The 230,686-nt window shown below is 59.1% G+C and carries 198 protein-coding genes, 1 tRNA gene, 7 pseudogenes and 2 riboswitches (2 of these 208 cut by a window edge); of the genes and pseudogenes, 130 read left to right on the forward strand and 76 right to left on the reverse strand.

The window, feature by feature from the left end:
- Positions 1–30, forward strand: the 3' end of a protein-coding gene (locus AABM55_RS14625) for a UvrD-helicase domain-containing protein (protein ID WP_347929971.1). 2,445 nt of this gene lie to the left of the window's left edge; 30 of the gene's 2,475 nt are visible here — the last part of the coding sequence; its start codon lies off the left edge, out of view; its stop codon occupies positions 28–30.
- A gap of 79 nt (positions 31–109) precedes the next feature.
- Here AABM55_RS14625 and AABM55_RS14630 read toward each other — a convergent pair whose 3' ends face one another.
- Positions 110–382, reverse strand: coding sequence for a DUF1652 domain-containing protein (locus AABM55_RS14630; RefSeq protein ID WP_054597310.1), 273 nt, complete (start codon positions 380–382; stop codon positions 110–112).
- 246 nt (positions 383–628) lie between these two features.
- Between AABM55_RS14630 and AABM55_RS14635 the strand changes: the two are divergent.
- The 10 genes and pseudogenes from AABM55_RS14635 to AABM55_RS14680 all read left to right on the forward strand — a co-directional run.
- Positions 629–737, forward strand: a pseudogene (locus AABM55_RS14635) (spermidine/putrescine ABC transporter substrate-binding protein PotF); the annotation flags it as partial.
- Between the two features lie 470 nt (positions 738–1,207).
- Positions 1,208–2,632 (forward strand): serralysin family metalloprotease, encoded by a 1,425-nt coding sequence (locus AABM55_RS14640; protein ID WP_347929972.1) that lies wholly within the window; start codon positions 1,208–1,210, stop codon positions 2,630–2,632.
- A 103-nt stretch (positions 2,633–2,735) separates the two neighbouring features.
- Positions 2,736–3,122 (forward strand): AprI/Inh family metalloprotease inhibitor, encoded by a 387-nt coding sequence (locus AABM55_RS14645; RefSeq protein WP_103314561.1) that lies wholly within the window; start codon positions 2,736–2,738, stop codon positions 3,120–3,122.
- Between the two features lie 217 nt (positions 3,123–3,339).
- Positions 3,340–5,118: a type I secretion system permease/ATPase gene (locus AABM55_RS14650; protein ID WP_347929973.1), complete on the forward strand. Its 1,779-nt coding sequence runs from the start codon at positions 3,340–3,342 to the stop codon at positions 5,116–5,118.
- Between the two features lie 14 nt (positions 5,119–5,132).
- Positions 5,133–6,449 (forward strand): HlyD family type I secretion periplasmic adaptor subunit, encoded by a 1,317-nt coding sequence (locus AABM55_RS14655; protein ID WP_347929974.1) that lies wholly within the window; start codon positions 5,133–5,135, stop codon positions 6,447–6,449.
- Positions 6,450–6,451: 2 nt separating this feature from the next.
- Positions 6,452–7,816: a TolC family outer membrane protein gene (locus AABM55_RS14660; protein WP_347929975.1), complete on the forward strand. Its 1,365-nt coding sequence runs from the start codon at positions 6,452–6,454 to the stop codon at positions 7,814–7,816.
- Between the two features lie 69 nt (positions 7,817–7,885).
- Positions 7,886–10,852 (forward strand): autotransporter domain-containing protein, encoded by a 2,967-nt coding sequence (locus AABM55_RS14665; protein WP_347929976.1) that lies wholly within the window; start codon positions 7,886–7,888, stop codon positions 10,850–10,852.
- Positions 10,853–11,192: 340 nt separating this feature from the next.
- Positions 11,193–14,201 (forward strand): autotransporter domain-containing protein, encoded by a 3,009-nt coding sequence (locus AABM55_RS14670; protein WP_347930035.1) that lies wholly within the window; start codon positions 11,193–11,195, stop codon positions 14,199–14,201.
- Between the two features lie 43 nt (positions 14,202–14,244).
- Positions 14,245–15,939 (forward strand): polyurethanase, encoded by a 1,695-nt coding sequence (locus AABM55_RS14675; RefSeq protein ID WP_347929977.1) that lies wholly within the window; start codon positions 14,245–14,247, stop codon positions 15,937–15,939.
- Between the two features lie 93 nt (positions 15,940–16,032).
- Complete coding sequence (locus AABM55_RS14680) at positions 16,033–17,886, forward strand: polyurethanase (RefSeq protein ID WP_347929978.1); 1,854 nt, start codon at positions 16,033–16,035, stop codon at positions 17,884–17,886.
- Positions 17,887–18,124: 238 nt separating this feature from the next.
- Here the strand turns inward: AABM55_RS14680 and AABM55_RS14685 are convergent, their stop codons facing one another.
- Positions 18,125–18,568 (reverse strand): hypothetical protein, encoded by a 444-nt coding sequence (locus tag AABM55_RS14685; RefSeq protein ID WP_347929979.1) that lies wholly within the window; start codon positions 18,566–18,568, stop codon positions 18,125–18,127.
- A 284-nt stretch (positions 18,569–18,852) separates the two neighbouring features.
- Here AABM55_RS14685 and AABM55_RS14690 point away from each other — a divergent pair, with 284 nt between their 5' ends.
- Complete coding sequence (locus AABM55_RS14690; RefSeq protein WP_347929980.1) at positions 18,853–19,239, forward strand: hypothetical protein; 387 nt, start codon at positions 18,853–18,855, stop codon at positions 19,237–19,239.
- Between the two features lie 9 nt (positions 19,240–19,248).
- Here AABM55_RS14690 and AABM55_RS14695 read toward each other — a convergent pair whose 3' ends face one another.
- Positions 19,249–19,473: a YgdI/YgdR family lipoprotein gene (locus AABM55_RS14695; RefSeq protein WP_054597322.1), complete on the reverse strand. Its 225-nt coding sequence runs from the start codon at positions 19,471–19,473 to the stop codon at positions 19,249–19,251.
- 280 nt (positions 19,474–19,753) lie between these two features.
- Here AABM55_RS14695 and AABM55_RS14700 point away from each other — a divergent pair, with 280 nt between their 5' ends.
- Positions 19,754–21,406: a VRR-NUC domain-containing protein gene (locus tag AABM55_RS14700; protein WP_347929981.1), complete on the forward strand. Its 1,653-nt coding sequence runs from the start codon at positions 19,754–19,756 to the stop codon at positions 21,404–21,406.
- Positions 21,403–23,667, forward strand: coding sequence for an ATP-dependent DNA helicase (locus AABM55_RS14705; protein WP_347929982.1), 2,265 nt, complete (start codon positions 21,403–21,405; stop codon positions 23,665–23,667). The genes AABM55_RS14700 and AABM55_RS14705 overlap by 4 nt, the downstream gene beginning before the upstream one ends.
- Positions 23,668–23,682: 15 nt before the next feature.
- On the opposite strand, the gene AABM55_RS14710 is transcribed toward AABM55_RS14705, so the two are convergent.
- The 5 genes from AABM55_RS14710 to AABM55_RS14730 all read right to left on the reverse strand — a co-directional run bounded on the left by AABM55_RS14710 (position 23,683) and on the right by AABM55_RS14730 (position 28,957).
- Positions 23,683–24,480: a DJ-1/PfpI family protein gene (locus AABM55_RS14710; RefSeq protein WP_347926635.1), complete on the reverse strand. Its 798-nt coding sequence runs from the start codon at positions 24,478–24,480 to the stop codon at positions 23,683–23,685.
- A gap of 108 nt (positions 24,481–24,588) precedes the next feature.
- On the reverse strand, positions 24,589–25,086 hold the full coding sequence (locus AABM55_RS14715; RefSeq protein WP_347926637.1) for a GNAT family N-acetyltransferase: 498 nt from the start codon (positions 25,084–25,086) through the stop codon (positions 24,589–24,591).
- A 36-nt stretch (positions 25,087–25,122) separates the two neighbouring features.
- Positions 25,123–26,433 carry an FAD-binding oxidoreductase gene (locus AABM55_RS14720; protein ID WP_347926639.1) on the reverse strand — a complete coding sequence of 437 codons (1,311 nt, stop codon included), beginning with the start codon at positions 26,431–26,433 and terminating at the stop codon, positions 25,123–25,125.
- A complete protein-coding gene (locus tag AABM55_RS14725; RefSeq protein WP_347926641.1) occupies positions 26,430–27,518 on the reverse strand; it encodes a polyamine ABC transporter substrate-binding protein in 1,089 nt (362 codons plus the stop codon). Before AABM55_RS14725 ends, AABM55_RS14720 begins: the two co-directional genes overlap by 4 nt.
- An 80-nt stretch (positions 27,519–27,598) precedes the next feature.
- Positions 27,599–28,957 carry a glutamine synthetase family protein gene (locus AABM55_RS14730; RefSeq protein ID WP_347926643.1) on the reverse strand — a complete coding sequence of 453 codons (1,359 nt, stop codon included), beginning with the start codon at positions 28,955–28,957 and terminating at the stop codon, positions 27,599–27,601.
- A gap of 173 nt (positions 28,958–29,130) precedes the next feature.
- Here AABM55_RS14730 and AABM55_RS14735 point away from each other — a divergent pair, with 173 nt between their 5' ends.
- On the forward strand, positions 29,131–30,063 hold the full coding sequence (locus AABM55_RS14735; protein ID WP_347926645.1) for a helix-turn-helix domain-containing protein: 933 nt from the start codon (positions 29,131–29,133) through the stop codon (positions 30,061–30,063).
- Here AABM55_RS14735 and AABM55_RS14740 read toward each other — a convergent pair.
- Both AABM55_RS14740 and AABM55_RS14745 read right to left on the reverse strand, forming a co-directional pair.
- Positions 30,060–30,656, reverse strand: coding sequence for a cupin domain-containing protein (locus tag AABM55_RS14740; protein WP_054597331.1), 597 nt, complete (start codon positions 30,654–30,656; stop codon positions 30,060–30,062). The genes AABM55_RS14735 and AABM55_RS14740 overlap by 4 nt on opposite strands.
- Before the next feature lie 88 nt (positions 30,657–30,744).
- On the reverse strand, positions 30,745–32,706 hold the full coding sequence (locus AABM55_RS14745) for an FAD-dependent oxidoreductase (protein ID WP_347926647.1): 1,962 nt from the start codon (positions 32,704–32,706) through the stop codon (positions 30,745–30,747).
- A gap of 217 nt (positions 32,707–32,923) precedes the next feature.
- Between AABM55_RS14745 and AABM55_RS14750 the strand changes: the two genes are divergently transcribed.
- The 17 genes from AABM55_RS14750 to AABM55_RS14830 all read left to right on the forward strand — a co-directional run bounded on the left by AABM55_RS14750 (position 32,924) and on the right by AABM55_RS14830 (position 52,808).
- A complete protein-coding gene (locus AABM55_RS14750) occupies positions 32,924–33,973 on the forward strand; it encodes an ABC transporter substrate-binding protein (RefSeq protein ID WP_347926649.1) in 1,050 nt (349 codons plus the stop codon).
- 141 nt (positions 33,974–34,114) lie between these two features.
- Entirely contained in the window at positions 34,115–34,762 is a 648-nt protein-coding gene (locus tag AABM55_RS14755; RefSeq protein ID WP_103314581.1) for a TetR family transcriptional regulator C-terminal domain-containing protein, read from the forward strand.
- 92 nt (positions 34,763–34,854) lie between these two features.
- Positions 34,855–35,571: a response regulator gene (locus AABM55_RS14760; protein ID WP_347926651.1), complete on the forward strand. Its 717-nt coding sequence runs from the start codon at positions 34,855–34,857 to the stop codon at positions 35,569–35,571.
- A gap of 5 nt (positions 35,572–35,576) precedes the next feature.
- Entirely contained in the window at positions 35,577–36,350 is a 774-nt protein-coding gene (locus tag AABM55_RS14765) for a transporter substrate-binding domain-containing protein (protein ID WP_347926653.1), read from the forward strand.
- Positions 36,347–38,608, forward strand: coding sequence for an ATP-binding protein (locus AABM55_RS14770; protein WP_347926655.1), 2,262 nt, complete (start codon positions 36,347–36,349; stop codon positions 38,606–38,608). The genes AABM55_RS14765 and AABM55_RS14770 overlap by 4 nt, the downstream gene beginning before the upstream one ends.
- 209 nt (positions 38,609–38,817) lie before the next feature.
- On the forward strand, positions 38,818–40,230 hold the full coding sequence (locus tag AABM55_RS14775; protein ID WP_347926657.1) for an amino acid permease: 1,413 nt from the start codon (positions 38,818–38,820) through the stop codon (positions 40,228–40,230).
- Between the two features lie 367 nt (positions 40,231–40,597).
- Positions 40,598–41,389, forward strand: a complete 792-nt coding sequence (locus tag AABM55_RS14780; RefSeq protein ID WP_347926659.1) for an enoyl-CoA hydratase-related protein — start codon at positions 40,598–40,600, stop codon at positions 41,387–41,389.
- Between the two features lie 45 nt (positions 41,390–41,434).
- Positions 41,435–42,595 (forward strand): acyl-CoA dehydrogenase family protein, encoded by a 1,161-nt coding sequence (locus AABM55_RS14785; protein ID WP_054597340.1) that lies wholly within the window; start codon positions 41,435–41,437, stop codon positions 42,593–42,595.
- Positions 42,596–42,613: 18 nt separating this feature from the next.
- Entirely contained in the window at positions 42,614–44,713 is a 2,100-nt protein-coding gene (locus AABM55_RS14790) for an acetate--CoA ligase family protein (RefSeq protein ID WP_347926661.1), read from the forward strand.
- Between the two features lie 10 nt (positions 44,714–44,723).
- The gene (locus AABM55_RS14795) at positions 44,724–46,331 is read left to right on the forward strand and encodes a 5-guanidino-2-oxopentanoate decarboxylase (protein WP_347926663.1); all 1,608 of its coding nucleotides are present in this window, start codon (positions 44,724–44,726) and stop codon (positions 46,329–46,331) included.
- A gap of 60 nt (positions 46,332–46,391) precedes the next feature.
- Positions 46,392–47,582, forward strand: a complete 1,191-nt coding sequence (locus AABM55_RS14800) for a pyridoxal phosphate-dependent aminotransferase (RefSeq protein WP_054597343.1) — start codon at positions 46,392–46,394, stop codon at positions 47,580–47,582.
- Positions 47,575–48,990, forward strand: a complete 1,416-nt coding sequence (locus tag AABM55_RS14805) for an aldehyde dehydrogenase family protein (protein WP_347926665.1) — start codon at positions 47,575–47,577, stop codon at positions 48,988–48,990. The genes AABM55_RS14800 and AABM55_RS14805 overlap by 8 nt, the downstream gene beginning before the upstream one ends.
- 78 nt (positions 48,991–49,068) lie before the next feature.
- On the forward strand, positions 49,069–49,791 hold the full coding sequence (locus AABM55_RS14810; RefSeq protein WP_054597345.1) for an NAD(P)H-dependent oxidoreductase: 723 nt from the start codon (positions 49,069–49,071) through the stop codon (positions 49,789–49,791).
- A 338-nt stretch (positions 49,792–50,129) separates the two neighbouring features.
- Positions 50,130–50,690: a YSC84-related protein gene (locus tag AABM55_RS14815; protein ID WP_347926667.1), complete on the forward strand. Its 561-nt coding sequence runs from the start codon at positions 50,130–50,132 to the stop codon at positions 50,688–50,690.
- Between the two features lie 531 nt (positions 50,691–51,221).
- Positions 51,222–51,380 carry a DUF3309 family protein gene (locus tag AABM55_RS14820; RefSeq protein WP_081013818.1) on the forward strand — a complete coding sequence of 53 codons (159 nt, stop codon included), beginning with the start codon at positions 51,222–51,224 and terminating at the stop codon, positions 51,378–51,380.
- A 125-nt stretch (positions 51,381–51,505) separates the two neighbouring features.
- Positions 51,506–51,955 carry a carboxypeptidase regulatory-like domain-containing protein gene (locus AABM55_RS14825; RefSeq protein WP_347930036.1) on the forward strand — a complete coding sequence of 150 codons (450 nt, stop codon included), beginning with the start codon at positions 51,506–51,508 and terminating at the stop codon, positions 51,953–51,955.
- Position 51,956: 1 nt separating this feature from the next.
- Positions 51,957–52,808 (forward strand): HAMP domain-containing sensor histidine kinase, encoded by an 852-nt coding sequence (locus AABM55_RS14830; RefSeq protein WP_347926669.1) that lies wholly within the window; start codon positions 51,957–51,959, stop codon positions 52,806–52,808.
- A 5-nt stretch (positions 52,809–52,813) separates the two neighbouring features.
- Here AABM55_RS14830 and AABM55_RS14835 read toward each other — a convergent pair whose 3' ends face one another.
- Positions 52,814–53,509, reverse strand: a complete 696-nt coding sequence (locus AABM55_RS14835; protein ID WP_347926671.1) for a Crp/Fnr family transcriptional regulator — start codon at positions 53,507–53,509, stop codon at positions 52,814–52,816.
- Positions 53,510–53,632: 123 nt separating this feature from the next.
- Entirely contained in the window at positions 53,633–54,361 is a 729-nt protein-coding gene (locus AABM55_RS14840) for a Crp/Fnr family transcriptional regulator (RefSeq protein ID WP_347926673.1), read from the reverse strand.
- 236 nt (positions 54,362–54,597) lie between these two features.
- On the opposite strand from AABM55_RS14840, the gene cls reads away from it, so the two are divergent.
- Positions 54,598–55,992 (forward strand): cardiolipin synthase, encoded by a 1,395-nt coding sequence (cls, locus tag AABM55_RS14845; protein ID WP_347926675.1) that lies wholly within the window; start codon positions 54,598–54,600, stop codon positions 55,990–55,992.
- Between the two features lie 20 nt (positions 55,993–56,012).
- The gene (locus AABM55_RS14850) at positions 56,013–56,933 is read left to right on the forward strand and encodes a hypothetical protein (RefSeq protein ID WP_347926676.1); all 921 of its coding nucleotides are present in this window, start codon (positions 56,013–56,015) and stop codon (positions 56,931–56,933) included.
- Positions 56,934–57,135: 202 nt separating this feature from the next.
- On the opposite strand, the gene AABM55_RS14855 is transcribed toward AABM55_RS14850, so the two are convergent.
- The 3 genes from AABM55_RS14855 to AABM55_RS14865 are packed head-to-tail and all read right to left on the reverse strand — an operon-like array spanning position 57,136 to position 61,087.
- On the reverse strand, positions 57,136–58,296 hold the full coding sequence (locus AABM55_RS14855; protein WP_347926678.1) for an iron-containing alcohol dehydrogenase: 1,161 nt from the start codon (positions 58,294–58,296) through the stop codon (positions 57,136–57,138).
- 3 nt (positions 58,297–58,299) lie between these two features.
- Positions 58,300–59,691 carry an aldehyde dehydrogenase family protein gene (locus tag AABM55_RS14860; protein WP_347926680.1) on the reverse strand — a complete coding sequence of 464 codons (1,392 nt, stop codon included), beginning with the start codon at positions 59,689–59,691 and terminating at the stop codon, positions 58,300–58,302.
- A 22-nt stretch (positions 59,692–59,713) separates the two neighbouring features.
- A complete protein-coding gene (locus AABM55_RS14865; RefSeq protein WP_347926682.1) occupies positions 59,714–61,087 on the reverse strand; it encodes a glutamine synthetase family protein in 1,374 nt (457 codons plus the stop codon).
- A gap of 211 nt (positions 61,088–61,298) precedes the next feature.
- Here AABM55_RS14865 and AABM55_RS14870 point away from each other — a divergent pair, with 211 nt between their 5' ends.
- The 16 genes from AABM55_RS14870 to AABM55_RS14945 all read left to right on the forward strand — a co-directional run bounded on the left by AABM55_RS14870 (position 61,299) and on the right by AABM55_RS14945 (position 79,487).
- Complete coding sequence (locus tag AABM55_RS14870; protein ID WP_054597354.1) at positions 61,299–61,616, forward strand: non-heme iron oxygenase ferredoxin subunit; 318 nt, start codon at positions 61,299–61,301, stop codon at positions 61,614–61,616.
- 89 nt (positions 61,617–61,705) lie between these two features.
- Positions 61,706–63,154 carry a Fe-S cluster assembly protein SufB gene (gene sufB / locus AABM55_RS14875; RefSeq protein WP_347926684.1) on the forward strand — a complete coding sequence of 483 codons (1,449 nt, stop codon included), beginning with the start codon at positions 61,706–61,708 and terminating at the stop codon, positions 63,152–63,154.
- Between the two features lie 16 nt (positions 63,155–63,170).
- Positions 63,171–63,935 (forward strand): Fe-S cluster assembly ATPase SufC, encoded by a 765-nt coding sequence (gene sufC, locus AABM55_RS14880; RefSeq protein WP_347926686.1) that lies wholly within the window; start codon positions 63,171–63,173, stop codon positions 63,933–63,935.
- Positions 63,932–65,242, forward strand: coding sequence for a Fe-S cluster assembly protein SufD (gene sufD, locus AABM55_RS14885; RefSeq protein ID WP_347926687.1), 1,311 nt, complete (start codon positions 63,932–63,934; stop codon positions 65,240–65,242). The genes sufC and sufD overlap by 4 nt, the downstream gene beginning before the upstream one ends.
- Positions 65,239–66,513 (forward strand): cysteine desulfurase, encoded by a 1,275-nt coding sequence (locus tag AABM55_RS14890; RefSeq protein WP_347926689.1) that lies wholly within the window; start codon positions 65,239–65,241, stop codon positions 66,511–66,513. Before sufD ends, AABM55_RS14890 begins: the two co-directional genes overlap by 4 nt.
- Positions 66,510–66,968: a Fe-S cluster assembly sulfur transfer protein SufU gene (gene sufU, locus AABM55_RS14895; protein WP_347926691.1), complete on the forward strand. Its 459-nt coding sequence runs from the start codon at positions 66,510–66,512 to the stop codon at positions 66,966–66,968. Before AABM55_RS14890 ends, sufU begins: the two co-directional genes overlap by 4 nt.
- A 6-nt stretch (positions 66,969–66,974) precedes the next feature.
- Positions 66,975–67,808 carry a putative Fe-S cluster assembly protein SufT gene (sufT, locus tag AABM55_RS14900; protein ID WP_347926693.1) on the forward strand — a complete coding sequence of 278 codons (834 nt, stop codon included), beginning with the start codon at positions 66,975–66,977 and terminating at the stop codon, positions 67,806–67,808.
- A gap of 24 nt (positions 67,809–67,832) precedes the next feature.
- A complete protein-coding gene (locus AABM55_RS14905; protein ID WP_347926694.1) occupies positions 67,833–69,821 on the forward strand; it encodes a thioredoxin domain-containing protein in 1,989 nt (662 codons plus the stop codon).
- A 42-nt stretch (positions 69,822–69,863) separates the two neighbouring features.
- Positions 69,864–70,211 (forward strand): carboxymuconolactone decarboxylase family protein, encoded by a 348-nt coding sequence (locus tag AABM55_RS14910; RefSeq protein ID WP_054597361.1) that lies wholly within the window; start codon positions 69,864–69,866, stop codon positions 70,209–70,211.
- A 144-nt stretch (positions 70,212–70,355) separates the two neighbouring features.
- On the forward strand, positions 70,356–73,421 hold the full coding sequence (gene fdnG, locus AABM55_RS14915; RefSeq protein WP_347926696.1) for a formate dehydrogenase-N subunit alpha: 3,066 nt from the start codon (positions 70,356–70,358) through the stop codon (positions 73,419–73,421).
- Entirely contained in the window at positions 73,421–74,371 is a 951-nt protein-coding gene (fdxH, locus tag AABM55_RS14920; protein WP_054597364.1) for a formate dehydrogenase subunit beta, read from the forward strand. Before fdnG ends, fdxH begins: the two co-directional genes overlap by 1 nt.
- On the forward strand, positions 74,368–75,021 hold the full coding sequence (locus AABM55_RS14925; protein WP_054597365.1) for a formate dehydrogenase subunit gamma: 654 nt from the start codon (positions 74,368–74,370) through the stop codon (positions 75,019–75,021). Before fdxH ends, AABM55_RS14925 begins: the two co-directional genes overlap by 4 nt.
- Before the next feature lie 4 nt (positions 75,022–75,025).
- On the forward strand, positions 75,026–75,952 hold the full coding sequence (gene fdhE, locus AABM55_RS14930; RefSeq protein WP_347926699.1) for a formate dehydrogenase accessory protein FdhE: 927 nt from the start codon (positions 75,026–75,028) through the stop codon (positions 75,950–75,952).
- Positions 75,953–76,038: 86 nt separating this feature from the next.
- Positions 76,039–77,469, forward strand: coding sequence for an L-seryl-tRNA(Sec) selenium transferase (selA, locus tag AABM55_RS14935; RefSeq protein ID WP_347926701.1), 1,431 nt, complete (start codon positions 76,039–76,041; stop codon positions 77,467–77,469).
- Positions 77,466–79,385, forward strand: coding sequence for a selenocysteine-specific translation elongation factor (gene selB, locus AABM55_RS14940; protein WP_347926703.1), 1,920 nt, complete (start codon positions 77,466–77,468; stop codon positions 79,383–79,385). The genes selA and selB overlap by 4 nt, the downstream gene beginning before the upstream one ends.
- A gap of 6 nt (positions 79,386–79,391) precedes the next feature.
- Positions 79,392–79,487, forward strand: a tRNA-Sec gene (locus AABM55_RS14945).
- A 59-nt stretch (positions 79,488–79,546) separates the two neighbouring features.
- On the opposite strand, the gene AABM55_RS14950 is transcribed toward AABM55_RS14945, so the two are convergent.
- Positions 79,547–80,497 (reverse strand): magnesium transporter, encoded by a 951-nt coding sequence (locus AABM55_RS14950; protein WP_203226132.1) that lies wholly within the window; start codon positions 80,495–80,497, stop codon positions 79,547–79,549.
- Positions 80,498–80,642: 145 nt separating this feature from the next.
- A riboswitch (M-box (ykoK) riboswitch) is annotated at positions 80,643–80,817 on the reverse strand.
- A gap of 375 nt (positions 80,818–81,192) precedes the next feature.
- A riboswitch (yybP-ykoY riboswitch) is annotated at positions 81,193–81,351 on the forward strand.
- Positions 81,352–81,369: 18 nt separating this feature from the next.
- On the opposite strand from AABM55_RS14950, the gene AABM55_RS14955 reads away from it, so the two are divergent.
- On the forward strand, positions 81,370–82,377 hold the full coding sequence (locus AABM55_RS14955) for a sodium:calcium antiporter (RefSeq protein ID WP_347926705.1): 1,008 nt from the start codon (positions 81,370–81,372) through the stop codon (positions 82,375–82,377).
- A gap of 3 nt (positions 82,378–82,380) precedes the next feature.
- On the opposite strand, the gene AABM55_RS14960 is transcribed toward AABM55_RS14955, so the two are convergent.
- Complete coding sequence (locus AABM55_RS14960) at positions 82,381–83,304, reverse strand: LysR family transcriptional regulator (RefSeq protein ID WP_347926707.1); 924 nt, start codon at positions 83,302–83,304, stop codon at positions 82,381–82,383.
- Between the two features lie 103 nt (positions 83,305–83,407).
- Here AABM55_RS14960 and AABM55_RS14965 point away from each other — a divergent pair, with 103 nt between their 5' ends.
- On the forward strand, positions 83,408–83,965 hold the full coding sequence (locus AABM55_RS14965; protein WP_347926708.1) for an ester cyclase: 558 nt from the start codon (positions 83,408–83,410) through the stop codon (positions 83,963–83,965).
- A gap of 60 nt (positions 83,966–84,025) precedes the next feature.
- On the opposite strand, the gene AABM55_RS14970 is transcribed toward AABM55_RS14965, so the two are convergent.
- The gene (locus AABM55_RS14970) at positions 84,026–84,655 is read right to left on the reverse strand and encodes a LysE family translocator (protein ID WP_347926710.1); all 630 of its coding nucleotides are present in this window, start codon (positions 84,653–84,655) and stop codon (positions 84,026–84,028) included.
- Positions 84,656–84,815: 160 nt separating this feature from the next.
- On the opposite strand from AABM55_RS14970, the gene AABM55_RS14975 reads away from it, so the two are divergent.
- Positions 84,816–85,160: a cupin domain-containing protein gene (locus tag AABM55_RS14975; RefSeq protein ID WP_347926712.1), complete on the forward strand. Its 345-nt coding sequence runs from the start codon at positions 84,816–84,818 to the stop codon at positions 85,158–85,160.
- 47 nt (positions 85,161–85,207) lie between these two features.
- On the opposite strand, the gene AABM55_RS14980 is transcribed toward AABM55_RS14975, so the two are convergent.
- Positions 85,208–86,188 carry a site-specific integrase gene (locus tag AABM55_RS14980; RefSeq protein WP_347926714.1) on the reverse strand — a complete coding sequence of 327 codons (981 nt, stop codon included), beginning with the start codon at positions 86,186–86,188 and terminating at the stop codon, positions 85,208–85,210.
- 182 nt (positions 86,189–86,370) lie between these two features.
- Between AABM55_RS14980 and AABM55_RS14985 the strand changes: the two genes are divergently transcribed.
- Entirely contained in the window at positions 86,371–87,339 is a 969-nt protein-coding gene (locus tag AABM55_RS14985; RefSeq protein WP_347926716.1) for a DNA-binding protein, read from the forward strand.
- Positions 87,340–87,437: 98 nt separating this feature from the next.
- Here AABM55_RS14985 and AABM55_RS14990 read toward each other — a convergent pair.
- Positions 87,438–87,802: pseudogene (locus AABM55_RS14990) on the reverse strand (NAD(P)(+) transhydrogenase (Re/Si-specific) subunit beta); the annotation flags it as partial.
- Between AABM55_RS14990 and AABM55_RS14995 the strand changes: the two are divergent.
- The 7 genes and pseudogenes from AABM55_RS14995 to AABM55_RS15025 all read left to right on the forward strand — a co-directional run bounded on the left by AABM55_RS14995 (position 87,744) and on the right by AABM55_RS15025 (position 95,868).
- Positions 87,744–88,022, forward strand: a complete 279-nt coding sequence (locus AABM55_RS14995) for a hypothetical protein (RefSeq protein ID WP_347930101.1) — start codon at positions 87,744–87,746, stop codon at positions 88,020–88,022. The pseudogene AABM55_RS14990 and the gene AABM55_RS14995 overlap by 59 nt on opposite strands.
- Positions 88,023–88,232: 210 nt before the next feature.
- Positions 88,233–89,336: a GlxA family transcriptional regulator gene (locus tag AABM55_RS15000; protein ID WP_347926718.1), complete on the forward strand. Its 1,104-nt coding sequence runs from the start codon at positions 88,233–88,235 to the stop codon at positions 89,334–89,336.
- A 417-nt stretch (positions 89,337–89,753) separates the two neighbouring features.
- Positions 89,754–90,092: pseudogene (locus AABM55_RS15005) on the forward strand (AraC family transcriptional regulator); the annotation flags it as partial.
- A 725-nt stretch (positions 90,093–90,817) separates the two neighbouring features.
- Positions 90,818–91,753 (forward strand): LysR substrate-binding domain-containing protein, encoded by a 936-nt coding sequence (locus tag AABM55_RS15010; protein ID WP_054597378.1) that lies wholly within the window; start codon positions 90,818–90,820, stop codon positions 91,751–91,753.
- A gap of 173 nt (positions 91,754–91,926) precedes the next feature.
- Positions 91,927–93,378 carry an FAD-dependent tricarballylate dehydrogenase TcuA gene (gene tcuA / locus AABM55_RS15015; protein WP_347926720.1) on the forward strand — a complete coding sequence of 484 codons (1,452 nt, stop codon included), beginning with the start codon at positions 91,927–91,929 and terminating at the stop codon, positions 93,376–93,378.
- The gene (gene tcuB / locus AABM55_RS15020) at positions 93,365–94,522 is read left to right on the forward strand and encodes a tricarballylate utilization 4Fe-4S protein TcuB (RefSeq protein ID WP_347926722.1); all 1,158 of its coding nucleotides are present in this window, start codon (positions 93,365–93,367) and stop codon (positions 94,520–94,522) included. Before tcuA ends, tcuB begins: the two co-directional genes overlap by 14 nt.
- A 47-nt stretch (positions 94,523–94,569) precedes the next feature.
- Entirely contained in the window at positions 94,570–95,868 is a 1,299-nt protein-coding gene (locus AABM55_RS15025) for an MFS transporter (protein WP_347930037.1), read from the forward strand.
- Between the two features lie 298 nt (positions 95,869–96,166).
- Here AABM55_RS15025 and AABM55_RS15030 read toward each other — a convergent pair whose 3' ends face one another.
- The 3 genes from AABM55_RS15030 to AABM55_RS15040 form a co-directional block, all read right to left on the reverse strand.
- Entirely contained in the window at positions 96,167–97,663 is a 1,497-nt protein-coding gene (locus tag AABM55_RS15030; protein WP_347926724.1) for a CoA-acylating methylmalonate-semialdehyde dehydrogenase, read from the reverse strand.
- Positions 97,664–97,734: 71 nt separating this feature from the next.
- Entirely contained in the window at positions 97,735–98,892 is a 1,158-nt protein-coding gene (locus AABM55_RS15035) for an iron-containing alcohol dehydrogenase (protein ID WP_347926726.1), read from the reverse strand.
- Between the two features lie 132 nt (positions 98,893–99,024).
- Positions 99,025–101,523: a CoA transferase gene (locus tag AABM55_RS15040; RefSeq protein WP_347926728.1), complete on the reverse strand. Its 2,499-nt coding sequence runs from the start codon at positions 101,521–101,523 to the stop codon at positions 99,025–99,027.
- Between the two features lie 281 nt (positions 101,524–101,804).
- Here AABM55_RS15040 and gcvA point away from each other — a divergent pair, with 281 nt between their 5' ends.
- From gcvA to AABM55_RS15065, 5 genes are all read left to right on the forward strand, one after another.
- Complete coding sequence (gene gcvA / locus AABM55_RS15045; RefSeq protein ID WP_347926729.1) at positions 101,805–102,704, forward strand: transcriptional regulator GcvA; 900 nt, start codon at positions 101,805–101,807, stop codon at positions 102,702–102,704.
- Positions 102,705–102,935: 231 nt separating this feature from the next.
- Positions 102,936–103,991 carry an ABC transporter substrate-binding protein gene (locus AABM55_RS15050; protein WP_347926731.1) on the forward strand — a complete coding sequence of 352 codons (1,056 nt, stop codon included), beginning with the start codon at positions 102,936–102,938 and terminating at the stop codon, positions 103,989–103,991.
- 114 nt (positions 103,992–104,105) lie between these two features.
- Complete coding sequence (locus tag AABM55_RS15055) at positions 104,106–105,188, forward strand: ABC transporter ATP-binding protein (protein WP_347926733.1); 1,083 nt, start codon at positions 104,106–104,108, stop codon at positions 105,186–105,188.
- Between the two features lie 39 nt (positions 105,189–105,227).
- Positions 105,228–106,502 carry an ABC transporter permease gene (locus AABM55_RS15060; protein WP_347926735.1) on the forward strand — a complete coding sequence of 425 codons (1,275 nt, stop codon included), beginning with the start codon at positions 105,228–105,230 and terminating at the stop codon, positions 106,500–106,502.
- Positions 106,503–106,507: 5 nt separating this feature from the next.
- On the forward strand, positions 106,508–107,356 hold the full coding sequence (locus AABM55_RS15065; protein WP_179053930.1) for an ABC transporter permease: 849 nt from the start codon (positions 106,508–106,510) through the stop codon (positions 107,354–107,356).
- Positions 107,357–107,510: 154 nt separating this feature from the next.
- On the opposite strand, the gene AABM55_RS15070 is transcribed toward AABM55_RS15065, so the two are convergent.
- The 4 genes and pseudogenes from AABM55_RS15070 to AABM55_RS15085 form a co-directional block, all read right to left on the reverse strand.
- Positions 107,511–107,837, reverse strand: coding sequence for a histone-like nucleoid-structuring protein, MvaT/MvaU family (locus tag AABM55_RS15070; protein ID WP_347930038.1), 327 nt, complete (start codon positions 107,835–107,837; stop codon positions 107,511–107,513).
- 16 nt (positions 107,838–107,853) lie between these two features.
- Positions 107,854–108,014, reverse strand: a pseudogene (locus AABM55_RS15075) (IS3 family transposase); the annotation flags it as partial.
- Between the two features lie 292 nt (positions 108,015–108,306).
- The gene (locus tag AABM55_RS15080) at positions 108,307–108,672 is read right to left on the reverse strand and encodes a hypothetical protein (RefSeq protein ID WP_146016089.1); all 366 of its coding nucleotides are present in this window, start codon (positions 108,670–108,672) and stop codon (positions 108,307–108,309) included.
- Positions 108,673–108,772: 100 nt separating this feature from the next.
- On the reverse strand, positions 108,773–109,405 hold the full coding sequence (locus tag AABM55_RS15085; RefSeq protein ID WP_347926737.1) for a dTMP kinase: 633 nt from the start codon (positions 109,403–109,405) through the stop codon (positions 108,773–108,775).
- A 309-nt stretch (positions 109,406–109,714) separates the two neighbouring features.
- Here AABM55_RS15085 and AABM55_RS15090 point away from each other — a divergent pair.
- A pseudogene (locus tag AABM55_RS15090) lies at positions 109,715–110,092 on the forward strand (dihydrodipicolinate synthase family protein); the annotation flags it as partial.
- A gap of 126 nt (positions 110,093–110,218) precedes the next feature.
- Here AABM55_RS15090 and AABM55_RS15095 read toward each other — a convergent pair.
- The 4 genes and pseudogenes from AABM55_RS15095 to AABM55_RS15110 all read right to left on the reverse strand — a co-directional run bounded on the left by AABM55_RS15095 (position 110,219) and on the right by AABM55_RS15110 (position 114,777).
- Entirely contained in the window at positions 110,219–111,433 is a 1,215-nt protein-coding gene (locus AABM55_RS15095) for a sugar MFS transporter (protein WP_347926739.1), read from the reverse strand.
- A 569-nt stretch (positions 111,434–112,002) separates the two neighbouring features.
- Positions 112,003–112,911 carry a carbohydrate kinase gene (locus tag AABM55_RS15100; RefSeq protein WP_347926741.1) on the reverse strand — a complete coding sequence of 303 codons (909 nt, stop codon included), beginning with the start codon at positions 112,909–112,911 and terminating at the stop codon, positions 112,003–112,005.
- A 20-nt stretch (positions 112,912–112,931) separates the two neighbouring features.
- Positions 112,932–113,189 (reverse strand): annotated as a pseudogene (locus AABM55_RS15105) (helix-turn-helix domain-containing protein); the annotation flags it as partial.
- A gap of 22 nt (positions 113,190–113,211) precedes the next feature.
- On the reverse strand, positions 113,212–114,777 hold the full coding sequence (locus AABM55_RS15110) for a carbohydrate porin (RefSeq protein WP_054597384.1): 1,566 nt from the start codon (positions 114,775–114,777) through the stop codon (positions 113,212–113,214).
- 168 nt (positions 114,778–114,945) lie between these two features.
- Here AABM55_RS15110 and AABM55_RS15115 point away from each other — a divergent pair, with 168 nt between their 5' ends.
- The 6 genes from AABM55_RS15115 (at position 114,946) to AABM55_RS15140 (ending at position 121,783) form a co-directional block, all read left to right on the forward strand.
- Positions 114,946–116,220, forward strand: a complete 1,275-nt coding sequence (locus AABM55_RS15115) for an ABC transporter substrate-binding protein (protein WP_054597385.1) — start codon at positions 114,946–114,948, stop codon at positions 116,218–116,220.
- 21 nt (positions 116,221–116,241) lie between these two features.
- Positions 116,242–117,204: a sugar ABC transporter permease gene (locus AABM55_RS15120; protein ID WP_347926744.1), complete on the forward strand. Its 963-nt coding sequence runs from the start codon at positions 116,242–116,244 to the stop codon at positions 117,202–117,204.
- A complete protein-coding gene (locus AABM55_RS15125; RefSeq protein WP_054597387.1) occupies positions 117,201–118,043 on the forward strand; it encodes a carbohydrate ABC transporter permease in 843 nt (280 codons plus the stop codon). Before AABM55_RS15120 ends, AABM55_RS15125 begins: the two co-directional genes overlap by 4 nt.
- Before the next feature lie 27 nt (positions 118,044–118,070).
- Entirely contained in the window at positions 118,071–119,216 is a 1,146-nt protein-coding gene (locus AABM55_RS15130; RefSeq protein WP_054597388.1) for an ABC transporter ATP-binding protein, read from the forward strand.
- The gene (locus AABM55_RS15135) at positions 119,213–120,715 is read left to right on the forward strand and encodes a glycoside hydrolase family 32 protein (protein WP_347926747.1); all 1,503 of its coding nucleotides are present in this window, start codon (positions 119,213–119,215) and stop codon (positions 120,713–120,715) included. Before AABM55_RS15130 ends, AABM55_RS15135 begins: the two co-directional genes overlap by 4 nt.
- A gap of 75 nt (positions 120,716–120,790) precedes the next feature.
- The gene (locus AABM55_RS15140; RefSeq protein WP_347926749.1) at positions 120,791–121,783 is read left to right on the forward strand and encodes a LacI family DNA-binding transcriptional regulator; all 993 of its coding nucleotides are present in this window, start codon (positions 120,791–120,793) and stop codon (positions 121,781–121,783) included.
- 27 nt (positions 121,784–121,810) lie between these two features.
- Here AABM55_RS15140 and AABM55_RS15145 read toward each other — a convergent pair.
- The 6 genes and pseudogenes from AABM55_RS15145 to AABM55_RS15170 all read right to left on the reverse strand — a co-directional run.
- A pseudogene (locus AABM55_RS15145) lies at positions 121,811–121,981 on the reverse strand (amino acid permease); the annotation flags it as partial.
- A gap of 25 nt (positions 121,982–122,006) precedes the next feature.
- Entirely contained in the window at positions 122,007–123,071 is a 1,065-nt protein-coding gene (locus AABM55_RS15150) for a 2,3-butanediol dehydrogenase (protein WP_347930039.1), read from the reverse strand.
- Between the two features lie 90 nt (positions 123,072–123,161).
- Positions 123,162–124,274 carry an acetoin dehydrogenase dihydrolipoyllysine-residue acetyltransferase subunit gene (locus AABM55_RS15155; RefSeq protein ID WP_347926751.1) on the reverse strand — a complete coding sequence of 371 codons (1,113 nt, stop codon included), beginning with the start codon at positions 124,272–124,274 and terminating at the stop codon, positions 123,162–123,164.
- Entirely contained in the window at positions 124,271–125,290 is a 1,020-nt protein-coding gene (locus AABM55_RS15160) for an alpha-ketoacid dehydrogenase subunit beta (RefSeq protein WP_347926753.1), read from the reverse strand. Before AABM55_RS15160 ends, AABM55_RS15155 begins: the two co-directional genes overlap by 4 nt.
- A gap of 33 nt (positions 125,291–125,323) precedes the next feature.
- Positions 125,324–126,301, reverse strand: a complete 978-nt coding sequence (locus tag AABM55_RS15165) for a thiamine pyrophosphate-dependent dehydrogenase E1 component subunit alpha (protein WP_347926755.1) — start codon at positions 126,299–126,301, stop codon at positions 125,324–125,326.
- On the reverse strand, positions 126,279–127,379 hold the full coding sequence (locus AABM55_RS15170; RefSeq protein ID WP_347926757.1) for an NAD(+)/NADH kinase: 1,101 nt from the start codon (positions 127,377–127,379) through the stop codon (positions 126,279–126,281). Before AABM55_RS15170 ends, AABM55_RS15165 begins: the two co-directional genes overlap by 23 nt.
- 342 nt (positions 127,380–127,721) lie before the next feature.
- Between AABM55_RS15170 and AABM55_RS15175 the strand changes: the two genes are divergently transcribed.
- Positions 127,722–129,614: a sigma-54-dependent Fis family transcriptional regulator gene (locus tag AABM55_RS15175; protein ID WP_347926759.1), complete on the forward strand. Its 1,893-nt coding sequence runs from the start codon at positions 127,722–127,724 to the stop codon at positions 129,612–129,614.
- Positions 129,615–129,790: 176 nt separating this feature from the next.
- Here AABM55_RS15175 and AABM55_RS15180 read toward each other — a convergent pair whose 3' ends face one another.
- Complete coding sequence (locus AABM55_RS15180) at positions 129,791–130,291, reverse strand: Lrp/AsnC family transcriptional regulator (protein ID WP_103318934.1); 501 nt, start codon at positions 130,289–130,291, stop codon at positions 129,791–129,793.
- 119 nt (positions 130,292–130,410) lie between these two features.
- Between AABM55_RS15180 and AABM55_RS15185 the strand changes: the two genes are divergently transcribed.
- The 8 genes from AABM55_RS15185 (at position 130,411) to dsdC (ending at position 139,721) form a co-directional block, all read left to right on the forward strand.
- Entirely contained in the window at positions 130,411–131,445 is a 1,035-nt protein-coding gene (locus tag AABM55_RS15185; protein WP_347926761.1) for a histone deacetylase family protein, read from the forward strand.
- 50 nt (positions 131,446–131,495) lie between these two features.
- Positions 131,496–132,548, forward strand: a complete 1,053-nt coding sequence (locus AABM55_RS15190) for an ornithine cyclodeaminase (RefSeq protein WP_347926763.1) — start codon at positions 131,496–131,498, stop codon at positions 132,546–132,548.
- 158 nt (positions 132,549–132,706) lie between these two features.
- Positions 132,707–134,122 carry an amino acid permease gene (locus AABM55_RS15195; protein ID WP_347926765.1) on the forward strand — a complete coding sequence of 472 codons (1,416 nt, stop codon included), beginning with the start codon at positions 132,707–132,709 and terminating at the stop codon, positions 134,120–134,122.
- A gap of 301 nt (positions 134,123–134,423) precedes the next feature.
- Positions 134,424–135,026, forward strand: coding sequence for an NAD(P)H:quinone oxidoreductase (gene wrbA, locus AABM55_RS15200; protein WP_347926766.1), 603 nt, complete (start codon positions 134,424–134,426; stop codon positions 135,024–135,026).
- A gap of 18 nt (positions 135,027–135,044) precedes the next feature.
- Complete coding sequence (gene gfa, locus AABM55_RS15205; protein WP_054597402.1) at positions 135,045–135,623, forward strand: S-(hydroxymethyl)glutathione synthase; 579 nt, start codon at positions 135,045–135,047, stop codon at positions 135,621–135,623.
- A 391-nt stretch (positions 135,624–136,014) separates the two neighbouring features.
- The gene (locus tag AABM55_RS15210) at positions 136,015–137,358 is read left to right on the forward strand and encodes a gluconate:H+ symporter (RefSeq protein WP_054597403.1); all 1,344 of its coding nucleotides are present in this window, start codon (positions 136,015–136,017) and stop codon (positions 137,356–137,358) included.
- A 44-nt stretch (positions 137,359–137,402) separates the two neighbouring features.
- Positions 137,403–138,755, forward strand: a complete 1,353-nt coding sequence (locus AABM55_RS15215; RefSeq protein ID WP_347926769.1) for a D-serine ammonia-lyase — start codon at positions 137,403–137,405, stop codon at positions 138,753–138,755.
- A 30-nt stretch (positions 138,756–138,785) separates the two neighbouring features.
- Complete coding sequence (gene dsdC, locus AABM55_RS15220) at positions 138,786–139,721, forward strand: DNA-binding transcriptional regulator DsdC (protein ID WP_054598334.1); 936 nt, start codon at positions 138,786–138,788, stop codon at positions 139,719–139,721.
- Between the two features lie 79 nt (positions 139,722–139,800).
- Here the strand turns inward: dsdC and AABM55_RS15225 are convergent, their stop codons facing one another.
- The 3 genes from AABM55_RS15225 to AABM55_RS15235 are packed head-to-tail and all read right to left on the reverse strand — an operon-like array spanning position 139,801 to position 141,096.
- Positions 139,801–140,070: a hypothetical protein gene (locus AABM55_RS15225; RefSeq protein WP_054597405.1), complete on the reverse strand. Its 270-nt coding sequence runs from the start codon at positions 140,068–140,070 to the stop codon at positions 139,801–139,803.
- A 57-nt stretch (positions 140,071–140,127) separates the two neighbouring features.
- Positions 140,128–140,397: a hypothetical protein gene (locus tag AABM55_RS15230; RefSeq protein WP_054597406.1), complete on the reverse strand. Its 270-nt coding sequence runs from the start codon at positions 140,395–140,397 to the stop codon at positions 140,128–140,130.
- A gap of 30 nt (positions 140,398–140,427) precedes the next feature.
- A complete protein-coding gene (locus AABM55_RS15235) occupies positions 140,428–141,096 on the reverse strand; it encodes an ATPase (protein ID WP_347926772.1) in 669 nt (222 codons plus the stop codon).
- A 366-nt stretch (positions 141,097–141,462) separates the two neighbouring features.
- On the opposite strand from AABM55_RS15235, the gene AABM55_RS15240 reads away from it, so the two are divergent.
- Both AABM55_RS15240 and AABM55_RS15245 read left to right on the forward strand, forming a co-directional pair.
- Positions 141,463–142,704: a molybdopterin-dependent oxidoreductase gene (locus AABM55_RS15240; RefSeq protein ID WP_347926774.1), complete on the forward strand. Its 1,242-nt coding sequence runs from the start codon at positions 141,463–141,465 to the stop codon at positions 142,702–142,704.
- 11 nt (positions 142,705–142,715) lie between these two features.
- On the forward strand, positions 142,716–143,354 hold the full coding sequence (locus AABM55_RS15245; RefSeq protein WP_103320492.1) for a c-type cytochrome: 639 nt from the start codon (positions 142,716–142,718) through the stop codon (positions 143,352–143,354).
- 68 nt (positions 143,355–143,422) lie between these two features.
- On the opposite strand, the gene AABM55_RS15250 is transcribed toward AABM55_RS15245, so the two are convergent.
- Together AABM55_RS15250 and AABM55_RS15255 are read right to left on the reverse strand one after the other, a co-directional pair.
- Entirely contained in the window at positions 143,423–144,055 is a 633-nt protein-coding gene (locus AABM55_RS15250) for a response regulator transcription factor (protein WP_054597410.1), read from the reverse strand.
- A 33-nt stretch (positions 144,056–144,088) separates the two neighbouring features.
- The gene (locus AABM55_RS15255) at positions 144,089–145,450 is read right to left on the reverse strand and encodes a cache domain-containing protein (protein WP_054597411.1); all 1,362 of its coding nucleotides are present in this window, start codon (positions 145,448–145,450) and stop codon (positions 144,089–144,091) included.
- Between the two features lie 279 nt (positions 145,451–145,729).
- On the opposite strand from AABM55_RS15255, the gene AABM55_RS15260 reads away from it, so the two are divergent.
- The 3 genes from AABM55_RS15260 to AABM55_RS15270 all read left to right on the forward strand — a co-directional run bounded on the left by AABM55_RS15260 (position 145,730) and on the right by AABM55_RS15270 (position 148,940).
- A complete protein-coding gene (locus AABM55_RS15260; RefSeq protein ID WP_347926777.1) occupies positions 145,730–147,787 on the forward strand; it encodes a carbon starvation CstA family protein in 2,058 nt (685 codons plus the stop codon).
- A 15-nt stretch (positions 147,788–147,802) separates the two neighbouring features.
- Positions 147,803–148,000, forward strand: coding sequence for a YbdD/YjiX family protein (locus AABM55_RS15265; RefSeq protein ID WP_347926778.1), 198 nt, complete (start codon positions 147,803–147,805; stop codon positions 147,998–148,000).
- Between the two features lie 280 nt (positions 148,001–148,280).
- On the forward strand, positions 148,281–148,940 hold the full coding sequence (locus tag AABM55_RS15270) for an MliC family protein (protein ID WP_347926780.1): 660 nt from the start codon (positions 148,281–148,283) through the stop codon (positions 148,938–148,940).
- An 85-nt stretch (positions 148,941–149,025) separates the two neighbouring features.
- On the opposite strand, the gene AABM55_RS15275 is transcribed toward AABM55_RS15270, so the two are convergent.
- The 4 genes from AABM55_RS15275 to AABM55_RS15290 form a co-directional block, all read right to left on the reverse strand.
- Positions 149,026–150,636 (reverse strand): gamma-glutamyltransferase family protein, encoded by a 1,611-nt coding sequence (locus AABM55_RS15275; protein WP_347926781.1) that lies wholly within the window; start codon positions 150,634–150,636, stop codon positions 149,026–149,028.
- A 151-nt stretch (positions 150,637–150,787) separates the two neighbouring features.
- Positions 150,788–151,585, reverse strand: coding sequence for a transglutaminase family protein (locus tag AABM55_RS15280; protein ID WP_347926783.1), 798 nt, complete (start codon positions 151,583–151,585; stop codon positions 150,788–150,790).
- Entirely contained in the window at positions 151,582–152,532 is a 951-nt protein-coding gene (locus tag AABM55_RS15285; RefSeq protein WP_054597419.1) for an alpha-E domain-containing protein, read from the reverse strand. The genes AABM55_RS15280 and AABM55_RS15285 overlap by 4 nt, the downstream gene beginning before the upstream one ends.
- A gap of 3 nt (positions 152,533–152,535) precedes the next feature.
- Positions 152,536–153,945: a circularly permuted type 2 ATP-grasp protein gene (locus tag AABM55_RS15290; protein WP_347926784.1), complete on the reverse strand. Its 1,410-nt coding sequence runs from the start codon at positions 153,943–153,945 to the stop codon at positions 152,536–152,538.
- A 789-nt stretch (positions 153,946–154,734) separates the two neighbouring features.
- Between AABM55_RS15290 and AABM55_RS15295 the strand changes: the two genes are divergently transcribed.
- Positions 154,735–155,649 carry a LysR substrate-binding domain-containing protein gene (locus tag AABM55_RS15295; RefSeq protein WP_347926786.1) on the forward strand — a complete coding sequence of 305 codons (915 nt, stop codon included), beginning with the start codon at positions 154,735–154,737 and terminating at the stop codon, positions 155,647–155,649.
- Between the two features lie 137 nt (positions 155,650–155,786).
- Here AABM55_RS15295 and madM read toward each other — a convergent pair whose 3' ends face one another.
- The 9 genes from madM to mdcA all read right to left on the reverse strand — a co-directional run bounded on the left by madM (position 155,787) and on the right by mdcA (position 163,053).
- A complete protein-coding gene (gene madM / locus AABM55_RS15300) occupies positions 155,787–156,551 on the reverse strand; it encodes a malonate transporter subunit MadM (RefSeq protein ID WP_019690474.1) in 765 nt (254 codons plus the stop codon).
- Position 156,552: 1 nt separating this feature from the next.
- Positions 156,553–156,969 (reverse strand): malonate transporter subunit MadL, encoded by a 417-nt coding sequence (gene madL / locus AABM55_RS15305; RefSeq protein ID WP_347926789.1) that lies wholly within the window; start codon positions 156,967–156,969, stop codon positions 156,553–156,555.
- A 64-nt stretch (positions 156,970–157,033) separates the two neighbouring features.
- Positions 157,034–157,954: a malonate decarboxylase subunit epsilon gene (gene mdcH, locus AABM55_RS15310; protein ID WP_347926790.1), complete on the reverse strand. Its 921-nt coding sequence runs from the start codon at positions 157,952–157,954 to the stop codon at positions 157,034–157,036.
- A complete protein-coding gene (locus AABM55_RS15315) occupies positions 157,951–158,571 on the reverse strand; it encodes a malonate decarboxylase holo-ACP synthase (protein ID WP_347926792.1) in 621 nt (206 codons plus the stop codon). Before AABM55_RS15315 ends, mdcH begins: the two co-directional genes overlap by 4 nt.
- The gene (gene mdcE / locus AABM55_RS15320) at positions 158,565–159,368 is read right to left on the reverse strand and encodes a biotin-independent malonate decarboxylase subunit gamma (protein WP_054597425.1); all 804 of its coding nucleotides are present in this window, start codon (positions 159,366–159,368) and stop codon (positions 158,565–158,567) included. Before mdcE ends, AABM55_RS15315 begins: the two co-directional genes overlap by 7 nt.
- Complete coding sequence (locus tag AABM55_RS15325) at positions 159,365–160,216, reverse strand: biotin-independent malonate decarboxylase subunit beta (RefSeq protein WP_347926794.1); 852 nt, start codon at positions 160,214–160,216, stop codon at positions 159,365–159,367. The genes mdcE and AABM55_RS15325 overlap by 4 nt, the downstream gene beginning before the upstream one ends.
- Positions 160,209–160,508: a malonate decarboxylase subunit delta gene (locus tag AABM55_RS15330; protein WP_103318509.1), complete on the reverse strand. Its 300-nt coding sequence runs from the start codon at positions 160,506–160,508 to the stop codon at positions 160,209–160,211. Before AABM55_RS15330 ends, AABM55_RS15325 begins: the two co-directional genes overlap by 8 nt.
- The gene (locus AABM55_RS15335; RefSeq protein WP_347926796.1) at positions 160,508–161,383 is read right to left on the reverse strand and encodes a triphosphoribosyl-dephospho-CoA synthase; all 876 of its coding nucleotides are present in this window, start codon (positions 161,381–161,383) and stop codon (positions 160,508–160,510) included. The genes AABM55_RS15330 and AABM55_RS15335 overlap by 1 nt, the downstream gene beginning before the upstream one ends.
- On the reverse strand, positions 161,383–163,053 hold the full coding sequence (mdcA, locus tag AABM55_RS15340) for a malonate decarboxylase subunit alpha (RefSeq protein WP_054597429.1): 1,671 nt from the start codon (positions 163,051–163,053) through the stop codon (positions 161,383–161,385). Before mdcA ends, AABM55_RS15335 begins: the two co-directional genes overlap by 1 nt.
- A 234-nt stretch (positions 163,054–163,287) precedes the next feature.
- On the opposite strand from mdcA, the gene AABM55_RS15345 reads away from it, so the two are divergent.
- Positions 163,288–164,241 (forward strand): Dyp-type peroxidase, encoded by a 954-nt coding sequence (locus AABM55_RS15345; protein WP_347930040.1) that lies wholly within the window; start codon positions 163,288–163,290, stop codon positions 164,239–164,241.
- 65 nt (positions 164,242–164,306) lie between these two features.
- Here the strand turns inward: AABM55_RS15345 and AABM55_RS15350 are convergent, their stop codons facing one another.
- The 4 genes from AABM55_RS15350 to AABM55_RS15365 form a co-directional block, all read right to left on the reverse strand.
- A complete protein-coding gene (locus AABM55_RS15350) occupies positions 164,307–164,492 on the reverse strand; it encodes a DUF2474 domain-containing protein (protein WP_347926798.1) in 186 nt (61 codons plus the stop codon).
- Positions 164,479–165,495: a cytochrome d ubiquinol oxidase subunit II gene (cydB, locus tag AABM55_RS15355; protein WP_054597432.1), complete on the reverse strand. Its 1,017-nt coding sequence runs from the start codon at positions 165,493–165,495 to the stop codon at positions 164,479–164,481. The genes AABM55_RS15350 and cydB overlap by 14 nt, the downstream gene beginning before the upstream one ends.
- 15 nt (positions 165,496–165,510) lie before the next feature.
- Positions 165,511–166,932: a cytochrome ubiquinol oxidase subunit I gene (locus AABM55_RS15360; RefSeq protein ID WP_054597433.1), complete on the reverse strand. Its 1,422-nt coding sequence runs from the start codon at positions 166,930–166,932 to the stop codon at positions 165,511–165,513.
- A 131-nt stretch (positions 166,933–167,063) separates the two neighbouring features.
- Positions 167,064–169,388, reverse strand: a complete 2,325-nt coding sequence (locus AABM55_RS15365; RefSeq protein ID WP_347926799.1) for an FdhF/YdeP family oxidoreductase — start codon at positions 169,386–169,388, stop codon at positions 167,064–167,066.
- Between the two features lie 437 nt (positions 169,389–169,825).
- Here AABM55_RS15365 and moaA point away from each other — a divergent pair, with 437 nt between their 5' ends.
- The 5 genes from moaA to moaE are packed head-to-tail and all read left to right on the forward strand — an operon-like array spanning position 169,826 to position 173,037.
- Positions 169,826–170,824 (forward strand): GTP 3',8-cyclase MoaA, encoded by a 999-nt coding sequence (gene moaA / locus AABM55_RS15370; RefSeq protein ID WP_054598335.1) that lies wholly within the window; start codon positions 169,826–169,828, stop codon positions 170,822–170,824.
- A gap of 44 nt (positions 170,825–170,868) precedes the next feature.
- A complete protein-coding gene (locus AABM55_RS15375; RefSeq protein ID WP_054597435.1) occupies positions 170,869–171,768 on the forward strand; it encodes a bestrophin family protein in 900 nt (299 codons plus the stop codon).
- Positions 171,769–171,814: 46 nt separating this feature from the next.
- Positions 171,815–172,321, forward strand: coding sequence for a cyclic pyranopterin monophosphate synthase MoaC (gene moaC / locus AABM55_RS15380; protein WP_347926801.1), 507 nt, complete (start codon positions 171,815–171,817; stop codon positions 172,319–172,321).
- Positions 172,318–172,569: a MoaD/ThiS family protein gene (locus AABM55_RS15385; protein WP_054597437.1), complete on the forward strand. Its 252-nt coding sequence runs from the start codon at positions 172,318–172,320 to the stop codon at positions 172,567–172,569. The genes moaC and AABM55_RS15385 overlap by 4 nt, the downstream gene beginning before the upstream one ends.
- Before the next feature lie 3 nt (positions 172,570–172,572).
- Positions 172,573–173,037: a molybdopterin synthase catalytic subunit MoaE gene (gene moaE, locus AABM55_RS15390; RefSeq protein ID WP_347926803.1), complete on the forward strand. Its 465-nt coding sequence runs from the start codon at positions 172,573–172,575 to the stop codon at positions 173,035–173,037.
- Between the two features lie 43 nt (positions 173,038–173,080).
- Here the strand turns inward: moaE and glp are convergent, their stop codons facing one another.
- Both glp and moaB read right to left on the reverse strand, forming a co-directional pair.
- Complete coding sequence (gene glp / locus AABM55_RS15395; protein ID WP_347926805.1) at positions 173,081–174,286, reverse strand: gephyrin-like molybdotransferase Glp; 1,206 nt, start codon at positions 174,284–174,286, stop codon at positions 173,081–173,083.
- Positions 174,283–174,822: a molybdenum cofactor biosynthesis protein B gene (gene moaB, locus AABM55_RS15400; protein ID WP_054597440.1), complete on the reverse strand. Its 540-nt coding sequence runs from the start codon at positions 174,820–174,822 to the stop codon at positions 174,283–174,285. The genes glp and moaB overlap by 4 nt, the downstream gene beginning before the upstream one ends.
- A 304-nt stretch (positions 174,823–175,126) precedes the next feature.
- Between moaB and AABM55_RS15405 the strand changes: the two genes are divergently transcribed.
- Positions 175,127–176,017 carry a LysR family transcriptional regulator gene (locus tag AABM55_RS15405; RefSeq protein WP_054597441.1) on the forward strand — a complete coding sequence of 297 codons (891 nt, stop codon included), beginning with the start codon at positions 175,127–175,129 and terminating at the stop codon, positions 176,015–176,017.
- 57 nt (positions 176,018–176,074) lie between these two features.
- On the opposite strand, the gene AABM55_RS15410 is transcribed toward AABM55_RS15405, so the two are convergent.
- Entirely contained in the window at positions 176,075–176,962 is an 888-nt protein-coding gene (locus tag AABM55_RS15410) for a LysR substrate-binding domain-containing protein (RefSeq protein ID WP_347926806.1), read from the reverse strand.
- Between the two features lie 249 nt (positions 176,963–177,211).
- On the opposite strand from AABM55_RS15410, the gene AABM55_RS15415 reads away from it, so the two are divergent.
- From AABM55_RS15415 to AABM55_RS15450, 8 genes are all read left to right on the forward strand, one after another.
- Positions 177,212–178,330, forward strand: a complete 1,119-nt coding sequence (locus AABM55_RS15415) for an ABC transporter ATP-binding protein (protein ID WP_347926808.1) — start codon at positions 177,212–177,214, stop codon at positions 178,328–178,330.
- Between the two features lie 15 nt (positions 178,331–178,345).
- Entirely contained in the window at positions 178,346–179,266 is a 921-nt protein-coding gene (locus AABM55_RS15420; RefSeq protein ID WP_054597444.1) for an ABC transporter permease, read from the forward strand.
- Positions 179,263–180,072 carry an ABC transporter permease gene (locus AABM55_RS15425; protein WP_162491293.1) on the forward strand — a complete coding sequence of 270 codons (810 nt, stop codon included), beginning with the start codon at positions 179,263–179,265 and terminating at the stop codon, positions 180,070–180,072. Before AABM55_RS15420 ends, AABM55_RS15425 begins: the two co-directional genes overlap by 4 nt.
- A 27-nt stretch (positions 180,073–180,099) precedes the next feature.
- Complete coding sequence (locus AABM55_RS15430) at positions 180,100–181,146, forward strand: extracellular solute-binding protein (protein WP_054597446.1); 1,047 nt, start codon at positions 180,100–180,102, stop codon at positions 181,144–181,146.
- Positions 181,147–181,207: 61 nt separating this feature from the next.
- The gene (locus AABM55_RS15435) at positions 181,208–182,659 is read left to right on the forward strand and encodes an amidase (RefSeq protein ID WP_347926810.1); all 1,452 of its coding nucleotides are present in this window, start codon (positions 181,208–181,210) and stop codon (positions 182,657–182,659) included.
- A gap of 114 nt (positions 182,660–182,773) precedes the next feature.
- Positions 182,774–183,436 carry a carbonic anhydrase gene (locus AABM55_RS15440; RefSeq protein WP_347926812.1) on the forward strand — a complete coding sequence of 221 codons (663 nt, stop codon included), beginning with the start codon at positions 182,774–182,776 and terminating at the stop codon, positions 183,434–183,436.
- A 34-nt stretch (positions 183,437–183,470) separates the two neighbouring features.
- Complete coding sequence (gene cynS / locus AABM55_RS15445; RefSeq protein ID WP_054597449.1) at positions 183,471–183,941, forward strand: cyanase; 471 nt, start codon at positions 183,471–183,473, stop codon at positions 183,939–183,941.
- A 109-nt stretch (positions 183,942–184,050) separates the two neighbouring features.
- Complete coding sequence (locus tag AABM55_RS15450) at positions 184,051–184,242, forward strand: hypothetical protein (RefSeq protein ID WP_054597450.1); 192 nt, start codon at positions 184,051–184,053, stop codon at positions 184,240–184,242.
- 70 nt (positions 184,243–184,312) lie between these two features.
- Here the strand turns inward: AABM55_RS15450 and AABM55_RS15455 are convergent, their stop codons facing one another.
- From AABM55_RS15455 to AABM55_RS15480, 6 genes are all read right to left on the reverse strand, one after another.
- Entirely contained in the window at positions 184,313–184,666 is a 354-nt protein-coding gene (locus AABM55_RS15455) for a DUF1428 domain-containing protein (protein ID WP_054597451.1), read from the reverse strand.
- Between the two features lie 110 nt (positions 184,667–184,776).
- Complete coding sequence (locus tag AABM55_RS15460; protein ID WP_347926815.1) at positions 184,777–186,069, reverse strand: HAMP domain-containing sensor histidine kinase; 1,293 nt, start codon at positions 186,067–186,069, stop codon at positions 184,777–184,779.
- Positions 186,070–186,095: 26 nt separating this feature from the next.
- Positions 186,096–189,173: an efflux RND transporter permease subunit gene (locus AABM55_RS15465; protein WP_347926817.1), complete on the reverse strand. Its 3,078-nt coding sequence runs from the start codon at positions 189,171–189,173 to the stop codon at positions 186,096–186,098.
- Complete coding sequence (locus tag AABM55_RS15470; protein WP_347926818.1) at positions 189,170–190,363, reverse strand: efflux RND transporter periplasmic adaptor subunit; 1,194 nt, start codon at positions 190,361–190,363, stop codon at positions 189,170–189,172. Before AABM55_RS15470 ends, AABM55_RS15465 begins: the two co-directional genes overlap by 4 nt.
- Positions 190,360–191,760, reverse strand: a complete 1,401-nt coding sequence (locus AABM55_RS15475) for an efflux transporter outer membrane subunit (RefSeq protein ID WP_347926820.1) — start codon at positions 191,758–191,760, stop codon at positions 190,360–190,362. The genes AABM55_RS15470 and AABM55_RS15475 overlap by 4 nt, the downstream gene beginning before the upstream one ends.
- Positions 191,761–191,864: 104 nt before the next feature.
- Positions 191,865–192,554, reverse strand: coding sequence for a response regulator transcription factor (locus tag AABM55_RS15480; protein WP_347926822.1), 690 nt, complete (start codon positions 192,552–192,554; stop codon positions 191,865–191,867).
- A gap of 120 nt (positions 192,555–192,674) precedes the next feature.
- Between AABM55_RS15480 and AABM55_RS15485 the strand changes: the two genes are divergently transcribed.
- The 18 genes from AABM55_RS15485 (at position 192,675) to AABM55_RS15570 (ending at position 215,066) form a co-directional block, all read left to right on the forward strand.
- Positions 192,675–193,367 (forward strand): response regulator transcription factor, encoded by a 693-nt coding sequence (locus AABM55_RS15485; RefSeq protein WP_054597456.1) that lies wholly within the window; start codon positions 192,675–192,677, stop codon positions 193,365–193,367.
- Positions 193,345–194,718: a HAMP domain-containing sensor histidine kinase gene (locus tag AABM55_RS15490; protein WP_347926823.1), complete on the forward strand. Its 1,374-nt coding sequence runs from the start codon at positions 193,345–193,347 to the stop codon at positions 194,716–194,718. The genes AABM55_RS15485 and AABM55_RS15490 overlap by 23 nt, the downstream gene beginning before the upstream one ends.
- Before the next feature lie 353 nt (positions 194,719–195,071).
- The gene (locus AABM55_RS15495; protein ID WP_173859982.1) at positions 195,072–195,695 is read left to right on the forward strand and encodes a histidine phosphatase family protein; all 624 of its coding nucleotides are present in this window, start codon (positions 195,072–195,074) and stop codon (positions 195,693–195,695) included.
- A gap of 529 nt (positions 195,696–196,224) precedes the next feature.
- A complete protein-coding gene (gene arnT / locus AABM55_RS15500) occupies positions 196,225–197,874 on the forward strand; it encodes a lipid IV(A) 4-amino-4-deoxy-L-arabinosyltransferase (RefSeq protein ID WP_347926825.1) in 1,650 nt (549 codons plus the stop codon).
- Positions 197,875–198,030: 156 nt separating this feature from the next.
- Positions 198,031–199,566, forward strand: a complete 1,536-nt coding sequence (locus tag AABM55_RS15505) for a glycosyltransferase family 39 protein (RefSeq protein WP_347926827.1) — start codon at positions 198,031–198,033, stop codon at positions 199,564–199,566.
- 318 nt (positions 199,567–199,884) lie between these two features.
- Positions 199,885–200,901, forward strand: coding sequence for an iron ABC transporter substrate-binding protein (locus AABM55_RS15510; RefSeq protein WP_054597461.1), 1,017 nt, complete (start codon positions 199,885–199,887; stop codon positions 200,899–200,901).
- Positions 200,902–200,905: 4 nt separating this feature from the next.
- Positions 200,906–202,519: an iron ABC transporter permease gene (locus AABM55_RS15515; protein ID WP_054597462.1), complete on the forward strand. Its 1,614-nt coding sequence runs from the start codon at positions 200,906–200,908 to the stop codon at positions 202,517–202,519.
- Entirely contained in the window at positions 202,516–203,622 is a 1,107-nt protein-coding gene (locus tag AABM55_RS15520) for an ABC transporter ATP-binding protein (RefSeq protein ID WP_054597463.1), read from the forward strand. Before AABM55_RS15515 ends, AABM55_RS15520 begins: the two co-directional genes overlap by 4 nt.
- 460 nt (positions 203,623–204,082) lie before the next feature.
- Positions 204,083–205,222: a UDP-4-amino-4-deoxy-L-arabinose aminotransferase gene (gene arnB / locus AABM55_RS15525; RefSeq protein ID WP_019690500.1), complete on the forward strand. Its 1,140-nt coding sequence runs from the start codon at positions 204,083–204,085 to the stop codon at positions 205,220–205,222.
- Between the two features lie 5 nt (positions 205,223–205,227).
- Positions 205,228–206,247 carry an undecaprenyl-phosphate 4-deoxy-4-formamido-L-arabinose transferase gene (gene arnC, locus AABM55_RS15530; protein WP_054597464.1) on the forward strand — a complete coding sequence of 340 codons (1,020 nt, stop codon included), beginning with the start codon at positions 205,228–205,230 and terminating at the stop codon, positions 206,245–206,247.
- Positions 206,244–208,235, forward strand: a complete 1,992-nt coding sequence (arnA, locus tag AABM55_RS15535; RefSeq protein WP_054597465.1) for a bifunctional UDP-4-amino-4-deoxy-L-arabinose formyltransferase/UDP-glucuronic acid oxidase ArnA — start codon at positions 206,244–206,246, stop codon at positions 208,233–208,235. The genes arnC and arnA overlap by 4 nt, the downstream gene beginning before the upstream one ends.
- A complete protein-coding gene (gene arnD / locus AABM55_RS15540) occupies positions 208,235–209,119 on the forward strand; it encodes a 4-deoxy-4-formamido-L-arabinose-phosphoundecaprenol deformylase (protein WP_347926831.1) in 885 nt (294 codons plus the stop codon). Before arnA ends, arnD begins: the two co-directional genes overlap by 1 nt.
- A complete protein-coding gene (arnT, locus tag AABM55_RS15545; protein ID WP_054597467.1) occupies positions 209,116–210,765 on the forward strand; it encodes a lipid IV(A) 4-amino-4-deoxy-L-arabinosyltransferase in 1,650 nt (549 codons plus the stop codon). Before arnD ends, arnT (AABM55_RS15545) begins: the two co-directional genes overlap by 4 nt.
- Positions 210,762–211,106 (forward strand): 4-amino-4-deoxy-L-arabinose-phosphoundecaprenol flippase subunit ArnE, encoded by a 345-nt coding sequence (gene arnE / locus AABM55_RS15550; RefSeq protein ID WP_019690505.1) that lies wholly within the window; start codon positions 210,762–210,764, stop codon positions 211,104–211,106. The genes arnT (AABM55_RS15545) and arnE overlap by 4 nt, the downstream gene beginning before the upstream one ends.
- Positions 211,103–211,516: a 4-amino-4-deoxy-L-arabinose-phosphoundecaprenol flippase subunit ArnF gene (gene arnF / locus AABM55_RS15555; RefSeq protein WP_019690506.1), complete on the forward strand. Its 414-nt coding sequence runs from the start codon at positions 211,103–211,105 to the stop codon at positions 211,514–211,516. Before arnE ends, arnF begins: the two co-directional genes overlap by 4 nt.
- Positions 211,513–212,886, forward strand: coding sequence for a UDP-glucose/GDP-mannose dehydrogenase family protein (locus AABM55_RS15560; protein ID WP_054597468.1), 1,374 nt, complete (start codon positions 211,513–211,515; stop codon positions 212,884–212,886). The genes arnF and AABM55_RS15560 overlap by 4 nt, the downstream gene beginning before the upstream one ends.
- Positions 212,887–212,900: 14 nt before the next feature.
- Positions 212,901–214,508, forward strand: coding sequence for a glycosyltransferase family 39 protein (locus AABM55_RS15565; RefSeq protein WP_347926832.1), 1,608 nt, complete (start codon positions 212,901–212,903; stop codon positions 214,506–214,508).
- 42 nt (positions 214,509–214,550) lie between these two features.
- The gene (locus AABM55_RS15570; RefSeq protein WP_347926834.1) at positions 214,551–215,066 is read left to right on the forward strand and encodes a GNAT family N-acetyltransferase; all 516 of its coding nucleotides are present in this window, start codon (positions 214,551–214,553) and stop codon (positions 215,064–215,066) included.
- A 42-nt stretch (positions 215,067–215,108) separates the two neighbouring features.
- Here the strand turns inward: AABM55_RS15570 and AABM55_RS15575 are convergent, their stop codons facing one another.
- Positions 215,109–215,648 carry an adenylate kinase gene (locus AABM55_RS15575; protein WP_256585270.1) on the reverse strand — a complete coding sequence of 180 codons (540 nt, stop codon included), beginning with the start codon at positions 215,646–215,648 and terminating at the stop codon, positions 215,109–215,111.
- A gap of 248 nt (positions 215,649–215,896) precedes the next feature.
- A complete protein-coding gene (locus AABM55_RS15580) occupies positions 215,897–216,862 on the reverse strand; it encodes a LysR family transcriptional regulator (protein ID WP_347926836.1) in 966 nt (321 codons plus the stop codon).
- 294 nt (positions 216,863–217,156) lie between these two features.
- On the opposite strand from AABM55_RS15580, the gene argH reads away from it, so the two are divergent.
- The 9 genes from argH to AABM55_RS15625 all read left to right on the forward strand — a co-directional run bounded on the left by argH (position 217,157) and on the right by AABM55_RS15625 (position 226,532).
- The gene (argH, locus tag AABM55_RS15585; protein ID WP_347926837.1) at positions 217,157–218,584 is read left to right on the forward strand and encodes an argininosuccinate lyase; all 1,428 of its coding nucleotides are present in this window, start codon (positions 217,157–217,159) and stop codon (positions 218,582–218,584) included.
- A gap of 83 nt (positions 218,585–218,667) precedes the next feature.
- Entirely contained in the window at positions 218,668–219,543 is an 876-nt protein-coding gene (locus AABM55_RS15590) for an amino acid ABC transporter permease (protein ID WP_347926839.1), read from the forward strand.
- 10 nt (positions 219,544–219,553) lie between these two features.
- Positions 219,554–220,318, forward strand: coding sequence for an amino acid ABC transporter ATP-binding protein (locus tag AABM55_RS15595; protein WP_054597474.1), 765 nt, complete (start codon positions 219,554–219,556; stop codon positions 220,316–220,318).
- 24 nt (positions 220,319–220,342) lie between these two features.
- Positions 220,343–221,167, forward strand: a complete 825-nt coding sequence (locus AABM55_RS15600; RefSeq protein WP_347926841.1) for an ABC transporter substrate-binding protein — start codon at positions 220,343–220,345, stop codon at positions 221,165–221,167.
- Positions 221,168–221,400: 233 nt separating this feature from the next.
- Entirely contained in the window at positions 221,401–222,249 is an 849-nt protein-coding gene (locus AABM55_RS15605; protein ID WP_347926842.1) for a polysaccharide deacetylase, read from the forward strand.
- Positions 222,242–223,129 carry a polysaccharide deacetylase gene (locus AABM55_RS15610; protein WP_347926843.1) on the forward strand — a complete coding sequence of 296 codons (888 nt, stop codon included), beginning with the start codon at positions 222,242–222,244 and terminating at the stop codon, positions 223,127–223,129. The genes AABM55_RS15605 and AABM55_RS15610 overlap by 8 nt, the downstream gene beginning before the upstream one ends.
- Positions 223,126–224,475 (forward strand): MmgE/PrpD family protein, encoded by a 1,350-nt coding sequence (locus AABM55_RS15615; RefSeq protein WP_347926845.1) that lies wholly within the window; start codon positions 223,126–223,128, stop codon positions 224,473–224,475. Before AABM55_RS15610 ends, AABM55_RS15615 begins: the two co-directional genes overlap by 4 nt.
- A 16-nt stretch (positions 224,476–224,491) precedes the next feature.
- Entirely contained in the window at positions 224,492–225,691 is a 1,200-nt protein-coding gene (locus AABM55_RS15620) for an MFS transporter (RefSeq protein WP_347930041.1), read from the forward strand.
- Between the two features lie 133 nt (positions 225,692–225,824).
- Positions 225,825–226,532, forward strand: a complete 708-nt coding sequence (locus AABM55_RS15625) for an HPP family protein (protein WP_347926847.1) — start codon at positions 225,825–225,827, stop codon at positions 226,530–226,532.
- 11 nt (positions 226,533–226,543) lie between these two features.
- Here AABM55_RS15625 and astA read toward each other — a convergent pair whose 3' ends face one another.
- From astA to AABM55_RS15650, 5 genes are all read right to left on the reverse strand, one after another.
- Positions 226,544–227,578: an arginine N-succinyltransferase gene (gene astA, locus AABM55_RS15630; RefSeq protein WP_103316466.1), complete on the reverse strand. Its 1,035-nt coding sequence runs from the start codon at positions 227,576–227,578 to the stop codon at positions 226,544–226,546.
- Positions 227,578–228,513 (reverse strand): citrulline utilization hydrolase CtlX, encoded by a 936-nt coding sequence (gene ctlX, locus AABM55_RS15635; RefSeq protein WP_347926849.1) that lies wholly within the window; start codon positions 228,511–228,513, stop codon positions 227,578–227,580. The genes astA and ctlX overlap by 1 nt, the downstream gene beginning before the upstream one ends.
- 225 nt (positions 228,514–228,738) lie before the next feature.
- Positions 228,739–229,215 (reverse strand): Lrp/AsnC family transcriptional regulator, encoded by a 477-nt coding sequence (locus AABM55_RS15640; protein WP_054597482.1) that lies wholly within the window; start codon positions 229,213–229,215, stop codon positions 228,739–228,741.
- A 12-nt stretch (positions 229,216–229,227) separates the two neighbouring features.
- Entirely contained in the window at positions 229,228–229,989 is a 762-nt protein-coding gene (locus AABM55_RS15645; RefSeq protein ID WP_054597483.1) for an ABC transporter ATP-binding protein, read from the reverse strand.
- Positions 229,990–230,065: 76 nt separating this feature from the next.
- Positions 230,066–230,686, reverse strand: partial view of an ABC transporter permease gene (locus AABM55_RS15650; protein WP_103316471.1) — the 3' portion only. 90 nt of this gene lie beyond the right edge of the window; only the last 621 of its 711 coding nucleotides appear in the window; its start codon lies beyond the right edge, outside the window; it ends in the stop codon at positions 230,066–230,068.

Here is a 230,686-nt window from a genome sequence, read left to right on the forward strand (position 1 = left end):
GATCAGCGCGTTGCCAAGCAGTCAGCCTGAACAGGATGGTGCAGGCATCAGGAATGCCTTCGAACGAAAAAAGCCCACGCTGCGTGGGCTTTGATCTCAAGGGTGCGGCTCAAGAAGCACTTTTCAGGGCAGGAGGAGCAAAGGCTTCAAGCTCATCCTCCACCGCTTCGATTATTCGCTCGACATCGGCGGCGTTCATCACTGTAGCGCAGGGAATTCCGGCAATGGCGATCATGGTCTCGCCACTGGCACGATCAAACAACCGGGCAATCATGCTGTCCGGGGCATCCATGCTCGCCTCGAATCCCATGGGATGAAAATACCAGCGCATCAGCTGGCAGGCGTTTGGAAACGTAACCTTGCTCAACGACACTCTATTCATGTGCTGCCCGCCTTGTTCATCGAGCGCGTCCGTTAGCCCGTGTTTAGGAGGGATGGGCCCTCATTGGCCCAACCGTTTGAATTTTAAAAATAGCACTCGTTGGTGAAAGGACCGTGAAATCTTTAAGGCCGTTTGGCGATTGAAGCGCTGTCATTGATCTGGATCATGTTTTGTAGGGCATCGGGCGGAGCGCCGCCGATGCGCGTTGCGTCAACCGGCATCGGTTTCAGCTATGACGTCTACGGCACCAAGGTGTATCCGAGCCGGGAAATGATCGACAAGCTGTTTGTCCATCCCGCTGAACATCGACCGGGTTCGTACACGGTTGGGGAACAAGATCCGGACGGGGAGTTGAGGGGGTAAATTCCGTGCGGGGGCGAGAGCCAAAGATCAAAATATCGCAGCCTTCGGTAGCGCCTGCATCGGTGTTTACCTGTAGGCGCTGCCAAAGGCTGCGATATTTAGGTTAATGCACTTTAAGCCGAACGTTTACAGTGCGCTTTGAATGCAACTAGATGGCGCAAAGCCACATAAAACTGCGACGCAGCAATCAAATACAACTGTACTGTTATTTAATATTTAAATAGATCATTGTCCGACAATCCATCAAGGGGATTGAACTACAAAGATTATTTCGACCCGCCGGTCATTGTTTTCGGGAGTTTTGTGGAGCAGTTCAATTTGACGTCAAAAAAGTAGTAGACGTTTGATTTCGAAATGTGTCAGCTTCCTTACGCCTTCATTGGGCGAGTGATAGGACGATCTCGCCAGAGATTGTCGCTGTCTGACAAAAACTGTTCCATTGCTAAACAAGGAAGTGTGTTTATGTCGAAAGTAAAAGTGAACGCTATTGACTCACTGGCCGCCACAAGTAGCGCCTGGTCGCAGATCGATAGTTTCAGCCATCAGTATGACCGTGGCGGCAATCTTACGGTCAATGGCAAACCCTCCTACTCGGTAGATCAAGCCGCAACTCAGCTGTTGCGAGATGGCTATGCTTGGCACGATCTCAACGGCAGCGGCAAGATCGAACTCACCTACACGTTTCTGACGGCCCCGACGTCGAACTTCAGCGGCCTGGGTGTTACTGGTTTCAGTCAGTTCAGTGCCTTGCAGAAATCTCAGGCCGTGCTCGCCATGCAATCCTGGGGCGACGTTGCCAATGTCACCTTCACTGAAGCCGCCAAGGGCGGTGACGGTCACATGACTTTCGGCAACTACAGTGGCGGCCAGGAAGGTGCGGCCGCGTTTGCCTTCCTGCCTGGCAGCGAGCCTGGCTATGACGGCCAGTCGTGGTACCTGACCGGCAGTGGCTACAACGTCAACAAGACCCCGGGCGTGAACAACTACGGTCGTCAGACCCTGACTCACGAAATCGGGCATACCCTCGGTCTGTCCCACCCTGGCGACTACAACGCCGGCGAAGGCACTCCGTCTTACAACGACGCCGTCTATGGTCAGGACACGCGCGGCTACAGCCTGATGAGTTACTGGAGTGAAAGCAACACTAACCAGAACTTCAGCAAAGGCGGCGTCGAGGCTTATTCGTCCGGTCCGTTGATGGACGATATTGCTGCGGTGCAGAAGCTCTACGGCGCCAACATGAGCACCCGTACCGGTGACACCACCTACGGCTTCAACTCCAACGCCGGCCGCGATTTCTATAGCGCGACCTCGTCGTCGGACAAAGTCGTGTTCTCGGTGTGGGACGCGGGCGGCAAGGATACCCTGGACTTCTCCGGCTTCACCCAAAACCAGAAGATCAACCTCAATGAGGCCTCGTTCTCAGATGTTGGTGGCCTGGTAGGTAACGTTTCCATTGCCAAGGGCGTGACCATCGAGAACGCCATCGGTGGCTCGGGCAACGACTTGCTGATCGGTAACAGCGTGGCCAACGAGCTCAAGGGCGGTGCCGGCAGCGACATCATCTACGGTGCCGGTGGCGCGGACAAACTCTGGGGTGGCAGCGGTTCCGACACCTTCGTGTTTGCAGCAAGCTCCGACTCCAAGCCGGGTGCGGCCGATCAGATTCTGGATTTCACCAGCGGTCTGGACAAAATCGACCTGAGTGCCATTACCAACGGCGCAGGCCTGCACTTCGTGAATTCGTTCACCGGTGCAGCGGGCGACGCGGTATTGAGCTCGATCTCCGGTGGCAGCAGCCTTGCCATCGACTTCTCCGGGCACGGCGTGGCTGACTTCCTGGTCACCACCGTTGGCCAGGCAGCTACCACGGACATCGTGGCCTGAGTCGATGACTATGGGGGCAGCGCATCTGCGCTGCCCTTTGTCCTTGCCAGCGCCGCTGCGGTAGGCGAGCCTGCATAGGCTACAACCTGGAACGAAGCACCTTATGACCCATAACGCCTTTACCTACAGGGCAATGGCGTGGCTGATTGCCACGCTGATGATGTTTTCTGGAGATGTAGTCATGGCAAGCAGCCTGAGATTAGCGGACCCGTCAGAACTGGCCGGGCAATGGCAGGTTTACCTGACGGCACAGCCGCAGAACACCTGTTCACTGGAACTTGTGCAAAATCAAACATTGGCGGGCGATATTCAATGCCTCGCCGGTTGGCTGAGTGAAACACCCGTCGGTTGGTTCCCGGAACCCGACGGTATATCGCTGACCGGTAAAGAAGGTTCAAGAATTATTCATCTTGGCCGACAGCAGGAAGGGCGCTACGAAAGTACCAAACACTCTGATCCGCAGATTGTCCTGCAACGCGCTCCAGACTAAGAACACCAGGGTAAGTCGAGTCTTTTCCAGTCATGGAAATAACGACTCCCTCACAGTTTCTTGCTGACCGGTAAATAACCTGAACTATATATCGTCATGACATAGAGTTCGTTCGCTTGTCAGTTGCATTATTAAAAGCATACCCCCGCCAGAGTGGTGGGCAGTTAATTGGAACCGTGTCGAACTACCGCGCGGGCTATCAGCTCAGGGAAGATCAATGAGAATGGCGAAGACCACTCCCACTGCACCGCTATTGAAGGCGCTGGGCGACTATAAAAGTATTCTGATCAGCGTCGGTTGTTTCACCGCATTGATTAACGTACTGATGTTAGTGCCGTCGATTTACATGCTCCAGGTCTATGACCGGGTACTCTCCTCGCAGAATGAAACCACCCTGGCCATGCTGTCGCTGATGGTGGTGGGCTTTTTCGCGTTTATCGGTTTGCTGGAGACCGTGCGCAGCTTCATCGTGATTCGCATCGGCAGCCAACTGGAGCGACGTTTCAATCTGCGAGTCTATCAGGCCGCATTCGAGCGCAACCTTTTCAAGGGCGAGGGCAACGCCGGCCAATCGTTGGGCGATCTGACCCACATTCGCCAGTTCGTCACGGGACCTGCGCTGTTTGCGTTCTTCGATGCCCCGTGGTTTCCGGTCTACCTGTTCGTGATTTATCTGTTCAACGTCTGGCTGGGGGTGTTCGCTACCGTCGGCGCGGTGCTGTTGATCGGTCTGGCGTTCCTCAATGAGGCGATCACCAAAAAGCCCTTGGGTGAAGCCGGCGGTTACTCGCAACGGTCCACGCAACTGGCCACCAGTCATTTGCACAACGCCGAGACCATCCAGGCGATGGGCATGCTTGGGGCGTTGCGCAAACGCTGGTTCCAGGTGCATTCACGTTTTCTCGGCTTGCAGAACCAGGCCAGCGATACCGGTGCGGTCATCAGTTCCTTGAGCAAGACCCTGCGTCTGTGCCTGCAATCGTTGGTGCTGGGGTTGGGCGCCTTGCTGGTGATCAAGGGCGACATGACCGCCGGGATGATGATCGCCGGTTCCATCCTGATGGGCCGGGTGCTGAGTCCGATCGATCAGTTGATTGCTGTCTGGAAGCAATGGAGCGGGGCGAAGCTGGCCTACCGGCGGCTGGACGCTTTGCTGCAAGAGTTCCCTCCAAATGAAGACGCCATGGAGTTGCCCGCGCCCAAGGGCCAGGTGACCTTCGAACAGGTCAGCGCCGGCCCACCGGGCAAGCGCGCGGCGACCTTGCACATGGTGAATTTCAACCTTGGGGCCGGCGAGGTGCTGGGTGTGCTCGGTGCGTCCGGCTCCGGCAAGTCGACCCTGGCGCGGGTGCTGGTAGGTGTCTGGCCAACCCTGGCCGGCACTGTGCGGCTGGACGGTGCGGACATCCATCGCTGGAACCGCGATGACCTCGGCCCCTACATCGGCTACCTGCCACAGGACATCGAACTGTTCAGCGGCAGTGTCGCCGAGAACATTGCGCGCTTTCGCGAAGCCGACCCGCAGAAGGTGGTCGAGGCTGCGCAGCAGGCCGGTGTGCACGAGATGATCCTGCGCCTGCCACAGGGTTACGACACCGTGCTGGGCGAGGATGGCAGCGGTTTGTCCGGCGGCCAGAAACAGCGCGTGGCCCTGGCCCGAGCGCTGTATGGCAAGCCAAGCCTGGTGGTGCTCGATGAGCCGAATTCGAACCTCGACACCGTTGGTGAGGCAGCGTTGGCCAGTGCCATCGCGCAGATGAAAGCCCAAGGCACCAGCGTGATTCTGGTGACCCACCGTTCCTCAGCGCTGGCCCAGGCCGACAAGTTGCTGGTGCTCAACGAAGGCCGCCTGCAAGCCTTCGGACCGAGCCAGGAAGTGCTCAAGGCGCTGTCTGGCGCACAACAGGAACAGCCACGGGAAAAAACCGTCGCAGCACCGGCCGGGCTCAGCATGAGCCGCCAGTATCAGGCCTCGACCAAGAGCAGCGGTGTATGAGCAAGGACAGCGGCATGACAATCGAACAAGGTTACGCACCGGAGCGCCCTGAACGCGGCGCCGGTTATTTTGCCCGCTTGGGCTGGATACTCGCCGTGGTCGGCGCCGGCAGCTTTTTTCTCTGGGCCAGCCTGGCGCCCCTCGACCAGGGCATTCCGGTGCAGGGCACGGTGGTGGTGTCCGGCAAGCGCAAGGCTGTGCAATCGATGAGTGGCGGGGTGCTCAGCCGGATTCTGGTGCGTGAAGGTGAGGCGGTGAAGCAAGGGCAACCGTTGTTTCGCCTCGACCAGACGCAGGTCGAAGCCGATGTGCAATCCCTGCAAGCCCAGTACCGCATGGCCTGGGCCAGCCTGGCCCGGTGGCAAAGCGAGCGTGACAACCTCAAGCAGGTGAGTTTCCCCGTCGAGCTTAGCAACGACCCCGACCCGCGTCTGGCGTTGGTGCTGGAAGGTCAGCGACAACTGTTCAGCAGCCGCCGCGAAGCGTTTGATCGTGAGCAGGCCGGGCTGCGCGCCAACATCGAAGGCGCCACAGCGCAATTGGCCGGGATGCGCCGGGCGCGCACCGACCTGACCGCGCAGGCTGAATCCCTGCGCCAGCAACTGACCAACCTGCAACCCTTGGCGGACAACGGTTACATCCCGCGCAACCGGCTGATGGAGTTCCAGCGTCAGCTCTCGCAGGTCCAACAACAGTTGGCGCAGAACAGCGGCGAAAGCGGGCGAGTGGAGCAGGGCATTCTTGAAACGCGCTTGAAGCTGCAACAGCACAGCGAGGAGTACCAGAAAGAGGTGCGCAGCCAGTTGGCAGACGCGCAACTCAAGAGCCTGACCCTCGAGCAGCAACTGACCTCGGCCGGTTTTAATCTGCAACAGAGTGAAATCGTCGCGCCGGCCGACGGCATCGCCGTCAACCTCGGCGTGCACACCGAAGGCGCAGTGATTCGTCCGGGCGAAACCTTGCTGGAAATCGTGCCTCAAGGCACGCGTCTGGAGGTCGAGGGTCATTTGCCGGTGAACCTGATCGACAAGGTCGGTAGCCACTTGCCGGTGGACATCCTGTTTACCGCCTTCAACCAGAGCAAGACCCCGCGGGTGCCGGGCGAAGTCAGCCTGATTTCCGCCGACCAGATGGTCGACGAGAAAACCGGCGTGCCGTACTACGTGCTGCGCAGCAGCGTCAGCGATGTCGCCATGGAGAAACTCAACGGTCTGGTGATCAAGCCGGGCATGCCGGCCGAGATGTTCGTGCGCACCGGCGAACGCTCACTCCTCAACTATCTGTTCAAACCTCTGCTCGACCGGGCAGGCTTCGCATTGACCGAGGAATAAGGATGTTCCGTCGTATGAGCAAGCATTCCATTCTCGGGACCGCTATTGCATTGCTGGTCTGCACCAACGTTTACGCCATGGGGCCCTTTGAAGTTTACGAACAGGCGTTGCGCAATGATCCGATCTTCCTCGGCGCCATCAAGGAGCGCGACGCAGGTCTGGAAAACCGCACGATCGGTCGCGCCGGCCTGCTGCCAAAACTGTCGTACAACTACAACAAGGGCCGCAACAACTCCAAGGCCACGTCCCTGGACGAGCGCCGCCGCAACCAGACCGAAGACCGCAACTACAACAGCTATGGCTCGACGTTCACCTTGCAACAGCCGTTGTTCGACTACGAGGCATACGCGGCCTATCGCAAGGGCGTGGCGCAATCGCTGTTTGCCGATGAGAACTTTCGCGGCAAAAGCCAGGAACTGCTGGTTCGGGTGCTGACCTATTATACCCAGGCGCTGTTTGCCCAGGATCAGATCGATATCGCGCAAGCGAAGAAAAAAGCCTTCGAGCAACAGTTCCAGCAGAACGAACAGATGTTCCGTCAGGGCGAGGGCACCCGCACCGATATTCTCGAAGCGGAATCGCGTTACGAACTGGCCACCGCCGAAGAGATCGAGGCCCGCGACGAGCAAGACGCTTCCTTGCGTGAGCTGGGCGCGCTGATCGGTACGCGGGATATCGATATCAAGGACCTCGAGCCGTTGAGCGAGTCCTTTGAGTCGTTCTCCTTGCAACCGGCCAATTTCGACAGCTGGCATGAGCTCGCACTGAACAACAACCCGAACCTCGCTTCCCAGCGTCAGGCGGTGGAAGTGGCGCGGTTCGAAGTGGAGCGCAATCGCGCCGGGCACCTGCCCAGGGTCAGCGCCTACGCGACGGCACGCAAGAACGAGTCGGAAAGCGGCAACACCTACAACCAGCGTTACGACACCAACACCATCGGTATCGAGATCAGCGTGCCGTTGTATGCCGGCGGCGGGGTGTCGGCATCGACGCGTCAGGCCAGTCGCTCGATGGAGCAGGCCGAATACGACCTGGACTCGAAAACCCGCGAAACCCTGATCGAGCTGCGGCGCCAGTTCAGCGCCTGCCTGTCAGGGGTCAGCAAGTTGCGCGCCTATCAAAAGGCCCTGACCTCGGCCGAAGCGCTGGTGGTCTCGACCAGGCAAAGCATCCTCGGTGGCGAGCGGGTCAACCTTGATGCACTGAACGCCGAACAGCAGCTCTACACCACACGCCGAGACCTGGCCCAGGCCCGTTATGACTATTTAATGGCCTGGACCAAGTTGCATTACTACGCCGGCAACTTGCGCGAGGAGGACCTGGCCAAGGTCGATGAAGCCTTCGGCGCGCGTAAGACCACCCGATAAACGCCACACCGCTGCACCGCCCCGGGATAGGGGACTACAAGTCTAATAACGCCAGGAAAGCGAGTATTTATGAACACGGACGTACGTCGTAATCGTGCCCAGCCGATCACCACCGGCTCATTGTTGTTGCTCGTCGCCGCGCTGCCTGCTGCAGTTCAGGCGGCTTATCTCGATCCGGGGCAAGTGGGGGATCCCGCCAGTTGGCGCACCGCTGAGTACCAGCGCGACTGGGGCCTGGATCGCCTGAAGGCGAATGAAGCCTATGCCGCAGGATTCACCGGCAAAGGGGTGAAGATCGGCGCACTGGACTCGGGTTTTGATCCGAACCATCCCGAAGCCGCACGCTTTCATGCGGTCACGGCCACCGGCAACGACCTCAACGGCACACCGTTCAGTGTCAGCGGCATTCACAACGCCAACAACGACTCCCACGGCACCCATGTCACCGGCACCATGGGCGCTGCGCGTGACGGTGTCGGCATGCACGGCGTGGCGTTCAACGCGGATGTGTACGTCGCCAATACCAATCAGAACGACAGCTTCCTGTTTGGCCCCGGCCCCGATCCGAAGTATTTCAAGGCGGCCTATGACGCCTTGGCCGATGCTGGCGTGCGGGTAATCAACAACAGCTGGGGCAGCCAGCCCAAGGATGTCGACTACAAGACGATCGACAGCCTGCACGCCGCCTATGCCCAGCACTGGAACCGCAACACCTGGATCGATGCGGCCGCCGATGTCTCGCGGCGTGGCGTGATCAACGTGTTCAGCGCCGGCAACAGCGGGTACGCCAACGCCAGCGTGCGTGCGAGCCTGCCGTATTTCGAGCCGGACCTGGAAGGCCACTGGCTGGCGGTCTCGGGGCTGGATAAAAACAACCAGCAAAAATACAACCAGTGCGGGATCGCCAAGTACTGGTGTATCAGCACGCCGGGCGCGCAGATCTACAGCACCATCGTCGGTGGCGGTTATGCCAGTTACAACGGCACGTCGATGGCGGCACCCCATGCAACCGGGGCCTTGGCGCTAGTGATGGAACGCTATCCGTACATGAACAACCAGCAAGCCTTGCAGGTGTTGCTGACCACTGCGACCCAGCTTGACGGTTCGATCACCGACGCGCCGACCGCTCGGGTCGGTTGGGGCGTGCCCGACCTTGCGCGGGCGATGAGAGGGCCGGGGCAATTGCTCGGTCCATTCGACGCCAGTCTTGCCGCCGGTCAACGTGATGTGTGGAGCAACGACATCTCGGACAAGGCGCTGATCCAGCGTCAGAGCGAAGATGCCGCCGAACACAGCGCCTGGCAACAGACCTTGAAAGACAAAGGCTGGGAAAACGGTGTCGCGGCCAATGCCAGTCAGCAGGACCAGACCGATTATGCGGTGGGCACGGCGCGCGATGCCGCTGCCGCGACACGACTGTATGAAGGCAGCCTTATCAAATCCGGTGCGGGTCAGTTGATACTGGCCGGGAACAACAGCTATCGCGGTTCGACCACGGTGGATGGCGGGCTGTTGACGGTCAATGGGTCGCTGAGTTCGGCGGTGACGGTCAATGACAGCGGCACCCTGGGTGGCTCCGGGCGAGTCGGTGGATTGATCGCCAACCGCGGCGCAACCGTCGCGCCGGGCAATTCGATCGGCACCTTGCAGGTCAGCGGTGATGTGACGCTGGCCCCCGGTTCGACCTATGCGGTGGAGCTGTCGCCGACCCGCAGCGACCGCATTGTTGCCAGCGGCACGGCGACCGTCACCGGTGCCACTGTCAGCCTTGCGCTGGAAAACAGCCCGACATTGTTAAGTGCCAGCCAGGTCGAAAGCCTGCTGGGTCACCAGTACAACATCCTGCAAGCGGCGGGCGGCATTCAGGGACAATTCGCTGCGGTGGTGCCGAACTATCTGTTCATCGGCGGCATTCTCGACTATTCGGCGACGGGCGTGCAGCTGGCGATTCAACGCAACGGCACGTCGTTCGCCAGTGTTGGGCAAACCCCGAACCAACGTTCTGTGGCCGCCGCCGCCGAGCAATTGGGCACCGGCAATCCGGTTTACGAAAGCCTCTTGTTGTTGCCATCGGCAGCGTCTGCCCAACAGGCGTTCCAGCAGTTGTCCGGAGAAATCTATCCGGCGCTCGACACCTTGCTGATCAACGACAGCCGTTACCTGCGTGATGCGGTGACAGAGCGTTTGCAGGCCGATCCGGCAACGGGCGGTAGCGGTTGGGTCAAGGCGCTGGGCGCCTGGGGCAAGACCGATACGCGCAACGACACGGCTGGCTCGACCACCTCGATTGGCGGCTTGCTGGCCGGGGTCGACGGCTTGCTCGACGAAGACACTCGTCTGGGATTCGTCACGGGTTACAGCGACAGCTCGCTGAACCTGGACAGCGGCACCCATTCGCGGGCGCAGGTCGACAGTTATCACCTGGGCGCTTACGCCGGACGTGAACTGGGCGCGCTGCGCCTAAGTCTTGGCGGGTCTTACAGCTGGCACCGGGCAGACATCAAGCGCGACCTGCACTACGGCGAAGTCAGCGCCAAGCAGAAAGCCAAGGTCGACGCCAACACCACGCAAGTGTTCACCGAAGCGGCCTACCGGATGGACCGGTTGCCAGTAGCGCTGGAGCCGTTCGCCAACCTCGCCTATGTGCACCTGGACACTGGCGGTTTCACTGAAAAAGGTGATGCCGCAGCGTTGAAAAGTGGTCGCGACACGCGTGATGCGGTGCTCGGCACGTTGGGTGTGCGAGCGCTGAAAACCATCAACCTTTCCAGTCAGCAACAGCTCGACCTGGCCGGCACCCTCGGCTGGCAGCACAACTTGAGTGCTACCCGATCGGAAGACCATCTGGCGTTTGCCAGCGGCGGCCCGACGTTCGCCGTCGAAAGCGCACCACTGGCGCGCAACGCGGCGCTGATCGGGGTTCAGGCAGGGCTGGCATTGGCCAAGGACGTCCGTTTGAACCTCGATTACAACGGCCGTCTGGCCAGCGGCGAAAACAGCCACGGAGTAGGCCTGAGCCTGAATTGGCAGTTCTAAAGAACACCACAGCTTTTGTAGCAGCTGGCGCAGCCGGAGTTCGAGTCGGTCCGCGTTCGGGCGAAGCGCTCGCCATACGGACGGCTCGGTGAGCCTGATGCACCGCGGGGCATGGTTTTACGACTGCTGCGCCCGAGCGCGGACCGAGCCGAACGCGGCCTACGGCCGCTGCTACGGGGAGCATGGAACACAACAAGATGCGTGCGGATAAACACGCGGGGATTCAAGCAAGTCAACTAAGGAAGGTAGCTGGATGAAAGGCAAGTCTCGCAACAACGGACCTGTGCAAATCGGCATCAGCCGCAAGGCCAAAGCTCTCAATGGAGCCTTTATCGCTTATATGGCGGCGATCGGGGTCGCTCAGGCCGCGCCCTATGTGGAAAGCGCCAAGCTCGGCGATCCGAACAGCTGGCGCAGTCCCGAATTCAACGCCGAGTGGGGGCTGGGCGCGATCAACGCCCAGGATGCCTACGCAGCCGGGTACACCGGTAAAGGCGTCAAGTTGGGCATCTTCGATCAACCGGTCTACGCCAAACACCCGGAGTTTTCCGGCGTGGATAAAGTAGTGACGCTGATCACCAGCGGTATCCGCGAATACACCGACCCCTACATTCCGGTCAAAGCCGGAGATGCCTTTCGGTATGACGGCACACCGACGATAGGTTCCGACGGCAAGCTGGGGTACCACGGTACTCACGTCGGCGGGATTGCCGCCGGCAGCCGCGATGGCAGTCCGATGCACGGTGTGGCGTTCAACGCGCAAATCATCAGCGCTGACAACGGCGACCCGGGACCTGAAGACGGGATCATTCTCGGCAACGACGGCGCGGTCTACAAAGCCGGCTGGGACGGCCTACGAGAAAGCGGCGCGCGGATCATCAACAACAGCTGGGGCATCGGCATCACCGATCGCTTCAAAAAGGGCGGCAAGGACCCGGCGTTCCCGCATTTCACCGTGCAGGACGGCCAGGCACAGTTCGATCAGATCCAGCCGCTGCTCAACACCAAACAGGGCGGTGCGTACCGGGGCGCCATCGACGCGGCGCGCAGCGGTATCGTGACCATCTTCGCCGCGGGTAACGACTACAACCTCAACAACCCGGACTCGATTGCCGGCCTGGGCTACTTCGTGCCGGACATTGCCGCAAACTGGGTCACGGTCGCGGCGCTGCAAATGAACCCGGACACCACTAGCGCCAATCCCTACATCATCAGCACCTTCTCGTCGCGTTGCGGTTATACCGCAGGCTTTTGTGTGTCGGCACCGGGTACCAAGATCTACAGCGCGGTGCTCGGCGGCACCAACGCCGATGACCTGACCGTGGGCTATGCCAACAAGAACGGCACCTCGATGGCCGCGCCACACGTTGCCGGCGCCACTGCCGTGTTGATGGAACGTTTCCCGTACATGACCGGCGCGCAGGTCGCCACGGTGCTGAAAACCACCGCCACCGACATGGGCGCACCGGGCATCGATTCGTTATACGGCTGGGGCATGATCAACCTGCGCAAGGGCATCGACGGCCCCGGCATGTTTGTGGCCGATGCCGACATTCCGCAGGAATTCCGAGTGGACGGGTCCTATGGCTCCGGCCAGTTTGTCGCCGACCTGCCAGGCATTGGTGCGGTCATCGATGCCGGCAAGCCAACGCAGCGGATCTGTAACGACATCAGTTGCGGGTTTGACGTCTGGCGCAACGATATTTCCGGCCACGGCGGCTTGACCAAGCAGGGCATCGGCACGCTGGTGATGACCGGCAGCAACACGTATGCCGGGCCAACATTGGTGAATCAGGGGCGGTTGGCGGTCAACGGTTCGTTGCTGTCGGCGGTCACGGTCAACGACAGCGGCATCCTCGGTGGCTCCGGGCAGGTCGGCGCATTGACCGCGAAAAGCGGCGGCACCGTTGCGCCGGGCAACTCGATCGGCACTTTGCACGTGGCCGGCGATGTGACCTTCGAGCCCGGCTCGACCTATGCCGTCGAGCTGTCCCCGACCAGCAGCGACAGCATTGTTGCCGGTGGCACAGCCACGATCCAGGGCGCGACCGTGAGCCTGTCGCGGGAAAACAGCCCGACGCTGTTAAGCCCCGGCGACGTGCGCAGCCTGATCGGTCATCAGTACAACATCCTGCAAGCGGCCGGCGGTATCCAGGGCCAGTTCGGCGCGGTGTTGCCGAACTACGCGTTTATCGGTGGCAGCCTCGATTACTCGGCGACCGGCGTGCAATTGGCGATCGAGCGCAATGGCAACGCCTTCGCCAGCGTCGGGCAAACCCCGAATCAACGCTCCGTGGCTGTCGCTGCCGAACATCTGGGCGCGGGCAACGCCGTGTATGAAAGCCTGCTGTTGTCGCCGAACGCGGCGAGCGCGCAGCAAGCCTTCCAGCAATTGTCCGGAGAAATTCATCCGGCGATCGGCACCTTGCTGGTCAACGACTCGCGCTATCTGCGTGATGCCGTTGGTGAGCGCCTGCGCGATGGTGGTCTGTATGACGCCGCAACGCCGAACAGCGCCGAGAACAACGCCTGGGTCAAAGTCCTGGGCGCCTGGGGCAAGACTGACAGCGGCCACGACAACGCCAACTACACCAGCTCCATCGGCGGTCTGCTGGCCGGGGCCGACGGTTTGATTGCCGACCACACGCGCCTGGGTTTCGTCACCGGTTACAGCAACAGTTCGCTGAACATGGGCGATGGCACCCATTCTTCCGCCACGGTCGACAGCTACCACTTGGGCCTGTACGCCGGGCATGAAATGGATGCGCTGCGTCTGAGCGTCGGCGGTGCGTACAGCTGGCACCGTATCGATGCCAAACGCGACCTACAGTTCGGCGATGTCAGTGCCAAGCAGAAATCCAAGCGCGATGCCCACACCACACAAGTGTTCACTGAGGCGGCTTATCGCCTGGACCTGCAGCCGTTGGCACTGGAGCCGTTCGCCAATCTGGCCTATGTGCACCTGGACAGTGACAGTTTCACCGAGAAGGGCGGTGCGGCGGCGCTCAAGGGCGGCGACGACAATCGTGACGCGGTGCTTTCCACACTGGGTCTGCGAGCGAGCAAACGCCTGGCACTCACCGAACATCAGCAACTCGACCTGTCCGGGACCCTCGGCTGGCAGCACAACCTGAGCAACATCCACGCCGAGGAAAACCTCGCGTTTGCCTCCGGCAGTACGCCGTTCGCCGTGCAGAGCGTTGCCATGGACCGCAATGCGGCGGTGGTCGGTGTTCGCGCAGGGCTGGCGTTGGCACGCGATGTCTCGCTGAACCTGGATTACAACGGACTGCTGGGCTCGCGGGACAAGACCCACGGCGTCGGGCTGACCCTCGACTGGCAGTTCTGATTTGAAAAACCGCAACACGTACCAGCAATGAAGAGGCAAGAAAATGGGTGTTTTTGATTACAGGAAGTTCGGCAGCGAGGCCAGCAAGGCCTTGTACAGCGATGCGATTGCATTGACGCTGTACGCCTACACGCCGACTGGCAAGCCATTGGCTACCGGCTGGACGCCGGTCACCGCCGGGCAATTGGGCTATCAAGGCAAGGTCGGCGCCCAGGGCACCTTCTTTGGCGAGCAGGAAGGTTTTACCAGCGCCGAAGCCGAAGTGCTGGCCAAGTACGACGCGGCAGGCAAGCTGATCTCCCTCGGCATCGCGTTCCGCGGGACCGGAGGCCTGGGTTACAGCGACACCTACGGCGACATGAAGAACAATCTGCTGGCCGCTGTCGGCCCGACGGATTATGCGAAGAACTACGCCAAAAGCGCCTTCGATAACTTGCTCAAGGACGTTGCCGCGTTCGCCAGCGCCAAGGGCCTGAATGCCAAGGACGTGCTGATCACCGGCCACAGCCTCGGAGGCCTGGGCGCCAACAGCGTGGCCGAATTGAGTGCCGACCACTGGGGCGGTTACTTCAAGGATGCCAACTACATGACCTTCGCCTCGCCGACGCAAAGCCCGGCGGGCACCCATGTGTTGAACATCGGTTACGAAAACGACCCGGTGTTTCGTGTGCTCGACGGCACCACCTTCACCAGTTCATCGCTGTACAAGCACGACAAGGTTCAGGACTCGGCGACCAACAACATCGTCAATGTCAACGACCACTACGTCTCCACCCAGATGACCCCGTTCAGCATTGCCAACCCGCAACACTGGGCGGCCCATAGCTCCCTCGGCTATGCCGACGGCCTGAACCGGGTGATCGGCTCGAGCTTCTACGACCTCACCAGCAAGGACTCGACGATCCTCGTCTCGACCTTGTCGGAGTCGTTGCGCGCCAGCACCTGGATCGAAGACCTGGGCCGCAGTGGTGAAACACACACCGGCAGTACCTTCATCATCGGCACCGATAGCAACGATTTGCTGCGCGGCGGCGTCGGCAATGACTTCCTTGAAGGCCGCGACGGTAATGACACCTTCAGGGACGCGGGTGGCAACAACATCCTGCTGGGCGGCAAAGGGCAGAACGTTTTCGACCTGCAACAGCCGCTGAAGAACTTCACCTTTGCCAACGATGGCGACGGCACGCTGTATGTGCGCGACAGCTACGGCGGCATCAGCATCACCCGCGACATCGGCGCACTGGTCAGCAAGGAATCGGGGGCGATGTGGGGCCTGCTGAACAAGGACGTTACCTACAACGTTACCGCCAAAGGTTTGTTGGCCGGCACCGAGCTGACTCACTACAACCACTCGCTCAATGGCGATGCCTATGGCAATTCGCTGGTGGCGACCGCCGACGGTGACTGGCTGTTCGGGTTGTCGGGCAACGACGTGCTGCGCAGCGACAAGAGTCAGGTGACGTTCGTCGGCGGCGAGGGCAATGACGTCATGTATGCCTCCGGCGGCCACAACACTTTCCTGTTCAGCGGTGCGTTCGGTTTCGACGCCATCAATGGTTACCAGGGCAGCGACAAGCTGGTGTTCATGGGCGTTCAAGGCGCAGGGCAGGGCTATGACTACAGCCAGCACGTTTCGCAATCGGGTAACGACACGCTGCTCAAGGTCGGCGACTACGCGGTGACGCTGGTGGGTGTCGGCCTGAATAACCTGTCGGGTGCGGAGATCATATTTGCTTAAACCACAGAAGCACTAAATGGAACGCCCTGCGCTGCGGGGCGCTCCAGCTGCGTGAGCTATCTCTAACAATTTCAACAAAAGAGAGGCAATACCATGGGTGTCTATGACTACAAAAACCACAACTCAGCCGAATCCAAAGCGCTGTTTTCCGATGCGCTGGCGATCACGCTGTACTCCTATCACAACCTCGACAATGGCTTTGCCACGGGCTATCAGCACAATGGTTTCGGCCTTGGGCTGCCGGCGACGCTGGTCACTGCGCTGATCGGCGGCACCGACTCGCAAGGGGTGATTCCCGGCGTTCCCTGGAACCCCGATTCGGAAAAAGCTGCGCTGGACGCGGTACAAAAGGCCGGTTGGACCCCGATCACCGCCAGCCAGTTAGGCTATGGCGGCAAGGTCGATGTGCGGGGAACCTTCTTCGGCGAGAAAGCCGGTTACACCAGCGCTCAGGTCGAGATCCTCGGCAAGTACGACGTTCAAGGCCATCTCACCGAAATCGGTATCGCGTTTCGCGGCACCAGCGGCCCACGTGAAATACAGATCAGCGACTCCATCGGCGATGTGATCAACGACCTGATGGCGGCGCTCGGGCCCAAGGACTACGCCAAGAACTACGTCGGCGAAGCCTTTGGTTCATTGCTCAAGAATGTCGCCGCATTTGCCACCGCCAATGGCCTGAGCGGCAAGGACGTACTGGTCAGCGGCCACAGCCTCGGCGGGTTGGCGGTCAATAGCCTGGCGGACCTGAGCGGCGATCACTGGAACGGCTTCTACAAGGATTCCAACTACATCGCCTACGCGTCACCGACCCAAAGCAGTACCGACAAGGTGCTCAACATCGGTTACGAAAACGACCCGGTATTCCGTGCGCTGGACGGTTCAACGTTCAACCTGGCATCGGTCGGCGTACACGATGCGCATCAGGATTCGGCAACCAACAACATCGTCAGCTTCAACGACCATTACGCCTCGGCGGCATGGAACATGTTGCCGTTTTCGATCCTCAATGTCCCGACCTGGATTTCCCATCTGCCCACCGGTTACGGCGATGGCATGACCCGGGTGCTGGAGTCGAAGTTCTACGACCTGACCAGCAAGGACTCGACAATCATCGTCGCCAACCTGTCGGACCCGGCGCGCAGCAACACCTGGGTTCAGGACCTCAACCGCAACGCCGAGCCGCACAAGGGCAGCACCTTTATTATCGGCAGTAACGGTGACGATTTGATCCAGGGCGGCAACGGTAATGACTATCTGGAGGGCGGCGATGGCAACGACACCTTCAGGGATGCCGGTGGTTACAACATCCTGTTGGGCGGCAAGGGCAGCAACACGCTGGACTTGCAGCAATCAGTAAAAAACTTCAATTTTGCCAGCGATGGCGCCGACACCTTGTACGTGCGCGATGCGAATGGCGGGATCAGTATCACCCGCGATATCGGCAGCATCATCAGTAAAGAACCGGGTTTTCTCTGGGGTTTACTCAAGGATGACGTGACCCATAGCGTCACCGACAAAGGCTTGCAGGTCGGCAATAACCTGACCCAGTACGCGTCATCGGTGAAGGGCAACGCGGGAGACAATGTCCTCACGGCGCATGCAGCTGGCGACTGGCTGTTTGGCCTGGACGGCAATGATCATCTGATCGGCGGCAAGGGCAATGACGTGTTTGTCGGCGGTGCCGGTAATGACCTGATGGAGTCGGGAGGCGGCAGCAACACCTTCCTGTTCAGTGGCCACTTCGGCAACGACCGGATCCTCGGCTACCAGAGCAGCGACAAGCTGGTCTTCCTCGGCGTCGAAGGCGTGGGGCAAAACTACGACGTACGTGACCACGCCAAAGCGGTTGGCGCCGATACCGTATTGAGCTTCGGTAATGACTCGGTGACGCTGGTCGGGGTTGGGCTGGATCACCTGGCCAGTTCAGGCGTGGTAATCGCCTGACGTTAAAAAGCCCGGCGCGAACCTCGGTTCGCGTCGCAATGCTGTTCACTTAAGCCGATGTTTCAGGCTCATCCGCAGTTGTGGCGAGGGAGCTTGCTCCCGCTGGACTGCGTAGCAGGCCCAAATCAGGGCCGCTTCGCACCCCAGCGGGAGCAAGCTCCCTCGCCACAGATACTTCTCAGGCCTCCAGACTTCCTTAAGTGAACAGCATTGCGGTTCGCGTCGGGCTTTTCAGCGTTTATTCATAGTGAATCACGATGCCCTTGAGCTTGCGTCTCTGCTCGGAATGGAGATCCCGGTCCAGCGGAAGCGCGACGCTGACGTAATCCGAAATGGGTAGGGTCATGTCGTAGATCACCACCACCGCATCGCCGCCGATTTTCGCCGCTTCTTCACGCAGTCTCTGCTCGAACTCGCTGACGGGCGGGGCCGGCTGCGTGCGTGTGTGAAGAATCACTTCACCCAACCGCGTGTACGGTCGTGTCGGCGCGGTACGCAGTATTTGCACCGAGTCCGGGGACGTCGCGGTTGTGTGCTGGGCCCCGGCGTATTCGGTGGTGTGTGCGTGGATACTGCTGCACGCACTGAGCCCGAATACGGTAAGGGCCAGTGCCAGCACTTTGAAGCCGGGCAGGGGAAGCGCGAAGTCCTTATCGCTCAATGGGCGTTGTAGGGGCTGCACGCTGGTAATTCCTTCTGATTGAAAAAGGTGACCTGTCGCTACACGACAGGCTCAAATACCGGACAAAAGCGTTTTCCCAGGCTCAGGAAAGCGCCCGTCGACTCTGAAAAGCATAGCCACAATGTTCCGGTGAGCCAGGCCTAAATCAGAATTTTGCGGGTGTGCCCCAGTTTTTTTTTTGCCATGGCATTAAACCACCGGGCAGGCCATGCGTTTCCAGAGGGCGCCACCTTCGAGCAGCACAGACACCAGGCGCGGTGAACCGAAACAGGAGATTGAACACAGTGAGTAACAGCAAGAGGCAGGCAGTCGCAGCAGTGCTGATGATGTTATCGGCGGGCGCGATGGCTGAGGAGTTGCCTCATGGCTCGATTTTGAATCGATATGGCGTGACCGCCGATCAACTGCCAACACCCGCACAGGTTGAACAGACCGAGCCTGAACCCGAGAACAGCCGTTTCCAGATTCAGCCGGAACAACCCTGGGTGAAACTGAGCCTGGGTGACGGCAAACAACCGCCCGTGACCGGCAATATCAGCATCGACAACGCGAATGCCCGGGAATACGAGCGCTGCCAAACCATCAGGGGGCAATTGCTGCGACGCGGCGGGCAGGTCATTTCCTGCGATAACAGTATCCCGGGGCAAGACCCTGCATTGCAGATGCCCTGAGGCTTTCGATCATTTTCCGGTGCGGATGGTGGCGACATCGTCCGCCTTGACCTTGATCTTGGCGTCGGAAATGTCCTTGAACTCAATGAAACCGTCTGTGCCTTTGGTTTTCGGCGTGTCCTGGGTCAAATATTGCGTACCGTTCTGCAACGTCACCACCGTTGGCGACGCGCAACCGCCTAATGCCAGCAAGCCTACGATCGCCAAGGGCATGCTCAGAATACGGATATTCATCAATAAACCTCTCTTACAGAATTCTTTTGATCGTCTCGACGCACAGGTGCGTCATTTCGATACCGACCGTTGTTGGTGTCACTCACTCCAGGAAAGTTCGGTTGATAACGGAAAAAGTCGAAAACCGAATGATGACGATCAGTTAAGCCGTAACACGAGCCGGACATGGTGACCTTCATTACGCAAAACCGGCCGCCGATCTTTTTCCGTTTGCCAGCACTGGGTTCAGCTGATATCTGTACGCATAACCAGTATCTGCTCGCCATGGCGTTTTCTATTCGTGACAGTCAATCCGCTCGAAGATCCGTTCTATTACCTGAACAACTTCCAACAAGTGCTCGCCTGGCTTGAGCAGCGCTATGCCGATGTGCTGAGCCTGGAAGAGCAGCAATTTATCGTTGATTTTGGCCAGTTGCCGCGCGCCTCTCAGGCACTGCTGGTCAGGATGGTCATGCGCAAGGGCGAGCATTTTCGCCTCGGCAAGTTGCATTACGCCGAAATAGGCGAGATCGCCCGCGCGGCAGAACCCTTGCTGACCCTTGGCTGGGTTGACGAACAGGCGCCACTTTCGATTGAGCAACTGTTCGAGGTGCTGCTCAAACCGGAAATCCTTCAGTGCTTCAGCACGGCAATCGAACAACCCAAAGCGAAGAAGTCCGAGTGGCTGGCCGCACTGAGCGAGCAGTTCACCGAGGCGCAGTCCTTCAAGAACTGGTGCCCGACGCTGGATGACCGGTTGTTGAGCCTGACCACCATGGATCTGTGCGATCGGCTGCGGCTGATGTTCTTCGGCAACCTGTATCAGGACTGGTCGGAGTTTGTCCTGGCCGATCTTGGGATTTTTACCTACGAGAAAGTCGAGTTTTGCGCCGAGTCCCGAGGCTTGCGCAGTCGTGACGACGTCGAGGCGTTTCTCTATCTGCACGATTGTCAGCTGCGTTTTGAAGCCGGGGAGCCGCTGGAACAAGTCGTCGAACAGATCCGTATATTGCAAACCGCCAACCCCTGGCTCGAACGGCGACGCGCCAAGCTACTGTTTCAGATCGGGCAACACTGCGAGCGCATTGCTGATTTCCCGGCAGCGCTGACGATCTACCGCGAATGTGCGTACCCCGGCGCCAGGTTGCGCTTGATCCGGGTGCTGGAACGTTGTGCCGAGTTTCAATTGGCCCTGGAGTTGGCGACCCACGCCGAACACGCGCCGGAGAGCGCCGCCGAGCAACAACAGCTGTCGCGGGTGCTGCCCCGGTTGCGGCGTAAACTCGGCGGCCCGCCGGCGCCTCGGGTCAAGACGCGCGAGGTTGAGCGCCTGGACCTTAGCCTGTCGCGAATCGACCCGGCACTGTCAGTTGAGTTCTACGTGCAGGCTCATCTCGATGAACCCACGGCGCCAGTGCATTACGTCGAAAACAGCCTGATCAACTCGTTGTTCGGGCTGCTCTGCTGGCCGGCGATTTTCGCACCGTTGCCTGGAGCATTTTTTCACCCATTCCAGCGCGGGCCGGTAGACCTGCTCAGCGAGGATTTTCATTCCCGGCGTGCCGATCTGTTCCAGGCGTGCCTGGCAGAGCTGGACGATGGGCGTTATGCCGATACCATCCGCCAGCGCTTTCGCGCCAAGTCGGGGGTGCAGTCACCCTTCGTGTTTTGGGGCGTGCTGACCGAGGAGCTGCTTGAGCAGGCGCTGGACTGTCTGCCGGCCGAACACCTCAAGCACTGGTTCAATCGCCTGTTGCTCGACATCAAGGCCAATCGTGCCGGGATGCCGGACCTGATCCAGTTCTGGCCGCAGCACAAGACCTACCGGATGATCGAAGTCAAAGGCCCGGGCGATCGCCTGCAAGACAACCAACTGCGCTGGCTGGAGTTCTGCCACCAGCACCAGATGCCTATCGCCGTCTGTTATGTGCAATGGGCGGAGCACGAGGCGTGAGCTATAGCGTTGCGGTGCGTGCGCTGTGTGAGTTCACCGCCAAGGTCGGTGATCTCGACCTGCGTTTCACCCCGTCGCCGACTGCCCTGGAAGGCATCGTCGGTCACCGTACCGTCGCTTCGCGGCGAAGTGAGACCTATCAAAACGAAGTGGCCCTCGAAGGCGAATATCGGCAGTTGACAGTCAGGGGCAGGGCGGACGGTTATGACCCCGACCAGAACCGCCTTGAGGAAATCAAAACCTACCGTGGCGAACTGGAGCGGATGCCGGTCAACCACCGCCAGTTGCATTGGGCCCAGGCGAAAATCTACGGCTGGCTGATGTGCCAGAAATTGCAGCTGGCCGAGATCAAGCTGGCGCTGGTGTATTTCGATATCGTCAGCGAAAAGGAAACCAGCCTGGTCGAAACCTGGAGCGCGCTTGAGCTGGAGCATTTCTTCACGCTGCAGTGCGGGCTGTTTCTGCAGTGGGCCGAGCAGGAAATGGCCCATCGCGAAGCGCGCAATCAGGCCGCGCAGGTACTGGGCTTTGCGTACCCGGACTTCCGCCCGGGGCAACGTCACCTCGCCGAATCGGTGTTCAAGGCAGTCAGCACCGGTCGCTGCCTGATGGCCCAGGCTCCGACAGGCATCGGCAAGACGGTCGGCACGCTGTTCCCGATGCTCAAGGCGTTCGCGCCGCAGCAACTGGACAAGGTGTTCTTCCTCACCGCCAAGACACCCGGACGCAAATTGGCGCTGGATGCGGCACAGGTGATCGTCGACCGCAGCGACGGTTTACCGTTGCGAGTGCTTGAGATGATTGCGCGCGACAAAGCCTGCGAGCACCTGGACAAAGCCTGTCACGGCGAATCCTGCCCGTTGGCGAAAGGCTTTTACGATCGCCTGCCGGCGGCCCGTGAGGCGGCGAGCCGAGTGACGCTGCTCAATCAGACGGCCCTGCGCGGGATCGCCCTGGAACATCAGGTATGTCCGTATTACCTGAGCCAGGAAATGGCCCGTTGGGCTGACGTGGTGGTTGCCGATTACAACTACTATTTCGACTTCAGCGCGTTGCTGTTCGGTTTGGCCCAGGCCAACCAGTGGAAGGTCGCGGTGCTGGTGGATGAGGCCCACAACCTGGTGGAGCGCGGTCGGCAGATGTACAGCGCCAGCCTCGATCAATTCGCCTTGAATACGCTGCGCAAAAGCGCCCCCGAGGTGCTGAAGAAGAGCTTGCAGCGGGTCAACCGTGAATGGAACGCGCTGCACAAAACACAGATAAGCCCTTATCAGGCTTACGCCAAGGCCCCGGAAAAACTGTTGCAAGCGCTGTCGCTCTGCACGACCGCCATTGGCGATTACCTCAACGATCACCCGCAAGGGCTGGATGCTGCGGTGCAGAGCTTCTATTTCGATGCGCTGCAATTCAGCCGGGTCGCCGAACTGTTCGATGAACATTTCCTGTTCGACATCAGCAAGCGCGACCTCGGCAACACGCGCAGCCTTTCGCAGCTGTGCCTGCGCAATGTGGTGCCAGCCGGTTTCATCCGCCCGCGCCTGACGGCGGCGCGCAGCACGGTGATGTTTTCCGCGACCTTGAGCCCGCAGCGTTATTACGCCGACCTGCTCGGGTTGCCGGCTACCACGGTGTGGATCGACGTTGAGTCGCCGTTCAACGCCGAGCAACTCAAGGTGCAGATTGTCAGCCGGATCTCCACCCGATTCGTGCACCGGCAGGCCTCGCTTGCGCCGATTGTCGAGTTGATGGCCCGACAGTTCATTGAGCGTCCCGGCAATTACCTGGCGTTTTTCAGCAGCTTTGATTATCTGCAACAGGTGGCGCAGCTGTTTGCCGAGACTTGGCCGCAGATCAACCTGTGGTCACAGTCACGCGGAATGGACGAAGCCCGGCGTCAGGCCTTTCTGGAGCAGTTCACACCCACCAGCCAGGGCATCGGTTTTGCGGTGTTGGGCGGGGCGTTCGGCGAAGGTATCGACTTGCCGGGCTCACGCTTGATCGGTGCGTTCATCGCGACGCTGGGGCTGGCGCAACTGAACCCGGTCAACGAGCAACTGAAGCAGCGCATGGCGGCGATCTTCGGTGCAGGTTATGACTACACCTACCTGTTTCCCGGTGTGCAAAAGGTGGTGCAAGCCGCCGGACGGGTGATTCGTACCCAGCAGGATCAAGGCGTGGTGATGCTGATCGATGACCGCTTTGGCGAAAGCAAGGTCCAGCAGTTGTTGCCGCGCTGGTGGTCGGTCAGCGGGCGCGCGTGAGACGCGCCGCCGCCGTCAATGCATGCCGACTGTCCGGTCGGTCCGGCGCGAGGTCTGAACACTGCGTGCCTGGTGCACCATGCTGACCAGCTCCGCGGCAAAACGGTGGCAGTCGCCCGGCCAACGTGCGGTCAACAGGTTGCCGTCATGCACGATAAACCCGCATTGCGGGTTTTCTGTCGAATCACGTTGCGAGAATCTTGGCCCCGGCAAGAAGTCATGGACGCTCGCCAATGCTGCGGTGACTTCGGCCTGCACCGTTTGCGAATAGGTGCGGTAGTAGCGGCCGAGCCACGGCGCGGTGATCCACCAGGCTGGCAGCTCCATGGTGTTGGCCAGCAACGCGGTCACCTTGCGCCCGTGCAGCACTGAAAGAACGTTGTCGGCATCCAGCGTGCGGGCCAGCAGCAAGACACCGTGGCAGACCGCCGCGACCGGTTTCTGTGCATCAAAGAAGTGCCGGACAATCCGCCGGGCGTCTTCGGATTCGAGCAAACTGCGCATGCCCTTGGCGTGACCGCCCGGGATCACCAGCCCCTCGTACTGCTCGGGGTCTACTTCGGCGTAGGCCATGGGTGATTTGAAACCTTCGTCGGCGGTCATGGCCGCGTAACACTGAAGATCTTCCTTGCGGGTCATCAGTAGCGAGTTCAGTGGCCCGAAACCGATGTCCACCAGTCGCGCATCGGCGTAGGCCGGCAAGCCTTTTGGTGTCGCAAAGCACACCTCGATTCCGGCGTCATGCAACGCCTGCCAAGGCACGCTGCTTTCGGTGGGGTCGTAGTCAGCCTGAGGTAACAGGAAAAGCAACATGCTCAAAGCCTCGAGTCGTCAGCGCTGGGGATCGTCTATTGCTCTGAGTCTGGACGCAGGGACTGGACTTCGCCAGCCGTTACCTGCCGATTTGATGCAGTCAGCGGCTCAAGCCTCAGTGAACCGAAACTTGAACAGCGTGCACGGGTAGCCGTCGACGGGAAGCTGATGAAGAGTGAACTGACCCTGGGTCAGCTCGGGGATGATTTTTGACCAGAACGCCTGCGCCGGCTGATTGGCGTCGATATGAAAAATCTGCCACTGACCGGGAAGCTGCTGGAGCAGGGCAGACACCACAAACCTGCCGACGCCGCGCCCGCGATAGCGGCGGCTGACGAAGAGATAACCGATGTTGTACTGCACGTCGTCGAAACGAACTGCGTCGTCAACCGTCACGAACCCGGCGATATCTCCGTCAACCTTGATCAGGAACGCTTGCGTCGCAGGCTTTCGCCAGTAGTCGAGCATGGGCTGAAGGGGGAAGAATCCATGGGCGCCAATCGTCAGCGGCAGCCACTCGCTGAAGTCGTACAGATAGAACTGCATCAGGTTTTCGATGCAGTCCAGTTCATCCCGTTGTGCGCGGTGCAGCTCGATCGCGGCCATTGCCCGAAGCTCCAGACGATTCGATGGCGATGGTCATTAACCTAGCACCTCACGCAAACGATGCCACAACATGCCCAGTGCCAGGAGCGGTGTACGCAATGCACGGCCACCTGGAAAGGTCATGTGCGGCACTGCGCTGAAGACGTCCAGGCCGTGGCTGTGTCCGGCATGAATCGCTTCGGCCAGCAATCGCGCGGTCCAGTGTGTGACGTTGAGGCCATGACCGGAATAGCCTTGGGCATAAAACACGTTCGGGTACTGCGACAACCGCCCGACCTGGGGGAAACGATTGGCGGTGATACCGATCCTGCCGCCCCATTGATAGTCGATGCGCGCATCGGCCAGCTGTGGGAACACCTTGAGCATTTTCGGGCGCATGTAGGCGGCGATGTCCGCTGGATCGCGCCCGGAATAATGGCAGGCGCCGCCGAACAGCAGGCGCCGGTCTGCTGATAATCGGTAATAGTCGAGTCCGACTTTCTGGTCGCACAGCGCCAGGTTCTGCGGGATCAATTCGGCGGCAGCCTGCGCTGACAATGGCTCGGTCGCGATGATGTAACTGCCCGCCGGCAGCACCTTGCCGCTGAGCTGTGGTTCCAGATCCTCCAGGTGCGCGTTGCAGCCCAGCACCAGACTTCCGGCGCGCACCGTGCCGCCTGCGCAGCGAACCTGCACGGTGCTGCCATGGATGATCTCCAGCGCCGGGCTTTGCTCGAAAACCCGCACCCCCAGCGACTCGGCGACCCGAGCCTCGCCGAGCACCAGGTTGAGCGGGTGCAGATGGCCGGAGCCCATGTCCACCAGTCCGCCTGCGTACACACCGGAGTTCACCACCTGGCGCATGTCTTCGGGCCTGACGAGGCGGGTTGCATGGGCATAACCCTGGGCGTCCAGGGTTTCTTGCTCCAACTGAAACGCGGCAAACTGCGCGGGGGTATTGGCCAGTTCGCAAAAACCCCAGCGCAGGTCGCAGTCGATGCCGTGCTCGCGGATGCGATTGCCCACCACCTCGACCGATTCGGTGCCGGCGCGCTCCAGATAGCGCACGCCTTCCTGGCCGACATAACGGGCAAAACCCGAAACGTCGTGGCCAATGCCGCGGATCAACTGCCCGCCATTGCGGCCGCTGGCACCCCAGCCGATCCTTCGCCCCTCCAGCAGAATCACCGAGAGTCCGCGCTGGGCCAGCTCAATCGCGGTGTTGACGCCGGTAAAACCACCGCCAATCACACAGACGTCGGCTTGCAGATCCGACGTCAGCGTCGGGTGTTGCGCCATCGCATTGGCCGAGGCGTTGTAATAGGAGCGGGCGTGTTCCGCCGACAGGTTTATAGCGATCTGATTCATTTGTTGGACTTCACTTTGCTCCAGGAACGGGTCATCACGCGCATGATTTCCGCTGTCGGTGTGGTCGAGATGTACAGCTTGTCCAGCACCGCCTGGGAGGGGTAAACCTCTGGATTGTTCACCAGTTCCGCGTCCATGAACTGCTTGGCCGCAGGGTTGGGGTTGGCGTAACCGACGGTGGCGCTGACCTTGGCGATCACTTCCGGCTCGAGCAGGTAGTTGATGAATTCGTGGGCTTGTTTGGCGTTACCGGCGTCGGCGGGCACGGCCAGCAAGTCGAACCACAGGTTGCCGCCTTCCTTGGGAATCGCGTAGGCGATGTTCACGCCGTTCTTCGCTTCCTTGGCGCGGTTTGCCGCCTGGAACACGTCCCCCGAGTAGCCGAAGGCGATGCAGATATCGCCGTTGGCCAGGTCCGACACGTACTTGGAGGAGTGGAAGTAGGTGATGTATGGGCGGATGGTCAGTAGCTTGGCTTCGGCTTTCTTGTAGTCTTCGACATTCGAGCTGAGTGGGTCCATACCCATGTAGTTGAGCACCGCCGGGAATACTTCGTCGGGCGAATCCATCATCGACACGCCACACTGGCTGAGCTTTTTCAGGTTTTCCGGTTCGAACAACACGGCCCAGGAGTCGATGTGATCGACACCCAGCACTTTTTTGACCTTGTCGACGTTGTAGCCGATGCCGTTGGTGCCCCACAGGTACGGTACCGAATGCGCGTTACCCGGGTCGTTCTTCTCCAGCAGTGCCAGCAATTTAGGGTCGAGGTTTTTCCAGTTCGGCAGCTGCGATCGGTCCAGCTTGAGGAACGCGCCGGCTTTGACCTGACGAGCCAGGAAATGGTTGGAAGGCACCACCACGTCATACCCGGTACGCCCGGCGAGCAGTTTGCCTTCCAGGGTTTCATTGGAGTCGAATACGTCGTAGATGACCTTGATACCGGTTTTCGCCTGGAAGTCGGCGAGGGTGGTCGTACCGATATAGTCGGTCCAGTTGTACACACTGACGCTCGGCTGCGCTTGCGCGCCGAGGCTGCAGAACAGCGCGAGCGCTGCGGGAACGACTGATTTCAATAGACGCATTTCGACACCCCTTTGAATGATTGTTTTCGATGTTTGATCGTTCCCACGCAGAGCCTGGGAACGATCATCAGCGCTGCGGGTTAAACACTCAGCAACAGGAACTCGCGCTCCCAGGAACTGATCACCCGTTTGAAGTTTTCGTGCTCGGCGCGCTTGACCGCGACGTAGCCGCGGACGAACTTGGCCCCCAGGTAACGCTCGATGGTCGGGCAGTCTTCCATGTGCGCCAGTGCATCCTCGATGGTGATCGGCAGGCGCAGGTTGCGTCGCTCATAGGCGCGGCCCTGTACCGGCGCGCTCGGTTCGATGCGTTCGATCATGCCCAGATACCCGCACAACAGGCTGGCAGCGATGGCCAGGTACGGGTTGGCATCGGCGCCCGGCAAACGGTTTTCCACGCGCATGGCCTCGGGACTGGAGGTCGGTACACGCAACCCCACGGTGCGGTTTTCTTCACCCCACTCGACGTTCACCGGTGCCGAGGTGTCCGGCAGGAAGCGGCGGAACGAGTTGACGTTGGGTGCGAACATTGGCAGCAGTTTCGGAATGTACTTTTGCAGGCCGCCGATGTGGTGCAGGAACAGCTCGCTCATCTGCCCGTCGTCTGTGGCGAAGATCGGCTTGCCGGTGGCGATGTCGACCACGCTCTGGTGCAGGTGCATAGCGCTGCCCGGTTCGTCGCCGATCGGCTTGGCCATGAAGGTCGCGGTGACGTTATGCTTGAGCGCCGCTTCGCGCAGGGTGCGCTTGAACACAGTGATCTGGTCGGCCAGATCCAGCGCATCGCCGTGACGGAAGTTGATTTCCATCTGCGCCGGGCCGTCTTCGTGGATCAGCGTGTCGAGGTCCAGACCTTGCAGTTCGCACCAGTCGTAGACGTCTTCGAACAGCGGATCGAATTCGTTGGCTGCATCGATGGAGAACGACTGGCGCCCGCTTTCGGCTCGACCCGAGCGACCCAATGGCGCCTTGAGTGGCAAGTCCGGATCTTCGCAGCGCTGGGTCAGGTAGAACTCCATTTCCGGCGCCACAATCGGCTGCCAGCCCTTGTCGGCATAGAGCTTGAGGACTTTTTTCAAGACGTTGCGCGGCGACAGTTCGATCGGATTGCCGAGCTTGTCGAAAGTGTCGTGAATCACGATGGCGGTCGGCTCGATGGCCCACGGCACCAGGTAAATCGCTGAAGAATCCGGCCGACAAACCATGTCGATATCGGCAGGGTCGAGCAGGTCGTAGTAAATGTCGTCGTCGACAAAGTCCCCGGTTACCGTTTGCAACAGCACACTTTCCGGCAGGCGCATGCCTCGCTCATGCAGGAACTTGTTGGTGGGCGCTATCTTGCCGCGAGCGATACCGGTCAGGTCACTGACCACGCATTCGACTTCGGTAATCTTGTGTTCTTTCAGCCATGAGGACAGCTGATCGAAAGGGGCATTCATAAAGACCTCGTTGTTGGTTTTATCAGCGCCAGAGTCGGTCTCTGCATCTCGTACAAGTGGCGAGAGACTTTCCCTGTAGCGCGTTGACGACTATCTTGGTCGACGCGTTTCGTTCCATCTATCCACTTTAAGCAGAACAAAAACGCACCAAAAAAGTGCGCACAGGTCATTCCATGACAGAGTCAAACCCCTTGCACGTGCAGGCTTTCAACACCGCTGATGTCGCCGAACAGATCCGCGCGACGCCTGGGTGGGTGCAGCACTATCAGCAGATGTCGCCCGGGCATTTCGCAGGCCTGGTGCGTTATCTGGACCTGCAAGGCGTGGAGATTTACGAGGAGTGCATGAACACCCGTGTCGAGCAGAATTTCAGCGCGCCGCCGGGCTCGCTGGCGTTCTGTTTCGATCGCAGTGACAACGCGCTGTATGTGCTGAACGGCGAAAGTCGCAACATCTGGATCACCCCAGAGAACTATCAGGAAGTGGCTGTGGTGTTCGGCCCGGAATTCGTTCAGCGCAATGGATTGAATGTAGAGCGGCTGGAAGGCCTGTTCATGGCGCCGCTCAACTCGCAGCAGAACGCATTGTTCAGCCGCTGGCTGAGCGGCACCCTGACCCGGCTGTCGCACACCATCGATCCGCCAAGCAAGGACGCGCTGACTCAACAGCTGCTGGACGACTGCCTGTTTATTCTCGACAACGCCTGCGTGTGCCTGGACCAGGGCGCGTTGCAGCGCCGGACAGGGGAGCGAGCGATCATGAAACGGATCGGTGAATGGGCGGCGGATACGCCGGAAGAGAACCTCAATTTGCTGGAGCTTTCCCAGGTCGCCGAAGTCTCGCTGCGCCAGCTGCAACACGCATTCAAGACCTACACCGGCATGGCGCCGACGCAATGGCTGCGTTTGCGCCGGCTCAACAGCGCCCGTCGGGAGTTGCTCAACCGTACCGCGACCGACACCACGGTGGCCGAAGTGGCGATGAACTGGTCGTTCTGGCACCTTGGGCGGTTTTCCAGCAGCTACCGGGCGCTGTTCAAGGAATTACCGAGTGACACCTTGAAGCGCGCTTGCGCCACTCAGCCGAATGGGCGCCTGCGCCGTTAAAATGTCGGCGGGGTAATCACCCATATCACCACTGCATCGACGTCGCCGGGGTTGCCATAGCGGTGGGGTTCCTGGCTGGAAAAACTGAAGCTGTCGCCTTCGTTGAGCTGGAAATGACGTTCTGCGACCCACAACTCGAAAGTGCCCGACAGCAGATAACCGGCTTCTTCGCCTTCGTGGCTGTAGCTGTGCTGGCTGTAGGTGCCTGGCGGGAAGCGTGAATGGAGCATTTCCAGCTGACGGTTGGGTTGCGGGGTCAGCAGTTGGTCGACGATGCCGTCTTCGTAATGCACGCTCATGCGGCTGTTCTTGCGCACCACGTAACCGTGGTCTTCGGGCGCGGTGTTGGCTTCGCTGGCGAAGAACCACTGGATGGTCACGCCCAGGCTTCGGGCGATGTTGAACAGCGCGGGAATCGAGGGGTAGGCGAGGTTGCGTTCGAGCTGGCTGATGTAGCCTGCCGTCAACTCACTCATGTGCGCCAGCTCCGCCAGGGTCATGCCCCGACGTTTGCGCAGGCCGCGAATCCGCGTGCCGAGAAAATGCGGTTCGGCGCTGCCGGTTGCGGGCTGTGTCGTGCTGTTGTTGCTCATGGTGAATTCCGAACCGGGCTGATGAGCGCAATCGCTGTGGGAGCAAGCTCGCTCCCACAGGTTATACGGACCCGGAGTATAAACAGCCTCAAAGCTCCCAGGCGACTTTCAAGCCTTCATAAATCGCTTCTTCGGCGGTGCGCGGGGCCAGACAGTCGCCGATCCGCCGAAACTCCACCAGACCTTGCAGCTCAAGACCCAAGGTGTCCACGGGCTGATGGCCCTGACACAGCACCAGCGTATCGACGTTTTCGAAGAGCATCGGTTCGCCGCTGGCGGTGTGTTGCAAGTAGACGGTGTTGTCGTCGCAACCGTAAAGCCGCGCATAAGGCGTGATCGGGATGCCCAGCTTATGCAGTTCGCCGGCCAGTTGATCGCGCACGTACAACGGCAGGTTTTCCCCGCAATGAGTGCCGTTGACCGCCAGTTGCACCTGATGCCCGGTGCGCACCAGGCGTTCGGCAATGCCGGGGCCGATCCAGTCACAGCGCCAGTCGACCACCACCACTGAACGGCCAATCTGCACCTCATCGCGCAGCACCTGCCAGGCGTCCACCACCTGCAACTCACCGCCACGTTCGAACGCCGGCCAGTAGGGCTCGGCGCCGGTGGCGACGATCACCATGTCCGGCCGTTCGCGCGCAACCAACGCCCGGTCGACTCGGGTATTGCGCACCACGCGCACGCCGGCCAGTTCCATCTCGCGCTGGAGGTTGGTGCTGGCACCGCCGAACTCGCTGCGCCGTGGCAACAGTTGCGCCAACAGCACTTGCCCACCGAGTTGCGAACTGGCCTCGTAGAGCGTCACCTCATGCCCGCGTTGTGCAGCCACGGCAGCGGCTTTCATTCCGGCCGGACCACCGCCGGCAATCATGATGCGTTTGCGCTGGGTGGTCGGTTGCCGGTGGCCGAACAGCAACTCGCGACCGGTTTCCGGGTGCTGGATACAGGAAATCGGCAGACCTTTGTGGAAGTGCCCGATACATGCCTGATTGCAGGCGATGCAGGCCCGCACATCTTCGGCGCGCCCGGCGTCGGTCTTGTTGGGCATTTGTGGGTCGCAAATCAGCGCACGGGTCATGCCGCACACATCGGCCTGGCCACGCGCCAGAATCAGTTCGGCTTCCTGTGGCTGGTTAATGCGCCCGGTGACAAACAACGGAATGCTCAGGCTGGCCTTGAAGGTTCCGGCTTCCTTGGCCAGGTAGGCGGCTTCGATCGCCATCGGCGGCACGATATGCACCGCGCCACCCAACGACGCCGAGGTGCCGGCGACGATGTGCACGTAATCCAGCTGCGCTTGCAGCGATTGGACGGCTTGCAACGACTCGTCTTCAGTGAGCCCCTCCGGGTCGCGCTCATCGGCGGAAATGCGCAAGCCGATGATGAACTGCTCGTCGGTGTTGGCGCGCACGGCGGCGATCACTTCGCGCAAAAAGCGCAGGCGCTGTTGCAGGTCACCGTTGTAGTCGTCGGTACGGCGGTTGACCCGTGGGTTGATGAATTGCGCCGGCAGGTAACCATGGCTGGCGACCACTTCGACGCCGTCGAGTCCGGCCTGATACAGGCGCCTGGCAGCGGCACCATAACCGGCGACGATCTCGTCGATCATCGCCTGATCGAGCGCGCGCGGCATCACCCGAAAACGCTCGTTGGGTACTGCCGAAGGCGAATAGGCAACCGCCAGCAGGCCATCGCTGGACTCCATGATCTCGCGTCCCGGATGGAAGATCTGCGAGAGCACCACGGTGCCGTGGGCGTGGCAGCTTTGCGCAAGTTTCCGGTAGCCCTCGATACAGGCGTCGTCGGTCGCCATCAGCACATGCGAGGTGTAGCGCGCACTGTCATGCACACCGGCCACTTGCAACACGATCAACCCGACACCGCCTTCGGCGCGCGCCTTGTGATAGGCAATCAGTTGTTCATTGACCAGGTTGTCGGTGGGCATCGAGGTGTCATGCCCGCTGGACATGATGCGGTTTTTCAGGCGTTTGCCACGAATCTGCAAGGGTTCGAACAGATGCGCAAAAGCTGGGGTCGAGGTCGACATGGTACGGGTACTCCAGGCGGGCTGAAGCCGAAAGGCCGGGTTTTCGGCGTTGTTATTATTGCCCTATAGAAATTTACCGCCAGTAAAAAATCAACTTGTTTTTTTACTGATGCTTGCAGTAGCTTGTTTTGGCGCCCACTCCTGGGGCGAACCTCACCACAATAAAAAATGGGTCACGCCGGCATTGCCTGAGTGACACCTGCACGAGGAACCACTGATGAAATCGAACACGCTCAAGCACGGTTTTTATCCCTTGTTGTTGACCTTGGCCATTGGCCTTGGCAACGCTCAGGCAGCACCGGAGATGGTGGTGGTAGGTTACGGCGGAGCCGGACAAAAAGCCCAGGATGTGGCGTTCTTCCAACCCTTCAGCACGGCGGATCGGAGCAAGCTGATCCAGAGCGAATACAACGGCGAAATGGCCCGGATCAAAGTGATGGTCGACACCGGCAACGTCGATTGGGACGTGGTGCAGATCGAAGGCCCGGACCTGATGCGCGGCTGCGACGAAGGCATGTACGAGCGACTGGACTGGAAAGCTCTGGGACACGCCGAGCAGTTGATCCCCGAGGCCGCGCAGGAATGCGGTTCCGCCGCGCTGGTCTGGAGCGTGGCGATTGCCTACGACACCCAGAAGCTGGCGCAGGCCCCGACCTCATGGGCCGACTTCTGGGATGTGCAGAAATTCCCCGGCAAACGCGGGCTGCGCAAACGTGCGGTGTACAACCTGGAGTTCGCTTTGCTGGCGGACGGGGTGAAAGTCGAGGACGTGTACAAGGTGCTGAGCACCCCGCAAGGCGTCGACCGGGCGTTCGCCAAGCTCACTGAACTCAAGCCGCATATCCAGTGGTGGGAAGCCGGTGCACAACCGGCGCAATGGTTGACCGCCGGCGATGTGGTGATGACCTCGACCTACAGCGGGCGGGTGGCCGCTGCTGCGCAAAGCGGCAGTCACCTCGGGCTGGTCTGGCCGGGCAGTCTGTACGGCATGGACTACTGGGCGATCATCAAGGGTTCCAGACACGTCGATCAGGCCAAGCGTTTTATCGCCTTCGCCAATCAGCCGGATGCCCAGGTCAAGTATGTCGAGCAGATTCCCTACGGCCCGACCAATACCCAGGCCGCAGCGCGACTGGACAGCAAACTGGCGCAATGGGTGCCGACTGCGCCGCAAAACCTCAAGGGTGCACTGTCGATGAACGTGGCGTTCTGGGTCGATCACGGCGAGGAGCTTGAAGAGCGCTTCAACGCCTGGGCCAGCAAGTAATTGCAACGGGGCGACTGACCGAGCCGTGCGGGAAAACCCGGGATCTGACGCTGGAGACTTTTGTCGCTCTTGCTGTACAGTCGTTTAGCTCGCGGTCTTCCCGACCGTGGCCCCAACGATTGATCCAGGAGAGTGTCGCGCATGAGTCAGGAAGCCCGTTTTTCCCGCATGGAGCCGGAGTTGCGCAAGGCCAATCTGATCGAGGCGACGCTGGTGTGCCTCAAGCGGCATGGTTTCCAGGGCGCATCGATCCGCAAGATTTCCGCCGAGGCCGGGGTTTCGGTCGGGCTGATCAGCCATCACTATTCGGGCAAGGACGAACTGGTGGCCGAAGCCTACATGTCGATCACCGGACGAGTCATGAGCCTGCTGCGCGAGGCCATGGAACAGGCTGCACCGAATGCCCGCGAGCGTTTGTCGGCGTTCTTCCGCGGCTCGTTTTCCGCCGAGATATTGGACCCGCAACTGCTGGACGCCTGGCTGGCGTTCTGGGGCGCGGTCAAGACCGCAGAGGCAATCAACCAGGCGCACGATCAATCCTATGGCGAGTACCGCGGCGTACTGCGCAAGGTGCTGATGGAGTTGGCGCAGGAGGAGGGCTGGGAACACTTCGACGCCGATCTTGCGGCCATCAGCCTCAGTGCCTTGCTCGACGGCTTGTGGCTGGAGTCGGGACTCAACCCGGGGACCTTTACCCCGGAGCAGGGCATGCAGATTTGCGAAGCCTGGGTCGACGGTTTACAGGCCGGTGGGCGCCAGCGTTTTTGCTTGCAGACGACTGACTGTTGATCGCCCGTTCAGCAATGGATACTCTCTGGCGCCAGTGCAGGAAAAAACTCTAATAAGAAACACGCCTTCGGGCATACGCAGGACTCCAAGCGATGGCTCCTCGGGTACTGATCGTCGATGACGATCCGCTGATTCGCGAACTGCTGCACGCCTACCTGTCCCAGGAAGGTTATGAGGTGCATTGCGCCGCCACGGCGGAACTCGCCGAAACCTTTCTGGCGAGCCAGACGGTCGATCTGGTGATGCTCGATATTCGCTTACCGGGCAAGGACGGCCTGACCCTGACCCGGGAACTGCGGGTCCGTTCGGAAGTCGGGATCATTTTGATCACCGGCCGTAACGATGAAATCGACCGTATCGTCGGCCTTGAATGCGGCGCCGATGACTATGTGATCAAACCCCTTAATCCACGCGAACTGGTGTCCCGGGCAAAAAACCTGGTGCGCCGGGTTCGTCATGCCCAGACGCCGCAACCGGTTGCAGCGATTCCTCGGCCGGTCAAGCAGTTCGCCGCCTGGGCGCTGGACACTGACCGCCGACGGCTGATCGACCGCTCTGGCAGCGAAACCCTGCTGACCCATGGCGAGTACCAGTTGCTCAGCGTATTCCTGCGCAACAGCGGCCACACCTTGAGCCGTGACCAATTGATGGACCAGATCCGCAACCGCGAGTGGGTGCCCAACGATCGTTCCATCGATGTGCTGGTCGGGCGCTTGCGGCGCAAGTTGAACGACGATCCGGCCGAGCCGCAATTGATCATCACCATCCACGGCGCCGGTTACCTGTTCACCGCCAGCGTCGCGGCCTGAGCCATATGTTGCGGCTGTTTTGGCTGATGTTGGCAATGGTGGCCAACAGCGCGATAGCGGCGGAAAAGGTTCGCTACTGCGATTATCCGGTGTACCCGCCAATCTCCTGGAGCGACGGCAAACAGGTCCGCGGCCTGGCCCCCAGCGTGGTGAAAAACCTTTTCGGGCAACTGGGCTACGAGGTCGAGATCGTCGTGCTGGGCAACTGGAAACGCTGCCTGCTGGACGCTGCCGAGGGCCGGGTCGACGTGGTGCTGGCCTACAGCACTGTGCAACGCGAGCAGAGCATGGTTTTTTCGACGGTGCCGGTGTTGCGCGAAGAGGTCGCGCTGTTCACCAATCGTCAGCATCCGGTGAAGTTCGAACGCCTGGAGGACTTGGCCAATTACCGTGGCGGGCTGTTGTTCGGTGAAAGCTACGGCGTGGATTTCGATCGCTTGGTCGCCCAACACCAGAACATCGAATGGGTGTCCGACAGTAGCCAGAACTTCGGCAAACTGATTCGCGGGCGCATCGACTTCATCACATCGGAACGGCGCACCGGGCAGTTGTACGTCGAAAACCTGCCAGGGGCGCAAGACATCGTGGCCTTGCCTAACGCCTTGAGCGTGGACTATCTGCGGGTTGCGGTGTCACGCCGTTCCCCGCTGGCCAGCCGCATGCCGGACATCGATGCGCAGTTGAAGCGGATGGTCGATGCCGGGGACATCGACCGTTGGCTGAACGAAAGTGAAGTCACCTACCGCGACATGATCAACCTGCCGGCAGATGCGCAATGATCCGCGCACGGCCCGGCGGACTGTTGCGGCGCCTGCTGCTGTTCATTCTGTTGTTCAGCCTGTGTTTCACCGTACTGGCGAGCACCGTGCAACTGTATTTCGAGTACCGCCGCGAGATGCGTGACATCGACTCGCGCATGGAGCTGATTCGCGCCGGTTACCTGGCCAGCCTGGAGCGCAGCCTCTGGGACCTGAACCAGGAACAGTTGAATGTGCAACTGCGCGGCTTGGTGGATTTTTCCGACGTGGCTCGGGTTCGTCTGACCAGCCCGGACTTCGATCTGCTGCAAGGCAACCAGGCCCCGATCGGACCGTTGCGTGTCGAGCGCTTTGAACTGGACTATCAACCGCCGGCAGGTCCCGTGCGGCATCTGGGACAATTGGAAGTCAGCACCGATCTGGGCGCGGTGCATCAGCGGCTGTTCGCCACCGGTTTGACCAGTCTGTTGTGGATGAGTGTATTTCTCTGTGGATTGGCAGTGGCGCTGTCGGGGTTGTTTTACCGGTTGGTCACGCGGCACCTGCAAGTCATGGCCGGGTTTGCCCGGCGCATCGCCGCCGGTGACTGGCATGAGCCTTTGCATCTGGACAAGAGCCGCGGCGTCAACGAAGACGAAATCGACACGGTGGCCCATGCGCTGGACGATATGCGCCGGGCGATCCTCAGTGACATTGATCGGCGCGAAACCGATCGCCTGGCGTTGCAGGATAACCGCGATGAACTGCTGAGAATGGTCGAGCGCCGCACGGCCAGCCTGATGCGCGCCAAGGACGAAGCCGAAGCGGCCAACCTCGCCAAGTCGCGGTTTCTGGCGACCATGAGCCACGAACTGCGCACACCGCTCAATGGCATCCTCGGCATGGCCGAGTTGCTGCGTGGTGCCAGTCTTGACGAGCGTGACGGTAAACGTCTGGATGCGCTGTACAAGGCCGGCGAAGGGTTGCTGACGATTCTCAACGAAGTGCTGTATTTCGCCCGGCTGGAAGAGGGTGAAACCCACCCGGAACCGGTCGATTTCTCGATCCGGCACTTGCTCGACGAGGTGCTGACGCTGCTGGAACCGCGTGCGCTGAGCAACGACACGACACTGCATTGCCGGATCGATCCGCAGGTCGTCGACCGGCAGCACGGTGCCGAGCAGTTCTTGCGTCAGGTGTTGAGCAACCTGCTGGCCAACGCGATCAAGTTCACCGAAGGCGGGCGGGTCAGCGTCGAAGTCACGTTGCTGGCGCAAGATTCGGGGCAAACCGGCCAACGGCTGCGGCTGAGCGTGACCGACAACGGCATCGGCATTGCTCCGGCGATGCAGGCAAAGATTTTCGAACGTTTCACTCAGGCCAGCGAAGATGTTGCGCAACGGTTTGGCGGTACCGGCCTGGGCCTGTCCATCAGCAAACACCTGGTGGAGCAACTCGGTGGACAGATCGGTGTTCAGAGCGAGAGGGGGCAGGGTAGCTGTTTCTGGTTCGAGCTGACGTTGCAACCGGCCACCGGCATGATCGATGTAGTGTCGAGCAGCGCAGCGGGTCACGTGCTGAACGTTCTGGTGGTCGAGGACGTGGCGCTGAACCGTGACGTGGTCAGCGGCTTGCTGCAACGCGACGGGCATCAGGTCTGGCTCGCCGAAGAGGCCGAACAGGCGCTGGCGCAATGCGCGAGCCAGACCTTCGATTTGATCCTGCTCGATGTGCACCTGCCGGGTATCAGCGGCGTCGAGCTGTGCAAACTGATCCGCAGCAGCGCCGGGCCGAACCGCCACAGCCGGATTTTCGCCCTGACGGCCAGCGTGCAACCGGCGTTGGTGCGCGGTTATCTGGATGCCGGCATGGACGGCATTCTCGCCAAACCCTTGAAGCTCGAAAACCTGCGGCAGGCGCTGGCCGGGCAGTCGCCAATTCCCGAGCCGCAACCCAATAACGAGGCGATGGATTGGCCACTGTTACAGACTCACCGGACCTTGCTCGGTGAGCAGAAGGTTCAGGGATTGCTCGCGGTGTTGCGCAATTCGATCACTCAGCATCAAGAGGCGTTAACGGAGGCCATCGAGGCCGACGATTGCACCGAAGTCGCCCACCTGGCGCATCGCTTGGCTGGCAGTAGCGACTCATTGGGCTTTCGCGCACTGGCCAATGTGCTGCGTTTGTTGGAAGAGGCGGCGCTGGTCAACGATGAGTCAGCGTTGCGGGCGTTGGCGCCGCAGGTGCATGAGCAATTGCAGCATTCGCAACAGACGCTGGCCGAGCTGTTGAACGCCTGACATACAAGATCGTTACGACTTTTTACATCTTTGATCTTTACGTTCAACGCGAACTTACACGGGTTTCCAATAATCGACACAACCGCCGTCAGCGCGGTCTTCGAAGCTTATTGGAGATAATAATAATGAACTGCCGTAAAGCTGATCCTTCCCAGCGTCATGACGTCCTGTCATCCGCCGCGCACCTCGCCGACTACTGAGGTGCCGACATGAGCGAAATTATCGAACGCAAAGGCATCCAACTGACCCGTGCCCTGAAAAGCCGGCACATATTCATGCTCTCGCTGGGCGGCGTGATCGGCACCGGGCTGTTCATGGGCTCTGGCGTGACTATTAATCAGGGCGGTCCGGTGGGGGCGATTCTGGCCTACCTGGTCGCCGGCTTCCTGATGTACCTGGTGATGGTCTGCCTCGGTGAATTGTCGGTACAGATGCCGGTGTCCGGTTCGTTCCAGACCCATGCCACCAAGTTCATCGGCCCAGCCACCGGGTTCATGATCGGCTGGGTGTACTGGATGAGCTGGGCGTCCACCGTCGGCCTGGAATTCACCGCGGCCGGGATGTTGATGGTGCGTTGGTTCCCGACAGTGCCGATCTGGTACTGGTCGGCGCTGTTCGTGGTCGTCTTGTTCGGGCTGAATGCATTGGCCACCCGTGCTTTCGGTGAAGCGGAATACTGGTTCTCCGGAATCAAGGTTGCGGCGATTCTCGGTTTCATCGTGGTCGGCGTCCTGGTGATCTTCGGCGCGATCCCGCTGACCAGTGGCGCACCGGCGCCGATGATGAGCAACCTGATCGGCGACTCGTTGTTCCCCAACGGCTTGCCTGCAGTGTTCGCGGTGATGATGACTGTGGTCTACGCGTTCCAGGGGTGCGAAATCATGGGCGTGGCTGCCGGCGAAACCGATCAACCGGAAAAAAGCATCCCGCGTGCTGTGCGCAACGTGGTGTTCCGCGTGCTGATTTTCTACGTGCTGGCGATCGTAGTGCTGTCGGCCATCGTGCCATGGCAGCAGGCTGGGTTGATGGAGAGCCCGTTCGTACAGGTGTTCGACATGGTCGGCATTCCTTACGCTGCCGACTTGATGAACTTCGTGATCCTCACCGCGATTCTGTCGGTCGGTAACTCCGGCCTGTACGCCTCGACCCGGATTCTGTGGGCGATGTCGAAGACCGGCATGGCACCGAAAAGCCTGTCGCCGTTGAGCAAGCGCGGCGTGCCATTGCGGGCGCTGAGTATCACCTTGTGCTTCGCGCTGGTGTCGCTGATGACCAGCTTCATCGCTGCCGACACACTGTTCATGGTGCTGATGGCGGTGAGTGGGATGTCCGGCACCGTGACCTGGATCGTCATTGCACTGGCGCAGTACAAGTTCCGCAAGGCTTATCTGCGCGATGGCGGCAAGCTCAGCGACCTGAAATACCGTGCGCCGTGGTTCCCGCTGCTGCCAATCCTGTGCATCGCCTTGTGCTGCTCGCTGTTCGTATTCCTGGCCATGGATGAAACCCAGCGTCCTTCGCTGTATTGGGGCTTTGGGTTCATGGCGCTGTGCTACGGCGCGTATTTCCTGATTCAGCGCAAACGCCAAACGGTGTTGGTACCGAGCTTGCCGACCGTGTAATGGCAAGTAGCAAGAAAAAACGCGACAGGCGACTGTCGCGTTTTTTTATGTCCGCAGTGCCGAAGCACGGACCTGCGCACGCTATGGGGTTGTGCACGCCACGGCTTTTGTAGCAGCTGGCGCGGCCTGCGACCGCTGCTACCGGATTGTGGGCGGCATGGGGTCTGTAGCCAGTTGTTCAAAGTTGTAACAGCTCAGCTGTCGCACGGTCATGCATCAGAAAATAACTCAATAAAAACAATAATTTAAAGGATTTTTAAGGCTGTTACAGCCAATTTTCTCGCAGATTGCCGTCTTGCTGAACACTCGTTTAGTATGGCCTCAAGTCGCATCACCTCATGCCAAACACAATAATTCGAGGACTCGCATGACTATTCAATCTTCTCTGCTCAGTCAGGTCGAAGCGGGCGTTGCCTGGATCACCCTCAATCGCATCGCACAGCGCAATGCGCTGGACATTCCAACCCTGAAAAATCTTCACACCTTGCTCGATGGCTTCAATGCCGACCCGGCCGTTCGGGTCGTTGTATTGACCGGCAGCGGCCGCAGTTTCTGCGCCGGCGCCGACCTCGCCGAATGGGCTGAAGCCGAAGCGCGTGGCGCGCTGGAAAGCTACGGCTGGACCGAAACCGCCCACGCGCTGATGAGCCGGTTGTACAGCCTGGACAAGCCGACCATCGCAGCGATCAACGGCACCGCCGTCGGCGCCGGGATGGACCTGACGCTTTGCTGCGACCTGCGCATCGCCGGACAATCGGCGCGGTTCAAGGCCGGCTACACCAGCATGGCGTATTCGCCGGACGCCGGTGCCAGCTGGCATCTGCCACGCCTGATCGGCACCGAACAGGCCAAACGCCTGCTGTTCCTCGACGAATTGTGGGGCGCCGATCGCGCCTTGGCAGCGGGGCTGGTCAGCGAAGTTTGCGCCGACGAACAACTGCTCGGCGCCGCCAGTGAATTGGCCACGCGCCTGGCCAACGGCCCGACCTTTGCGTTTGCCCAGACCAAGAAGCTCATGCGCGAAGGCGCCCAGCGCAGCCTGCCGGAGCAACTGCACGCCGAACTGGCGGCGGGTTTGCTCTGCGGTCGCAGTGAAGACGGCGCCGAAGCCCTGCGCGCGGCCATGGAAAAACGCCCGCCACAGTTTGTCGGCAAGTAGGCCCACGCCGCTCATTTATTCAGTGAACGAACAACAGGTAACACCATGAATTTCCAACTGACCCAAGAACAAGAAATGTTGGTGGACGCGGTCCGCAGTTTTGTCGCGAAGGAATTGCTGCCCCATGAAGAAGCGGTCGATCGCGCCGACGAAGTCTCTCCGGAGCTGGCGGCACAGATTCGCGGCAAGGCCATCGCGGCGGGCTTCTATGCCTTCAACATGCCTGAAGAAGTCGGCGGTGGCGGCCTTGATTACCTGTCACAGGCGCTGATCGAACGGGAGCTGTCCAAGGTTTCCTGGGCGCTGCATGTGTTTGTCGCACGGCCGTCGAAAATCCTCATGGCCTGCACCGGCCAGCAAATCAACGATTACCTGTTGCCGTGCATCCAGGGCGAGAAAATCGACTGCTTCGCACTGACCGAGCCAGGTGCCGGCTCCGATGCCAACGCGATCAAGACCCGCGCGGTGCGTGACGGCGATGACTTCGTGCTGAACGGCAGCAAGCATTTCATCAGCCACGCCGGGCACGCCGATTTCGCCATCGTTTTCGCGGTCACCGACACCTACGAACACAACGGCCGCAAGCGCAACGCCGTGACCTCGTTCCTGGTGGATCGCGATACCCCGGGCATGACCATTCGCCGTGGGCCGAAGTGCGTGAGCAACCGCGGTTACCACACCTTCGAAATGTTCTTCGACGATTGCCGCGTACCCGCCTCAAAGGTGTTGGGCGAAGTCGGCAAGGGTTGGGAAGTCGCCAATGCGTGGCTGACCGCCGGGCGAGTGATGGTCGCCGCCAACTGCGTGGGCCAGGCCCAGCGTGCACTCGACGTGTCATTGCAATGGGCGGCGGATCGCAAACAGTTCGGCCAGCCGATCGGCACCTATCAGGGTGTGTCGTTCAAGTTGGCCGACATGGCGACGCAGATCCGCGCGGCTGAACTGCTGACCTTGCACACGGCGTGGAAGATGGATCAAGGCACGATGACCGATGGTGAGGCCGGAATGGCCAAGCTGTTCGCCAGTGAAGTGCTCGGTCGGGCGGCCGATGAGGCGGTGCAGATTTTTGGTGGCATGGGCCTGATGGATGAAGGACCGGTGGAGCGGATCTGGCGTAACGCGCGGATCGAGCGGATCTGGGAGGGCACTTCGGAAATCCAGCGCCACATCATTTCCCGCGAACTGCTGCGGCCGCTGTTGCGCTGATCGCCCCGGAGAATACCCATGTCCCAGACGATTCGTGACAACCTCAAACGCCTGCTCGCGCCGCGCCATCTGGCGTTTGTCGGTGGCCGCAGCATGGCTCGGGCCCTGAAGCGTTGCGCTGAAGGTGGCTACCTTGGGCAACTGTGGCTGGTCAATCCGCAACATGAAAGCCTTGAAGGCGTGCCGTGTGTGCGCAGCATCGCCGAACTGCCGTGCGGCCCGGACGCGGTGTTCGTCGCGACCAACCGTGAATTGACCCTGACCTGCGTCGCCGAACTGGCTGCCAAAGGTGCGGGCGGGGTGATTTGCTACGCCTCCGGTTTTGCCGAGACCGGCGCCGAAGGTCAGGCATTGCAACAACAGTTGCTCAAGGTTGCTGGCAACATGGCTTTGCTCGGGCCGAACTGCTACGGCTTGCTCGATTATCTGCACAGTTCGGCCCTGTGGCCGGTGGCCCACGGCGGCAAACCGGTGGAGCAGGGCGTTGCGGTGCTGACCCAGAGCGGCAACTTCGCTTACAACCTGTCGATGAGCGACCGTTCGTTGCCGGTGGCCTACATGGCCTCGGTCGGTAATCAGGCGCAACTGGGTATTGCCGAGTTGATGGACGTGCTGCTCGACGAACCTCGGGTCACCGCCATTGGCTTGCACCTGGAAGGTTTGAAAAACGTTCCAGGTTTCGCTCGGGCGGCGCACAAAGCGCTGGAGAAGGGCATTCCGATCATCGCCTTGAAAACCGGCGTGTCGCAGATCGGCGCCGAACTGGCCCTCAGTCACACCAGCTCGCTGTCGGGCTCCGATGCGCTGTACGACAGCCTGTTTGCACGGCTTGGGGTGATCCGCGTCAGCGGCCCGGTGAGTTTCGTCGAAACCCTCAAGGCCGCGGCATGCGGCAAGCTGCCGGCGGGCAACAGCCTGATTGCGCTGGCCTGTTCGGGCGGCGATGCCGGGCTGATTGCCGATTACGCCGAACGCAATGACCTGAGCCTGCCCAAGCTTGATGAGCGTCAAACCGATGAGCTGGCGCAGGTATTGCCGAGCTACGCCAACCTGGTCAATCCGCTGGATTTCACCACCGCAATCTGGGGTGACGGCGAAGCCCTGAATCGCATGCTCGACAGCGCCCTGCGCACTGAAGCCGATGCGGCGATGCTGGTGCTGGACTATCCGGCGGAGTTCACCGGCGAGCGCAAAGAGTGCGACTTGCTGCTTGAGCTGTACTGCCAGGCGTTGGTCCGTCACGGCAAGACCGGTTTCGTCACCTCGGCCTTTCCCGAACTGCTACCGGCCAGTGCCCGCGAGCGGTTGCACGCTCAAGGCGTGGCGGCGTTGCAAGGTGTGGAAGATGGGCTGGCTGCGTGGGGCCGAATCGCCGGTTATCAGCGCAATCGCCAGGCGTTGCTGGCCCTTGGTGAATCGGCACTGGTGCCGCTGTGTCCGCAGGCGCTGGATGGCGAAGGCCAGTTGCTCAACGAGTGGGACTCCAAACAGGCCTTGCGTGCGTTTGGTCTGCCGACTCCAAACGGCGTGCTGAGCACCCCGGACCAGGCGCTGAATGACGCCAATGCGCTGGGTTATCCCTTGGTGCTGAAGGCGCTCAGCGCGCAATTGCCGCACAAAACCGAAGCCGGCGCCGTGGCGCTCAACCTCAAGGATGGCGCGGCCCTGAGTGCCGCGCTGGAAACCATGCGCTCGAGCATTGCCGATTACGCACCGAATGTGCCGTTCGATCGGGTGCTGCTGGAGCCCATGGCCACACCGCCATTGGCCGAACTGATTGTCGGCATCAAGCGTGAAAACGACTTTGGCCTGGCCTTGGTGATCGGTGCTGGCGGAATTTTGGTGGAGTTGCTCAAGGACAGCCGCAGCCTGCTGCTGCCGACCACCGATGGTGCGATTCGCAGAGCGTTGTTGAGCCTGCGCAGTGCCGCGTTGCTGCAAGGCTTTCGCGGTCGTGAAGCGGCAGATCTGGACGCATTGGTGGCGGCGATTCGTGCCGTGACCGATTACGCCTGCGAGAACGCCGGACAGTTGCTGGAACTCGATGTGAACCCATTGTTGGTCGGTGCCCACGGCACGACAGCGGTCGATGCGTTGATTCGCCTCGGCCACAAGTGAGGATATGAACATGCAAACCACAACTTTGACCGGCGGCCAGGCCCTGGTACGCCTGCTGGCCAACTACGGTGTCGACACCGTATTCGGGATTCCCGGGGTACACACCCTGGAGCTGTATCGCGGCCTGCCCGGCAGCGGCATTCGCCACGTGTTGACCCGCCACGAGCAAGGCGCCAGTTTCATGGCCGATGGTTATGCGCGGGTCAGCGGCAAACCCGGCGTGTGCTTCATCATCACCGGCCCCGGCGTGACCAACGCCGCGACCGGCATCGGCCAGGCTTATGCCGACTCGATTCCGATGCTGGTGATTTCCAGCGTCAACCACACTGCCAGCCTCGGCAAGGGTTGGGGTTGCCTGCACGAAACCCAGGACCAGCGCGCCATGACAGCGCCGATCACCGCATTCTCGGCGGTGGCGCTGAGCACTGAGGATCTGCCCGAGCTGATCGCCCGTGCTTACGCAGTTTTCGATAGCGAACGGCCGCGCCCGGTGCACATCTCCGTGCCGCTGGATGTGCTGTCAGCACAGGTCACTCGCGATTGGAGTCATGAAGTGGTGCGTCGCCCCGGACGCGGCGTGCCCGCAGCCACTGCGCTGGAGCAAGCCGTGGCCAAGCTGCAGACGGCCAAGCGACCGATGATCATTGCCGGTGGCGGCGCACTGAACGCGGCGCAGGAACTTCAGAGCCTCAGCACCCGGCTGGCGGCGCCGTTTTTCACCAGTGTCGCTGGCAAAGGCTTGTTGCCGCCGGATGCACCGCTCAATGCCGGCTCGACCTTGTGCGTAGAGCCGGGTTGGCAACTGATCGCCGAAGCCGACGTGGTGCTGGCAGTCGGCACCGAAATGGCCGACACCGATTTCTGGCGCGAGCGTCTGCCACTGAAGGCCGAACTGCTGCGCGTAGACATCGACCCGCGCAAGTTCAACGACTTTTATCCATGCGCGGTGGCGTTGCACGGCGATGCGCAACAAACCCTCGCAGCGTTGCTGGAGCGTCTGTCGCCCGCCACGCGCGATGCCAGCGTGCCGATAGCGGCAGTCGCTGCTTTGCGAGAAGCGGTGCAGGCCGGCCACGGTCCGTTGCAGTCGATCCATCAGGCGATTCTTGAGCGTATCGCCGCCGAGCTGCCAGACAACGCGTTCATCAGCACCGACATGACCCAACTGGCTTACACCGGCAACTACGCCTTCAACAGCCTGGCGCCGCGCAGTTGGCTGCATCCGACCGGCTACGGCACCTTGGGCTATGGCTTGCCGGCGGGCATCGGCGCCAAGTTCGGCGCGCCGCAACGACCGGGGCTGGTGCTGGTTGGCGATGGCGGTTTTCTCTACACCGCGCAGGAACTGGCGACTGCCGTCGAGGAGCTGGACAGCCCGCTGGTGGTGCTGCTGTGGAACAACGACGCGCTGGGGCAGATTCGCGACGACATGCTCGGGCTGGATATCGAGCCGATTGGCGTGCTGCCGCGCAACCCGGACTTCGCCGCCCTTGGCCGGGCCTTTGGTTGCAGCGTGAACCAGCCGCAGAGTCTGGCTGAGCTGCAAACCGATTTGCGCCACGGCTTCAAACGCAACGGCGTGACCCTGATCGAACTCAAGCATGCGTGCGCGCGCTGACTTTCAAACACTGTTGCTTTCAAACACTGTTTCGGGGCTTTTTTAAAAGGGGATGGGGCCATGCGCTTTTCCGATCTGACTCAACGTATCGCCGGTGACGGCGCCGCCGCCTGGGACATTCATTACCGCGCACTGGCGCTGCAAGAACAGGGCGAAGACATTCTGCTGCTGTCGGTGGGTGACCCGGATTTCGACACGCCGGTGCCAATCGTGCAGGCGGCTATCGACAGCCTGTTGTCCGGCAACACCCATTACGCCGAAGTGCGTGGCAAACGCGCGCTGCGCGAAAGCATTGCCAAGCGTCACCAGCAACGCAGCGGCCAACCGGTTTCGGCCGATCAGGTCACCGTGCTGGCCGGGGCGCAATGTGCGCTGTTCAGCGTTGCCCAGTGCGTGCTCAACCCAGGTGATGAAGTGATTGTCGCTGAGCCGATGTACGTCACCTATGAAGCAGTATTCGGTGCTTGCGGCGCCGTGGTGATTCCGGTTCCGGTGCGTTCCGAGAACGGCTTTCGAGTGCTGCCCGAAGACGTTGCCGCCCGCATAACCCCACGCACTCGGGCGCTGGCGCTGAACAGTCCGCACAACCCTTCGGGCGCCAGCCTGCCGCGCACCACCTGGCAGGCGCTGGCGGAACTGTGCATCGCCCACGACCTGTGGCTGATTTCCGATGAGGTCTACAGCGAATTGCTGTTCGAGGGCGAACACGTCAGCCCGGCCAGTTTGCCGGGCATGGGCGAGCGCACCGCGACGCTCAACAGCCTGTCGAAATCCCACGCCATGACCGGCTGGCGCGTCGGCTGGGTGGTGGCGCCGCCATCCCTCGCGGCGCATCTGGAGAACCTCGCGCTGTGCATGCTTTACGGCTCGCCGGACTTCGTTCAGGACGCCGCCGTCGTGGCGCTGGAAAGCAACTTGCCGGAGCTGGCCGCCATGCGCGACGCCTATCGCCAGCGTCGTGACCTGGTCTGCGAATCCCTGGCCGATTGTCCCGGTGTGCGGCCGTTGAAGCCGGATGGCGGGATGTTCGTGATGGTCGATATTCGCGAAACCGGGCTCAGCGCCCAGGCGTTCGCCGATCGTTTGCTCGACCGACATGGCGTGTCGGTGCTGGCCGGTGAAGCGTTCGGCCCGAGTGCCGCTGGGCATATTCGTTTGGGGTTGGTGGTGGGGGCGGAACCGTTGCGCGACGCCTGCCAGCGGATCGCCCGCTGTGCCAGTGAACTGATGGAGGCCCAAGTCCATGCATAACCACACCGCGCTGTTTATTGATGGCCGCTGGCAAACGCCGTCGGGGCAGGGCATTGCCGAGGTGATCAACCCGGCCACCGAGGAAGTGGCAGGCTCGGTGCCGCTGGGTGATGAGCGTGATGTCGAGAACGCGGTGGCCGCAGCACGTAGGGCCTTTGGCCCATGGTCGCGAACGCCGTCCAGCGTGCGCGCAGGCTACATCCGCGCCCTCGCCGAGCAGTTGCGCGCACGGGCCGACGAAATGGCGGCGGTGATCACCGCCGAATTGGGAATGCCGGTGCAATGGTGCCGTTCGGTTCAGGTGGATGGGCCGATCACCGGGCTGGAGCAATACGTCGAGCTCGCAAGCTTGATGGATGAAGTGCGCGAAGTCGGCAATTCGCTGGTGATTCGCGAACCGGTAGGCGTCTGCGCCTTTATCAATCCATGGAACTACCCGCTGCATCAACTGATCGGCAAGCTCGCGCCGGCGCTGGCCGCCGGTTGCACGGTGGTGGTCAAGCCGAGTCAGGAAACCCCGCTGCACGCGTTTTTACTGGCGCAGATGATCGAGGCCATCGGCTTGCCGGCCGGGGTGTTCAACCTGGTCAGCGGGCCGGGTTCGAAGGTCGGCGAAGCACTGGCTAAACACCCGGACGTGGACATGCTGTCGTTCACCGGCTCCACCGGCGCCGGCGTGCGGGTGGCGCAAGCGGCGGCACCGTCGGTGAAGCGCGTCTGCCTGGAGCTGGGCGGCAAGTCGCCGCTGCTGATCGCCAAGGATGCGGATCTGGCCGCCGCGGTGCGCTACGGCGTGCAGGACGTGATGATCAACTCCGGGCAGACCTGCACCGCGTTGACCCGCATGCTGCTGCCGGCCAGTCGTTACGCCGAGGCGGTGGAACTGGCGCTGGCGGAAACCTTGAGCTTGCGCATGGGCGATCCGCTCGACCCGCAGAGCTTTCTCGGGCCGATGTGTTCGGCGGCCCAACGGCGTACCGTGCGCGACTACATTCAGGTCGGCCAGCAGGAAGGCGCGCGGCTGGTGTGTGGCGGCGATACGGCGCAAGCGTTCGAGCGCGGTTACTACGTCAGCCCGACACTGTTCGCCGATGTCGACAACCGGATGCGCATCGCTCAGGAAGAAATCTTCGGCCCGGTGCTGTGCCTGATCCCCTACACCGACGAGGCGCAGGCGATTCAGATCGCCAACGATTCGCCGTTTGGCCTGTCCAGCGGTGTCTGGGCTAGCGGCGCTGAACGCGCCTTGCAACTTGCCCGGCAATTGCGAGCAGGCCAGTGTTTCCTGAATGGCGCGGCGTTCAACTATCTGGCGCCGTTCGGTGGTTACAAACAGTCGGGTAACGGCCGCGAATGGGGGGAGGAGGGGCTCAACGAATTCGTCGAAGTGAAGGCGATCCAGGTGTGAGCACCCGATGACTCCACAGACTCCACATACCCATGACCGTCTTCAAATACACAGCGTGCAAACGTCCAAGGAATTACCATGAAAGTACTGATCGTCCACGCCCATCCGGAGCCGAAATCCTTTACCGCTGCGCTGCGTGACCAGGCTGTCGCGACCCTTGAAGCCCAAGGGCATGAGGTCCAGGTCAGTGACCTGTACGCGATGAACTGGAACCCCGTGGCAAGCAGCAATGACTTTTCGTCGCGGGAAAACCCCGAGTACCTGGTCTATGCGCTGGAGCAACGTCTGGGCGTGAAGAGCCAGTCGCTGGCGGCAGATATCCAGTCTGAACTCGACAAGCTGCTGTGGGCAGACTTGCTGATCCTCAACTTCCCGATTTTCTGGTTCTCCGCCCCGGCCATGCTCAAGGGCTGGATCGACCGGGTACTGGTGTCCGGTGTCTGCTACGGCGGCAAGCGTTTTTACGATCAGGGCGGGTTGAGCGGCAAGAAAGCCTTGGTGAGCGTGACCCTTGGCGGTCGCGAGCATATGTTCGGCGAGGATGCGATTCACGGCCCGCTGCAGGACATGCTGCGGCCGATCCTGCGCGGCACGCTGGCCTACGTCGGGTTTGAAGTGCTGGAACCGTTCGTGGCCTGGCATGTGCCTTACATCAGCGATGAGGCGCGCCAGGCATTCCTCGAAGATTATCGCCTGCGTTTGGAGCACCTTGGCGATGAACAACCTCTGGAGTTTCCGCGGCTGTCGCAGTTCGATGAGCAGCTATATCCACTGTATAAGCCGGCCGCTACCGAGGCTTAACCTGATCGTTCCCATGCTCCGCGTGGGAACGATCAATTTGTGTCAGTCCATTATCGCAAGACCGCGTAGCCCTCGACTGACACAGATGAAGGCTGGCGTAACCGTCGTAGCAGCTGCCGAGCCTGCGTTGATCCTTCCTCAGTCGTTTCCCCCATCGGGGTGAAGCTTGCTTCATCGAGTGGCTGCGCCCCGATTGAAGCCTTTCAGCGGCTGGCAGTGTGCGCTAGCGAACAGACATGGCCCGGTCGCTACTACACTCTAATGGACAGTCGCGGCTACCCATCCTGCTGATTATCGGCTTGCCGCATCGTGTGTATCGCTGGCATTGGAGTACAACCATGACAAGTTCATTACGCTCACTTCTGTTTATCGCCCTCACAACCCTGTCACTGGCCTCAACAGGTTTGCTCAATACCGCAAGCGCCGCAACGGCCGCGGACCTGGAACAGGATTCGCGGCATGCCTTGCAAATGCTCTACAAAGCTAATCCGGTGGCCGAGACCATGTCGCGCACTGCCAAGGCCGTGCTCGTATTCCCTAAAGTTATCAAGGCGGGTCTGGTATTTGGTGGCAGTTATGGTGAGGGGGTCATGTTCAGCGGTTCAAAAGTAGACAATTACTACAACACAGTGACCGGTTCATGGGGCTTGCAGGCGGGCGCCCAGTCCTATGCTTATGCCGTGTTCCTGATGACTGACAAAGCGGTTAAGTATGTACGTGAGACCAAGGGCTGGGAAGTTGGCGTAGGGCCGACTGTCGTCCTGGTTGACCAAGGCGTTGCGAAAAATCTGTCGAGCTCGACATTGAAAGATGATGCTTATGCGTTTGTCTTTGACCAGCAAGGCCTGATGGCGGGCGTCAGCATTGAAGGCACCAAGATTTCGCTGATCAAACGATAACTTCGACAACGTACATCCGGGGTAGAGAGGCTGCCTAAGGCAGTCTCTCCCAGACTTCCGTATTGGCTAACTCGCTGTCGGTCGCATGTTTTGCGTGACCGTTTATAGGGTTCAGTTCATAACTGCCGGCAGCGTCATAGGCGGCCAAATAACGTACTCCACTTAACTTGTGGAGGTAGCGTATCAAGGGATGGCACTGTGCATTAATGCGCTGTACCAGGGCTGAATCGGTCATTGTGTTCATGGTGTTACCCGCTGCAGCGAAAGCTGCTCTGTTATTGTTTTTATTTTGTGCCTGATCGTCGCGGCGTTCTGTACGCCATCACACACTGGGTGATCTAAATAACGCAAAAAACGTTGCACAAGCGGAATAACAACGACCGAGCCCCTGATCAATCAAACACTGACGATATGTGTGTTGCCGTACAGACTGTACCGGGTACGTGTGTCAAGTTGGTAGCCTGCAACGCGCAGATCAAGGTCTCACTGCCTGCACAACATCCACCTACTGCAGACTCAAGGAGAAAAGCCATGAGCTTGGGAACCATACTGTTGATCCTGCTGATTTTGCTGCTGGTTGGCGCTATTCCGACTTGGCCGCACAGCCGAAGCTGGGGCTATGCGCCGAGCGGTTTATTAGGCGTGGTCGTTATTGTCCTGGTTGTGTTGCTTTTATTAGGGAGAATCTGACACCCGTTAATAAAACGCGCACACCTCGGTGCACTAGCGCACAGACCCCATCTGGCGACTACGCGCACGCTGAGTGCCAAGCAGATTACTGCTGGTTATTGACCGGAGAAAATATGAAAACCCTTATGTTGTTCAACCATTCACTGACGCTTTCAAGACTCACCCTGACCCTATTGCTCGGTTTGTCTCCCGTGGTGTTGCATGCAGCCACCGCAGAACCGGTTGACATGTCGGCCGTGCAGTTGGAGCCGCAGGAGCAGAATGGCATCCGCTATCTGACGGGAGGCATCGGCCTGGATGAGTCAAAAGCTTTGCTCCAGACCCAGGGCTACAACCTTCACATGACCTTTTCAACCGGACCTGCCAATCAGTACGTCAGCAATGTCGACGTGGTGATCCAGAGTGAAAAAGGTAGCCCCCTGTTATCGCTGAGTCAGGTGGGGCCCATCGTTTACGCGCAATTGCCGGCAAACAAATACCTGGTCATCGCCAGTTTGAATGGTCATGAAGAGCGCCACACCATTTCAGTCGGTGGTAAATCCATCGAAACACTGAACTTGCACTGGAGTGAATAGCGTGCAGCCGAGTATTGCGTACCACGGCACGTTTCATGAGGTGAGGCTGTTCAAGACAGATGAACGGCCTCTCGCTGCCCGCTTGCTTGCCGAGCGGTATCTGGCGATGAACCTCAAGGCCCAATATGCAATGGACGTTGCACGGGATGCGTTATGGAGCAACAACGCCGCCGCAGAAGAGCGGGCGCTGTTCGCCGAACAGCTGATCGGGATTGTCAGTCACGACCTGCGCAATCCGTTGGCGGCGATAAAAATGGCATCGCAATTGCTCGGATGTCTTGACCTGCCTCCCAAGCAAGCACAAATACTCGGCCACATCACGCACGCTGCTGAGCGCGCGCAACGTCTGGTGGCAGACCTGCTGGACTTCACCCTGAGGCAAGTCGGGCGAAGTATTGCGGTTTCCCTCAAACCGGTTGATTTGCACGCATTGGTGGGCGAATGCCTGGATGAGCTGAGTCTGGTGTTCCCTGAGCACACGCTGACCCATCTTTGTGTCGGCCAAGGTCATTTCATCGCCGACAGTGACCGGATCCATCAGCTTATTGGCAATCTGGTGACCAACGCGATTGCCTATGGCACGGCTGAGGGTGAGGTCACGGTGTCTTCGTGCTTCGAGGACAAGGTGACCATCGTCGTGCACAACCTTGGCACGCCGATACCCTCGGAGTTGCTCGACAACGTATTCGAACCGATGATTCGCGGCAGTCACGATAACGCAAAACTGCGTAGTGTCGGGCTCGGCCTGTTCATTGTGAGAGAGATTGTCAGGGCGCATCACGGCGATATCAGGGTGACTTCCTCGATAGAAGGCGGCACTACGTTCACGGCGACCTTTCCCTTACCACGATAACTGCGTCATAACGGAGTCGAGAGGGTGTCGCTATAGCACTCGCATGACGCCGCTTCCAATCCCTTGCGGTCAAGAATCGTGATTTCACCACGGGTGTAACGGATCAATCCACGCTGTTGCAGCGTGCCGGCGGCCAATGTCACGCCGCTGCGCCGAACCCCGAGCATGTCCGCAAGGGACATGTGGGTCAGATGAAAGTGATTGGCGTGCGCGCGATCGTGGGTCATCAGCAACCAGCGCGCCAGGCGTGGCTCAATCTCGTGAAAATGGGTACAGGCGGCAGTTTGAGCGAGCTGCATCATCTGCACGTACAGGTACTGATTGAGCCTGCGCAACAATAACGGGCTCTCGCGCAGTGCGACCTGCAACTGCAAGCCTCTCATCCTCAGGCACGTGCCGGCGCCTTGCACCACGGCGCGCATGGGGGCGGTATTAACCCCCAGAGCGAGTGTCGCCCCAAGCATCCCTTCATTACCGATCAGGCTCATGTGCAGAGGAGGGTGGCGGTATAACGTCACCACTTCAGCGATGAGCGCTGTTTGAGGGAAATACACATGCAGGATCGGATGGCCCGGTTCGAACAGGACAGTGCCAAAGGCCAGTTCGACGTTATCGCACTGTGCTTGCAGCCGGCCGTAGTCAGTCTTCGACAGCCCCTGGAGTAGCCGGTTTTCTATTGGTTGCCCTGACGTAATTGGCATGCGCAGATCCTGCGGCACAGTGGGCCCAGGATGGGCGGGACAGGTGCCGGGGCCGTCTCATGTTTTAAGTGTGGGTGACTCTGGCAGGCCGGTCTGTTCGCTAGAACACGCAGGCACTGGCAGTCAGCGGGTTGGCTTTAGCGGAACGTAAGGCAGCAGGCGCTCGGTTTCTTTTCTGACCACCGCGTAGCACTCGCAGCTCAGTTGCTCGAGCGCGGCTCTGTCCAGCACCTTGATGTGGCCACGGCTGTACTCGATAACGCCGAGGCGTTGCAGCTTGCCGGCGGCATCGGTCACGCCTTCACGACGTACGCCGAGCATGTTGGCGATCAACTCCTGGGTCATGATCAGTTGATTGTCTTGCAGGCGATCGAGAGACAGCAGCAACCAGCGGCACAATTGTTGGTCAATCGAGTGGTGGCGGTTGCACACCGCAGTCTGGGCCATCTGGGTGATCAACGCCTGGGTGTAGCGCAACATCAGCTGGAGCATCTCTCCATGGCGGTTGAACTCATCCTTGAGTCGCTGGCCGGGCAACCGGAAAGCATGCCCGGCACTCTGCACAATCGCCCGGCTCGGCGTGCTTTCGCCGCCCATGAAGACGGCGATGCCGATCAGGCCTTCATTGCCGACCACTGAAATTTCCGCTGATGCGCCGTTTTCCATCACGTACAGCAGGGACACGATGGAGTTGGTGGGGAAGTAGACGTGTCGCAGGGCATCCCCGGACTCGTAGAGCACCTTGCCGAGCGGCAGGGTGATCGGTTCGAGGTGCGGCAGCAAACGCTCCAGCGATTGTGCCGGCAGAGCCGCCAGCAGATGGTTCTGTTGTGGCTTTGGAGCATCAGGCATGTCAGCCACCGTCCGAGTTGAGATTCCCTATCTCTACAGATTAATCCATGGCGTGCTGTGTACATGACCGCGCTTAACCGTCTGTCGGTATTACTGCACGCATTCAGATCCGCTGTCAGCGATAAAAAGCCGCGGGGCTGCTGTGCAGAGTCTAAATTTATGAGCGTTATCGCACCGAAACCATGCTCATTTACTGCCACGATACAGGCACCCCTTCAGTTTCAGGCGGAGGCTGCATGAACCTGTTTTCAATGCGGATTTTGCTGCGAACTCTGACAGTGCTGAGCCTGACACTGCTGGTGGCGTGTGGTTCGTTGCCCACTATCGTTCCCGATATGGCCTACACCAATCCGGCCTCTGTGAAGATCGACAGTACGCACGGACCGCTGTCAGCCGAACGCAGCAAGGCCGTTATTGACCGTTTGAAGGCCAATGGGGTCCAGACAAACATCTTCGACCTGCATATGGCGATCGAGGAGGCCATCGTCGGCAGCCCGTTGACGGACGGCAACACGGTCGAACTGTTACAGAACGGTCCGACTACCTACCAATCAATGATCTCTGCGATTGGCAGCGCGCGTGATCACATCAATATCGAGAGTTACATTTTTGACGACGATGAAATCGGCGAGCGCTTTGCCGCAGCGCTGATTGCCAAACAAGCGGCTGGGGTACAGGTCAATCTGATCCGGGACAGCGTCGGTACCCTCAGCACACCTTCGGCTTTTTTTACCCGCCTGACCGCCGCGGGCATTAATGTGCTGGAATTCAACCCGGTCAATCCAGCGACCGCCAAGGCTGGGTGGCAAGTGAACCAGCGGGATCATCGTAAGCTACTGATCGTTGATGGCCGCATTGCCTTCCTTGGCGGTATCAACGTCAGCAGTGTCCATTCAGGCAACTCGTTCAGCCTGAACGCCAAAGTCAGGCCCGGCGGCAAGTTGCCCTGGCGCGACACTGACCTGCGGGTTGAAGGGCCGGCCGTGGCCGAACTGCAAAAGCTGTTTATCGAGACGTGGCAAAAGCAGAAAGGCAAGCCGCTCGCGGCACGTCATTACTTCCCGCAAACCGAACGCAAAGGCCACGAGGTCGTACGTGCCATCGGCAGCTCGCCAGACGAACCCTACAGCCTGATCTACGCCACGCTGATTTCGGCGCTACGCAGTGCGCAAACCGAAATCTGGCTGACTAACGCCTACTTCGTGCCCGATCCGCAGTTGTTGACGGAGCTCAAGAACGCAGTGGCACGCGGCGTCGATGTGAAGCTGGTACTGCCCAGCAGCACTGATTCCTGGCTGGTTTTCAATGCTGGCCGCAGGCACTACACCGAGCTGCTGGAGGCCGGCGTCAAGCTCTACGAACGCCGCGATGCCTTGCTGCATGTCAAAACCGCGGTGATCGATGGTGTCTGGTCCACGGTCGGCTCTACCAATCTTGACTGGCGGAGTTTTCTGCACAACCAGGAAGTCAACGTCGTGGTACTGGGCAGCGGATTCGGCGAGAAAATGCGCGCGGCGTTCCTTGCGGACCTGCTGAAGTCGAACGAAATTACGCTTGAGCAGTGGCAGCGGCGTTCCCTTGACGTAAGAGCCAAGGAGCAGTTTGCGCACCTCTGGGAGTACTGGTTGTGAGGCAAGCACAAATGACGCCCATGAAGCTTTTGAGCCGGGTGAATATCAGTTTCTGCAGAGGCGCCATGCTGGTTCACGTGGTCTTGCTCTATCTGTTGATCGGCATGCCGCTGGCCCACGCGCAGGATGCTCAAGCACTGACCGCACGCTACGGCGCCTTGCGTGAACAGTTGGCCAACAACCCGTTCCACCGCCCGCTGTATCTTCAATCAACTGAAACGTCAGGCAGCCTGACAGGCGACGTCTATTCCTTGATCGAGCAACCCTATGCGGTGGTCAGTCCGGCGCTGCAGGGCATTGGCCATTGGTGCGATATCCTGATCCTGCATTTGAACGTGAAGAGTTGTCACGCCTCTTCCGGCGCAGAGGAAGGGTTACTCGTCAATATAGGGCGCAAGTCAGATCAGCCGCTGGCCGATACCTACCCGTTCGATTTTGTTTATCGGGTTGTGACCGATAGTGCCGATTACCTTCAGGTTGTGTTGAGCTCCGCGCAAGGACCGTTTGGAACGAGCAACTATCGGGTCAAGCTTGAAGTGGTGAAGCTCGATGCTCAACGCAGCTTCCTGCATTTGTCATATTCGTACGACTACGGTATTGCGGCCCGTGTGGCCATGCGGGGTTATCTGGCAACAGTCGGTCGCAACAAGGTCGGTTTCAGCATCGTTGGCCGCAAGGCCGATGGTCAGCCAGCCTATATCGGCGATATGCGTGGTCTCGTCGAGCGCAATGCGATGCGCTACTACGTGGCGATCGAAGCCTACCTCGGCGCGCTGACGACACCCGCGCCGCAACAGCTCGAAAAACGTCTGAGCGACTGGTATGCCGGGATTGAACGTTACCCGCTGCAGTTGCATGAGATTGAGCGCAGCGAGTACCTCTCCATGAAGCGCAGTGAAGTCCAGCCCCAGCAAGTAGAAGGTTCGGCAGCAGCGAAATAAAAAAGCCGGCTCTAGAGCCCAATGCTGTTCACTTAAGCCGATGTTTCAGGCATATCCGCCGTTGTGGCGAGGGAGCTTGCTCCCGCTGGGGCGCGAAGCGGCCCTGAATTGGGCCTGCTACGCAGTCCAGCGGGAGCAAGCTCCCTCGCCACAGATACTTTCTCAGGCCTCCAAACTTCCTTAAGTGAACAGCATTGCGGCTCTAGAGCCGGCCGTGATACGCCGCTTCGAAAATCTCCATCGCGCCATGTCGGGTCAAGGGCAGCGGGTTACCGCCGGCGCAGGGGTCGACAATCGCCATGTCGGCGATCAGGTCGACCTGCCGATCATCCACTCCTAGCTCAAACAGCGTATGCGGCACGCCGATGTCCTTGCGCAACTTGAGGACGAAGGCCAGAAAACTGTCGAAGCCTGGGGTCGGCAGACGCAGATATGCCGCCAGGCGGGTGATGCGCTCCTCGATGGCCGGGCGATTGAATTTCAACACATAGGGCATGAACGTGGCGTTGGTCATGCCGTGATGGGTGTCGTACAGGGCGCCCACCGGATGCGCGAGCGCGTGCATCCCGCCCAGGCCTTTCTGGAAGGCAGTGGCACCCATCGCGGCGGCGGCGAGCATTTCCGCGCGCGCCTCAAGATCAGAGGGGGTGCGTACTGCCCGTACCAGCGCATTGGCTACCAGGCGCATGCCTTCTACCGCAATCCCTTCGGCCATGGGGTGAAAACCGGGGGCGCAGTACGACTCCAGGCAATGGGCAAAGGCATCCATCCCGGTGCCGGCAGTAACTTTTGCCGGCATGCCGACGGTGAGCGCCGGGTCGCTTATGACCACCCGCGGCATCATTTTCGGGTGGAAGATGATCCGTTTGGTATGTGTCCGCTCGTCGATGATCACCGCTGCACGGCCGACCTCGGAGCCCGTACCCGCGGTGGTCGGTACTGCAATGATCGGGGCGATGCTGCTTTCGTCGGCGCGGGTCCAGTAATCGCCGATGTCTTCGAAATCCCACACCGGCCGGGTTTGGCCGCTCATGAAGGCGATCAGCTTGCCCATATCCAGCCCGCTGCCACCGCCAAAGGCGACCACGCCATCGTGCTTGCCGGCACGCCAGGCGTCGAGCCCTCCCGCCAGGTTGGCCTCGACCGGATTCGGCTTGAGGTCGCAAAACAGCGCTACGCCGAGGCCGGCGGCGCGTAGGGATTCCAGCGCCGCAGTGGTGATCGGCGCGCGCGCCAGGCCACTGTCGGTGACCAGCAACGGTCGCTGGATACCTTGGCTGCGGCAGGTGTCGGCCAGCTCGGCGATACGGCCAACACCGAAGTGGATGCTCGTGGGGTAGTTCCAGTTCGCAGTCAGGCTCATGGCTCAGATCTCATGGCGCAAATGGAAGGATTTGGCTCGGGTCAGGTGTTCGTAACCGATGCGCGACAGCGTCACGCCGCGCCCGCTGTTTTTCACCCCGGTCCAGGCCAGAGCCGGGTCCAGGTAATCGCAGCGGTTCATGAATACGCTGCCGGTGGCGATCTCGTCGCCGATGCGTTCGGCGGCGGCGAGGTCGGTGGTCCAGATGGAAGCGCTGAGCCCGAACTCACTGTCGTTCATCAAGGCGATGGCTTCGTCGTCACTGGCAACCGGCATGATGCCGACCACCGGACCAAAGCTTTCTTCGCGCATCACCGACATGTGATGGCTGACATCGACTAACACCTGCGGCGCGAGGTAGGCGCTGCCGGGCACGTCCGCTGGAAAAGCCTTTGGATCGATCAGTGCTTTTGCACCTTTTGCCAGCGCTTCGGCGATCTGCCCGCGTACGAACTCCGCAGCTCCCGGATTGACCAACGGGCCGAGGGTGGTGGCTTCGTCCAGCGGGTTGCCCAGCACGTATTGGCGGGTCAGGGCGGCAAAGCGTTCGACAAACGCCGGGTAAATTGTTTGACCGACATAAATGCGTTCGACGGCGCAACAGCTTTGCCCGGAATTGAAGAAGCTGCCGTCCACCAGGTTTTCCACGGCATGCTCAAGGTTGGCGTCTGCGCGGACGTAGGCCGGGTCTTTGCCGCCGAGCTCCAGCCCGATGCCGAGGAAGAGCCCGGTGGCGGCGATTTCGATGGCTTTGCCGGCTTCGACCGAACCGGTGAAGTTCACTTGCTGCACCCGTCCCGAGGCAATGATCGCCGCGGTATAGGTGTGATTGAGCAGCAGGTTATGGAACAGCCCTTCGGGCAGGTTGGCGCGGCGAAAGGCCTCGGCGAAACGCTCGCCGACCAGCAGCGTTTGCGAGGCGTGTTTGAGGATGACGCTGTTGCCGGCCATCAGCGCCGGAATAATCGTATTCACCGCCGTCAGGTAGGGGTAATTCCACGGAGCGATAACCAGCACCGTCCCCAGCGGTTCGCGTTTGATCTGGCGTCGAAACCCCGCGACAGGCGCAGGTTCGACCGCAGCCAAGGCTTCAGGTGCGATGGCGATCATATGGCGCGCACGCTCTTCGAAACCACGCAGCTCGCCGGCACCAAAGCGTACCGGGCGGCCCATTTGCCAGGCAAGTTCCGGGACTATTTCGTCTTTCATGGCCAGCATCGCGTCCACGGCAGCACTGCAAAAAGCGGCGCGTTCGCTCAGTGGCCGGCGCTTCCATGACGCCTGGGCGGCTGCAGCAGCCGTCAGAGCCTGCTCGATCTGCGCCGCATCGGCGCAGTGGCGTTCGGCGTAGACCCGGCCATCGACCGGGGAGATGAGTTGAATCATCGTCGTCATGGCTGCCTCAATAATCGATTGCTCAATAGCGCTCAAAGCCGCGCTGCAGTTCCCAGTCGGTTATCCGTCGGTCGTACTCTTTCTGCTCCCATTCGGCGGTGTGCACGTAGTGGTCGACCACTTCGTCACCGAACGCCTCGCGCAACATGCTCGAGGCCTTGAGCGCGGCGCAGGCTTCGCGCAGGGTCTTCGAGACTTCCGGCAAGTGTTCGTCGAGGTAGGCATCGCCTTCAAAGGGTGGCGCCAGGCTGAGCTGCTCGTCGATACCGGCCAGGCCTGCGGCGATCAACGCGGCGAAGGCCAGATAAGGGTTGAGGTCGGCGCCGCCGATGCGACATTCGATACGGATGGATTTGCTGCCTTCGGCGCACAAACGAAAGCCTGCGGTGCGGTTGTCCCGACTCCAGATCGCCCGGGTTGGCGCGAAAGTGCCGGCCTGGAAGCGCTTGTACGAATTGATGTAAGGCGCGAGAAAACAGGTGATGTCGTTGGCGTACTTGAGCTGCCCGGCCACCCAGGCACGCATCAGCGTCGACATGCCGAACTCGGCCTTGGGGTCGAAGAACAACGGCTTCTTGCCATTCTTGTCCCACAACGAGTTGTGGATATGGCTACTGGACCCGGCGGCGTCATAGCGCCACTTGGCCATGAACGTGATCGCCTTGCCCTGCAATTGCGCGATCTCTTTGCAGGCGTGCTTGATGATCACGTGCTGGTCGGCCATGGTCAGGGCATCGGCATAACGGACGTTGATTTCTTCCTGGCCCGGGCCCCATTCACCCTTGGAGTTCTCCACGGGAATGCCGGATGCCTGCAAATGTTTGCGAATCGCCCGCAGCACCGGCTCCTCGCGGGTGGTCTGGAGGATGTTGTAATCCTCGATGTAGTGGCCGGCAGTTTTCGGCTTTTGGTAATTGCGCTCGTGGATGGCCTCGTAACTCTCGTCAAACAGATAGAACTCCAGCTCAGAGGCAAACATGCCGCTGTAGCCGCGCTCGCGCAGTCGCTCGATCTGCTTTTTCAGGATTGCCCGCGGGCTGTGCGGCAAGTCCCGCCGATGGTGGTGATCGAGCACGTCGCAGAGCACCAGCGCCGTGCATTCCAGCCACGGCACGCGACGCAAGGTGGCCATATCGGGTTTGAGCACGAAATCGCCATAGCCTTTGCTCCAGCTGGCGGCGGCATAACCCGGCACCGGCTCCATGTCGATGTCGTCGGCCAGCAGGTAATTGCAGCAGTGGGTTTCTTCATGGCCGCTGTCGATGAAAAACTCGACCTGGAATCGCTTGCCGACCAGTCGCCCCTGCATATCGACCATGCAGACCAGCACGGTATCGATATCACCTGCGCTAGCGGCGAGTTTCAGTTCTTCGAAGCTGAGAAGGGGCTCGGTCATCACGTCAGTCCTGCGTGAATGGTTTGGGCCGGTCTGAAATAGCTATTGCAGACGCTCTTCAGAAAAACCAAAACCTGCAGGCGCGAGCATCGTGAGCAATGAGCTGCTGAAAGCTTAGCCTACTGCTGCCGGGCGCACGTCCTGGCGAGCGGATCCCGACGAATCACCAGCAGTTCCAGCAGCTAAAATGACACTCAAGAGGGATGGCACTATGAGTGAGTTCGTCAAGGTCGCCTGCGTGGGGGATGTCGAACCGGGTAACGGCATAACCGTGAACCTTGGGGGCACGCCCGTCGCGCTGTTCAATGTCGATGGCCGGTACTTCGCCATCCACAACACCTGTCCGCACGAAGACGGTTCGCTGGGGGACGGAATACTGTGCGACACCGTGGTGATTTGCCCGGTTCACGCCTACGAGTTCGACGTGACCAGCGGCGAGTGCCTCACCGAACCGGCTTACCAGGTCGAACAGTTCGAGGTCCGGGTGGACGGAAACGACATCCTGTTACGGCAATCGTCGGATGTTTGAACGCCAGGGGCTAGCTCGGGTCGTAAGGAACAGGGAAGGAGTATAGTTAAACGATCACATCGTCCTGCCAACAGCAGGAGGCATCCGCGATGAGCACTGACAATTCGAGGATCCGCGAACTCAGCAACCGGGCCTACAAGTACGGCTTTGTCTCTGATTTTGAGAGCGACGCGGCCCCGCGCGGGCTCAACGAAGACCTCATCCGCCTGATCTCGACGAAGAAGAACGAGCCGCAGTGGCTGCTCGACTGGCGCCTGAAGGCCTATCGCCACTGGCTGACGATGCGCGAGCCCTCCTGGCAGAACGTCCATTACGCGCCCATCGACTACCAGGACATCATCTATTACTCGGCGCCGAAGCCGAAAACGCCAGGGCCCGGCAGTCTTGACGAGGTCGATCCCGAGCTGCGCGAGATGTTCGGCAAGCTCGGCATCTCGCTCGCCGAACAGGAACGCCTGACCGGCGTTGCGGTGGATGCGGTGGTCGACTCGGTCTCGGTCGCGACTACCTTCAAGCACAAACTCGCCGAAGTCGGGGTGATCTTCTGCTCGTTCTCCGAGGCCGTGCAGAACCATCCGGAACTGGTGCGCAAATACCTCGGTTCGGTCGTGCCCTACAGCGACAACTTCTTTGCCACACTGAACTCGGCGGTGTTTTCCGACGGTTCCTTCTGCTACGTGCCCAAGGGCGTGCGTTGCCCGATGGAACTGTCGACCTATTTCCGCATCAACGCCGCGGACACCGGGCAGTTCGAACGCACGTTGATCGTTGCGGAAGAGGGCGCCTATGTGAGCTACCTCGAGGGCTGCACCGCGCCGATGCGCGACAATAACCAGCTGCACGCGGCGGTGGTCGAACTGGTTGCGCTGGATAACGCCCAGATCAAGTACGCCACAGTGCAGAATTGGTACCCCGGCGATGCCCAAGGACGCGGCGGCATCTTCAATTTCGTCACCAAACGTGGCAAGTGCGCAGGCGCACACTCGAAGATCTCCTGGACGCAGGTCGAAACCGGCTCCGCGATCACCTGGAAATACCCGGGAGTGATTCTCCAGGGCGATTATTCGGTCGGCGAGTTCTATTCAGTCGCCCTGACGGCCAATCACCAACAGGCGGACACCGGCACCAAGATGATCCACATCGGCCGGCATACGCGCAGCACCATTCTGTCCAAGGGAATATCCGCCGGTCATGGACAGAACACCTACCGCGGCCTGGTGAAGATCCAGAAAGCCGCGACCGGCGCCCGCAACCACACGCAGTGCGATTCGCTGCTGCTGGGCAGCGAATGCGGCGCGCACACGTTTCCTTATATCGACGTAAAGAACCCCAGCGCCCAGGTCGAGCACGAGGCCTCCACGTCGAAGATCAGCGACGAGCAGCTGTTTTACTGCCGGCAGCGCGGTATCAGCGCGGAGGACGCGGTGCCGATGATCGTCAACGGTTTCTGCCGCGAAGTGCTCAAGGAGCTGCCGATGGAGTTTGCGGTGGAAGCCCAGAAACTGCTGGGTGTGAGCCTGGAGGGCTGCGTGGGCTAAGGCCCGGGGTGGGAGCATGCTCGAGATCAATGATCTGCACGCCAGCGTCGACGGCCGTGAAATCCTGCGGGGCATCACGCTGCGGGTGGAAGCGGGCGAGGTGCACGCGATCATGGGGCCGAACGGCTCCGGCAAGAGCACGCTGGCCCAGGTCCTCGCGGGCCTTGAAACTTATGAGGTCAGCGGCGAGGTGCTGTATGACGGCCAGGACCTGCTCGCCATGCCGCCAGAAGCGCGGGCGGTCGCCGGGATTTTCCTGGCGTTTCAGTACCCGGTGGAAATTCCCGGCGTCGGCAACCTCTACTTCCTGCGCACGGCCCTCAATGCCGTGCGCAAGCAGCGCGGGCTTGAAGAGCTGGATGCACTGGATTTCCTTGAGCTCGCCAAGGAGCGCATGGCGCTGGTCGAGATGGACCAGAGCTTCATGAACCGCTCGCTCAACGTCGATTTTTCGGGCGGCGAGAAGAAGCGCAACGAGATTTTCCAAATGGCGATTCTCGAACCCCGGCTGGCGATCCTCGACGAGACCGACTCGGGCCTCGACATCGACGCGCTGCGGACAGTCGCAGCCGGCGTCAATGCGCTGCGCAGCAAGGACCGCGCGCTGCTGGTGATCACCCACTATCAACGCCTGCTCGACTACATCGTCCCGGATCACGTGCACGTCATGGCCAACGGGCGGATTGTGCAGTCCGGTGGCAAGGAGCTGGCCATCGAGCTGGAAAAGCACGGCTATGCGAGCTATGAGCAGGATTCTGCAGCGCCCGGAGCCAGGCCATGAACAGCGCGGCGTTGCTCTCGCAGCTCAACCCCAGCGTTGACGCCCGGCGTCCGGCCTGGCTGCAAGCGTTGCGCCGCGATGCGTTCCAGTGGGTGACCGAGCAAGGCTTTCCGACGGCCAAGGACGAAGCCTGGAAGCACACGCGAGTCGCGCCGATCCTGGAGATTCCTTTCCAGCCGGTCGAAACGATCGCGAGTCAGGAGCTGTCCGCCGTCGACATCGAACGACTCGCCGGCAACTACGGCGGCGTGCGGCTGGTCTTCGTCAACGGTTATTTCGCGGCTGAACTGTCGGCACTTGAAGGGCTTCCCCGGGGCGTTAAGGTGTGCCCATTCGCACCGCTGCTGAACGCCGACAATGGGGCGCTCGAAAACCTGTTCGCCCATGCGTTTCGCTCACAGCCACAAGCCTTTACCGCACTGAATGCGGCGTTTGCCGAGGATGGGGCGTTGGTGCAGATTCCTGCCCACACGACGCTCGACGTCCCGATCCATCTGGTGTTTCTCTCGCCATCGGACGCCACGCCGCGGGTGACCCATCCGCGTGTCCTGGTGCAGATGGGGGCAGGGAGCCGGGCGATTCTGGTGCAAAGCCATGTCAGCAGCGGGGAAGAGGTCTACCTGAGTAACGCAGTCAGCGAGGTGCTGCTGGACGCCGACGCTACGCTTGAACATTACACGCTGCAGAACGAGAGCACGGCGGCCTTCCATGTCGCGCTGCTCAGCGTGCGCCAGGCTCAGGGCAGTCACTTCACAGCGCATTCCCTGGCACTGGGTTCGAAACTGGCAAGGCAGGAACTGCGCGTGGTACTCGAAGGCCCAGGCGCCGAAGTCGCCCTGAACGGTTTGTACTTGCCGCGAGGCCAGCAGCATTTGGACAATCAGACAACCATCGAGCATCGGGCCCCGCGGTGCACCAGCCGCGAGCGCTATAAAGGCGTGATCGATGATCATGGGCATGGAATCTTTGACGGACGGATCATCGTGCGTCCGGGAGCGATGAAGACCGATGCCAGCCAGACCAACAAGAATCTGCTGTTGTCGACGTCGGCCCAGGTCAACTCTCAGCCTCGGCTGGAGATATTCGCCGATGACGTCAAGTGCGCTCACGGTGCCGCCGTCGGCCAACTCGATGAGCAGGCTATTTTCTACCTGCGCTCACGCGGTATTCCGCTGGCGGCGGCGCGGTCGCTGCTGACCTTTGCGTTCGTCAGCGAGATGCTCAAGCTCATTGAACTGGAGCCGTTGCGCGAGCATGTGCAGCGACTGGTCACCGCGCAACTGCGCGGGCGGGAGGTGTCGGTATGAGCGACCTCGGAAACCGCCTTCAAGGGCTATCGAAACCGCTCCACCTTACGCCAGGCTACGACGTCGAACGTGTGCGCCAGGCGTTCCCGATCCTCGCGGAGACGATCTACGGCAAGCCGCTGATTTACCTCGACAGTGCCGCGACCAGCCAGAAGCCGCAGGCGGTCATCGATGCTATGTCGCACTTCTTTTCCAAGGAGAACGCCAACGTGCACCGCGGCGTGCATTACCTCTCGGTGCGCGCCACCGAGGAGTATGAGAAGGCGCGGGCCAAGGTCCAGGGCTTCCTCAATACCGAATCCGTCGAAGAGATCGTGTTCGTCCGCGGCACGACCGAAGCGGTCAATCTCGTGGCGCAAACCTACGGCAAGACTCAGCTCCGAACAGGCGACGAGGTGCTGATCACGGCCATGGAGCACCATTCGAATATCGTGCCGTGGCAGATGCTCTGCGAGCAGACCGGCGCGCGGCTGCGGGTGGCGCCGATCAACGACGCTGGAGAACTGCTGCTCGATGAGCTGGAACGGCTGATCGGGCCCAGGACCCGACTGGTGGCGGTGACCCATGTCTCCAATGTGCTGGGCACCATCAACCCGATCCGGCGCATTGTCGAGCTCGCCCACGCGCGGGGCGTACGCGTGCTGGTCGACGGCGCCCAGGCAGCTCCGCACCTGAAGGTCGACGTACGAGCGTTGGGCTGCGATTTCTACGCCTTGTCTGGCCATAAAATGTACGGCCCCACCGGCATCGGCGTGCTCTACGGCCGTCACGAGCTGCTCGAAAGCATGCCGCCTTATCAGGGCGGCGGCGACATGATTCTCTCGGTCAGCTTCGAGAAAACCGTCTACAACAAACCGCCGTACAAGTTTGAAGCGGGGACCCCGAACATGGCCGGCGCTATCGGCCTTGGTGCGGCGATCGACTTTCTCGCTGAACTGGGGCCTGGGGCGATTGCGGCTCACGAGCAGGCCGTGCAGGCCTACGCCACCAAGGCGTTGGCGGCGTTGCCCGGCCTGCGGTTGATCGGTACGGCAGCAGAAAAGGTCGGTGTTCTTTCGTTTGTCCTCGACGGCATCCACCCACACGACATCGGCACCATCCTTGACCGCGAAGGGATCGCGATTCGCACCGGGCATCACTGCGCACAGCCCTTGATGAACCGTTTCGGCGTGCCCGCCACGGCTCGCGCGTCGCTCGGCTGCTACAGCACCGAGCGTGATATCGATGCACTGGTGGCGGGGTTGGCCAAAGTTCAGGAGGTGTTCCGATGAGTGGCGACGAACTGCGCGACCTCTACCAGGACGTGATCATCGACCACGGTAAGCGGCCGCGTAACTTTCACCCGCTTGCGGACGCGACCTGTACGGCGGAGGGGTTCAATCCGCTGTGTGGCGATCAGCTGAAGATTTATCTCAAGCTTGCGAACGGGGTGATCGAGGACATCAGCTTTCAGGGGGTTGGCTGTGCCATCTCCCAGGCCTCGGCGTCCCTGATGACGTTGGCGGTGAAGGGGAAAAAACCGGAGGAGGCGCAGGCACTTTTTGCCCGAGTGCATACGTTGCTCACCGAAGGGCCAAACGCCCGGGTAACACCCGCGGAGCTCGGTAAACTCGCGGTGCTTTCGGGCGTTTGGGAGTTTCCGGTGCGGGTCAAGTGCGCCACTCTGGCCTGGCACACGCTGCGTAGCGCCCTCGAAGGTGGCGCCTCGCAGGTCACGACGGAGTAATCAGCCATGGCAGCCACATTATCAATCCCGCGTATTCACCTGCGCGAACCGGCACGCAAAGTCTTGCTCGATGCCCTGGCGGACGGGCATGTGCGCGGAGTGCGGCTCAGGATCGACGAGCATTTCGCGCATGAGTTTTTCTTCGAACGCGCTGCCGAAGGCGATATCACGGTTGAGGCAGACGGCATCAAGCTGTTGCTCGATCCCGCGAGCGCAGAGCGCGCGGATGGCTTGTCCGTCGATTTTACGTATGACCTGCATGGCGCCGGCTTCCATTTCGATAACCCGAATAAACCGGGCTACCTGCAACCGATCGAACTCACGCGCGATTGCGCAGTGACCCTGATTCCGGGCGGGGAGCGACTGCAACTGGGCCGTGGCGAGCGAGTGGTGGTAACCCAGGCGCTCGGTGGCAGCTTCACGGTGCAAATCTCCAGGGGCCGGCTGGCACGGATCGCCGCCGCTGACGCCGATGCGTTGGGGCGGGATGCTCAGCGGCAGGAGCAGCCCCAGGCGAGCGGTGGCGGGTTCGACGTCCAGCAAGTGTTCGACATGCTGCGCACCGTCTACGACCCGGAGATCCCGGTCAATGTGGTCGATCTCGGGCTGATCTATCAGTGTGAAACCCGTTTGCTCGCCGACGGCGGCCAGCGAGTCGAGATCAAGATGTCCATGACCGCGCCCGGTTGCGGAATGGGCGACGTACTCAAAGAAGAGGCGTACACCAAGGTCCAGAGCATCCCTGGGGTCAGCGAGGTCGAAGTCGAGATCGTTTGGGACCCGCCATGGGATCAAAGCCGCATGTCCGAGGCGGCGCGCTTGCAGTTGGGGCTGTTCTGAGGAACCCGGCGTGAGGAGCCAGCCATGAGCAATCGACTCGCCAAAGAGACTTCGCCCTATCTGCGTCAGCACGCAGAGAACCCCGTCGATTGGTATCCGTGGGGCGAGGAAGCGTTCCGCCGCGCGCGCGACGAGGACAAGCCCATCCACCTGTCGCTGGGTTACGCCGCCTGCCACTGGTGTCATGTGATGGCCCACGAGTCGTTCGAGAACCCCGAGACCGCGCGCCTGATGAACGAGCGCTTCATCAATATCAAAGTCGACCGCCAGGAACGGCCTGATCTCGACGACATCTATCAACAAGTCGTGCAGATGATGGGGCAGGGTGGTGGCTGGCCGTTAACGGTGTTCCTGACTGCCGAGCGCGAGCCGTTCTTCGGCGGCACCTACTTTCCGCCAGACGACGGTTATGGTCGGCCGGGCTTCACTCAGCTGCTGCTCGGTCTGAGCGATGCCTGGCAGAACAACCGCGCGGCGCTGCAACAGAACGTCAAGCAGTTCCTTCAGGGGTACCGCAAGCTGGACGCATCAATGCTGGAGGGCGATACACCGCTGGAGCCTGACCAGCCGGCTGCCGCTGCCCGGTTGTTTGCCCGAAACACCGACCCGGTGAACGGCGGCCTGGGCAACGCTCCGAAATTTCCCAACCCGGCCTGCCATGATCTGGTCCTGCGTCTTTATCAGCGTCTGCACGAGCCGGATTTGCTGCATTCGGTAGAGTTGACCCTTGATCGCATGGCCGCCAGCGGGCTCTATGATCACCTCGGCGGCGGTTTTGCTCGCTATTGTGTGGATGAACGCTGGGCCGTCCCTCATTTCGAAAAGATGCTCTACGACAACGGCCAGCTCGTGAAGCTCTATGCCGATGCCTACCGCGAGACCGGCAAGCCTGCCTGGCGGCGTGTGTTCGAGGAAACCATCGACTACATCCTGCGTGACATGACTCACCCTGACGGCGGTTTCTACGCCAGTGAAGACGCTGACAGCGAGGGTGAAGAGGGCAAGTTCTACGTGTGGACACTCGCTCAAGTGCAGGCTGCGCTCGGCGAGCCGGATGCCGCGCTGGCCTGCCGGGCTTACGGCGTAACCGCCAACGGCAACTTCGAGCATGGCAGCACGGTGCTGCACCGCGCAGTCGCACTGGACGCGGTGCAGGAACTAGAGCTCAAGGGCCTGCGTGGCAGGTTATTGCTGGCGCGTGCCCAGCGTATTCGTCCGGGGCGCGACGAGAACATCCTCACCAGCTGGAACGCGTTAATGGTCCAGGGGCTCTGCGCGGCATACCAAGCGACCGGAACCACAACGTATCTGGACGCCGCGAGGCGCGCCGCCGACTTCATTCTGGACCGACTCTCGACGCCTGAAGGTGGACTTTACCGGGCCTGGCGGGAGGGCACGGCGAAGGTTCCAGGCTTCCTCGAAGACTACGCCTTCCTCGCCAACGCCTTGATCGATCTCTACGAGTGCGACTTCGATAAACGCTATGTCGAACGCGCCACGCAACTGGTCGAGGTGATCCTGGCCAAGTTCTGGGAGGACGGACTTTACTTCACGCCCAGCGATGGCGAGCCGCTGGTGCACAGGCCTCGGGCACCGCACGACAGTGCCTGGCCGTCAGGAACTTCGGCCTGCGTGTTGGCTTTCCTGAGACTTTTTGAACTGACCGGCCGCGAGCTTTACCACGAGCGTGCCGAGCAGGTCTTGGCGATGTACCGCGCCGCAGCCGCGCAGAATCCCTTCGGTTTCGCCCATCTGCTGGCGGCGCAGGACTGGATGCAACGTGGCCCGATCAGCATCGTCGTTGCCGGCGAGCGTTCCGCCGCCAGCACCTTGGTCGCGAAGCTGCAGCGCCGCTACCTGCCGGCACGCGTCCTGGCCTTTGCCGAGGATGTGCCCATCGGCGCGGGTCGGCATCCGCTCGCGGGGCAAACCAGCGCCTATGTCTGCCGAAACCGCACGTGCGAACCCCCGGTCACCAGCGCCGAGGAGCTTGTAGAGCGCTGCCTGAAGTGAAGAGCCAGAATTGAATCAAACCGTCAACGCGAGGAGACAACGATGGACAACAAGAACAGCCACAACCCGTACACGTACCAACGTCTCAAGCATCTATATCCTGATTACTTCAGTGCCTTGGAGGCCCTGGGTACAGCGGTGCATCATGCTGGGCCGCTGGAAGAGAAAACCGTCCAACTGATTCAGCTCGGTGCCGCGGCGGCAATCCGCTCGGAAGGCGCAGTGCACAGTCATACCCGACGGGCACTTGCAGCCGGGGCGACGACTGAGGAGATCCATCACGCACTGATCGCCTTGACCAGCACGATCGGCTTCCCGACAGTCATTGCAGCGATGAGCTGGGTGGATGATGTGATCGGGAAAAGAGGCAATGACGCGCCGGAGCTCTGAGTACACCGCCGACGACCGGGTTTCGCTACATCCGGTGCAATCTTGACTATAGTTTCAAGTGTCGGCGGCCGTCGTTCAGTCACCGTGTTCGTCCAAGATTTCCCGGGCACGTTCCGGGTAACTCCACCTGATCAGGAGCGCACGATGGACCTCAACCGTCGTCAGTTCTTCAAGGTCGCCGCTATCGGCCTTGGAGGCTCCAGCCTGGCCGCGCTGGGTATGGCACCCGCGCCAGCCTTCGCCGAGCAAGTCCGCCACTTCAAGCTGGCCCATACCCATGAAACCCGCAATACCTGCCCCTACTGTTCGGTGGGTTGCGGCTTGATCATGTACAGCCAGGGCGATGCGGCCAAGAACGTCAATCAGAGCATCATCCACATCGAAGGGGATGCCGACCACCCGGTCAATCGCGGCACGCTGTGCCCCAAAGGCGCAGGCCTGCTGGACTTTGTCCATAGCCCCAGCCGGCTGCAATATCCGCAGGTACGCAAGCCGGGCAGCAAGGAGTGGACGCGGGTGTCGTGGGATGAAGCGCTGGATCGCATCGCCGACCTGATGAAGGCCGACCGTGACGCCAACTTCATCGAGAAGAATGCCAAGGGCCAAACGGTCAACCGTTGGCTGACGACGGGTTTTCTCGCCGCTTCGGCGTCCTCCAACGAAGCCGGCTACATGACCCACAAGGTCGTTCGCAGTCTGGGCATGCTGGGGTTCGATAACCAGGCACGTGTCTGACATGGCCCGACGGTGGCAAGTCTTGCCCCAACGTATGGCCGAGGTGCGATGACCAACCACTGGACCGATATCGCCAACGCGAATCTGGTCCTGGTCATGGGCGGCAATGCCGCTGAAGCCCACCCCTGTGGCTTTAAATGGGTGACCGAAGCCAAAGCGCACAACCAGGCGCGATTGATCGTGGTCGACCCGCGTTTCACCCGTACCGCCTCGGTGGCCGACTATTACGCACCGATCCGCACCGGCACCGACATCGCCTTCATGGGCGGTCTGATCAACTATTTGCTCACTGAAAACAAGATCCAGCACGAGTACGTGCACGCCTATACGGACGTGGCGTTCATCGTCAAGGACAGCTATGGATTCGAGGACGGGCTGTTTACCGGCTACGACGCGACCAAGCGTACCTACAGCGACAAGTCGAGCTGGGGCTATGAAATCGGCGAGGACGGTTTCGCCAAAGTCGACCCGTCCCTGATGCACCCGCGTTGCGTCTACCAACTGATGAAGCAGCATTACAGCCGCTACACCCTGGAGCTGACCAGCCAGATCTGCGGCATGCCGCAAGATGCCCTGCAAAAGATCTGGGAAGAGATCGCCACTTGCTCGCAACCGGGCAAGACCATGACGATTCTCTACGCGCTGGGCTGGACCCAGCATTCGACGGGCTCGCAGATGATTCGCAGCGCAGCCATGGTGCAGTTGCTGTTGGGCAACGTCGGCATGCCGGGCGGGGGCGTCAATGCCCTGCGCGGGCATTCCAACATCCAGGGCCTGACCGACCTTGGGTTGCTGTCGAACCTGCTGCCCGGCTACTTGACCTTGCCGGGCGATGCCGAACAGGACTACGACGCCTACATTGCCAAGCGTGCGCTCAAACCATTGCGGCCGGGGCAATTGTCCTACTGGCAGAACTACGGCAAGTTCCACGTCAGCCTGATGAAGGCCTGGTACGGCGCCAACGCTACTGCCGAGAACCACTGGGGCTACGACTGGCTGCCGAAGCTCGATATCCCCGGTTACGACATCCTCAAAGTGTTCGACATGATGTCCAGCGGGCAGGTCAACGGCTACGTCTGCCAGGGCTTCAATCCTATCGCCGCCTTACCTGACAAGAACCGGGTGATGGCCGCGCTGGCCAAACTCAAGTGGCTGGTGGTGATGGACCCCCTCGCCACCGAGACCTCGGAATTCTGGCGCAATGTCGGGCCTTACAACGATGTCGAAACGGCCGGCATCCAGACCGAAGTCATCCGCCTGCCCACCACCTGCTTCGCTGAAGAAGACGGCTCGCTGGTCAACAGCGGCCGTTGGCTGCAATGGCACTGGAAGGGCGCCAATGGCCCGGGACAAGCACGCACCGACATCAAGATCATGAGCGAGCTGTTCATCCGTTTGCGTCAGCGCTACCAGGCCAATGGCGGCGCCTTCGCCGAGCCGATTCTCAAGCTCAGCTGGCCCTACAAGGTGCCTGACGATCCGACACCGGAAGAGATTGCCAAGGAGTTCAACGGCTACGCGGTTGCCGATGTCACTGACGCCACGGGCGCGACGCTCAAGGCCGGGCAGCAGCTATCCGGTTTTGGCCAGCTCAAGGACGACGGCAGCACGGCGTCGGGCTGCTGGATCTTCTGCGGCAGCTGGACCGAGCAGGGCAACCAGATGGCTCGCCGCGACAACAGCGACCCTTTCGGGATGAAGCAGAATCTGGGATGGGCCTGGGCCTGGCCGATGAACCGGCGCATTCTCTACAACCGCGCCTCAGCCGATCCGAAAGGCCAACCCTGGGATCCGAAAAAGCGCCTGGTGTGGTGGAACGGCAAGTCCTGGGGCGGCACCGATGTGCCTGACTACAAGGCCGACGTACCGCCGGAAGCAGGCATGAACCCGTTCATCATGAACCCCGAAGGGGTGGCGCGTTTCTTCGCTCTCGACAAGATGAACGAAGGGCCTTTCCCGGAACATTACGAACCGTTCGAAACGCCTATCGGCATCAACCCGCTGCACCCCACCAACAAGAAGGCGACCAGCAACCCGGCCGGGCGCATCTTCGATTCGGTCTGGGACTCGCTCGGGACGGCGAAGGATTTCCCCTATGCCGCCACGAGCTACCGGCTCACCGAGCACTTCCACTTCTGGACCAAGCATTGCCCGATCAATGCCATCACCCAGCCCGAGCAGTTCGTCGAGATTGGTGAAGCCCTGGCCAAGGAGAAGGGGATTGCCCCGGGCGACCGGGTAAGGGTCAGCTCCAAACGCGGGCATATCGAGGCGGTGGCGGTGGTGACCAAGCGGATTCGTCCGCTGCAGGTCAACAACCAGACCGTGCACCATATCGGCATTCCGTTGCACTGGGGGTTCACCGGGGCAACCCGGCATGGCTACCTGACAAACACCCTGGTGCCGTTCCTCGGTGACGGCAATACACAGACCCCGGAATCCAAGTCGTTCCTGGTCAATGTGGAGAAAATCTGATGGCCAACCAAGACATCATTGCCCGTTCGGCCACCACCACCTTGCCGCCCTCGGTACGTCAACAGGAGGAAGTCGCCAAACTCATCGATACCACCAAGTGCATCGGTTGCAAGGCCTGCCAGGTCGCCTGTTCGGAATGGAATGAATTGCGCGACGAGGTCGGCCACAACCATGGAACCTACGACAACCCGCAGGATCTCAGCGCCGAGACCTGGACCCTGATGCGCTTCACCGAGCACGAAACCGACGCCGGCAACCTCGAATGGCTGATCCGCAAGGACGGTTGCATGCACTGCGCTGAACCTGGCTGCCTCGCGGCCTGCCCAAGTCCCGGGGCGATCATCAAGCACGCCAACGGCATCGTCGATTTCGACCAGGACCATTGCATCGGCTGCGGTTATTGCATCACCGGATGCCCCTTCAACATTCCGCGCATTTCGCGCAAAGACCACAAGGCCTACAAGTGCACGCTGTGTTCGGACCGGGTGGCGGTCGGGCTGGAACCGGCGTGCGTCAAGACCTGTCCGACCGGCGCCATCGTGTTCGGCAGCAAGGAGGACATGAAAGAACACGCCGCCGAGCGCATCGTCGACCTCAAGTCACGGGGCTTCGACAACGCCGGCCTGTACGATCCCGCCGGCGTCGGCGGCACGCATGTGATGTACGTCCTGCACCACGCCGACCAGCCATCGCTGTACGCCGGCTTGCCGAACCAGCCGGTCATCAGCCCATTGGTCGGGCTGTGGAAAGGCGTGAGCAAACCACTGGCGTTGTTGGCCATGGGCGCTGCAGTGCTGGCGGGTTTCTTCCATTACGTGCGCATCGGCCCGCAGCGCGTCGAGGAAGACGAACACCCGCCCGGCAAGGATTCCAGCGTGCATGAAGTCGACCCGACGGTGCATGTCTATGACCCGAACACGCCAGGATCGCAGGAGGACAGGCGACCATGAAAGACAAAACGATCCTGCGCTACAACGCCAACGAACGCACCAATCACTGGCTGGTGGCGATTCTGTTTTTCATGGCGGCCCTGTCGGGTCTGGCACTGTTCCACCCGTCGCTGTTCTGGCTCAGCGAGTTGTTTGGCGGCGGGCCATGGACGCGCATCCTGCACCCCTTCATGGGCGTGCTGATGTTCGTGTTTTTCCTGGGGCTGGTGATCAGCTTCTGGCGGGCCAATGTCTTTATTGCCAACGACCGCCTGTGGCTCAAACGGGTCAACCGGGTGATGCGCAATGAGGAGGAAGGCGTACCGCCCATCGGCAAGTACAACCCCGGGCAGAAGCTGCTGTTCTGGACCTTGCTGGCCTGCATGCTGATATTGCTGCTGAGCGGTGTGGTGATCTGGCGGGCCTATTTCAGCCAGTACTTCGGCATCACCTCGATTCGCCTCGCGATGCTGTTGCATGCGCTGGCAGCTTTCGTGCTGGTGCTGAGTATTATCGTGCACATCTACGCCGGCCTCTGGATCAAGGGCTCGGTCAGCGCAATGCTGCATGGCGGGGTCAGCCGTGCCTGGGCGAAGAAACATCATGCGCTCTGGTACCGCGAGGTGACACACGACGAGAACCCTGACAGCCAGATAAGCAAGAAAGGATGATGCCTTGAGCACGATACTCGAGCCCGGACAAATCGAGGCGGCGGCGAGCACACCGCCGTTCCTGCGCCTGCCGCCGCCCAACCTGTACACCTTGCGTGCGATGCGCCTGGAGCGATTGGCCAATGGGCATCCGCTGGCCGATTTCCTGCGGCTGGTCGCCGACCTGTGTTACGTCCAGCAAAGCCTGTTGGACGAGCCACCGCTGGCCCCGGCCCCGAATCCTGAGCGCCTGTTGTTATGCCAGGAACATGGCTTGCCGCCGCTGGCCGCCGACAGTCTGGTGCGCGAAGACGGCTGGCTGCCGTACCTGGAAACCCTGCTGCGGCGTTACCAGGCACCGCCGCGTTCGGCAGTGAAAAGTGCCGTGGCCACCTTGAACACCGCCAGTGTCGGACAGCGCAAGGTCTGGGCAATTGCCTTGCTCAGCGGCCAGTATGCAGGGCTTCCAGCGGCGCTGGTGCCGTTTCTCGGCGCGGCTTTGCAGGCGGCATGGAGCCACTGGCTGCTCGGCATGCCGGTTAGTGAACTGAAGCCTTGCGCGAGCCTTGGCCAATGCCCGGCCTGCGGTTCGCCGGCCATGGCCGGGGTGATTCACCAACGGGGAAAATACAACGGGTTGCGTTACCTGGTGTGTTCGCTGTGTGCCTGCGAATGGCATGTGGTGCGGGTCAAATGCGTCTACTGCGAACAAAGCAAAGGACTCAAATACGTCAGTTTCGAGGATGATCGGCATACGGCCAACCAGGCGCCACTGCGGGCTGAAATCTGCCCCGGCTGCAACAGTTACCTGAAACTGCTGTACCTGGAAAACGACGCTGACGCCGAAGCGCTGTCGGCGGACCTCGCCAGCTTGATGCTGGACATGCGCCTGGACCTGGACGGCTACCAGCGTCTGGCACCGAACCTGATGCTGGCGCCAGGGGGAGATTGATCTCAGCGGCTACACTCAGGTTTCCGGGACCGGAGCCTGTTTCATTCCACTCCCGCGACGGCCAACCGTTTCAGGGAGCCCCCTTGATGCCCGCAAAACTTGCCAGCGTCCCCGCGCGTTTACCTTCCATCGATAGCCTGTTGCGCAACGCCGCCTGCCAGCCGCTGGCTGAACGTTATGGCCGCGATGCCTTGCTCGCGACTCTGCGACAGTTGCTTGACGATGTGCGTGAACCGGTTCAATTGGGTCAGCTTGATGCCCTAGAGCTCACGGCTCAGGTATTGGCGGGGAGGGCTGGTGAACGCCTGGCAAATCAGTACCGCAGTCGGGTACGGCGAGTGTTCAACCTTACCGGCACGGTACTGCATACCAACCTCGGTCGGGCATTGCTGCCGGAGGAAGCGATCGAGGCGGTGCAACAGGCTGCCCGTTATCCGCTGAATCTGGAATTCGACCTGGCAAGTGGCAAGCGCGGTGATCGTGATGATCTGATCGAAGGCCTGATACGCGAGCTGACCGGTGCCGAGGCGGTGACGGTGGTCAACAACAACGCAGCCGCCGTGTTGCTCGCGCTCAACAGTCTGGGAGCGCGCAAAGAGGGGATCATCTCCCGTGGCGAACTGATCGAAATCGGCGGGGCATTCCGCATTCCCGACATCATGGCGCGGGCCGGGGTCAGACTGCATGAAGTCGGCACCACCAACCGCACCCATCCCCGCGACTACGAAGCCGCCATCGGCCCACGCAGCGGCTTGTTGATGCGCGTACACGCGAGCAATTACAGCATTCAAGGCTTTACGGCACAGGTACCGACCGCCGAACTGGCGCAACTGGCCCACCGGCACGGGCTGCCATTGCTGGAAGATCTGGGCAGCGGCAGTCTGCTGGACTTGACCCGTTGGGGCCTGCCCGCCGAACCGACAGTGCGCCAGGCGCTGGTCGACGGGGCCGATATCGTCACCTTCAGCGGTGACAAGTTGCTCGGTGGTCCTCAGGCGGGATTGATCGTCGGTCGCAAGGAACTGATCGCCCGAATCAAGAAGAACCCGCTCAAGCGGGCCTTGCGCGTAGACAAATTGACCCTGGCCGCCCTCGAAGCCGTGTTGGGGTTGTACCGTGATCCCGACCGATTGGCCGAGCGCTTGCCCAGCCTGCGCCTGCTCACCCGACCGCAAGCGGACATCCTCGCTCAGGCCGAACGCCTGTGTCCGCTGCTGGCGCGCGTACTGGGCGCCGGATGGGCGGTTAGCGCGCTGCCGGCGCTGGGCATGATCGGCAGTGGCAGCCAACCGATTGCGCGCTTGCCAAGCGCCGCCTTGTGTCTGCGTCCGCAGGTGTCGAAACGCTTGCGTGGTCGGCAACTGCATGGCCTGGAAGCGGCTTTTCGAGCCTTGCCCATTCCGGTGCTCGGTCGCATCGACGACGATGCGCTGTGGCTGGACCTGCGCCAACTCGACGACGAAGCGACCTGGCTCGCTCAACTCGAGCTGCTGCAAGGAGTGGGGGAGGCAAGGTGATCGTCGGCACCGCTGGACACATTGACCACGGCAAAACGGCCTTGCTCAAAGCCCTGACAGGACAGGCCGGCGATCGCCACCGGGAAGAACGCGAACGCGGTATCACCATCGACCTGGGCTTCCTTTATGCGCCGCTGGAGCCTGGGGCAGAGATGACCGGTTTTATCGACGTGCCGGGGCATGAGCGCTTCATCCACAACATGCTCGCCGGCGCTCAGGGCATTGATCTGGTGTTGCTGGTAGTGGCCGCCGATGACGGGGTCATGCCCCAGACCCGCGAGCACTTGGCGATTGTCGAACTGCTGGGGATTCCAAAGGCGCTAGTGGTGATCAGTAAAATCGACCGGGTCGAGCCGGCACAGGTGCAGTCGGTACACGCCCAGGTCGCCGCGTTGCTAGCGCCGGGGCCGTATTGCGGCGCGCCGCAGTTCGCCGTGTCGAGCCTGACCGGGGAGGGCGTTAAAGCCCTGCGCCAAGCATTGTTGACCGCCCAGCATGAGGTCCGGCAGCGTAGCGCCAGCGGAGGATTCCGTCTGGCAATCGACCGCGCTTTCAGCGTCGCCGGCGCCGGTATTGTGGTCACCGGCACAGCGCTGGCCGGGCAGGTGAGGGTGGGCGACACACTCCTGCTGGGCCAGACAGGCAAGCCTGTGCGAGTGCGGAATTTGCATGCGCAGAATCATGTGGTCGTCGAGGCGTGGGCCGGGCAGCGGGTGGCGTTGAACCTGAGTGCCGAACGCCTGGCCCTGGAACAGATCCATCGCGGTGACTGGCTGCTGGCCGAGTGGCTGTTCGCACCCACGCAGCGCCTGGACATCGAGATGCAGTTGCTGACCAGCGAACCACGCGCCTTCGAACATTTCAGCCCGGTGCACGTGCATCTGGGCACTCAGGATGTCACCGCCCGGGTCACCTTGCTGGAGGGCACACGCCTGGAGCCGGGCGTGCGGATGTTCGCGCAACTGTTGCTGAACGCGCCGTTGCAGGCCGTGCATGGCGACCGTTTGGTCCTGCGCGACCAGAGTGCACGGCGCACCCTCGGCGGAGGACGGGTGCTCGATCCGTTTGCACCAGCCCGCCAACGTCGCGTTCCGGTCAGGCTGATGCAGTTGCAAGCGCTGGCCACTGGCGAAAGCCTGGAGCAAATACTGCCAGTGCTGCTTGCCAATAGTGACGCAGGGCTTGACCCACTGCGCCTGGAGCGGCAGTTCAATCGCCTGCGCAGCACCTGGCATTTGCCGGCAGATGTCCGTGTCATTGCTACCCGCCAAGGTCCGCTATTGTTCAACACCGAACGCTGGGAGGCGCTGAAAGTTTCGTTGCTGGAGCACCTGGCACACTTTCATCAACTTGAACCGGATGAGCTGGGCCCGGACCGGGATCGCTTGCGGCGGTTTTCGGCCATGTCGCTGGATCGACCGACGTTCATCAGCCTGCTCGACGAACTGCTGTCCAGCGGCGCCATTGCCGTCAGTGGGCCGTGGTTGCACTTACCCGAACACCAAGTGCGACTGAGTGAAGAAGACGAGGCCATGTGGCAGCAGTTGCAGCCATTGTTCGAACAAGCTGGCTTCGATCCCCCCTGGGTGCGCAACCTGGCCAGCGCCATTGGCTGTGACGAAGCTGCAGTGCGCTTGCTGCTGCGCAAAATGGCGAGATTAGGGCTGGTTCACCAGGTCGTCCGTGACTTGTTTTACCTCGACGCGTCGGTGCACCAACTGGCGGCTATGCTGTTGCAACTGGTCGACAACCATTCGTTGATTCAGGTGGCGGCGTTTCGCGACAGGGTAGGGATCGGCCGCAAGCGCAGCATCCAGATACTCGAGTTCTTCGACCGGATCGGCTTGACTCGCAGGCTTGGCGACCAGCGTTGCATCCGTGCGGAGAATGCCCTGGCACAGCGACCCGAGGGCTGATTTCAAGGAAGGCAATCGCGTCCGGTGGCGCGGCCGGGCTTCAAACCCGGTTGGGGACGGCAGCCGTTCCTGGGCAGGTTCGACTCCTGCTGCCTTCCGCCATTTTTTTACAAACAAGACGGCCCCGGCATCTGGCGATTCGGGGCTGTCTGGTGAGTGCCTTAAGCCGGCAGGTCGGTCATCACCAGTTTGGCGATGTTGAAATAGATGACCAGGCCGGTACCGTCGATAAAGGTCGCGATGAAGGGGGCAGAGACCACTGCCGGATCGATGCGCAGTTTTCTTAACAGCATCGGGATGATCGATGAGACAACGGCGCTCCAGATGGTGATGGCGACCAGCGTCAGGCAGACCACCATGGCGATCTCCGATCCCACTCCGAGCATCCATGCCCGAATCCAGGCCACGACACCGATGGCCAGCGCGATCATGAAGGAAGTGGTCACTTCCTTGCGCAGCACCGTGCCGACATTGCGCAGGCTGACTTCGCCCAGGGCCATGGCCCGTACCAGCGTGGAGGTGATCTGGGTGCCGCTGTTGCCGCCAGTGCCGATCAGCAGGGGAATGAAGAAGGCCAGGGCAATGGCGGCTTCGAGCTGCTCTTCAAATACTTGCAAGATGGTGCTGGTATAGGCTTCGGCGAGAAACAGCAGCAGTAGCCACGGTAAGCGCTTTTTCCACAAACTCCACGGGCTGGTGCTGAGGTAGGGCGTTTCCAGCGGCAGGCTGGCACCCTGGCGTTGAGCGTCGTCGGTGCCTTCGTCCTGAATCAGCGCGGCGATTTCTTTTTCATACAGCACGCCCAATAACCGGCCTTCGCTGACCACGGGAACGATGTCCACGCCTTTCTCGATCAGCTCGGGCGCAACATCGTGCCGGAGCTGATTCGGCGAAACCGAAAAGCGGATGGGCAGCATCAGATCACGGACGCAAAGATCGGTGTTTTTCTCGGTGAGCAGTGTTTTCACCGACAGCTGGCCATGCAAAGCGCTGCGCGGGTCGGTGACAAAGATGTGGGCCGGAATATCATCGTCCGGCAGTTGCTTGAGCAGATGTTCCCTGGCCTGGATAACCGTCATGTTGCCGGTCACGGTAATGAGCAGAGGGCTCATGTAAGACACTACTGTGTCTTTCAGGCGGATGTCCTTGAAGGTGGAAGGGGTAGCGCTTGCCATTGACATTTGAGGTAGTCCCCATAGCTGTTTTGACCACAAACAGATCTCACACAGGGGCGTAAACCAGAGAAGAGAGTGCAGAAAGCGATCTCCACGTCTAGGTTTTGGCACTGTACAACGTATCCGGGCCATGTTGGCCGGAAGTCACTTGGGCTAAACCTTAATCCGATAGAGCCTGTCTTAACCTTGGGCGTCTCTCGACGTCGTCAGATCAGTGACCTGTGTTTGTACAGGAGCCTCGCCGAACGAGATACTGCAACATTAAATAAACCAGGGCGATGCCGATCTGGAGTCGGGCAGCGCCGGTATGAGTTTGCTGCTGTTTAATGACCTCCTGAATAACAATTGCCATTAAAGGGTATTTGATACCCCCTGAAGGATTACTTCAGAAACAAGAATAATAGGGATTGCTTTTGCTGTAACCCACTCGATGGATAGTGTTCAGCGTTCATTCAGAAAGTGATGCTGAAGGTTTTTCAAGACATAGCATGTTACAAATACTTGCACCAAACGTTTAAAGTGCCGCACGCTCTAGCTATATATGAGTTTGCAGAAAAATAATGAGGTTCAGAGTTTGAAGACTCGCAACTAAGCCGTTGACGCATTAGTACCTGATCTTTAGGATCGCCGCTCCCTTGGGGAGTAGCCGCCTTCGTTTCCGGAAGGGGTCACGTCAACATACTTGGCTCGCAAGCCATGGCGTGACCGGTCATATGACTTGGCAAGACCATTGGTGAAGATACCTGTCTGTGGGTCGGACGCGGGTGTCTGAACCATTGGCTCTTGTGTCCGGCCCCTCAGGTTTCCTCATGCATTCAATGCCCATGACGTTTGCGTTGCTGTTGGGCTCCGCGGTTGTCATCTATCTGGCTTGTGAATACTTCGTTAATGGCATCGAGTGGGTCGGTCGCAAACTTGCGGTCGGGCAACAAGCCACGGGGTCCATTCTGGCGGCCTTTGGTACGGCATTACCGGAAAGCGTCATCACGTTTATTGCCGTTGTGTTTGGTGACACGCCAGAGCAGAAATCCCTCGGCGTCGGTGCTGCACTTGGCGGACCTCTGGTCCTGGCGACGATCGCCTATGCGGTAGTCGGTGTAACACTCTTGCTGTGTCGTCAGCGCCTGGCGAATACCGAGGCCATCCGTCAGGACTTCAAGCGACTCAGCCGTGATCAAGGATGGTTCCTCGTCATTTTTGTTGCGAAGATTGCGCTCGGTCTTGTCGTGTTTGCCTACAAACCTTGGTTGGGTATTCTTTTCCTGGCGGCCTATGCGGCGTATTTCTGGAAGGAAATGCGCGGTGAGCAGGATGAAGAAGAGTATGAACTCGAGCCCCTGAAACTTGCGCCAGGCAAAGCGACTCCGTCGACCTCGGCGGCGGTGATTCAAACGCTTATTGCATTAGCGGTTATCTTTGCGGCCTCTCACTTCTTTGTCGGACAACTCGATGCCTTGGGCCCCATGCTGGGTATTCATCCTCAATTGCTGGCGCTGTTGCTCAGCCCAATTGCTACCGAACTGCCTGAAACGCTGAATGCGATCATTTGGGTACGCCAGGGTAAACACCGACTCGCCTTGGCCAACATCAGCGGCGCCATGATGATTCAAGCCACAGTGCCCACTGCATTCGGGCTGTTCTTTACGCCTTGGGCGCTGGATACGTCGCTGGTTCTGGCGGCAATCATCACCCTGATAGGTGTGGGCATCATGTTCTTCGCTTTCCGAAAGGGCATCATCTCGCGCTGGCTATTGGCATCGATGGTGTTGCTGTACATCCTCTTTGCAGTCCTTTTGAAGGTTCTTGATCTGGCTTAGCTGTCAGCTCAAGTAGTCTTCCAGGTGGCTGGATTCTTCTGCAAAGCGCTCGACCAGAAAATCCAGAAGGGCACGTACGCGAGGCGCCATGTACCGGTTGCGTTGATACACGGCATGTACCGGCGCCTCCGCAGTTCGCCACTCCGGCAACAGGATCTTCAAGCGTCCTGCTCGCAGGTCTGGGCCAATATCCCACAGCGATTTCATCGCAATGCCGTAACCGTGGACCGCCCATTCTCGGGCGACCGCGCCGTCATTCGTCTCGCGAGCGTTTGCGAGCGGGACCGCATAGTTTTCAACTTTGCCATTGCGGGTGAAGCGCCAGTCGTTCGCTGGCCCGGTGACAGAGTTGAGGACAATACAGTCGAAACGCTCCAGATCCCGTGGGTGTTCGGGGGCGCCGTGCTTTGCCAGATAGTCGGGCGACGCGCACAACACGCGCCGGTTGGGTGCCAGGGGACGGGCAACGAAGGAACTGTCCGGCGGCACACCGAATCGGATGGCGAGATCAATATCGTCTTGCAACAAATGCGACAGCGAATCCGACAGCACCAACGCGAACTTCACCTCGGGGTATTGGGTGTTGAACTGGTCAAGCCAATCCTTCAGCACATTGCGACCGAAATCCGAGGTTGCGGAAATTCGCACCTTGCCTCCCACGACGCTTTTCCCAGCCTGTAGAAAGGCATGGCCATCGTCGAGTGCCTGGAGTGCCTGCTGACAATAGGCCAAATACGCCAGCCCCTCATCCGTCAAGCGCAGGTGGCGTGTCGTGCGCTCGAACAGACGCGTATGCAACACCGACTCGAGCTTGACCAGGCGCGCACTGGCGGCAGCGGGGGATAGTCCGAGTTTGCGACCAGCGGCCGACAAACCGCCCAGATTGGCTGCTTCGACAAACAGCCGGATGTCGCCCAGGTAGTCCATGATATTTCGATATTTTTTGAAAGTGATTCAAATAGTACGTCAATTATCAAATTAGCTGGAACTGCTCAGAATGGCGACATCAATCAACGATTGGAGACTCCTGATGTCACTTTTCCCCGTTGCACGCCTGACCCACGCACGTTGCTGGTTGCTCTCTTCCCTGGTCGCCATCGCGGTAAGCCCCGTCTTCGCCGCGACCGATCCGCTCGTCCAGCCCCGCACGGTGATCGTCGACCATAGCCTTGCGAAGGCGCAGGCCGACGCGCAGATCCTGGCCGCACGCCGTTACGGCACGTTCTGGACCACCGGCGACGAAGCGCTCGCTCGCGCCGCCCTGGCACCCGACTTCAAGGATTCGACACTGCCGCCAGGTCGCCCCCAAGGCATTACCGGACCGATCGCGGCATCGAAAACCATGCACGCGGCGATTCCTGATATCCAGTGCGAAGTGGAACAGATGATGGTGGTCGGCGACCGGGTCATCGCGCATTTGCGTTTCACCGGTCACTTTACCGGCCAGTTCAAGGGCGTTCAGGGCACAGGGCAGACGATCGACTTCATCGCGACGGACATCTACCGCGTCGTCGAGGGTCGTATCGCCGAGAACTGGCACCTCGAAGATAACCTGACCCTGCTGCAACAGCTCGGCATGGTGAAGTAAGGGGATCAGGAGATCGTTGCGCGTGGCCATGAAGCAGTCGGACACGCGCTCACTTGAACATCAATGCGACGGGTTGCGCCGGTACAAGGTCAGGCCCAGCGCGAGTAGAGCCAGCATTCCGGCACAGCTGCGGTTGATCCACTGCATGACTTGCGAGGAAAACCGGCGCATGGCAAGCCGTCCACCAAACGCGTACATGCTCATCATCACGCAGTCGACCAAGGCACTGGTTATGGCAAGGAGCACGTACTGCTGGGCGACGGGTTCAGAGGGGCGGATGAACTGCGGTAGAAAGGCCGCAAAGAACAACAAACCCTTGGGATTGGACAAGCCAACCAGGAGTGCTCGCAGGAAGGCCGACCTCCCGGTTGCCGCGCTCGGCGTGTACGCCTCGGAGAGCGCCCGTGTCGGCGCGTGCCAGAGTACCCATGCCAGATAGAGCAGATAGGCGGCACCTACCCATTTCACCAGGATGAACAACTGCTCAGAGGCTTGAAGCAAGGCGCCCAGACCGCAGCCCACCGCACCAATCAATATAAGATCCGACAATGCCGCGCCTGCCATGCCAAAGGACGCCACCCGCATACCTTTAGAGGCACCATTACTCAGCGCCAGGAGCATTGAGGGTCCCGGCGTCATCATGACCACGCTTACCGTAATGATGTAGAGGAAAAGAGTAGATGCATCCATCGTGTAAGAATCCAGTGTTCGTGCTGTTGGGTTGGGGTAAGGCGAATACAGCTAACGGCATCAGCAAAGTTATGGCCCGAAGCGTTACGATAGGATACCCGGTTAACCTTTTGGGGGCCTACTTCCAGTTAGTCCCTGTCTGCACAGAGAGGAGAACACGATGAGTCGCGAACAGGTAGCACCCGTGACGAAAGGTGTGGCGGTGAAGTTACTTGCCACCGTTGACCTGGGTCCTGAGATCGAGGGCATGGCAGGGCGTCAGCTTAGAATGCGTATGGTGACCATCGAGCCTGGAGGCGTCTTCGGGCCGGTTCACAACCATAAAGACCGACCTGGCATCGTCTACATTCTGCAAGGCACGATCACTGACCATCGAAATGGAGTCGCCACGGACTATGGACCCGGAGTGGGCTGGCCCGAGGACAGGAACACCACACACTGGCTTGAGAACAGAGGAACGATTGCGGCGGTGGAGATCTCGGTCGATATTGTCAGGCAGGAGTGAGCTCAGCTGTTGAGCGGTTATCAGGCAACCTGAATTAATGCCACTTCCTAGAGCTTTCCGGCAAGAGCACTGGAATGTTTTCGAGGCATTGGCGAAGGAGAGGGCGAATGCTCCATGGCCAATTCCCCAAATGAATCGGCCGTGTCGATATAGCGCATGGCCGATTTCATGTCCTTCCAGCCGACGTACGTCATCAGCGCTTTGACATCCCAGCCATTAGCGGTAGCCCAGGTCGCAAACCCTCGACGCAATGAGTGGCTGGTGTACAGCTCGCCGGGCACGCCTGCTCGGCTAAACATTCGACGCAGCAAAGGGATCAGGCTGTTGGCATTCAGGCCATCCTCCGCCAGATGCCCCCAGCGATCGAGCTTTCTGAAGACCGGCCCTCGCGCAATGCCAGCGACGGTAATCCAGTTCACATAAGCCTGGACGGGGCAGAGCTTCTTCAAGGCGGGCGTGCGGAAGGTCGTTCCCAAGTGCTGACGATCGCCTTTGCTGTGCGGCAGATAGAAGGTGATGCCCACCCCTGTTTGCGCCTGGGTGTGCTCCACCTGTATTCGCGATAATTCATCGCCGCGAAAACCCCGCCAGAACCCGATCAGCATCAACGCAATATCCCGCCGACTGCGCAACATCCCCGTCAGGTCGTGCCGCGCGGCGGCCTGTTCCGCCTCTCGTTCCAGCCACTGAACAGCGTGTTCCAGGTGCTGCAGGAGCAGGGGAGCCGCCTGTTTTTCCCGGGCCGGGTGCAAGGCACGAATGCCCTTGATCATCTGCCGCACGGCCGGTGTCTTGGTCGGATCGGGAAAGCCCTGGGTGATGTGCCATTGGGCGAGGGCGGCCAGACGCTGCTTGAGCGTGCTGACGGTGTGCTGGTCAGCGTATTCCGCCAGGTAGCGCACGATGCTGTCCCCGGTCGCGGGCAGGAACCCGCCCCAGGTCACTTCGAAGTGCTCCACTGCGGCGCGGTAGCTGCGCCGGGTGTTTTCCCGGGTGCCCGCCTGCAGGTAGCGATCAACCTTGCTCATCTCGACCCATCCCCCCGCGAACGTACCTTTTCCGGCCGTGGAAAAGACGATTTTTACTTATCTGATGTGATAACGCTCAATTACTTTATCAGATGACTACGGTTTTATAGGCCTTTACTTCACACGAAAATAGAACGTAAATACATGGTATGTAAAACGGTACGAAATCGTAGGAGTACAAAATGGCCCGTGGCGGCGTAAACAAGGCAATCGTGCAGAAAGCACGCGAGGCGCTGCTGGCTCGCGGAGAGAATCCGAGCATTGATGCCGTACGGGTTGAGCTTGGAAATACCGGCTCGAAAACCACAATTCATCGCTATCTGAAGGAGCTGGATGAGCTTGATCAGCGCCGAAAAGCGCCTCAACAGGGGCTGAGCGACGAATTGAACGAGTTGGTGGCGCGGGTCGCGCAGCGCCTGGCAGAGGAGGGCGAGGAGCAGATTGAACAGGCACTGGCGGCTTCGCGGGTCGAGAAAAGCGAGTTACTCGAACAGCTTCAGGCCAGTCAAGATGCACTGCGACAGCTCCAGCAGCAGCTCGATATCCAGCGCAGCGCCCTGGATACGGAGTCAGCTGAACTGCAGACCTGCCGTACGACATTACAGGCCGAACAAACCCGCAATGCCCGGCTGAGTCAGTCCAATCTGGATCTTGAAGCGCGGATGAAGGACAAGGACGAGCAGATTCGTTCGCTGGAGGAGAAACACCTGCACGCACGTGATGCGCTAGAGCACTACCGTGGAGCGATCAAGGAGCAGCGCGAGCAGGAACAACGCCGCCATGAAGGGCAGTTGCAACAGGTCCAGATGGAGCTGCGTCATCTGCAGCAAACGCTGATCATCAAACAGGATGAGCTGACTCAGTTGAATCGGGATAACGAGCGTTTACTGACGGAAGCTCGCCAGCAGCAGAAGGCGTATCTGGATCAGGAATTGGTCAAGGAGCGCCAGACGGGTGAAATAAACTCGCTCAAAACCCTGGTCGCGCAAGGCGAGGGTGGCAAACAGGTGTTGCTGGATCAGGTCAGCACTTTGCAGCACAACATTAATGAGCTGGCTGATGCTCTGGAGAAGAGATCACTAGAGGCGAACGAACTGGCAGAAGAGCTGGATGCTGCTCGAGCAACTATCGCAAAAAAAGTCGATGGCTAAGGTGCATCAAGCTTCCCTAAGGCTGCTATCGACCGATTCTGGATAGGTCGCACGACATTCTGCGAAAGCATAGCCCTCGCAGAATGTCTATGGGGAGCTTACTCGACGGCTTTAACCATGTCTTCGATGACCTTCTTGGCATCACCGAAGACCATCATGGTTTTGTCCAGGTAGAACAGTTCGTTGTCCAGGCCGGCATAGCCGCTGGCCATCGAGCGCTTGTTGACGATGATGGTCTTGGCTTTGAAGGCTTCAAGAGTCGGCATGCCGGCAATCGGCGATTTCGGGTCGTTCTTCGCTGCCGGGTTGACCACGTCGTTGGCTCCGAGCACCAGTACCACATCGGCCTGGCCGAACTCGGAGTTGATGTCTTCCATCTCGAATACCCTGGAACGATGATCACGGTGTCGGCGTTGGTCAGCAGGAAAGTGGCGTCGTCCGCCGAACCGGATTTCACCGGGCGGGCTGTAGGGGTGATGGTCGCATTCAAAGCATTTTTGCTCGTCAGTGCATTTGGGGATCAGCAAGCGTTTTTTGCTCGATTCGTGTTGGATCAGGAATGGGCAGATGTGTTGTTTGAAAACCGACCGCTGCGTGTCGGTGACAAACACGTTGTCGTTCCCGGGAGTCCTTTTCCTACAACTGCTACCGTAATGCCCACCGCCTATAAACAGAGGCACTGACTCAGGTTTTTCCACTTTTAACCCAAGCCCTTGCGACCCTCCAAATAGAGACATCGCGGTGTCGTTTTTTGAATGTGTGGAAAGGTCCAGTTAACTTGGGTGTGACTCTTGCAGGTAATTACAAAAAGCCCACCCAGCTTTGGTTGAATGGGCAATAAAAAGAGCCTCCGCCTGAGGCCATTCACCTGCTTTGTGTTAGGAGATACCGCGATGACGACGTTCAACTCCGGAACTAAATCCCAGAACCATGCGCCTCAGTCCATCGGTTTTTTACTGCTGGACAATTTCACGCTGATTTCTCTGGCCTCCGCCGTCGAACCCCTGCGTATGGCCAACCAATTGTCCGGTCGCGAGCTGTATCGCTGGACGACCCTAACCGCCGACGGAGGTCAGGTCTGGGCCAGTGACGGCTTGCAGATCACCCCTGACGCCGCCATGCACAAAGCCCCGACGCTGGACACGGTGATCGTCTGTGGTGGTATAGGCATTCAGCAGACGGTAACCCGCGCACACGTGTCATGGCTACAGAGTCAGGCGCGTCAGTCCAAACGCCTGGGCGCGGTGTGCACCGGCAGTTGGGCCCTCGCCGGTGCCGGTTTGCTCGACGGCTTCGATTGCAGCGTGCACTGGGAGTGCCTGGCGGCCATGCAGGAAGCTTTCCCGCGGGTGGTGATGAGCACGCGTCTGTTCACCCTGGACCGAAATCGCTTCACCAGTTCCGGCGGTACCGCGCCACTGGACATGATGCTGCATTTGATCAGCCGCGATCACGGCCGTGAGCTGTCGGCGGCGATCTCGGAAATGTTTGTCTATGAGCGCATCCGCAACGAGCAGGATCACCAGCGCGTGCCGCTCAAGCATATGCTTGGCACCAATCAGCCGAAGTTGCAGGAAATAGTGGCGCTGATGGACGCCAACCTAGAAGAGCCGATCGACCTCGGCGAACTGGCGGTGTACGTCTCCGTGTCGCGGCGTCAGCTGGAGCGGCTGTTCCAGAAATACCTGCACTGCTCGCCGTCGCGCTACTACCTCAAGCTGCGGCTGATCCGCGCCCGACAGTTGCTCAAGCAAACGCCAATGTCGATCATCGAAGTGGCCTCGGTGTGTGGCTTCGTGTCCACGCCACACTTCTCCAAGTGCTACCGCGAGTACTACGGCATTCCACCACGCGACGAGCGTGTAAGTTCCAACACCACGCAACAAGTGACGATGATGCCGATCCCGCAAGCGATGGTGCTGTCGCAGTTGTCCCGACCGCTGTCGGCGCTCAGCCAGGCCCGTAATGAATCAACCTTTGCCAGCGTCCGGATATAGATGTCAGGCATGCACTGGCCTCGCGCAAGTCAGTACGCTTCAAGGAAGTTTTGGTGCATGAGTTTGTCGGGCCTCACCTGGAAAGCGCGGCGCATAAGTTGCTGACCCGCGTTACCGGGTGCTTGAAGACGCCTGCACTGCAATCCGGCGAGGGATGGTAGTGCCTAATAGTACGGAATTGCTCACTGTTCATGAACAATGGTGCTAACTCAGCCTTTCCGCTTGTAACTATTTGCTCTTGCGACCTTCTATAATCAAAAAATGGTGGGGGTTAATTTCTAAAAGTCATTGGAGCTCAATTTGACTTTGGCATGACGCTTGCTCACGTCGTTGCCAGTAGCCCGCCATTTGCTGGACAGGTAATAAAAAGAGCCTGCGTCTGGGGCCGTAATCTGTCCTGTGTGAGGAGATACCTCAATGATGTCGCAAAACTCCGGGGCCCAACCCCAGGACCGCCCCCCACAATCCATCGGTTTTCTACTGCTGGACAATTTCACGCTGATTTCCCTGGCCTCGGCGGTCGAGCCGCTACGCATGGCCAACCAACTATCGGGGCGTGAGCTGTATCGCTGGACGACCCTCACCGCCGACGGCGGTCAGGTCTGGGCCAGTGACGGCCTGCAAATCACGCCGGATGCGTCCATGCACAAAGCCCCGCCCCTGGACACGGTGATTGTCTGTGGCGGCATCGGCATTCAACGCAGCGTGACCCGTGAGCACGTGTCGTGGCTGCAACTCCATGCTGAACGCAGCAGATTTCACACAGCGTCGTGCTAGTAGGTGGACGCTGCAATGTCGGTGATACCGTGAACGAACAAGCTGGTCCCCAATCAAATCCTTCGCCATGCTGAAAGCTGCAGATCTCGTACAGTGCCGCACTTGAGGCGAACCAGCAGCGTTCCCCAAAACATTTCAATTACTAACGAAAGGTCGTGGATCATCAGTGCAAGCCATCGGGTGACCGTACCGACCATAAAACTCATCAGATAGAATCTGAGATGTGCAGGTAGAGGTAAATTCTTTTCTAGGCGACAAAACGCCTATGCAAGGAATTTTGTTCTCGTAATGAAAAGGGATTACTTCCGAGAGCTGTAGGACGCGTTGCAGTTGAGCCTAGGTAATTTCCTGTGTAACGCAACACTCACGAACATGCTCGTAAGGCGCATAATGTATATTATGTTAAATCATGTGTCTGAGCGGAACTTTCCTCCTTGTCCATTTCCGCGATTCTGTGTCGGTTTTTTCACGAACCTGTGCTGACTGGTTTTTCATGAGCTTAGACATCTCTCTTCAGGTACTGCCAGCGATATCTTGCTTGGCTGGCCCACAGTTGGACTCCTGAGCAAGCCAATAAGGCGATCAGGGACAACAACGAATCTCAAAATCATTTTCAGGCCCTCTCCTATATTGTCTTGCGGTTTGGTGGTCGCCGCGGTAATCGATAGGCATTCCAACAACAATTTGACGTGGAGCGGCGACGTTTGGAATTAAGACAACTGCGATATTTCGTAAAAATCCTCGAACACGGCAGCTTGGGACGCGCAGCTCTTGAACTGGACGTCGGCGTATCAGCCCTTAGCCAACAGATCGCGAAACTTGAAAGTGAGCTGTCAACCCGCCTCCTTAATCGCACCACTACTGGCGTCACACCTACCAGCTCCGGTATGGCGTTCCTGCACCATGCCCAGCTGTGTTTGCGGCAAGCCGAAAATGCGATCATGGCCGCTCACCGTGGGCGAATGAGTGGGTACGTCACCGTCGGAATGGCGCCCACGACTGCCACTGTTCTTGCCCTGCCCTTGATCAACGCGATGCGAGAGCGCTACCCGGATATCCAATTGCACCTGGTCGAGATGCTGTCCGGGCATTTGGCCACACAACTCAATGCTCGCCAGATCGACCTGGCCATTCTGTTTCAACTCGAAGGTGGTAAGCGCTGGAGCGTGACACCGCTGCTCGACGAAAAACTATTTGTCATCAGCTCACCGCACCTGCCCCACGCACCACAAGGAACCAGCGTGCATCTGGCGGATCTGGGGCAACTTCCACTGGTAATGCCGAGTGCGCAACACGGTTTGCGTTCTACGCTGATGGTTGCGTTTGAACGTTCGGGATTGGCTCCCAACATCATCATGGAAGTGGATGGTCTTGCCGTATTGATGAACGCCGTACGCGCAGGTCATGCTGCCACCATCCAGCCCGGTGCGGCAGCGGCGCTCAAAGGTGAGTCGGGACTTTCAGTGGTGGAAATTTCCGATGCTCACGTAGGTCGACGAAACCTGCTGGCGACACTGCCTGATGATGAGCTGTCTCCCGCTGCTCTGGCGGCGCGACTGGTCATCACCGATGTCGCTCGACAGTTGGTCGTTGATCAACATTGGCCGGGAGCGTCGTGGATTGAGGACGTCGCGTCATGATCCCGGCGCACCCTCTTCCCGGTTTCCAATACTGGGGTGTCCGCACCAAAGCCTTTACGAAAACTAAACACCCCCATTCATTTCGCGCCTTTCGACAATAAGCTGACAGCTCTACCTTCTCCCCACTCGCGAGGAGCACTTCGTTCATGCCTCCTTGCGATTGAGGAGTGATGATGATCGACGTATTAGTAATTGGCGGCGGCAATGCCGCCTTGTGTGCAGCGTTGATGGCGCGAGAGGCTGGCGCTAGCGTGATGCTGCTGGAGGGCGCACCGAAAATCTGGCGCGGTGGCAACTCGCAACACACCCGAAACCTGCGATGTATGCACGACGCACCGCAAGATGTGTTGGTCGATGCCTATCCCGAAGAAGAATATTGGCAGGATCTGCTGAAAGTCACCGGTGGGATTACTAACGAAAAGCTTGCACGTATTGTCATCCGCGCCTCGTCGAACTGCCGTGACTGGATGCGCTCCCATGGTGTGCATTTTCAGCCGTCGTTGTCTGGTGCCCTACATGTTGCGCGCACCAATGCGTTTTTCATGGGTGGCGGCAAAGCGTTGGTTAACGCGTACTTCCGTAGCGCCGAGCGGCTGGGCGTCAAGATCCGCTACAACGCTCAAGTCACTGACATTGAGATGAAGGGCGGAGAGTTCGTCGCGGCGTACATCGGTGACCGTGAGGTCGATGGTCAGCCTTTACCCGCCGAGCGTATTCAGGCCAAAGCCTGCGTTCTGGCGGCTGGCGGTTTCGAGTCGAACCGCGAATGGCTCCGCGAAGCTTGGGGTCAAAACGAGCGCGGAGAATGGCCCTCAGACAACTTTCTGATTCGCGGGACGCGCTTCAATACCGGCGTACTGCTTCGGCGCATGCAGAGCCTGGGCGCCGATTTTATCGGCGACCCAACCCAAGCGCACATGGTGGCCATCGACGCCCGAGCCCCCCTGTATGACGGTGGTATCTGCACCCGTATCGATTGCGTATCGCTGGGCGTGGTGGTTAATCGCGACGGCGAACGCTTCTATGACGAGGGCGAAGATTTCTGGCCCAAGCGCTATGCGATCTGGGGCCGCCTGGTGGCCGGTCAACCCGGTCAACAGGCCTACTCGATCATCGACCAACAAGCCCTCGGCCGTTTCATGCCTCCGGTGTTTCCGGGTACTAAAGCCAACTCCCTGCAAGAACTGGCCCGCCAGTTGAAGCTTCCCGTTACGCAATTCGTCAAAACCATCGAGGAATACAACGCGGCCTGCCGTATCGGCACGTTCGACCACACCGCGTTGGACGATTGCCACACCGAAGGTTTGACTCCCGCCAAAACCCATTGGGCCCGCCCATTGGTAAAGCCCCCCTTCTGCGCCTACCCACTTAAGCCAGGCGTGACCTTCACCTATCTGGGGCTGGCTACCGACGATACCGCCGCCGTTCACTTCAACGGCGAGGCTAGCCCGAACCTGTTTGTCGCAGGAGAAATGATGGCGGGCAACGTATTGGGCAAGGGCTATACCGCCGGCATCGGCATGGCCATTGGCACCGCATTCGGTCGCATCGCCGGTGTGCAAGCCGCGGCTGCGGCCGGCTTCCTGACCCCTTCCTCCACGGAGCCCCAACATGCAACTGTTTGATCCCAAGGCACCGGGTAATTTGATTCCCGTACTCAACCTTGATGAAAGCGAAGTTCAGCGACAAATGACCGTTTGCAATGCCTGCCGTTACTGCGAGGGCTTCTGCGCTGTATTTCCGGCCATGACACGACGTCTGGAGTTTTCTCAGGCGGATATCCATTACCTGGCGAACCTTTGCCATAACTGCGGCGCATGCCTGCATGCCTGTCAGTACGCTGCCCCTCACGAATTCGAAATCAATGTGCCCAAGGCCATGGCCAAAGTCCGCCTCGACACTTATGCCGAGTACGCCTGGCCACAGGTGATGGGCACGCTATACCGGCGCAACGGACTGACTCTGGCACTGTCCGCCGGTGCCGGGCTGGCACTGTTCCTGTGTCTCACGTTGATGGTGATGGGCAACCTGTTCACGGCGATGCCCAGGGGAAATTTCTACGGGATCTTCCCGCACAACACCCTGGCCGTAATGTTCGGTGCAGTTTTCGGATTCGCGGTACTCGCGTTAACCCTTGGCGCGCGGCGCTTCTGGCGCAATGTTTCACCGGCCGACGCGCCCGCGCAGGAAAAAACCGCCGCTGCACTGGAAGCCACGGCCAACGTCGCCCGGCTCAAATTTCTGGACGGTGGCCATGGCGAGGGCTGCAATAACGCTGATGATCGATTCACCTTGTGGCGGCGGCGCTTCCACCACTTCACCTTCTACGGCTTCATGCTGTGTTTCGCAGCCACTGGGGTCGCCACGCTCTACCATTTCCTTCTGGACTGGTCGGCGCCCTACCCCGTCCTGAGCTTGCCGGTGATGCTGGGCATCGCAGGTGGAGTCGGTCTGCTGATAGGTCCCGCAGGCCTGTTGTGGTTGAACCTGCGTCGCAACCCTGAGCACGGCGACGACAATCAGAAACCCATGGATCGTGGCTTTATCGCGCTGCTGTTCCTGGTCAGCGCCAGCGGCCTGGCACTCCTGGCGTTCCGTGAAACCGCAGCCTTGGGCCTGTTGCTGGCAATCCATCTCGGCCTGGTCATGGCGTTTTTCCTGACAATGCCCTACAGCAAATTCGCCCATGGCATCTTCCGCAGCGCCGCGCTGCTCAAGTACTCCATCGAAAAACGCCAACCCAACCCGATCAACGCAGGTAGCGACTGATCGGCGATCCATTCATTCCAAAAACAATATTGATCACCACGGTAGCCATGATGAAAACAACAACTCAAGACACCCGATCCAAGGGGTCGAAACTGGGCGCCATCCTGCGGGTCACTAGCGGCAATTTTCTCGAACAGTTCGACTTCTTTCTGTTCGGGTTTTACGCGACCTACATCTCCCAGACGTTCTTTCCTACCACCAGCGAGTTCGCCTCGTTAATGATGACCTTCGCCGTATTCGGCTCGGGATTTCTTATGCGGCCGCTGGGCGCTATCTTGCTGGGCGCATACATCGACAAGGTGGGCCGGCGAAAGGGGCTGATCGTGACGCTGTCGATCATGGCTGCGGGCACGGTCTTGATCGCCTTGGTTCCGGGCTACGCCAGCATAGGCATCGCAGCGCCGATATTGGTGTTGCTCGGGCGACTGTTGCAGGGATTCTCCGCGGGTGCGGAAATGGGTGGTGTTTCCGTGTACCTGGCTGAAATCGCCACGCCCGGACGCCGGGGTTTCTATACCAGTTGGCAGTCGGCCAGCCAACAAGTGGCGATCATTCTTGCGGCTGCGTTGGGCTATACGATTAACGCGTCTATGGAGGCCGCCGACGTTGCAGCCTGGGGCTGGCGTATCCCATTCTTCATTGGTTGCCTGATTATCCCGTTCATCTTCATCATTCGCCGCTCGCTACAGGAAACCGATGCATTCAAAGCGCGCAGCCATCACCCAAGTGCCAGTGAAGTCTTTCGCTCGATGCGGGACAACTGGCGCACGGTACTGGCTGGTGGTCTGTTAGCGTCGATGACCACGACCACGTTCTATCTCATTACCGTCTACACCCCGACTTTCGGCCGGTCTGTACTGAACCTGAGCACCAGCGACAGTCTGGTGGTCACGCTCTTCGTCGGCCTGAGCAACTTCATCTGGCTGCCCATCGGCGGTACGATCTCTGATCGCATTGGACGCCGCCCCTTGTTGCTGGCGGTCACCTTGCTGTGCATCTTCACCGCCTATCCCGCCATGCATTGGCTGGCCGCGGCGGCAAGCTTCGAACGACTGCTCGCCGTGCTGCTGTACTTCTCTTTTTTCTTTGGCATTTACAACGGCGCGATGGTTGCTGCATTGACTGAGGTAATGCCTCAGAACGTACGAGTTGTAGGATTTTCACTGGCATTCAGTTTGGCAACGGCTGTGTTTGGCGGTTTTACACCCGCCGTATCAACAATCCTGGTGCAGGCAACAGGTGACAAGGCGTCGCCCGCCTACTGGCTAATGTTTGCTGCGTTGTGTGGGTTCACAGCGACGACGATCCTGTATCGCAGGCAAAAAGCAGTGCCAGTCAACGTTTGATGAAAGAGAGGGCTCGGTGGATCTCAGGACGTTGCGCTGAATAAATATCGCGCCTTGGCCTGCATTGACTCGTCTACGTGACGCCATCAGATCACACTGTCCGATTCGACTCTGAGGAAGCGTGGTTTACGAGCCCCGGTCTTGGACTCGGCTGCTGATGCGCGACTAAAAGCTCGGCATATCACTTCTTTCACATCTAACAAAAAGGGCCCTTGAAGGGCCCTTTCGTACTCAAATTGAAATCACCTGGTCAGCAAAGATTCGAAGCTTGCATTTAGGTCACCTCAGATAAGGGGATTCACTTCATCGTCGGCATAGAGAACTCGACTCCCTCCCGAACTCCCGAAGACGGCCAGCGCTGGGTGACCGTTTTACGCTTGCTATAGAAGCGAACCGCATCCGGGCCGTAGGCATGCAAATCGCCGAACAACGAGCGTTTCCAGCCACCAAAACTATGATAGGCGACAGGTACTGGGAGCGGTACGTTGACACCGACCATGCCGACCTTGATGTTGTCAGAGAAGTATCGGGCTGCTTCACCATCGCGAGTGAAGATACAGGTGCCATTACCGTATTCATGAGCATCGATCAGTTGCATCGCCTCTTGCATGCTCTGCGTGCGCACGATCAACAGCACCGGCCCGAAGATCTCTTCCTCGTAGCAGCGCATGCCGGGTTTGACTTGATCGATCAATGTCCCCCCAACAAAAAAACCGTTCTCGCAAGCTGGAACCTGAATGTTTCGACCATCCACTACGACCTCCGCGCCCTCCTCTTCTGCACTGTCGATGTATCCGATCACTTTTTGCTGATGTTGGCGAGTGATCAGAGGGCCGAAGTCGTTGCTCTTGTCTTGATAGGCGCCGACCTTGAGACGGGTCATTGCTTCGCGCATTTTACTGATCAAGGCATCGGCTGTTGCATCACCTACTGTGACCGCTACAGACAGTGCCATGCATCGTTCCCCTGATGATCCAAATGCAGCCCCCACCAACTGGTTGACCGCATTATCGATGTCCGCATCTGGCATAACGATGGCGTGGTTTTTTGCTCCACCTAATGCTTGGCAACGTTTGCCATTTGCCGCAGCTGTTCGGTAGATGTACTCAGCGATTGGTGTCGAGCCTACAAAACTTACCGCCTGGACACGATGGTCGTGGAGCAAGGTATCAACGGCCTCCTTGTCACCATTGACCACGCTCATGACGCCATTCGGCAAACCAGCTTCCTGCAGCAACTGAGCGATGAACAAGGTCGAACTTGGATCACGCTCGGAGGGTTTCAGGATGAAGCAGTTACCGCAGGCAATCGCCATAGGAAACATCCACAGCGGCACCATCGCAGGGAAGTTGAATGGCGTGATTCCAGCAACTACCCCCAGCGGTTGGAACTCACTCCAAGAATCGATATTGGGGCCAACATTTTTGCTGTGTTCCCCCTTGAGCAACTCGGGCACACCACACGCATATTCAACATTTTCGATGCCCCGCTGAAGCTCGCCCATTGCATCGTGGACAATTTTCCCGTGCTCTTCACCAATAATTTGGCAGATACGTTCGGCATTCTGCTCAAGCAGTTCTTTGAAGCGAAACATCACCCGCGCGCGCTTGATAGGTGGTGTGTTGCGCCACTCAGGAAAAGCCGCTTCAGCGGCAGCAATGGCTTTTTCGACCGTTAGTTTCGAGGCCAGCGCAACCTGTTTGGTGACTTCGCCCGTCGCAGGATTGAACACGTCCTGAGTGCGCTCAGTGTCAGTGACAATCTGGCCGTTGATCAGATGACCTACAGTAATCATGTGAGTGTTCCTTATTTTATGTACGCGGCAGTTACCGCTGAAGTGATGAAGAGGCGTGGTTATCGTTTTGGCTACCAGAGGTTTCGGTAGAGCTCGATCATCTCGTCGACCGAAGGCACCCGAGGATTGTTGCCCGGTGAACCGGATGCGAGGGCTTGCTCAGCCATAATTGGCATCAGTTCGAAGAAGCGTGCGCGACTGATGCCAAAGCCTTCAGGTGTAGGAACTTGCAGCTCGTCATTGAGGGCTTGCAGTTCGACGAGCAACTTAGCGTTGGCGCTGTCGTCGCTGTCCTCAACGGTCGCGACGCCAATGGCCCGTGCACAATCGGCGTAACGTTTTGGGGCGCCTGGGATGGAGAAAGCTGTTACGCCTGGCAGCAGCATCGCGTTGGAAAGTCCGTGTGGCACATGGAAAAAAGCTCCAATCGGGCGGCTCATACCATGCACAAGGGCAACCGAGGCTGCCGAAAACGCAACGCCGGCCAAGGTAGATCCCAGCATCAGCGCCTCGCGCGCTGCAATGTCCTGGCCTGCGTGATAGGCCCGGCGCAAGTTCGGGCCAATCAGGCGCATCGCGGCCAGCGCCTGACTGTCACTGTAGAGGTTGGCTTTGAGGCTGACATAGGCCTCAATGGCGTGGGTTAGTGCATCGATACCGGTATCCGCCGTGACACGAGCTGGCAGGGAGAGCGTCAGGGTGTAGTCGACCAATGCCGCCACAGGCATAAACCCGATGCCTACGCAGAGCATTTTTTCGTCGTTCTGGTCATCAGTAATGATGGTAAAACGGGTAACTTCCGAACCGGTACCCGCTGTGGTCGGTACTGCGATGATCGGCAAGCCTTGCTCGCTCACCTGCCGTGGAAATTTATAGTCACGCATCTCGCCACCGAACTTGGCGAGAATGCCAATGGCTTTGGCACTGTCGATTGGACTGCCACCACCCAATGCAATGATGCTGTCATAGTCGCCCGATCTAGCATGTTCAACACCGGCACGAATCGAATCGACCGTGGGCTCAGGAACGGTGTCGGCGAAAACGTCGGCGCTCAAACCTTTGCTTGCAAGTACATCCTGGATACGACCGGCGTAACCGAGTTGCACCATCATTTTGTCAGTGATGATCAATGGTCGATGGCAACCCAGGCTAGCGAGCACATCTGGAATGGCCTCGCTGGCCTTGGCGCCCACCTGCAGGATGCGCGGCAGAACTATTTGATTCGACATGTTGCCTCCGAAAGTTTCCCTGTGGGGGCGTCGTCTCCAGGAGAGTGCCGCCCCCTATTTTTCTTGTGATGGAAGTCGCCGAGGTAGATGGGCATTTGTGAAACTTCTTACCCTTAACCTCTGACGGGAATGTCAGCTGGGCAAATACTCTTGGCTCCAGCTGTCGCTGATAACGCTGCGGGTCATGAGAGCGTCAACTTCACTTTCGCTGTAACCGAGTTCACCCAAGACAGATCTGGTTGAAGCGCCAAATTTTTCTGCTGGTGAAAGGCTGCGGATCGCCGCATGGCGCGGGCGTATGGCAAAGGGATCGAGCTGAGTTACGCAGCGCCCACTCGGATGATCGGCATAGACACTGAACGAGTAGCTCCCGTTGTCAGTGCCCGGGTAGTTGTCAGCAGGTCGGCTGTAGCGATTGCGGAGATTGTCGATGTTATCCGGGACAGCAGCGGCGACTCCGGCTTCCTGCAAACGGCGTTGCCAGGTTTCTCCCGCCACCTTGGCCAGAGCTGCACTGAGGAAAGCCACGTGGTCACCTGCCGCAGACAGGCCGTTCAAGCCTTGAACTGCATCCAGTCTGCCCAGATCCGCTGAATCTGCATCGAGGTATAGCCAACCGTCAGCCGTTCGATAGAAACGCGACAGATCGCTATAACCCAACACCTCACGACCCGCCGGCTCATCAAAAGGTGCGCGCCCCGAGTAGTCGTAACAGAAAGGAACTTGAACCAGGTTGCCCAAGGCAGCCAGTGACGTCCGAGCTCGGCTGACCTTGCCAGTTCTGGACTTTTGATACAACGCTGTGGCCACGCCAAGCGCAGCAGCGAAACCGCACATCACATCAATGGTGCCAACATGAGCATGTTCTTCCGGGGTCTGCATACCGCCACCAAACCGCAGCATGATGCCGGTCGTGGCCTGGATGAGATCGTCGTAACCCAAGTAGTCAGTTCTAGGGCCACGGCGCGGGCCACCGAAGCAGTCCAACTGGCAGAAAATCACCTCAGGATTCACCTCCTTCAGGCTGGCTTCATCTAACCCTAAAGGCGCCAGTTGGCGATCAGGCGCATTCATGACAATGACATCCACTGACTTCACCAACCTATCGAATACCTCACGCCCCTCCTCTTGATTGAGGTCGACCAACACGCTTTGCTTACCGCGCGCCGAAGACATACCGAATACCACGGTGTTCCATGGATCGTAATTTGGCTTGGTGGGGTCAAGCTTGATGACATCCGCACCGAATCGCCCGAGGAATGAGGTCGAGTGCGGGCCGGCAATCACGTTGGTCAGGTCGAGGATACGAACACCGTCCAGCCATCCTTTTGAACATGGCTGATTTACGGCTGGCAACTCCTCGCGAGTGCCTTCACTCAAGGTGGCCAATGCCTCCTCGATACTGACTTCTCGTCGTGAGAGCGGAGACAACATCAACTCTGCACTGTCTTCCAGCCAGGCTATAGCACCAGGCTGTTTCATCAGCCCATATTGATGATCAGTGACGTCAACCACTAGACCTGCAGTGTTTGCATGCTCATCGTGCAACCACTCTTGAGTTGAACGATGAGGAGCGCCAGGAAACTGCCCTTCACCGAAGATTTTTTCCCATTGCGCAGCCGTCTTGGTCAGGAAGACTTCCTTCATGCGCGCCGAGATAACCTTGGCCCAATGAGCTGGTAGTGGATAAACACCGAGTGAGGCATCACCTTCCCATTGTGCAAATGGCAGGTAGGGATCTTCAACTTTGGGAAGGCCTGCAGCGAGCATTTCCTCGTACAAACCCATTGCCTGTAGGCAGCGTTTGGCATGCGAGCGATGGGAAGGGCAAACTGCGTAGAATTTGCGTCCGTCAGCACATTCATAGGTACGGTAGAAGGGGTCGAGGTACTCCTGCAAATCCTCATAACTGAGGTTCATCGGCAGGTTCTCGGCTCGCCTACGCTCAATCTCTTTTTCACGCAAGGTTTTGTAGCGCGCTGGATAGCCGTCGATCTTGATTGAGTTGTAAGAAAGTCCCTCCATGACCGCCGAAGCGAGCGGCACTTCAATCTCATCACCCATGCCAGTGCGTTGTCTGGATTGCAATGCCAGCACCACAGCCGAGACGGCGAGCATAGTGCCGTAAGCGGATGCGAGTGGCAGTGGAGAAAAGCTCGGGTTAATGCCCATCAATACCCGATTTTGCCCCATATCAGTGAAAACCCCTGAGGCTGAAGCGATAATTGCCTCAGTGGCACGCCATTGGCTTCGGAGTTCATCATTGGTTGCAAAACCTGGAATGGACAAGGTGATCAGTTGCGGGTGTTCACGACGCAACTCGGAAAAATCCAGCCCCAGTTTTTTCATCACGCCAGGACGGAAGTTCTCAATCACGATGTCGGCTTTGGCGATCATCTGCCTGGCGTGGTGCAAACCCTCAGGGGACTTCAAGTCCAAGCGTAAGCACTGCTTGTTTCGGTTGAGGACGGCATTCGCCGGGCTATCCCAGAGCGGGCCAGCGGGTGGATCAATATGAATGACCGTGGCCCCGAGATCACCCAGTATCATCGCGACAGCGGGGCCGGCAATGTATTGGCCAAAATCGATAACGTTCACACCGCAAAGGGGTAGCTGACTGAGGTTTGTCATGTTTCACCCATTATTTTTATTGTCCTGCTTCTTCGAGCTTTCACGCAGGGTTTAGGTTTTCAGAAGCCGTCTGCAGAGGCTCAAAGCGTTTCAGGCTTGGCCCATTGAGTGGCGATCTGGGAGTTACTTTCGAGAAAAGTTGGGGACTGCGAAAGCAATAAAAAAAAACCCTATGGGTTCATTTTTTTTATGCGATAGGAGTAGGATTTATGGATGACCGCTACAAGACGTACGCTGGCTCGCCCCACAGCCAGGCACTTTTCCTCAGAGAATTTTGAGCCATGAAGAAGCGACTACCTCCGCTCAACTGGTTGCGCGCGTTCGAGTCAGCCGCTCGTCACCTAAGCTTTACGGAGGCGGCTGTAGAACTGAGTCTCACTCAGGCAGCCGTCAGCCAGCAGATCAAAGCGCTGGAATCGCAGCTCGGCGCAGCTCTGTTTAAGCGTCTACCTAGAGGTTTGGAACTGACGGAACCTGGCTTAGCCTTTCTACCCGTCGTCCATGAATCGGTGGAGCGTCTTGCAGCGGCGACCGATGAAATATTTGGTCAAGGGCACCGGAAGGTACTCACAGTGCGCAGCAGTCTGGTTTTCTTTACTCACTGGCTGGCGGGTCGCCTGCCGCGATTTCGTGAGCAGCATCCAGATGTCAATTTGCGTATCACCAGCAACATCTGGATGGGCGAAACCGATCTCGAATCCGATCTGGAAATTCGCTATGGCAGCGGAAAATGGACTGGCCTGAAGAGTGAACGGCTGACCTGGGATTTGCTTTTCCCTGTGTGCGCCCCTGGTTTGCCCACAACGCAAAAGCCCTTGAAAACCCCAAGAGACCTTCGTCACCACGAACTTCTGCATGTCTTGGGTTATGAGGAGGGATGGGGCTATTGGTTGAAAAAGGCCAAGGCCGACGACGTTGACTCATCTCAAGGACTGCAGTTCGACACGCTTATTTCCGCACTGAAAATGGCGGAGTTGGGTCAAGGCGTTGCCTTGGCGCGATCATCGCTTGTCGAGCAGTATCTTGAATCAGGACAACTCATCGCCCCTTTAACTGCAAAATTCAAAACCTCAGAAGCGTTTTATTTAGTGTATTCCCCGCACAAAATCGTCAATCCCCAAGCAGCAGCTTTCGCAAGTTGGCTGATGGAAGAAGCGTCCGCCGCGCGTAGCGAAGAATGAGGAAGTGATTTTGAATCCCTGAATGCCTGAACGCCCTTCACTTTACCCATCAATAGATAATTTTTGTGCGCCCATAAAAAAAATCGCCCCATTGGGCTTTTTTTTATTGCTTTTACCTTCGGATTTTTTTGCCGAGAGTAAAGCCCTGATCGTCTCTTCGGTTGCTCACGCACCCCCGTGCAAAGAGCTCGTGACGGTTTCCCACAAAAATAAAAACGAGGGGTCTCACGCATGAAAAGCGCAACGTTTCTTTTGCTATCCGGCATCGTGTCCTGCAGCGCTTACGCAGAAAACACTCTCACGGTTGTGTCCTACGGCGGCAACCTGACTAATGCCCAGATCCAAGCCGCACACAAACCCTTCACTGCCGCCACAGGTACCCGGGTGATTTCGGAGGACTATTCCGGGGGCATCGCGCAAATCAAGACTCAGGTAGACAGCAAAAAGGTCACTTGGGACGTAGTCGATGCTGAAATACCGAACGTCATTCGTGCCTGTAACAACGGCCTGCTCGAACGAATTGACCCCGCCACCCTGGCTCCTGCACCGGATGGAACACCTGCTGCAAAAGATTTTCTGCCAGGGGCCCTGACGGAATGCGGCGTGGCGAGCTATGTCTGGTCGACAGTCATGGCCTACAACACCAAAGCCTTCAAGGGCGAGCAGCCCCATACCCTGAAAGACTTTTTCGATACCAAGCGCTTCCCAGGCAAACGAGCACTGCGTAAAGCACCTCAAGTCAATCTTGAATGGGCGCTCATGGCCGACGGCGTGCCCCGTGAAAAGGTGTACGAAATGCTGGGGACTGAAGATGGCCTGGATCGAGCTTTTGCCAAGCTCGACACAATCAAAAAGGACACCATCTGGTGGGAAGCCGGGGCACAAGCGCCGCAACTGCTAGCCGATGGCGAGGTCAGCATGATCTCAGCTTATAGCGGGCGTATCGTGATTGCGCAGCAGAAAGAGCAGCAGCCGTTCAAAATCGTGTGGGATGGTCAGATGTATGACATGGAGGCTTGGGTAGTCCCTGCCGGCAATCCGAAAAAAGATCAGGCGATGGATTTTTTGAAGTTTGCCACTCAAAGCTCGGTACTGGCTGACCAAAGTAACTATATCGCCTATGGCCCTACACGACTCTCCGCGCAAGCCTTGGTAGACCCAAAGGTCAAACCCAACTTGCCTACTAGCCCTGAAAACTTTGCCAGCGCACTCCAGGTGGACTCCCAGTGGTGGGGAGACCATGCAGACGAATTGAATGAGCGCTTCAACGCTTGGCTGTCCAAGTAACCAAAAACTCAACCACAACCTTGCCGCAGCACACCTGACACACCCCCTTTGGCGGGCCCGGGCGACTTTTCGTGCCCGGCTCCTCTACAGCACCAATAACAAGAGATATCTCCCATGCGTACTGAATCATTCGTTAGCTTTCGAAATGTGCAGAAGAGTTATGACGGCGAACATCTGGTCGTCAAAAACTTCAACCTCGAAATCGAACAGGGTGAGTTCGTCACCATGCTTGGCCCTTCGGGTTCCGGCAAGACGACATGTTTGATGATGTTGGCAGGGTTCGAGACCGTGACTCATGGGCAAATTTGCATTGATGAAAAGCCGGTAAATGATATAGCTCCGCAAAAGCGCGGTATCGGCATGGTGTTTCAGAACTATGCCCTTTTCCCTCACATGACCATTGAAGAAAACCTCGCCTTCCCACTGAGAGTGCGCAAATTGTCCCGGCAAGACATCGAAGACCGGGTGCGTCTATCACTTGACCTGGTGGCCTTGGGACAATTCGCAAAGCGAATGCCGGCTCAGCTGTCTGGCGGTCAGAAACAGCGTGTTGCACTGGCCCGCGCATTAATCTTCGAGCCACGTTTGGTGCTGATGGATGAACCGCTTGGAGCGCTGGACAAACAGCTTCGTGAACAGATGCAATATGAAATCAAGCGTCTGTCAAAACAGCTCGGCATCACAGTTGTGTACGTTACTCACGATCAGACTGAAGCCCTTACGATGTCGGATCGCATCGCAGTCTTTAACGATGGAATTGTCCAGCAACTGGCCAATCCGTCCGACCTTTACGAAAAACCGCAGACCGCATTTGTCGCGAGTTTCATCGGCGAGAACAACCGGCTGATGGGGCAGATTATCGAGCGCCAGGAACGTTACTGCCAGGTGCGTGTTGGTGAGCACCTCGTCAAGGCGCTGGCCGTCAATATCCACCCTGTCAGCTCGACCACCACACTGTCGATTCGTCCTGAGCGCGTGCAGATTGGCGCACGTCCAGGTGAGTACGACAACCATATGCCGGCCCGCATTGAGGAGATCATTTATCACGGTGATCACTTGCGAGCGCGCTTGAAACTGGCAGGCAACGACGAGTTCATCGTCAAGATGGTCAACACCGCAGGACACGCTGCTCCCCAAGCCGGTACTTGCATTGATGTGGGTTGGTCAGCCGACGACTGTCGGGCGCTTGACGCCTGAGGCCCTACAACGACTTTACTGTTTTGCCGGAGCACCCAGATGAGCAACTCATATACCGTCAGCCCCATGCTAGAGACAGTCAGCGAAACCCTACCTCAAGGAGATCTGAAGTCCAGCCTTGACCGGGCAGAACGTCTAAACAAGACCAAATCACTGCTATTGGTCGTCCCATTGCTGGCATTCATTACGGTATTTTTCTTGCTGCCTATCGGCGCGATGTTGCTGCGCAGCATTCAAAACCCGACCCTTTCCACGGCGATGCCACAGACCGCAGCCGCATTAGCCAACTGGGAGGGCACAGCCTTGCCAGACGAGCAGTTGTTCGCCACCGTGGGTCATGAAATCCTCGCCCTGCAAGAGGCCCGACAATTGGACAGTGTCGGCTCCGATCTCAATAGGGTGATGGGTGACGCCAAGAGCCTGATGGCCCGCACTGCACGTGGCCTAGCCAGCAAGGTCGTCGTGCCAGGTGCGTTTAACACCACAATGACCGGCATCGACAAGCGCTGGGGGCAGATCGGCACCTGGACGCAGTTGAAGAAAATGGCGCCAGCCTACTCCGCAACTAACTATCTCGCGGCCTTGGACTTACGTTATGACGACCAAGGTAAGGTCGTTCAACAACCTGAGAGCCGACGCATCTACGTCAGCATTCTGATCAAGACCTTGATGGTTGCACTGGGTATCACGGCGCTGTGCATGATCCTGGGTTACCCGCTGGCCTACATGCTCGCCACCCTTCCAGCAAAAACCAGCAACCTGTTGATGGTCATGGTGCTGTTGCCGTTCTGGACATCACTTCTGGTACGCACCAGCGCCTGGATGGTGATCTTGCAATCCAACGGTGTGCTGAACAGCACGTTGAACAGCATGGGATTGATCAACCAGCCACTCGAACTCATGTACAACATGTTCGGAACGGTCATTGCTATGACCCACATTCTTCTGCCTTTCATGGTGCTGCCGATGTTCAGCGTCATGAAAAGCATCGACACAACCTATACCCGTGCAGCGCACTCCATGGGCGCCAGTTCGTTCCGCACTTTTGTGCAGATCTATTTTCCCTTGTCTCTGCCTGGATTGAGCGCTGGAGGCATCCTGGTGTTCATTCTGGCGACGGGGTACTACATCACTCCGGCGTTGGTGGGTGGGCGTACCGGACAAGTCATCAGCAATTTCATTGCTTACCACATGCAGACCTCCCTGAACTGGGGACTGGCCGCCGCCATCGCGTCCATCCTCCTGATGATTGTCCTGGTGCTGTACTGGATTTATGACCGGGTCGTGGGCATCAACAATATGAAATTGGGGTAATCGAAATGAGTCTTCCAAGCTATACCAGCCCGATGGGCAGAGTCTGGTTCTTCAGCGTTCGAAGCTTTGCGGTATTGGTGCTGTTGTTTCTGATTTTGCCAATTTTGGTAGTGGTGCCTTTGTCATTTAACGTCGAGCCCTACTTCAGCTTTACCAGCGGCATGCTCAGCCTTGATCCAGCGGCCTTTTCAATGCGTTGGTACCACATGCTTCTCGAGGATCCACTGTGGGTGCTGTCGTTCAAAAACAGTCTGCTGATCGCCTTCTGCGCAACGGTGATTTCAACGGCACTCGGGACGTTGGCAGCACTCGGTTTGTGCCGCGCTAATCTGCCGTGCAAGGGACTGCTGATGGGCACCCTGATTTCGCCGATGATCGTACCGGTGATCATCTCTTCTGCCGGCATGTACTTTTTCTACAGCGCACTGGGCATCGGGCAAAACCACCTTGGCATCATTCTGGGCCATGCGGTACTCGGTACGCCATTCGTCATCATCACAGTGACGGCGACATTAGTTGGTTTCGACCACTCGTTGACCAGAGCAGCGACAAGCCTCGGAGCTTCTTCCACCTATACATTTTTCCGCGTGACCTTCCCAATTATTCGTCCAGGGATCATGTCCGGCGCGCTCTTTGCGATGGTGACCTCATTCGATGAGGCGGTGCTGGTGCAATTTCTTGGCGGGGTTGAGCAACGCACCATACCGCGCCAGATGTGGTCAGGCATGCGCGAACAGATCAGCCCAACCATCCTGGCGGCGGCCACGTTACTGATTCTCGGCTCGGTGGCATTGCTGGTCGCTGTTGAACTCATGCGTCGACGCTCGTTGCGCTTACGAGGCATAAAAGAATGAATACCCCTAAGTCCTGAGGCACGAGACACTCCGATCACGAGTAAGGTAAGTGGATGCAACACTCAGGCTTAAACCGCAACATTGATCGACGAAGAACTTCGACGACGCATCCCATAAAAAGGCCCTCACGGGCCTTTTTGTACTCAAACCAAAATCACTCGGTTAGCCAGGACTCAACGGTCGCGGAGCCGTGTTCCGCTTTCCATTCCTTCAGCGTTTTGTGATTGCCGCCTTTGGTCTCAACGACTTCGCCGGTGTGCGGGTTTTTGTAGACCTTCACTTCGCGTGGCTTACGGCTGCCGACTTTGGACTCAACGGCTGGAGCACGGCGACCGGCTTGTGGATCAAGCAGTTTGATCACATCTTTCAGGCTGTAGCCGTACTCACCAAGCAAATGGCGCAGTTTGCTCTCAAACTCCATTTCCTTCTTAAGGCCGGAATCACTTTTCATCGACTCAAGCTCTGCGAGCTGGGCGGCCAGTTGTTGTTTGTAGTGGTCAACTAATCCCGGACACGACGTTAAGTTTTTTCTCGGCCTGAGCTGGCGCCAGCCCACCGTTGAATTGATGGGGCAGAATCCCATCAGGTAATGGCTGATGTCTCGGTGCGCTTCTTGAGCCGTCATGTAGCCCACCCGAGTGAGCCATTGCCCTTGAAGCCGGATGGGTTCATGACGAGACGAATCGGGGCAGCAACGCGGCACGCCAAAACTTCGGCCTCTACGGGATGTAAAGCAGTCTGATATTGCTGTTACGACGCGTTCTGGAGGAGCTGGGATCTGGACTGAGCGGGAATGATGAGCTGTTGCTGGCGCGATGTAGAGTTGCCATTAATGCGATGAGGCCTGCAATCTGTTGGCGTGCTGGCGACCCAATCACGACGTGGCGAGGAGATTGGGCGCGTCCAGTGAGGCAGCTTTGAACACAACGTTGCTACCTCACTTCGATGGATTACAACCCGATGTCTTCGCTGAAGAGTTCGCCACGAAGTTGTAAGTCCAGATTGCAGCCCGGGGTAGCCTCCGCGGCCCTGCAGATATCCTGATTATCGCTTCCCGACAGGTACATGTTTGCCAGCGTGAATGTAGCATCTGCCTTCAGAAGCTTTGCCAGCCGTCTCAGTTCGTAATCGTGGCCGGACTCAATACCGTACCGGAATGGAATCAATTTCTCGCGAATGGCCTTCCCGTTCAACGGGCTGCCCAGGCAGGCTTGCTCGAATTCATCGCCGAACTGGAGCGCTGCGTGTAGCGAATCGCGCGCCATCTCAGGCGAGTCCAGTCGGCTTTCGATGAGGTTGGCAATCATATTGTTCACAGCGAAGTCCATCTTTCCAATGTGCGGTCCGTGATACTACCGGACAAAGGGAGCCAACTCATCTCCGCGCAACGGCTATCTCAACCGCATCAAGACCGGTTCAGCGAACTTCGTCTGCGGGGCATCGAAGGACTCTATAGATCTCAGAAATCACCTGCATCGTTGCGTCTTCGATCGTTCCTTCATTACGGCATAAAACCCAGCCGTGATCTGCAATCGCTCGCTCGAACGCCTTGGTACAAGCGACATGTTCTTCCAGCTTATGGATCACCGTACTGCTTAGCCCACGCGATCGGGCCGCTGCCCTCGCCCATGAAATATCAGGGGCGGTGACAACCCCGACATGCAGGTCTGGCACTCGCACGTTTCGATCAATGTTCAACTGTAGAATCTCTGCAAACGGGATTATCCGGCGAAACGCGGCATCAGACGGGTACCAGCGATCAATCAAGATGATGCTGCCTGGTGGCTGTTTAGCCAATACGTGCTGGGAAATCCAGGTACGGCTATCAGCAAAGCGCTCACAAACCCTCAACTCCAAATCCCGGGTGGGATTTCTGACGAGTTTGTTAACGAGGGTCATTATTTCCCCCCTATAGGGATCGCTTTTTTTCTCGCAAAGTCGGATAACCTTTTTATTGTCTGCCCTCAGTACTTTCGTAACGGCTTCCAACAGTGTGGTTTTACCGGTTCCCTTGGGCCCATCTAGAGAAACAAACAGCGCACGATTCATTCTTCACATAACGATTGATTTACGGTTTTTCTTGCCCGGTTCGTTCGCTGTAATCGCTTGGCGCGACTATGCGAATCGAGTGCATGTAGTGGTCTAATGATTCCGGACACCCATTTGGCTTGATTGCCAAGGCGCAAGGTTGCGTTGCACACGCCCTCAAATCGAAGAAACAGTCGCTCATGTGACCGGGGCGCGCTGTCCCGTCAGATGAGCTGACAGGACATTGAGCGCGACGGGCACCCTCCCCCTGCTTACCTCCTTCTACGCTTCTGACGGTGACTACATCGATCAACTTTCAGGAGTAAGTGTATGTCCTCGTTTCAAGGTATCCGGGTTCCACTCGTTACACCCTTTCAGAACGGCGCCATCGATTTCGTCGGGTTGCGGCGGCTGGTCATGGGCCTGGCCGGCAACAATCTGGCCGAGCTGCTGCAGTTCCACAATGAAATCCTCAAACGTCCCGTAGCGGGTTTGCTGGTGCCGCCACCGTATTACATCCGCCCTTCCCAGGCCGGCCTTGAAGCGTTTTTCAAAACTGTTGCCGATGCCTCCAGCGTCCCGATCATTCTTTACGACATCCCGTACCGCACCGGCGTGGCTTTCGAACAGGCGACCCTGCTCAACATCGTCGCCCATGAGCGCGTCGTCGCGATCAAGGACTGCGGCGGCAACCAATCCAATACCCTTTTGAGGGTTTGCCGCCATAGACGGCAAACCTCCAGACGAAATCCACCAAGACGTATCAGATTTCCCGGCACCGCGTGGTAATTGAAGTAACCCGTGACCACCCGGGTAGCTGCGCGCCAGGGAATGCTAGTGCTTCGGAACGCGGGCATACCAACCGTAAATTGCGATGCAGGCATAACAGGTCGCTGGCACGCTCAATGCCATCGCGAGTGTCGAGAGGTCGGCCGCATACCCTGTCAATGGCGGAATAAATGCCCCGCCAACAATGGCGCAACAAAACAGGCCCGAACCTTCTGCCGCGCGATGACCGAGCCCTGCGGTCGCAAGGGTAAAGATCGTCGGAAACATGATGGAGTTGAACAGCCCGACGGCCAGCAGCGACCATCCGGCAACAACGCCTTGTGTGGTGGCAGAGATCGTCAACAGCACAATGACTGCCGTGGCGGCAAAGGCCAGCAGTTTCCCAGGTGCGAAAGTGCGCATCAGCGCCGAGCCGATAAAGCGGCCAACCAGGGCGCCACCCCAATAGAAGGCAACATGCTTGCCCGCGGCTTCGGCGGGAAGGGCCAGGGTTGTCGGCAGCATGAGGTAGTCGGTAATGAGGCTGCCAATCGTGACTTCGGCGCCAACATAGAGAAATATGGAAGCGGTGCCGAGTGCAAAGCGCGGCTGCTTTAGAAGGTTGAGCGCAGCGAGTGGATTGAGACGCTCAGGTCTTGTTGACGGTTGCAGCTCATTTCTTTTCAGCCAGACGATCAAGGCGACCATGCAGATGAAGAGCGTAATGCTTGCATAGGTGTTGCTGATCACGCTGGCTTCCTGCGACAGGAAGGACGTCAGTTCTGCTGGCGACAATGCGGAGGTATCTACCGCATTGAGGGAGCCCAGGATCAGTATGGCACCCAGGTACGGCGCGACAGTGGTTCCCAGCGAATTGAACGCATGGCCGAGGGTGAGGCGACTAGGGGCCGTTGCGGCGGTTCCGAGCAGCGAAAGCAGCGGGTTCGCAACGACCTGAACGGTTGTCACGCCAATCGCAAGCACAAAGAGGGCGCCGAGGAAGGCTGGAAACAATGCGGACTGGGTGGCGGGAATGAAGAGCAGGCATCCACCAGCCATCAGCAGCAACCCGAGGACGGCCGCTCTCATGTAGCCGATTCGCGAAATGAGCAGGCCTGCGGGTATGGCGAAAATGAAATAGGCAAAAAAGAATGACGACTGCACAAGCATGGCCTCGGTATAGCTGAGGCTGAAGAGGTGCTTGAGTTTTGGCACCAGGACATCGTTAAGGCTGGTGATGCTGCCGAGGATGAAAAACAGCGCGAACACGTAGGTGCTCATCCGTTGGGCGTGGGGTGTTGCCGAACTGTTGGAGACAGTCGCGCTAGCACTAGCGTTCGTCATCACGGGCTTCCTCTTTCTTGTGATTGTCACTTTCAAGGAAAGCTCTATCGAGCCTCAGTCACCTTGACAGTGAGACAGCGCTATCTTTTTGCGGTGAAGTACTCGCCAAAGGAGGGGGCGCTGCCATCTAATTTTTTGTCTGTAGCCGTTACCACTCACCCAAAGTCCGGGGCCAGTCGTTAGGGGGCGCTACCTTAGTGTCTGACTTTTCGTTTGGCAAGCCGCTGGATCTTTTGGGGGTTATGCCGAGATGAGGGGTAAACTTGCTCATTTGGTCTGCAGGCAACTATTTGTCGGGATTGAAAATTCCGGGGACAACGCAATAGGCGTCCGCGGATTGGCCGAGGTGGCCAGCCATTTAGGAGGAATTGAGGTGGTTTGCACGCAAGCCTTTATAGAACAACGCTTGCGACGCGAATGTCCAGATTTTTGCCTTATCACGGCATGCTCTTTGCTCCCCTCAATTCAAAGCCAATACTGAAGTAGCACTCAACGATCAAGCTATGTCAGATATCTATTAGCAACTTCAGCAAACCTTCCACATCCGCTAGCGCAGGAGCATGTGCTCCAGCATGGCGGCAAGATATGGATGCGCAAGCCGCTGAAAATCGCAGGCGCTCTCTCAAGTCTGCGATCCCCAGCAACTCCGCAGCCAGCCAACCAGCCATACAAGCGTCTCCTGCACCAACCGTGTCTTCCACTTTCACGGCAATAGCCGGCTGATCGAGTTGGCTGTCCGGGGTGTGGAGAATCATCCCGTGTTCCCCTCGGGTAAACAATATCTGTGCCTGAGGATTAAGAGCGCGAAGTTCATCCATTGCCTGGTGTTCGGTCAGCCCTGGATAAATGTGCCGAAGGTCTTCGTCGGAAAGCTTAATCATGTCAGCAAGGGTGGTCATCGTAGGGAAGGTCTGCTCCCGATAATGACTATCCATTAAATTGCGCCAGTTCGGATCATAGCTAATCCGTTTACCGGCTTCTTTGGCCTGCTGAGCAATTTTAACCAGCCTGTCTGCGAGTGGCTGTCGAGCTAAACTGATGCAGCTGAAATGACACAGCTCTGCTTTGTTGATCCATCCTTCGGGCATCAGATCTGGGTCAAAAAACAGATCGGCATCTCCAGCAAAAAAGTATCTTGGAGGACGGCTCGATGGAACGATGGCGACCAAAGGATCTCGATCTACTCGTTGGATAAAGCTCATATCTAACGCTGCCGCTTCCGACTGCGCAACTATCTCGTCACCCAGTGAATCTATGCTCACCGCCCCAGCAAAAGCGCTGCTAACACCCAAGCGGCTTAACGCTCGTGCAACGTTCCAGGGAGCACCACCTGGATAGCCCTTCCACTGTCCAGGAGGGCCTTGGACAAGGTCGGTCAGGGCTTCGCCAAATACTACCGCGCGAGGCAATACCATCGTCATTTCCTCAATTTTTGTCATAGGGATAACAGCTGGCTGATCAGCTTCGACCGGTAATCACTCAATGCGCATTGGTGAAAGGCCGGGATCGATGAGTACCGTTTCGATTGAATAATCGTCATCGCTGTTCCGCGACGATATTTGATCGGTGTCTGTTCTTTTTCGATGCGAAAGTATCTGTTGAAGTTAGGGAGATTTTCATAGCCAACCTCAAAGCAGATGTCTGCAACCGACATCTCTGTTTGCAACAACAGCCTGCAGGCGCGCTGAAGGCGTGTTGGCCGGCGCGTTCAAATATTAAAACCAGGTTTCCATTTGTATACCGTATTGCCATATACCTCCGGCGTTGAAGTCCGTCTTGCCGAAGGAGTCTGAGGTACTGTATCTGTCCAGATCGGAAGACCAATTCATGTAGCTTGCGAACACTCGCAATTCGGGACGTGTGAGAAGGTCTCCAACGTCCAGTTTGAATGTCGGGGCGACCGTGAATTTCCAGAAGTTACCGTCGACCGCATTACGTTGTAGATAGCCCTTGGGGTCGAGGTTCATGGTTTGCCAGCTCATTTCGTAGGCCATCTCGAAGTTGCTGTTGATTGTGTTAGCCAATCGCACGTTCAGGGTCAGCCAGCGGTAGTCGTCACCCTTGACGTATCTATCCTTGCTCTGTTCGGCCAGCAAGCTGGGCCCGATACGCCAGTCAGGCGCAAGGGGTGTCTCGCCGTAAAGTGCCAGACGCAGAGCGCGGGCATCGTCAATCAGTTCACCATCCGAGCCGACGTTCTTGACCTCTGCTCCCAGACCTTGCCCATAGAGCAGCGCCGTTTTGAAGAAGCCTTCTCTGCCGAAAAAGTTTTTCTGGTGATTGGCCAGCATGCTGTGCAAGCCGGATTCCGCAGGCGTCAGACCTGCTTTATTGGTGCGGGTACCGAAATCGTTTTTCTTTGCGCCGATGCCATTGAACATCCACTGCCACTGACCATCCTCGAAGAACTGGTTGGAGGTCAGGATGTAGCTCGCCACATCGGCATTAATACCCCCTTGACTGAAATCCCCGTAGCTACGCCCAATCAAGGAGTAATTCGAACGCCAATTCTTGTTCATCTGCATATCGTAGATTCCACCGCCGGTACCGGCCAGGTAGACGACGTCCGAGTCCAGCCAGTGGATATCGAAGTTATCCCGATCAAATCGCTTACCTGCCCACAGGGTGGCGTTCTCGAACACTGGATTGCCCTTGAACGCAGCGACATGGTCGAGCGCTGTGAATACCTGGCGCACGTTCAGTTTGCTTTCGTCGGCCGTCCAGTCATTGGAGCTTTCCACACCGTCGGCGATGGAGACCGTGAATTTGGAACGGGTGCCATTTTGCGCATAGATTTCTTTCGACAGGTCTATACGCATGTAGGTGTCGTCTTCGTTACCGAGTCGCCCGACTGCACCACCAACCGATCCGGCCGGAGTTGTATAAGGGCCGCCACGGCCACCACCAAGCCCCTCGTCGATCAGCAATCCAGAGCGGGCATAGCCGTTGAAGCTGAACCCATCAGTGAGGTTTGAAGTGCTGGCCTGTTTTTCCATGCTTTCCTGGCGGGCTTCGAGTTTTGCCAGTCGGGTGTCCAGAACGGGATTTGTTGCCTGGGATGCAGTGGATGCTGCGGGCTGCAAAGCGGGAGTGGTGAGTTTGATCTGCTGCAATTCCCTCGCAAGTGCCTGGGTTTGCTGCTCGGCTGCGGCCGCACGCTTTTCCGCTGCGCTGGCACGGGCTTCAAACGCGGCCATGCGTTCTTCCAGAGTAGCGGCCTGAGAGGTCGCCGCCGAGGTGCTGAGCACGCCTGCGAGTAGCCATCTTGATGCTTTCTGCATGTGGATTTCCCTGTTTTGTTTTTATTGTTTTGTTCCAGCGACAGGCTGTTTTTTCGTGAGTTGTGAATTGTCCAAATCGACAAAAAAAAAGATGCCTCATCGCAAATACGCTGCTACATTGAGCGTGTTAACGTTAACTTTTCTAAAAACAAAAATAAAGAGGACTTTATGAAACAGCTAAAAACTCTCCTTCCAGCTGCGCTACTCACCCTCTTTGCCGGGCTTCCATCCGTATCGAGCGCCGCCGATTTGACGATCTCCTGCGGTGCGGTGGGTGCAGAGCTACAACTCTGCAAGGAAGCTGTCGAGGCGTGGTCGAAACAGACCGGCAACAATGTCGAGGTGGTTTCCACGCCTAACTCGGCGACCGAGAGGTTGTCGTTCTACCAACAGATCCTTAGTGCGCAGTCCACCGACATCGACATCATTCAAATCGATATGGTGTGGCCGGGGATGCTGGCCAAACATCTGATGGATCTGCGCGAGGTGCTTCCAGCCAACGCTACCCAAGGCTACTTCCAGGCCCAGGTAGATAACGCCACGGTAAACGGACGGTTGGTGACGATGCCGTGGTTCACCGATTCGGGCCTGCTGTATTACCGCAAGGACTTGCTCGAGAAGTACAACAAGCAGGTTCCCCAGACGTGGGAGGAAATGACCGCTACTGCCAGGGATGTTCAACAGGCCGAACGCAACGCCGGTAACCCCGATGTGTGGGGTTACATATTTCAGGGACGCGCCTACGAGGGGCTGACGTGTAATGCGCTGGAGTGGATCAGCAGCCAACCGGAAGGCGGACTGGTCAATCCACGAGGAGACATCGTGGTCAACAGTCAGGCCTCAAGAGCTGCTTTGACCCTGGCGAAAAGCTGGGTGGGAGACATCTCCCCGCGTGGCGTGCTCAATTACACCGAGGAAGAAGGACGTGGCGTATTCCAGTCGGGAAATGCGCTGTTCATGCGTAACTGGCCTTATGTCTGGGCCCTGGTGCAAAGCCAGAACAGTGCCGTAAAAGACAAGGTTGGGGTCGCTCCCCTACCCCGGGGCGGCGAGACCGGCAACCATGCATCCACTCTCGGCGGGTGGGGCTTGGCGGTATCGCGTTACAGCGCCCATCCAAAACTTGCCGCAGATCTGGTGAGCTACCTGACCAGTGCCCAACAGCAAAAACATCGTGCTCTGATAGGCGCCTATAACCCGGTTATCGAGTCGCTGTATCAGGATCCCGAACTGCTCGCGGCAATGCCTTACTACGGTCAGCTCCACAGCATTCTCAACGATGGGGTCATGCGCCCCGCCTCAATAACCGCCGATCGCTATCCACGGGTCTCCAATGCGTTCTTCGATCGAGTGCATGGCGTGCTGGCGGGTGAGTTGCCTGTCGATCAGGCGCTGGCCGAACTGGAAAGCGAACTCACGCGCATCAAACGCCGGAACTGGTAAGCCACAAGGAAGGAAATCACCATGTCTGTCTCTACTACCCATGCCTCCTGTGACGAGCTCCTGCTCACCAGGGAAACGCCCATACAGCGTCGCCGAGTACGCGCCGCCTGGCTGTTTCTGACGCCAATGCTGCTGTGTCTGGCCCTGGTGGCGGCCTGGCCGCTACTGCGCACATTCTGGTTCAGCCTGACCGACGCCAACCTGGCGGACACGAGTGGCGGCTCCTTCGTAGGCTTGAGCAATTATCTGTTCCACGACGGTTCCAGCTGGTCGGGCATTCTGGTCGATCCACAATGGTGGAACGCTGTGCGCAACACGTTGCATTTCACCGTGGTGTCGGTGGGACTGGAAATCGTGCTAGGGCTGCTGGTGGCGTTGCTGCTAAACATCAAGTTCACCGGCCGTTCCCTGGTGCGTGCGTTGATTCTGATTCCCTGGGCGATTCCTACCATTGTCTCGGCGAAGATCTGGTCATGGATGCTTAACGACCAGTTCGGCATCATCAATCATCTGATGCTGAGCCTCGGACTGATTGATGCTCCACTGGCCTGGACGGCAGATGCGGATCTGTCGATGTGGGCGGTCATCATCGTCGACGTCTGGAAGACCGTACCTTTTGTCACGCTGCTGATGCTGGCTGCCTTGCAGATGTTGCCGAGCGATTGCTACGAAGCCGCCAGGGTCGATGGCATTCATCCGCTGAAAGTGTTCTGGCGTGTCACGCTTCCACTGTTGATGCCTGCATTGCTGGTGGCGGCGATCTTCCGCATCCTCGATTCCCTGCGGGTATTCGATGTCATCTATGTGCTGACCTCGAACTCTTCGAGCACCATGAGTATGTCGGTCTATGCCCGCCAGCACCTGGTGGAGTTCCAAGACGTTGGCTATGGCAGCGCGGCCTCGACTCTGCTGTTTCTGGTCGTTGCGGTGATCGCCATGCTTTATCTCTACCTCGGGCGCCGTCAACTGGAGGTTCGCTCATGAGCCAGCGTCTACTCAAAAAAGCGCTGTTGCGCCTCGGGTTCTGGTGTCTGATCGGGATTTTGCTGCTGTATGCGGTCTTCCCTTTCTACTACGCCATCGTGACTTCGCTGAAGCCATCCAGCGCCTTGTTCGAGGTGAGCTATTGGATCGATAGTCCCGACTTCTCCAATTATGCGGCGGTACTCCACCAATCCTCATTCCTGAGAGCTATCGGTAACTCGCTGGTGGTTGCGCTTTGCGTGGTGACGCTGGCGCTGTTCCTCAGCCTGACCGCCGCCTACGCCTTGGGCAGGGTGAAGTTCCGTGGGCGTGGCACGGTATTGATGATGGTTCTTGGCGTCTCGATGTTTCCCCAGGTCGCTGTACTGTCGGGGCTGTTCGAAGTGATCCGCGCCTTGGGTCTGTACAACACGTCCTGGGCATTGATCCTGAGCTACACGATTTTCACCCTGCCCTTCACCGTCTGGGTGCTGACCACGTTCATGGGGCAACTGCCCCATGAACTGGAAGAAGCGGCAATCATGGATGGCGCTTCGCCCTGGGTCACGCTTACCCGTGTGCTGTTGCCGCTGCTCTGGCCTGCGCTGGTCACCACTGGCTTATTGGCTTTTATCGCAGCGTGGAACGAGTTCCTGTTTGCCCTGACCTTCACCCTCACAGACACGCAACGCACGGTGCCGGTCGCCATCGCCTTGATTTCCGGCGGGAGTCCCCATGAGCTGCCTTGGGGGCTGTTGATGGCCGCATCGGTGCTGGTCACCGTCCCACTGGTGATTCTGGTGCTGATCTTCCAGCGCCGAATCGTTTCCGGTCTCACTGCCGGCGCGTTAAAGGGTTGATGCCCAACAAATACAAGGAACAGCATCATGATCAAATTGAAGCTAGACAACGTGAACAAACAATTGGGCGGCGTGCGGATTCTTCGCGACGTCAGCCTGGAGATCGCTGCGGGTGAATTCGTGGTGTTCGTTGGCCCTTCGGGCTGCGGAAAGTCGACCCTGTTGCGACTGATCGCCGGACTGGACTCGATCTGCGCCGGCGACCTGCTGATTGACGAGCGACGGGTCAACGACCTGGAACCGCGCGAGCGTGGCGTCGGCATGGTGTTTCAGTCTTATGCGCTGTACCCGCACATGAGCGTCTACGACAACATCAGTTTTGGTCTCAAACTGGCCAAGACTGAAAAGAGCAGCTTGCGCGAGCGGGTGCTGAGAACTGCGCAAATCCTGCAATTGGACAAACTGCTGCAACGCAAGCCAAAGGAACTCTCTGGAGGGCAGCGTCAGCGTGTGGCCATGGGCAGAGCCATGGCGCGGGAACCGGACATTTTGTTGTTCGATGAGCCGCTTTCCAACCTGGATGCGTCCTTGCGGGTGCAGATGCGCAACGAAATCGCCCGTCTGCATGCTCGACTAGGCTCGACCATGATCTACGTCACCCACGATCAGGTGGAAGCGATGACCCTGGCCGACAAAATTGTCGTGCTCAATGGCGGTCGCGTAGAGCAGGTTGGCTCGCCGCGCGAACTCTATGAACGCCCCGCCAGCCGCTTTGTCGCCGGTTTTCTGGGCTCGCCCAGAATGAACTTTCTGGCGGCGCGCCTGCATGCCCCAGGCGAAACCAGCCTGGTTGACACCCCGGTTTTGGGTATGACCTCCCTGCCCTTCGACAGCTCAAACCTGGCGGCGGACACTCCGCTGAGCCTCGGGGTTCGCCCGGAGCATGTATCGCTCAAAGCGGCGGATGGAACCGTCGGCGTCATCGTGACCGGGGTCGAATACCTGGGCAGCGAAACCTATGTGCACCTCGATACCGGGCAGGACGATCCACTGATCTGTCGTTGTGAGGTCAACGCCGGATGGCAGGTCGGCGATCGGGTCGAGCTGCAGCTGGACATCGGTAATCTGCACCTGTTCGACGCCGACGGCACGGCCTTGAGGCGTCCCCCACAAGCCATTGAAACCCTGCCAGATGGAGTCTCTCTGCGCTCGGTACGAGCAGGCGCCCTTTGACCTTGTCCTTGAATTCCATGAGTGATCCAATGTCTTCTTCCCTTGACCTTGCGCAGCGTGCACTGAGTGACGGCCTGTCTCGCGTCATCCACGATTATCGACCCGGTTATCATATTGCTCCCCCGGCAGGCTGGATGAACGACCCTAACGGGGTGGTGTACTTTCGTGGCGAATATCACGTTTTCTATCAACATTACCCCTTCGAGGCGAAATGGGGCCCGATGTATTGGGGGCATGCCAAGAGTGCCGATCTGGTTCATTGGCAGCATCTCCCCATTGCGCTGGCACCCGGCGATGACTTCGACCGTGACGGTTGTTTTTCCGGTAGCGCAGTGGTGTGTGGAGATACCCTGGCACTGATCTACACCGGGCACACCTGGCTGGGGGAAGCGGGTGACGAACGCTCGATCCGTCAAGTCCAGTGCCTGGCCACCAGTATCGATGGTATCCGCTTCGTCAAGCATGGCGCAGTCATCGAGACCGCGCCGCAAGACACGATCATGCACTTTCGTGATCCCAAGGTATGGAAGGAGGATGACTGTTGGTACCTGATTGCCGGCGCACGTCTGGACGATATACCGCTGCTCCCGTTGTACCGCTCCACGGATCTGCACGCCTGGGAGTTCCTTGGCTATGTGTCCGGCGGCAGCGAGGGCGATGGCTATATGTGGGAATGCCCGGATCTGTTTCGACTGAACGGACGCGATGTACTGCTGTACTCCCCCCAAGGCATGCAACCCCAAGGTTACGAACGGCTCAACAAGTACCAGACTGGTTATCGAGTGGGTCGACTCGATAGCGAATGGCACTTCACTGGCGGGCCTTTTATCGAGCTCGATAACGGTCACGATTTCTATGCAGCGCAAACGCTACTGGCCGCCGATGGTCGGCGACTTTTGTGGGCGTGGCTCGACATGTGGGAAAGCCCGATGCCGAGCAAGGCCCATCACTGGTGCGGCATGCTCGGTTTGCCGCGCGAACTTGAACTGCGCGCAGATCGCCTTTGTGTGTATCCGGCACGGGAGCTCACCGCTCTACGCAAGGCGCCATTGCCTGGTACACCCTGGTGGGATGAGTCGGGAACCCGGTGGGTGCCGGAGGTGAAAGGCGATATGCTCGAAATCCATGTGCATCTGGATTTGCTCGGCTGCACCGACGGCCACCTGGGAATCGCCTTGCGCTGCAGCGACGATGGCCATGAAGAAACCCTGCTCTACTACGATGCGTCGCTACAGCGTCTGGTGCTTGACCGTAGCCGCTCGGGTGCGCAAGCCACAGGTCAGCGAAGCGTGTCGATAGACCCGACACAAGAGCGACTCGAACTGCGTGTGTTCCTCGATCGCTCGTCCATCGAGGTGTTTGACGAAAACGGGCGCTTCAGCCTCAGCAGTCGCCTCTATCCGCAGCCCGGCAGTCTGGGCGTGAAGCTCCTTGCAAGCGGGAGCGGCGGGCGTGTCTCCATTCCAAGGGCGTGGCCACTTGCCTCGGGATGGCTATGAGCAGCGTCATTCGTATCGCGAGAAGCGCAGGCCATGTGTCATGATTCTGCCTCAACCTGACCGGCTTCGCCTCGCATGACTTCAGTGAAAGACGTTGCACAGCTAGCCGGCGTGTCCCTGATGACGGTTTCTCGAGCACTCAACAATCCGGAAAAATTGAGCCCCGAAACCTATCAACGGGTGCGTCGCGCCATTGACGAATTGCAATTCGTGCCGAGCCTATCAGCGCGAAGAATTCGCGGCGACAACCTCCAGACGCGAACCATCGGTGTGTTCGCGTTGGACACCGCAACTACACCGTTCGCCGTCGAGCTGCTGCTGTCCATCGAACAGACTGCGCAGCAAGCAGGCTGGAATGTATTTATCCTCAACCTGTTAAGCAACCCGCCCACCGACCAGAACATCGACCTGATGTTATCGCACCGTCCCGACGGGTTGATCTTCAGCGCCATGGGGCTGCGCCAGGTGTGCATTCCCGAGCGATTGAAGAGCACCCCCCTGGTACTCGCCAATTGCCTGGCGGATGACAGTCGCCTGGTCAGTTATGTGCCCGACGACGAAATGGGGGAGTATCGAGCCGTACATCACGCATTGAGTCGAGGCTATCGGCGCCCTCTGTTTATCAATCTTCCAAAACAGAGCCTGGCCTGGGGTCTGCGACAAAGAGGCATGCAGCGTGCCTGTCAGGCATTCGGGCTGTTGCCTGACGCACTCCTGCAATATGACCTTGCCGATCATGACGCCTATGGTGAAACCGCAGCCATCCTCGACCGGCACATCATTGATAGTCGTCCCCAATTCGACATTCTGATCTGTGGCAACGACCGTATTGCTTTTTGTGCCTATCAGGTGTTGTTGGGCCGTGGGCTGAAAATCCCCAATGATGTCGCCGTGCTCGGCTATGACAATATGATCGGTATCGCTGAACTGTTCATCCCACCGCTGACAACGGTACAACTGCCGTACTACGAGATCGGTCGCAGGGCTGCCCGGCACCTGATCGAAGCCCTCGACGTATCAGGAACCCGGCCAGTTGATTGTCCATTGGTTGCCAGGGCATCGCTATAAGGGATTGGTTAATTCGGGGAAAGCCGCGATCAATTTTCCAGCCACCGTCAGCACCAACGCCCGTCGGGGCACAACGTGGACGGCGGTTTTCTCAAAAAGAGCAGGAGCCTGCTTTTGCTCAGTCAGGTTCATGAGCATACGGCCAGTGCTGTAAATGCTGCCATTGCACGATGACAAGGCAGCAGTAATCACAACGAAGGGTCCATCGTCCGACTCAGCCGCTTCAGACTCGAGCGGGCGACACGATGATTTTGACGTTGTGCTCCTTGTTGTTGACCAGCTCCTCGAAGCCCTGCCCCACGATCTGCTCCAACTGAATGCGCCCAGTCACCAGCGGAGTGATGTCCAGCCGACCATCAGCGATAAAAGCGATCACGTCCGCAAACTCACCGTTATAGGCCAGCGCACCCAGCACCTGTTTTTCGGTAGCCACCAACTCGAAAAAGTTGAACTCGCTGGGCTCCTCAAAGATCCCCACCAGTACGCATTTTCCGGCCTTGCGGATCAGATCGATCGCGAGCTTGGCGGTGTGTTTGTTGCCGATGCATTCGAAGCTGACATCTGCCCCGAGCCCACCCGTCAGGCGCCGTACCTCAGCCAAGGCATCGCATTCATTGGGATCGAGCACATGGGTCGCCCCCACTTCCAGGGCCTTGGCCTTGCGCGCTCCAGACATTTCCAGAGTGATCACCTGAGCCGCACCGGCAGCCTTGGCGCACATGATGGTGCACAAGCCAATGGTGCCTGCACCAACGACTACAACGTTCTGCCCGAGCAGGCTCCCGGCTTTTTTCACCGCGTGCATGCCCACCGCCAGCGGCTCGATCAGTGCCCCGGCTTCAGCAGGAAAGTTCGCCGGTAACTTGTACAACAGGTTGGCCGGCACGTTGACCAGTTCAGCGAAGGCACCATTATTCATCAGCCCGGTGAACGCCAGGTTCTCGCAGATGTTGTACAGCCCGTGGGTGCAGTAGTAGCAGCTGCCGCAATGTTGGCAGGCATCGGCCGCCACCGGTTCGCCGACGCTGAAACCCTGAACACCGGCACCGAGTTCGACGATTTCGCCACAAAACTCATGACCGAGAATGCACTGGCCCTTGATCCCGGTCAGCGGGTGCGGTGCGTCAACCGGTATGAACACCGGCCCAGCCACGTACTCATGCAGATCGGACCCACAAATGCCGCACCACTGCACGCGGATCTGCACCCAGCCGGCAGGTGGCGCTATTGGCAGCGGAACGTCTTCGACACGGATATCGTGGCGGCCGTGCCAGACAGCGGCACGCATACTGCGTTGCGGATTGATTGAAATGCTCAAAGCGAAATCTCCTTGAAATAGTTGCTCCTGGCACCCCGCGAGAGGTCGCCAGGAGGGGCGTCAGTGCTGTTGCACAAAGTCCAGAATCAATCGATTGACTTGCTCGGCCGCTTCCATCTGCACCATGTGCGCCTGACCTGGCAGGACCTCGACCTGAGCCTTCAGCCCGGCACTATGGTTCGCCGGAATAATCGCGTCGTCACTGCCCCAGATCAGCAACACTGGCTGCTGGCCGTCCTGCACCACGCCGCGCAGATCGAGCTGTTGCGATCCGTCTTTGAACACGCCTGATACCAGCAGGCGCAGGGCCGCACCCACTCCTTCCAGGCGCTTGTACTTGAGCATGTCTTCGAGCATCTGCCGGTTGACCAGCTCGGGATTGGAGAACAGTTTCACCAACTGTGACTTGAGGGCATTGCGGTTGGCAGCCTCGACAAAACCTTCCAGGTAATCGCCGTTGATGCCCTCCCCCAGACCTGCGCTGCCGATCAAGATCAAGGACCGTACCCGCTGCGGTTCCAGACGCGCAATGTTCAGCGACACCGCTCCGCCCATGGAATGACCTACCAGATGCGCTGCGGGAATGTCCAGGTGATCAAGCAGTGCCAGCACTATGCCGCTCAGCTCATCCAGGTCTCCGCGCTCAAGCTGCTTGGTAGACTCGCCATGGCCCGGCAGGTCCAGGGCAACCACCCGGCGCCCGGCGGCCAATGCTTCATGATTGAACATCCAGTTATTCAGGTCACCGCCAAAGCCGTGCACCAGCACCAACGGCACCCCGCCTTCGCCGCGCTCCAAGTAACGGATCAACCGCCCGTCCAGCTCGACTTTTTGCGGCTTCGGCCCGCGGTCCTCCTCGGCGTCGTCCCCAGGCACGAACGTGGCCTGAAACTGCTCGACGACTGCATCGATCTCGACCTCGCTGGCCTCGCCGTCGACCACGATGCCAAGCAACGCACCCACTGCGAGGGTTTCATCCTGGCGGGCGATCTGCCGACGAAGCACTCCGGAAAAAGGCGCCTCGACACTGCTGGAGATTTTGTCGGTTTCGACATCCAGCACTTCGTCACCCTTGGCGATGACCTGGCCTTCCTCCTTGAGCCAGGCATCGACCCGGCCCTCGGTCATGGACAGGCCCCACTTGGGCATGGTCAAGGTATGGATCTGGCTCATGAACGCTTGCTCCACTCGATCAGTTTCAGCACGGCGTTCTCGATCTTCGCCGCGTCGGGAATGTAGAGGTCTTCCAGGGCGTCGGAGAACGGTACCGGCGTATGCGGAGCAGTCACCATCTCGATCGGCGCCTTGAGCGAGGCGAATGCTTTTTGCGCCACCAAAGCCGAAATATCAGTCGCCATGGAGCAACGCGGATTGGCTTCGTCGATGACCACCAGGCGTCCGGTCTTCTCCACACTTTCCAAAATACTGTCTTCGTCCAGCGGGCTGGTGGTGCGCAGGTCGATCACCTCGCAGTCGATCCCGCGCACGGCCAAATTGCGCGCGGCGTCCATCGCGGTGTTGACCGTGCGGCCATAGGAGACCAGCGTCACGTCCTTGCCATCACGCAGGAAGTTGGCTTCGCCGAAGGGGATGGTATAGAGCTCTTCCGGTACTTCACCCTGCATGCTGTAGAGCATTTTGTGTTCACAGAAGATCACCGGGTCGTTGTCGCGGATTGCCTGGATAAGCAAACCCTTGGCGTCATAAGGTGACGACGGGCAGACCACTTTCAGCCCTGGAATGTGGGTCCACAACGAGGTCAGCATTTGCGAGTGCTGGGCAGCGGCCCGCAACCCGGCACCGACCATCGTGCGGATGACCAGTGGCGTGGAGGCCTTGCCGCCGAACATGTAGCGAAACTTGGCCGCCTGATTGAGGATCTGGTCCAGGCAGCAACCGGCGAAGTCGACGAACATCAACTCACATACCGGGCGCACGCCACAGGTCGCGGCGCCCACTGCAGCACCGACATAGCCCAACTCCGACAATGGCGTGTCCAGCACTCGTCCGGGGAATTGGTGATAGAGGCCCTTGGTCACGCCCAGCACCCCGCCCCAGGCGTCGTTTTCACCGGGGGCACCGGCACCGCCGGCGACGTCCTCACCCATGATGAACACGCTGGGATCGCGGCGCATTTCCTGGGCCAGAGCTTCGTTGATTGCCTGCTGATAACTGATTTTTCTCGCCATGATGAAGGTCTCGATTCTTGTTATAGGGGGCGTTCAGGGATAGGAAACGTAGACGTCGGAGAGCAGATCGGCCGCGCTCGGCTTGGGGGCGGACTTGGCCTTGAGCACGGCGTTCTCGATCAGCAGCTCCACCTCGCTGTCGATCTGGTCCAACTGGCTGGCCTGCGCCCGCCCGGCACGGATGATGCGTTCGCGGAACTGCATCAAGCAGTCGTTGTGCTCGCGGAAATGCTTGACCTCGTCCGGCGCCCGATAAGTCTGGGCGTCGCCCTCAAAGTGACCGTAATAGCGAGTCAGCTTGACCTCGATCAGCGATGGCCCCTCCCCGGCCCTGGCCCGCTCCACTGCGGCACCGGCGGCTTCGTGAACGGCGAAGAAGTCGAAGCCGTCCACCGTGACCCCGGGCATGCCGAAACCGGCAGCGCGGTCGGCGATGTGATCGCAGGCCACCGACCAGTTGGAAGCCGTGGCTTCGGCGTAACCGTTGTTCTCGGCAATGAACAGGCACGGCAGATTCCACACCGAGGCCATGTTCATCGCTTCGAACACCGCCCCTTCGTTGGAGCCGCCGTCACCAAAGAACACCACCGCAACACTGTCGGTGCCCTTGAGTTTGGCGGCCAGGGCCGCGCCCACGACCAGCGGCGCACCGGCCCCCACAATGCCATTGGCACCGAGCATGCCCTTCTCGAAATCGGCGATGTGCATGGAGCCACCCTTGCCTTGGCAGACCCCGGTTTTCTTGCCGTAGATCTCGGCCATCATCCCGTCCACATCGACGCCTTTGGCGATGCAGTGGCCGTGACCACGGTGGTTGGAGGCAATGCAATCGTCATCCCTCAAATGGGCCATGACCCCGGCGGCCGAGGCCTCTTCGCCGGCATACAGATGGACAAAACCGGGAATCTCACCGGTGGCGAATTCCACGTGCAGGCGCTCTTCAAAGACGCGGACGGTGCGCATCACCTGATAGGCATGCAGCAATTGATCAGCGGTTAGCTGTGTCGACATTTTTATTCTCCAGGGTGTCTTGAGACGAGAGGTTCAGAGGGTGCTGCGGGTGTTCACGGCCGATGGCCAGAAGTCGCTGTTGCGCTGCATAGTCCAGGACCGCATTGACATCGATGCTGAGCGGACCGCTGGAATCGAGGGTGACCGTGGGCCGGTCATGGGTGTTGAATTCGATCTCGCGCTCGCCATCCAGAGCGAGGGTTCCGCTGGCCAGGCACAGACTATGGGCGACACCGGGTTCAAGGCTTCCCGCAGCGAATACGCCGCAGCCTTGCAGCAGGCCGGGAGCCAGAGGCACCAGCAGCGCTTTCGGAGATTGCGCATCGAGGCGCATCCAGGCCCCACCCGGAGCCTGACGCGATACGGGAAACCACAAGCCGCAAAGGGCCGAGATGCCAATGGACTGAGGTTCGGCGAAGGTCACAAACACCTCGGCCAGATCGCCCCCGCGACTGATGGCCCTTGCGCCGACGAAGGGCAACGAGGACACCGCCACGTCCACCAGGGCCATCTCGCACAGGCCACGACTCGGCTCGCGCACCAGCAAGCGTTTATTGCGGCGCAAAGCGATCTCGTGCGGGATCCGCCCACTGACAAACAGCCCGCCGGCCAACCCGGCGCTGGTGGCTTCACGCAGTTCCGGAAAGGCGTTGTTGGTGCCGGTGGACAGGGTCAGCAGCGGAATGTCGCCGACTTCGGCGGCCACCGCCTTGTGAGTACCGTCGCCGCCCAGCACGGCGATCAGCGCAACGCCGCGTTCGGCCATCCAGCGTGCCGCGTGACGGGTATCCTCGACACTTTGGCGCAGGGTCAGGTCGAGGAACTCAAGGACTGGCCAGTGACTGCTGCGAGCCTGGCGGCCGTGGCTGTTTTTCAGCACGGCGGCGGCGATGCCGGTCATGTCTGTGGGCATCAGCACCCGTTCGACACCCGTGGCGCCAAAGGCAGCCAGCAAGCGCTGGATCACCGAGACCTTGTCGGTGCTGGAAAACAACCCGGCGTTGGCGGTCAGGCGCCGTACGTCCCGGCCGGATGCCGGATTGGCAATGATACCTACGGTCAGCGGCGCACGACTCATAACGCCACCACGGGCAGAACAGGAAAAGGATTTCGGCAGGACATCGGGCACCTCTTTTTATTATTGGGTTGCCAGTCAGGCTGGTTGCCAGAGCTAGAGCAAGGCCAGTGCCAAATTCGCAAAAACACCTGCACAACCCCGTCGTAGAGCGGTCCGATGGCCCCCCGGGGTGGCCGAAATCAAATCCGAATGAAACGCGTGATGTCAGGCTGTACGAGGTGGCGGCGAGACCGTGAGACATCGCGTCTCACCGCCAGCCCCGGTTGACCCGACGCTTGTCTGCGGTCAATGAACGGCGCTTAATAGCCGCACAACTAAAAGAAGATGGAACCGGAGGCCTGAATGCTTTCCGCACACTCAAAGGCGCATGTGGATTGCGTCAGCCGTGTTTTGAAGAATGCCGGGCACCTGCCGCAGCTGCCTGTGTCGGACTTGATTCTCGACTCCTGGCGTCGCTCCATGGAGCAACACCACCTGGATCCCGGCTCGCTACAAGGACCACGGATCCTCTCGCAGAACGTGCTGCAGGAATGCCGCGAGCGCTCCGAGTTGTTCTTGCGCATCGCCAGTGAGGAAGTCGCCCGCCTCCACGGTCGGGTCCGCGATGCCGACTACTGCGTCCTGCTCACAGACGCTCAGGGCCAGACCATCGACTACCGCGTCGAAACTTCCATTCGCAATGACTGCCGCAAGGCCGGTCTTTACCTGGGCACTTGCTGGTCGGAAGGTGAGGAAGGTACGTGTGGCGTGGCGGCGGTACTGACCGCGCGAACGCCGGTCACTGTTCACAAGCGCGATCATTTTCGCGCCGCGTTTATCGGACTCACCTGCTCAGCGGCGCCAGTCTTCGACCCCAAGGGCGAGCTGCTCGGGGTGCTTGATGTGTCGGCGGTGCGCTCACCCGACGACCGCCGCTCCCAACACCTGATCCGGCAGATAGTGGTGCAGAGCGCGCGTGAAATCGAACAGGCATTTTTCATGAGTAGCGCCCAGGGTTACTGGGTGCTGCGAGCCCACAGCAGCCCTGGCTACGTCGACAGCCAACCCGATTACTTGCTCGCCTGGGACAACGACGGCTGCTTGCAGGCGTTGAACCCGGCTGCGCGGCAATGGCTGTTGCACCGTTTTGGTCAACTGCCGGAACACATTGGCCAAGTGTTCGATCAGCAGTTGCTGCATCGGATCAGTGACGAATCGCTATGCCTGTTGCACAGCCAGGGTGGCCACACGCAATTGCATGGTCGCCTCAGCGTGCCACGGCGGGTGAATCGCAACGCTTCGCGACTGGCACTGACACCCGCCGAACTCGACCCGCGACTGGAAGAAAGCCTGCGCCTTGCAGTGCGGGTTAAAGACCGCAACCTGCCGGTGCTGATCCAGGGCGAGACCGGCTCCGGCAAGGAAGTCTTCGCCCGTCAGTTGCACCAAGCCAGCCAGCGCCGCGAGCGGCCGTTCGTTGCGGTAAACTGCGCCGCGATCCCCGAGAACCTGATCGAAAGCGAATTATTTGGCTACGTCGCTGGCGCCTTTACCGGCGCCTCGAGCAAGGGCATGCAAGGTCTGCTGGAGCAGGCCGATGGCGGCACTCTGTTTCTCGATGAAATCGGCGACATGCCCCTGCCCTTGCAAACCCGGCTGCTGCGGGTTCTGGCCGAGGGTGAAGTGGCGCCTCTGGGAGCCTCACGGCGCAAAGCGATCGACCTTCAGGTCGTCTGCGCGAGCCACCGCGATCTGGAAGGACTGGTCGCCGCGGGCGAGTTTCGCGAAGACCTGTACTTTCGTTTGAATGGAGCGCGCTTCCAGTTACCGCCGCTGCGCGAACGCAGTGACCGGCTGGCGCTGATCAACCGGATTCTCGATGAAGAATCGACGCTTTGCGCAGAACCTATGCACCTGGGAGGTGCGGTTCTGGAATGCCTGCTTGGCTACCGCTGGCCAGGTAACGTTCGCCAGTTACGGCACGTGCTGCGTTATGCCTGTGCGGTGTGCGATTCAAACCTGATTCAGGTCAGCCATTTGCCCGAGCAACTGCAAGATCACCGACTTGATGGCCCAAGCTCTGGCGACACCATTGATTGCTGCGCGAGCCCGGAGCGCCAGGCACTGCTCGATGCCTTGGTGCGTCACCGCTGGAAACCCACCGCCGCTGCTAAGTCTTTGGGCATCTCCCGGGCAACCCTGTATCGGCGGGTGCATCAGCATGGCATCGACATGCCTGGCAGAAGCCAGGTGTAAAGCCTGGCGCCCCTGGCAAGCCGCTTTAATGAGCGCGCGTATCGACCCGTTCACAGAAATGCACTCGTCACTGCGGCATCAGGGTGCGGCTAAAACCTTGGCATGGAACACACGTCCGGCACGTCTGCCGGCACTACCTCGGCCCATGAGATGCTCACCTGACGCCATCTGCCCGTTCAGTCCTTGAGCGATTTGGGTATCGCAATACGGCTACTGGTCTTAACCTCGCGCAACGCCAGACTGGACTGAATGGATGCAATACCTACCTGACGCCTGAGCACGTGCTCGATAAAGTCGCTGTAACTATCAAGATCCTCCGCCAACACTTGCAACACGTAATCGGCATCTCCAGTGATCTTGTGACAAGACAACACCTCGGGCAATTGCGCAATCACCGCCTCGAAGGCATCCGGAGCATGATCCGCATGGGTGGAAAAACGGATGTGCACGAACGCCAAAATGTCCAGCCCAAGCATGCGTCGATCAAGATTGGCCTGGTAGCCCTTGATTACGCCAGCCTCCTCCATTCTCTTACGCCTTCGCCAGCAAGGCGTCAGGCTTAACGACAGACGCTCACTGAGCTCGGCGTTGGAAATGCTCGCATCTTCCTGCAGCAACGTGAGTATCGCCAGGTCGGTCTCGTCGAGGCTGATGCGTTTGGATGATTTTTTCTGCATTACGCCATTCCTGAGTCAAAACGCCCGAATAATCTAGCAAACCACGAAAACAAAGCAAAGAAAGCGCGTCCCAGCCGGAACAGAATATTTGCACTGGCTCACATTAACGGATGCGCAGAATGTTTACAGTTTTCAGTGATTCCCATCGCTTGCACCACGGCACCGAATTGAAAGACGGTGTGCTCAAGCCGTCGTTCGAACAGCCCAGTAGGGCCGATACTGTCCATAACCGCGTCAAGCAGGTAGGCCTTGGCCAGATCGTCGAACCGCGAATATTTGACCGGTCGTGTTACGTCAATGCGCACAGCGAGCGCTACGTCAGTTTTCTGGAGAGCGCCTGGTCGGAATGGTGCGCGACTGGGCGCACCCACGATGCGCTGCCGCTGGTATGGCCAGTGCGCGACCTGTCCAACGAGCAAGTCCCGACGTTCATCGACGGCAAGCTCGGTTTCTACGCCATGGACGCCGGCTCCCCGATTACCGCCACCACTTGGCAAGCGGTAAAAACCAGTGCAGACATCGCCCTCACCGGCCTGGCGCTGATCGATGAAGGCCACGACAGTGCCTTTGCCCTGTGCCGTCCGCCCGGCCATCACGCAGCGCGTGAATACATGGGCGGCTATTGCTATCTCAACAACGCCGCCATTGCTGCACAACAGGCCATTACCCAAGGCGCCAAGCGTGTTGCAGTACTGGACGTCGACTTTCATCACGGCAACGGCACCCAAAACATTTTCTACGGGCGCAGTGACGTCATGTTTGTCTCGCTACACGGTGAGCCGACAGTGTCCTATCCGTACTACTCAGGCTTCAGCCACGAAGTCGGTGCAGGCCACGGCGAAGGTTACAACCTGAACTATCCGCTGCCGAAGAACACCACCTGGGAAAGCTACCGCAATGCCCTGCTCCACGCCTGCAAGAAACTCCAGCAATTCGCCCCTGAAGTGCTGGTTATTTCACTCGGCGTCGACACGTTCAAGGACGACCCGATCAGCCACTTCCTGCTGGAAAGCGAAGACTTCACCGGCATTGGCGAGCTGATAGCAGGCGTCGGCTGCCCCACTCTGTTCGTGATGGAAGGTGGCTACATGGTCGATGAAATCGGGATCAATGCGGTCAACGTGCTGCATGGCTTCGAGAGCAAACGCGCCTGAGCCATCCCCTGCTCTACAGCATTTCAACTACAGAATCGGAAAATAAAAACATGACTCTTTTTATCGATGTCGATCATGCCGCACGCCTGTTCGCCAAGGTGGGTATCCGTCGGGCAATCCGCGAGATGGCCACATACATCGAAGCTGACTATTCACGCTGGGCGCAGTTTGATAAGTCGCCTCGCACCGCCAATCATTCCGCCGACGGTGTGATCGAGTTGATGCCCACCGACGATGGCCAACAGTACTCGTTCAAATACGTGAATGGCCACCCGGGCAATGGTCAAAGGGACTTGCTGACCGTGATGGCTTTCGGTGTTCTCGCCGATGTCCACAGTGGCTATCCAGCCTTGCTCAGTGAATTGACGCTGACCACTGCCGTGCGCACCGCCGCGACATCCGCGCTGGTCGCGCAGTCCCTGGCACGCCCTGGTGCAAGTGTCATGGCAATCATTGGCAACGGCGCTCAAAGCGAATTTCAAGCCATCGCCTTCCACGAAATGCTGTCGATCAGGGAAATCCGCATTTTCGATATTGATCGTGATGCGTCACTCAAGTTGAAGCACAACCTGTCGGCATTCCCGGGTATTGAAGTGATTCTGTCCAGCTCTGTACAGGAAGCGGTCAAGGGCGCGCACATTGTCACTACAGTCACCGCCGACAAGGCTTATGCAACGATTCTGACACCCGAGATGATCGAACCCGGCATGCATATCAACGCTGTCGGTGGTGACTGCCCGGGAAAAACCGAACTGCACGCCGAGATCCTGCGCAACGCCCGGATCATCGTTGAATTTGAACCGCAAACCCGGATTGAAGGCGACATTCAACAACTGGAAGCCGACTCGCCCGTCGTCGAGTTTTTCCGCATTGTGCTGGGCGAAGTTCCGGGGCGTGAGAATGATGCCCAAGTCACCGTGTTCGATTCGGTGGGTTTTGCTCTCGAAGATTTTTCGTCGCTGCGCTACCTGCACGACCTGGCGCGAGAGCACGGGATCGGCGAGCGCATCCATCTAGTGCCGACTCCCGCCAACATAAAAGACCTTTACCAACTGCTTGATCAGCAACCCGCTAAACCGGCGCGTCTGCGCACCGCCAACTGATAACCGTGGGTGATGCCTCCGAACAGCGTGCCAAGAGGCCACTCACCATCCTGTAAACCCCAAAACCACCACCGTCGGTAGCCGTCGCATCTCTAACAACAACGCTAGACACCCACTTTCTGCCAAAACTCAAAAACATAAAATCAAGAGGTTTTGTAATGAAATCAACTCCGTCCGAGCGGGTTGAACAACCCGCGCTGCAGCGCACGCTCAGCAATCGTCACATTCAGTTAATGGCCATGGGAGGAGCCATCGGTACAGGTCTGTTTATGGGTTCCGGAAAGATCATTGCCCTCTCCGGCACGTCGATCATCCTCATTTATATGATCATCGGGATGTTCGTCTACTTCGTCATGCGCGCCATGGGCGAACTGTTGCTCTCCAACTTGAAATTCAAAACCTTCGCGGATTTCGCCGGTGCCTACCTGGGCCCGCGAGCGGCATTTTTCCTCGGCTGGTCGTATTGGCTGAGCTGGAGCGTCGCGGTGGTGGGTGATGCCGTAGTGGTCGGCGGATTCTTTCAGTACTGGTTCCCCGATGTACCCGCCTGGATCCCGGCCATCGGTATGTTAATGACGCTGTTCGCCTTGAACGTACTGACCGTCAGGCTTTTTGGTGAAGTGGAGTTCTGGTTCGCGATCATCAAAATCATTGCCGTCGTCACCCTGATTGGCGTTAGCCTGGTGATGATTGCCAGCTCCTTTGTATCACCCAGTGGCGTTACTGCATCCCTGAACCACCTGCTGGATAAACAGGCAGCCTTCCCCAACGGCCTGTTTGGTTTCTTTGCCGGATTCCAGATGGCAATTTTCTCCTTTGCCGGCACCGAGCTGATCGGTACTGCTGCCGCCGAAACTCGCTCCCCCGAGAAGACTCTGCCTAAAGCCATCAACTCGATTCCGCTAAGAATCATCCTGTTTTATGTGCTGGCACTGGCCTGCATTATTGCGGTGACTTCCTGGCAACAGGTTTCGCCCAACAAGAGCCCTTTCGTCGAACTGTTTCTGGTGGCAGGGTTTCCCGCAGCAGCAGGTATCGTCAACTTTGTGGTGCTGACGTCTGCCGCCTCATCGGCCAACAGTGGCGTATTTTCATCCAGTCGCATGCTGTTTGGGCTGGCCAGTCACGACAATGCTCCCGGGATTTTCCGGCGCTTGTCGGGTAATAGCGTTCCTCTGCTGAGCCTAGCGTTTACCACACTGTTGATGCTGGTGGGTGTACTACTGCTGTTCATCGTTCCGGAGGTCATGACAGCGTTTACCATCGTCTCTACCGTGTCGGCAATCCTGGTGATTTTCACTTGGTCGACCATCCTCGCCTCGTACATTGCCTATCGTAAAAACCGACCCGACCTGCATGCGAAATCGGTCTACAAGATGCCTGGCGGCGTGCCGATGGCCTGGTTTTCGTTGACGTTCCTGGGATTTGTACTCTGCCTGCTGGCATTAAGACCTGACACTCGTATTGCCCTACTGGTCATGCCAGGGTGGTTCATTTGGCTGGCCATTGCTTATCAGCTGACCCATTCCAGGAAGCTAAGATCCGCTGCTGGTTCGGCCAATCAGTACAGCTGATGTTCACCTGCTGCCTTTAGGTGCCGACGCAGTAAGCTTGAGCGCAATGCGGGATTTGCTGCGCACCCTTCCTCTCTATCTCGACGCGGAGGGGCAATAAATGCGTCTCTGTCTGCCCAGCAGGCAGCATACGGAGCTGCTAGTGTTAATCCGCATGCCGTCAAAGTCCCAGCAGTCGGGTGGGTGTGAGCCGCAGTTTTGTTCGTGACCAGGTGCTACGCCTGTCGCTGCTGTTCGTTGGCAGTGGTGTACCCAAGATTTTCTTAATCCATCGAATGGCGCTTAATCCAGGAGAAAAATCATGGCGAAGGTACTGGTTCTCTATTACTCAATGTACGGTCACCTCGAAACGATGGCTGGCGCAGTAGCCGAAGGCGCACGATCTGTACCCGGCGCCGACGTGACGCTCAAGCGTGTCGCTGAAACCATTCCGGCCGAACAGGCAGCAGCCATCGGCGTCAAACTTGACCAGAAGGCACCGGTGGCGACACCTGACGAGCTGGGCAATTACGATGCCATCATCTTTGGTACACCGACGCGCTTCGGCAATATGGCGGGGCAGATGCGCACATTTCTCGATCAGACCGGCGGACTGTGGATGAGCGGCGCGCTGGTCGGAAAAATCGGCAGTGTCTTTGCATCGACCGGCACCCAGCACGGTGGCCAGGAAACCACTATTACGTCGTTTCACAGCACACTCCTGCATCAGGGGATGGTCATCGTGGGTGTGCCTTACACCTGCGCAGGGCTGACCAACATGAGCGAGATCACCGGCGGTACGCCCTATGGCGCGACCACCCTGGCAGGCACTGACGGTAAACGGCAACCGTCACAAAATGAACTGGATATTGCGCGTTTCCAGGGTAAACACGTCGCTGAGCTTGCAATAAAGATCGCGGGTTAACGAAACGGAGAAGCCAACGTGAGCACCTTGAAACTTCACCCTGCACTGGACAATGGTATCCAACCTGCTGCCGCTAATTTCACAGGTGGCACCCTGCAATGCCTGTGTGCGACCGATAAGGTCGAGATCAAGATAGACGCACAAACCCTGCATAACCACGCGTGTGGCTGCAGCAAATGCTGGAAACCGCAAAACGCGATATTCGCCGTCATTGCCGTAGTACCTCGGGATAAGGTCAGCGTCACTGCCCACGGTGAAAAACTGTCAATTGTCGACGAAACCGCCACCATCCAGCGGCACGCCTGCAAGCAGTGCCACGCCCATCTCTTCGGACGCATCGAGAACAAGGACCATGCGTTTTATGGTCTGGACTTCGTCCACACCGAACTCTCTCCCCAGAGCGGATGGGCTGCGCCGAGCTTCGCAGCGTTCGTGTCCTCCATCATCGAAACCGGCACGCCGCCAGCGCAAATGAAGGCCATCCGTGAACGCCTGCGCTCGATCGGCCTGGAGCCCTATGACTGCCTGTCCCCGGACTTGATGGACGCAATGGCGACTCATGTCGCCAAACAGAAAGGCCTGCTCCCCGCCGCCTGAGTGATCGGCCGCCGCGGTTTCTTCGTCGGGCCGCGGCCCCGGCATCCCAAAAAACGCGTCTGAGCGGATCGTACCCACAGGTTCGAGCCGTGGCCTTCGGCTCAAGCAGTGGCTGCCGGACGACATCGGTATGTGCGTCGGCGTCTACACCCACCCCGCTCCTGTCGCCCGAATCTACACCGACGCTATGCGCCAGTGTCTGGGCGAAGATCGTGTTATGCACTGTCATACCTCCTCTTAGGAAGTGATGTGTAAAAACGATAAGTGACGGAGCGTCATCTACAGCCTGAGGAATCATCGTTTGTACCAGCTATAGCCCTGAAATCTAATCCATCGCAAACAACTAACAATAACTCGCAAGGATGTGAACTGCGATGGAGCAGATCCAAACATGACCCCTACGTATTCCCTACTGACCCTGGGAGCGTCAATCCTGCTGATCGTAGTCCTGATCGGTAAATTCCGTGTCCATCCGTTCCTATCCCTTATCGCAGCAAGCCTGCTAGTGGGGATCGGGACAGGAATGGCCCCAACGGCAATCGTCTCGGCTTTTGAGAAAGGCATGGGCAGCACGCTAGGTTTCCTTGCCGGCATCATCGGTTTAGGCAGCATTCTCGGCAAGCTGCTTGAGGAGTCTGGTGGCGCCAAACGTATTGCGACCACCCTCTTGAGGGTGCTGGGTGAGAAGAATGCCTCTTGGGCAATGATGCTGGTCGGCTTCATCGCAGGTATTCCCGTTTTCTTCGAGGTCGGATTTGTCCTCCTGATTCCCCTGATCTATGTCGTCGCCCGTCAGACCAGGATCAACGTGTTGTACCTGGGAGTACCGTTGGCCATCTCACTGATGGTTGTCCACTGCATTCTCCCTCCGCACCCAGCCGCCACTGCCATTACAGGCATGCTGAATGCCGACATCGGTAAGGTGATTCTGTACGGCCTTATCGTCGGCTTGCCAACGGCGGTTATTGCCGGGCCTATCTGGGTGAGGCTGACCTGCACTCGGGAGGCCCCTGAGGGGCAAGCTCAGTTTCTGGCTGCCCGTAGCGAAGCGGTCATAGACGACAGCAAGGCACCAAGCTTCGGTATTGCGATGGTGACGGTGCTTCTGCCGTTGGCACTGATGGTGGGCAAGACACTTGCTGCACCTTTGCTAACGAAAGGCTCAATGACGCTTGAGTGGGTCTCTTTCATTGGCAACCCGCTGATTGCTCTCGCGCTGTCGATTTGCTTCGCGTACTGGTCGCTAGGCCTGCGACGTGGGCTTGGCATGGGCGCCCTGCTCAATCTGACCAACCGCTGCTTCCCGCCACTGGCTGGCATTCTCTTGATTATCGGAGCCGGCGGCGCGTTCAACGACATGTTGGTAGGCAGCGGTATTGGGAAGGCGCTGGCGGACGTGCTGGGGCAGTCCCAAATCAACCCGATCATTTTGGCATGGCTGATCGCTGGGTTAATGCACTTCGCTGTTGGCTCCGCCACGGTCGCCATGATTAGCACCGCAGGCATGGTTCTACCTATCTTGGGTCAGCACCCTGAATACAGCCCTGAAATCCTTGTTATCGCCATCGGTGCAGGTGCAATCGGCTGGACCCATGTCACTGACTCAGCGTTCTGGGTCGTAAAAGAATACCTGGGTATTCCCTTGTCTGAGGCCATCAAGAAATTCACTGGCGCCACCGTACTCGCCTCCTCTGCGGCGCTGGTATTTACGCTAATACTTTCCAGATTTGTGTGATGAGCCTTCCCTCTTCACCTACGACTTATCGAAAGGTAGTTCCTATGATTCAAGGTAAAACACTAGACGCCTGGTATGAAAGCCATCCCATTATCAAGGAGCTGGTTTCACTTCAGGAAATCACCTGGTTCAATCCAGCTATTGCATCGGTGTCCATCGCACTGGGCGATGTAGGCCTGAACCATAACGACGTCAAAGATGCCAGTGAACGCCTCCGCCGCTTTGCACCCTACATCGCCAAGGTGTTTCCGGAAACGGCAGCGGCGGACGGGATCATCGAGTCCGGTATCCAGCCACTGAAAAAATTCCAGCAAAGGCTTCTGAGTGAAGCCGGCCTTCCTGGCGTCGGTTCGCTGTGGCTCAAGAAAGACAGCGATTTGCCTATCTCTGGCTCGATCAAGGCGAGAGGGGGTATCCATGAAGTGCTCAAACACGCTGAAGACCTCGCCCTGCAAGCAGGGTTGATCAAGCTGGACGATAACTACGAGGCATTGGCCAGCGACTCCGCGCTTGAGTTCTTCAGCCGCTACAAGATTGCGGTCGGCTCCACGGGCAATCTTGGACTATCCATCGGCATCATGAGCGCCAAGCTGGGCTTTCAGGCAACTGTCCACATGTCGTCGGATGCCCGCCAATGGAAGAAGGATAAGCTACGGGCCAGTGGTGTGACAGTGGTCGAGTACGAGTCCGACTACAGCGTTGCGGTCGAAAACGGGCGCCTGCAAGCCGAAAAAGATCCTGCCTGCTACTTCATAGACGATGAGAACTCGCCACATCTGTTCCTGGGCTATGCGGTTGCAGCCGAGCGCCTGGCTCGACAGTTCGAATTGGCGGGTGTGCGAGTGGACGCCGATCATCCTCTCTTCGTTTATCTGCCCTGCGGTGTTGGCGGAGGCCCTGGAGGCGTTGCGTTTGGATTGAAACTTGCCTTTGGCGACGCGGTGCACTGTGTTTTCGCAGAACCGACCCACTCCCCCTGCATGATGCTCGGGGTCTACACCGGCCTGCATGATGAGGTGAGTGTCCAGGAGTTCGGCATCGACAACGTCACCGCAGCTGACGGATTAGCTGTTGGCCGCCCCTCCGGCTTCGTAGGAAAAGCGATGCAGCGACTTATCGATGGTTACTATACCGTCACGGATGAAGAGCTTTATCGCCTGATGTTCCTGGCCCATGAGCTTGAAAATGTAAAACTGGAACCATCGGCCTTGGCAGGTGCGCCAGGAATTGTGCGGGTACTCAATAATGAGAAGTATCTGGAGCGCATCGGTGTCTCTAGGGCTAAGTTAGCCAACGCAACGCACTTGATTTGGGGAACAGGCGGAAGCATGGTGCCCGCCGCAGAGTTCGCCACCTACCTTGATAAGGGCCGTGCTCTGCAACATCCTGCGCAGTAATGACAACGCATGGTTCGTGGGGGTACAGCAATGCCAGAACTTGGTCTTACGAAAGCTCCGAAGCTTAACGGAGCCCATCTGTCCAACCTGCATACTTTTCTCGTCGCCGCGCGCCATCTCAGTTTCGCCCGCGCAGCGGAGGAGCTGTGCCTGACCGCCAGCGCAGTCAGTCACCGGATAGCTCGTCTGGAGGAGGAGCTATCGCTCAAGCTTTTCCACCGTTTACCTAGAAAGGTCGAGCTGACCGATGATGGTGAGCGGATTTTCAAGGTCATGCAGCAGACCATGGATAAGCTGTCCGAGGCTGTGCAGGAGCGTTCGCACGCTCAGATCGAAGGGCAACTGTGCTTCTATGCCAGACCTTCGGTAGCACAGTGCTGGCTGGTTCCGAGACTATCCGATTTCACTACACGCTATCCCGGGATTCAACTGGATGTTCGGGTTGGCAATGAACCGATCGACTATCGAACCCGACGTATTGACCTGGTGCTTTGCTATTCGAATGGCGAGCACCCTGGCCTTGAAAGCGTTCGACTGATGCCAGAGCGAATTGCGCCAGTGTGCAGCCCGCAATACGCCGAGGCACATGGTCTGGTGGGACATCCGGAGCGCCTGTCGCAATGCACTGCGCTGCATGATGTCGCGGCGTGGGACAACATTTCGTTCGATGCGGAATGGCGTCTATGGCTTGATGCGGTTGGCGAGCCCACCGAGCTTCCCAGTCGTTTCATGACGTTTGACCGCTCGGACTTGAGCACCCTGGCCGCAATCAATCATGCAGGTGTGGCGATTGGACGGGAACAACTGGTTCGCAAGCGAATTCAGGATGGCGAACTCGTACTTCCGTTCGGTGGATTTAGAGAAGCGGTTAACTATGGCTACTACCTGGTTCATCCGGCTCACGAAACGATGCCAAGAAGGCTTCAGGTGCTGATCGATTGGCTTATCGAGCAAGTGGATATGTGACGTTTCATGGATTCTGAACACAGAAATGTAGACGTCGGGTCGCACATCCCATGCACGACCCGACGGGGTTGAGACGTGCTTAGATCCGGATGATCTGGGTGACATACGGCTTGCCGTTAATCGGCGCGTAAATCTCCACGACCGCTTGCCAGCTGTTTGGCGAACCAGGCTGCGTTGCTTTCGCCTGATAACGATAGTTGGTGCCATTAACGACCTGGGTCGAAACCAGCTCAGCGGTGTAGTGCACACCCACGAGCCCGGCCAGGGCTTCATCGAATACTTCCTGATCCTTTGGAGTCAGTTCGTGGTAAGGAGTCCATCCGCCAACAAGATTTTCTTGAGCCGACATACGATATATCTCCATATATAAGTTCCTACTCGTCTGGCTTTTCGGAGTTCGCCCCGTTTATTTGATGGTTTCCGGAATCCATTGTGCTGCAACGCAGGCCATCAAGTGGCAGGCATGCGCGAACGTATGGCCATGGAGGAAAAGGTAGTAGTCGCCAGCTTCAGATCCTTGTCCCTGACAGAAACGGTCATCAATGAATGACGACAGCCAGACCTCCGTGTCTTGTCTGAGCGGTTTTTGCTTATTGGGTACGCCGCTGAATGGCTTTAAGCTATCAAACTCAAGTGGAATGTATGTCCGCATTTGACTGTGCGAGATGTAAGGCATTGGCTATTCATAAATGCGTAATCGCGCTCATCAGTTATTTGCGAGCTGAGCCACTTCGCTGGACGACACAAGCGTCTTCAGTGACACATCGAACTGCTTCAGCGCGTTCAATTGCATTTCGGTTTGCTTGTCGATCTGCGCGGCGATCTCTGGAGCCGCTTTGCCATGAACCCAGACCGAAGGCATTTGCTGTTCACGCGAGCCTTCGGCCTGGCCGATGTATTGCAGGTTCGAGTCGTAGAACTTGGCCATGAATCGCGCTTCCACCTGGTTGTTGCGCTTGGACACCAGACGGCTGTATGTGTCCAGCATCACCACCACGTCCGGATGAGCATGCACCACCGCGTCGAGGTTGTCGTAGACGGTCACCGAGGCGAACTCTTTCTGTAGCGAAGCCATGAGCCAGTTGATCGCGAGTTTCGGATCGGAGCTGTTGACGAACGCGTTGCTGATGCGTGAATCGAGCGCGGGGTTCTTCGCGCCGTTCAGCGCTACCGAATGGTACTGCTCCAGGTATTCGAGGGTGTTGAGGGTGTTTTCGCTGTAGAGCACGCCCACCGATTGAGTGTGCTGCAGGCCGATGGTGCTGTCGGCCATGGGTAGAAAATGGCAGGACTGTTCGGCCGCGTAGGTCGGTGCTGTGGCGGCTACACTGCCGGTCAAAACGGCGACAAGTGCCAGCAAGGTAGAGATTCTCATCGCGCAGTTCCTTCAGAAGCGGCTTCGGTATGGCGCCATCTTCCTCCTTTGCCGGAAAAACAGAACTTGCATTCCTTGATGACAACTATCGACTGAACGAATGGTAGGAAGCCTATGAGCTACAGTTGTGATGAGCGTGGCCAGGCTATACCTCACCTGTCGGCATCGTCTGTCATCAAATGCCAAGTCACTGACGCTCAATGAAAAGCAGTCGCTTTGCGCGTGACGATACTGGCTTGCTGATCGAAGTCGGTCAGTTATTTGAAAACCCATTTACGCAACACACCGGATACCTCTCCTCCCCCCATCGCTGCATCTGGGGGTGCTGTCAGATACATCTCAGTAAAAAAACAAAGAGAGAACAGCATGAAGTTCAGTCTTGTTGATAACGGCAACCCGAGTCGCCGACGCGTTCTACGCGATGCCTTCGCCCTGGCTTTGGCAGCTTCGCCATTGGCTAACCTGGCCAAGGCAGCCGACGAAACACCGGAAGAAGTGACCTTTGCTGCCGGTCCACGACCGCTGGTGCAATACCCGCAAAAACGTCCGTTGACCCTGGTGACCACCCGCCCGCCGCACCTTGAGACGCCATTCCCCATCTTCAACGAAGGGCCCCTCACGCCGAATGACGCGTTTTTTGTGCGTTACCATTTGGCCAATATCCCTACCAGCATCGATCCGGACAGTTACCGCCTGACGATCAAGGGCTCGGTCAACACGCCGCTGTCGCTTTCCCTGGCAGAACTCAAGGCTTTGGCCGAACCGGTAGAAGTGGTGGCCGTCAATCAATGCTCGGGTAACAGCCGCGGCTTCTCGATGCCTCGCGTGTTCGGCGCTCAACTGGGCAATGGTTCAATGGGTAATGCCCGCTGGGTGGGAGTACCACTCAAGGCGGTCCTGGAAAAGGCCGGGGTGAAAGCCGACGCCAGGCAAGTGACATTCCGTGGGCTCGACAAGCCAGTGCTACCGAGCACGCCGGAGTACATCAAGGCCCTGGACATCAGCCATGCCATGGACGGCGAGCCCATGATCGCCTGGTCGATGAACGGTGCCGACCTGCCATTCCTCAACGGTTACCCGATACGTCTGGTGGTGCCGGGCTATTTCGGTACGTACTGGGTCAAGCACCTGAGTGAGATCGAAGTCGTCGACCATACCTACGACGGTTTCTTCATGGCTAAAGGTTACCGCGTTCCGGACAACGATTGTTTCTGTGTCGCCCCCGGCACCACTGCCGCGCAAACGACGCCAATTTCCAGGTTGCCGGTACGCAGCTTTATCACCAGCGTCAAACACGGCGATGTGTTGCCCTTGAAAAAAAGCGTGCTGCTCAAAGGCATTGCGTTCGACGGTGGCGTTGGGGTCAACAAGGTGGAAGTGTCGATCGACGGCGGGAAAAGTTGGCGCGAAGCCAGGCTTGGGCAGGATCTTGGCCGTTTCTCCTTCCGTGAGTGGACGCTGCCGATCACCTTTACCAGCAAGGGCGCCACACAATTGATGGTGCGGGCCAGTAACCGTGCGGGCGAGACACAGCCGTTGCGAGCCGACTGGAACCCCGGTGGCTACCGCCGCCACGTTGTAGAAACCAGCCACGTGACCGTCGCCTGAGGGGGCCCCGCATGAAACGCATGACCACCTTGCTCTGCGCAGTTCAGGTTTGTTTGGCGACCATGGCTAACGCAGCGCCACTGTCGATCACCTTGCCGCCCGAAACGGCTGTGCTCAAACCCAATGCCCTGCCCGGCTACCCATTGGCTCAACAGAAGTGCTCCACCTGCCATTCTGCCGACTACATCAACTTCCAGCCTCCCGGCATGAGCCTGGCGCAGTGGACTGGAGAAGCGAGCAAGATGCAGCATGTATATGGTGCTCCGATCAGCGATCAGGATGTGAGCATCATCGGCGCTTATCTTGCGGTGACCTACGGCAGTGCCCATGCGAGCGATGCCGATGTACAGGCCGCCTCAAATCCATCGGCAGGCCAAACCCCGGCTGCGCCTTTAGCCAAAGTCGACGCCATGACCTTGCTGCAGAGCAACTCCTGTCTGAGCTGTCATGCGACCGATCATAAGGTTGTAGGCCCGGCCTATCACGATGTGGCTGCAAAGTATGCCAATGACCCGCAGGCACTGGCCAAGGTAACGTCCAGCATTCAGCAAGGCGGTACCGGCAAATGGGGGAATATCCCGATGCCGCCTTTCACGCAGTTAAGCCCGGACGATCTGCACACCCTGGCGACTTTTGTGCTGCGTCAATGAGCACACTTACGGCTCGGTGAGGTATCAGCGACTGATTAGCCTCACCAAACGATCGGGCCTGACAGGCTCTAATGCGAAATGATCCCGTGGTCCATCGCGTACTTGACCAAGGCCGCGGGCTTGTCGATGTTGAGTTTGCGACGGATGCTCAAACGATGGGTTTCCACCGTCCGAACGCTGATGTCCAGCTCGCGGGCCATTTCCTTGTTGTTCATTCCCAGAGCCATCTTGCACAGCACTTGACTCTCGCGCGGCGTCAGCTCGTTCTCGGTGTTCTTGTCGGCGATGAGCCTCTGTGCGATCTCTGCACTGTAAAACGTTCCACCGCTGGCAATCGCTTCAATAGCCGCAATGATTTCCCGTGAAGGTGCGTTCTTCAGCACATAGCCGCTGGCGCCAGAACGCACAGACTCACTCACATACTCATAGTTGTCGTACATGCTGAGTACCAGAATCTTGAGCAACGGATATTGCTTGCTCAACACCCGGGTCAGCTCAAGTCCGTTCATGTCCTTCAGACTGATGTCGACGAGTAACAGGTCCGGCTGACAGAGTCTGACCATCTCAATCGCTTCGGCTCCACTCTCGGCTTCCCCCACCACTTCCAGGGGAGACATGACCGCCAGCAGCGCCTTGATCCCGTCACGGACCAGGGAATGATCGTCGACCAGGGCGACGCGGATTGGGTAGGACAGGTTCATCAGGGGCATTCACTCTTGTTGTTATTGGCTGAGTCAGTGTTTCGGACCGGGCATTTTCATTGGCAGCAGAACCTCCAGGACACTTCTTCCCGGCGTCGATGCAAGCTCGAATCGCCCGCCAAAATGCTCGACCCGCTCGCGGATGTTCCGCAGCCCTATACCGGAGTGACGGCGTTCGATTTGAGCGACGTTGAAACCGACACCGTCATCGACCACCGTCAGCCGTAGGGACTCTTCGGACCCGTGCAGTGTAATGGATACGTTTTGGGCCCGGGCATGTCGTTCGATGTTGGTCAGGCCTTCTTGCACAATGCGAAACAACGAGACCGCGGCGCCGTCGACCAGATGGCACTCGAATTCGTTGTTGTTGTAGGTCACCACGAGTCCGCTACGTTGCTCGAACTCTGCGGCGAGTTGACCAATCGCCGCCGACAGACCCAGCGTGTCGAGCAGCGACGAGCGCAGGTTGTGTGAAAGGCTGCGAACCTCGCCAATCGCTTCTCCGAGACGCTCCGTGGCCTCTCTTAAAATGCTCAAGCCCGTGTCCTGCCCACTCTCCAGCACATGGCTGGCCAGTTCGAACTGAAACTTGATGGACACCAGTACCTGGCTGATACCGTCGTGCAACTCACGGGAAACCCGTGATCGCTCTTCTTCTTGCAAACTGACGATACGCTGGGTCAACCGCTGGAGTTTTTTGTCGGCCAAGCGATGTTCGCTGACGTTCAGCGTCATGCCGCTGGCAAAGACCAACAGCACTGCCACGAGGGCTACGATGGCAATGGCGAGCATCGTTTTGCGGATGCCCTGAGCCACCTCGTCACGCGCCTGCTGTGTGGCGCGCTCAACGTCCTCGAGGTAGATGCCGGTACCGAGCATCCAGCCCCAACGATCCAGCATCACGACATAGGCGAGCTTGTCGGTCACTTGACCGGAAGAGGGTTTGTTCCAGGCGTAGCGTTGAAAGCCTTCTCCTGATTCCGCACTTTTCAGTAGCGCCTGGATCACCGGCAGACCGTGTGGGTCTTTCATGTCCCACAGGTATTTGCCCACCAGTTCCGACTGCCGCGAGTGCATCAGACTGCGGCCCTGGCGGTCGTAGACGAAGAAGTAGCCATTGATACCAAAGCTGAGCTTGCGCAGTTCTTCCAGGACTTGTTGCTGTGCGTGCGCGTCACCCTTGCCGTTGTCGTACAGCGGCGCGATCAGGCTTTGCGCCATTTCGACGTAGTTTTTCAGTTCTGCACGCTTGCTGGCCAGAATGCTGTCTTCGATCAGTTGCGTCTGTTGATCACCCAGTTGGCGGTTCAGGGAAATCACCAGCGCGCAGATGACAGCAATCGCCAACACCAGCGGCAGAATCCCGAGCGCGACGATTTTATGTTTGAGCTGCATCTGTGCTCCTGACCGGACCGAGGGAAAACGAAGGCTTGGCATCATATGCCAAAGATACGCGCGCCCAGTAGCGACGCTGGACGGAATGACCTGCGGCTCAGTTGAAATGCAAAACCTCTGGGAGCGGCGATGTCTACGTAGAACTACGCAGATTGTGCGTACGTAGTCGTGCGGATTTATTTGTGGACGGCATGCGTGGATATTGGGCCAGCTCCGCATAGCGGAGACAATTATAAAAATTACCGCCGCAGTCCACTGGCTGTCGGCAGGAGACACGCAATGACCCGTCTGGCTAAACACCTCGCCTGGTTTGCCGTGGCTGTCCTGGGAGCTTTTGCGCTGAGTGTCGTGGCCCTGCGCCGCGGCGAAGCCATCAACGCCCTCTGGATCGTAGTCGCAGCAGTCGCTATCTATCTTGTCGCATACCGCTATTACAGCCTGTTTATTGCCAATAAGGTGATGCAGCTCGATCCCGGTCGAGCCACCCCCGCCGTCGTCAACAACGATGGTCTGGACTACGTACCCACCAACAAACACATTCTTTTCGGTCACCACTTCGCGGCCATCGCGGGTGCTGGTCCGTTAGTCGGTCCGGTGTTGGCGGCGCAGATGGGCTATTTGCCCGGCACGCTCTGGCTGATCGCCGGCGTGGTATTGGCCGGTGCCGTTCAGGACTTCATGGTCCTGTTCATGTCGACCCGCCGCAACGGTCGCTCCCTGGGCGACATGGTCCGTGAAGAAATGGGCCGTGTCCCTGGCACTATCGCGCTGTTCGGCTGCTTCCTGATCATGATCATCATCCTCGCGGTGCTGGCGCTGATCGTGGTCAAGGCCCTGGCTGATAGCCCGTGGGGCATGTTCACGGTGATGGCGACCATCCCGATTGCGATGTTCATGGGCGTGTACATGCGCTACATCCGCCCGGGCCGCATCGGTGAGATTTCCGTTGTCGGCGTGCTGCTGTTGCTCGGCTCGATCTGGCTGGGCGGGCAGATTGCTGCTGATCCGGTCTGGGCCAAGGCCTTCTCCTTCACCGGGATCCAGATCACCTGGATGCTGATCGGCTACGGTTTCGTCGCGGCAGTAATGCCGGTCTGGCTGATCCTGGCGCCGCGTGACTACCTGTCGACCTTCCTCAAGATCGGCACCATCATGGCGCTGGCAATCGGCATCCTGATTACCATGCCCGAGCTGAAAATGCCGGCGCTGACCCAGTTTATCGACGGCACCGGGCCGGTCTGGAAAGGCGGGTTGTTTCCGTTCCTGTTCATCACCATTGCCTGCGGTGCAGTCTCGGGTTTCCATGCGCTGATCGCTTCCGGGACCACCCCGAAACTGTTGGCCAGTGAAGGTCATGCCCGTTACATCGGTTACGGCGGCATGCTGATGGAGTCCTTCGTGGCGATCATGGCGATGGTGGCGGCTTCGGTGATCGAACCGGGCGTCTACTTCGCCATGAACAGTCCGGCGGCGATCGTCGGCGGTGACGTGGTACAGGTGGCTCAGACTGTCAGCAGCTGGGGCTTTATGATTACCCCGGAAGCCCTGCAAGCAGTGGCCAGGGACATCGGTGAAACCACCGTGCTGGCCCGTGCCGGCGGTGCGCCGACCCTGGCGGTCGGTATCGCGCAGATCCTGCACAGCGTTCTGCCGGGTGAAAACACCATGGCGTTCTGGTACCACTTCGCGATCCTGTTCGAAGCGCTGTTCATCCTGACGGCGGTCGACGCCGGCACCCGTGCCGGGCGTTTCATGCTGCAGGATTTGCTTGGCTCCTTCGTTCCGGCGCTTAAACGCACCGAGTCCTGGACCGCCAACCTGATCGCGACCGCCGGTTGCGTGGCAATGTGGGGTTATCTGCTGTACCAAGGCGTGATCGACCCGTTGGGTGGCATCAACACCTTGTGGCCGCTGTTCGGTATCTCCAACCAGATGCTGGCCGGTATCGCGCTGATGCTCGGCACGGTGGTGCTGATCAAAATGAAACGCCAACGCTACATCTGGGTGACCTTGTTGCCAGCCGCCTGGCTGCTGATCTGCACCACCACCGCAGGCTTCATCAAGCTGTTCGACGCCAACCCGGCGATCGGCTTCCTGTCGCTGGCGAAGAAATACAGCGATGCCCTGGCCAACGGTCAGATCCTCGCACCGGCCAAGGACATCACGCAGATGCAGCACGTGATCTACAACGCCTACACCAACGCAACGCTGACGGCGCTGTTCCTGTTCGTGGTTTTCAGCATCCTGTTCTATGCGATCAAGGTCGGTATTTCCGCCTGGGGCAGCAAAGAACGCACGGATAAAGAATCGCCATTCCAGGCGATTCCAGAAGCGTAATCGAGGGTTGCAAGCATGTTCAATGACCTGAGTCGCCTCGGTAAATACCTCGGTCAGGCCGCGCGCCTGATGGTCGGCATGCCCGACTACGACACCTACGTCGAGCATATGCAAACCCAACACCCGGACAAACCGGTGATGAGCTACGAGGCGTTCTTCCGGGAACGCCAGGAGGCTCGTTACGGTGGCAAGGCTGGGCCGAAGTGCTGTTGACCCGCTGACGGCGGGTTATCAAATGCGATGTGGGAGACTCTATGTTGCAGGGCAACCCTGCAACGGTCGACGACGCTTGAGCGAATGGAATCGAAAGTTCATTGCGCTGTCTCCCACTGCTGCAAATGGTTATGCATGCCGCTTTATAAAAGTGCATCCGGACGGTATGGCAAGTTCTGAGCACTGCCTTACACTGCGATACACCCAATACGACTGTTCAACGGATCGACAGGTCCCACGGCGATCCGTGGCATCACCTCATGATCCGGGTGAAACCAACATGAAAACGGTCACCACCCTTTTCACCTGTCTGCTCGCTGCCAGCGTGTGTGCGGCGACAAGCACCTGTGTGAACGCGGCCCCTCCTTCGCCAATCTTCAAGACCAGTTTCGACTGCGCCCAGGCTAGGGCATCCATCGAAAAGGCGATCTGTCGCGATCCGCAACTGGCACAGATGGATATTGAACTGACGCGTCTCTATCGCCTGGCGCTCACGGATGAGCATTCAGTACCGCCTCCAGACACCGTCATGATCGACCAGCAGTTCTGGATCAAGTCCCGTAATCAGTGCGCCTCCGCGCCTGCGCCCAAGGCGTGCACGATCCGCAGTTATGCCGAACGCGCGCACCAGTTGCGCCAAGGCTCGGCAATTGTGAGAACCAAGGATCCAGACCGGCTCACCGAAGGCCCCCTGGCTATTCGTTGTACGGGGTTTAACACGCTGATTACCGCCACCTTCTTCAGCACGCAACCGGGTGTCGTGTACCTGAAATGGGCGAATACTTCGATCACCCTGAGCCAGGTGCCGAGTGACTCGGGAACCCAATACACGGGCAAGGATTTCCAGGGCAACTACAGCTTCTGGCAAAACGACAACGTGGTCCTTTTCCAAAAACCAGGCTCCGCCGAAATGAGTTGTACGGCCGAGCCGGCCGGCTGATTGCTCTGGCGCAAGGTCGTTTGGAGACCGTTACCCGGACCAGAAAGGCAGGCAAGGACACAGAACCCGCATCACTAACCTGCCCTCAAAAAACAGCGATATGCGAGTCCGTTCGCGGCTCGGTTCCGCCACATAACACGCCCGTTTCAGGATCGCGCAGGATGATTTGTCCACGCCCATAACGGGTCCGGTCGCAGGCCACCTGCACTTGATGCCCCCGGCGCGCCAACGCTGCAGCCATGTCCCGCGAAGCGTCCTGCTCGATGCCGACCTGCAGCCCGCCCAGCCACTGCCAGCGCGGTGCATCCAGCGCCGCTTGCGGGTTGAGGCCAAAATCCACCAGGTTCATGACCATCTGCACGTGCCCTTGGGGCTGCATGTAGCCGCCCATCACGCCAAAGGGGCCCATCGCCACACCGTCCTTGCTGAGAAACCCCGGGATAATGGTGTGGAAGGTTTTCTTGCCGGGCGCCAGGCAGTTCGAGTGCGCCGGATCAAGGCTGAACTCTTCACCGCGGTTTTGCAGGGCGATGCCGCTGTCGGGCAATACCACACCGGAGCCAAAGCCGTGGTAGTTGCTCTGGATGAACGAAACCATGTTGCCTTCGGCATCGGCGGTGGCCAGGTACACCGTGCCGCTGGCGTGAGGATCACCCGGTTGTGGGGCCATCGCCTGCTCACCGATCTGTGCCCGACGATGGGCAACATAGTTTTCGCTGAGTAAATCCTCCACCGCGACCCGCATGTGCTGCGGGTCAGTGATGTAATGCAGGCCGTCGCTGTAAGCGAGTTTCATGGCCTCAAGCTGACGGTGCCAGGTCTGCTGACTGTCGCGGTGATCGAAGTCGAAACCCTCGAGAATCTTCAAGGCCATCAAGGCCACGAGGCCCTGGCCGCTCGGCGGAATCTCCCAGACGTCATAGCCTCGATAATTGACCTTGATCGGCTCGACCCATTGGGCGCGGTAACCTTGTAAATCACTGGCGCGCAAATACCCGCCGGTCGCCCTGGAATGGGCGTCCAACCGTTGCGCCAGCGCCCCACGATAAAAGCTTTCGCAACCTGTGGCCGCGAGTTCCGTCAAGGTCCGCGCCTGGGCCGGGTTGTAAAACATCTCGCCGGCGCGGGGCGCTCGTCCGTCAATCAAAAAGGTTTCGAACCAGCTATCGAGCACTTCGTTGCGGCTCGGGGTGAAGTTCTCCAACGCGGTTTGCCATTGAAGAGCAACCACTGGCGAAACCGGAAAGCCGTCGCCTGCCAAACTGATGGCTGGCTGCAACACATCGGCAAAGGGCAGACGACCGAACCGTTTGGACAGCTCAGCCCAGGCCGACGGGCAGCCTGGAACTGTCACGGGTGTCCATCCATGCAATGGCATTTTTTTGTGGCCGGCGGCTCTCACCGCTTCAATGCTCAGGGCCTGCGGGGCGCCGCCATTGGCGCTCAAACCATGCAGTTTGTTCTGAGTCCAGACCAGTGCAAAGGCGTCGCCACCGATACCGCAACCGGTCGGCTCGACCACGGTCAACGCTGCTGCGGTGGCAATCGCGGCGTCAATGGCGTTGCCACCACGCCGCATGATCTCGATACCGGCTTCGGCAGCCAACGGCTGCGAGGCCGCGACCATGCCGCGTTTTGCGAAAACACTTTGGCGCTGTGAGGCGTAGGGATACTCATGGGCAGAAAATTTGAACATGGCAGGTCTCACACATTAGGGATGCTCGGGCTCACAGCACCCGACCAAGAAAGGCGCGGGTGCGGGCGTGGCTGGCCGAAGATCTGAATGATGAGCGGCCATACCGTCATGGTGACGGTATAGCCGGTTATGGTGACGGTGCGAACGAGTTTTATTGGTGCTGAACCTGCAACTGGGACGACACCTGGACCCGCGCGAGCATGTGCTCGGCCCCTCCCCCGCGACGCATGCCGCGCACCGGGCAAGCGTCAAGGTACTCGAGGCCCACCGCCAGTTTCAGATGGCGCTCGGGTCGCGCCAATCGGTTGGTGACGTCGAAGCTGTACCAACCATCGTCGAGCCAGGCTTCGGCCCAGGCATGGCTGGCCAAATGGCTTTCATCTTCTGTGCACAGATAACCGGAGACGTAGCGCGCAGGAATGCCCAGGCTGCGAGCGCAGGCCAGGAAGGCATGGGTATGGTCCTGGCAGACCCCGACGCCGGCGGCAAAGGCTTCGGCTGCGGTGGTGTCCACCGCTGTAGCGCCCGGGCTGTAGACCATGTGTTCGGCGAGGCCATGCATCAAGTCAATCAACGCCCCGCGATCACGCCGCGTGCCGCACCGCTGTATGGCAAAGGCATTGAGGGCGTCGTCAGCCTTGGTCAGATGGCTGGTGCGCAAGAACGGCAACGGCGACTGACTGTCGTGCTCCACCTCCAGCATCTGGTCGATTTCAACCTCACCATAGGCGGTTAGCACGAGGGCGCCGTGGGGCTCATCCATCGTCAATACGTGCAGGATGTTGCCGTAAGGGTCGAGCTGGCTACGTACCAGGCGCGGCAGTTCCAGGTGCCATTCCAGAATGTGCTGGCGCTCGGTGTTCTTGGGCGTCAAACGCAGGAACTGGATGCTGGTGCAGACTTCGTCGGTGTAGCTGTAGGTGGTGTCGTGGCGTATGGACAGTTTCATACGACCTCCAGATAGGATTCGTGGACGGTCTGGCCGAGATGGCGAACCTGGGAGATGAAATCAGTCAGCCAGAGGTGTAGACCGAAACCGAGAATCTCGTCGATCCCGGTGTAGCGCAGCCGCGCATTCAGTTCGGCGGCCAGCCGCTGGGCCGCCCGCCCGTTACTGCCTGGCAGGCTGGCGAGGATCTGGTCCAGTTCCTCGATGCAGGCGTGCAGCGAACGCGGAACCGCGGCGCGCAACAGCAGCATCTCGGAGACCTGCTCGGCGTTCGGCGCATTGCGGTAGAGCTCGTTGAACGCCTCGAAAGACGACAAGGCGCGGAGCAAGGCGCTCCATTGGTAGTAGCCGCGGGCCGAGTTGTCGCTCACCTCCTCCGACTCCTCGCCGTACATTTCGTAGCGCGCATCCAGCAGGCGCAGGGTGTTGTCGGCGCGTTCGAGGAAGGTGCCCAGTCGAATGAAGCAGTAGGCATCGTTACGCATGATGGTGCCGGAGGTTGCCCCGCGGAACAGGTGCGAACGCTCCTTGACCCATTCGCAGAAATGGCTGATGCCATAACGACCCAGGCCATTGCGGGCGATGTTGCGCATCTCCAGCCAGGTGGCGTTGATGTTCTCCCACATGTCGGCGGTGATCCGTCCACGTACCGCGTGGGCATTGGCCCGCGCCGCTTGCAGGCAGCAATAGATACTGCCGGGGTTGGTTTCATCCAGCGCAAAAAAATGCAGCATGCGTTCGGTGTTGAGTTCGCCGTAGCGCTGGTTGTAGTCGTCCAGCGTGCCGGCGGCCAACAGCGACATCGACAGCTCGGCATGGCCATCGGTGCGCCCCGCCTGGGGCATCAGCGACAGCGAGTAACTGACTTCGAGCATGCGCGCCAGGTTTTCGGCGCGCTCCAGATAACGGGACATCCAGTAGAGGTCCGAAGCGGTTCTTGAAAGCATGTCTTAGTCCTCCACTACCCAAGTGTCTTTGGTGCCGCCGCCCTGGGACGAGTTCACCACCAGCGAGCCTTCGCGCAATGCCACGCGGGTCAGGCCGCCGGGCACCAGGCGGGTTTCACGGCCCGACAGCACAAACGGGCGCAGGTCGATGTGGCGTGGGGCGATGCCGCTTTCGACAAAGGTCGGACACGTGGACAGGCACAGCGTCGGCTGGGCGATATACGCTTCGGGACGTGCCTTGAGACGCGCGCGGAAGTCCTCGATTTCCGCCGCTGTGGCCGCCGGGCCGACCAGCATCCCGTAGCCACCGGAACCTTGGGTCTCCTTGACCACCAGTTCGGGAAGATTGGCCAGCACGTGGGACAGCTCTTCCGGTTTGCGACACTGCCAGGTCGGTACGTTCTTGAGGATCGGTTCCTCGGCGAGGTAGAAGCGGATCATGTCACCGACATACGGGTAGATCGACTTGTCATCCGCCACGCCGGTGCCTATGGCATTGGCGAGGATCACGTTCCCTGCGCGATGAACCGTCACCAGCCCGGGCACGCCCAGCATGGAGTCCGGATTGAAGGACAGCGGGTCGAGAAACGCATCGTCGAGGCGCCGATAAATCACATCCACCTGTTTCGGGCCGGCGGTGGTGCGCATGTAGACATGATCGTCGCGAACGAACAGATCGGCGCCTTCAACCAGTTCCACACCCATTTCACGGGCCAGGAACGCGTGTTCGAAGTAAGCGCTGTTGAAGCGGCCCGGGGTCAGTACCACGGTCGTCGGGTTGTCCAGGGGGCTGGAGCTCTTGAGGGTGTCCAACAGCAGGTTCGGGTAGTGGTCGATGGGCGCCACACGCTGGGCGGCGAAGAGTTCGGGAAACAGGCGCATCATCATCTTGCGGTCTTCGAGCATGTAGCTGACGCCGCTGGGCGTGCGCAGATTGTCTTCGAGTACGTAGTAACTGCCGTCGCCATCGCGCACCAGATCGACCCCGGAGATGTGCGCATAGATACCGCGGTGCAGATTCAGGCCCTGCATGGCGACCTGATAACCCTCGTTGGCCAACACCTGTTCGGCCGGAATAATGCCCTCCTTGAGAATCCGTTGCCCGTGATAGATATCGGCCAGGAACATGTTCAAGGCCTGGACCCGCTGAATGCAGCCACGCTCGACCATCTGCCATTCGCTGGCCTTGATGCTGCGTGGAATGATGTCGAACGGAATCAACCGCTCGGTGCCCTGCTCGTCCCCATATAACGTGAAGGTGATGCCGGCTCGATGGAACAGCAGGTCGGCTTCGCGACGACGCTGATCCAGCAGCTCCAGGGGCGTGTCCGCCAACCAGCGCGCAAACTCCTGGTAATGTGGCCGGCAGCCACCACTCGCATCATACATTTCATTAAAAAAAGCTCGGGACATACCCCACTCCTTGCCGCGATACAGCCGGCATTTTTTTATAACTTTGTCATTCCAATAGATGAAGCCTTACGTTGTTTTAGTGAGTACTGTTTCTGTAAAGCACCTCAGTGTGCACCGTGAACTTCCTGTCCCTTTATGAAGCTGGAAGCTCACGATTCCGACAGCGTCTTGACGCATTCTGGCGTCAGAGATCTGGCCGTTTCCGGATTAGCTTACTGGCGCTCCTACTTGTAACGCCCCCAGTTTCCTTTTTTCGCAAAAACCACACTTCCGGTGGTTTGAAAGTGCTTTTGCAAGGGCTGTGCCCACGCAACGCCAGGGCCGCTAAAAATCGGAAAAAGCCCCAACAATGATATTGAGGCGACATTTACGTTCATTTATACGGTGTTTTTCTCGTAACACGCTGAAACGTTTATTGCACTTATCGTTTGCACAACTCTGGCGCGAACAAAATCGGTGCATTGGGTAAATAAGTTGACTTTATTGCCCTGTAAACGGGAAATTTTTACCCACTCTTTTTTATGAGCTTTGTAATACCAAACCTTCAGACCCGTACATCAAATTTCATCCTTGCACCATTAATGCGCACACAAATGCACACTATGGCTGCGCATGGAACCGAAGTGCCTGCTGATGACGCATAAAAGCACTCATCACATTATTCGGTTGAATGAGCGCTTCAAGTCGCAGGTTACGACGGTCAACACCGACCTGACAGGAACGCAACCGCACATCGGACAACGCAACAGCGCATGGGCATAATCAGCGGACTGAAAAAGAGTGATGGCCATGCTGATCGACGAAGAACTGACCCTGAAAAAGCTGGAAGTGTTCCTGGCGTTCATGCGCACCGGCAACCTGGCCCGTGCGGCGGCCGAACTGCAGACCAGCAACGTCAGCGTGCACCGGGCCATTCACTCGCTGGAAAGCGCATTGCGCTGCCCGCTGTTCAAGCATGAAGGGCGTAACCTGACGCCGCTGGAAAGCGCCTATGTACTCGAAGAGCGGGCGCAGAAGCTGATTCAGGATGTGCTCGAAAGCGTGCGCCTGACCCGCGAAGCCGCGGGGTTTTCGGCCGAACGCTTCAAGCTCGGCTCGCTGTATTCGCTGACGGTCAAGACTGTGCCGCAACTGATCATGGGCCTGAAGATCCGCCGCAGCGAACTCAATATCGACCTGATCCTCGGTTCGAACATCGACCTGCTGTACAAGCTCAAGAACATGGAAGTCGACGCGATCCTGGTATCCCTGGACGACAGTGTCAACGACCCGGACTGCGAGCAGATCCCACTGTTTTCCGACGACATCTTCCTCGCCACACCGGCCGATTCACCATTTGCCCAACGGGTTGAAGTCGATCTCGCCGAAGTGCGCAACGAGACCTTCATTACCCTGACCCAGGGCTTCGCCACGCATCAGGACAGTATCCGGGTGTTCAAGCAGGCGGGGTTCGAGCCCAAGGTGGCGATGCAGGTCAACGACATCTTCACCCTGCTGAGCATGGTCAGCTCCGGGGTTGGCTATGCGCTGCTGCCAGGGCGGATTGCGGCGGTGTACGAGAACCGGGTGAAGCTGATCCCGTTGCAGGAGCGCTATCGGTTGCAGCAGCACATTGGGGTGGTGTTTCTGAAAGCCAAGGAACGCGACCCGAACCTGCTGGCGTTGTTGGCGGAGTGTCGGATGTATGCCAATCGGCAGGCCTGAAACCGAGGCGAGCCCATCGCGGGCAAGCCTTGCTCCTACGGGTCATATGTCGCGCCAAAATCCTGCGGCTTACGCAAAACCAGTAGGAGCAAGGCTTGCCCGCGATGACGGCATCACAGGCGAGTCAAATCCTCAACCTAGCCGACAATCCCGCGAACGATGAAGTACAGCAACGACGGCCCCAGCAGGCAGCCCAGCCCAGTATGAAAGGTCGCCGTCAGCGCCCCATAAGGCACCAACCGCCGATCCGTCGCCGCCAGGCCCGCCGTCACACCGCTGACGGTGCCGGCCAACCCACCGAAGACCATCGCCGAGCGCGGGTTATCAAGCCCCATCCATCGCGCGGCCATCGGCGTGCCGACCATCACCAGAATCGCCTTGATCAAGCCGGTGGCAATCGATAGCGCGACCACGTCGGAACTGGCGCCAATCGCCGCGCCCGTCACCGGGCCAACGATGTAGGTCACCGCACCGGCGCCAATGGTGGTCATGCTCACCGCATCGCGATAGCCGAACATCCAGGCGATGCTCGCCCCGACAATAAACGGCAGCACGGTACCCAGCAGCAGCGCGAGCGCGCCGATCAGCCCGGCCTTGCGTGCTTCGGTGGCCTGCACCTCGAACGCCGTGGCGACGATCGCAAAGTCCCGCAGCATGGCGCCTCCCATCAGGCCGATGCCGGAAAACACCGCGACGTCCGCCAGGCCTTTCTGCCCACCGGTGAGCGTGCCGCCGACCCAGGCCAGCACCAGGCCGATGACGATGGCAATCGCCGAGCCGTGAATCCGTCCGAACGTCAGGCGTTTGGAGAGCACGACGGAGATCCACATGATCACCCCGACGAATGCGAACGCGGTGACCAGATCGTTATGTTTCAGACCCGCTTCCATGAGATTCCACATATCAGCGACCTCCCGCTGGAGCCGTGATCGAGAGACTGTCGACCGGTTCATCCGGCAACGGCTCGCCTTTGTGGGTCCGGCTGATCAGGGCGATAGTGCAACCACAGATCACCACTGAACCGATGGCCGCCAACACCGCCACCGGGCCGCCGTGCAAGGCGGCGACAACGTTCTGTTGTGCAGCCATGGCCACCACCACCGGAATGTACATGGCGCCCCAGAAGCCGACACCCAACTCGCAATCCTTGGTCATGCCGCCGCGCTTGTGCATCCACAGCTTCGCGAAAATCAGCAGGATCATCGCGATACCGACCCCGCCGACATTGGACTTGACGCCCAGCAACACGCCGAGCATGTCACCCATGATCACCCCTGCCAGCGTACAGATCGCCAGCAGCGCCACACCGTAAATAATCATTGTTGTTATCCTCAAAGTGCATCGTCGAAGTTATTGTTTTTGTCCTTCGCAGCGTGAGCGGTGTCTAGGGTTGGCGACGTCCCTCCTCACGCAGCAGCGCTTGCAACGTGTCCAGGCGCGCACCGTCGAAGGCGATCACCGTGCCTTGTTCAAACACCCGTCGGGCCAATCCTGTCAGCACCGCGCCGGGCGGCAGTTCGATGTGCAACCGCACGCCACGCTCGTAGGCGCTTTGTACGGTGCCGCGCCAGTCCACCACCCGGCACATGTTGAACGCCAGGTCCTCGCGCAACGCCTCGACCGAACGGATCGGCCGGGCGCGGCTGCCACTCAGGTAGCCGATTGTCGGTAGCTTCAATGGCACTTTGGCAAACGCCTCGGCCAGTACCTGCGCGGGCTCATCGAGCAGTGGGCAATGCGACGGCACGCTGACCGCCAGCCGTTTAGCCAACCCTGCGCCACAGCCTTTGGCCAATTCAGCGACAGCGTTCATCGCCGCATCACTGCCGGCAATCACCAGTTGGTTATCGGCATTGATATTGGCCAGGTAAACCGGCGTCTCGCTGCTGTGAACCTGCGCCAGCAAGCCTTCCACGGTCGCGAGGTCCAGACCGATGATCGCGGTCATGCCGTAGCCCTGCGGCCAGGTCTGTTGCATCAACTCACCCCGCAGGCTGACCAGATGCAGCGCATCGCTGAAACGCAACGCACCCGCCACCACCGCCGCCGGGTACGCGCCGATGGATAACCCGGCCACGTAATCCGCAGTACATCCCTGCTGCAACAAGCTGCGCGCCGCCGCGGTTCCCGCGATCAGCAGACACAACTGAACCGCACGGGTCGACTTCAGCGCCTGGGTGGAATCGAGTAGCAAAACATCTTCGCCCAGCACCTCGCTCGCCTCGATCACGGTCGCCTTGGGCAAACGATGGAGCATGCCCGGCTGCTGCGCGCCCTGGCCGGGAAACACCAACAGGCTGCTCACGCCATTTGCTCCTGTGGATACCAAGGGTCGGTCACCAGCCGTGCTTCGTGGGCATTTTTGAGCAGCACCCGCTGTGCCGGACCGGCCCATTCGCGCAAGGCAACCGCGCCCAGTGGCGTTTGCAATTGCATATCCACCGGGCACGCAGCGGCGTCCAGCCACGTCAGCAGTTCCCGAGCCTGAACCCGATCCAACGGTTGCGGCGTACGCAGGATCAAGTCGAGATCGCTGCGCTCATGCAAGGCCGTCACACCACAGGCCAATTCAAACCCGGCGCTGCCACTGACGCCCCAGACCCAACCGCAGGCATCGAGCATCGGTCGCAATTGCACCAGGGCCTGCAAGGCCGGCAGATCGCGATCACCCTCGACATGGCAAAGATCTTCCGGTCGAATCCGCTGCCGGATCGCCTCGACCGCCATCCACGTGGCATAACGTTGCTCGCGCAACGGTCCACGCACACCCACCGCAATCTGATCTTCGGCACTCAAGGCGCGTCGAACCACGACCGGCTGACCTTTGCGTGTCACCTCGATAACCCATTGCGGCGCGTCCGTTGGCAACTGCTCCGGGGTCAGTCCCCAGAGCAGGTCATGGGCCAGAAACGCGTTCACCATTGCTCACGCAACAGTTGGCGAACCTTGCTTGACGCCGCACGATTGGCCGCCCCCAGACGCGAGCTCAAATCAGCCCCGGTGCTTTCAACGTCGCCAATGGCCTGGCGTAAACAGTCGCTGACCCGCGCCAGATCGCTCGCGGTCGGCTGCTCGATTTGCTCCACCGTCAGGGTTTCCCAAAGCAAGCCGAGGCTGGCATAGCTGTCGATGTCATAGGCCATCGGCGGCACGCTGGCGGCCAGCACTTCGAGCTCCTCAACGCTGCGCAAGGTGACCCGCGCAGCCGAGACCTTGCCCATGGCGTGAACCATTACTCCAGGATCACGCAAGGCAATCAGCCGGTTGGCCTGATAACCGTGGGCCAGAAACGCCCCGGACATCGCCTTGCCCACCAGCAAACCAATCACCGCATGCCCGGCCAGTCGTGCACGGGCATAACTGTCCGCAGCAGCGGCCAGCGCCTGGTGGATGCCCAAGGCTTCTTCGCGACGACCGTAGGCCTGGCTCGGCACATCGACGATGGCGATCAATGCGCGTTTTTGCGGTTTGGCGCGATCGGCTTCAATGACTTCATCCACCGCTTTGGCCAGACCCCAGCCCTCCAACAAACCGACCTCGCCGTGACGGGCGCGGACAAAGCGGTTCTGCGGATCGGCCACCACCGCGATAAACCGCACGGGCTGCTCGCGCAGCACGCCATCGGCGACTTTCAACGAAGCGGGCAATCCGTCGACGACGGTGGCGCCGGCACTCAAGGCGTCAAACCAGTGCAAACCTCTCAGGGAATAACTGCTCATGAGTGCGCTCCTTGGTACAGATCGCGAACCGTCACCGGCTCGATTTGTGGCACCGCGTCCAGGCGCGCGAGGCGTTGCAGGAAAAGATCCGCCTGGCGACTGCGCTGTTTAGCGGGTAACCCCTGCTGCAACAACTCGCTGACCTGTTGCTGAATCTGCGCCACGTCATCGGCGACATACCGATCCACCAGTCCACTGGCGAACCGTTGCTCGCCGCCGGTCAGGCTCCAGATGAACGGACGGTCGCGTGAGTCGTATTCCTCGATCCCGGCTTCCTGTTCGATCACCTGCGGACCATTAAGGCCAAGTCGCGCTTCCTGAGTAACCAGCAGATAACTGCACAACCCGGCGGCAATCGACATACCGCCAAAACAACCAACGCTGCCGGCCACCACACCGATCACCGGCTGGTACTGGCGCAGATCGACAATCGCCGCGTGAATATCGGCAATCGCTGCCAGCCCGAGGTTGGCTTCCTGCAAACGCACGCCACCGGTTTCCAGCAACAGCACGGCGCGGGTGGCGATGCCCTTGCGGTTGTCCTCGGCTGCCAGTTCCAGCGCGCCGGCAATTTTCGCCCCGCCGACTTCACCCAGGCTGCCGCCCTGAAAGGCGCCTTCGATGGCGGCGATCACCACTGGCAAACCGCCGATGCTGCCCTTGGCGATGACCACACCGTCATCGGCTTGCGGCACCACGCCCTGACGCGACAGCCATGGCGACATGACACGCTGGAACGGGTCGAGCAATTCACGGAAGGTCCCGGCGTCGAGCAAGGCCTTGGCGCGTTGCCGGGCACCGAGTTCGACGAAGCTGTGTTTGTTGAGCAGCGCTGCACTGTCACTCATGGCCAATCTCCTCGAAACCTTGTTCCAGACGCAAGCGCACCACGCCTGGCGTGGCCCCGAAATCATGAATGTCGATGGTCATCGCCGGCGGTGTCTGGCCATCGAACATCCGTGCGAACACATGCTGCCAGCGCTGTTGGCTGCCATTGACCGAGGTCTGCACCTGGATCGTCAGGGTGCCGGCCTGTCCCGGTTCGAGCAGCACTTCAAGATCGCCCGAGCCGACACAGCCGACCAGCGCCCTGCCCCGCGCCGGCTGCCCGGCGGGGAATTCAAAGGATAAGGTTTCCATCAGAAAGCTCCCTGGATGACGCCGTCGCGGGCTGAGATGCGGTCGATAAACAGACAGGCTGCAAGCAAATCCGCAGCGCCGCCCGGCGAGGCATTCAACGCAATTAATTGTTGGTCCAGCTCATGCAACCGGCGACGACCGGCCAGGCTGGCGCTGCCGCCCGCCTCGAGCACCGAGCGGGCGCCGAGTTGCATCGTTTGCAGCCCCTGTTCGCCTGCGCGGTAAAGCACGCAGGTATCGGCGAGCGTGCTCATGATCGCCAGCAAGGCATCGAGCCGGGCGTTCTGTTCGCCGCTGCCATTGGCGCGGCTACGTTGGAGTTGCGGCAAGCCGAATTGCATCACGGCCGGAAAGCCTAGTTGTGCCTCTTCCCGAGCGCCTCGCGCCCCGTAACGTTGTGCTACTTGAGCGCCGTGGCTGAACGGCCGTGGCGCATGGCGATCCTCGAGTAAAGCCAGACGCGCGGCGCGCACAGTGACCGCGCTGGCACCACAGGATTCAGGTTCCAGCGCGGCGGCCGCGACCAACAGGCCCAAGGCCCAGATCGCTCCGCGATGGGTGTTCACGCCATCGGTGGTGGCCAGCATCGTTTGTTCACCGTCGCGACCGATTTGCCCGAGGGCCTCGCGCAGCGGCAGACCGACTTCGCCAAACGTGATAGCTGCTTGCGCCATGTCCTTGAAGGCCGGCCACAGCGACAGTGCCGAAGCGTGCATCAGCCCCAGGTGCAAATCGCTGTGGGCACCGTTGCCGCGACGATCGACCAGCGCCGGTTTGGGTGACAGGTCGGCTTCGTCGATCAGCGCGTCTACCGCCAGGTCCGCCAGCCGTTCGGCCAGGGTCAGGCGTTTGGGTTGCAGATTGAGTGCGTGCATTACCAGCTCCTGAATTTGGCGGGCGGGTTGTACAAGCCACCCGACCACTCCACCAGATCGGCGACGCTTTTCGCCGCCAGCAATTCGCGGGTGGCGTCGGTGCGGCGGATGCCGAGGTCTTCGGGCAAGGCGATCAGGCCCTCGCGGCGCATCCGCGCAGTGTCTTTGGGGTTATGGCGCAGGCCGATGGCGGTGACCCCGGCCACAGCCGCGATCATTGCCTGGCGTTCTTCCAGGGAGCGCGCCTTGTACAAATAGGCGATGCCTTCTTCGGTGAGCAGGTGAGTGACGTCGTCGCCGTAGATCATGATCGGCGCCAGCGGCATGCCGCTTTTCTTCGCCACTTCAACCGCATCGAGGGTTTCAACGAAAGTCGGTTTGCCGCCCTCCTGGAAAGTCTCGACCATTTGCACCACCAGCTTCTTGCCACGTTCGAGCAGCGCTTCGGGGGCATCGTCGTGGCGCATGTCGAGCCAGGCCGGGGTACCGTGGCGGCGACCACGCGGGTCGTGGCCCATGTTCGGCGCGCCGCCAAAACCGGCCAGGCGTCCACGGGTCACGGTGGAAGAATGGCCGTCGCCGTCCACCTGCAAGGTTGCACCGATAAACAGGTCCACCGCGTACTGCCCGGCCAGTTGGCAGAACATTCGATTGGAACGCAGGGAGCCGTCGCGACCAGTGAAAAACACGTCCGGGCGCGCGGCGATGTAATTCTCCATCCCCAGTTCGGTGCCGAAGCAATGCACGCTTTCGACCCAGCCACTTTCGATGGCCGGAATCAGCGTCGGGTGCGGGTTAAGGGTCCAGTTGCGGCAGATCTTGCCCTTGAGTCCAAGCGATTCGCCGTAGGTCGGCAAGATCAATTCGATGGCGGCAGTGTTGAAACCGATACCGTGGTTGAGCGACTGAACGTTGTGTTTCTCATAAATCCCGCGGATCGCCATCATCGCCATCAGCACATGCACGGGTTTGATGTGCCGAGGGTCACGGGTGAACAACGGTTCGATGTAGAACGGCTTGTCGGCCACCACCACGAAATCCACCCAGGACGCGGGGATGTCCACGCGGGGCAACTCGCTGACGTCGTCCACCAACTGGTTGACCTGGACGATCACAATGCCGTCGCTGAAGGCCGCCGGCTCGATCAGCGCCGGAGTGTCCTCGGTGCTCGGCCCGGTGTAGATATTGCCGGCACGGTCGGCCATGAAACCGGCCGAGAGCACCACATTCGGAATCAGGTCCACCACCAGTCGGGCGTAGAGCTCGATGTAGGTATGGATCGCGCCGATTTCCAGCAGACCATCTTCAAGCAACTGGCTGATGCGCAGACTTTGGGTGCCGGCGAAGGAGAAATCGAGCTTACGCGCGATGCCGCGTTCGAACAGGTCCAGGTGCTCGGAGCGGCCGACGCTGGGCATGATCATGTGCAGGTCATGCAGCTTGGCCGGATCGGCCTTGGCCAGGGAACGGGAAAGAAAGTCCGCCTGCTTCTGGTTGTTGCCCTCCAGCACCACGCGGTCGCCAGGCAGAATCAATGCCTCCAGCGCCGCAACGATCTTGTCGGTGGGCAACACCACGCCATCGGCGAGACCCCGCACCTGCTCCAGGCGACGCTGTTTTTCACTGCGCCGCCGCGTCCAGCGCGAGTCGGGGGATATTGTTGTTGTCATGCTCACTCCACGGGTTCGCTTTTGTGGAGTTACCTTAGGAGCTAACGGAGGGAGGCATCAATCAAGATGAGCGGCGAACCGTTACGCTCAAGTTAACGTTTTCCATGAAAGCCACGATGAGTGAGGTACGCCGCATGGACTGCTCGTCCACGTCGATTGCTGTTTTGAAACCATTACCTGCTACTGTCTTTCACTCCCGCTGCGCCGCATGTGGAATTATCAATGACAAAACTGATGCCAATGGATAATCAAACGCCTGATCCTCAATCTGTCTGTAGTCCCATTACCAGCAGCGCGATTTTCATCGTCGCCACACTAGCGCCTGGGAATGAATCTGCCGCTAAAGTGCGGGCCTGGTGCGCAGACGTCGCGGCCCTCACGCGATCGGTCGGTAAACGTGCTCCCTCGGGCAATTTGTCGTGTGTCTGCGGCATCGGTTCCAGTGCCTGGGATACCTTGTTCGGCAGCCCGCGTCCCGCCTCTTTGCATCCATTCCGCGAGTTCGGTGTAGAGGGACGTCGAGCCGTCGCAACGCCGGGCGACATTTTGCTGCACATTCGTGCGGATCAAATGGACCTCTGTTTCGAATTGGCGACGCAATTGCTCTCAGCGCTTGGCGATGCAGTCTCGGTCGTTGATGAAGTTCAGGGTTTCCGTTATTTCGACATGCGCAGCATGGTCGGTTTTGTCGACGGCACCGAAAACCCGGTCGGTCGCCATGCTGTCGACTTCACGATCATTGGTGATGAAGACCCGTCGTATAGCGGTGGCAGCTATGTGCTGGTACAGAAATACCTGCACAAGATGAGCGCGTGGAACGAGTTATCCGTCGAGGCTCAGGAACGCATTATCGGACGCAAAAAACTCTCCGATATCGAACTCGATGACTCGGTCAAACCGAGCTGTTCGCACAGCTCCTTGACGACCATCACCAAGGACGGACAGGAAGTGAAAATCCTGCGCGATAACATGCCGTTCGGTCGGCCAGGCGCAGGCGAGTTCGGTACCTACTTCATCGGCTATGCGCGCTCCCCAGAACCGATCGAGCAGATGCTCGAGAACATGTTTGTCGGCAGACCCGCGGGCAACTATGACCGGTTGCTCGATTTCAGCACGGCGGTCACCGGAGGCTTGTTCTTCGTTCCGTCAGCAGACCTGCTCGAAGAGCTCGCTGATCGCGAGCCTTAGGCCATTGGTAAAAAAAGGCCCGGCGCGAAAGATCGCGCCGGGCCTTTATCGTATGAAACCAGTCATCAATGAGTGGTCATTCCGGCCATATGCATCATCAGCCGGAACAAGCTCGCCACTGCCCCCAGCGCAATCACACTGCCGAACCAGATAGCGATCAACCAAAGAACCCGTCGATACCAAGGGGAGGATTGGTTTTGCGTGACCGACTCTTCACTCGTCAGAGCGCTTTTGCTTTCAATGGTAGCCATCGCCGATCCTCACTTTTCCGCGGAACACGTAGTAGCTCCAGCAGGTGTACATCAGGATGATTGGCAGAATGAACAACGTGCCGATCAAGATGAACAGCTGGCTTGAAGGCGGCGATGCGGCCTCCCACAGGCTGATGGAGGGCGGTACGATATTCGGCCAGATGCTGAAGGCCAGACCGATATACCCCAGGAAAACCAGCGCCAACGTGAACACAAATGGCCAGTGCGAGTGATAGTGGCGTAACGATCTGAGCAACCCGAATAGCGCCAGCACTCCGAGGATCAACAACCCGCCAAAGACCACGGTATGCGCGTGCGTGAACCAGCGAATCGCAATCTCCGGATGCAGCATCGGTGTCCAGACACAGAGCACCGCCACGACCGCCGTGAGGGTGAACGCCAGCGGCCGAGTGTAGTGACGCATGCGTGATTCAAGCATGCCTTCGGTCTTGACCAGCAACCAGGTACTGCCGAGCAGCGCGTAGGCGACGATCAACCCGAAACCGCAGAACAGTGGAAAGGCTGACAGCCAGTCCAGGGTGCCGCCTGCAAACTGCCTATTGACCACCGGAATTCCAGCGATATAGGCGCCAATCACGATGCCTTGGCAAAACGTTGCCAGGAGCGAGCCGCCGATAAAGGCCATGTCCCAGATGTGACGTTTTTCAGGACTGGCCTTGAAGCGGAATTCAAACGCCACACCGCGAAATATCAACCCGGCCAGCATGAAAATCAGCGGCAGATACAACGCCTCCAGAATCACCGAGTAAGCCAACGGAAACGCACCGTAAAGTGCCGCCCCGCCGAGTATCAGCCAGGTTTCGTTACCGTCCCAGACCGGCGCGACGGTGTTCATCATCACATCGCGTTCCTGCCTGTCCGGGATCAGCGGGAACAGGATGCCCAACCCCAGATCGAAGCCGTCCATGATCACGTACATCATCACCCCGAAGGCAATGATGACGCCCCAGATCAACGACAGATCTATACCTTGAATACCCATGATCTATCCCCTTGCTCAGTTGACGTGATCGCCGGACGCGAACGTCTCGGAGATGGCGGACAGGGGGCGGCGTGGCGTGCGCTCCTGGTCCAGACCGCCTTGAGGCGGATGCTCGTGATGTGGCTGCGGGCCTTTGCGTACCAGCTTCATCATGTAGCCGATGCCCACCGCGAACACCGAGAAGTAGATCAACACAAACAACGCCAGCGAAACGCTGAGCTGCGTGACCGTGTGGTTGGAAGCCGCATCGGCGGTTCGCAGAAGCCCGTAGACGACCCATGGCTGACGGCCTACTTCTGTGGTGATCCAGCCCGCCAACATCGCGATAAGACCGGTCGGCCCCATGAACAACACCAGGCGCAGGAACAGGCGGTTGCGGTACAGCGCCTCGTTACGACGTAAAACAAGACCCAGCAAACCGGTGAGGATCATCAACATTCCAAGCCCGGCCATAATCCGAAAGCTGAAGAAGATGATGGTCGCGTTAGGACGGTCCTCTTTTGGGAAACTCTTGAGCGCGGGGATCTGTTTATCCAGGCTGTGAGTCAGGATGAGGCTGCCCAGGTAAGGGATTTCCAGCGCATAACGGGTCTTCTCGGCCGCCATGTCCGGGATACCGAACAGCACTAGCGGCGTCGGCTCGTTACCGATGTTTTCCCAGTGCCCTTCCATGGCGGCAATTTTCGCCGGTTGATGTTCCAGGGTATTCAGACCATGGGCATCACCGACCACCGCCTGGATCGGCGCCACGATCAACGCCATCCACAACGCCATCGAAAGCATTTTGCGCACTTGCGGCGTGTCATTTTTACGCAGCAAATGCCAGGCTGCGGAAGAGCCGACAAAGAACGCTGTAGCCACAAACGCAGCGATGGCCATATGCGCCAGTCGGAAAGGGAACGACGGATTGAAGACGATGGCCAGCCAGTCCATCGGCATGATCCGCCCATCCACGATCGAGAACCCCTGTGGCGTCTGCATCCAGCTGTTGGAGGCCAGAATCCAGAAGGTCGAGATCAACGTACCGATGGCGACCATCACCGTGGCAAAGAAGTGCAGCCCTCGCCCTACCCGGTTCCAGCCGAACAACATCACCCCAAGGAAGCCGGCCTCGAGAAAAAACGCCGTCAACACCTCATACGTCAGCAATGGCCCGGTAATACTCCCGGCGAAGTCAGAGAACCGGCTCCAGTTGGTGCCGAACTCGTAGGCCATGACCAGCCCGGAGACCACTCCCATACCGAAGTTGACGGCAAAGATTTTCGACCAGAAGTGATACAGGTCCTTGTAAACCGAGTTGTTGCTTTTCAGCCAGAGCCCTTCGAGGACCGCCAGGAAACTGGCAAGCCCGATAGTGATGGCGGGAAATATGATGTGAAACGAGACCGTAAACGCGAATTGAATTCGCGCCAGGTCGAGCGCTCCCGGATTTAACATGACAATACCCTCATAGTGGCCCGATGCACGTGCACACAGAGCCCGGCCGCAATGAGCCTCATGGCTCGCAGCGAACAGATTTCCAATGATCTGGTGAGGCCGGGGTGGTAATCACGCCACCCCGGCCAGACTCAAGCGCCGAAGGACTGGATCAGGTTGCTGGCCTGTGCCTGTTCAAGGCGAATCGCGATGAACTTCGAGGTCGGCGTGAACGTCCGGTCGCCGTAGCTTTCCAGCGGCACCAGCGGGTTGGTTTCCGGGTAATAGGCAGCGGCCTGACCAGGCGGAATGTCGTAGGCGATCAAGGTGAAACCGCTCACTCGACGCTCACGACCATCGCCCCACAGCGAGATCATGTCGACCTTTTGCCCCGGCTCGTAACCCAGTTTGCGAATGTCCTGCTCGTTGACGAACACCACATCGCGCATGCCGTAGACGCCGCGATAACGATCATCCAGTCCGTACAAGGTGGTGTTGTACTGATCGTGGGAGCGCATGGTTTGCAGGATCAGATCCGGCTTCACGTCCAGGTTACGCACGCCTTCGCTGACCAGGTGTTCCGGCAATTCGCTGGGAGCAAACTGCGCTTTGCCAGTCGAGGTATTCCAGATGCGTTTGGCGGCATCGTTACCCAGGTGAAAGCCACCGGGGTGCAGCAGTTTATTATTGAAATCCTCGAAACCGGGAATGGTGTCGGCAATCAGGTCACGGATGCGACTGTAATCGGCGACCGCCCAGAGCCAGTCAATCGGGTGCTTACCCAGGGTTGCGTTGGCAATCCCGGCAATGATCGCCGGCTCCGAACGCATCAGCGGTGATTTGGGTTTCAGTTGGCCGTGGGAAATGTGCACCATGCTGAAGGTGTCTTCTACCGTCACGCCTTGCGGACCTTCCTCTTGAATGTCGATATCGGTGCGCCCCAGGCACGGCAAGATCAAGGCCTCACGGCCGGTGACCAGATGGCTACGATTGAGCTTTGTGGCAATGTGCACCGTGAGGTCGCACTTGCGCAGGGCGTCATGAGTGCGCGGACTGTCGGGAGTTGCCTGAGCAAAGTTGCCGCCCAGGCCGATGAAGACTTTCGAGCGTCCGTCTTCCATCGCCGCAATCGCCATCACCGTGTTATGCCCGTGTCGGCGCGGTGCCTTGAAGGCAAAGCGTGCTTCCAGCGCATCAATAAACTCAGGTGGTGCCAGTTCGTTGATGCCCATGGTGCGGTCGCCCTGCACGTTACTGTGCCCGCGTACCGGCGACAGCCCTGCACCCGGGCGACCGATATTGCCACGCAACAACTGCACATTGATGATCTCCTGCACGGTCACCACTGAGTGCGTGTGCTGGGTCACCCCCATCGCCCAACACATGATGACCCGCTTGGCTCTGCGGTACATGCGGGCCGCCAGTTCGATGTCCGCCAGCGACAAGCCGGACTGCTCGACGATGTGCTCCCAGGTCGTGGCGTCGACTTCAGCCAGATAGGTTTCCAGGCCCGAGGTGTGCTCGGCGATGAACGCGCGGTCGAACACTGCCTCGCTGTTGTTCGCCAGCGCTTCACGCTCCCACTGCAACAAGAACTTGGCGATACCACGCATCGCCGCCATGTCGCCGCCCAATGCCGGACGAAAGTACGCAGACGAGGTCGGTTCGGAGCCGTTGGTGAGCATTTCCAATGGATGCTGCGGATGCTGGAAGCGTTCCAGCCCGCGCTCTTTCAGGGGGTTGAAACAGATCACCTGCGCGCCCCGCTTCACCGCTTCGCGCAGAGGCTCAAGCATCCGCGGGTGATTAGTGCCCGGGTTCTGGCCGATGACGAAAATCGCGTCGGCTTCCTCCAGGTCATCGAACGTCACCGTGCCTTTGCCCACGCCGACGCTGTCATCCATGCCCAGGCCGCTCGCCTCGTGGCACATGTTCGAACAGTCAGGGAAGTTGTTGGTGCCGTAGGCGCGAACGAATAGCTGATAGAGGTAAGCCGCTTCGTTGCTGGCCCGACCGGAGGTGTAGAACTCGGCCTGATCCGGCGACGTCAGCCCTTTCAGGTGTTTGGCGATCAAGGCAAACGCATCGTCCCAGCTGGTTTCGACGTAACGATCAGCAGAGGCGTCATAGCGCATGGGGTGAGTCAGGCGCCCCTGGTATTCAAGCCAATAGTCACTTTGTGCCGCCAGCGACGACACCGTGTATTTGTTGAAAAACGCCGGGTTGACCAGGCGGCCGGTAGCTTCCCAGTTGACCGCTTTGGCGCCGTTCTCGCAGAACTTGACCATGCCATTTTCCGGCGACTCGCCCCAGGCACAGCCCGGGCAGTCGAAGCCGCCGTTCTGGTTGGTCTTGAGCATGGCTCGAATGTTCTTGAACGCGTTTTCGCTGCCCAGCCAGTTTTTGGTCACAGCAATCAGCGCGCCCCAGCCAGCGGCCGCCCCCTTATACGGTTTATAACGTTCAACTTCGCTCATGATACTTCTCCAAGACGTGCACACAGGCGTCAACCTGATGTCAAGTCGTTGTTAATTGCTGTTGTTGTGCGCCTATAAAAATGCGGATTTATTTAGCGGTAGGTTATTCGCAGTTAATCACTTCAAGGGCCCGATTCAGGGGTACGAACCCAGACTATTCCGCGTATTACATGGCTGTCTAATCGTTAATAATGACCAGATCATCAAAATAATCTATCAACAAAACAATCACGAAAAATCAATGAGTTAAATATTTAAATCAACATAAACATGAACCACTTTTCTCTCGATAGACCCCATTGATCAATCAGTTGTTAATAGTGATTAGACGACGACTTTAAATGACCTTAGTCTTGCCTCAACAAGGCCCTATATAGCAGTGGCTTTCCAAAACCAGCGCCATGCTCGATAGACCTGGAGCGCTGATGGAGGTTGAGATGTCAGATCGAATGTTGATGGATGGTTTTTCCCGGCGGGTCGACTATCTCAGAATGTCTGTGACCGACCGGTGCGATTTCCGCTGTGTCTATTGCATGGCCGAGGACATGGAGTTTTTGCCGCGACAGCGCGTATTGACGCTGGAAGAGATCTATCAATTAGCTGAAAGCTTTGTGGCGCTGGGCACCCGTAAAATCCGCCTGACCGGTGGTGAACCGTTGATTCGCCCCGGCGTTGTAGATCTCTGTAAACGGATTGCCGCGCTGCCGGGGCTGCGTGAACTGTGCATGACCACTAACGGTTCACAGCTGGGCAAGCTCGCGGCACCGTTATTCGATGCGGGGCTCAAGCGCCTCAATATCAGCCTCGACAGCCTGGACGCCAAGCGCTTCCGCGAACTAACCCGCACGGGTGATCTGGCTACCGTCATCGGCGGAATTGACGCAGCGAATGCGGCAGGTTTTCAACATACCAAACTCAACTGCGTCGTCATGAAAGGCCGCAATGATCACGAGATAAATGATCTCGTAGGCTTTGCGATTGATCGTGGGCTGGATATTTCCTTCATTGAAGAGATGCCGCTAGGCGTTATCAGCGAGCACAGCCGTGCCGACGCGTTCTTTTCAAGCGCGCAGGTGCGCGAGCGTATTGCCGAGCGCTACACCCTTATCGAATCCGCGGAATCGACCCAAGGCCCTTCGCGCTATTGGCGCCTGGCCCAGGCACCGGATATTCGCCTGGGGTTCATCTCGCCCCACAGCCACAACTTTTGCGCTACCTGCAATCGTGTTCGGCTGACCGTCGAAGGCCGGCTCTTGCTGTGTCTGGGCAATGAGCATTCCGTCGACCTGAAGGAAGTACTTCGCCGCTTTCCAGGAGAGCCGGAGCGCCTGGAGAAGGCAATCATCGAGTCGATGAAGATCAAGCCGTACCGACACAACTTTGAACTCAATGATGAGGTGCAAGTTGTCCGTTTCATGAACATGACCGGCGGATAGCCTGCCCCGTTTTCAGATCATTACTCTCTAGAAGGCTGTCCCCCATGATCGTTAGAGCCAAACCTAATCTGATCAATGTCCTGATTTCACTCAAAGGCTCGATTGCCAAGCGTATCGCGCTGCGCAGCCTTCTGGTGACTCTCCTGGCCTCTGCTATTGTCCTGGTCGAGACACTCCATCCCGCGTACTTCTCGAAGGTCAATGCCACCCCCTTCACGCTGCTGGGGTTATCACTTTCAATCTTCATGAACTTTCGCAACAACGCCTGCTACGACCGCTGGTATGAAGCGCGCAAAGCGCTCGGTGCGATGGTGATGGATGTACGCTCGATGATCAGGGAAACCCAGGTCATCAAGGACAAACAGCAACGCAGCAAGGTATTGCTCGACCTCTGCGGGTTTGCCCATGCGCTTAACGCCAAGCTTCGCAAAGAAGACGAACTCAGTGCCGCGAGTACGTGGCTCAGCAGGTTGCCCTCAGCCAACACCCCGAACATCCCTGAACGGATCCTGCGCCACGTCGGCCAACAGTGCTCGACGCTCGCCGAATCCGGTGAGATCAACGAATGGCGTTACACGCTGATGGCCAATCACCTGACCAATCTGACCACCACGCAAACGACCTGTGAGCGAATCAAGAGCACCCCACTCCCGTTCCCTTACACACTCCTGCTGCACAGGACCATTTACATATTTTGCATCTTGCTGCCCTTCGCGATGGCCGAGCCACTGGGTTGGCTAACGCCGGTGTTCACCGCGATTGTGAGTTATACGTTTTTTGGGCTGGATGCCATTGGCGACGAATTGGAAGACCCCTTTGGTCGAGATGAAAACGACCTTCCAACCAATGCCATTGTGCGCACCATCGAGCGTGAAGTGCTTGACGCCTTGGGTGCGACAGAACTCCCTCCGCTGCTTCAGCCAGTGGATTTCGTGCTGGACTGAATCGCACCCACTACCCATCAAGCACCCGCTGGGGTGAAGGATAAACATGAACGACTTCAATCAGCCCGATTCCAGGGTGCTGACTCATCTGGATGCCGAGGGCCGGGCCAACATGGTCGATGTCAGCGAAAAAGATCCGACAAACCGTGAAGCTCAAGCGCAGGCCTGGATACGGATGCAACCCGCCACGTTGAAACTTATCCAGCAAAACGGGCACCCCAAAGGTGACGTGTTTGCGGTCGCTCGTATCGCCGGGATCATGGCGGCGAAGAAAACCCATGAACTCATTCCGCTGTGTCACCCACTGATGCTCAGCGCCATTCACATCGAACTGCAGGCCGTTGAGCCCGATCGCGTCAGAATTGTGAGCACCTGCCGACTTAACGGCAGAACAGGCGTCGAGCTGGAAGCGCTCACGGCGGCGAGTGTGGCGGCACTGACGATCTACGACATGTGCAAAGCCGTCGACCGAGGGATGATCATCGAGAACATCCAGCTGCTCAGAAAACACGGCGGAAAATCCGGTAACTTTGAAGCGAGTGTCGCTCAATGATTCTTATCAACTACTTTGCGCGTTATCGAGAACAACTCGGCATTGGCGGAGAAAAAATCGCGCTGACCGCGTCATTGCAGAGCATTGACGATGTCAGAAAACTGCTGATCGCCAGAGGCGAGGTGTGGGAGCAAGTCCTCGGTGAAACCAGCCTCATGTGCGCGCTGAACCAGGAGTTGTGTACGCTCGACGCCGCCATCGAAGACTTCGATGAGATCGCCTTCTTCCCTCAAGTGACGGGGGGTTGAGCGATGACGGTTCAGGTCCAGACCGAGCTATTCAACCTGAATGAACTGAACAGCCGTTTGCACGCCGAAGACCCTGGCGTTGGTGCCGTGGCCACCTTCGTCGGCTATGTCCGAGATATCAATCAGGGGGAAAAGGTCAGCAGCCTGTTTCTCGAACATTATCCAGGAATGACCGAGCAATCATTGCAACGCATCGTCGACCAGGCCAATGACAGGTGGCCTCTTCAGCGAGTGAACATCGTTCACCGCGTGGGTCTTTTGAACGTCGGTGATCCCATCGTGTTTGTCGGCGTTGCCAGCGAGCATCGACAGGCGGCCTTTGATGCCTGCGCTTTTTTAATGGACTACCTGAAAACACGAGCGCCCTTCTGGAAGCGTGAAGAAACCGGCTCCGGTGACCGTTGGGTATGCGGCAGAGAGAGTGATCGGCTGGCAGCACGTCGCTGGGAAGGTGGCGATGGGTGCTAGCGGTAGGAGCCCCCTCAAATAATTGAGGGGGTGGATAGATCGCTTAGAACAAGTCGCAGAACGGAATAAACCGCGCCGTGTCACCGGTCTGCAGCGTGCAACCCTCTGGAATCTCGACCAGTCCATCAGCCCAGGATGCGCCGAGCAACACGCCTGAACTCTGGTTCGGATAGAGGATGGCGCGCCCCGCCTCCAGCCTGGCTCTGAGGTATTCCCTGCGGCCTCCGGCTTTTGGCCAATCAAAACCGACGCTCATCGGGAAGCTCAAGGGCGTGACGTCTTCGACGCCCTGGATACGCAACAGATAGGCACGGGCCAACAGTCCAAATGTCACCAGCGCCGACGTCGGGTTTCCTGGCAGGCTAATGACCGGCACCGTGCCAAAGTGTCCCACTGTCAGTGGTTTCCCCGGCTTGATCGACAACTTCCAGAACAGTGGTTTACCGCATTCACGCAGCACCTGCCCGAGACAATCGGCGTCACCTGCGGACACGCCGCCAGTGGTGAGAATCACGTCCGCTGCGTGTTGCAACTGTTCGAGTTTGAGCCGCGTCTGCTGTGGCCTATCGGGGAGAATGCCGGCATCGATGACCTCACAACCCAGTGCACTTAACCAGTGGCTCAACAAGGTGCGATTGCTGTTGTAGATACAGCCAGGCTTCAAAGGCGTGCCCGGTTCGGCCAGTTCATCGCCTGTGGAGAGCAGCGCAACCCGTGGGCGCCGTACAACATGCACATGCGTACATCCCTGGGCCGCGGCGATAGCCAACTCGAAAGGCCCCAGTCGTTTGCCCGCACGGAGCAAAACCCGCCCGACACGGTTCTCCTGGCCCTGCGGTCGAATATTCTGGCCTGCCGTCAGCGACTGTTTGAAACGTACCCGGCCGTCCTCCAAAAGCTCGACGTTTTCCTGCATCTCGACACTGTTGGCACCCTCGGGTACCGGCGCTCCGGTAAAGATTCGGGCACAGGTTCCCGGTAGCAACGCTTCGGGGGCCTGACCGGCAAGAATTCGTTGTGACACGGCAAACGGCTGTCCGCTCCAGTCGCCCACATTCAAGGCATATCCATCCATGGCACTGTTCGGCCAAGGCGGAAGATCGAGAGTTGCCACCAGGTCACTGGCCAACACCCGTTGCCGTGCGTCACTCAGCGGTACCGACTCGCTATCATGAAGACGCTGCGCTTCGGCCATCGCCAGCAATCTGTCGATGGCCTCCTCCACAGGCATCAGTTGTGACTGGCTCATCCCCGTGTCCCGCAGGCTTGCACAGGCTTGAGGTGCGGCACGAAATTGCACGGCCTGTGACGTGCATCCAGCTGCTCGGCAAGAATGCCTTCCCACGCAGTTCGACAGGCGCCGGTCGAACCTGGCAGGCAGCACACCAGCGTGCCGTTGGCCAGCCCGGCCAAGGCCCGACTCTGAACCGTGGAGGTGCCGATATCGAGGATGGAAATCGCCCGAAACAGCTCACCAAAGCCATCAATCTGTTTATCCAGCAAGCAGGCCACCGCCTCAGGTGTGCTGTCGCGCCCGGTGAACCCGGTCCCCCCGGTAATCAGCACGACCTGAATATGTTCATCGGCAATCCAGGTGGCTACCTGCGCGCGGATTTTATACAGATCATCCTTGAGCAAGTTACGCTCACTCAGGGTGTGCCCCGCCTCCAGCAATCGACTGACCAGCAATTGCCCAGAGGTATCGTTGGCATATTCACGGGTATCACTGACGGTCAGCACAGCCATATTCAACGGTACAAATAACGCATCCGACTTAACGCTCATGTCATTCTCCGGCAGGCAATAATGAAAGCAATTGCCAGAGGCTAATTCGCTAAAACAGTCACTGTCTAATCACTCTGGCCAACCGGTTTATCGAGCGCCTCTATCGAGAGCTTTCTCACCCGCAACGATTAGTAGTTTTAACTAAATTCGCTCGCGATAGAGCCAACCAATCGGTCGGTCAATACGTGTGATTGGACTGACAAGCAGGACAGTGAGATCGTTTGCTGACCCAACTATCGGTGTTTTTAATCAAGACACTTACCTGCTTTACTGACATCACATTCATCCCTCGACAGGTGCCATTGTGGACATCAAGCAACTCAAATTCCTGATCGCCCTGGAACAGACTCGACATTTCGGACAGGCCGCTGCGCGCTGCCACATTACTCAGCCGACGCTGTCCATGCGCTTGCGCAATCTTGAGGATGAACTGGGCCTGGAACTGGTCACTCGAGGCCAGCGTTTTGAAGGTTTCACCCAGGCCGGTGAACGCGTGCTGGCCTGGGCGCGAACACTGCTCGCCGCACATGACGGGCTATTTGCTGAGGCGGCTGCGTGTCGCGGTCAGTTAGTCGGCAATTTGCGCCTGGGCCTGGTGCCTCTCAGCGGCTTTAATCCGATCAGCTACGTTCAGGAGCTTTCCCGTACATTCCCGGAGCTCAAGTTCAGTCTGTCATCGATGAGCTCGGACCAAATAATCGAAGGGATTGGTAACAACCAACTGGATCTGGGCATCTGTTATCTCGATCACGTGAATTCCAACTATCTGGATTTTTTCGAAATTGGAGAAACCCGCGTCGGCTTGCTGTACGACACGCGCCACTTCCATTTCGAAGGAACGGAAATGAGCTGGGAAGACGCTGCCGAGCTGCCATTGGGGATGATTAGCAATGGCATGCACTATCGGAAATCCATTGACCTGAGTTTTCGTAGCCGTGGGCTGGACCCACAGCCAATACTCGAAACCGATTCGACGTATCAGTTGTTCCAGGCGATTCACGACGGTTTTTGCTGCTCGATCATGCCGCTGGGCAGTGGCCTGGAAAACCCTATCGAGAATCTGGCCTTTATCAACCTTCCAGATGCAAGTGTTCTCGCGCCCCTGGGTCTGGTGATGCGCAAAACCGAACCTCGCTCGGCCATTGCCGAGAAATGTTTTGCTGAAGCCCTGAAGCTGTTTGCTGCAAAGAGCTGATTCGAGGGTTTGGCACACGCCCACTGCATTGACCGTGCAGTGGGTTCTCAAGCGCCTTCAATCGCTAAACTCGCGTCCCAACTCGGTCGTCAGCCACTGGATGAACCACTGCGCATCCGCCGACAGTTCAGCCGACGGTGTCAGCACCCGGTAGCTTTCCAGCTTTACCTGTTCTTCAAGCACCCGCACCAGTGTGCCGGCCTTGAGCTCTTCGCGCACCAGCACTTCATTCGCCAGCGCAATGCCTTGCCCGCTTTCCGCCACCGACAGCGCGTGGTCGTTGTTGACGTACAACACGTCCGAGGTGAGGTGAACATCCAGGCCATTGGCGGCGAACCACATGTTCCACCACTCGCCGTCGAAGTGAATCAGGTTGTGTTTCAGCAGATCGGCGAGGCAGGTGATCGGTTCGATGCTGGCGAGGTAGCCCGGCGTACAGATCGGAAACACCCGCGGGCAGATCAGGGTGGCTCGGGAATGGGCGTACTCCCCATCAAGGCCATAGACAATCCCCAGGTCAGCGGTCTTGCCGTCGACATCGGTGAACGTCGAGTTGGGTTCGATGGCGAACTTCAATCCAGGGCGAAGACGCCGCGCAGCTTCCAGCCTTGGGGTCAACCAGCGTTTGGCGAAACCCGGCACTACCATGATTCGCAGCCATCGTTCGGAGTCTTTGGGTTGCAACTCCCGCCCTGCCTCGATGATCAACTGCAATGCTGAAGCGATCTTGCAGTGGTACTTCTCGCCGGCACTGGTCAGCGTGACACCACGCGAGGTGCGCTCAAACAGTTGGGTCCCCAGCCACTCCTCCAACAGCTTCACATGTCGGCCAATGGCTGGCTGAGTCACGTGCAGCGACTTCGAGGCTTCGACGTAGCTGCCCAAGCGGGCAGCAGCATCAAAGGCACGCACCGCGTTAAGCGGTGGCAAACGGTGGTCAGGCATGGCTTGGGACGCCTTTTGCTATTAAATTATTTAACAGGTGCTATGTTAAAATTGAAGTTTCGCCCCCGCAACCCCTCACTGATAATCGACCCACTAAAGAACAACAAGAATCTCCAAAGAGCCCGACGAAGCGGCTCGCTGCACACCCGAACAGATCTCGATCCTGCCCAAAAAAATAATATCCATGGCCTGACGGCACGGCTGTTTGCAGCATACCGGCACAGGCGATGGGGGAATCGGAGGTAACGCATGAATGCCCTGCATTCGCTGCAAACGCTGGCTGTGTCAATTCGCGCTGTACGCAAAGTCTACGGTGATCCTCACAGTGGTCCGGTGGCGCTGAAAAGCATCGACCTGGATATCCGCGACAACGAGTTCTTCACCCTCCTCGGCCCTTCGGGCTGCGGCAAAACCACTCTCCTGCGAATGATCGCCGGGTTCGAATTTCCGACCCAGGGCGAGATCCTGCTCTATGGCGAAAACATCGCCGACCGCCCGCCCTACCAGCGTCCGGTCAATACGGTGTTCCAGCACTACGCGCTGTTTCCGCACATGACCATTGCCGAGAACCTGGCATTCGGCCTTGAGTCCCACCCGATGGGCAAGGTCTTGAGCAAGGCGCAGATCGCCGAACGAGTGCGCGAGATGCTGGCGCTGGTGCAAATGGAACGCTTCGCCACGCGGCGCCCGACGCAACTGTCCGGCGGCCAGCAACAACGAGTCGCCCTGGCCCGGGCCCTGGCGCCCCATCCTAAAGTGCTGCTGCTTGACGAGCCGCTCTCGGCGCTTGACCTCAAACTGCGCCAGGCCATGCGTGAAGAGTTGAAGGCGATTCAGGCGAAGACCGGCATCACCTTTATCTTCGTCACTCACGATCAGGAAGAAGCCCTGACCATGTCCGACCGCATCGCCGTGTTGTCCGAAGGTGAGGTGCAGCAGGTTGGCCGTCCAGAGGATATCTACGAACGTCCGCGCAATCGCTTCGTCGCGGACTTCATCGGCGAGACCAACTTCATCGAAGGCACGGTCACCCATGTCGAAGCAGGCTTGGCCTGGTTCGCCGGGCCGGCGGGTCACCCGCTCCCCGCTCAACCCTGCAGCGACGTAAACGTGGGCGCAACGGTGGCGCTCTCGGTGCGTCCCGAGCGCCTGCATCTGTTGCCCGCCGACACTACCGGCGCCTTGCCGTGCCGGATCGATGCGCAAATCTACCTCGGCACCGACCTGCAATATCAGGTCAGCCTGAACGACGGTTCACGTCTGACGGTGCGCACGCCCAACAGCGTCGACCAAAGCCTGCGCTTTGCTGTCGGCAGCCAGGCCGGCCTGCTGTTCGACCGCGGTAGCGCCAGTGTCCTGCTGGATTGAGCACGAGGGTTTGTCATGCACGTTCTACCGATATCCAACACCCTGGCACGACGTAAAGCCTTTGGCAGTTTTCTCGGGGTCACTCCGGCACTGCTCGCGATCGGCCTGTTTCTGATCGTGCCGATCCTGATCGTCATCGGTTATTCGCTGATGGAAGCCAACCCCTATGGCGGGGTCAACAAGGTCTTCAGTAGCGATGCCTACACTTCCCTGCTGTTCGAGCGACAACTGGATGACAGCCTGGCTTTCGCCGATTCCTACCTGATCATCGCCCTGCGCTCGATTGGCCTCGCCGGGCTGACAACCGTGATTACCTTGTTGATCGGCTTCCCGGTCGCGGTCTGGCTGGCGATGCAACCGGCACACCGGCGCGGGCTGCTGATTTTCCTGATCACCGTGCCGTTCTGGGCCAACCTGCTGATTCGCACCTACGCCTGGATTCTGCTGCTGCGCAACACCGGGGTCATCAACAACAGCCTGATGGGACTCGGCATTATCGATCAGCCGCTGCAGTTGCTCTATACCGACGGCGCAGTGCTGCTGGGGCTGGTTTACACCTACGCGCCGTTCGTGGTGCTGCCGATCTACGCGACCCTGGAAAAGATGGACATCCGCCTGCTGGAAGCGGCGCAAGACCTCTACGCCGGACGTTGGCGAACGCTGGTCAAAGTCGTGCTGCCGATCGCCAAACCGGGGATTTTCGCTGGCGCCATCCTCACCTTCGTACCGTGCCTGGGGGCGATGATTGCCCCGGAGCTGCTCGGTGGCGGGACCAAAATGATGCTTGGCAACCTGATCTTCCGGCAGTTCAGCGATGCGCGGAACTGGCCGTTCGGGGCCGCCCTGTCGCTGGTGCTGATGGCGGCGGTGATGCTGGTGTTGACCGTGTATGCCCTGCGTGCCGAGCGCCAGCGCATCGCCAAGGGAGGTGAATAATGCAGCGTCTATTCAAGCGAACCGGCCTCAGCGTTCAGGACTTTCCGGGCTTCGGCGGTTTCAGTTTTCTGTTCTACCTGTACCTCTATGCGCCGATCGTGGTGCTGGTGGTGTTCTCGTTCAACGCCAACCAGTCGGCTACGGTCTGGACCGGCCTGAGCCTGGACTGGTACCGCGCCGCATTTGCCAATCAGGCCTTGCGCCAGGCCGCCGGCAACAGCCTGCTGATTGCGGTCTGCGCGAGCATGATCGCCACCGCGATTGCCACCCTCGCCGCGCTCGGCACCTCGCGGGGCGCGAAGTTCAAAGGCATGCAACTGTCGATGGGCGCAATCATGCTGCCGCTGGTGTTGCCGGAGATCGTGGTCGGCGTCGCCACCCTGGCGCTGTTTTCTACGGTCGGCCTGTCGCTGGGGTACGGCAACCTGATCATCGCTCATACGGTGTTCTGCATTCCTTTCGCCTACCTGCCGATCCGCGCACGGCTCAATGACATGGACCTGTCGCTGGAGCAAGCCTCGGCCGACCTGTACGCCGGCCCCTGGCGGACCTTTCGCAAGGTCACGCTACCGCTGTTGATGCCGGGGATCGTCTCCGGGTTGATGCTGGCCTTCATCGTCTCGCTGGATAACTTCGTGATTTCGATGATGGTCGCCCAGGCCGGTACCACGACCTTGCCAATCTTCATCTTCGGCCTGTTGCGCATGGGCGTGACACCCGACGTCAACGCCGTTTCAACGCTGATCCTCGGCGTCTCGGTGTTGTTCGTCAGCCTGTCTTATCTGCTGGGCAAAAAGAAAACCTGAACCTTCCAAACACCGTGGGGAATAAGTATGAGCAAGTTGATTGCAAGCATCGGCACCTCGTTGTTACTGACATTGCCACTGACGATGGCCGGCAGCGTTCAGGCCGCGGAAAAACTCAACGTGGTGAGCTGGAGTGGCTACTTCTCGCCAGAGATTCTTGCCAAGTTCCAGAAGCAGACCGGCATTGAAGTCACGGTGGACTCCTACGATTCCAACGAAACCCTGCTGGCCAAGCTCAAACAGGGTGGCGCCGGTTATGACGTGGCGATTCCTTCGCACCAGTTTGTGCCGATCCTGATCAAGGAACAGTTGCTGGAACGCTTCGACCCGGTCAAGGAGCCCTATTACGCGAATGTCGTCGACAACCTGAAAAAGCCTACCTGGGACCCGGAAGGCGCGTATTCGGTGCCCTTCATCTGGGGCACCACCAGCGTAGTGTTGAACACCGAGCGTTATAAAGGCCCGGCCGACAGCTACAAGGTGCTTTATGAACCGCCGACTGAGCTGCAAGGACGGATCAATATGTTCGACTCGGTCAGCGACGTGGTGGACATGGCCAGCCTGTACCTGAACATTCCGCTGTGCAGTGAAGACCCGAAGCAGATGCAGCAAGTGCTGACCCTGCTCAAGGCGCAAAAACCGTTCATCAAAACCTACAGTTCCAAGGCCGGTTCGATCCGCGAGAACCTGGCCTCGGGTGAAATCGACATGTCGACCTTCTGGGGCGGTTCGTCGATGCGGGCGCGGGAGATGAAACCGAGCCTGAAATACCTCTACCCGAAAGAAGGCGTGCTGGCCTGGGTCGACAACATGGTCATTCCCAACGGCAGCAAGAATCCGGCGAATGCCAAGGCCTTCATCGCCTTCCTCAGCCAGCCTGAAAACGCTGCAATGACCCAGAACTTCCTCAAGCACCAGAGTCCGATCAAGGGCGTGGAGCCGTTCCTCGACGCCGGTCTCAAGGACGCGCCGGAACTGCACATCCCGGCAGGCACCCAGGTGGTCTTCAGCAAGACCTGCGGTGAAGGCGCGATCCGCCTGGCCGACCGCCTGTGGACCAACCTGATGCGTTGATCCTTACCGCCCCGCTGGTGCAGCGGGGCGTTTCTCCAGTCGTCTACAAGGCAGTGTCGCAATGACTTCAACTCCTATCAGCGAACTGGTCCTGCTAAAGGCCCATGAACTCGCCGACTGCATTCGCCTGCGTCAGGTCTCCTGCCGGGAGGTGATGCAGGCTTACCTGAGCCACATCGAGCGCTTCAACCCGTGGGTCAATGCGCTGATCAGCCTGCAAGCGCCGGAAGACCTTCTGGCCCAGGCCGACCAGCGCGATGCCGAACTCGCAAGCGGCCTGTACCGTGGCTGGATGCACGGTCTGCCTCACGCGATCAAGGATCTGTCGCTGACGCGTGGCATTCGCACCACCTTCGGTTCACCGCTGTTCGAGGATTTCCTGCCCGACCGCGACGGCATCATGTGCGAGCGGATCAAGGCGGCCGGGGCAATCATTATCGGCAAGACCAACACCCCGGAATTCGGCCTCGGTTCGCAAACCTACAACCCGCTGTTCGGTGCCACCGGCTGTGCCTACGACCCGAGCAAAACCGCCGGCGGCAGCAGTGGCGGTGCCGCCTCGGCGCTGGCCATGCACCTGGTGCCGGTGGCCGACGGTAGCGACATGATGGGTTCGTTGCGCAATCCGGCGGCGTTCAACAATGTCTTCGGTTTTCGCCCGTCCCAGGGCCGGGTGCCCTTCGACGACAGCGCCGACCTGTTCATCGACCAGCTCGGCTATGAAGGCCCCATGGGCCGCTGCGTTCGCGATGCGGCGTTGCTGTTGTCGGTCCAGGCCGGCGCCGATGCTCGCGCACCGCTGTCGATCGCCGAGTCCGGTGCCGCGTTCGCGGCTCCGCTGGAGCGTGATTTCAGCGGCATACGCCTGGGTTGGCTCGGTGATTTCAACGGTTATCTGCCGATGGAAAAAGGCATTCTCGATCTGTGTCAAAAGGCCTTCACCGACTTCGAGAGCCTGGGCTGCAGCATCGAGCCGGCCTCTGTCGACTTCGCCCCGGAACAGCTCTGGAACAGCTGGCGCACGTTGCGGCACTGGATGGTCGCCGGCTCCCTCGGCGGCGCCTACGCCAACCCGAGTCAACGCGCACGGCTGAAAGAGGAAGCATGCTGGGAAGTGGAAAACGGGCTCAGGCTCTCTGCCAGCGACGTGTTCGCCGCCTCGGTGGCACGCAGTCATTGGTATCGCGCCATCAGTAAACTGTTCGAACGCTTCGACTACCTGCTGCTGCCGACTGCCCAGGTCTTCCCGTTCGACAAAAACCTCCCTTGGCCAACCTCCATCGAAGGCGTGAGCATGGACACCTATCACCGCTGGATGGAGGTGGTGATTCCCGGCACCCTCTCTGGCTGTCCGGTGGCAAACGTACAAGTAGGTTTTAACCGGAACGGCCTGCCCATGGGGCTGCAAATCATCGGCAAACACCAGGCTGACTTCGCGGTGCTGCAGCTTGCCCATGCCTACGAACAGGCGAGCCGCTGGTTCGAGCGCTGCCCTTCGCCGCTATTAAAATAAGAAAACCCTTCCAACTATAGGATCAGCCTATAAAAACTATAAGTCATCGATCTTGGACGCTATAGCTGTGCGCGTTCATTCTTTCAGCCAACCACAACGGCAAGGTACTTCACCATGAAAGAGTTGATCGATGGCTTCCTCAAGTTTCAGCGTGAAGCGTTTCCACAGCGCTCCAGCCTGTTCAAGCACCTGGCCTCTACCCAGTCACCTAAAACACTGTTCATTGCCTGCTCCGACAGTCGAGTCGTGCCGGAGTTGCTGACTCAGCAAGAACCCGGCGAACTGTTCGTGATTCGCAATGCCGGCAACATCGTGCCGTCCTACGGGCCCGAGCCTGGCGGTGTCTCCGCCGCGGTCGAGTACGCCGTTGCCGTACTGGGCGTCACCGATGTGGTGATCTGCGGGCACTCCGATTGCGGTGCGATGACCGCCATTGCCCAGTGCAAATGCCTGGACCACTTGCCCGCCGTCGCCAATTGGTTGCGCTACTCCGAAGGCGCCAAGGTGATCAATGCCGGCCGTCCTCACAGCAGTGACGAAGCGCGCCTGACCTCACTGGTCAAAGAGAACGTCATTGCTCAACTGGCCAATCTGCAGACTCATCCCAGCGTTCGCCTGGCCCAGGAGCAAGGCGCGTTGAATCTGCACGGCTGGGTCTACGACATCGAAAGTGGCGGCATCGACGCGCTCGACGGTGTCTCTCGGCAATTTGTATCGATTGCCGATTTCCCGGACACCTGCGCCATGCCTGCCCGGGCTGTCGCCAACGTCGCTTGAACCACACACCCCATCAATCCGCAGGAGAAGCACCATGCAACAGTCCCATGCTTATCAAGACCCAACGCTGGCCCTGACCGGCAAAATCCTCGAAGCCAAGGCCCGCAAGGACCTGTCCTGGGAAAACCTGACCGAAGGCACCGGCCTGAGCCTGCTCTACGTCACGGCTGCCCTGCTCGGCCAACACCCGCTGCCGGAAGCGGCCGCCAAAGTAGTGGTCCAGCACCTGGGCCTGGACAACGACGCCGTCGCCCAATTGCAGACCATCCCGCTTCGCGGCTCGCTTGCCAGCGGCGTGCCGACCGACCCGACCATCTACCGCTTCTACGAGATGATCCAAGTGTACGGTACCGCCCTGAAGTCGATTGTTCACGAGCAGTTCGGTGACGGCATTATCAGCGCCATCAACTTCAAGATGGACATCAAGAAGGTCGAAGATCCCGAAGGTGGCTCCCGCGCGGTGATCACCCTGGACGGAAAATTCCTGCCCTACAAACCGTTTTAAGCTGACGAACGTGGGCTGGCATTAATCTGCCGGCCCACTCAAAACGCATTTCTGGCACCTCCAGTCATCCACGTTATAGTTGAAGGGACCCAAACCGCGTGGAGGGGCTATGCGCCAGATTGTCAGCAAGGAACCCTGGTGGGCTGAACCGCCGAAGCCTGGGCAAGATGAGTCCGAACTGGAGTGGGGTTGGCTGGTCACCTACAACGAGGGCGAGCCGCGTTTCGAGTTCGTGAAAGAGCGACCAACGGAGAACGAAATCCGTAATCGCAAGAGCTGCCGAATCACCCTTCCGGAATAACTGGCACGCCATCCGGGGCGGGCCTGCATCCTTTTCAGGCCCGTCTGACATCTGGATGTTGCGACACACTTCACACGTTTACGATCATCTCGAAGCCGCCGAAGATCATCCGTTGACCATCGAAAGGCATTGAGTTGTCCAGTGATTGAAGCCTGGGGTCGTCCATGAACTTCTTCATACCGGTGTCGCGCGTCTGACGGTCCGGCCAGATGATCCACGAGAACACCACGGTCTCGTCTTCCTTGAGTTTCACCGCCATCGGGAACGAGGTCAGTTTGCCTTGAGGCACATCGTCGCCCCAGCATTCCGTCACGCTCAGCGCGCCGTTTTCCTTGAAAATACCGGCCATGAACTCGGCGTGCTGCTTGAATTTATCGCGGTTGGCGGTGGGTACGGCGGCAACAAAGCCATCGACATAGGACATGATCACTCTCCTCTTTGAAATGCGTCATCGATTTACCGGTTAGTCGATCTGCAAGAGTGCAAATCGACCGGCCTGTCAGGCGAACCGACCAACGGACATTTCCGCTCTGGCTAGAGCAGGAGTTGCTTCTGACGCTCTGCCAGGTCCACGGCGAAATGGCAGCCGTGGGGTTCGCGGGTGGTGAGTTCAACTCGCCAGTTCTGGTTGGTGCAGATCCGCTGAACCAGCGACAGCCCCAATCCCAGCCCTTCGCCCCGGTGTTCGTCGCCCCTGACAAAGGGCTGGAACATCGCATGGCGTTTTTCCTCCGGAATGCCGATACCGCTGTCTTCCACGCTGAAGCCATGATCTCGCAGGGTCAGGCGAATGAAGCCATGATCAGTATAGTGCCAGGCGTTGCGCAGCAGGTTGCCCATCACCGATTGCAGGAACGTCAGGTTGTAGTAGCTGTTTGAGGTCTGCTCGTCGAGGTAGATGAACTCCAGGCCTTTTTCCCGGATCAGCCTGCCCCAAATCTCCGCCAACGCATCGGCGACCTCTTTCAAGGAGGCGTTGCCACCGTTAGTGGAGTCGTTGTCCCGGTCACGCGCGAGCATCAGGAACGTGTCAACCAGCTGTCGCATTTCATCGCTGGCCCTGGCAATACGGCTGACCTGGGCCATCGAGCGCTGATCCAGGGCACGATTGCTCAACAACAGCTCACAGGAACTGGCGAGCACCATTAACGGCGTTCGCAATTCGTGGCTGACATCGCTGGTGAAGAGTTTTTCCCGGCCCAGCGCCTCGCGCAGTCGGCCCAGGGTTTGATCAAAGGACATCGCCAGCTCGCCGACCTCGTCGACGGCATACTCCGGCGCCAGCGGTGGCGCGAGTTCCAGTAGCTGATCACGGTGACGCACCTGACGCGCCAAACGGACCACCGGGGCCATGACGCGTCGCGCCAGCAGCCAGCCCAACAGAATCGCCAGCAGAATGCTCAACGCGAACCCGACAATCACCACCGCGTACAGCACGCGTTCGCGTTGTTCATGGCTTCGCTGATCTTTCAGCAGGACGTATTGGCGACCTTCGACCACCTTCACCATGGCGTAGTAGTCCTCACCGCCAAAGACGATTTCCTGAAACCCCGGCCGCAGCGCCTTGAGCTGTTCGTCCGGGGTCATTTCACCCAGTCCGCCCTCAAAGAAAAACAGCTCGTCTTTTTCCGGTCGATGGGTCCAGTCATCAGTGTTGTCCATCAGCAGCAAGCGTTGCAGCCCGCCGCTCAGGCTGGTGGTGGTGAGTTTTCTTTCAACGATATGCACGGTCGCGACAATGCCAACCGCAAAGACCCCTGCGACAAACGCAGTCATCAGTGCGAAAACAATCACAATCCTCTTGGTCAGGCTTTGTTTGGAATCCATGTCTTTCCAGTGTTTGAATGCCGACGTCACACCTTGATGTCCTGCGCGACGAGTTTTTGGCTGCGCCGCCGACGCTCAAACCAAAGGTAGACGACCGGGGTGGTGTACAACGTCAGGATCTGCGAGACCGCCAGGCCGCCGACAATAGCAATGCCCAATGGCTGGCGAAGCTCCGAGCCGGCACCGTGGCCGAACGCCAATGGCACCGCGCCGAGCAGTGCCGCAAGCGAGGTCATCAGGATCGGCCGCAAGCGCAACAGGCACCCTTCGCGCACGGCGTCTCTGGCAGACAAGCCACGCTGCTGGGCCGACAGCGTGAAGTCAACGATCATGATCGCGTTCTTCTTGACGATGCCAATCAGCAAAATAATGCCGATCATCCCAAGGACCGACAGGTCCTGTCCACAGAGCATCAGTGCCAGCAGTGCACCGAACCCGGCGGACGGCAGAGTCGAGATGATCGTCAACGGGTGAATCGCGTTCTCGTAGAGCACGCCCAGCACGATGTAGACGGTCAGAATCGCCGCCAGAATCAGCCAGGGTTGTGATTTCAACGAGTCCTGGAACGCCTGGGCGGTGCCCTGGAAACTGCCGACGACAGAGTCTGGCATCGCCACCGCCAAAGACGCCTGGTTGATCGCACTGACCGCATCGCTCAGGGCTTGGCCGGGCGCCAGGTCAAACGACAGGGTAATGGCCGGGAATACCCCTTGGTGGTTGATGATGATCGGCACCTGTTTGGTCTTGATGCTCGCCAACAGATTCAATGGCACCAGGGTTCCGGAGCTGGCGCGCACGTATAAGTGCTCCAGCGTGGTCGTGGACGTCTGCCAGTGCGGGTCCAGTTCGAGAACCACGTGGTTCTGGTCGAGTTGGGTGAACATCGTCGCGACCTGACGCTGCCCGAAGGCGTCGTACAGCACATCGTCGATGGCCTGCACCGTCACGCCCAGACGGGCGGCCGTGGCACGGTCGATCACCAGGGTTGCCTGAGCAATGGCCTGTTGCTGGTCAGAGGTCACATGTTGCAGTTGCGGCAAGCGCTTGAGTTTTTCCAGCAGCACCCCGCTCCAGTGATCCAGCTCTGCGCTGTCCGGGTCCTGAAGGGTGTACTGATACTGGGTTTTACTGGCGCGGCCACCGATCTGGATGTCCTGGTTAGCCTGCAAGTAGACCTTGACCCCGGATAGCTGATCGAGCGCTGGTTGCAAACGACTGATCACCTTTTGGGCACTGTCGGTGCGCTCGCCGAACGGCTTGAGGTTGATCATCACCTTGCCCTGGCTGACCGTCGGGTTCGGGCCGATCCAGAAATACACCTTGGCCACCGCTGGGTCATGACCAACGACTTCAGCGACACGGTTGACCTGTTCACGCATGGCCATCGGCGAAATATCGGCAGCGGCTTCGGCAACGCCCTGGATCAGGCCGTTGTCCTGCTGCGGGAAGAAGCCCTTGGGAATGCTCACGTACAATACTGCGGTCGCCAATAGCGTGGCCAATGCCACGCCGAGGGTCAGACGCTGATGGTCGAGCACCCAGTCGAGGCTGCGGCGATAGCCATTGTGCAAGCCAGTGAACGCCCGCTCGCAAGCCTGGGCGAAACGCCCCTCCTCGCTCTCGGCATGCGGTTTGAGCAGCCAGGCACACAGCATCGGGGTGATCGCAAGCGAGACGATACAGGACATGATGATCGCCACGCTGACCGTGACTGCGAACTCGCGCATCAAGCGCCCGACGATCCCTGACATCAACAGGATCGGCAAGAACACCGCGATCAACGACACCGTCATCGAGACAATGGTGAACGCCACTTCGCGCAAACCATCGACCGCCGATTGCAGGCGCGACTTGCCCATCTCCAGATGGCGCACGATGTTTTCCATCACCACGATAGCGTCGTCCACCACGAAGCCGACCGCAATGGCCAGGCCCATGATCGACAGGTTATCGAGGCTGTAGCCGAGCAAATACATCACGCCGAAGGTCGACACCAGCGACAGCGGAATGGTCAGGCTGGGGATCAGCGTGGCGGTGGCCTTGCGCAGGAACACGAAGATCACCACGACCACCAGGGCAATCGACAACAGCAAGGTGAATTGCATGTCGTTGACCGAGGCTTCAATGGTCTGGGTACGGTCGCCGACCACCTGAACCTGCACGTCGCGAGGCAACGACGCGGTCAGTTCGGGCAACTTCGCCTTGATCGTGGCGATGGTCGACAGCAGGTTGAAACCCGGTTGTTTGTGAATGTCGACGATCACTGTCGGCTCGCCGCCCAACTGCGCGGCTTGCTGGGTATCTTCGGCACCGGCGATTACCCGACCAAGGTCACCGAGCTTGATCGGCATGCCGTTTTTATAGGCAATCACTTGATCCCGATAATGCTGTGGGTCGAGCATCTGGTCGGTCGCGCCGAGCGTGACGGAACGGGTCTGCCCGTCAAGGGTGCCCTTGGGCTGATCGACGGTACTGACGCCGATCACGCTGCGCACGTCTTCCAGGCTCAGGCCGCGTGCGGCCAGCGCATCCGGGTCGATCTGAATCCGCACCGCCGGTTTTTGCTCACCGTGGAAATCCACCAGGCCGACGCCGGGCATCTGCGACAAACGCTGGGCAATGTAGTTGTCCGCGTAACGGTCGAGTTCGGGCAGCGTGCGCGTCGGTGAGGTCACCGCCAGTGACAACACCGTCCCTTCCGCCGGGTTGACCTTGTTGAAGGTCGGCGTACTGGTCATGGTCTTCGGCAGGTTCGGGGTCGCGGTGTTGATCGCGGTCTGCACATCCTGCGCCGCGCCGTCGATGTTCCGTGACAGGTCGAACTGCAACACCACCTGGGTCTTGCCGGCCGCGCTCGAGGAGGTCATCGAGGTGACTTGCGGAACGGCGGCAAAGGCTCTTTCCAGAGGCGTCGCGACCGACGAAGCCATGGTCTCGGCGCTGGCCCCGGAGAGTTTGGCGGTGACCTGAATGGTCGGGAAATCCACCGTAGGCAGTGGTGCCACCGGCAACTGGAAGTACGCGAAAGCACCCAGCAACATCACCCCAAGCGCCAACAGGCTCAGGCCCACGCGCCGTTGAATCAGTCCGGCGAGCCCTTTCATCGTGCGCTCTCCACTGGCGTGGCAACCGCCAGTGCAGCGGCTTCGTCAGCCTTGATCGGTGCGACTTTGACGCCTGGCGCAATGCGTGACTGGCCTTGCACGACAACCGTTTCTCCGGCGGCCAATCCCTGACGAATCCACTGCTTGCCATCGACCACTGCGGCCGCATCGACCTGACGTGGTTGCACCCGTTGATCGGCGCCGACTACATAGACGAAGTTGCCCTGACGACCGAACTGCACGGCATTGGCCGGCACCACCGTGACGTCCTGGTGGGTGCTGACCAGCAAGCGTGCGCTGACCAATTCGCCAGGCCACAACTGGTTGCCACTGTTGTCGAACTCGGCCTTCAACTGGATCTGACCGCTCGCGGCGGCGACCTGGCTGTCAATGAAGCTCAGACGGCCGCGAGCGATTTCCTGATGGCCATCGCGGGTCATGGCGACCACTTGCAAGGCGCCCTTGGCGTTTTCTTCAAGGATCTGCGGGAGTTCGTCCTGGGAGACGGCGAAGGCCACCGAGATCGGGTTCATCTGGGTAATGGTTACCAGCCCCGTGGCTTCCGCACCGTGGGCGATGGCACCGACGTCCAGCAAGCGCTGGCCGGTACGCCCGGTCAGCGGCGCCTTGACCTGGGTGAATTCCAGTTGCAGGCGCGCGGTGTCGAGTGCCGCCTGGTCGGCCTGCACCGTGGCCTGTTGCGCTGCCAGTTCGGCGCGATAGGTGTCGACATCCTGAGTCGGCCCGGCCTTGGCGGCCGCCAGTTTGCTGGCCCGGTCCAGGCTCACCCGCAGGTTGGCCAGTTGCGCTTGATCCTTGGCCACCAGCGCTTGCGCCTGAGCCACCTGAGCCTGGTAAACCCGTGGATCGATCACCGCCAGCAGACTGCCGGCGTTCACGGTCTGGCCTTCCTTGAACAAGACTTTCTGCAACTCGCCATCCACCCGGACGCGCACATTGACGCTGTTGAGCGGCTGGACATTGCCAATCGCACTGAGCCAGATCGGCAGGTCCTGTTGGCTGACTTGCGTCAGTTGCACCGGCACGGCGGCTGCCTCGGTTTTGGCCGGTGCCGCGTGAGCCCGCTTGACCCACTGAAATCCACCTGCACCTGCGCCCAACAGGAGAATCAGTAGCGCCCAGGAGAGTGCTCGATGGCGAGGGTTCGCAACGCGTTGCTTGGCATTCATGGGTGTGACGCCTGAGAAGGAGAAAGGGAAGCGATGGCGTCGGGCGTGAAATCGCCGCCCAGCGCCCGGAACAAACCGACGGCGGCCTGCAGGTGTTGCAGGCGCACCTGCAGCAGCGTGTCTTCGGCCTGATACTGGGTGCGCTCGACGATCAACAAAGTCTGGAAGTCGGTGGAGCCCAGCCGATATCGAACCTGCGCCAACCTGGCGGCCTCGCGGGCGGAATCCACTGCGGCCTGATTCAAGGCAAAGCTTTTATCCAGTTCGCGGGTGGCGCTCAGTTGGGTTTCGACATCTTGCAGCGCCTCGATCACTGACTCGCGGTAGCTGGCGGTCAGTTCCTGCACGTGGGCCTGATCAACGTGCAATTGACCCGTGAGCTGGCCGCCGGTGAACACCGGTTGGGCCAAGGTGCCGACGACGCTCCAGATGTTGCCGCCAGCAATGGTGTCGATACCGCCAATCAGGTCCAGCGACAGATTCGGCAAGAACGCCGCACGGGCGCCCCCGACATCGAAGTTGGCCGAGACCAGTCGCGCTTCGGCTGCTTGCACATCGGGCCGTTGGCGCAGCAGGCCGATCGGCAATCCAGCGGACGGACGCGGCATCTGCAAGCCCTCAAGACCAGAGTTTTTCAGGTGAAAACCTTGTGGCGTCTCGCCCACCAGTACCGCCAATTGGTAGAGCGCCAGATCGCGCTGCTGACGCAAAGGTGGCATCGCCGCCTGAAAGGTTTGCAGGGCGTTGCGTTGCTGCGCCACTTCAAGATTGGACACGGCGCCCTGGCTGGCCTGGACTTCGACCAGATCGAGTACCTGCTTGGCGTCATCGGCAATCGACTGGGCCAGGCGCAGCTGTTCTTCCAGCGACAAGACCTGGAAGTAGCTGTCGGCGATGCTCGCCCCCAGACTCATGCGCAGGGTTTGCGCGTCGAACACACTGGCATTGGCCAGCGCGTCGGCAGAGTCCGCGGCTGCGCGCTGTTTGCCCCAGAAGTCCAGCTCGTAGGTCGCTTGGGCGAACACGCTGCTTTTCTTGGTGGTGCCGTAATTATTCTGACGCTGGACATTGCCGCCCAGCGTCAGCGTCGGATATTGCCCGGCGCCGACCACCTGAGCCGAAGCGCGGGCCTCTTCGATGCGGCTGGCCGCGGCTTTAAGGGTGTAATTGGCCGAGAGGCCGCGGGTGATCAGGTCATTTAGTTCAGCGCTGTGGAATTCGCTCCACCACTGCCCTCCCCGTGCCGCGGTCGTTTGCCCGGCGCCATTCCAGTTTGCCGCCAGCGGCAACTCCGGTTGATGGTAGGCGGGCACCATCGAGCAACCACCGAGCATCAATACGCCCAGCAGCACCGATATTGATAAAAAGTTACGCCTCGGTGAGGTTGCAACTGACATTGGCACGCGATCTCCGGCTGAAACGTTTGTGGAGCCTGTCCACGAATCAGCCGAAGATAGCCAACAGCGCCTTGCAGAGCGTTCGCCTGCAGGTAAACTTTTATTTAATCGGGCTCGCGACGGCCCTGAAAGCTGTAACCCGCCCCCGGAATGGTCTTGATCAGCGAGTACTCGAAACCTTCGTCAAGTTTGCGCCGCAGACGATGGATATGTTTGTCGATGACATTGTCGTTGGGGTCGAAGGTGTAATCCCAGGCGCTGTCGAGCAGCATGTCGCGGGTGACCACCTGACCGCTGTGGCGCATGAGTTTTTCCAGCAGCAACGCCTCACGCTGTTGCAAGACAATGCTACGGCCTTGACGCACCGCCGTACGCGTCGCGCAGTCGAGTTCGAGTTCGCCGACCTGCAGCTTGCGCCCTGCCGCACTTGGTTGATCGGCGCCGCGAAGCAAGGCATCGAGGCGCGCGAGGACCTCGGCGAATGCGTAGGGTTTTGCCAGGTAATCGTCGCAACCGGCTTGCAGGCCTTCGACCTTTTGCGCGGTGGTCGACTGAGCACTGAGCATCAACACCGGGATACGCAGGCCGCGACTGCGTATCGCCCGCACCAGGGCGATACCGTCGAGCCCCGGCAGGCGCCGGTCGACAATCAACGCGTCATGAATCCCTTCCAGGGCCATGGCCAGTCCATCGTTGCCGTCTTCGGCGACATCCACTACATGCCCGCTTTCCGTCAGCCCACGCAGCAGGTAGGTAGCGGTCTGGGCATCGTCTTCAACGACTAGAATGCGCAAGGAGCTTTCTCTCTTAACAGGAACCTAAACTTTTATTTATCCGGCGGCGACGTTGGCGTCTTCCTGGGTTTGACACACTATGCCATCTCTCCACTCGTTCAAGTGACCGGTTCAACTCCCATGACCCATGTTCTGGTCGTCGAAGACGACAGCTCCACCGCCCGCGAAATTGAAGCAGCCCTGCAGGACCACGGGTTTACCGTCACGTGCGTGAACAATGGCCGCGACGGTTTGCTCAAAGCCCTCAGCGAGCCCTTTGATCTGATCGTGCTCGACCGGATGCTGCCGGGCGGCATCGATGGGCTGGGCGTATTGACCGCCTTGCGAGCGGCGAGCGTGAGTACGCCGGTGTTGATCCTCAGTGCCCTGAGCGCGCTGGATGAGCGTGTTCGAGGCTTGCGCGCCGGTGGCGATGACTACCTGACCAAGCCTTTCGAATTCATCGAGCTGACCGCACGGCTGGACGCCTTGAGCCGTCGCCGTGCCGAACCCGCCACCCGCGAGCCGGACAATCAACTGCGCGTCGGCAACCTGCACGTCGACCTGTTACGCCGCAGTGTGCGCCGTGGCGATCGAACCATCGACCTGGTTCCGCGTGAATACGCGTTGCTGGAACACCTGATGCGCAACGCCGAACAGGTGGTCACGCGCACCATGTTGTTTGAAGCCGTGTGGAATTACAGCTACGACGAGCGCACCAATGTCATCGAGGTGCATATCGGCCGCCTGCGTCGCAAGATCGACGCCGAAGGTGAACCCCAGATGATCCACACCATTCGGGGGGCCGGCTATGTTCTCCGTTCACCTGAGTGAGATTCCGCGCACCATCAGTTTTCGCACAGGCCTGATGTTCCTCGGGCTGTTCGGCTGCTCGTTTCTGGCGCTATTTGGCTACATTTACTGGCAGACCGCGTTTTACCTGAAGACCGAGGCCGACACTGCACTCTATCGTCAGGTAGAGAACCGCAGTCAGCAAACCCCGCAACTGCGGGAAGAGGAAATCCGCAAACACGCCATTTCAGACACAGAAGGCCGCCTGCCCCACAGTTTGTTCGATGAAAACGGCCAGTACATGGTCGGCGCCATTCATCAACTGCCAGCGTTCAAAAAATATGATCGCCCCGCCGAGTTCGACTGGCAAAAAACCAATGATCGCTCCCGTCCGGTGCGGTTTATCGTTCATAAACTGGAAGACGGCAAAACCTTGCTGGTCGCCCAGGACATGCATGATATCGGCGAGTTCGACGAACTTTTGGTTCATGCGCTGGTTTCCGGTGGGGTCCTGCTGCTGGTGGTCGGCCTGTTAGGGGCGATCGGCCTCGGCTACTCGGCACGGCGCCGTCTCGACAAGTTGAGCGACTCGATCAAAGGCATCATCGAGGGCGACTTGAGCAGCCGCTTGCCCACCCTGGGCAACAACGATGACATCGACCGCCTCGCCAACGTCGTCAACGGCATGCTCGATGAACTGGAACGCTTGATGAGCGAGGTCAAGGGCGTCTGTGACGACATCGCCCACGACCTGCGCACGCCCCTGACCCGGCTGATTGCCGGCCTTGAGCGCGCGCAACGGCGGGGTCTGCGCGAGGACGAATACGCCGCCAGCATTGATTCGGCCCTGACCGAGGCCAAGGGCCTGCTGCTGACGTTCCGTGCCTTGCTGCGCATTTCCGAAATTGAGGACAGCGCACGACGCAGCCACTTTGCGCCGGTCGATCTGAACCTGATTGGCGCCGATGCCACCGAACTCTACGAACCGCTGGCCGAGGAGCGCGGCATCAGCCTGGCGTTCCATGCCGGCGCGCAGCCAACGCTGATCGCTGGCGATGCGCAACTGCTGTTCGATGCCTGCTGCAATCTGCTGGATAACGCGATCAAGTTCTCACCCGACCATAGCAGCGTCAGTCTCAGCGTCATCAGCGACGCAACGGGCGTCGGTATTCGGGTAGTCGATAACGGTCCGGGAATTGCGGAAGACGAGCGCGAGGCGGTATTTCGCCGGCTCTACCGTTCAGAACTGAGCCGTCACACACCCGGCAACGGGTTGGGCTTGAGCATGGTGTCGGCCGTGGCGCGGTTGCACGACATGAAGCTTGCGGTCTACGACGCGGCCCCGGGTTGCCGAATCGATCTGCTGGGAAAACAGACTCACGAAACAGCTTGAAACAATCGGTCTCGGGCGGCTCTTGCCGCCTTCCCGACGACCTCACCCGAGGTCTTGGCGCAGGCGTCTTTGGTCGATGGCAATGCAATTAAAATCAAACAATTAGCTGTCGTTAAGGGTGGGTTAAGCGTTCCAGCGAAATTTTCACATTCGTTTCACTTATCCCCCACTTGCCCGCCTCTACATTGATCATCACAAATCGACCTTCAATGCTCGCGTTTTCCGTGAACTGTCTATCCTGACTGCTTGAACGGAATCGACATTCTTCGTCTCAATACGACTTACAGGTGAAAGGCGTGGTTAATACTGTATTACCCAAGGACTCGCCTAAACGAGCGGTCAAAAAACGGTTTCTGAAGGTCACGCTAGCGGCGTCGGCAGTGATAGTGGCCGCTCTGGTCACGGGGTTCACCTTGTGGCCCCGGTCTCCAGCGATGCTGGCGGAAAGTGATCACATGGCAACGGCTGGCGTATTCCAACACTGGCAGGCAGGCGATGTGGTGGTGCTGGTTCGACATGCCGAACGCTGCGATCAGTCGAAAAACCCGTGCCTGGGCCCGGCCGATGGCATTACCCAGGTAGGCAGCGCGGCATCGACGGACGTCGGCAAGGGGTTCAACGCCCTGGGCATGGACCATGCGGATGTGTTCAGCAGCCCGGCGACCCGCACGATGCAAACCGCGCAGTACATGTTTGGCAAAGAGGCGTCGAATCAGGAATGGCTGGCCCAATGTGGCAAGACCATGCGTGACGATGTGGTCGCACACAAAACGGCACATCGCAACCTGGTCCTGGTCACGCACAGCGGCTGTATCAGCGACTTCGAGAAACAAACCGGCTTCAAGCATGCTCCCACCAGTCAGTACACCAGTTCCCTGTTCGTTTCGGTGACGGCTGACGGGCAGCTGAAAGTGCTCGGCATTGTGAATTCCGGGGACTGGCCAGCCGTGCTTGATAAGCGATTCGCCAGCAAATAATACGGTTTGCCAGGACACGCCAGCGCTGTTAACGAACTCAAAAAATAAAGCCATTACGGCAGTTCGCCAGCGCTCGCGTACATTCGAAACAAATTGAATAACTTTATTTTTTTCAGCGAGTTACTGAAAATCCGGGGATTTCACGCTTGAATGCCTGTTTGGGGAAAATCCTCAATGGAAGACTCGACGCTCCACTTGTAGCATGCGGTGCCCGCTCACAGCGGCTCACTCACCTGCACCCGTCCAGTCCGCTGCCAGGAGGCCCAGGAATGTCATGCGTCGACTTTATCCTTTTGCCGAGTAATGCGGCCGGCTCGCCACAGCGATGCCTGCGCCCCTGCACGCGTCCTTGTTGAAGAAGACCGGCGCAGCATCGAACGTCGTAACCAAAACACCAAAAACCGAGCAACGTCTTCCGGTATCAAGGCCGTCCCATGAAGCGAAAAATAATACTCGTCACGTATCACTTTACTGATTGCTCACGCAGCAATCCGAACCGCCGAATGAAGTCGCAGGGAGCACGAGTCAAATGATCAAGCGCTGGGCTCTACCCTGCCTGTTATTGGCCTTCGGTCTGTTCTACCTGTTGCCGATGGTCGGCCACGGGCTATGGATTCCTGACGAACCCCGTTACGCGCAGATCAGTCAGGAGATGTTGCTGAGCGGTGACTGGGTGTCTCCGCACTTCATGGGCTTTCGCTACTTCGAGAAACCCATTGCCGGTTACTGGATGATCGCCATCGGTCAGGCGATCTTCGGCGAGAACCTGTTTGGCGTGCGTATTGCCTCGGCAGTCGCCACCGGGTTGAGTGTGTGGCTGGCATATCTGATCGCCCGTCGCCTGTGGAACGATCCGCGCAAAAGTTTCGCTGCCGCCCTGCTCTACATGAGCTTCGGCCTGATCGCCGGCCAGGCTGGCTACTCCAACCTCGATCCGCAGTTTACCTTCTGGGTCAACCTGAGCCTGGTTGCCCTGTGGTTTGCCCTGGATAACAAAACCCCACGCAGTAAACTCGGGGCCTGGGCGCTGCTCGGCTTCGCCTGCGGCATGGGTTTCCTGACCAAGGGCTTCCTTGCCTGGCTGTTGCCGGTGTTGATCGCACTGCCTTACATGATCTGGCAGAAGCGCTTTGGCGAACTGCTGCGCTATGGCCTCGTTGCGATGGTCGTCGCCATCATCGTCAGCCTGCCATGGGTACTGGCGATCAATAGTCACGAACCGGATTTCTGGCGGTTCTTCTTCTGGCACGAACACATTCGCCGGTTCGCCGCCGAAGATGCCCAGCACACCCGGCCGTGGTGGTTCTTCCTGCCAATCATGGTGGTTTCGAGCCTTCCGTGGGCAGCCCTGTTGCCCTCGACACTGGTTCAGGCCTGGAAAAACAAGACTCAGAACACCACCGGCTTCCTGTTGCTGTGGATGCTCCTGCCGCTGGTATTTTTCAGCCTGAGCAAAGGCAAGCTGCCGACCTACATTATGCCGTGCCTGCTGCCGCTGGCCTTGCTGATGGCCAGCACCCTGATCGATCTGGTGAGCGAGGCCCGTGGCCGGGCGATTCGTATCAACGGCCTGATCAACGTAACAATCGCGACGATTGCCCTGATTGTCCTGATCTATCTGCAGATCACCCGGCCGATCTTCGAAAACACCGAAATGTTCGCTATGTCGCTAGGCTTCATCGTGTTGGCCGGCTGGATCATCGCCAACGCCTTGCAAGCACTCCGGCCGCTGGTCTATTGGGCCGCTCCGGCGCTGGGTATCTGGCTACTGATCGCCTTGCTGCCAGCAGCCATGCCCGGCGTCATCGTCAACAGCAAAATGCCTGACCAGTTCATCGCCGAACATGTTCAGGAATTGAGCGAGACCACTTCGCTGCTGAGTAACGACCTGGGTGCGGCTTCGGCATTATCCTGGCGCCTGAAGCGCCCGCAAGTTGACCTGTACAACACTGTGGGTGAGTTGAAGTACGGTACCGATTTCCCTGAGGCAGCACACCGCAAAGTCGACATGAACAATGTCCAGCAGTGGATGACCGAAGCCCGTAAAAAGGGCTCGGTGGGTGTGGTCATGCGGGTGAAAAATGCCCTGGAAGAGCAGGAAGTCTTGCTGCTGCCAATCGACGGCAAGCACTACAAACGGGGCGAACTGGAGATCCTGATTTTCCCGAAACTGCCCTGACGATTCCTGATGCGCCGGTTTACCGGGTGACGATCTACAGATCGTCACCCGGCAAGTAGATGATCTGCATTTTCTGACCCCCGGCGCGCAGGTCGCGGCGCTCAAAGGCACGGCGCAATCCTGCTGCTGGCGGTCGAGACCGAAGGGAAATACCACATGAAGTCGCGGGAAACGGAAACACGCGCGCTGCTGATCCTGCTTGGGGTTTCAGCGTTACTCCTGTTATTGGGACTGGGCACTCGGGAACTTTGGGGCCCGGAAACCCGTTGGGCGAATATCACGCTGCAGATGCTGCAAAGCGATAACTACTTCGACCCGTACCTCATGGGCGGCTCCTATTACGACAAACCGCTGCCCTCCTACTGGTTGATTACCGCCACCACCTGGTTTACAGGCGGCCTGGGCCACTGGTCCTTACGTCTGTCTTCGGTGATTGCCGCCTGGCTGAGTGTCTGGCTGGTCTACTTGATCGGCGAGCAACTGTTTCGCAAAGGCACCGGTCTGATCGCCGGCTGGATGCTCGCAACCACCTTCTATTTCGTCTTTTGGGCCCGAGTCGCGACGGCTGACATTCTGACCGTCTGCGGTGTGCTGGCAGCAATCTGGTGGTACTGGCGCGGTCCGGACGACACGCGACTCGGGCGCTACTGCGTGTTCTTCCTGCTGCTGTCCGTAACCTCGCTGTTCAAAGGCCTGATCGGCTTTATCCTGCCCGGCCTGGTGCTGTTGCCGCATCTGCTGCAAGAAGGCCGCTGGAAACGTCACCTCAACCTGCGCCTGTGCGTCGCCCTGCTGGTTGCCGGCCTGGTCTATGCGGTGCCGTTCGTGTTGTCGAATATCTACGGCGCACCCACCTCCGCCCAGAGCGGTCTGGGGCTGGTCTTCCGGGAAAACGTGGTGCGGTTTTTCCAGCCGTTCGACCACATCGGGCCCATTTACACCTACCTGATCTACTTGCCGGTTTATACCCTGCCATGGGCACCGTACTGGGTGCTTGGGCTGTGGGTCGCGGCTCGTAACTGGCGCACACTCGAACCTAATGCCCGTTGGTTGATCTGGGGCCTGGGCTTGCTGTTCCTGTTCTTCACCGCCAGCGGTAGTCGACGCAGTTACTACGTTTTGCCGCTGGTACCATTTGCCCAACTGTTGGCGGCCTGGTGGGTCACCCGGCACATGGAAGAACGGCGCGCTGCCGGCAAAGCCGAAGGACGCGGCCTGAAGATCGGTTTTGGCGTCACCACGGCCCTGCTATTGCTGATCCTCGGGATTATCGTGCCCTGGAGCAACACCGGTGGCGGCGTCGTGCAATTCGGCAAGGACGTCAAGGCCCAGGCCAGCCTGATTGCGCCATGGAATCAATGGCGGATGGTGATGGTCGATGTCGACAACAAAGTCCCGATGTACCTGCAAAACGGCGGTGCGCCTTTCTACTACGTGCCCGAAAGCAAGGACTTCCCTCGCGAAGGCACCACCGCACAGTTCATGGCATGGCTGGAAAAGGACAGCGGCCAGCAGTGGAACCCGCAGCGCACCATCATTGTCGCGCACTACAAACGTGGCGATACGCTGCCGCTGAACTACCTCAGCGTCGACCACCAGGCCGTCGTCACGCAGCCAGACAACGGTGAACGGCTGATGCATCCGCGCTCGGATGCCAGCGTCGCCTTCATCCCCAACGCCCCCGCCCAATGAAAAATGATCGAGAGGCCCATCGGGCCTCTCGATCCTTCCCGGCACGGCTCACGTGAAATCAGTGAGCCAGTCGACGATAGTGTTTGAATTCAAACCACTCTGTCCTTCAAACTCCCTCCTTAGCGCCTCAATCTAAATACAAACGACATTGATTAACGACTTGTTTGACGCTTTTTTCACATATCCCGCACTACATTGCCGCCACCAAAATCTATGCGAATGATTCGCATTGTTCTGGGCGAGCTGCAGGGATTGCGGGAATCGAACAACAGGCTTGCCCATCTGATTCTTTATAAAACTGCAGGAGCTGCTAACAAAATGAATCATCGTCGCCCTTCGTTTCTGAAAATCGCGCTGCTCGCTACCGCTCTTATGGGGGCTGGCCATGTCTTTGCTGCGCCAAGCAGCGACGGCATCGTGGTCTATAACGCGCAGCATGAGACCCTGACCAAGGCCTGGGTCGAAGGTTTTACCCATGAAACAGGGATCAAGGTCACGCTGCGCAACGGCGATGACAGCGAGATGGGCAATCAGCTGGTGCAAGAAGGCGCGGCCTCCCCGGCAGACGTATTCCTGACCGAGAACTCCCCGGCCATGGTGCTGGTGGATAACGCCGGGCTGTTTACCCCTGTTGCGCCGTCGACCCTGGAGCAAATCGGTTCGGCCTATCGCCCGGCCCATGGCAAATGGGTGGGCATCGCCGCTCGCTCGACCGTGTTTGTCTACAACAAAGCCAAGCTGGCCGAAGCCGATCTGCCAAAGTCTCTGATGGACCTGGCTTCCCCAAGCTGGAAAGGTCGTTGGGCCGGTTCGCCTGCCGGCGCCGATTTCCAGGCCATCGTCGCCGCCGTACTGGAGCTCAAGGGCGAAGCCGCCACCCTGGAATGGTTGAAAGGCATGAAAGCCAACGCCACCGCCTACCGTGGCAACAGCGCTGTGCTCAAGGCAGTGAACGCCGGTCAGATTGAAGGCGGCGTGATCTACCACTACTACAGCTTCGTCGATCAGAGCAAAACCGGCGAAAACAGCAAGAACACCTCGCTGCACTACTTCAAGCACAAAGATCCGGGCGCGTTTGTCAGCCTCTCCGGTGGCGCTGTCCTGGCGTCCAGTAAACACCAGGAAGAAGCTCAGGCGTTCCTGAAGTGGATCACCGGCAAAGAAGGCCAGGCTATTCTGAAAAACGGTAACTCGTTTGAATACGCCGTAGGCCAGAAAGCCGAGTCGAACCCGAAACTGGTGCCGCTGGCGCAACTTGACGCGCCTGTGGTCGATGCCTCCAGACTCAACAGCAAAAAAGTTGTCGAGCTGATGACTCAGGCGGGGTTGTTGTAATCCGATGTCCAAGCCAGTCGCGCTGCCAGAAGCTAGTAAAGTCGTCGATCTGACGACTCTGGCCAACCCTCGTCAACACCCTCGCCGCGCCTCCGGAAGGCGCAGCGGTTCGTGGGTGGTGGCCATATCCATTCTGGTGTCGTTGCTGGCCCTGCTGCCGTTGGCGTTTGTCATCGGCATTTCCATCAAGACCGGCTGGGCGACAATTGCCGAGCTGGTCTTCAGGCCCCGAGTGGCCGAACTTTTGATCAACACCGTGTTGCTGGTGGTGATCACGATTCCCCTGTGTATCGCGCTCGGCGTGGCACTCGCCTGGTTGACCGAACGCACCGATTTGCCGGGCCGCCGCCTCTGGTCGGTGCTGGCAACGGCACCGATTGCGGTGCCGGCCTTTGTCCACAGTTATGCCTGGGTCAGCCTGGTGCCACCGATTCACGGGTTGTTTGCCGGGGTGCTGGTTTCGGTTATCGCCTACTTCCCGTTCCTCTATCTGCCAGTCGCCGCCACCTTGCGGCGTCTTGATCCGGCCATCGAGGATGTCTCCGAATCGCTGGGCCTGAAGCCCTGGGCGGTGTTTTTCCGGGTCGTGCTGCCGCAACTGCGCCTGGCCATCTGTGGCGGCGCCTTGCTGGTCGGCCTGCACTTGCTGGCCGAATACGGCCTGTACGCGATGATTCGCTTCGACACCTTCACCACGGCGATCTTCGACCAGTTCCAGTCGAGCTTCAACGGCCCGGCGGCGAACATGCTGGCCGGGGTGCTGGCGCTGTGCTGCCTGCTGATGTTGACCGCTGAATCCGCATCACGTGGCCACGCCCGTTACGCACGAGTCGGTTCCGGCAGTGCGCGCCTGCAACGCACTCAGCGGCTGACACGCAACACCAAAGCCGCAGCATTGTTGCTGCCAATCATCACCAGCGTGCTGGCCCTCGGTGTGCCGCTGATTACCCTGGCCCAATGGTTGATTGCCGGTGGCGCGGACGTCTGGCGCATGGCGGAAATACTTCCGGCATTGAAGCAGACCCTCGTTCTGGCCAGTGTCGGCGCGCTCATCACCACCTGCGCAGCCGTTCCGGTGGCCTGGTTGTCGATACGCTCGCCGGGGCGCCTGCATCGCATCCTGGAAAGCTGCAACTACATCACCAGTTCATTGCCGGGAATCGTCGTGGCACTGGCCCTGGTGACCGTCACCATCAGCTTTGCCCGACCGATTTACCAGACCACCATCACGGTACTGCTGGCGTACCTGCTGATGTTCTTGCCACGCGCGCTGGTCAGTTTGCGCGCCGGTATTGCCCAGGCACCGGTAGAACTGGAAAATATCGCCCGCAGCCTGGGCCGCTCGCCGAGCCAGGCGCTCTGGCTGATTACCATGCGCCTGGCCGCACCAGGGGCCGCCGCCGGCGCAGCGCTGGTGTTTCTGGCGATCACCAATGAACTGACCGCGACCCTGTTGCTCTCGCCAAGTGGCACCCGCACCCTGGCCACCGGTTTTTGGGCCATGACCAGCGAAATTGACTACGCCGCAGCGGCCCCTTATGCGCTGATCATGATTTTGCTGTCGCTTCCGTTGACCGCGCTTCTCTATCATCAATCCAAACGCACGGCAGGCCGATGAACGCTCTCGAACTGAACTCCATCTACAAAACCTTCGGCGCCCTGCCTGCCTTGGACAACGTCAGCCTGTCGGTGCCAGCGGGCAGTCGCACGGCCATCGTCGGCCCTTCCGGCTCGGGCAAGACCACCCTGCTGCGGATGATTGCCGGGTTCGAGTTTCCCGATTCCGGCAGCATCACGCTCAACGGCCAGACACTGGTCGATGGTTCGACCGAAGTCCCCGCGCATCAGCGCATGATTGGTTATGTGCCACAGGACGGTGCGCTGTTTCCACACATGACGGTTGCCGGCAACATTGCCTTTGGACTGTCGGGTGATGCCGCCTTGAAGCAAGCACGCGTCGCCGAGCTGATGGACATGGTGTCGCTGGATGCACGCATGAGCCAGCGCTGGCCGCACGAGCTTTCCGGTGGTCAGCAACAACGGGTAGCCCTGGCCCGCGCCTTGGCGCAACGACCTCGGCTGATGCTGCTGGACGAACCCTTCTCGGCGCTGGACACCGGCCTGCGGGCGTCCATGCGCAAGATGGTTGCCAAACTTCTGTCAGACACCGGCGTGACCACCATCCTGGTGACTCACGATCAGTCCGAAGCGTTGTCATTTGCCGATCAATTGGCCGTGATGCGCCAGGGTCGGTTGGTGCAGACCGGGCAACCGATGGACCTGTACCTGCATCCTCGCGATGAAGAAACGGCGCTGTTCCTCGGGGATGCCGTGGTCATGCCGGCGCAGATCGAAAATGGCTACGCGATCTGCGACCTGGGACGGGTTCATGTCAGCAGTACCTCGCCAAACGGTGCAGCGCAGATCATGTTGCGGCCCGAGCAGTTGCAGATTTCCAGTCAGCCCGCCGATCTGGAACAGGTGGATGGCTGCATCGGGGTGGTGACCGATCGCGACTTTGGCGGCAATACCTGCACCTTGACGGTGGAACTGAAGCAACCCTCACCTGCTACGGATGGACAGTCAGCAAGCCGCTCGTTGCTGGTTCGCAGTTCCGGGGTACACGCACCGGCCGCTGGCAGCCTGGTACACATTTCAACGCTCGGCAGCGCGCACGTGTTGACTGAGCCTGCTCGCCGCCAGGCGGTTGCGACGCCATAGCTTGCAGCTTGACGCGAACTCAGGGTGAAGTAGTCTTGGCAAGCTATTTACTATCTTTTTAGCGATGTGCGGGCCAATTGACGATTTTTCCTTGCAGCGCCTGAAAAATGGCAACAGCTGTCAGAAAGGGCTGTAAGTGTTGAAAAACCCTGAACATTTGCTGTAAAGGTTACAGTTAAACATTCTCGACACCGGTTTTTCATGTCCCTTTCACATTTTCGAGATTACCCTCTGCGCATCCGGAGCGATGCCTTTGGGCCACTCAAACTGCGGAGCGACAAAATAAAAGTCAATTAGTGCACTTTTTCCAGAAGATTGGTTAACTGATTGATATACTTTTTGTTTTTTCGTCTACGCTGTCACCGACTTCGCCTCGAGGCACCGCTTCGAGCTGATTCGCAAGTTGTGCTCCGACTTGCCGCCTTCAAGGGCTGTTGACATATCCAAACCCGAGGTCCACATGAATCAGGCTTTTCTCCCCTTCTCTCGCCCAAGCATCGGTGATGAAGAAATTGCCGCTGTTGAGCAGGTGTTGCGCTCTGGCTGGATCACCACCGGGCCGAAAAACCAGGAGCTGGAGGAGCAATTCGCACAGTACACAGGCTGCCAGCACGCCGTCGCACTGTCTTCTGCAACCGGTGGCATGCACATCACGCTACTGGCGCTGGGTATCGGCCCTGGCGATGAAGTGATCACGCCTTCGCAGACCTGGGTCTCGACCGCCAACATGATCTGCCTGTTGGGCGCTACCCCGGTATTTGTCGACGTCGACCGTGACACCCTGATGACCGATGTCCAGGCCATCGAAGCCGCCATTACCCCGCGCACCAAAGCCATCATCCCGGTGCACTACGCCGGTGCTGCGTTTGATCTCGACCCGCTCTATGCGCTGGCAGACAAACATGGCATCGCCGTCATCGAAGACGCCGCCCATGCCGCCGGTACCCGTTACCGTGGCCGCGCCATTGGCGCTCAGGGCACCGCGATCTTCTCGTTCCACGCGATCAAGAACATGACCTGCGCCGAAGGCGCAATGTTCGTCAGCGACAATCAAGCGCTGGCCGATCGAGTGCGCATGCTCAAGTTCCATGGCCTCGGCGTAGACGCCTACGATCGCCTGACCCACGGCCGTAAACCTCAGGCCATGGTCATCGAGCCTGGCTTCAAGTACAACCTGGCCGACATCAACGCAGCCATTGCACTGGTGCAGCTACAGCGCCTCGACGAGATCAACGCCAAACGCACCGCATTGGCGCAGACCTACCTGCAACGCCTCGAAGGCCTGCCGGTACAACCGCTGAGTGTGCCGACCTACCCGCAACAACACGCCTGGCACCTGTTTATACTGCGCATCGACGCCGAGCGTTGCGGGATGGATCGCGAGGCGTTCATGAAGGCCCTGCAAGAACAGAATATCGGTACGGGTATTCACTTTGTGGCCACCCACCTGCACACTTACTACCGTCAGCGATTCCCGGGCATTCATCTGCCCAATACCGAATGGAACTCGGCACGACTGTGCTCGATCCCGCTGTTCCCCGACATGACTACCGACGATGTCGAACGCGTCGTTGGCGCCATTGAAAACATTCTGGACTGAAGCCTTTGAAGCCATATCCAATTAACTGCGTGTCGATCGTTATCCCGGTCTACAACGAAGAAGAAAGCTTGCCTGAATTGCTGCGCCGGACCGAAGCGGCCTGTCAGCTACTCAAACACGAGTACGAAATCGTCCTGGTCGATGACGGCAGCCGTGACAATTCGGCGCAAATTCTCGAAGAAGCCGCCGAGCGCGAAGGCAGCCAGGTCGTTGCGGTCATTCTCAATCGCAACTACGGCCAGCACGCGGCAATCATGGCCGGTTTCGAGCATTGCAAAGGCGATGTGGTCATTACCCTCGACGCCGACCTGCAGAACCCGCCGGAAGAAATCCCCCGTCTGGTGGAACAGGCCGAGCTGGGCTACGACGTGGTTGCCACCGTGCGCAACAATCGCCAGGACTCGGCCCTGCGCCGCTGGCCGTCGAAACTGATCAACCTGGCCGTGCAACGCTCCACCGGTGTCGCCATGAGCGATTACGGCTGCATGCTGCGCGCCTACCGCCGCACCATCGTCGACGCCATGCTGGCCTGCCGTGAACGCAGCACCTTCATCCCGATCCTGGCCAACAGCTTCGCCCGCCACACCACCGAGATTCTGGTGCAGCACGCCGAGCGCGAGCATGGCGAGTCGAAGTACAGCCCGATGCGCCTGATCAGCCTGATGTTCGATCTGCTGACCTGCATGACCACTACCCCGCTGCGACTGCTGAGCATCATCGGTTTCAGTCTGGCGGCGCTGGGCATGTTGTTTGCCTTCCTGCTGATCTTCCTGCGCCTGATCTTCGGCGCCAGCTGGGCAGGAGGTGGCACCTTCGTACTGTTCGCCGTGCTCTTTGTGTTCACTGGCGGCCAATTCATCGGCATGGGCCTTCTGGGTGAATACCTGGGCCGCATGTACAGCGATGTCCGCGCCCGTCCGCGGTTCTTTATCGAAAAAATCCTACGTAACAAACCCGCTAGTCCTGCTCCCGTTGCCACTGTCGACGGTCTGCCTTCCACCACTACTGATCAGGTTTCGCCATGAGTTCAAAAGCTGTTGTTTTCGCCTATCACGACATTGGCTGTGCAGGTATCGAAGCACTGCTCAACGCAGGTTTCGAGATTGCTGCCGTGTTCACCCACGCCGACGATCCGAAGGAAAACACCTTCTACGGCTCGGTCGCTCAACTGTGCGCCCGCAAAGGCATTCCTGTGCACGCACCGGAAGACGTCAACCACCCACTGTGGATCGAGCGCATTGCCAAGCTGAACCCGGACTACCTGTTCTCGTTCTACTACCGCAACCTGTTGGGCGAGCAACTGCTGGCTACCGCCCGCAAAGGCGCGTTCAACCTGCACGGTTCGTTGCTGCCAACCTACCGCGGCCGCGCTCCAGCAAACTGGGTACTGGTCAACGGTGAAACCGAAACCGGCGTGACCCTGCACCGCATGGTCAAGCGTGCCGACGCTGGCGCAATCATTGCCCAGCAACGCGTCGCGATCGAGCGTGCCGACACCGCACTGACCCTGCACGGCAAGCTGCGTGAAGCTGCTTCGAACCTGCTGCGTGACACCCTGCCATTGCTGGCTCAGGGCAAAATCACCGAAACCGCCCAGGACGAATCCAAAGCCTCTGTTTACGGTCGTCGTACTGCGGCAGACGGCAAGCTGGTCTGGAAGAAGCCGGCTGAAGAGCTGTTCAACCTGGTTCGCGCCGTGACCCAACCTTACCCGGGTGCTTTCTGCGCCGTGGGCGAGCACAAACTGATTGTCTGGAGCGCTGAAGTCGTCAAGGGCAACGAAGGTCTGGCACCAGGCCGTGTGATCAGCGTTGATCCGCTGCGTATCGCTTGCGGCGAAGACTCGCTGGTTGTCACTTCCGGCCAGCGTAACGAAAACGGTCTGTACCTGAGCGGCCCGCAACTGGCCAATGAGCTCGGTCTGGTCGACGGTTCCGTACTGCGTGGCGCTGAATCGGGCCGTGCCCCGCGTCGTACCCGCGTACTGATCCTCGGCGTCAACGGCTTCATCGGTAACCACCTGTCCGAGCGCCTGCTGCGTGACGACAAGTACGACGTCTATGGTCTGGACATCGGTTCCGACGCTATCGAGCGTCTGCGCAGCCATCCAAACTTCCACTTCGTCGAAGGCGATATCAGCATCCACTCCGAGTGGATCGAATATCACATCAAGAAGTGCGACGTGGTTCTGCCGCTGGTGGCCATCGCCACTCCAATCGAATACACCCGCAACCCACTGCGCGTATTCGAACTGGACTTCGAAGAGAACCTGAAACTGGTTCGCTACTGCGTGAAGTACAACAAGCGCGTGATCTTCCCGTCGACTTCCGAAGTCTACGGCATGTGCCAGGACAAGAACTTCGACGAAGACACCTCGAACCTGATCGTTGGTCCGATCAACAAGCAACGCTGGATCTACTCGGTCTCCAAGCAACTGCTGGACCGCGTAATCTGGGCCTACGGCGCCAAAGGCCTGAACTTCACCCTGTTCCGTCCGTTCAACTGGATGGGCCCACGTCTGGACCGTCTGGACTCGGCACGTATCGGTAGCTCCCGCGCCATCACCCAACTGATCCTGAACCTGGTGGAAGGCACCCCGATCCGTCTGTTCGACGGCGGCGAGCAGAAGCGCTGCTTCACTGACATCGCCGACGGCATCGAAGCCCTGGCCCGTATCGTTGATAACGAAAACGATTCGTGCAACGGCCAGGTCATCAACATCGGTAACCCGGACAACGAAGCCAGCATCCGTCAGCTGGGCGAAGAACTGCTGCGTCAGTTCGAAGCTCACCCACTGCGCGCCAACTTCCCTCCGTTCGCCGGTTTCCGCGACGTAGAGAGCAAGGCCTTCTACGGCGCTGGCTACCAGGACGTGGAACACCGCAAGCCAAGCATCGAAAACGCCAAGCGCCTGCTGAACTGGGAGCCAACCGTTGAGATGAGCGAAACCATCGGTAACACGCTGGACTTCTTCCTGCGCGAAGCCATGCTCGAAATCGCGGACAAGCGCTGATGCAGGCAGGTCTTCGGATCGATGTCGACACCTACCGAGGTACCCGTGAGGGGGTACCCCGGTTGTTGGAGATGCTCGATGAAGCACAAGTCAAGGCGACGTTTTTTTTCAGCGTTGGTCCGGACAACATGGGGCGCCATTTATGGCGCCTCATCCGTCCGCAGTTCCTCTGGAAAATGCTCCGCTCCAATGCCGCAGGTCTGTACGGCTGGGACATCTTGCTGGCCGGCACTGCCTGGCCAGGCAAGCCCATCGGCCGTGACCTGGGGCACCTGATGCGCCAGACCCTCGCGGCTGGCCACGAAGTGGGTTTGCACGCCTGGGATCACCACGGCTGGCAAGCCAACGCAGGGCGCTGGAGCGACGCCGAGCTGATCGAACAGATTCGCCGGGGTGTAGACACCCTCAGCGATATTATCGGGCAGCGCGTGGACTGTTCGGCGGCCGCCGGTTGGCGTGCCGATGAGCGGGTCATCGAAGCCAAGCAGCATTTTGGCTTCCGTTACAACAGCGACTGTCGCGGACAAAGCCTGTTCCAGCCTCGGCTGGCAAACGGCAGCCTCGGCACGCCACAAATTCCGGTCGACTTGCCAACCTTCGATGAAGTGGTGGGTCCCGTCGTAGCAGCCAATGAGTTCAACTCATACATTCTTGACCGATTCAGCCCCTCGAAGCTGAACGTATATACGATACATGCGGAGGTAGAAGGGATTCTGATGGCAAACGATTTCCGTCAACTGCTGGTTGATGCGCGTCAGCGTGACATCCAGTTCCAGCCGCTGGGTAACCTCTTGCCCGCCCAACCGACAACCCTGCCTCAGGGGCGCGTAATACGTGGCGCCCTCGAAGGCCGAGAAGGATGGTTGGGAGTGCAAGGCGCATGAGCAAACGCTGGGCTTTGCCGTTACTGCTTATCGCTTTCGGTCTGGTCTATCTGTTGCCGCTGGGCACGCATGGTCTGTGGATTCCGGATGAAACCCGCTACGCCCAGGTCAGTCAGGAAATGCTCCTGAGTGGCAACTGGGTGTCGCCGCATTTCATGGGCCTGCGTTATTTCGAGAAACCGATTGCCGGTTACTGGATGATCGCCATCGGCCAGGCCGTGTTCGGCGAGAACCTGTTCGGGGTGCGCGTTGCGTCGGCACTCGCGACCGGTTTGAGCATCGTGCTGACCTACCTGATCGCACGCAGGCTCTGGAACGATCCGCGTAAAAGCATCGCCAGCGCATTGCTCTACATGAGTTTCGCCGTGGTCGCCGGTCAAGGCGGCTATTCCAACCTCGACCCGCAATTCACGTTCTGGGTCAACCTGAGCCTGGTGGCCTTGTGGTTTGCGCTGGACAGCAGCAGTCGCAATGCGCGGCTGATGAGTTGGGCAACCCTGGGACTGGCCTGCGGCATGGGCTTCCTGACCAAGGGTTTCCTCGCCTGGTTGCTGCCGGTATTGATCGCCCTGCCCTACATGATCTGGCAAAAACGCTGGCGTGAACTGTTGGCCTACGGCCCGATGGCTATCGTGGTCGCGATTGTCGTCAGCCTGCCGTGGGTCCTGGCCGTGCATGCGCAGGAACCCGACTACTGGCGTTTCTTCTTCTGGCATGAACACATTCGCCGCTTTGCCGGTGACGACGCGCAGCACGCAGCGCCGTGGTGGTTCTACCTGCCGATGCTGGTAGCGTTCAGCCTGCCGTGGGCCGCATTCCTGCCTTCGGCGCTCAAGCAAGCGTGGCAAACCAGACGTCAGGCCAGCACCGGCTTCCTGCTGCTGTGGCTGGTCCTGCCGTTGGCGTTTTTCAGCCTGAGCAAAGGCAAGTTGCCAACCTACATCCTGCCGTGCCTGTTGCCCCTGGCACTGTTGATGGGCAATGCACTGATTGACCGACTGAACCTGGGGCAAAGCCGGCTGTTCAAGGTCAACGGCCTGCTGAACCTGGTCATCGGCCTGACCACCTTGCTGGCGATGGTTTACCTGCAACTGAAAAAACCCGTGTATGTCGATGAAATGCACAGCCTGGTGCTGGTGTTCATCGTGCTCATGGGCTGGATCCTGTCCAACCTGTTGCTGGTGGTTCGACCGTTGAGCGCATGGGCTGCGCCGGCAATCGGCAGCGGACTGCTGATCGCCATCCTGCCGGCTGCATTGCCGCACTCGGTGGTCTACAACAAGATGCCCGACCAGTTTGTCCTCCAGCACATTGACGAACTCAGCCAGACCAAAAGCCTGCTGAGCAATGACCTGGGTGCTGCCTCCGCGGCGGCCTGGCGTCTGCAACGCCCTGAAGTGGCGTTGTACAACACCATCGGCGAAGTGAAATATGGCCTCGACTACCCGGATGCCGCGGCACGTCGGGTCGATACCGACCACGTGCAACAGTGGATGAGCGAAGCCCGCAAGACCGGCCCGGTGGGTGTCGTCATGCGCGTCAAGGGTGACGATGAAGTCCACGAACTCGACCTGCTGCCCAAGGATGGCAAGCGTTACGAGCAAGGCAACATGGTCATTCTGATCATTCCACAGAGCGCGCCATGACCCTGATTTTGCTGTTGTCCGCCTGTCTGCTGACCTGCATGGGCCAGATCGCCCAGAAATACGCCGTGGAGAGCTGGCGCGGCAAGGACTCCGGATGGAGCGAAAAACTGCTCTCGCCGTGGTTGTGGCTGGCGCTGGCATGCCTGGGCTTTGGCCTGCTGGTATGGCTGCTGGTGTTGCAGCGCCTGGAAGTCGGTATCGCCTACCCGATGCTCAGCCTCAACTTTGTGCTGATCACCCTGGCCGCCCACTTCGTCTTCCACGAAACCATTGATCGCCGTCACTGGATCGGTGTTGCGCTGATCATCGCCGGCGTCGTTCTGCTCGGGAGGCACGCATGAGCCTTCGTCGTGGAATCAGCTTTGCCATGGGCAGCGTCGCGCTGGTCAGTGCCGCCCAGTTGGGCATGCGCTGGAGCATGAGCCATTTGCCACTGCCCGATCAGTGGCTGCAGGCCCTGAGCAACGGCAGCATCGACTTGCTCGCGATCGGCGTGGTCCTTGCGTCGATCTGCGCTTACGCCCTGTCCATGCTGTGCTGGCTCGCCGCTCTGCGCGATCTGCCGCTGGGCCGGGCCTACTCGCTGTTGAGTATCAGCTATGCACTGGTGTATCTATTGGCCGCCAGCCTGCCGCTGTTCAACGAAAACTTCAGTCTTTCCAAAACACTCGGGGTGGCCTTGGTCATCCTCGGTGTCATCACTATCAACTCTCGAACTGCTCGCGCCACAGAAGTCAGGAATGCCTCATGAAAATCAGTGTAATTGGTAGCGGTTATGTCGGTCTGGTGCAGGCGACTGTCCTGGCTGAAGTCGGTCATGATGTCGTCTGCATGGACGTCGATCAGAACAAGATCAAAATGCTGCAGAAAGGCCACGTCACTATCTTTGAACCAGGGCTGGAGAGCATGGTCAAGGAGAACCTGGAGAGCGGGCGCCTGCACTTCACCAGCGACGAGAAAATGGCCATCGAGCACGGTCAGGTCCTGTTCATCGCTGTCGGCACACCGTCGGACGAGGACGGCTCGGCCGACCTGAAATATGTCTTGTCCGTGGGTGATGCAGTTGCACGCCATCGCGTCGAGCCGCTGATTCTCGTGGAAAAGTCCACTGTTCCTGTCGGCACCGGCGATACCCTGCGCGCGCACATTGAAGGCGTGCTGAAAAAAGCCGGGCGCACCCTGGAATTCGATATCGTCTCCAACCCGGAATTTCTCAAGGAAGGCTCGGCCGTCAGCGACTGCCGCCGCCCTGACCGCATCGTCATCGGTTGCGAGCGTGAAGAAGTCCGTGAAGTGATGCGCGACCTCTACGCCCCCTTCAACCGCAACCATGACCGCATCATGTTCATGGACCTGCGCAGCGCCGAGCTGACCAAGTACGCAGCCAACTGCATGCTCGCGACCAAAATCAGCTTTATCAACCAGATCGCCGAACTGGCCGAACACCTGGGTGCGGATATCGAAGCCGTACGCATGGGCATCGGTGCAGACCAGCGCATCGGCTACCACTTCATCTACCCTGGCTGCGGCTATGGCGGTTCGTGTTTCCCGAAAGATATGCGCGCATTGATCCACAGCGCCCAGGAAGCCAATTGCTCCAGCGACCTGCTGGAAGCGGTCGAGGCCATCAACCAGCGGCAGAAACACAAGCTGTTCGAACGCATCAACGCGTTCTACAAAGGCGAGCTGAAAGGCAAGACCTTCGCCCTCTGGGGTCTGGCATTCAAACCCAACACCGACGACATGCGCGATGCGCCAAGCCGCGTGCTGATGGAATCGTTGTGGGCTGCCGGCGCACACGTACGTGCATTCGACCCTGAAGCCATGCAGGAAACCCAACGCCTGTACCCGGATCAACCGAACCTGTCGCTGATGGGCACTCCGGAGTCCGCGCTGGTTGGCGCAGACGCGTTGATCGTGTGCACCGAATGGCAACAGTTCAAGGCGCCGGACTTCAAGTTGATCGAAGAGCGTCTCAAAGCTCCGGTGATCTTCGACGGTCGCAACCTGTACGACGCCGAACGCCTGGCACGTAAAGGCTTCAAGTACTTCCCGATGGGTCGTGGCGAGTCGCGCAACCTGCCAATCCCTCAGCAACAGTGGCCAGCTTCGTCCGTCTAAGCCCAGGAGGCCGCGTGCACGCATATCCATCGACAGGGATCCGTCAACAATCGTTAGGTCTGGGGCTACTGGCGCTGCTGCTGTTCTGCGCCGGGGTCTACCAGCAATCGGCGATCGGGTTCGACACGCGGTTTGTACTGTTTGCCCAGGAAATGCTGCGTCATGGGCCGGGATTCTTCCCGACCACCTATGGCCAGCCTTACGCTGATTACTGGGCCACCTCGACGTTTTTTACCTGGCTGCTTTCGCTGCCCTTTGGCCAGGTAAACGCGTTGACGGCCTGGTTACCCAGCGCCATTGCCTCAGCGACGATTGTCACGCTGATGTACCGGTTGGTAGCGCCCTACTCCAGAACCTGGGCGCTGATCAGCATTGCCTTGATGATGCTGAGCAATACCTTCATCACCGAAACCCGCGCCGTGTCCCTCGACCAGATGGTCGCGGCCGTGACCTTCGCCGTGTTCTATCTGGGCTATGCCGCTGACCACTTTCAGGCACCGCGACGACTGCCGCTGATACTCGCGTTGCTGGTGCTCGGTTTTGCCATTCGCGGGCCTGTCGGCCTGGTGGTGCCTACCGGCGTCTTGTGCAGTTATTACCTGCTCAATGGCCAGTGGCGGCGGATGATCACGATCGGCTTGCTGGCAGCTTTGCTGCTGGCAGCCGGTATTGGTTTGTTGCTGTGGCTGGCCAACGCCAGTGGCGGTCCGACCTTCGTGCAAGACGTGATCCGCATGCAGTTCATGGGGCGCATGGATGGCCGCGAAGGCGCGAGCGGTCCGCTGTTTTACTTCAGCAGCTCGCTGGGCAACTATGCGCTGGCGTATCCCTTGGCAGTCGTGGTGCTGGCCGCGGTCTTGCTGTTCGGCCGCAAGGATCGCGGACCGGCGTTGCGCCTGCTGACCTTGTGCACCGCTGCCGGGCTGGTCGTGATGATTGGCCTGTCGATTCCGATGGCGAAAAAAGCCCGCTACATGCTGCCGATGCTGCCGATGGCCGCGATCATTGCCGCGTACCCGTTCCAGGGCGCGCAGGGCCGGGTATTCCAGTGGTTGCGCGGCCTGATGCAGGGCCTGTGGCTACTTATTCCTGGCCTGCTGATCGTCGGGCTGCTGGTCGCCAAGCGACGCTTCCCGGAACATCTCACCTCGGTGACGGCGGTGATGACGATTCTCGGGGTGTTGCAGGTGATCGCACTGGGGCTGTTGTTCAAGCCACGCGTACGTGCAGTGGGCCTGGCGTTCACCGCAGTGCTGGCGTTGTGGTCGACCTACATTCTGGTGTTCGAGCCCGCAGAGCGCAGGCTCTTCGACACCCGTACGTTCAGTCGTGCAGCCTTTGAGCTGATCCAGAAAGACCCGGCGCCTGTGGTCTTGCACGCCATGGGCAAAGACGCCAAGGCGATCAAGTTCATGGTCAACGTCGAGCAAGATCTGTTCCCGGTCTTCACTCATTCAGTGCAAGAACTGGAAAACCTGAAAGGCCCTGCCTGGCTGGTGATGGAAAAAAGTGACTACGAGGCCCTGAAAGGCTCTCGGTTGGCAACATTGCAACCAGTGCTGAACGGGAACTTCGACAAGGACGATTACGTCCTGCTGCATCTGGTACCCGTGCAGCCCTGAACGGGTTGCACATCGTCTGGGCGCTTGCTTAAGCTTGCGCCCATGACTCCCTCCCTCCGCCGTGCCCAATTCGACGATGCCAGCGCACTGCCCGCCGTAGAGCGCTCAGCTGCCATTCTCTTCCGTAATGACCCTGAACTTGCCTGGCTTGCCGACGCCCCCGTGACCAGCGTCGAACAGCACCTGCGCGCCATAGAGTCCGCGCAGGTCTGGGTTGCCGAGATGGCCAATGGATCAATCGTGGGTTTTCTCAGCGCCCATGCCGTCGATACCGAACTGCATATCCAGGAGGTTTCTGTCAGCAGCGCGTTTCAGGGCCAGGGCCTGGGGCGCAGGTTGTTGCAGACCGCCCTTGAGTACGCACGCCATAGCGGGTTGACCGCGCTGACGCTGACGACCTTTCGCGAACTGCCGTGGAACGAGCCGTTTTATCAGCGGTTCGGCTTTGAAACCCTGGCATTTTTCGATCTCGATCAACGCTTGCAGGCAGTGCTGGAGGCGGAAATCGCCCATGGATTGCCTGGCGCCCGACGGTGTGCGATGCGTTATTGCATCTAGCCGTAAAGGGTACACTTGGGTCGCGGGTCTTCTGAGAGTTCATCAATTCGGGATCGCAGCAATTACTACTGCGAGCAACGACTCGATCGGCAACTCTCCGCTTACCCTAACGGAGGGTAAGGTCAACTGCTTGAGCCACTGTTCATGCCGTGGTCGGCTGCGGCCAGCTTGAGCACCGCTCTCATATCCTTCGGCCCACGCGAGGAACGCCAGGTGATTCGCATGCATGTCCCCTCCAGGAAGAATACGTTGACCATAGCGCTGTGATTCACGCGCCTTTAGACGTTCTACTCGAAGCAGTGTCGGAGTATCAACGAAGACGACCAAATTGGAAGATTGAATCACTTCGTCTCCCCAGCCATCTAATGAGCCGGAGAGAACCCATTGACCATCAGCCAGACTACGGTTGAGTAGGTCAACTCTCTCTGCGGGAGGTCGTGATCGCTCGAAGGGTGGTTCTGTCGGGTACCAATAGTAGTCATCGACATCAAAATGAGGCACTTGAAGCTTTGCTGCCAGTGCAGCCCCCAGAGTACTCACTCCGGCCCCAGATGCACCGCTTATGTAAATCCGCTTGTTCACTTCATAGGGCTCCTTTCTAGCGGGACATAATATGCGGGAATCCGATAGCGTGGGATTGCTTAACCTCATCAGGTTGAAAGGCTAAAACAGACGTGCTGTTTTAATTGTCCACCGATCACTTGCAAAAGTAATCGGCGCTCCCGCACGGACGTTATAAACGCCAAACCCTGCGACAACTCCGCCACTCTATCAGCGGCTACCGAGCAGACAGACATTCGCGCTCAATGCCCACGGTGAATGACCTGACATCAAACGCTCGCCTTCAGATCCACCCCCAAGGCTTGGGCAAACGCCTTGACCAACGGACTGCGCACCGTGTTGTGCCGCAGGATCAAATTGAACGGTGTATTGAAACTGATCAGGTCAGGCCGCAGGGCTCTGAACGTGCCTTGTGCAACCAGAGTCGCGGCATAGTGTTGTGGCAGAAAACCCAGGAAACGTCCGGTTTTGATCAGCATGGCGACCGCTTCGACCTGTGACGCCGAGGCGGAAAAACTGTCGTATCGGGCAAACGTCAGCTTGTCTCGGTGGATGGCGTAGCGATGGTTGATGAACTCATGCTGCTTGAGCACATCTTCGCCCATCTGCTCATTCGGAACGCTGAACAACGGGTGCCCCACCGCGCAGTAGGCCTCTGATCTTTCTTCATACAACGTGAAGTAATCGAACTCTTCTCTTTTCTGATAAACCGGCACTATTCCGGCGACCAACCGCCCTTCTACAACGCCTCTTTCCACTTCATCCAGTTGCGAGGCCTGAAGTTGAAAGCGCACCTTCGGCGACTCTTCATTTATTCGTTTCAATGCAGCAACTAACGGAGAGTTTTCATCGGTAATCGTATTGTCGATCACCCCTACTCCCAAGTCGCCAATCAATTCATTTTGAGCGCAACTAAGCTTGTCTCGAAAGTTGTCGACCGAGGCAAATAAGTCAATCGACGCCTGATAGACCAGGCGCCCTTCTTCGGTCAGATTAAATCCCTCTCGCCCCCGAGTACACAGGCGCATGCCAATGCGAATCTCAAGGTCGGATATCTGTTTGCTGATGGCTGCCAGCCCGACATTCAGCTCGTTTTGAGCCGCACTAAAACCTCCGGCCTCGACCACTGCCTTGAACACTTTGAGCAGTTTGAAGTCCAGCCCGCTCAGGGCCAAAGGCGCTCGATGGGCCGTTTTCAACGGCGGGTTTCCAGAATTGGAAAGTGGGGTTTCCATAATGCTTATTTACCTCTGGCGCCCGATTCAACAGTCTGTGTCCAACAGCAAAAACAACGCTGGCTAATAATAATGAACACAGAAAACCAGGCTTGGCAACTCTCAATAATTCCCCCCGATCAGCGCCAACTCGCTGATTCGAAACTATTAAAAGCTGACACTTCGATCAGCTCTCGCCACTTGCAACTGCCCTCTTGAAAACTGCATGAGCCGAACCACGCCCGGATGATCCCGGCGAGTGTTCAAGGCTCTGCGTAACGACATCAGTTCGTGTTACCGACGAGGAAAACAACAATGACTCAAGCAACCGATCGTTTGTGGGGGGCGCGTTTCAAAAGCGGTCCATCCGAAGCCCTGGCAGCCCTGTCCCGCTGCCCTGAGCGGTACTTCCGCCTCACCCCTTACGACCTGGCCGGTTCCAAGGCCCATGCCGGGGAACTGCACCGCGCCGGTTTGCTCGATGCGCTGGAAACCCAAACCATGCTCGATGCGCTGGAGCGTATCGGTGAAGACTTCCGTGCTGGCTTTGTCAGCCCGACGCTGGATGACGAAGACGTCCACACCTTCATCGAGCGCCTGCTGACTGAACGCCTTGGGGCGCTGGGTGGCAAGCTGCGCGCCGGACGCTCGCGCAACGACCAGACTGCCAACGATCTGCGGCTGTTTCTGCGTGATCACGCTCGCACCCTGACCACCGAAGTGCTGGCCCTGCAACAGGCGCTGGTCGAGCAGGCCGAGCTGCACATCGACAGCATTTGCCCGGGTTTCACTCACCTGCAACAGGCGCAACCGATCGTGTTTGCCCATCACTTGCTGGCCCACGCCCAGTCGATGCTGCGCGATGTGCAACGTCTGGTGGATTGGGACGTGCGCACTTCCCTGTCGCCATTGGGTGCAGCGGCCATGGCCGGTTCGGCTATCGCGCGTCAGCCGCAGCAATCAGCGAAGGAAATGGGCTACAGCGGTGTCTGCGAAAACTCCATCGACGCCGTGGCCAGCCGAGACCACGTCGCCGAGTTTCTGTTCGTTGCGAGCATGCTCGGCGTCAACATCTCGCGTCTGGCCGAAGAGTTTTGCCTGTGGTCTTCGCGGCAATTTCTCTGGGTTGCGCTGGACGATGCCTACGCCACCGGCAGTTCGATCATGCCGCAGAAGAAAAACCCGGACATCGCCGAGCTGGCGCGGGGCAAGGCTGGCCGTTTGATCGGCAACCTGACCGGTCTGCTGTCGACCCTCAAATCCCTGCCGCTGTCTTACAACCGCGATTTGAGCGAAGACAAGAACGGTGTGCTCGACAGCGTCGACACCCTGCTACTGGTGCTGCCAGCCATGGCCGGGATGGTTGCGACCATGAAGGTCAATGTCGAAGAGCTGCGTCGCCAGGCACCGCTGGGCTTCACTCTCGCCACCGAGGTCGCCGACTGGCTGGCGGTGCGCGGTGTGCCGTTCAAGGAGGCCCACGAAATCACCGGAGCGCTGGTTCAGGCCTGTGAGAAACACGATATCGAACTGTGGGAAGCCTCACCGGCGCTGCTGGCCGAGATCGATGTGCGCCTGACCCCCGAAGTTCGCGACAGCCTGACCCTGGAAGCCGCCATCGCTGCCCGCAGTGGCTGGGGCGGAACCGCGCCGCAGCAGGTCCGTGAACAGATCGGCCGCTTGAAAACCGCCCTCGCCGCACAGCAGCAATGGGCCAAAAACTATCAAGGCTTCCGCCTCTGAATAAAGCACAACCCCCTGTAGGAGCAAAGCTTGCTCCTACAGGGATTGTGTTGATCTGAAACACCCGTGTTCGGAGAACCGAAATGAACCAGACTCAGGCAGAGCTCCTCGCGGAGCGCAAAAAAGCCGAAAACCAGTTCGACATCACTCAGTACGAGCATGTACCTCGGCGCTACTACGGGCGGATCTTCTTCGCCACGCTGATCGTCGTCGCCATCGTCGGCCTGGTCAGGGCCTTCGCCGAGGGCAAGATCGAGTGGTCGTACATCGGCCAGTTCCTGACCTCCCAGGCGATTCTGTTCGGCTTGCTCAACACCATCGTCATGGCCGTGCTGGCGATGGCGCTGGGGATTGTCTTCGGGGTGATCACCGCCGTGATGCGCATGTCGGCGAACCCGATCCTGCGCTATGTCGCGGTGACGTACACCTGGCTGTTTCGCGGTACGCCGCTGATTCTGCAACTGCTGTTGTGGTTCAACCTGGCGCTGATTTTTCCCACCATCGGCATTCCGGGGCTGTTCGATCTCGATACCGTCAGCCTGATGACGCCCTTCGTCGCCGCACTGCTGGGCCTGAGCATCAACCAGGGCGCCTACACCGCTGAAGTGGTGCGCGCCGGCCTGCTCTCGGTGGACACCGGTCAGTACGAAGCGGCCAAGTCGATCGGTATGCCGCGCCTGCAAGCGCTGCGCCGGATCATCCTGCCGCAGGCCATGCGCATCATCATTCCACCGGTCGGCAACGAGTTCATCGGCATGGTCAAGATGACCTCCCTGGCCAGCGTGATCCAGTACTCGGAACTGCTCTACAACGCCCAGAACATCTACTACGCCAACGCCCGGGTCATGGAATTACTGATCGTCGCGGGTATCTGGTACCTGGCCGCCGTCACAGTCCTGTCCTTTGGTCAAAGCCGTCTGGAGCGTCGTTTCGCTCGCGGCGCCGGCAAGCGTTCTTGAGGAGTCCGACATGAGAAGCATCGTCAAGGCCGTGAGCCTGAACAAATATTACGACCAGTACCACGCGCTCAAGGACATCAACATCGAAGTCGAACAGGGCGAAGTGCTGTGCATCATCGGGCCGTCCGGTTCCGGCAAAAGCACCCTGCTGCGCTGCGTCAATCAGCTGGAAAAGATCGACAAGGGCGGCCTCTGGGTCGACGGCGAACTGGTGGGCTACCGCGTGGTCGGCAACAAACTGCATGAACTCAACGAGTCGCAGATCGCCCGGCAGCGGCTGGCCACCGGCATGGTGTTCCAGCGTTTCAACCTGTTTCCGCACATGACTGTGCTGCAAAACATCGTCGAAGGCCCGTGTCAGGTGCTCAAGCGCTCGCCCAAGGAAGCGCACGAAGAAGCCCTGGAACTGCTGGCCCGCGTCGGCCTGGCCGACAAGCGCAACAGCTACCCGATCGAACTCTCCGGTGGTCAGCAACAACGGGTAGCCATTGCCCGGGCGCTGGCCATGCGGCCCAAGCTGATGCTGTTCGATGAACCCACTTCGGCACTCGACCCGGAACTGGTCGGTGAGGTGCTGTCGGTGATGCGCGATCTGGCGCAGACCGGCATGACCATGATCGTCGTCACCCATGAACTGGGGTTCGCCCGCGAGGTTTCCAATCGCATGGTGTTCATGGATGGCGGGCAGATCGTGGAGGCAGGAAGCCCCGAAGAAATACTAATAAGTCCACAAAACCCGCGCACCCAAAGCTTCATTTCTGCCGTTCGCACCTAACGACAACTCAAAAAGAGAACGACCATGAAAAAACTCCTTATCCCAGCAGTAGTGGCTGGCCTGATGGCCTCTTCGATGACCTGGGCAGCTGATTTGCCCGCGAGCATCAAGGCCAAGGGCGAAATCGTCGTGGCGATCATGCCCAACTATCCGCCGATGGATTTCAAGGACCCGGCCACCAACACCCTCACCGGTCTGGACTACGACCTGGGCAACGCCTTGGCCGAGCGTCTGGGCGTGAAAATCAAATGGCAGGAAACCGGCTTCGAGCAAATGATCAACGCCCTGACCACCGACCGTGTGGACGTGGTGCTGTCGGGCATGACCGACACCGCCGAGCGTCAGCAGAGCGTGACCTTCGTTGACTACTTCACCAGCGGGCCGCAGTTCTACACCCTGCAAAAGAACAAGGACACGAATGAAATCACCGACCTGTGCGGCAAGAAAGTCGGGACCAGCCGACGTACCACTTTCCCGGCGGAAATCGCCGAGTGGAGCAAGGCCAATTGCGAAGCGAAGGGTAAACCGGCGATCAACGTGATCGGCACCGAAGGCTCCGCCGACGCCCGTGCGCAGCTGCGCCAGAGCCGCATCGATGCGGCCATGCAGGGCAGCGAAACCCTGTCGTATCTGAAGACCCAGGAAAAAGACACCTACAAGACCGTGGGGGCGCCGATCTCGGTGCAGTTCAGCGGTTTGGGCGTCAGCAAGAAAAAACCTGAGTTGAGCGAGGCAGTGAAAGTCGCGCTGCAAAGCATGATTGATGACGGCAGCTATCAGGCGATCTTGAAGAAGTGGGATCTGGAGTTGGGTGCTATTAAGACCGTGACCATCAACGCCGGGAAGTAACGCTGAAATACGTTGCCTCGTAGCAGCTGCCGAGCCTGCGAGGCTGCGTTCGAGAACGCAGTCCTCGCAAGTCTGTGTACGCGGTTTACCTGAAAGAATGCGTCATCTGATTTCGCGGCGGCTACGCCACCGAACGCAGCCTCGCGGGCTCGGCAGCTGCTACGGGGGTTACGAGTGTTACGCGGGTTACGGATGCAACGGGTGTTACACCCATAAATTACTGGAGCGCCACGATGTCCTCCTCGCCTCAACCGACGTGGCCCGACGGCCACACAGCCTGCCTGGCCCTGGCCTTCGATCTCGACGGCCCCACCGGCGATGCGATGCTCAATGGTTCGATTTGGCACAAGCCCGAGTATTTCGGTTTTGGCGGTTACGGGCCGTATCGGGCCTTACCACGGATACTCGACCTGCTCGATGAGTTCCGCATCCCGACCACCTTCTTCGTCCCGGCCTGGGTCGTGGAGAACTGGCCGAAACAGTGCCAGTCGATCATCGAGCGCGGGCATGAAGTGGCTTACCACGGCTACAAACACGAGTCCTTTTACGCGCTGACGCTGGAGCAGCAAAAGGACGTCATGAATAAATGCAGCGAGGTGTTCTGGCAGCATTTGAACATCCGCGCAGAAGGCTTTCGCACCCCGTCCGGCGACTGGCGGGCCGAGACGCCGGCCATGCTGGTGGAAGCCGGCGTCACTTATTCCAGCAGCATGCGCGGCGATGACCGGCCGTACCTGGTGAACGTGCCGGGCTTTGATACCCCGTTGGTGGAAATCCCCGGCCGCTGGGAAATGGACGATTACGCCTCCATCGCCTACACCCGCGCGCCGGACTTTCCCTCGGGGCTGGACCGTACCGCCAGCTATGAGCTGACCCTCGACAATTGGTGCCGCGAATTCGACGGCGCGATGAATGAAGGACTGTGCCTGACCACCCTCTTCCACCCGAAGATCACCGGTAAACCGGGGCGCATTCTGCTGCTGGAGAAACTTTTCGAACACATGCGCCAGCGTGATGACGTGTGGTTCGCCACCTGCCGCGATGTCGCCCACTGGTGGCTCAAGGAGCATCAACATGACTGATTCGACGACCTGGCCCAAAGGCTACCGGTGCGCCGTGGTGTTGACCGTCGACTACAACGACGTACACGGCATCCTGACCCAGGCCCCGGAAGTCGCCGGCCGCGACAAGACCCTGTCGGTGTGGCGCTACGGTACCCAGCGCGGGGTCGAACGCTTGCTCGCACTGTTCAAGGAGTTGGGGGTTGCCAGCAGTTGGTGCGTGCCGGGTATCGTTGCCGAAGAGAACCCGGACCATATCCGCTCGATCCAGGCCGCCGGTCATGAAATTGCCTGCGCCGGTTATCGTCATCAGAACTACGACACCCTGAGCCTCGCAGAGCAGACGGTTGCCCTAGAGCACGGCTGTCGGGCACTGGCCGACATTACCGGCCAGCGTCCAACGGGCTTCCGGATTCCCGCCGGCAACTGGGCACCGGGGTTTACCGAAGCGTTACGCGAGCAAGGCATTCGCTGGTCGTCCTGCTGGCGCGGCGATGATCTGCCGTTCGCCCATCCAACGGCGCCCGAGGTGATCGAACTGCCAATGCACTATGAACTGGAGGACGAACCGTACTTCGCGTTCAACCTGAGCCCGGCAGTCCCACCCGCGCAATCGCGGATTGCTTCTTACAGCCATACCTTGGCCAACCTGCAAATGGACTTTGCCGGGTTTCATCGTTTTGGCCTGTGCTACGTGCTGCGCCTGCACCCGGAGATCATCGCAACCCCGGGACGCATCGGTGTCCTGCGCGAGTTGCTGCTGGGTATCCAGCAACACGACGACGTGTGGATCGCCACGGCTGGCGACGTCGTCCAATGGTGGGCCGAGCGCGCTGTGCCGATGGACGAGGAGCATCCAGCCGCCGTGTATGAGCGGCATTATCGAGCGTACTTGCCATGAGTGAACGATTGCAGCGCCTGGCGCAATTCTGCGTCGAGACCCGTTTCGACGACTTGCCGCCGGCATTGGTGGCACAAGCCAAGCGACACATTCTGGATACCGTCGGCGCGATCCTGGCCGGGGCCGCCAGTGAGATTGCCGTCACCGTCCGGCAAACCTTTGCCCATGAAACTGGCCAAACACTGGTCTGGGGCACTGCGCAGTATGTCGGCGCCGCGCAGGCAGCGATGCTCAATGGGATTGCCGCCCATGCGCTGGAACTGGACGATACCGGCGGCTGCGATCACTCCGGCGCGGTGGTGTTGCCCGCAGTGATGGCAGCGGTCAGCCTGAGGCCTACGCCGGTAAATGGCCGCGAGCTGATTACCGCCGTAGTGATCGGCTACGAGATCGGTCGGCGGGTGCTTGAGGCCTGTGGTGGTTACTCGGCGCACAACGGCGCCGGTTGGCATTCGACCGCCACCTGCGGGGTGTTCGGCGCGGCAGCGGCCAGTGCGCGAATACTCGGTCTTGATCCGGCACAAACCCTCGCCGCACTAGGCATTGCCGGCAGTTTCAGCGGCGGCCTCTGGGCGTTTATCCACGACGGCTCGCACAGCAAAAAGCTCCACAGCGGCCGTGCTGCCGAAGGTGGATTGCTGGCAGCGCGGTTTGCCGAGCAAGGGATCAGCGGGCCAACCAAGTTGTTCGATGACGTCTGGGGCGGCTTTCTCAAGACCCTCGCGGCGGAATACGCGCAACCCGAGGCGCTGGACGCAGACCTTGGGGTGGTGTGGAAACTCGCCCGCTGCTCGATCAAGCCCTACGCATCATGCCGTGGCACGCATTCGGCCATCGATGCCTTGGGTTTGTTGCTGGAGCAATTGCAGATCGAAGCCGGTGAGTTGGAAGACGTTCAGGTGTCGCTGTGTGGTTTTCTCAACGAGATGTGCGGCGGGCGCGATATCGGCAGTTTGGCCGCCGCGCAAATGAGCCTGCCATATGCCCTCGCTGCTCGATTGGTCCATGGTCATTGCCGGCTTGAGGCCTATGACGACGAACAACGCAGTACCTCAGAAATCGCGCATTGGATGTCGCGCATTCACCTTGTCGTGGATCCGCAACTGTCAGAGGATGGCGAGCCGGTCGTGAGCATTCGCAGCCGCGATGGTCGCACGGCAAGCCTGTGTGTCGAGGTGCCATTGGGGGCACCGGGAAATCCGTTGAGTGATGCAGCGCTGGAGGAGAAATTCCTCAGCCTGGCGACGCGGGTGCTGCCGGTGGAACAGGCGAGCGGGTTGCTGGAACGGTTGTGGCAACTGGAAAAACTGCAATCGGTCGGTACGTTGATCGAGATCATTGAATAAGGACATCCGCACCACCGTGGCCACTTACTCACTCGTTATTCGCCGCCTGATGATCTGCTCGCTGACCATCGTCGTCAGCCGCGCCATCACCAGCCCGTTGCTGACGCTGTTCCTCAGCAACAAGCTGGGCCTGAATCAGCAGGACGTTGGCCTGCTGTTGGGCATCGCGGTGTTCATCGCCACCCTGCTCGCGCTGTATGGCGGTTACATCATCGACCGCCTGGAGAAACGCCGGTTGCTGATTCTGGCGATGCTTTCCAGCGCCGTTGGTTTTGTCCTGCTGACCTTCGCCCACAACCTTTACCTGACCACGCTGACGCTGGTGATTACCGAAACCGCTTCGGCGCTGTTTCTGATCGGCTCGAAAGCGATCCTCAGTGAAAATCTGCCGATGGGCCAGCGGGCCAAGGCCTTTTCATTGCGCTATACCCTGACCAACATTGGCTACGCCACCGGCCCGATGCTGGGGGTGGTGATTGCCGGGGTGCAGCCATTGGCACCGTTCCTGATTGCCGGTGGCATCGCTTTTTTCAGCACCTTCCTGATGAGAGGGATTCCCGGATCGGCCAAGGAAGCGGCTGTTGGCCAGCCACAGAGCTTTCTGAAAACCCTGGTGACCCTGAAGAACGACCGCACACTGATCATGTTCACCTGCGGCTGCCTGCTCAGCACCGTGGTGCACGGACGTTTCACCCTGTACCTGTCGCAATACCTGCTGGTGACGCAAAACGAGCACATTGCGCTGAAAACCATGGCCGCGATCCTCGCCTGCAACGCGATCAGCGTGATTCTCTTGCAGTACCAGATCGGCCGATTCCTTAAACGCGAACAGCTGCGTTACTGGATTGTTATCGGCAGCAGCCTGTTCATCTTCGGATTGATCGGCTTCAGCTTTGCGCAGAACCTGGTGCAGTGGTGCCTGGCGATGTTTGTCTTCACCCTTGGCGAAATGATCATCTACCCGGCAGAGTTCCTGTTCGTCGATACCCTGGCACCGGAAGAACTGCGCGGCAGCTACTACGGCGCGCAGAACCTGGCGGCATTGGGCGGTGCGGCGAGCCCGGTGATTTGCGGCTTTTTGCTGACCCACACGGCACCGGCGACGATGTTTTATGCCCTCAGCGCACTGACCGCCATGGGCGGATTGCTGTGTTTCCTGAGTGGTCGGCGCGTCGCCACACTTCAAAATAAATGCACTGAAAGCTCATTAATATGAATTTGTCAGGGGTGAGATAGATCGGCACACTGTGCCGGTTCCTCCCCCAAATGTTGGAACGTTTAAAGGGCTTTCTGGTGATCCAGACAAGCCCTTCTTTTTGCCCGTTCTTTGCCACTGGATCGTTTTCGTTATGCTCGCTCGCTGGATACCCGCTGCCGTCAACACCCGCCCCTCTGAATGGAGCCGTGCCGCCATCGGCATGTCGCTGGGCACGCTGCTGAGCGTCTGGCTCTGTGGCCAGGTGTTCGGCATGGATGTGGCCTTGCACTTGATCGGGCCGTTGGGCGCTTCGGCGGTGTTGCTGTTCGCCGTGTCTTCCGGCGCACTGGCGCAGCCATGGTCAATTCTCGGCGGCTATTTGTGTGCAGCGGTGGTGTCGCTGCTGGTGGCCCATGTGCTTGGGCGCACGCTGGGCAGTGCCTGCCTGGCGGCTGGCATGGCGCTGATTCTGATGTGCTGGCTGCGTTGCCTGCACCCGCCGGCGGGTGCGTTGGCGTTGCTGCTGGTGGTGGCGGACCCGGCGACCATCGCGATGGAGTGGCGCGAACTCGGCCCGGTGATGCTCGCCGCGACGTGCATGCTGCTCAGCGCCCTGGCCTATAACAACCTGACGCGGATCCGTTACCCCAAGGGCCACGGTGAACCGGTCGCCACAGTGCCCGCAGATCATCCGCCCACAGACGCGCTGGCGATTACCGCCGAAGACCTCAAGCTGGCCCTGGCCGACATGCAGGAGTTCTTCGACGTCACGCCCGAGGACCTTGAGCAGTTGATCCACGCCAGCGAGCTGCATGCCAAACGCCGCAGCATCAGTGAAGTGTTTGGCACTCGGCCTTAGCCACTAAACCACTAGGCCGCCGACTGCTGTCGCGCCGGCACGGCCAGGCTCACCGCGCGCACCGAAGCACCGGCCGTCAACCCCAGTGCCTTGGCGGTGTGGGCATCGACAATCAAGGTTCCAGCGGCGACCCGCGCTGGCGCAGCGGTGATCCGGCAATCGGCGAACTGGCGGTTGTGAATCAGATACACCGCCGCCTGCTCTCCCGGCGTGCCGATGCTCAGTTGCAATACCTGGCTGTCACGCACCGCGCGAATGTCGCCGGTGGCGCACTCGATCAACGGGCCGCCGTCAAAGATGTCGATGTAATCCTTGTGCTCGAACCCTTCAGCCTTGAGCATCCCCAGCGCCGGTTCGGTGTTGGGATGAACCCGGCCGATCGTTGCCCGCGCAGCCTCGGGCAGCAGGCAGGTTGGCAGCGGGAACTTCGGCATCAGTTCGGCAATGAAGGTCTTGTTGCCCAGCCCGGTGAGGTAGTCGGCGTCGGCAAAATCCATCTTGAAGAAGTGCCGGCCCAGCCCTTCCCAGAACGGCGAGACGCCGTCTTCGTCCGAATAACCACGCATTTCGGCGATCACCTTGTCGCCAAAGTACTGGCGAAATTCGGCGAGAAACAGAAACCGCGCCTTGGACAGCAAACGACCATTCAGACCGCTGCGATGACCGGCGTGCAGAAACAACGAACACAACTCCGATTGCCCGGTCATGTCATTGCCGAGAAACAGCGTCGGTAATTGCTGATTGATCCCGAGATTTTTCGACGCGGCGACAAACAACCCCATCCGGTAGTTGTACCAAGGCTCGCGCAGCCCGACCGCGCCAGCCAGGGCGCAGATACCGACGGCCTCGCCGTTGTCGGCCTCCAGCACAAACAGGTAATCGGCATCAGCCCGTTCGGCTTCACCGGCGAAGGTTTTTTCAGCCCATTCCAGGCGCTGACGCAATCGCCCGGCATCGGCCGGCAAGGTGGTCAAACCGGCGCCGGCGCTGTGGGCCAGTGCCAGCAACGCCGGCAGGTCATTCATTGTTGCAGGACGGACGATCATCAATGCTGCTCCTGTGGACTCACGCGTTTAGGCAGATAGACTTCCGCGAGCATGCAGCGCGCGCTGCCGCCGCCAATCCGCTCGATGGTGTCGATGTTTACCGGTAGAGGTTTGGCGTACGCTTCGACCATCCGGCGCTGGTCGGCATGCAGCGACCGCCAGGCCGTGCGCGACATCACCAGCAACGGCTCGCCAGCGGCGTTGTGCACTTCAAGCATGTTGCCGGCGAACGACTCCAGTTGATCGAAGCTCAGGCTCAAGACTTGCTTGCCGCTACGTTCCAGACGTGAGCGCAGTGCATTGCGTTCGTCCAGGTCGCTGACCGATTCCAGGCAGACCACTGCCAGTTGCCTGCCGACGCTCATCATCACGTTGGTGTGATAGATCGGCACACCGTGACGGTCCACTGCGTTGAACGCGCAGAGCTCATAGCCGAGGTGCTCAACCACCTGATCCAACGCCTTCGCGTGGGTGCGGGTCGAGTAGCCGGCGTAGCAAATCCGCTGTTCGCGATCGAGGACCATGCTGCCGGTGCCCTCGAGGAACACGTCCTGCTGCTCAAGGTCGGAGAGGTCGAGCAATTGCTCGATGCGGTAGGCATCGCGCAGCCAGTCGAGTACGCCTTTGTCGCGTTCCAGGCGCCGGTTGTGACCCTGCATCGGGTACAGCACGAGCGTGCCGTCGGGATGGCTGCTCCACCAATTGTTCGGAAAGATCGAGTCCGGGGTGTGCGGGGCTTCGCTGTCGTTGTGCACCATGACTTCAACGCCGTGCTCGCGCAGGGCGGCGACATAGCCGTCGAACTCTTGCAGGGCCTTGAGTTGTACGTCTTCGGCTGCAGCCGCCGGACGCTGGAAACGGTTGTTGGCGGCCGTGTCCTGGTTGAAGGAGAAACGTGTCGGGCGAATCATCAAAACGGTATTGGTGGTTTGCATGGGCACAGAATCAATGAGGGTTGAGAGGTGCTCATTGTCTGATTCGGCGCCGGAAAAACCCGGCTGATAAGGAGGGAGTTGCTGCTGGAAATGGCTGAAAACGCGGTGGCTTGCAGCCGATTTGGTGGGCGTGATAAATCATCTGAAATCGATGATTACCGTAGCAGCTGGCGCAGCCTGCTGCTACGAAATCAGCGGCGTTTGGAAGTTGGCGCTGGGCCCGTTCTAGGTAGAGGTTTTGACCATTGCCAGCTCGGGGTGGCTGACCAGTTTGTCGATGTGCAGGTCCGGGTCGTCGAACCAGACTTCGGTCAATACCCGGTAGTGTTCCATGTCGCGACAGCGCATCCGCAGGCTGTAGTCGAAGGCGCCGCTGATCAATTGGCACTCCAGCACTTGCGGACAGGCGCGGACTTTGGCTTCGAAGGCTTTCTGCGCGGCGCGCCCACTCTGGTTCGACAGCGCCACCAGCACCAGCAGCGACAGACCGGGGGTCAGTTTTTTCTCGTCGAGAATCGCCCCGTAGCCACGAATGACGCCGAGCTGTTCGAGCTTGCGCACCCGCTCAAGGCATGGCCTTGGCGTCAGGTGCACGCGCTCGGAAAGCTTCTGATAGGTGATGCGCCCTTCGTGGCGCAGCACCTCAATGATTGCCTGATCAATACGATCAAGCACGATCGACATATCGCGGATGTCCGCCATGTACGCCTTGCCTCACTTCAAACGGCCCGATAAAAATTGCTGTAAACGCTCGCTTTTCGGCTGGTCGAGAATCGTTGCATCGCCCTGCTCCTCGACCCGGCCTTGATGCAGGAACAGCACCTGGCTGGACACCTGCCGGGCAAAGCCCATTTCATGGGTCACCATCAACATGGTCCGGCCTTCTTCAGCCAACGCCTGAATCACCTTCAATACTTCACCCACCAGCTCCGGGTCGAGGGCCGAGGTCGGCTCGTCGAACAACAGAATCTGCGGTTCCACCGCCAACGCCCGGGCAATCGCCACCCGTTGTTGTTGGCCGCCGGACAGGAAGGCCGGGTACTGCTCGGCCACGCGTTGCGGCAGACCAACCTTGTCCAGATACGCCCGAGCGCTGACTTCAGCGTCCTTGCGGCTGACGCCCAGGACTTTGCACGGCGCCAGCATGATGTTCTCCAAAACCGTCAGATGACTCCACAGGTTGAAGTGCTGAAACACCATCGCCAGCCGCGTGCGCAAGCGCTGCAACTGCGCCGGGTTGGCAACCCGCATGCCACCGGGCGCCTGGCGGGTGACAATCCGCTCGCCGTCCAGCTCGATGGCTCCTTCATCCGCCCGTTCAAGGAAGTTGATACACCGCAGCATAGTGCTTTTGCCGGAGCCACTGGCGCCAATCATGCTCACCACATCACCGGCGCGGGCATTCAACGAGACGCCCTTGAGTACTTCGTTGTCACCGAAGCGTTTATACAGATTTTCAACGGTCAGTTTGTACATGCAACACTCCTGGAGCGCTGCCGTTGGCGACAGCGTTCTGGACAGAAAGAGGGAGGGAAAAAACCGGTTCCGGATCTCAGTGAGCCGGCCCGAGGAAATTCAGCCAGCGCTTCTCTGCGAGACGAAACGCGCCGACCAGGCCAAATGACAGCGCGAGGTACAGCAGCCCGGCGATACCGAAGGCCTGGAAGGTCATGAAGGTCGCGGCATTCGCGTCCCGGGCAACCTTGAGGATGTCCGGAATGGTCGCGGTGAACGCCACCGACGTGGCGTGCAGCATCAGGATCACTTCGTTGCTGTAGTAAGGCAGCGCCCGACGCAACGCCGAAGGCAGAATCAACTTCACATACAAACGCCAGCCACTCAGGCCATAGGCATGGGCCGCCTCGATTTCACCGTAGGGAATGCTGCGGATCGCCCCGGCGAAGATCTCGACGGTGTAGGCGCAAGTGTTGAGGGTGAACGCCAGCAAGGTGCAGTTCATCGCATCGCGAAAGAACGCTTCCAGCAGCGGCTGCGAGCGGACCACCGCGATGCCGTAGATCCCGCTGTAGCAAATCAGCAACTGGATATACAGCGGCGTGCCACGAAATACATAGGTAAACAATTGCACCGGCCAGCGCAAAAGCCCCCAGCGCGACGTGCGCAGGATGGCCAGCGGCAGCGACAGGCAGAAGCCGAGCACGATGCTCACCAC

Origin of the sequence: Pseudomonas helvetica, assembly GCF_039908645.1 — a bacterium.
Classification (GTDB): domain Bacteria; phylum Pseudomonadota; class Gammaproteobacteria; order Pseudomonadales; family Pseudomonadaceae; genus Aquipseudomonas; species Aquipseudomonas helvetica.

Coding starts and splice junctions, on each gene's coding strand:
- AABM55_RS14630 (WP_054597310.1), bottom strand. CDS start 382: ATGAATAGAGTGTCGTTGAGCAAGGTTACGTTTCCAAACGCCTGCCAG.
- AABM55_RS14640 (WP_347929972.1), top strand. CDS start 1,208: ATGTCGAAAGTAAAAGTGAACGCTATTGACTCACTGGCCGCCACAAGT.
- AABM55_RS14645 (WP_103314561.1), top strand. CDS start 2,736: ATGACCCATAACGCCTTTACCTACAGGGCAATGGCGTGGCTGATTGCC.
- AABM55_RS14650 (WP_347929973.1), top strand. CDS start 3,340: ATGAGAATGGCGAAGACCACTCCCACTGCACCGCTATTGAAGGCGCTG.
- AABM55_RS14655 (WP_347929974.1), top strand. CDS start 5,133: ATGACAATCGAACAAGGTTACGCACCGGAGCGCCCTGAACGCGGCGCC.
- AABM55_RS14660 (WP_347929975.1), top strand. CDS start 6,452: ATGTTCCGTCGTATGAGCAAGCATTCCATTCTCGGGACCGCTATTGCA.
- AABM55_RS14665 (WP_347929976.1), top strand. CDS start 7,886: ATGAACACGGACGTACGTCGTAATCGTGCCCAGCCGATCACCACCGGC.
- AABM55_RS14670 (WP_347930035.1), top strand. CDS start 11,193: ATGGCGGCGATCGGGGTCGCTCAGGCCGCGCCCTATGTGGAAAGCGCC.
- AABM55_RS14675 (WP_347929977.1), top strand. CDS start 14,245: ATGGGTGTTTTTGATTACAGGAAGTTCGGCAGCGAGGCCAGCAAGGCC.
- AABM55_RS14680 (WP_347929978.1), top strand. CDS start 16,033: ATGGGTGTCTATGACTACAAAAACCACAACTCAGCCGAATCCAAAGCG.
- AABM55_RS14695 (WP_054597322.1), bottom strand. CDS start 19,473: ATGAATATCCGTATTCTGAGCATGCCCTTGGCGATCGTAGGCTTGCTG.
- AABM55_RS14710 (WP_347926635.1), bottom strand. CDS start 24,480: ATGTTGCTTTTCCTGTTACCTCAGGCTGACTACGACCCCACCGAAAGC.
- AABM55_RS14715 (WP_347926637.1), bottom strand. CDS start 25,086: ATGGCCGCGATCGAGCTGCACCGCGCACAACGGGATGAACTGGACTGC.
- AABM55_RS14720 (WP_347926639.1), bottom strand. CDS start 26,433: ATGAATCAGATCGCTATAAACCTGTCGGCGGAACACGCCCGCTCCTAT.
- AABM55_RS14725 (WP_347926641.1), bottom strand. CDS start 27,518: ATGCGTCTATTGAAATCAGTCGTTCCCGCAGCGCTCGCGCTGTTCTGC.
- AABM55_RS14730 (WP_347926643.1), bottom strand. CDS start 28,957: ATGAATGCCCCTTTCGATCAGCTGTCCTCATGGCTGAAAGAACACAAG.
- AABM55_RS14735 (WP_347926645.1), top strand. CDS start 29,131: ATGACAGAGTCAAACCCCTTGCACGTGCAGGCTTTCAACACCGCTGAT.
- AABM55_RS14740 (WP_054597331.1), bottom strand. CDS start 30,656: ATGAGCAACAACAGCACGACACAGCCCGCAACCGGCAGCGCCGAACCG.
- AABM55_RS14745 (WP_347926647.1), bottom strand. CDS start 32,706: ATGTCGACCTCGACCCCAGCTTTTGCGCATCTGTTCGAACCCTTGCAG.
- AABM55_RS14750 (WP_347926649.1), top strand. CDS start 32,924: ATGAAATCGAACACGCTCAAGCACGGTTTTTATCCCTTGTTGTTGACC.
- AABM55_RS14755 (WP_103314581.1), top strand. CDS start 34,115: ATGAGTCAGGAAGCCCGTTTTTCCCGCATGGAGCCGGAGTTGCGCAAG.
- AABM55_RS14760 (WP_347926651.1), top strand. CDS start 34,855: ATGGCTCCTCGGGTACTGATCGTCGATGACGATCCGCTGATTCGCGAA.
- AABM55_RS14765 (WP_347926653.1), top strand. CDS start 35,577: ATGTTGCGGCTGTTTTGGCTGATGTTGGCAATGGTGGCCAACAGCGCG.
- AABM55_RS14770 (WP_347926655.1), top strand. CDS start 36,347: ATGATCCGCGCACGGCCCGGCGGACTGTTGCGGCGCCTGCTGCTGTTC.
- AABM55_RS14775 (WP_347926657.1), top strand. CDS start 38,818: ATGAGCGAAATTATCGAACGCAAAGGCATCCAACTGACCCGTGCCCTG.
- AABM55_RS14780 (WP_347926659.1), top strand. CDS start 40,598: ATGACTATTCAATCTTCTCTGCTCAGTCAGGTCGAAGCGGGCGTTGCC.
- AABM55_RS14785 (WP_054597340.1), top strand. CDS start 41,435: ATGAATTTCCAACTGACCCAAGAACAAGAAATGTTGGTGGACGCGGTC.
- AABM55_RS14790 (WP_347926661.1), top strand. CDS start 42,614: ATGTCCCAGACGATTCGTGACAACCTCAAACGCCTGCTCGCGCCGCGC.
- AABM55_RS14795 (WP_347926663.1), top strand. CDS start 44,724: ATGCAAACCACAACTTTGACCGGCGGCCAGGCCCTGGTACGCCTGCTG.
- AABM55_RS14800 (WP_054597343.1), top strand. CDS start 46,392: ATGCGCTTTTCCGATCTGACTCAACGTATCGCCGGTGACGGCGCCGCC.
- AABM55_RS14805 (WP_347926665.1), top strand. CDS start 47,575: ATGCATAACCACACCGCGCTGTTTATTGATGGCCGCTGGCAAACGCCG.
- AABM55_RS14810 (WP_054597345.1), top strand. CDS start 49,069: ATGAAAGTACTGATCGTCCACGCCCATCCGGAGCCGAAATCCTTTACC.
- AABM55_RS14815 (WP_347926667.1), top strand. CDS start 50,130: ATGACAAGTTCATTACGCTCACTTCTGTTTATCGCCCTCACAACCCTG.
- AABM55_RS14820 (WP_081013818.1), top strand. CDS start 51,222: ATGAGCTTGGGAACCATACTGTTGATCCTGCTGATTTTGCTGCTGGTT.
- AABM55_RS14825 (WP_347930036.1), top strand. CDS start 51,506: ATGTTGTTCAACCATTCACTGACGCTTTCAAGACTCACCCTGACCCTA.
- AABM55_RS14835 (WP_347926671.1), bottom strand. CDS start 53,509: ATGCCAATTACGTCAGGGCAACCAATAGAAAACCGGCTACTCCAGGGG.
- AABM55_RS14840 (WP_347926673.1), bottom strand. CDS start 54,361: ATGCCTGATGCTCCAAAGCCACAACAGAACCATCTGCTGGCGGCTCTG.
- cls (WP_347926675.1), top strand. CDS start 54,598: ATGAACCTGTTTTCAATGCGGATTTTGCTGCGAACTCTGACAGTGCTG.
- AABM55_RS14850 (WP_347926676.1), top strand. CDS start 56,013: ATGAAGCTTTTGAGCCGGGTGAATATCAGTTTCTGCAGAGGCGCCATG.
- AABM55_RS14855 (WP_347926678.1), bottom strand. CDS start 58,296: ATGAGCCTGACTGCGAACTGGAACTACCCCACGAGCATCCACTTCGGT.
- AABM55_RS14860 (WP_347926680.1), bottom strand. CDS start 59,691: ATGACGACGATGATTCAACTCATCTCCCCGGTCGATGGCCGGGTCTAC.
- AABM55_RS14865 (WP_347926682.1), bottom strand. CDS start 61,087: ATGACCGAGCCCCTTCTCAGCTTCGAAGAACTGAAACTCGCCGCTAGC.
- AABM55_RS14870 (WP_054597354.1), top strand. CDS start 61,299: ATGAGTGAGTTCGTCAAGGTCGCCTGCGTGGGGGATGTCGAACCGGGT.
- sufB (WP_347926684.1), top strand. CDS start 61,706: ATGAGCACTGACAATTCGAGGATCCGCGAACTCAGCAACCGGGCCTAC.
- sufC (WP_347926686.1), top strand. CDS start 63,171: ATGCTCGAGATCAATGATCTGCACGCCAGCGTCGACGGCCGTGAAATC.
- sufD (WP_347926687.1), top strand. CDS start 63,932: ATGAACAGCGCGGCGTTGCTCTCGCAGCTCAACCCCAGCGTTGACGCC.
- AABM55_RS14890 (WP_347926689.1), top strand. CDS start 65,239: ATGAGCGACCTCGGAAACCGCCTTCAAGGGCTATCGAAACCGCTCCAC.
- sufU (WP_347926691.1), top strand. CDS start 66,510: ATGAGTGGCGACGAACTGCGCGACCTCTACCAGGACGTGATCATCGAC.
- sufT (WP_347926693.1), top strand. CDS start 66,975: ATGGCAGCCACATTATCAATCCCGCGTATTCACCTGCGCGAACCGGCA.
- AABM55_RS14905 (WP_347926694.1), top strand. CDS start 67,833: ATGAGCAATCGACTCGCCAAAGAGACTTCGCCCTATCTGCGTCAGCAC.
- AABM55_RS14910 (WP_054597361.1), top strand. CDS start 69,864: ATGGACAACAAGAACAGCCACAACCCGTACACGTACCAACGTCTCAAG.
- fdxH (WP_054597364.1), top strand. CDS start 73,421: ATGGCCAACCAAGACATCATTGCCCGTTCGGCCACCACCACCTTGCCG.
- AABM55_RS14925 (WP_054597365.1), top strand. CDS start 74,368: ATGAAAGACAAAACGATCCTGCGCTACAACGCCAACGAACGCACCAAT.
- selA (WP_347926701.1), top strand. CDS start 76,039: ATGCCCGCAAAACTTGCCAGCGTCCCCGCGCGTTTACCTTCCATCGAT.
- AABM55_RS14950 (WP_203226132.1), bottom strand. CDS start 80,497: ATGAGCCCTCTGCTCATTACCGTGACCGGCAACATGACGGTTATCCAG.
- AABM55_RS14955 (WP_347926705.1), top strand. CDS start 81,370: ATGCATTCAATGCCCATGACGTTTGCGTTGCTGTTGGGCTCCGCGGTT.
- AABM55_RS14960 (WP_347926707.1), bottom strand. CDS start 83,304: ATGGACTACCTGGGCGACATCCGGCTGTTTGTCGAAGCAGCCAATCTG.
- AABM55_RS14965 (WP_347926708.1), top strand. CDS start 83,408: ATGTCACTTTTCCCCGTTGCACGCCTGACCCACGCACGTTGCTGGTTG.
- AABM55_RS14970 (WP_347926710.1), bottom strand. CDS start 84,655: ATGGATGCATCTACTCTTTTCCTCTACATCATTACGGTAAGCGTGGTC.
- AABM55_RS14975 (WP_347926712.1), top strand. CDS start 84,816: ATGAGTCGCGAACAGGTAGCACCCGTGACGAAAGGTGTGGCGGTGAAG.
- AABM55_RS14980 (WP_347926714.1), bottom strand. CDS start 86,188: ATGAGCAAGGTTGATCGCTACCTGCAGGCGGGCACCCGGGAAAACACC.
- AABM55_RS14985 (WP_347926716.1), top strand. CDS start 86,371: ATGGCCCGTGGCGGCGTAAACAAGGCAATCGTGCAGAAAGCACGCGAG.
- AABM55_RS15000 (WP_347926718.1), top strand. CDS start 88,233: ATGACGACGTTCAACTCCGGAACTAAATCCCAGAACCATGCGCCTCAG.
- tcuA (WP_347926720.1), top strand. CDS start 91,927: ATGATCGACGTATTAGTAATTGGCGGCGGCAATGCCGCCTTGTGTGCA.
- tcuB (WP_347926722.1), top strand. CDS start 93,365: ATGCAACTGTTTGATCCCAAGGCACCGGGTAATTTGATTCCCGTACTC.
- AABM55_RS15025 (WP_347930037.1), top strand. CDS start 94,570: ATGATGAAAACAACAACTCAAGACACCCGATCCAAGGGGTCGAAACTG.
- AABM55_RS15030 (WP_347926724.1), bottom strand. CDS start 97,663: ATGATTACTGTAGGTCATCTGATCAACGGCCAGATTGTCACTGACACT.
- AABM55_RS15035 (WP_347926726.1), bottom strand. CDS start 98,892: ATGTCGAATCAAATAGTTCTGCCGCGCATCCTGCAGGTGGGCGCCAAG.
- AABM55_RS15040 (WP_347926728.1), bottom strand. CDS start 101,523: ATGACAAACCTCAGTCAGCTACCCCTTTGCGGTGTGAACGTTATCGAT.
- gcvA (WP_347926729.1), top strand. CDS start 101,805: ATGAAGAAGCGACTACCTCCGCTCAACTGGTTGCGCGCGTTCGAGTCA.
- AABM55_RS15050 (WP_347926731.1), top strand. CDS start 102,936: ATGAAAAGCGCAACGTTTCTTTTGCTATCCGGCATCGTGTCCTGCAGC.
- AABM55_RS15055 (WP_347926733.1), top strand. CDS start 104,106: ATGCGTACTGAATCATTCGTTAGCTTTCGAAATGTGCAGAAGAGTTAT.
- AABM55_RS15060 (WP_347926735.1), top strand. CDS start 105,228: ATGAGCAACTCATATACCGTCAGCCCCATGCTAGAGACAGTCAGCGAA.
- AABM55_RS15065 (WP_179053930.1), top strand. CDS start 106,508: ATGAGTCTTCCAAGCTATACCAGCCCGATGGGCAGAGTCTGGTTCTTC.
- AABM55_RS15085 (WP_347926737.1), bottom strand. CDS start 109,405: ATGAATCGTGCGCTGTTTGTTTCTCTAGATGGGCCCAAGGGAACCGGT.
- AABM55_RS15095 (WP_347926739.1), bottom strand. CDS start 111,433: ATGAGCACCTACGTGTTCGCGCTGTTTTTCATCCTCGGCAGCATCACC.
- AABM55_RS15100 (WP_347926741.1), bottom strand. CDS start 112,911: ATGGTATTGCCTCGCGCGGTAGTATTTGGCGAAGCCCTGACCGACCTT.
- AABM55_RS15110 (WP_054597384.1), bottom strand. CDS start 114,777: ATGCAGAAAGCATCAAGATGGCTACTCGCAGGCGTGCTCAGCACCTCG.
- AABM55_RS15115 (WP_054597385.1), top strand. CDS start 114,946: ATGAAACAGCTAAAAACTCTCCTTCCAGCTGCGCTACTCACCCTCTTT.
- AABM55_RS15120 (WP_347926744.1), top strand. CDS start 116,242: ATGTCTGTCTCTACTACCCATGCCTCCTGTGACGAGCTCCTGCTCACC.
- AABM55_RS15125 (WP_054597387.1), top strand. CDS start 117,201: ATGAGCCAGCGTCTACTCAAAAAAGCGCTGTTGCGCCTCGGGTTCTGG.
- AABM55_RS15130 (WP_054597388.1), top strand. CDS start 118,071: ATGATCAAATTGAAGCTAGACAACGTGAACAAACAATTGGGCGGCGTG.
- AABM55_RS15140 (WP_347926749.1), top strand. CDS start 120,791: ATGACTTCAGTGAAAGACGTTGCACAGCTAGCCGGCGTGTCCCTGATG.
- AABM55_RS15150 (WP_347930039.1), bottom strand. CDS start 123,071: ATGCGTGCCGCTGTCTGGCACGGCCGCCACGATATCCGTGTCGAAGAC.
- AABM55_RS15155 (WP_347926751.1), bottom strand. CDS start 124,274: ATGAGCCAGATCCATACCTTGACCATGCCCAAGTGGGGCCTGTCCATG.
- AABM55_RS15160 (WP_347926753.1), bottom strand. CDS start 125,290: ATGGCGAGAAAAATCAGTTATCAGCAGGCAATCAACGAAGCTCTGGCC.
- AABM55_RS15165 (WP_347926755.1), bottom strand. CDS start 126,301: ATGTCGACACAGCTAACCGCTGATCAATTGCTGCATGCCTATCAGGTG.
- AABM55_RS15170 (WP_347926757.1), bottom strand. CDS start 127,379: ATGAGTCGTGCGCCGCTGACCGTAGGTATCATTGCCAATCCGGCATCC.
- AABM55_RS15175 (WP_347926759.1), top strand. CDS start 127,722: ATGCTTTCCGCACACTCAAAGGCGCATGTGGATTGCGTCAGCCGTGTT.
- AABM55_RS15180 (WP_103318934.1), bottom strand. CDS start 130,291: ATGCAGAAAAAATCATCCAAACGCATCAGCCTCGACGAGACCGACCTG.
- AABM55_RS15185 (WP_347926761.1), top strand. CDS start 130,411: ATGTTTACAGTTTTCAGTGATTCCCATCGCTTGCACCACGGCACCGAA.
- AABM55_RS15190 (WP_347926763.1), top strand. CDS start 131,496: ATGACTCTTTTTATCGATGTCGATCATGCCGCACGCCTGTTCGCCAAG.
- AABM55_RS15195 (WP_347926765.1), top strand. CDS start 132,707: ATGAAATCAACTCCGTCCGAGCGGGTTGAACAACCCGCGCTGCAGCGC.
- wrbA (WP_347926766.1), top strand. CDS start 134,424: ATGGCGAAGGTACTGGTTCTCTATTACTCAATGTACGGTCACCTCGAA.
- AABM55_RS15210 (WP_054597403.1), top strand. CDS start 136,015: ATGACCCCTACGTATTCCCTACTGACCCTGGGAGCGTCAATCCTGCTG.
- AABM55_RS15215 (WP_347926769.1), top strand. CDS start 137,403: ATGATTCAAGGTAAAACACTAGACGCCTGGTATGAAAGCCATCCCATT.
- dsdC (WP_054598334.1), top strand. CDS start 138,786: ATGCCAGAACTTGGTCTTACGAAAGCTCCGAAGCTTAACGGAGCCCAT.
- AABM55_RS15225 (WP_054597405.1), bottom strand. CDS start 140,070: ATGTCGGCTCAAGAAAATCTTGTTGGCGGATGGACTCCTTACCACGAA.
- AABM55_RS15230 (WP_054597406.1), bottom strand. CDS start 140,397: ATGCCTTACATCTCGCACAGTCAAATGCGGACATACATTCCACTTGAG.
- AABM55_RS15235 (WP_347926772.1), bottom strand. CDS start 141,096: ATGAGAATCTCTACCTTGCTGGCACTTGTCGCCGTTTTGACCGGCAGT.
- AABM55_RS15240 (WP_347926774.1), top strand. CDS start 141,463: ATGAAGTTCAGTCTTGTTGATAACGGCAACCCGAGTCGCCGACGCGTT.
- AABM55_RS15245 (WP_103320492.1), top strand. CDS start 142,716: ATGAAACGCATGACCACCTTGCTCTGCGCAGTTCAGGTTTGTTTGGCG.
- AABM55_RS15250 (WP_054597410.1), bottom strand. CDS start 144,055: ATGAACCTGTCCTACCCAATCCGCGTCGCCCTGGTCGACGATCATTCC.
- AABM55_RS15255 (WP_054597411.1), bottom strand. CDS start 145,450: ATGCAGCTCAAACATAAAATCGTCGCGCTCGGGATTCTGCCGCTGGTG.
- AABM55_RS15260 (WP_347926777.1), top strand. CDS start 145,730: ATGACCCGTCTGGCTAAACACCTCGCCTGGTTTGCCGTGGCTGTCCTG.
- AABM55_RS15265 (WP_347926778.1), top strand. CDS start 147,803: ATGTTCAATGACCTGAGTCGCCTCGGTAAATACCTCGGTCAGGCCGCG.
- AABM55_RS15270 (WP_347926780.1), top strand. CDS start 148,281: ATGAAAACGGTCACCACCCTTTTCACCTGTCTGCTCGCTGCCAGCGTG.
- AABM55_RS15275 (WP_347926781.1), bottom strand. CDS start 150,636: ATGTTCAAATTTTCTGCCCATGAGTATCCCTACGCCTCACAGCGCCAA.
- AABM55_RS15280 (WP_347926783.1), bottom strand. CDS start 151,585: ATGAAACTGTCCATACGCCACGACACCACCTACAGCTACACCGACGAA.
- AABM55_RS15285 (WP_054597419.1), bottom strand. CDS start 152,532: ATGCTTTCAAGAACCGCTTCGGACCTCTACTGGATGTCCCGTTATCTG.
- AABM55_RS15290 (WP_347926784.1), bottom strand. CDS start 153,945: ATGTCCCGAGCTTTTTTTAATGAAATGTATGATGCGAGTGGTGGCTGC.
- AABM55_RS15295 (WP_347926786.1), top strand. CDS start 154,735: ATGCTGATCGACGAAGAACTGACCCTGAAAAAGCTGGAAGTGTTCCTG.
- madM (WP_019690474.1), bottom strand. CDS start 156,551: ATGTGGAATCTCATGGAAGCGGGTCTGAAACATAACGATCTGGTCACC.
- madL (WP_347926789.1), bottom strand. CDS start 156,969: ATGATTATTTACGGTGTGGCGCTGCTGGCGATCTGTACGCTGGCAGGG.
- AABM55_RS15315 (WP_347926792.1), bottom strand. CDS start 158,571: ATGGTGAACGCGTTTCTGGCCCATGACCTGCTCTGGGGACTGACCCCG.
- mdcE (WP_054597425.1), bottom strand. CDS start 159,368: ATGAGCAGTTATTCCCTGAGAGGTTTGCACTGGTTTGACGCCTTGAGT.
- AABM55_RS15325 (WP_347926794.1), bottom strand. CDS start 160,216: ATGAGTGACAGTGCAGCGCTGCTCAACAAACACAGCTTCGTCGAACTC.
- AABM55_RS15330 (WP_103318509.1), bottom strand. CDS start 160,508: ATGGAAACCTTATCCTTTGAATTCCCCGCCGGGCAGCCGGCGCGGGGC.
- AABM55_RS15335 (WP_347926796.1), bottom strand. CDS start 161,383: ATGCACGCACTCAATCTGCAACCCAAACGCCTGACCCTGGCCGAACGG.
- mdcA (WP_054597429.1), bottom strand. CDS start 163,053: ATGACAACAACAATATCCCCCGACTCGCGCTGGACGCGGCGGCGCAGT.
- AABM55_RS15345 (WP_347930040.1), top strand. CDS start 163,288: ATGCCAATGGATAATCAAACGCCTGATCCTCAATCTGTCTGTAGTCCC.
- AABM55_RS15350 (WP_347926798.1), bottom strand. CDS start 164,492: ATGGCTACCATTGAAAGCAAAAGCGCTCTGACGAGTGAAGAGTCGGTC.
- cydB (WP_054597432.1), bottom strand. CDS start 165,495: ATGGGTATTCAAGGTATAGATCTGTCGTTGATCTGGGGCGTCATCATT.
- AABM55_RS15360 (WP_054597433.1), bottom strand. CDS start 166,932: ATGTTAAATCCGGGAGCGCTCGACCTGGCGCGAATTCAATTCGCGTTT.
- AABM55_RS15365 (WP_347926799.1), bottom strand. CDS start 169,388: ATGAGCGAAGTTGAACGTTATAAACCGTATAAGGGGGCGGCCGCTGGC.
- moaA (WP_054598335.1), top strand. CDS start 169,826: ATGTCAGATCGAATGTTGATGGATGGTTTTTCCCGGCGGGTCGACTAT.
- AABM55_RS15375 (WP_054597435.1), top strand. CDS start 170,869: ATGATCGTTAGAGCCAAACCTAATCTGATCAATGTCCTGATTTCACTC.
- moaC (WP_347926801.1), top strand. CDS start 171,815: ATGAACGACTTCAATCAGCCCGATTCCAGGGTGCTGACTCATCTGGAT.
- AABM55_RS15385 (WP_054597437.1), top strand. CDS start 172,318: ATGATTCTTATCAACTACTTTGCGCGTTATCGAGAACAACTCGGCATT.
- moaE (WP_347926803.1), top strand. CDS start 172,573: ATGACGGTTCAGGTCCAGACCGAGCTATTCAACCTGAATGAACTGAAC.
- glp (WP_347926805.1), bottom strand. CDS start 174,286: ATGAGCCAGTCACAACTGATGCCTGTGGAGGAGGCCATCGACAGATTG.
- moaB (WP_054597440.1), bottom strand. CDS start 174,822: ATGAGCGTTAAGTCGGATGCGTTATTTGTACCGTTGAATATGGCTGTG.
- AABM55_RS15410 (WP_347926806.1), bottom strand. CDS start 176,962: ATGCCTGACCACCGTTTGCCACCGCTTAACGCGGTGCGTGCCTTTGAT.
- AABM55_RS15415 (WP_347926808.1), top strand. CDS start 177,212: ATGAATGCCCTGCATTCGCTGCAAACGCTGGCTGTGTCAATTCGCGCT.
- AABM55_RS15420 (WP_054597444.1), top strand. CDS start 178,346: ATGCACGTTCTACCGATATCCAACACCCTGGCACGACGTAAAGCCTTT.
- AABM55_RS15430 (WP_054597446.1), top strand. CDS start 180,100: ATGAGCAAGTTGATTGCAAGCATCGGCACCTCGTTGTTACTGACATTG.
- AABM55_RS15435 (WP_347926810.1), top strand. CDS start 181,208: ATGACTTCAACTCCTATCAGCGAACTGGTCCTGCTAAAGGCCCATGAA.
- AABM55_RS15440 (WP_347926812.1), top strand. CDS start 182,774: ATGAAAGAGTTGATCGATGGCTTCCTCAAGTTTCAGCGTGAAGCGTTT.
- cynS (WP_054597449.1), top strand. CDS start 183,471: ATGCAACAGTCCCATGCTTATCAAGACCCAACGCTGGCCCTGACCGGC.
- AABM55_RS15450 (WP_054597450.1), top strand. CDS start 184,051: ATGCGCCAGATTGTCAGCAAGGAACCCTGGTGGGCTGAACCGCCGAAG.
- AABM55_RS15455 (WP_054597451.1), bottom strand. CDS start 184,666: ATGTCCTATGTCGATGGCTTTGTTGCCGCCGTACCCACCGCCAACCGC.
- AABM55_RS15460 (WP_347926815.1), bottom strand. CDS start 186,069: ATGGATTCCAAACAAAGCCTGACCAAGAGGATTGTGATTGTTTTCGCA.
- AABM55_RS15465 (WP_347926817.1), bottom strand. CDS start 189,173: ATGAAAGGGCTCGCCGGACTGATTCAACGGCGCGTGGGCCTGAGCCTG.
- AABM55_RS15470 (WP_347926818.1), bottom strand. CDS start 190,363: ATGAATGCCAAGCAACGCGTTGCGAACCCTCGCCATCGAGCACTCTCC.
- AABM55_RS15475 (WP_347926820.1), bottom strand. CDS start 191,760: ATGTCAGTTGCAACCTCACCGAGGCGTAACTTTTTATCAATATCGGTG.
- AABM55_RS15485 (WP_054597456.1), top strand. CDS start 192,675: ATGACCCATGTTCTGGTCGTCGAAGACGACAGCTCCACCGCCCGCGAA.
- AABM55_RS15490 (WP_347926823.1), top strand. CDS start 193,345: ATGTTCTCCGTTCACCTGAGTGAGATTCCGCGCACCATCAGTTTTCGC.
- arnT (WP_347926825.1), top strand. CDS start 196,225: ATGATCAAGCGCTGGGCTCTACCCTGCCTGTTATTGGCCTTCGGTCTG.
- AABM55_RS15505 (WP_347926827.1), top strand. CDS start 198,031: ATGAAGTCGCGGGAAACGGAAACACGCGCGCTGCTGATCCTGCTTGGG.
- AABM55_RS15510 (WP_054597461.1), top strand. CDS start 199,885: ATGAATCATCGTCGCCCTTCGTTTCTGAAAATCGCGCTGCTCGCTACC.
- AABM55_RS15515 (WP_054597462.1), top strand. CDS start 200,906: ATGTCCAAGCCAGTCGCGCTGCCAGAAGCTAGTAAAGTCGTCGATCTG.
- AABM55_RS15520 (WP_054597463.1), top strand. CDS start 202,516: ATGAACGCTCTCGAACTGAACTCCATCTACAAAACCTTCGGCGCCCTG.
- arnB (WP_019690500.1), top strand. CDS start 204,083: ATGAATCAGGCTTTTCTCCCCTTCTCTCGCCCAAGCATCGGTGATGAA.
- arnA (WP_054597465.1), top strand. CDS start 206,244: ATGAGTTCAAAAGCTGTTGTTTTCGCCTATCACGACATTGGCTGTGCA.
- arnD (WP_347926831.1), top strand. CDS start 208,235: ATGCAGGCAGGTCTTCGGATCGATGTCGACACCTACCGAGGTACCCGT.
- arnT (WP_054597467.1), top strand. CDS start 209,116: ATGAGCAAACGCTGGGCTTTGCCGTTACTGCTTATCGCTTTCGGTCTG.
- arnE (WP_019690505.1), top strand. CDS start 210,762: ATGACCCTGATTTTGCTGTTGTCCGCCTGTCTGCTGACCTGCATGGGC.
- arnF (WP_019690506.1), top strand. CDS start 211,103: ATGAGCCTTCGTCGTGGAATCAGCTTTGCCATGGGCAGCGTCGCGCTG.
- AABM55_RS15560 (WP_054597468.1), top strand. CDS start 211,513: ATGAAAATCAGTGTAATTGGTAGCGGTTATGTCGGTCTGGTGCAGGCG.
- AABM55_RS15570 (WP_347926834.1), top strand. CDS start 214,551: ATGACTCCCTCCCTCCGCCGTGCCCAATTCGACGATGCCAGCGCACTG.
- AABM55_RS15580 (WP_347926836.1), bottom strand. CDS start 216,862: ATGGAAACCCCACTTTCCAATTCTGGAAACCCGCCGTTGAAAACGGCC.
- argH (WP_347926837.1), top strand. CDS start 217,157: ATGACTCAAGCAACCGATCGTTTGTGGGGGGCGCGTTTCAAAAGCGGT.
- AABM55_RS15590 (WP_347926839.1), top strand. CDS start 218,668: ATGAACCAGACTCAGGCAGAGCTCCTCGCGGAGCGCAAAAAAGCCGAA.
- AABM55_RS15595 (WP_054597474.1), top strand. CDS start 219,554: ATGAGAAGCATCGTCAAGGCCGTGAGCCTGAACAAATATTACGACCAG.
- AABM55_RS15600 (WP_347926841.1), top strand. CDS start 220,343: ATGAAAAAACTCCTTATCCCAGCAGTAGTGGCTGGCCTGATGGCCTCT.
- AABM55_RS15605 (WP_347926842.1), top strand. CDS start 221,401: ATGTCCTCCTCGCCTCAACCGACGTGGCCCGACGGCCACACAGCCTGC.
- AABM55_RS15610 (WP_347926843.1), top strand. CDS start 222,242: ATGACTGATTCGACGACCTGGCCCAAAGGCTACCGGTGCGCCGTGGTG.
- AABM55_RS15615 (WP_347926845.1), top strand. CDS start 223,126: ATGAGTGAACGATTGCAGCGCCTGGCGCAATTCTGCGTCGAGACCCGT.
- AABM55_RS15625 (WP_347926847.1), top strand. CDS start 225,825: ATGCTCGCTCGCTGGATACCCGCTGCCGTCAACACCCGCCCCTCTGAA.
- astA (WP_103316466.1), bottom strand. CDS start 227,578: ATGATCGTCCGTCCTGCAACAATGAATGACCTGCCGGCGTTGCTGGCA.
- ctlX (WP_347926849.1), bottom strand. CDS start 228,513: ATGCAAACCACCAATACCGTTTTGATGATTCGCCCGACACGTTTCTCC.
- AABM55_RS15640 (WP_054597482.1), bottom strand. CDS start 229,215: ATGGCGGACATCCGCGATATGTCGATCGTGCTTGATCGTATTGATCAG.
- AABM55_RS15645 (WP_054597483.1), bottom strand. CDS start 229,989: ATGTACAAACTGACCGTTGAAAATCTGTATAAACGCTTCGGTGACAAC.